The 230,686-nt window shown below is 69.8% G+C and carries 183 protein-coding genes, 1 tRNA gene, 3 rRNA genes and 6 pseudogenes (2 of these 193 running past the window's edge); 135 read left to right on the top strand and 58 right to left on the bottom strand.

The window, feature by feature from the left end:
* Both smc and RKD20_RS12960 read left to right on the top strand, forming a co-directional pair.
* Positions 1-904: the end of a chromosome segregation protein SMC gene (gene smc, locus RKD20_RS12965; RefSeq protein ID WP_424877873.1), read on the top strand. 2,669 nt of this gene lie to the left of the window's left edge; only the last 904 of its 3,573 coding nucleotides appear in the window; its start codon lies beyond the left edge, outside the window; it ends in the stop codon at positions 902-904.
* A 188-nt stretch (positions 905-1,092) separates the two neighbouring features.
* A complete protein-coding gene (locus RKD20_RS12960) occupies positions 1,093-2,511 on the top strand; it encodes a sugar porter family MFS transporter (RefSeq protein WP_424877872.1) in 1,419 nt (472 codons plus the stop codon).
* A gap of 165 nt (positions 2,512-2,676) precedes the next feature.
* Here RKD20_RS12960 and RKD20_RS12955 read toward each other — a convergent pair whose 3' ends face one another.
* Positions 2,677-3,648: an LLM class flavin-dependent oxidoreductase gene (locus RKD20_RS12955; RefSeq protein ID WP_424877871.1), complete on the bottom strand. Its 972-nt coding sequence runs from the start codon at positions 3,646-3,648 to the stop codon at positions 2,677-2,679.
* A 397-nt stretch (positions 3,649-4,045) separates the two neighbouring features.
* Between RKD20_RS12955 and ftsY the strand changes: the two genes are divergently transcribed.
* Positions 4,046-5,239, top strand: coding sequence for a signal recognition particle-docking protein FtsY (ftsY, locus tag RKD20_RS12950; RefSeq protein WP_424877870.1), 1,194 nt, complete (start codon positions 4,046-4,048; stop codon positions 5,237-5,239).
* Between the two features lie 144 nt (positions 5,240-5,383).
* Here ftsY and RKD20_RS12945 read toward each other — a convergent pair whose 3' ends face one another.
* Positions 5,384-6,040, bottom strand: a complete 657-nt coding sequence (locus RKD20_RS12945; RefSeq protein WP_424877869.1) for a bifunctional DNA primase/polymerase — start codon at positions 6,038-6,040, stop codon at positions 5,384-5,386.
* Positions 6,041-6,473: 433 nt separating this feature from the next.
* Between RKD20_RS12945 and RKD20_RS12940 the strand changes: the two genes are divergently transcribed.
* From RKD20_RS12940 to ffh, 5 genes are all read left to right on the top strand, one after another.
* Positions 6,474-7,967, top strand: coding sequence for a hypothetical protein (locus RKD20_RS12940; protein WP_424877868.1), 1,494 nt, complete (start codon positions 6,474-6,476; stop codon positions 7,965-7,967).
* Positions 7,968-8,279: 312 nt separating this feature from the next.
* Positions 8,280-9,611, top strand: coding sequence for an ammonium transporter (locus RKD20_RS12935; RefSeq protein WP_424877867.1), 1,332 nt, complete (start codon positions 8,280-8,282; stop codon positions 9,609-9,611).
* Complete coding sequence (locus RKD20_RS12930) at positions 9,608-9,946, top strand: P-II family nitrogen regulator (RefSeq protein ID WP_003997576.1); 339 nt, start codon at positions 9,608-9,610, stop codon at positions 9,944-9,946. The genes RKD20_RS12935 and RKD20_RS12930 overlap by 4 nt, the downstream gene beginning before the upstream one ends.
* A gap of 26 nt (positions 9,947-9,972) precedes the next feature.
* Positions 9,973-12,420 carry a [protein-PII] uridylyltransferase gene (locus RKD20_RS12925; RefSeq protein WP_424877866.1) on the top strand — a complete coding sequence of 816 codons (2,448 nt, stop codon included), beginning with the start codon at positions 9,973-9,975 and terminating at the stop codon, positions 12,418-12,420.
* A gap of 84 nt (positions 12,421-12,504) precedes the next feature.
* Positions 12,505-14,052 (top strand): signal recognition particle protein, encoded by a 1,548-nt coding sequence (ffh, locus tag RKD20_RS12920; protein WP_424877865.1) that lies wholly within the window; start codon positions 12,505-12,507, stop codon positions 14,050-14,052.
* Between the two features lie 116 nt (positions 14,053-14,168).
* On the opposite strand, the gene RKD20_RS12915 is transcribed toward ffh, so the two are convergent.
* Positions 14,169-15,026, bottom strand: a complete 858-nt coding sequence (locus tag RKD20_RS12915) for an SAM-dependent methyltransferase (protein WP_424877864.1) — start codon at positions 15,024-15,026, stop codon at positions 14,169-14,171.
* A gap of 199 nt (positions 15,027-15,225) precedes the next feature.
* Here RKD20_RS12915 and proS point away from each other — a divergent pair, with 199 nt between their 5' ends.
* The 18 genes and pseudogenes from proS to RKD20_RS12825 all read left to right on the top strand — a co-directional run bounded on the left by proS (position 15,226) and on the right by RKD20_RS12825 (position 29,874).
* On the top strand, positions 15,226-16,641 hold the full coding sequence (proS, locus tag RKD20_RS12910) for a proline--tRNA ligase (RefSeq protein WP_424877863.1): 1,416 nt from the start codon (positions 15,226-15,228) through the stop codon (positions 16,639-16,641).
* Positions 16,642-16,902: 261 nt separating this feature from the next.
* Positions 16,903-17,505: a hypothetical protein gene (locus RKD20_RS12905; protein ID WP_007384963.1), complete on the top strand. Its 603-nt coding sequence runs from the start codon at positions 16,903-16,905 to the stop codon at positions 17,503-17,505.
* Between the two features lie 252 nt (positions 17,506-17,757).
* On the top strand, positions 17,758-18,186 hold the full coding sequence (gene rpsP / locus RKD20_RS12900; RefSeq protein ID WP_007384964.1) for a 30S ribosomal protein S16: 429 nt from the start codon (positions 17,758-17,760) through the stop codon (positions 18,184-18,186).
* A gap of 2 nt (positions 18,187-18,188) precedes the next feature.
* A complete protein-coding gene (locus tag RKD20_RS12895) occupies positions 18,189-18,428 on the top strand; it encodes an RNA-binding protein (RefSeq protein ID WP_007384965.1) in 240 nt (79 codons plus the stop codon).
* A 93-nt stretch (positions 18,429-18,521) separates the two neighbouring features.
* Positions 18,522-19,064, top strand: a complete 543-nt coding sequence (gene rimM, locus RKD20_RS12890; protein WP_020120979.1) for a ribosome maturation factor RimM — start codon at positions 18,522-18,524, stop codon at positions 19,062-19,064.
* 3 nt (positions 19,065-19,067) lie between these two features.
* Positions 19,068-19,901, top strand: a complete 834-nt coding sequence (gene trmD / locus RKD20_RS12885) for a tRNA (guanosine(37)-N1)-methyltransferase TrmD (protein ID WP_424877862.1) — start codon at positions 19,068-19,070, stop codon at positions 19,899-19,901.
* Between the two features lie 132 nt (positions 19,902-20,033).
* Positions 20,034-20,384 carry a 50S ribosomal protein L19 gene (gene rplS, locus RKD20_RS12880; protein ID WP_007384968.1) on the top strand — a complete coding sequence of 117 codons (351 nt, stop codon included), beginning with the start codon at positions 20,034-20,036 and terminating at the stop codon, positions 20,382-20,384.
* A gap of 45 nt (positions 20,385-20,429) precedes the next feature.
* Positions 20,430-21,125 carry a signal peptidase I gene (gene lepB, locus RKD20_RS12875; RefSeq protein WP_424877861.1) on the top strand — a complete coding sequence of 232 codons (696 nt, stop codon included), beginning with the start codon at positions 20,430-20,432 and terminating at the stop codon, positions 21,123-21,125.
* Positions 21,118-22,213, top strand: a pseudogene (gene lepB / locus RKD20_RS12870) (signal peptidase I). The gene lepB (RKD20_RS12875) and the pseudogene lepB (RKD20_RS12870) overlap by 8 nt, the downstream one beginning before the upstream one ends.
* The gene (gene lepB, locus RKD20_RS12865; RefSeq protein ID WP_424877860.1) at positions 22,101-23,072 is read left to right on the top strand and encodes a signal peptidase I; all 972 of its coding nucleotides are present in this window, start codon (positions 22,101-22,103) and stop codon (positions 23,070-23,072) included. Before lepB (RKD20_RS12870) ends, lepB (RKD20_RS12865) begins: the two are co-directional and overlap by 113 nt.
* A gap of 124 nt (positions 23,073-23,196) precedes the next feature.
* The gene (lepB, locus tag RKD20_RS12860) at positions 23,197-23,970 is read left to right on the top strand and encodes a signal peptidase I (RefSeq protein WP_424877859.1); all 774 of its coding nucleotides are present in this window, start codon (positions 23,197-23,199) and stop codon (positions 23,968-23,970) included.
* The gene (locus tag RKD20_RS12855; protein ID WP_424877858.1) at positions 23,960-24,478 is read left to right on the top strand and encodes an NUDIX hydrolase; all 519 of its coding nucleotides are present in this window, start codon (positions 23,960-23,962) and stop codon (positions 24,476-24,478) included. Before lepB (RKD20_RS12860) ends, RKD20_RS12855 begins: the two co-directional genes overlap by 11 nt.
* Positions 24,479-24,534: 56 nt before the next feature.
* Entirely contained in the window at positions 24,535-24,843 is a 309-nt protein-coding gene (locus RKD20_RS12850) for a DUF2469 domain-containing protein (protein ID WP_003965949.1), read from the top strand.
* A gap of 138 nt (positions 24,844-24,981) precedes the next feature.
* Positions 24,982-25,344 carry a YraN family protein gene (locus RKD20_RS12845; RefSeq protein WP_424877857.1) on the top strand — a complete coding sequence of 121 codons (363 nt, stop codon included), beginning with the start codon at positions 24,982-24,984 and terminating at the stop codon, positions 25,342-25,344.
* 1 nt (position 25,345) lies between these two features.
* A complete protein-coding gene (locus RKD20_RS12840; RefSeq protein ID WP_424877856.1) occupies positions 25,346-26,971 on the top strand; it encodes a YifB family Mg chelatase-like AAA ATPase in 1,626 nt (541 codons plus the stop codon).
* Positions 26,968-28,125 (top strand): DNA-processing protein DprA, encoded by a 1,158-nt coding sequence (gene dprA, locus RKD20_RS12835; protein ID WP_424877855.1) that lies wholly within the window; start codon positions 26,968-26,970, stop codon positions 28,123-28,125. Before RKD20_RS12840 ends, dprA begins: the two co-directional genes overlap by 4 nt.
* 243 nt (positions 28,126-28,368) lie before the next feature.
* Positions 28,369-29,211: an RNA polymerase sigma factor WhiG gene (gene whiG, locus RKD20_RS12830; protein ID WP_424877854.1), complete on the top strand. Its 843-nt coding sequence runs from the start codon at positions 28,369-28,371 to the stop codon at positions 29,209-29,211.
* Positions 29,212-29,316: 105 nt separating this feature from the next.
* Positions 29,317-29,874, top strand: a complete 558-nt coding sequence (locus RKD20_RS12825) for a TetR/AcrR family transcriptional regulator (protein WP_424883207.1) — start codon at positions 29,317-29,319, stop codon at positions 29,872-29,874.
* 124 nt (positions 29,875-29,998) lie between these two features.
* On the opposite strand, the gene RKD20_RS12820 is transcribed toward RKD20_RS12825, so the two are convergent.
* Positions 29,999-30,580 (bottom strand): M23 family metallopeptidase, encoded by a 582-nt coding sequence (locus RKD20_RS12820; RefSeq protein WP_424877853.1) that lies wholly within the window; start codon positions 30,578-30,580, stop codon positions 29,999-30,001.
* A gap of 272 nt (positions 30,581-30,852) precedes the next feature.
* Between RKD20_RS12820 and rpsB the strand changes: the two genes are divergently transcribed.
* The 9 genes from rpsB (at position 30,853) to RKD20_RS12775 (ending at position 38,184) form a co-directional block, all read left to right on the top strand.
* Positions 30,853-31,794 (top strand): 30S ribosomal protein S2, encoded by a 942-nt coding sequence (rpsB, locus tag RKD20_RS12815; RefSeq protein WP_424877852.1) that lies wholly within the window; start codon positions 30,853-30,855, stop codon positions 31,792-31,794.
* 182 nt (positions 31,795-31,976) lie between these two features.
* The gene (tsf, locus tag RKD20_RS12810) at positions 31,977-32,813 is read left to right on the top strand and encodes a translation elongation factor Ts (protein WP_424877851.1); all 837 of its coding nucleotides are present in this window, start codon (positions 31,977-31,979) and stop codon (positions 32,811-32,813) included.
* Positions 32,814-33,000: 187 nt separating this feature from the next.
* The gene (pyrH, locus tag RKD20_RS12805; RefSeq protein WP_020120963.1) at positions 33,001-33,759 is read left to right on the top strand and encodes a UMP kinase; all 759 of its coding nucleotides are present in this window, start codon (positions 33,001-33,003) and stop codon (positions 33,757-33,759) included.
* Between the two features lie 148 nt (positions 33,760-33,907).
* Positions 33,908-34,465, top strand: coding sequence for a ribosome recycling factor (frr, locus tag RKD20_RS12800; RefSeq protein ID WP_020120962.1), 558 nt, complete (start codon positions 33,908-33,910; stop codon positions 34,463-34,465).
* Positions 34,465-35,634 carry a phosphatidate cytidylyltransferase gene (locus RKD20_RS12795; RefSeq protein WP_424877850.1) on the top strand — a complete coding sequence of 390 codons (1,170 nt, stop codon included), beginning with the start codon at positions 34,465-34,467 and terminating at the stop codon, positions 35,632-35,634. Before frr ends, RKD20_RS12795 begins: the two co-directional genes overlap by 1 nt.
* A gap of 216 nt (positions 35,635-35,850) precedes the next feature.
* On the top strand, positions 35,851-36,180 hold the full coding sequence (locus RKD20_RS12790) for an ESX-1 secretion-associated protein (protein ID WP_424877849.1): 330 nt from the start codon (positions 35,851-35,853) through the stop codon (positions 36,178-36,180).
* On the top strand, positions 36,177-37,313 hold the full coding sequence (locus RKD20_RS12785; RefSeq protein WP_424877848.1) for a WXG100 family type VII secretion target: 1,137 nt from the start codon (positions 36,177-36,179) through the stop codon (positions 37,311-37,313). Before RKD20_RS12790 ends, RKD20_RS12785 begins: the two co-directional genes overlap by 4 nt.
* Positions 37,310-37,573 carry a hypothetical protein gene (locus RKD20_RS12780; protein ID WP_424877847.1) on the top strand — a complete coding sequence of 88 codons (264 nt, stop codon included), beginning with the start codon at positions 37,310-37,312 and terminating at the stop codon, positions 37,571-37,573. The genes RKD20_RS12785 and RKD20_RS12780 overlap by 4 nt, the downstream gene beginning before the upstream one ends.
* A 404-nt stretch (positions 37,574-37,977) precedes the next feature.
* Positions 37,978-38,184 (top strand): Imm32 family immunity protein, encoded by a 207-nt coding sequence (locus RKD20_RS12775; protein ID WP_424877846.1) that lies wholly within the window; start codon positions 37,978-37,980, stop codon positions 38,182-38,184.
* A 69-nt stretch (positions 38,185-38,253) separates the two neighbouring features.
* Here the strand turns inward: RKD20_RS12775 and RKD20_RS12770 are convergent, their stop codons facing one another.
* Positions 38,254-38,547, bottom strand: coding sequence for a hypothetical protein (locus RKD20_RS12770; RefSeq protein WP_424877845.1), 294 nt, complete (start codon positions 38,545-38,547; stop codon positions 38,254-38,256).
* Positions 38,548-39,279: 732 nt separating this feature from the next.
* Between RKD20_RS12770 and rlmN the strand changes: the two genes are divergently transcribed.
* From rlmN to RKD20_RS12745, 5 genes and pseudogenes are all read left to right on the top strand, one after another.
* Positions 39,280-40,386 (top strand): 23S rRNA (adenine(2503)-C(2))-methyltransferase RlmN, encoded by a 1,107-nt coding sequence (gene rlmN, locus RKD20_RS12765; RefSeq protein ID WP_020120953.1) that lies wholly within the window; start codon positions 39,280-39,282, stop codon positions 40,384-40,386.
* Positions 40,387-40,513: 127 nt separating this feature from the next.
* Entirely contained in the window at positions 40,514-41,590 is a 1,077-nt protein-coding gene (locus RKD20_RS12760; RefSeq protein WP_424877844.1) for a thiamine ABC transporter substrate-binding protein, read from the top strand.
* Positions 41,566-43,236 carry an ABC transporter permease gene (locus tag RKD20_RS12755; protein WP_424877843.1) on the top strand — a complete coding sequence of 557 codons (1,671 nt, stop codon included), beginning with the start codon at positions 41,566-41,568 and terminating at the stop codon, positions 43,234-43,236. The genes RKD20_RS12760 and RKD20_RS12755 overlap by 25 nt, the downstream gene beginning before the upstream one ends.
* On the top strand, positions 43,236-44,261 hold the full coding sequence (locus tag RKD20_RS12750) for an ABC transporter ATP-binding protein (RefSeq protein WP_424877842.1): 1,026 nt from the start codon (positions 43,236-43,238) through the stop codon (positions 44,259-44,261). Before RKD20_RS12755 ends, RKD20_RS12750 begins: the two co-directional genes overlap by 1 nt.
* Before the next feature lie 25 nt (positions 44,262-44,286).
* Positions 44,287-45,060 (top strand): annotated as a pseudogene (locus RKD20_RS12745) (maleylpyruvate isomerase family mycothiol-dependent enzyme); the annotation flags it as partial.
* A gap of 62 nt (positions 45,061-45,122) precedes the next feature.
* Here RKD20_RS12745 and RKD20_RS12740 read toward each other — a convergent pair.
* From RKD20_RS12740 to RKD20_RS12710, 7 genes are all read right to left on the bottom strand, one after another.
* On the bottom strand, positions 45,123-45,821 hold the full coding sequence (locus RKD20_RS12740) for an LAETG motif-containing sortase-dependent surface protein (protein WP_424877841.1): 699 nt from the start codon (positions 45,819-45,821) through the stop codon (positions 45,123-45,125).
* Positions 45,822-45,962: 141 nt separating this feature from the next.
* The gene (locus tag RKD20_RS12735; protein WP_424877840.1) at positions 45,963-47,084 is read right to left on the bottom strand and encodes an LOG family protein; all 1,122 of its coding nucleotides are present in this window, start codon (positions 47,082-47,084) and stop codon (positions 45,963-45,965) included.
* Between the two features lie 36 nt (positions 47,085-47,120).
* The gene (locus tag RKD20_RS12730; RefSeq protein WP_424877839.1) at positions 47,121-47,540 is read right to left on the bottom strand and encodes a VOC family protein; all 420 of its coding nucleotides are present in this window, start codon (positions 47,538-47,540) and stop codon (positions 47,121-47,123) included.
* 83 nt (positions 47,541-47,623) lie between these two features.
* Positions 47,624-49,015 (bottom strand): hypothetical protein, encoded by a 1,392-nt coding sequence (locus tag RKD20_RS12725; protein ID WP_424877838.1) that lies wholly within the window; start codon positions 49,013-49,015, stop codon positions 47,624-47,626.
* Entirely contained in the window at positions 48,997-49,737 is a 741-nt protein-coding gene (locus RKD20_RS12720) for an ABC transporter ATP-binding protein (RefSeq protein WP_424877837.1), read from the bottom strand. The genes RKD20_RS12725 and RKD20_RS12720 overlap by 19 nt, the downstream gene beginning before the upstream one ends.
* 215 nt (positions 49,738-49,952) lie before the next feature.
* Positions 49,953-51,317, bottom strand: a complete 1,365-nt coding sequence (locus tag RKD20_RS12715) for an aspartate aminotransferase family protein (RefSeq protein WP_424877836.1) — start codon at positions 51,315-51,317, stop codon at positions 49,953-49,955.
* 19 nt (positions 51,318-51,336) lie between these two features.
* Positions 51,337-51,867: an Lrp/AsnC family transcriptional regulator gene (locus RKD20_RS12710; RefSeq protein WP_020120942.1), complete on the bottom strand. Its 531-nt coding sequence runs from the start codon at positions 51,865-51,867 to the stop codon at positions 51,337-51,339.
* A gap of 169 nt (positions 51,868-52,036) precedes the next feature.
* Here RKD20_RS12710 and RKD20_RS12705 point away from each other — a divergent pair, with 169 nt between their 5' ends.
* From RKD20_RS12705 to RKD20_RS12690, 4 genes and pseudogenes are all read left to right on the top strand, one after another.
* On the top strand, positions 52,037-53,476 hold the full coding sequence (locus RKD20_RS12705; RefSeq protein WP_020120941.1) for a gamma-aminobutyraldehyde dehydrogenase: 1,440 nt from the start codon (positions 52,037-52,039) through the stop codon (positions 53,474-53,476).
* A 177-nt stretch (positions 53,477-53,653) separates the two neighbouring features.
* A pseudogene (locus tag RKD20_RS12700) lies at positions 53,654-54,844 on the top strand (polyamine ABC transporter substrate-binding protein).
* A 379-nt stretch (positions 54,845-55,223) separates the two neighbouring features.
* Entirely contained in the window at positions 55,224-55,544 is a 321-nt protein-coding gene (locus tag RKD20_RS12695; protein WP_424877835.1) for an RHS repeat-associated core domain-containing protein, read from the top strand.
* Between the two features lie 78 nt (positions 55,545-55,622).
* Entirely contained in the window at positions 55,623-56,150 is a 528-nt protein-coding gene (locus RKD20_RS12690) for a hypothetical protein (RefSeq protein WP_424877834.1), read from the top strand.
* Here RKD20_RS12690 and RKD20_RS12685 read toward each other — a convergent pair.
* Entirely contained in the window at positions 56,143-57,300 is a 1,158-nt protein-coding gene (locus RKD20_RS12685) for a serine hydrolase domain-containing protein (protein WP_424877833.1), read from the bottom strand. The genes RKD20_RS12690 and RKD20_RS12685 overlap by 8 nt on opposite strands.
* A gap of 240 nt (positions 57,301-57,540) precedes the next feature.
* Here RKD20_RS12685 and RKD20_RS12680 point away from each other — a divergent pair, with 240 nt between their 5' ends.
* On the top strand, positions 57,541-59,214 hold the full coding sequence (locus RKD20_RS12680) for an RNA polymerase sigma factor (RefSeq protein WP_424877832.1): 1,674 nt from the start codon (positions 57,541-57,543) through the stop codon (positions 59,212-59,214).
* On the opposite strand, the pseudogene RKD20_RS12675 reads toward RKD20_RS12680, so the two are convergent.
* Positions 59,159-59,567 (bottom strand): annotated as a pseudogene (locus tag RKD20_RS12675) (winged helix-turn-helix transcriptional regulator). The gene RKD20_RS12680 and the pseudogene RKD20_RS12675 overlap by 56 nt on opposite strands.
* 82 nt (positions 59,568-59,649) lie before the next feature.
* On the opposite strand from RKD20_RS12675, the gene RKD20_RS12670 reads away from it, so the two are divergent.
* Positions 59,650-60,243 carry an NADPH-dependent F420 reductase gene (locus RKD20_RS12670; protein WP_424877831.1) on the top strand — a complete coding sequence of 198 codons (594 nt, stop codon included), beginning with the start codon at positions 59,650-59,652 and terminating at the stop codon, positions 60,241-60,243.
* Here RKD20_RS12670 and RKD20_RS12665 read toward each other — a convergent pair.
* Together RKD20_RS12665 and RKD20_RS12660 are read right to left on the bottom strand one after the other, a co-directional pair.
* On the bottom strand, positions 60,204-60,935 hold the full coding sequence (locus tag RKD20_RS12665; RefSeq protein ID WP_424877830.1) for a glycerophosphodiester phosphodiesterase: 732 nt from the start codon (positions 60,933-60,935) through the stop codon (positions 60,204-60,206). The genes RKD20_RS12670 and RKD20_RS12665 overlap by 40 nt on opposite strands.
* Positions 60,932-61,975 carry an adenosine deaminase gene (locus tag RKD20_RS12660; RefSeq protein WP_424877829.1) on the bottom strand — a complete coding sequence of 348 codons (1,044 nt, stop codon included), beginning with the start codon at positions 61,973-61,975 and terminating at the stop codon, positions 60,932-60,934. Before RKD20_RS12660 ends, RKD20_RS12665 begins: the two co-directional genes overlap by 4 nt.
* Positions 61,976-62,486: 511 nt before the next feature.
* On the opposite strand from RKD20_RS12660, the gene RKD20_RS12655 reads away from it, so the two are divergent.
* On the top strand, positions 62,487-63,158 hold the full coding sequence (locus tag RKD20_RS12655) for a DUF4190 domain-containing protein (RefSeq protein WP_424877828.1): 672 nt from the start codon (positions 62,487-62,489) through the stop codon (positions 63,156-63,158).
* A 50-nt stretch (positions 63,159-63,208) separates the two neighbouring features.
* Here RKD20_RS12655 and RKD20_RS12650 read toward each other — a convergent pair whose 3' ends face one another.
* On the bottom strand, positions 63,209-63,778 hold the full coding sequence (locus RKD20_RS12650) for an NADAR family protein (protein WP_424877827.1): 570 nt from the start codon (positions 63,776-63,778) through the stop codon (positions 63,209-63,211).
* 211 nt (positions 63,779-63,989) lie between these two features.
* On the opposite strand from RKD20_RS12650, the gene RKD20_RS12645 reads away from it, so the two are divergent.
* From RKD20_RS12645 to RKD20_RS12615, 7 genes are all read left to right on the top strand, one after another.
* The gene (locus RKD20_RS12645; protein ID WP_424877826.1) at positions 63,990-65,525 is read left to right on the top strand and encodes a gamma-aminobutyraldehyde dehydrogenase; all 1,536 of its coding nucleotides are present in this window, start codon (positions 63,990-63,992) and stop codon (positions 65,523-65,525) included.
* 56 nt (positions 65,526-65,581) lie between these two features.
* Positions 65,582-66,829, top strand: a complete 1,248-nt coding sequence (locus RKD20_RS12640; RefSeq protein ID WP_424877825.1) for an ABC transporter substrate-binding protein — start codon at positions 65,582-65,584, stop codon at positions 66,827-66,829.
* On the top strand, positions 66,826-67,992 hold the full coding sequence (locus RKD20_RS12635) for an ABC transporter ATP-binding protein (protein ID WP_424877824.1): 1,167 nt from the start codon (positions 66,826-66,828) through the stop codon (positions 67,990-67,992). The genes RKD20_RS12640 and RKD20_RS12635 overlap by 4 nt, the downstream gene beginning before the upstream one ends.
* On the top strand, positions 67,992-68,921 hold the full coding sequence (locus RKD20_RS12630; RefSeq protein WP_424877823.1) for an ABC transporter permease: 930 nt from the start codon (positions 67,992-67,994) through the stop codon (positions 68,919-68,921). The genes RKD20_RS12635 and RKD20_RS12630 overlap by 1 nt, the downstream gene beginning before the upstream one ends.
* Positions 68,922-69,722: an ABC transporter permease gene (locus tag RKD20_RS12625; RefSeq protein WP_020122698.1), complete on the top strand. Its 801-nt coding sequence runs from the start codon at positions 68,922-68,924 to the stop codon at positions 69,720-69,722.
* Between the two features lie 2 nt (positions 69,723-69,724).
* Positions 69,725-71,128 (top strand): NAD(P)/FAD-dependent oxidoreductase, encoded by a 1,404-nt coding sequence (locus RKD20_RS12620; RefSeq protein WP_424877822.1) that lies wholly within the window; start codon positions 69,725-69,727, stop codon positions 71,126-71,128.
* Positions 71,129-71,248: 120 nt separating this feature from the next.
* A complete protein-coding gene (locus RKD20_RS12615; protein ID WP_007385017.1) occupies positions 71,249-71,704 on the top strand; it encodes a hypothetical protein in 456 nt (151 codons plus the stop codon).
* A 132-nt stretch (positions 71,705-71,836) separates the two neighbouring features.
* On the opposite strand, the gene RKD20_RS12610 is transcribed toward RKD20_RS12615, so the two are convergent.
* Together RKD20_RS12610 and gabT are read right to left on the bottom strand one after the other, a co-directional pair.
* Positions 71,837-72,628, bottom strand: coding sequence for a phosphatase PAP2 family protein (locus RKD20_RS12610; RefSeq protein WP_424883206.1), 792 nt, complete (start codon positions 72,626-72,628; stop codon positions 71,837-71,839).
* A gap of 223 nt (positions 72,629-72,851) precedes the next feature.
* Positions 72,852-74,186: a 4-aminobutyrate--2-oxoglutarate transaminase gene (gabT, locus tag RKD20_RS12605; RefSeq protein ID WP_424877821.1), complete on the bottom strand. Its 1,335-nt coding sequence runs from the start codon at positions 74,184-74,186 to the stop codon at positions 72,852-72,854.
* A gap of 252 nt (positions 74,187-74,438) precedes the next feature.
* Between gabT and RKD20_RS12600 the strand changes: the two genes are divergently transcribed.
* The 3 genes from RKD20_RS12600 (at position 74,439) to RKD20_RS12590 (ending at position 79,891) form a co-directional block, all read left to right on the top strand.
* On the top strand, positions 74,439-76,574 hold the full coding sequence (locus RKD20_RS12600; protein ID WP_424877820.1) for an ATP-binding protein: 2,136 nt from the start codon (positions 74,439-74,441) through the stop codon (positions 76,572-76,574).
* Positions 76,575-76,692: 118 nt separating this feature from the next.
* Positions 76,693-78,351: a PucR family transcriptional regulator gene (locus RKD20_RS12595; protein WP_424877819.1), complete on the top strand. Its 1,659-nt coding sequence runs from the start codon at positions 76,693-76,695 to the stop codon at positions 78,349-78,351.
* 94 nt (positions 78,352-78,445) lie between these two features.
* Positions 78,446-79,891 (top strand): aldehyde dehydrogenase family protein, encoded by a 1,446-nt coding sequence (locus tag RKD20_RS12590; protein ID WP_424877818.1) that lies wholly within the window; start codon positions 78,446-78,448, stop codon positions 79,889-79,891.
* Positions 79,892-80,011: 120 nt separating this feature from the next.
* Here RKD20_RS12590 and RKD20_RS12585 read toward each other — a convergent pair whose 3' ends face one another.
* Positions 80,012-82,876 (bottom strand): glycoside hydrolase family 3 C-terminal domain-containing protein, encoded by a 2,865-nt coding sequence (locus tag RKD20_RS12585; protein WP_424877817.1) that lies wholly within the window; start codon positions 82,874-82,876, stop codon positions 80,012-80,014.
* Positions 82,877-83,202: 326 nt separating this feature from the next.
* Between RKD20_RS12585 and RKD20_RS12580 the strand changes: the two genes are divergently transcribed.
* From RKD20_RS12580 to RKD20_RS12545, 8 genes are all read left to right on the top strand, one after another.
* Positions 83,203-84,894, top strand: a complete 1,692-nt coding sequence (locus RKD20_RS12580) for an extracellular solute-binding protein (protein WP_424877816.1) — start codon at positions 83,203-83,205, stop codon at positions 84,892-84,894.
* Complete coding sequence (locus RKD20_RS12575; protein WP_424877815.1) at positions 84,894-85,946, top strand: ABC transporter permease; 1,053 nt, start codon at positions 84,894-84,896, stop codon at positions 85,944-85,946. Before RKD20_RS12580 ends, RKD20_RS12575 begins: the two co-directional genes overlap by 1 nt.
* Positions 85,943-86,869, top strand: coding sequence for a carbohydrate ABC transporter permease (locus RKD20_RS12570; RefSeq protein WP_424877814.1), 927 nt, complete (start codon positions 85,943-85,945; stop codon positions 86,867-86,869). The genes RKD20_RS12575 and RKD20_RS12570 overlap by 4 nt, the downstream gene beginning before the upstream one ends.
* Positions 86,870-86,969: 100 nt before the next feature.
* On the top strand, positions 86,970-89,180 hold the full coding sequence (locus RKD20_RS12565) for a 1,4-beta-glucanase (protein ID WP_424877813.1): 2,211 nt from the start codon (positions 86,970-86,972) through the stop codon (positions 89,178-89,180).
* Positions 89,177-91,147, top strand: a complete 1,971-nt coding sequence (locus RKD20_RS12560; protein ID WP_424877812.1) for a beta-galactosidase — start codon at positions 89,177-89,179, stop codon at positions 91,145-91,147. Before RKD20_RS12565 ends, RKD20_RS12560 begins: the two co-directional genes overlap by 4 nt.
* Positions 91,144-93,357 carry a glycosyl hydrolase family 95 catalytic domain-containing protein gene (locus tag RKD20_RS12555; RefSeq protein WP_424877811.1) on the top strand — a complete coding sequence of 738 codons (2,214 nt, stop codon included), beginning with the start codon at positions 91,144-91,146 and terminating at the stop codon, positions 93,355-93,357. Before RKD20_RS12560 ends, RKD20_RS12555 begins: the two co-directional genes overlap by 4 nt.
* Before the next feature lie 38 nt (positions 93,358-93,395).
* On the top strand, positions 93,396-94,106 hold the full coding sequence (locus RKD20_RS12550) for a glycoside hydrolase family 12 protein (RefSeq protein WP_424877810.1): 711 nt from the start codon (positions 93,396-93,398) through the stop codon (positions 94,104-94,106).
* Positions 94,107-94,141: 35 nt separating this feature from the next.
* A complete protein-coding gene (locus RKD20_RS12545) occupies positions 94,142-94,762 on the top strand; it encodes a chorismate mutase (RefSeq protein ID WP_424877809.1) in 621 nt (206 codons plus the stop codon).
* A gap of 57 nt (positions 94,763-94,819) precedes the next feature.
* Here the strand turns inward: RKD20_RS12545 and RKD20_RS12540 are convergent, their stop codons facing one another.
* Positions 94,820-96,859: a TIM-barrel domain-containing protein gene (locus RKD20_RS12540; protein WP_424877808.1), complete on the bottom strand. Its 2,040-nt coding sequence runs from the start codon at positions 96,857-96,859 to the stop codon at positions 94,820-94,822.
* Between the two features lie 91 nt (positions 96,860-96,950).
* Positions 96,951-97,964, bottom strand: coding sequence for a LacI family DNA-binding transcriptional regulator (locus tag RKD20_RS12535; RefSeq protein ID WP_424877807.1), 1,014 nt, complete (start codon positions 97,962-97,964; stop codon positions 96,951-96,953).
* A gap of 739 nt (positions 97,965-98,703) precedes the next feature.
* On the opposite strand from RKD20_RS12535, the gene RKD20_RS12530 reads away from it, so the two are divergent.
* The 7 genes and pseudogenes from RKD20_RS12530 (at position 98,704) to RKD20_RS12500 (ending at position 108,117) form a co-directional block, all read left to right on the top strand.
* A complete protein-coding gene (locus RKD20_RS12530) occupies positions 98,704-100,635 on the top strand; it encodes an acyl-CoA dehydrogenase family protein (protein WP_424877806.1) in 1,932 nt (643 codons plus the stop codon).
* A 75-nt stretch (positions 100,636-100,710) separates the two neighbouring features.
* Positions 100,711-101,968: pseudogene (dxr, locus tag RKD20_RS12525) on the top strand (1-deoxy-D-xylulose-5-phosphate reductoisomerase).
* Between the two features lie 8 nt (positions 101,969-101,976).
* On the top strand, positions 101,977-103,269 hold the full coding sequence (locus RKD20_RS12520) for a M50 family metallopeptidase (RefSeq protein ID WP_424883205.1): 1,293 nt from the start codon (positions 101,977-101,979) through the stop codon (positions 103,267-103,269).
* A 170-nt stretch (positions 103,270-103,439) separates the two neighbouring features.
* Complete coding sequence (gene ispG / locus RKD20_RS12515) at positions 103,440-104,597, top strand: flavodoxin-dependent (E)-4-hydroxy-3-methylbut-2-enyl-diphosphate synthase (RefSeq protein ID WP_028808497.1); 1,158 nt, start codon at positions 103,440-103,442, stop codon at positions 104,595-104,597.
* 164 nt (positions 104,598-104,761) lie between these two features.
* Positions 104,762-105,610, top strand: a complete 849-nt coding sequence (locus RKD20_RS12510) for a GNAT family N-acetyltransferase (protein WP_424877805.1) — start codon at positions 104,762-104,764, stop codon at positions 105,608-105,610.
* Between the two features lie 25 nt (positions 105,611-105,635).
* Entirely contained in the window at positions 105,636-106,166 is a 531-nt protein-coding gene (locus RKD20_RS12505; RefSeq protein ID WP_424877804.1) for a GNAT family N-acetyltransferase, read from the top strand.
* 247 nt (positions 106,167-106,413) lie between these two features.
* Positions 106,414-108,117, top strand: coding sequence for a proline--tRNA ligase (locus RKD20_RS12500; protein WP_424877803.1), 1,704 nt, complete (start codon positions 106,414-106,416; stop codon positions 108,115-108,117).
* Between the two features lie 42 nt (positions 108,118-108,159).
* Here the strand turns inward: RKD20_RS12500 and RKD20_RS12495 are convergent, their stop codons facing one another.
* The 3 genes from RKD20_RS12495 to RKD20_RS12485 are packed head-to-tail and all read right to left on the bottom strand — an operon-like array spanning position 108,160 to position 110,088.
* On the bottom strand, positions 108,160-109,059 hold the full coding sequence (locus tag RKD20_RS12495; protein WP_424877802.1) for an aminoglycoside phosphotransferase family protein: 900 nt from the start codon (positions 109,057-109,059) through the stop codon (positions 108,160-108,162).
* Positions 109,060-109,087: 28 nt separating this feature from the next.
* Complete coding sequence (locus RKD20_RS12490; protein WP_424877801.1) at positions 109,088-109,567, bottom strand: ferritin-like domain-containing protein; 480 nt, start codon at positions 109,565-109,567, stop codon at positions 109,088-109,090.
* Positions 109,564-110,088 (bottom strand): hypothetical protein, encoded by a 525-nt coding sequence (locus RKD20_RS12485; protein WP_424877800.1) that lies wholly within the window; start codon positions 110,086-110,088, stop codon positions 109,564-109,566. Before RKD20_RS12485 ends, RKD20_RS12490 begins: the two co-directional genes overlap by 4 nt.
* A 176-nt stretch (positions 110,089-110,264) precedes the next feature.
* On the opposite strand from RKD20_RS12485, the gene rimP reads away from it, so the two are divergent.
* The 9 genes from rimP (at position 110,265) to RKD20_RS12440 (ending at position 122,272) form a co-directional block, all read left to right on the top strand.
* Positions 110,265-110,762, top strand: coding sequence for a ribosome maturation factor RimP (rimP, locus tag RKD20_RS12480; protein WP_424877799.1), 498 nt, complete (start codon positions 110,265-110,267; stop codon positions 110,760-110,762).
* 2 nt (positions 110,763-110,764) lie between these two features.
* Positions 110,765-111,751 carry a transcription termination factor NusA gene (gene nusA, locus RKD20_RS12475; RefSeq protein WP_020122669.1) on the top strand — a complete coding sequence of 329 codons (987 nt, stop codon included), beginning with the start codon at positions 110,765-110,767 and terminating at the stop codon, positions 111,749-111,751.
* 116 nt (positions 111,752-111,867) lie between these two features.
* A complete protein-coding gene (locus RKD20_RS12470) occupies positions 111,868-112,149 on the top strand; it encodes a YlxR family protein (protein ID WP_078612768.1) in 282 nt (93 codons plus the stop codon).
* Between the two features lie 163 nt (positions 112,150-112,312).
* A complete protein-coding gene (gene infB, locus RKD20_RS12465; protein WP_424877798.1) occupies positions 112,313-115,471 on the top strand; it encodes a translation initiation factor IF-2 in 3,159 nt (1,052 codons plus the stop codon).
* A 136-nt stretch (positions 115,472-115,607) separates the two neighbouring features.
* On the top strand, positions 115,608-115,901 hold the full coding sequence (locus RKD20_RS12460; protein WP_020122665.1) for a DUF503 domain-containing protein: 294 nt from the start codon (positions 115,608-115,610) through the stop codon (positions 115,899-115,901).
* 32 nt (positions 115,902-115,933) lie between these two features.
* Positions 115,934-116,386 carry a 30S ribosome-binding factor RbfA gene (rbfA, locus tag RKD20_RS12455; RefSeq protein WP_007385054.1) on the top strand — a complete coding sequence of 151 codons (453 nt, stop codon included), beginning with the start codon at positions 115,934-115,936 and terminating at the stop codon, positions 116,384-116,386.
* Positions 116,383-117,288, top strand: a complete 906-nt coding sequence (gene truB, locus RKD20_RS12450; protein WP_424877797.1) for a tRNA pseudouridine(55) synthase TruB — start codon at positions 116,383-116,385, stop codon at positions 117,286-117,288. Before rbfA ends, truB begins: the two co-directional genes overlap by 4 nt.
* Before the next feature lie 527 nt (positions 117,289-117,815).
* Positions 117,816-121,163 (top strand): trypsin-like peptidase domain-containing protein, encoded by a 3,348-nt coding sequence (locus tag RKD20_RS12445; protein WP_424877796.1) that lies wholly within the window; start codon positions 117,816-117,818, stop codon positions 121,161-121,163.
* A 158-nt stretch (positions 121,164-121,321) separates the two neighbouring features.
* Entirely contained in the window at positions 121,322-122,272 is a 951-nt protein-coding gene (locus RKD20_RS12440; protein ID WP_391180168.1) for a bifunctional riboflavin kinase/FAD synthetase, read from the top strand.
* A 61-nt stretch (positions 122,273-122,333) separates the two neighbouring features.
* Here the strand turns inward: RKD20_RS12440 and RKD20_RS12435 are convergent, their stop codons facing one another.
* The 4 genes from RKD20_RS12435 to eccE form a co-directional block, all read right to left on the bottom strand.
* Positions 122,334-125,285 (bottom strand): SCO5717 family growth-regulating ATPase, encoded by a 2,952-nt coding sequence (locus RKD20_RS12435; RefSeq protein ID WP_424877795.1) that lies wholly within the window; start codon positions 125,283-125,285, stop codon positions 122,334-122,336.
* A 303-nt stretch (positions 125,286-125,588) separates the two neighbouring features.
* On the bottom strand, positions 125,589-125,882 hold the full coding sequence (locus tag RKD20_RS12430; RefSeq protein WP_007385060.1) for a DUF397 domain-containing protein: 294 nt from the start codon (positions 125,880-125,882) through the stop codon (positions 125,589-125,591).
* A 137-nt stretch (positions 125,883-126,019) separates the two neighbouring features.
* Positions 126,020-126,847, bottom strand: coding sequence for a hypothetical protein (locus tag RKD20_RS12425; protein WP_424877794.1), 828 nt, complete (start codon positions 126,845-126,847; stop codon positions 126,020-126,022).
* Complete coding sequence (gene eccE, locus RKD20_RS12420) at positions 126,847-128,178, bottom strand: type VII secretion protein EccE (protein WP_424877793.1); 1,332 nt, start codon at positions 128,176-128,178, stop codon at positions 126,847-126,849. Before eccE ends, RKD20_RS12425 begins: the two co-directional genes overlap by 1 nt.
* A 195-nt stretch (positions 128,179-128,373) precedes the next feature.
* On the opposite strand from eccE, the gene eccB reads away from it, so the two are divergent.
* The 8 genes from eccB to RKD20_RS12380 all read left to right on the top strand — a co-directional run bounded on the left by eccB (position 128,374) and on the right by RKD20_RS12380 (position 137,195).
* The gene (gene eccB / locus RKD20_RS12415; protein ID WP_424877792.1) at positions 128,374-129,939 is read left to right on the top strand and encodes a type VII secretion protein EccB; all 1,566 of its coding nucleotides are present in this window, start codon (positions 128,374-128,376) and stop codon (positions 129,937-129,939) included.
* 304 nt (positions 129,940-130,243) lie between these two features.
* Positions 130,244-130,564 (top strand): WXG100 family type VII secretion target, encoded by a 321-nt coding sequence (locus tag RKD20_RS12410; protein WP_007385064.1) that lies wholly within the window; start codon positions 130,244-130,246, stop codon positions 130,562-130,564.
* A gap of 67 nt (positions 130,565-130,631) precedes the next feature.
* The gene (locus RKD20_RS12405) at positions 130,632-130,925 is read left to right on the top strand and encodes a WXG100 family type VII secretion target (RefSeq protein ID WP_007385065.1); all 294 of its coding nucleotides are present in this window, start codon (positions 130,632-130,634) and stop codon (positions 130,923-130,925) included.
* A gap of 187 nt (positions 130,926-131,112) precedes the next feature.
* Positions 131,113-132,354: a type VII secretion-associated serine protease mycosin gene (mycP, locus tag RKD20_RS12400; protein ID WP_424877791.1), complete on the top strand. Its 1,242-nt coding sequence runs from the start codon at positions 131,113-131,115 to the stop codon at positions 132,352-132,354.
* 5 nt (positions 132,355-132,359) lie between these two features.
* Positions 132,360-132,674, top strand: coding sequence for a WXG100 family type VII secretion target (locus tag RKD20_RS12395; protein WP_424877790.1), 315 nt, complete (start codon positions 132,360-132,362; stop codon positions 132,672-132,674).
* A 39-nt stretch (positions 132,675-132,713) separates the two neighbouring features.
* Positions 132,714-134,138, top strand: coding sequence for a hypothetical protein (locus RKD20_RS12390; RefSeq protein ID WP_424877789.1), 1,425 nt, complete (start codon positions 132,714-132,716; stop codon positions 134,136-134,138).
* Between the two features lie 87 nt (positions 134,139-134,225).
* The gene (locus RKD20_RS12385; RefSeq protein ID WP_424877788.1) at positions 134,226-135,530 is read left to right on the top strand and encodes a S8 family serine peptidase; all 1,305 of its coding nucleotides are present in this window, start codon (positions 134,226-134,228) and stop codon (positions 135,528-135,530) included.
* A 510-nt stretch (positions 135,531-136,040) separates the two neighbouring features.
* Positions 136,041-137,195 carry a hypothetical protein gene (locus tag RKD20_RS12380; protein WP_424877787.1) on the top strand — a complete coding sequence of 385 codons (1,155 nt, stop codon included), beginning with the start codon at positions 136,041-136,043 and terminating at the stop codon, positions 137,193-137,195.
* Positions 137,196-138,342: 1,147 nt separating this feature from the next.
* On the opposite strand, the gene RKD20_RS12375 is transcribed toward RKD20_RS12380, so the two are convergent.
* Complete coding sequence (locus RKD20_RS12375; protein WP_424877786.1) at positions 138,343-138,855, bottom strand: hypothetical protein; 513 nt, start codon at positions 138,853-138,855, stop codon at positions 138,343-138,345.
* A 479-nt stretch (positions 138,856-139,334) separates the two neighbouring features.
* On the opposite strand from RKD20_RS12375, the gene RKD20_RS12370 reads away from it, so the two are divergent.
* From RKD20_RS12370 to RKD20_RS12340, 7 genes are all read left to right on the top strand, one after another.
* The gene (locus RKD20_RS12370) at positions 139,335-140,036 is read left to right on the top strand and encodes a hypothetical protein (RefSeq protein ID WP_424877785.1); all 702 of its coding nucleotides are present in this window, start codon (positions 139,335-139,337) and stop codon (positions 140,034-140,036) included.
* Between the two features lie 282 nt (positions 140,037-140,318).
* Entirely contained in the window at positions 140,319-140,747 is a 429-nt protein-coding gene (locus RKD20_RS12365) for a hypothetical protein (RefSeq protein WP_424877784.1), read from the top strand.
* A 96-nt stretch (positions 140,748-140,843) separates the two neighbouring features.
* Positions 140,844-143,057, top strand: coding sequence for a DUF6571 family protein (locus tag RKD20_RS12360; RefSeq protein WP_424877783.1), 2,214 nt, complete (start codon positions 140,844-140,846; stop codon positions 143,055-143,057).
* A gap of 402 nt (positions 143,058-143,459) precedes the next feature.
* Positions 143,460-143,711 carry a hypothetical protein gene (locus tag RKD20_RS12355; RefSeq protein WP_424877782.1) on the top strand — a complete coding sequence of 84 codons (252 nt, stop codon included), beginning with the start codon at positions 143,460-143,462 and terminating at the stop codon, positions 143,709-143,711.
* A gap of 925 nt (positions 143,712-144,636) precedes the next feature.
* The gene (locus RKD20_RS12350) at positions 144,637-144,960 is read left to right on the top strand and encodes a hypothetical protein (protein WP_424877781.1); all 324 of its coding nucleotides are present in this window, start codon (positions 144,637-144,639) and stop codon (positions 144,958-144,960) included.
* A complete protein-coding gene (locus RKD20_RS12345; protein ID WP_424877780.1) occupies positions 144,957-146,087 on the top strand; it encodes a WXG100 family type VII secretion target in 1,131 nt (376 codons plus the stop codon). The genes RKD20_RS12350 and RKD20_RS12345 overlap by 4 nt, the downstream gene beginning before the upstream one ends.
* Positions 146,088-146,197: 110 nt before the next feature.
* Positions 146,198-147,550 carry a hypothetical protein gene (locus RKD20_RS12340; RefSeq protein ID WP_424877779.1) on the top strand — a complete coding sequence of 451 codons (1,353 nt, stop codon included), beginning with the start codon at positions 146,198-146,200 and terminating at the stop codon, positions 147,548-147,550.
* A gap of 321 nt (positions 147,551-147,871) precedes the next feature.
* Here RKD20_RS12340 and RKD20_RS12335 read toward each other — a convergent pair whose 3' ends face one another.
* From RKD20_RS12335 to RKD20_RS12315, 5 genes are all read right to left on the bottom strand, one after another.
* The gene (locus tag RKD20_RS12335; protein ID WP_424877778.1) at positions 147,872-148,132 is read right to left on the bottom strand and encodes a hypothetical protein; all 261 of its coding nucleotides are present in this window, start codon (positions 148,130-148,132) and stop codon (positions 147,872-147,874) included.
* Between the two features lie 273 nt (positions 148,133-148,405).
* Complete coding sequence (locus tag RKD20_RS12330; RefSeq protein ID WP_424877777.1) at positions 148,406-150,250, bottom strand: hypothetical protein; 1,845 nt, start codon at positions 150,248-150,250, stop codon at positions 148,406-148,408.
* A gap of 5 nt (positions 150,251-150,255) precedes the next feature.
* On the bottom strand, positions 150,256-151,032 hold the full coding sequence (locus RKD20_RS12325) for a nucleic acid/nucleotide deaminase domain-containing protein (RefSeq protein WP_424877776.1): 777 nt from the start codon (positions 151,030-151,032) through the stop codon (positions 150,256-150,258).
* 5 nt (positions 151,033-151,037) lie between these two features.
* Complete coding sequence (locus tag RKD20_RS12320) at positions 151,038-151,610, bottom strand: SUKH-4 family immunity protein (protein WP_424877775.1); 573 nt, start codon at positions 151,608-151,610, stop codon at positions 151,038-151,040.
* Between the two features lie 54 nt (positions 151,611-151,664).
* Positions 151,665-153,398, bottom strand: a complete 1,734-nt coding sequence (locus RKD20_RS12315; RefSeq protein WP_424877774.1) for a nucleic acid/nucleotide deaminase domain-containing protein — start codon at positions 153,396-153,398, stop codon at positions 151,665-151,667.
* Positions 153,399-153,615: 217 nt separating this feature from the next.
* On the opposite strand from RKD20_RS12315, the gene RKD20_RS12310 reads away from it, so the two are divergent.
* The 7 genes from RKD20_RS12310 to RKD20_RS12280 all read left to right on the top strand — a co-directional run bounded on the left by RKD20_RS12310 (position 153,616) and on the right by RKD20_RS12280 (position 159,133).
* Positions 153,616-154,338: a DinB family protein gene (locus RKD20_RS12310; protein ID WP_424877773.1), complete on the top strand. Its 723-nt coding sequence runs from the start codon at positions 153,616-153,618 to the stop codon at positions 154,336-154,338.
* 527 nt (positions 154,339-154,865) lie between these two features.
* Positions 154,866-155,570, top strand: coding sequence for a hypothetical protein (locus RKD20_RS12305; protein ID WP_424877772.1), 705 nt, complete (start codon positions 154,866-154,868; stop codon positions 155,568-155,570).
* A 111-nt stretch (positions 155,571-155,681) separates the two neighbouring features.
* On the top strand, positions 155,682-155,969 hold the full coding sequence (locus RKD20_RS12300) for a WXG100 family type VII secretion target (protein ID WP_424877771.1): 288 nt from the start codon (positions 155,682-155,684) through the stop codon (positions 155,967-155,969).
* A gap of 85 nt (positions 155,970-156,054) precedes the next feature.
* Complete coding sequence (locus RKD20_RS12295) at positions 156,055-157,278, top strand: putative T7SS-secreted protein (protein ID WP_424877770.1); 1,224 nt, start codon at positions 156,055-156,057, stop codon at positions 157,276-157,278.
* A gap of 3 nt (positions 157,279-157,281) precedes the next feature.
* Entirely contained in the window at positions 157,282-158,049 is a 768-nt protein-coding gene (locus tag RKD20_RS12290; RefSeq protein ID WP_424877769.1) for a hypothetical protein, read from the top strand.
* Entirely contained in the window at positions 158,046-158,546 is a 501-nt protein-coding gene (locus RKD20_RS12285; RefSeq protein ID WP_424877768.1) for a hypothetical protein, read from the top strand. The genes RKD20_RS12290 and RKD20_RS12285 overlap by 4 nt, the downstream gene beginning before the upstream one ends.
* Positions 158,543-159,133, top strand: a complete 591-nt coding sequence (locus RKD20_RS12280) for a hypothetical protein (protein ID WP_424877767.1) — start codon at positions 158,543-158,545, stop codon at positions 159,131-159,133. The genes RKD20_RS12285 and RKD20_RS12280 overlap by 4 nt, the downstream gene beginning before the upstream one ends.
* A gap of 133 nt (positions 159,134-159,266) precedes the next feature.
* Here the strand turns inward: RKD20_RS12280 and eccCa are convergent, their stop codons facing one another.
* Complete coding sequence (gene eccCa, locus RKD20_RS12275; protein ID WP_424877766.1) at positions 159,267-163,205, bottom strand: type VII secretion protein EccCa; 3,939 nt, start codon at positions 163,203-163,205, stop codon at positions 159,267-159,269.
* 260 nt (positions 163,206-163,465) lie between these two features.
* Between eccCa and eccD the strand changes: the two genes are divergently transcribed.
* The 6 genes from eccD (at position 163,466) to RKD20_RS12245 (ending at position 170,635) form a co-directional block, all read left to right on the top strand.
* On the top strand, positions 163,466-164,929 hold the full coding sequence (gene eccD / locus RKD20_RS12270) for a type VII secretion integral membrane protein EccD (RefSeq protein ID WP_424877765.1): 1,464 nt from the start codon (positions 163,466-163,468) through the stop codon (positions 164,927-164,929).
* A 253-nt stretch (positions 164,930-165,182) separates the two neighbouring features.
* On the top strand, positions 165,183-165,470 hold the full coding sequence (rpsO, locus tag RKD20_RS12265) for a 30S ribosomal protein S15 (protein WP_007385095.1): 288 nt from the start codon (positions 165,183-165,185) through the stop codon (positions 165,468-165,470).
* Between the two features lie 325 nt (positions 165,471-165,795).
* Positions 165,796-168,018: a polyribonucleotide nucleotidyltransferase gene (locus RKD20_RS12260; protein WP_020122628.1), complete on the top strand. Its 2,223-nt coding sequence runs from the start codon at positions 165,796-165,798 to the stop codon at positions 168,016-168,018.
* Positions 168,015-169,394 (top strand): M16 family metallopeptidase, encoded by a 1,380-nt coding sequence (locus RKD20_RS12255; RefSeq protein ID WP_424877764.1) that lies wholly within the window; start codon positions 168,015-168,017, stop codon positions 169,392-169,394. The genes RKD20_RS12260 and RKD20_RS12255 overlap by 4 nt, the downstream gene beginning before the upstream one ends.
* A gap of 25 nt (positions 169,395-169,419) precedes the next feature.
* A complete protein-coding gene (gene dapB / locus RKD20_RS12250; RefSeq protein WP_424877763.1) occupies positions 169,420-170,172 on the top strand; it encodes a 4-hydroxy-tetrahydrodipicolinate reductase in 753 nt (250 codons plus the stop codon).
* A 7-nt stretch (positions 170,173-170,179) separates the two neighbouring features.
* Complete coding sequence (locus RKD20_RS12245) at positions 170,180-170,635, top strand: hypothetical protein (protein ID WP_424877762.1); 456 nt, start codon at positions 170,180-170,182, stop codon at positions 170,633-170,635.
* 69 nt (positions 170,636-170,704) lie between these two features.
* On the opposite strand, the gene RKD20_RS12240 is transcribed toward RKD20_RS12245, so the two are convergent.
* Positions 170,705-171,259 (bottom strand): phage holin family protein, encoded by a 555-nt coding sequence (locus RKD20_RS12240; RefSeq protein ID WP_424877761.1) that lies wholly within the window; start codon positions 171,257-171,259, stop codon positions 170,705-170,707.
* A gap of 134 nt (positions 171,260-171,393) precedes the next feature.
* Positions 171,394-171,633 (bottom strand): hypothetical protein, encoded by a 240-nt coding sequence (locus tag RKD20_RS12235; protein WP_424883204.1) that lies wholly within the window; start codon positions 171,631-171,633, stop codon positions 171,394-171,396.
* A gap of 193 nt (positions 171,634-171,826) precedes the next feature.
* Here RKD20_RS12235 and thyX point away from each other — a divergent pair, with 193 nt between their 5' ends.
* The 8 genes from thyX to RKD20_RS12195 all read left to right on the top strand — a co-directional run bounded on the left by thyX (position 171,827) and on the right by RKD20_RS12195 (position 182,085).
* Positions 171,827-172,567, top strand: a complete 741-nt coding sequence (gene thyX, locus RKD20_RS12230) for an FAD-dependent thymidylate synthase (protein WP_424877760.1) — start codon at positions 171,827-171,829, stop codon at positions 172,565-172,567.
* A 212-nt stretch (positions 172,568-172,779) separates the two neighbouring features.
* The gene (gene dapA / locus RKD20_RS12225) at positions 172,780-173,679 is read left to right on the top strand and encodes a 4-hydroxy-tetrahydrodipicolinate synthase (protein ID WP_424877759.1); all 900 of its coding nucleotides are present in this window, start codon (positions 172,780-172,782) and stop codon (positions 173,677-173,679) included.
* A 153-nt stretch (positions 173,680-173,832) separates the two neighbouring features.
* A complete protein-coding gene (locus tag RKD20_RS12220; protein WP_424877758.1) occupies positions 173,833-175,518 on the top strand; it encodes a ribonuclease J in 1,686 nt (561 codons plus the stop codon).
* A gap of 499 nt (positions 175,519-176,017) precedes the next feature.
* A 16S ribosomal RNA gene (locus RKD20_RS12215) occupies positions 176,018-177,545 on the top strand.
* A gap of 304 nt (positions 177,546-177,849) precedes the next feature.
* Positions 177,850-180,971, top strand: a 23S ribosomal RNA gene (locus RKD20_RS12210).
* A gap of 70 nt (positions 180,972-181,041) precedes the next feature.
* Positions 181,042-181,158, top strand: a 5S ribosomal RNA gene (gene rrf / locus RKD20_RS12205).
* The 16S, 23S and 5S rRNA genes sit together here, the layout of an rRNA operon.
* A gap of 114 nt (positions 181,159-181,272) precedes the next feature.
* Positions 181,273-181,935, top strand: a complete 663-nt coding sequence (locus RKD20_RS12200) for a DegT/DnrJ/EryC1/StrS family aminotransferase (protein WP_424883203.1) — start codon at positions 181,273-181,275, stop codon at positions 181,933-181,935.
* 74 nt (positions 181,936-182,009) lie between these two features.
* A tRNA-Thr gene (locus tag RKD20_RS12195) sits at positions 182,010-182,085 on the top strand.
* 46 nt (positions 182,086-182,131) lie between these two features.
* Here RKD20_RS12195 and RKD20_RS12190 read toward each other — a convergent pair.
* On the bottom strand, positions 182,132-184,885 hold the full coding sequence (locus tag RKD20_RS12190; protein ID WP_424877757.1) for a SpoIIE family protein phosphatase: 2,754 nt from the start codon (positions 184,883-184,885) through the stop codon (positions 182,132-182,134).
* A gap of 396 nt (positions 184,886-185,281) precedes the next feature.
* Here RKD20_RS12190 and RKD20_RS12185 point away from each other — a divergent pair, with 396 nt between their 5' ends.
* From RKD20_RS12185 to RKD20_RS12145, 9 genes are all read left to right on the top strand, one after another.
* Positions 185,282-190,753, top strand: a complete 5,472-nt coding sequence (locus RKD20_RS12185; RefSeq protein ID WP_424877756.1) for a HAMP domain-containing protein — start codon at positions 185,282-185,284, stop codon at positions 190,751-190,753.
* Positions 190,754-190,997: 244 nt separating this feature from the next.
* The gene (locus RKD20_RS12180; RefSeq protein ID WP_424877755.1) at positions 190,998-191,684 is read left to right on the top strand and encodes a response regulator; all 687 of its coding nucleotides are present in this window, start codon (positions 190,998-191,000) and stop codon (positions 191,682-191,684) included.
* 118 nt (positions 191,685-191,802) lie between these two features.
* A complete protein-coding gene (locus RKD20_RS12175; protein ID WP_424877754.1) occupies positions 191,803-194,526 on the top strand; it encodes a DNA translocase FtsK in 2,724 nt (907 codons plus the stop codon).
* Positions 194,527-194,770: 244 nt separating this feature from the next.
* Positions 194,771-195,607, top strand: coding sequence for a helix-turn-helix domain-containing protein (locus tag RKD20_RS12170; protein WP_424877753.1), 837 nt, complete (start codon positions 194,771-194,773; stop codon positions 195,605-195,607).
* A 93-nt stretch (positions 195,608-195,700) separates the two neighbouring features.
* Positions 195,701-197,197, top strand: coding sequence for a 30S ribosomal protein S12 methylthiotransferase RimO (gene rimO, locus RKD20_RS12165; protein WP_424877752.1), 1,497 nt, complete (start codon positions 195,701-195,703; stop codon positions 197,195-197,197).
* On the top strand, positions 197,194-198,033 hold the full coding sequence (gene pgsA / locus RKD20_RS12160) for a CDP-diacylglycerol--glycerol-3-phosphate 3-phosphatidyltransferase (protein WP_424877751.1): 840 nt from the start codon (positions 197,194-197,196) through the stop codon (positions 198,031-198,033). The genes rimO and pgsA overlap by 4 nt, the downstream gene beginning before the upstream one ends.
* Positions 198,030-198,575, top strand: a complete 546-nt coding sequence (locus RKD20_RS12155) for a CinA family protein (RefSeq protein WP_424877750.1) — start codon at positions 198,030-198,032, stop codon at positions 198,573-198,575. The genes pgsA and RKD20_RS12155 overlap by 4 nt, the downstream gene beginning before the upstream one ends.
* A 109-nt stretch (positions 198,576-198,684) precedes the next feature.
* The gene (locus tag RKD20_RS12150) at positions 198,685-199,065 is read left to right on the top strand and encodes a helix-turn-helix domain-containing protein (RefSeq protein WP_007385114.1); all 381 of its coding nucleotides are present in this window, start codon (positions 198,685-198,687) and stop codon (positions 199,063-199,065) included.
* A gap of 208 nt (positions 199,066-199,273) precedes the next feature.
* Complete coding sequence (locus RKD20_RS12145; protein ID WP_424877749.1) at positions 199,274-199,597, top strand: hypothetical protein; 324 nt, start codon at positions 199,274-199,276, stop codon at positions 199,595-199,597.
* On the opposite strand, the gene RKD20_RS12140 is transcribed toward RKD20_RS12145, so the two are convergent.
* From RKD20_RS12140 to RKD20_RS12125, 4 genes are all read right to left on the bottom strand, one after another.
* Positions 199,545-200,309 (bottom strand): SDR family NAD(P)-dependent oxidoreductase, encoded by a 765-nt coding sequence (locus RKD20_RS12140; protein ID WP_424877748.1) that lies wholly within the window; start codon positions 200,307-200,309, stop codon positions 199,545-199,547. The genes RKD20_RS12145 and RKD20_RS12140 overlap by 53 nt on opposite strands.
* Before the next feature lie 32 nt (positions 200,310-200,341).
* A complete protein-coding gene (locus RKD20_RS12135) occupies positions 200,342-201,205 on the bottom strand; it encodes an Fpg/Nei family DNA glycosylase (RefSeq protein WP_424877747.1) in 864 nt (287 codons plus the stop codon).
* A gap of 122 nt (positions 201,206-201,327) precedes the next feature.
* Complete coding sequence (locus RKD20_RS12130) at positions 201,328-206,286, bottom strand: ATP-dependent helicase (RefSeq protein WP_424877746.1); 4,959 nt, start codon at positions 206,284-206,286, stop codon at positions 201,328-201,330.
* Positions 206,287-206,577: 291 nt separating this feature from the next.
* Entirely contained in the window at positions 206,578-207,495 is a 918-nt protein-coding gene (locus tag RKD20_RS12125; protein ID WP_424877745.1) for a hypothetical protein, read from the bottom strand.
* Between the two features lie 79 nt (positions 207,496-207,574).
* Between RKD20_RS12125 and RKD20_RS12120 the strand changes: the two genes are divergently transcribed.
* Together RKD20_RS12120 and RKD20_RS12115 are read left to right on the top strand one after the other, a co-directional pair.
* Positions 207,575-207,769, top strand: coding sequence for a DUF3046 domain-containing protein (locus RKD20_RS12120; RefSeq protein WP_007385121.1), 195 nt, complete (start codon positions 207,575-207,577; stop codon positions 207,767-207,769).
* Between the two features lie 124 nt (positions 207,770-207,893).
* The gene (locus RKD20_RS12115; protein ID WP_424877744.1) at positions 207,894-209,153 is read left to right on the top strand and encodes an AI-2E family transporter; all 1,260 of its coding nucleotides are present in this window, start codon (positions 207,894-207,896) and stop codon (positions 209,151-209,153) included.
* A gap of 11 nt (positions 209,154-209,164) precedes the next feature.
* Here the strand turns inward: RKD20_RS12115 and RKD20_RS12110 are convergent, their stop codons facing one another.
* Entirely contained in the window at positions 209,165-209,968 is an 804-nt protein-coding gene (locus RKD20_RS12110; protein ID WP_424877743.1) for a hypothetical protein, read from the bottom strand.
* Positions 209,965-210,381 (bottom strand): hypothetical protein, encoded by a 417-nt coding sequence (locus RKD20_RS12105; RefSeq protein WP_424877742.1) that lies wholly within the window; start codon positions 210,379-210,381, stop codon positions 209,965-209,967. Before RKD20_RS12105 ends, RKD20_RS12110 begins: the two co-directional genes overlap by 4 nt.
* A gap of 331 nt (positions 210,382-210,712) precedes the next feature.
* Here RKD20_RS12105 and recA point away from each other — a divergent pair, with 331 nt between their 5' ends.
* Positions 210,713-211,837: a recombinase RecA gene (recA, locus tag RKD20_RS12100; protein WP_020121808.1), complete on the top strand. Its 1,125-nt coding sequence runs from the start codon at positions 210,713-210,715 to the stop codon at positions 211,835-211,837.
* 4 nt (positions 211,838-211,841) lie between these two features.
* Positions 211,842-212,792 carry a recombination regulator RecX gene (gene recX, locus RKD20_RS12095; protein WP_424877741.1) on the top strand — a complete coding sequence of 317 codons (951 nt, stop codon included), beginning with the start codon at positions 211,842-211,844 and terminating at the stop codon, positions 212,790-212,792.
* Between the two features lie 115 nt (positions 212,793-212,907).
* Here the strand turns inward: recX and RKD20_RS12090 are convergent, their stop codons facing one another.
* The 7 genes from RKD20_RS12090 to RKD20_RS12060 form a co-directional block, all read right to left on the bottom strand.
* Positions 212,908-213,441: a cysteine dioxygenase gene (locus tag RKD20_RS12090; protein ID WP_424877740.1), complete on the bottom strand. Its 534-nt coding sequence runs from the start codon at positions 213,439-213,441 to the stop codon at positions 212,908-212,910.
* 76 nt (positions 213,442-213,517) lie between these two features.
* Positions 213,518-213,565 carry a hypothetical protein gene (locus tag RKD20_RS12085; RefSeq protein ID WP_309506048.1) on the bottom strand — a complete coding sequence of 16 codons (48 nt, stop codon included), beginning with the start codon at positions 213,563-213,565 and terminating at the stop codon, positions 213,518-213,520.
* A gap of 116 nt (positions 213,566-213,681) precedes the next feature.
* Positions 213,682-215,286, bottom strand: coding sequence for an FAD-dependent monooxygenase (locus tag RKD20_RS12080; RefSeq protein WP_424877739.1), 1,605 nt, complete (start codon positions 215,284-215,286; stop codon positions 213,682-213,684).
* Positions 215,287-215,474: 188 nt separating this feature from the next.
* A complete protein-coding gene (locus RKD20_RS12075; RefSeq protein WP_424877738.1) occupies positions 215,475-216,389 on the bottom strand; it encodes an amino acid ABC transporter permease in 915 nt (304 codons plus the stop codon).
* Positions 216,386-217,054 (bottom strand): amino acid ABC transporter permease, encoded by a 669-nt coding sequence (locus RKD20_RS12070; protein ID WP_028808363.1) that lies wholly within the window; start codon positions 217,052-217,054, stop codon positions 216,386-216,388. Before RKD20_RS12070 ends, RKD20_RS12075 begins: the two co-directional genes overlap by 4 nt.
* A 108-nt stretch (positions 217,055-217,162) precedes the next feature.
* A complete protein-coding gene (locus tag RKD20_RS12065) occupies positions 217,163-218,008 on the bottom strand; it encodes a glutamate ABC transporter substrate-binding protein (RefSeq protein WP_020121835.1) in 846 nt (281 codons plus the stop codon).
* Between the two features lie 90 nt (positions 218,009-218,098).
* Positions 218,099-218,875 carry an amino acid ABC transporter ATP-binding protein gene (locus RKD20_RS12060; RefSeq protein WP_424877737.1) on the bottom strand — a complete coding sequence of 259 codons (777 nt, stop codon included), beginning with the start codon at positions 218,873-218,875 and terminating at the stop codon, positions 218,099-218,101.
* Between the two features lie 312 nt (positions 218,876-219,187).
* Between RKD20_RS12060 and RKD20_RS12055 the strand changes: the two genes are divergently transcribed.
* Positions 219,188-219,874: a response regulator transcription factor gene (locus tag RKD20_RS12055; RefSeq protein ID WP_351994280.1), complete on the top strand. Its 687-nt coding sequence runs from the start codon at positions 219,188-219,190 to the stop codon at positions 219,872-219,874.
* A gap of 370 nt (positions 219,875-220,244) precedes the next feature.
* On the top strand, positions 220,245-221,627 hold the full coding sequence (locus RKD20_RS12050) for a sensor histidine kinase (RefSeq protein ID WP_424877736.1): 1,383 nt from the start codon (positions 220,245-220,247) through the stop codon (positions 221,625-221,627).
* A gap of 14 nt (positions 221,628-221,641) precedes the next feature.
* On the opposite strand, the gene RKD20_RS12045 is transcribed toward RKD20_RS12050, so the two are convergent.
* The 3 genes from RKD20_RS12045 to RKD20_RS12035 form a co-directional block, all read right to left on the bottom strand.
* Positions 221,642-222,637, bottom strand: coding sequence for a TAXI family TRAP transporter solute-binding subunit (locus tag RKD20_RS12045; protein WP_424877735.1), 996 nt, complete (start codon positions 222,635-222,637; stop codon positions 221,642-221,644).
* Positions 222,638-223,047: 410 nt separating this feature from the next.
* Positions 223,048-224,259: a cation:proton antiporter gene (locus RKD20_RS12040; protein WP_424877734.1), complete on the bottom strand. Its 1,212-nt coding sequence runs from the start codon at positions 224,257-224,259 to the stop codon at positions 223,048-223,050.
* A gap of 5 nt (positions 224,260-224,264) precedes the next feature.
* Positions 224,265-224,750 carry a cation:proton antiporter regulatory subunit gene (locus RKD20_RS12035; RefSeq protein ID WP_280862222.1) on the bottom strand — a complete coding sequence of 162 codons (486 nt, stop codon included), beginning with the start codon at positions 224,748-224,750 and terminating at the stop codon, positions 224,265-224,267.
* Between the two features lie 161 nt (positions 224,751-224,911).
* On the opposite strand from RKD20_RS12035, the gene RKD20_RS12030 reads away from it, so the two are divergent.
* Together RKD20_RS12030 and RKD20_RS12025 are read left to right on the top strand one after the other, a co-directional pair.
* On the top strand, positions 224,912-225,859 hold the full coding sequence (locus RKD20_RS12030) for a HAMP domain-containing sensor histidine kinase (protein WP_424877733.1): 948 nt from the start codon (positions 224,912-224,914) through the stop codon (positions 225,857-225,859).
* Positions 225,859-226,512 (top strand): response regulator, encoded by a 654-nt coding sequence (locus tag RKD20_RS12025; protein WP_424877732.1) that lies wholly within the window; start codon positions 225,859-225,861, stop codon positions 226,510-226,512. The genes RKD20_RS12030 and RKD20_RS12025 overlap by 1 nt, the downstream gene beginning before the upstream one ends.
* Here the strand turns inward: RKD20_RS12025 and RKD20_RS12020 are convergent.
* The 3 genes from RKD20_RS12020 to RKD20_RS12010 form a co-directional block, all read right to left on the bottom strand.
* Positions 226,499-226,966: a hypothetical protein gene (locus tag RKD20_RS12020; protein ID WP_424877731.1), complete on the bottom strand. Its 468-nt coding sequence runs from the start codon at positions 226,964-226,966 to the stop codon at positions 226,499-226,501. The two genes, RKD20_RS12025 and RKD20_RS12020, sit on opposite strands and share 14 nt — an antisense overlap.
* A 101-nt stretch (positions 226,967-227,067) precedes the next feature.
* Positions 227,068-229,956 carry a SpoIIE family protein phosphatase gene (locus RKD20_RS12015; protein WP_424877730.1) on the bottom strand — a complete coding sequence of 963 codons (2,889 nt, stop codon included), beginning with the start codon at positions 229,954-229,956 and terminating at the stop codon, positions 227,068-227,070.
* A gap of 80 nt (positions 229,957-230,036) precedes the next feature.
* The gene (locus RKD20_RS12010; RefSeq protein ID WP_424883503.1) at positions 230,037-230,204 is read right to left on the bottom strand and encodes a hypothetical protein; all 168 of its coding nucleotides are present in this window, start codon (positions 230,202-230,204) and stop codon (positions 230,037-230,039) included.
* Between RKD20_RS12010 and RKD20_RS12005 the strand changes: the two are divergent.
* Positions 230,122-230,686: pseudogene (locus RKD20_RS12005) on the top strand (LLM class flavin-dependent oxidoreductase); its annotated part runs 182 nt beyond the window's last position; the annotation flags it as partial. The gene RKD20_RS12010 and the pseudogene RKD20_RS12005 overlap by 83 nt on opposite strands.

Raw genomic sequence — 230,686 nt, 5'->3', positions numbered from 1 at the left:
CCGCACCACCGGCCGCGACCTCAAGGCCGAGCTCGACAAGCTGACCGACTTCGTCCACCGGGGCGAGGTGCTCGGGGCCGAGAAGCGGATGCGGATCGAGCAGCTGGAGACCAAGGCGCTGGAGGAGCTGGGTGTCGAGCCGGCGGGCCTTGTCGAGGAGTACGGCCCCCACCAGCTCGTACCGCCCTCTCCGCCCGCCGAGGGCGAGGAACTGCCCGAGGACCCGGAGCATCCGCGCAACCAGCCGAAGCAGTTCCACCGGGCCGAGCAGGAGAAGCGGCTCAGGGCGGCCGAGCGGGCGTACCAGCAGCTCGGCAAGGTCAATCCGCTCGCGCTGGAGGAGTTCGCGGCGCTGGAGGAGCGGCACAAGTTCCTCAGTGAGCAGCTGGAGGACCTGAAGAAGACCCGCGCCGACCTGCTTCAGGTGGTGAAGGAGGTCGACGAACGCGTCGAGCAGGTGTTCACCGAGGCCTACCGGGACACGGCCCGGCAGTTCGAGGGCGTCTTCAGCCGGCTCTTCCCGGGCGGCGAGGGGCGGCTGATCCTGACCGACCCCGACAACATGCTCACCACCGGCGTGGATGTCGAGGCGCGGCCGCCGGGCAAGAAGGTCAAGCGGCTCAGCCTGCTCTCGGGTGGCGAGCGGTCCCTGACGGCCGTAGCGTTGCTGGTGTCGATCTTCAAGGCGCGGCCCAGCCCGTTCTACGTCATGGACGAGGTCGAGGCCGCCCTCGACGACACCAACCTCCAGCGGCTGATCCGCATCATGCAGGAGCTGCAGGAGGCGTCGCAGCTGATCGTGATCACGCACCAGAAGCGGACGATGGAGGTCGCCGACGCGCTGTACGGCGTCTCCATGCAGGGCGACGGGGTGTCGAAGGTCATCAGTCAGCGACTGCGCTAGGTCGTCGGCGGCTGCGCTGGTCTGTCCGGGTACCCGGTTTCAATCTCTTCATTCCTTGAACTCAACATCCCCACCTGTGCCTGTTTTCTCACACGACCCGGGCTGTTGATTTCGTAACTTGAAGGAATAGGGTCTGCATCGTTGTTCTTGCCTTCAGGCAGCGTTGCCGATGGCCTTAGGAGTTGAACGTGACCAGCACAGCGCAGGCGCAGAAGTCAGGAGCCGGAACGGCTCACCCCGATCATCTCGGGCACGTCATCTTCATCGCGGCTGCGGCCGCGATGGGCGGATTCCTCTTCGGTTACGACAGCTCCGTGATCAACGGCGCCGTCGAGGCCATCCGAGGCCGCTACGACATCGGCTCCGCGGCCCTGGCGCAGGTCATCGCCATCGCCCTGATCGGCTGTGCGATCGGCGCGGCGACCGCCGGGCGCATCGCGGACCGCATCGGCCGTATCCGCTGCATGCAGATCTCGGCCGTCCTCTTCACGATCAGCGCCGTCGGTTCCGCGCTGCCCTTCGCGCTGTACGACCTGGCGTTCTGGCGGATCGTCGGTGGCTTCGCCATCGGTATGGCCTCGGTCATCGGCCCCGCCTACATCGCCGAGGTCGCCCCGCCGGCCTACCGCGGCCGTCTCGGCTCCTTCCAGCAGGCCGCCATCGTCATCGGCATCGCCGTCTCCCAGCTGGTCAACTGGGGCCTGCTCAACGCCGCCGGCGGCGACCAGCGCGGCAAGCTGATGGGCCTGGAGGCCTGGCAGGTCATGCTCGGCGTCATGGTGATCCCGGCCGTCCTCTACGGGCTGCTCTCCTTCGCCATCCCCGAGTCCCCGCGGTTCCTGATCTCCGTCGGCAAGCACGAGCGGGCCCGGGAGATCCTCGCGGAGGTCGAGGGCGACAAGATCGACCTCGACGCGCGCGTGTCGGAGATCGAGCACGCCATGAAGAGCGAGCACAAGTCGACCTTCAAGGACCTGCTCGGCGGAAGCTTCTTCTTCAAGCCGATCGTCTGGGTCGGCATCGGCCTGTCGGTCTTCCAGCAGTTCGTCGGCATCAACGTCGCGTTCTACTACTCCTCGACGCTGTGGCAGTCGGTCGGCGTCGACCCGACGGACTCGTTCCTCTACTCCTTCACGACGTCGATCATCAACATCGTCGGCACCGTGATCGCGATGATCTTCGTGGACCGCATCGGCCGCCGGCCGCTGGCCCTGATCGGCTCGGTCGGCATGGTGATCGGTCTCGCGCTGGAGGCCTGGGCGTTCTCCTTCGACCTGGTCGACGGCAAGCTGCCGGCCGCGCAGGGCTGGACCGCCCTGATCGCCGCCCACGTGTTCGTCCTCTTCTTCGCCCTGTCCTGGGGTGTGGTCGTCTGGGTCTTCCTCGGCGAGATGTTCCCGAACCGGATCCGCGCCGCCGCCCTCGGTGTGGCCGCCTCCGCGCAGTGGATCGCCAACTGGGCCATCACCGCGAGCTTCCCGTCGCTGGCCGACTGGAACCTGTCCGCGACCTACGTGATCTACACGGTCTTCGCCGCGCTCTCCATCCCGTTCGTCCTCAAGTACGTCAAGGAGACGAAGGGCAAGGCGCTGGAGGAGATGGGCTGACGCCCCCGCGAACCCGGGGGGAGGGGCCAACACCCCGCTGCCCCTCTCCCCGAACCGTCCGCCGCCCCCGGCCCGGCAACCGCCTGGACCGGGGGCGGCGGTGTCGTACCGCACGCGGGGTCACCGGGGTGTCGATCCGGTGCCGGTGCTCACGGGAGCGCAGGCTCAGTCGTTCAGCGTCGGAAGCACCCGCTCCGCGAACAACCGCAGACTCCGCCAGCCCTCCTCCACCGGCATTCCGCCCGCCAGCGGATGCAGGACGAGGTTGTCGAGGCCCTGCTCCACGCACTCCTCGGGCGTGAGGATCCGGTACACGCCCTCCGCGCGCAGCTCGTCGACCGACGTGGCCGCCGAGCGCACCGCCGAGCGGATGTCGCCGGACTGCCAGGAGGCGTACGTCCGGGCCTCGTGCAGGAAGTGCTTCCCGTGCCGGTCCCACGTCTCGTCCGGGTTCTCGGCGATGTGCAGCAACGGCGTCTCGGCCGTCGGCATCATGGTCCAGCCCTCGGTGCCGTACTCGACGAGCCGTTCCTTGTAGTACGCCTCCAGCTCCGGCAGATGCGCGCTGGGGAAGAAGGGGAGGCCCAGGCGGGCGGCCCGGCGGGCGGCGGCCTGGGAGGAGCCGCCGACCAGGAGGAGGGGGTGCGGGTCGGTGAAGGGGCGCGGGGTGACCCGTACGGTACGGCCGCGGTACTCGAACTCCTCGCCGGTCCAGGCCTTGAGGAGGGTCTCCAGGAGCTCGTCCTGGATGCGGCCCCGGCGCCGCCACTCCACGTCGAACAGGGCGTACTCCTCGGGCCGGTACCCGATCCCCGCGACCGTCACCAGCCGGCCGCCGCTCAGCAGGTCCAGTACGGCGATCTCCTCGGCCAGGCGGAGGGGGTCGTGCAGCGGGCCGATCACGGCGGAGACGGTGACCGCGATCCTGCGCGTCGCGCCGAACACCGCGCCCGCGAAGACGAACGGCGACGGCAGCCAGTTGTTGTCGACGCCGTGGTGCTCCTCGGTCTGCACGGTGGTGATCCCGTGCTCGTCGGCGTACGCGGCCATGTCCAGGGCGGCCCGGTAGCGGGCGCTGAGGGACGCGGGAGTCGCGCCGGGCTCGACGAGGTTGAAACGGACGACCGTGACGGGCATGGGAGGTCCCCCTTCACCGGACGGGTGGTGCGGGGACGGTAGCTGACGGTACGTCAGATTGCTATGGGTGCGGCGGGTGCGCGCGTGCCGTGACCCTGCGCCGCTGCTGCGCCGCGGTTGCGGCTGGGTGGGCGTCACTCCGCGTGCGGGTGCCCGTCGAGCCGCGCCTCAGGCCACGGCATCGACTCGGTCCGTCGTTCGTCCGACCGGTTTCACGGCCGCAGGCTTCGGCAGTGCCGCGTACAGCAGCTCCTAGACCACGATCGTGGCCGTCCCAGCGGTCGTACGCGCCGATCGGGTGTTCGAGGCGAGCGGGGCATGAACCGCAGATTGCTCGCTCTCCCGAGCGCAGCGGCGCAGTCGCCCCGGCGAGGGCGGGATGGATACTGGACGGGTTATGGAAACCGTCATCCTTGCTGTAGTCATCGCCGTGGTCGTGCTCGGTGTGCTCGGCGGGCTCGTCGTCGGCAGCCGACGCAAGAAGTCGCTGCCCCCGCCACCTCCCGCCGCGCCCGACATCACCGCCCCTCCGGCCGAGCCGCACGTCGGCGACGAGGCCGAGACGCCGCGCGACGAACCGCGCCGGACCATTGAGGAGGTGGATCTCCCGGGCGGCTCGGCGCCGCCCGTCGTGGAAGAGCTCCCGCCGACCGAGATCGAAGTCCCGGAGCCCACCGCCGGACGCCTGGTCCGGCTGCGCACCCGGCTCTCCCGTTCGCAGAACGCGCTCGGCAAGGGGCTGCTCACGCTCCTGTCGCGCGAACACCTCGACGACGACACCTGGGAGGAGATCGAGGACATCCTCCTCACCGCCGACGTCGGCGTGGCCCCGACCCAGGAACTGGTCGACGGGCTGCGCGAGCGGGTGAAGGTGCTCGGCACCCGGACCCCCGACGAACTGCGCGGACTGCTGCGCGCCGAGCTGCTCAAGCTGGTCGGCACCGAGGTCGACCGCACGGTGCGCACCGAGCCCGAGGAGCGCAAGCCGGGCATCGTGATGGTCGTCGGGGTCAACGGCACCGGCAAGACCACCACCACCGGCAAGCTCGCGCGCGTCCTCGTGGCCGACGGGCAGAGCGTCGTCCTGGGCGCCGCCGACACCTTCCGGGCCGCCGCCGCCGACCAGCTCCAGACCTGGGGCGAGCGGGTGGGCGCCCACACCGTGCGCGGGCCCGAGGGCGGCGACCCCGCCTCCGTCGCCTTCGACGCGGTGAAGGAGGGCAAGGAGATGGGGGTCGACGTGGTCCTCATCGACACCGCGGGCCGCCTCCACACCAAGACCGGGCTCATGGACGAGCTCGGCAAGGTCAAGCGGGTCGTCGAGAAGCACGCCCCGCTCGACGAGGTGCTGCTGGTGCTGGACGCCACCACGGGCCAGAACGGCCTGGTGCAGGCGCGCGTCTTCGCCGAGGTCGTCGACATCACCGGCATCGTCCTGACCAAGCTGGACGGCACCGCCAAGGGCGGCATCGTGGTCGCGGTCCAGCGTGAACTGGGCGTGCCGGTCAAGCTGATCGGCCTCGGAGAGGGCGCGGACGACCTCGCGCCGTTCGAGCCGGAAGCGTTCGTGGACGCCCTGATCGGCGACTGAGACGCCTACCCGCGGCCGAGTCGGAGACCGTGGAACGCGAAGAAGCGCCCGCCCCCGAGGTGCAGTCGGGGACGGGCGCTTCGCTGTGTACGGCTGTACGGCTTGTACGGCTGTACGGCCATAGGGCTTACGGCGGCTGTACGGCTACGCGCGCGACCGGTGCGCCACGTACGCCAGCGTCCCCAGCAGCAGGCGGGCCGCCGGCGGCTTCGTCGCCGTGTCCAGGGAAGGCGGCCGCAACCACTGCACAGCCCCCAGGCCGCCCCGGTCCGACGGCGGAGCCGTGATGTGGGTACCGGGGCCCAGGCCGCACAGGTCGAGGGAGGCGGTGTCGTCCCAGCCCATGCGGTAGAGGAGTTCGGCCAGGTCGGACGCGGCGCCGGGGGCGACGAAGAACTGGGCGCGGCCCTCGGGGGTCGCGGTCACCGGGCCGAGCGGCAGGCCCATGCGCTCCAGGCGGACCAGGGCGCGGCGCCCGGCCGCCTCGGCGACCTCGATGACGTCGAAGGCACGGCCGACCGGCAGCATCACGGCGGCGCCGGGGAACTCGGACCAGGCCTTGGTTACCTCGTCGAGCGTGGCCCCGGCCGGGACCGGGGACGCGAAGCCGAGGGGGTGGGCGCCGGGGTGAGGGCAGTCCGCGCGGCCGCAGGAGCAGGCGCCGGCCGAGGCACGCGCGCCCGGCACGACGTCCCAGCCCCAGAGTCCGGTGAACTCGGCGACGGCGGTGCACTCCGAGGAGCGGCCGCGCCTGCGCGTACCGGAACGAATCTCCCGAATGCCGCCGATCGTGAAGCCCATGCCCCCTCCAACGGGTCCAGCGCGCCGGTGGTTACGAGGCGGACGCGTCCGGTTACTCTCCGTTGCCCCTTCCGGGCGACGGTGGCGCCCGGAAGTGCCCAGGGTGGTGCGCCGGGACATGTGCGCCCCTGAGTGCACCGCTCCGCCCATCTCGCTCGGTCTATGTCAAGTGAATCGTGTGGAGGCGACCGTGAGTTCATTCGAAGGGGTGGCGAATGGTGGCGTTTCCGGGATCGCCATGGCTGGACGCGTGATCGTAGGATTACGTTGAGTGCACGAGTCCTGGGGGCACATGCACTTGTGGGTATGCCGGAGGCAAGTCGGTTCCTCGTTCGAAGGCTGACAACTGCCGGACGAACGGCCGTATTTACCGGCATTCTGATAAGGCTTGGCGCACTCGGCGACAAGTGGTCTCAGGGATGGGGGCGTTCCAGTGGGCGGCAACAGCGGAAGCGGGACGGGCGCCGGGAGCGCTGCGCAAGCTGACAAGCGCCCGAACGAACTGCTCACCTCCTGGTTCGTGCGCAGCGGCTGGTCGAAGGGCGAGCTCGCCCGCCAGGTCAACCGCAGGGCCCGCCAGTTGGGCGCCAACCACATCTCCACCGACACCTCGCGGGTGCGCCGCTGGCTGGACGGCGAGAACCCCCGCGAACCCATCCCCAGGATCCTGTCCGAGCTGTTCTCCGAGCGGTTCGGATGCGTCGTCTCCGTCGAGGACCTCGGACTGCGCACCGCCCGCCAGTCACCGTCCACGACCGGGGTCGACCTGCCCTGGACGGGCCCGCAGACCGTGGCCCTGCTCAGCGAGTTCTCGCGCAGCGACCTCATGCTGGCGCGTCGCGGCTTCCTCGGGACCTCGCTGGCCCTGTCCGCGGGCCCGTCCCTCATCGAGCCCATGCAGCGCTGGCTGGTCCCCGGGCCCGCCGCCACCCCGCACCGCGAGCCCGACCCGGCCGCCTCCCGCCGCGTCGGCCGGCTCTCCAAGCCGGAGCTCGACCTCCTGGAGTCGACGACCGTGATGTTCCGCCAGTGGGACGCCCAGTGCGGCGGCGGTCTGCGCCGCAAGGCGGTCGTCGGCCAGCTGCACGAGGTGACGGACCTCCTCCAGGAACCCCAGCCCGAGGCCACCACCCGCACGCTGTTCAAGGTCGCCGCCGAGCTGGCCGAGCTCGCGGGCTGGATGTCGTACGACGTGGGGCTCCAGCCCAGCGCGCAGAAGTACTTCGTGCTCGCCCTGCATGCCGCCAAGGAAGCCGGTGACAAGCCGCTCGGCTCCTATGTCCTGTCCAGCATGAGCCGCCAGATGATCCACCTCGGGCGGCCCGAGGATGCCCTGGAGCTGATCCACCTCGCGCAGTACGGCAGCCGGGACTGCGCGAGCCCGCGGACCCTGTCGATGCTGTATGCGATGGAGGCCCGCGCCTACGCCAACATGGGCCAGCCCGGCAAGTGCAAGAGGGCGGTCCGGATGGCCGAGGACACCTTCGCCGAGGCCGACGAGTGGGACGAGCCGGACCCCGACTGGATCCGCTTCTTCTCCGAGGCGGAGCTGTACGGCGAGAACTCCCACTCCTACCGCGACCTGGCCTACGTCGCCGGTCGCAGCCCGACCTACGCCTCCCTGGCCGAGCCCCTCATGCAGCGGGCGGTGGACCTCTTCTCCGAGGACGGCGAGCACCAGCGGTCGTACGCACTCAATCTCGTCGGCATGGCCACGGTGCACCTGCTGCGGCGGGAGCCCGAGCAGAGCACCGTACTGGTGGAACAGGCCATGCACATCGCCAAGAAGGTCCGCTCCGAGCGGGTCAACACTCGTATTCGAAAGACGGTCGACACGGCCGTACGCGATTTCGGTGATCTCGCCGAGGTCGTGGACCTCACCGACAAGCTCGCCGTGGAACTCCCGGAGACCGCGGAAGCCGTCTGAATCCCCGGAACCCCGGCCGCGGCCGGCCCTCCCGAACTGCCCGACTCGGCTCCCCCATGCCAGGTCGTCGGAAGGCCGACCGCGGCCGGTTTCTTTCCTTCTACGAAGGTTGCGCCACGATAACGATCGACGTGGCCCAAATCTGCCAGTTCATCGATGCGTAACACGCAAGGCGTCTTCGTCACGGTGGCGAAACAACGAGGGGCTTCCACCGAAACCGCGCTGCGCGAATCTCATGGCGCATAACCGGCCCACCCCTCAAATCCGCTCTGGCTTCCCGCACGGGGCCGTACCTACGACGAGGAGACGCCGATGGCACCAGCCATCACGCTCGCCGCAGACAAGCTGTCTGTGGCGAACACAGGCTTCATGTTGATCTGTTCCGCCCTGGTGCTGATCATGACGCCGGGTCTTGCCTTCTTCTACGGAGGCATGGTCCGCGTCAAGAGCACCCTCAACATGCTGATGATGAGCTTCATCAGCATGGGTATCGTCACCATCCTGTGGGTGGTCTACGGCTTCTCCATGGCGTTCGGTACGGACCACGGTTCGCTCATCGGCTGGGAATCCGACTTCTTCGGATGGACCGGCATCGACAAGGGCGACATCTGGTCCGGGTACACGATCCCGGTTCTCGCCTTCGCCGTCTTCCAGATGATGTTCGCGATCATCACGCCCGCCCTGATAAGCGGCGCGATCGCCGACCGCGTGAAGTTCTCCGCCTGGGCGCTCTTCGTCGCGCTGTGGGCGACGGTCGTGTACTTCCCGGTCGCCCACTGGGTCTGGGGCACCGGCGGCTGGGCCTTCGAGCTCGGTGTGATCGACTTCGCCGGTGGTACCGCGGTCCACATCAACGCGGGTGCCGCGGCGCTCGGTGTGATCCTGGTCATCGGCAAGCGCGTCGGCTTCAAGCGCGACCCGATGCGCCCGCACAGCCTCCCGCTGGTCATGCTCGGCGCCGGTCTGCTGTGGTTCGGCTGGTTCGGCTTCAACGCCGGCTCGTGGCTCGGCAACGACGACGGCGTCGGCTCGCTGATGTTCGTCAACACGCAGATCGCCACCGCCGCCGCGATGCTCGCCTGGCTCGCCTACGAGAAGATCCGCCACGGCGCGTTCACCACCCTCGGTGCCGCCTCCGGCGCGGTCGCCGGTCTGGTCGCCATCACCCCCTCCGGCGGTGCGATCACCCCGATCGGCGCGATCTGCATCGGCGCCATCGCCGGTGTCGCCTGCGCCGCGGCCGTCGGCCTGAAGTACCGGTTCAACTACGACGACTCCCTGGACGTCGTCGGCGTCCACATGGTCGGCGGAATCATCGGCTCCCTGCTGATCGGCTTCTTCGCCAGCGGCAAGGGCCAGTCCGACGTCAAGGGCCTCTTCTACGGCGGCAACGCGGACCAGCTCTGGAAGCAGTGCGCCGGTGTCTTCGCGGTCCTCGCCTACTCCCTGATCGCCTCCGCGATCCTGGCCTTCCTGCTCGACAAGACGATCGGCATGCGGGTCAGCGAGGACGAGGAGGTGTCCGGCATCGACCAGGCCGAGCACGCCGAGACCGCATACGACTTCAGCGGCGCCGGTGGCGGCGCCGCCCGGACCTCCGCCACGGCACCGGCCGCCGACGCGGGCAAGAAGGTGGACGCATGAAGCTCATCACCGCCGTCGTCAAGCCGCACCGGCTCGACGAGATCAAGGAAGCCCTCCAGGCCTTCGGGGTCCACGGCCTGACGGTCACCGAGGCGAGCGGCTACGGTCGTCAGCGGGGCCACACCGAGGTCTACCGCGGCGCCGAGTACACCGTGGACCTGGTGCCGAAGATCCGCATCGAGGTCCTCGCCGAGGACGACGACGCCGAGCAGCTGATCGACGTCATCGTCAAGGCGGCCCGCACCGGCAAGATCGGTGATGGCAAGGTCTGGTCCCTGCCGGTCGAGACCGCCGTACGGGTCAGGACGGGCGAGCGCGGCCCGGACGCGCTCTGACCGAAGAACAGAACAGGAGCTGCTGGGTGACGAGCACGAACGTGCGCAAGGATGCAGAGGACTCGGGACCCAGCGGCTACGCGGCGGCCCGGCTGCGCCTCCTCCAGGAGGGGGCGCGGTCCGGGCCGCCGCGCCGTTCCGCCCTCGCCGAACTGACCGACGACTGGCTCTCGGGTCTGTTCACCGCGGGCAACGAGCAGGTGCGCGGCGTCTCCCTGATCGCCGTCGGCGGTTACGGCCGCGGCGAGCTGTCGCCGCGCAGCGACCTGGACCTGGTCCTGCTGCACGACGGCAGCGACCCGGGCGCGGTCGCCACCCTCGCCGACCGCATCTGGTACCCCGTGTGGGACCTCGGCCTCGCCCTCGACCACTCCGTGCGCACGCCCGCAGAGGCCCGCAAGACGGCCGCGGAGGACCTGAAGGTCCAACTCGGCCTGCTGGACGCCCGCCACATCGCCGGTGACCTGGGTCTGACGACCGGTCTGCGCACGGCGGTCCTCGCCGACTGGCGCAACCAGGCCCCCAAACGCCTTCCCGAGCTCCAGGAACTGTGCGCCGAGCGCGCCGAACGCCAGGGCGAGCTCCAGTACCTGCTCGAACCCGATCTCAAAGAGGCCCGCGGCGGCCTCCGCGACGCCACCGCCCTGCGCGCCGTCGCCGCCTCCTGGCTCGCCGACGCCCCGCGCGAGGGCCTCGACGACGCCCGGCGCCGGCTGCTCGACGTCCGGGACGCCCTGCACCTGACGACGGGCCGCGCCACCGACCGGCTCGCCCTCCAGGAGCAGGACCAGGTCGCCGCCGAACTCGGGCTGCTCGACGCCGACACCCTGCTGCGGCAGGTCTACGAGGCCGCCCGGGTCATCGCGTACGCCAGCGACGTCACCTGGCGCGAGGTGGGGCGCGTCCTCAGGTCGCGTGCCGTGCGGCCACGGCTGCGCGCCATGCTCGGGGGCGGCAAGCCCGTCGCCGAGAGGTCACCTCTGGCGGAGGGTGTCGTCGAGCAGGACGGCGAGGTGGTGCTCGCCCGCGCCGCGCGCCCCGACCGGGACCCCGTGCTCCCGCTGCGTGCCGCGGCCGCCGCCGCCCAGGCCGGACTCCCGCTCTCCCTGCACGCCGTGCGCCGCATGGCGGCCGGCGGGCGCCCGCTGCCCACGCCCTGGCCCGCCGAGGCCCGCGAACAGCTCGTGACCCTGCTCGGCTCCGGCCGGCCCACCATCGAGGTCTGGGAGGCACTGGAGGCCGAGGGACTGATCACCCGGATGCTGCCCGACTGGGAGCGGGTGCGCTGCCGCCCGCAGCGCAACGCCGTGCACATCTGGACCGTCGACCGGCACCTGATCGAGACGGCGGTCCGCGCCTCGGAGTTCACCCGGCGCGTCCACCGCCCCGACCTGCTGCTCGTCGCCGCCCTGCTGCACGACATCGGCAAGGGCTGGCCCGGCGACCACTCGGTGGCCGGCGAGATCATCGCGAAGGACGTCGCCGCGCGCATCGGCTTCGACCGCGACGAGGTCGCCGTACTCGCCGCTCTCGTACGGCACCACCTGCTGCTCGTGGACACCGCGACCCGGCGTGACCTGGAGGACCCGGCCACCGTGCGCTCGGTCGCCGAGGCGGTCGGGTCGCAGGGCACGCTGGAACTGCTGCACGCGCTGACCGAGGCCGACGCCCTGGCCACCGGACCGGCCGCCTGGTCGTCCTGGCGGGGCTCGCTCGTCGCCGACCTGGTCAAGCGGGTGTCCGCGGTGCTCGCCGGGGACGACCCCGACGAGCCCGAGGCCGCCGCGCCCACCGCCGAGCAGGAGCGGCTCGCCATCGAGGCGCTCGCGACGGGCGGCCCGGTGCTGTCCCTGCGCGCGCAGACCGAGCCGCCCGCCGACGCCCAGCCCTCGGGCGACCCGGAACCGCTCGGCGTGGAGCTGGTGATCGCCGTACCCGACCAGCCGGGTGTGCTGCCCGCGGTAGCCGGAGTGCTGGCCGTGCACCGGCTGACCGTCCGCACCGCGGAGCTGAGCACCCAGGAGCTGCCCGACGGCGTCGAGGGCGCCGTGCTCCTGCTGAACTGGCGGGTCGCCGCCCAGTACGGCTCGCTGCCCCAGGCGGCCCGGCTGCGCGCCGATCTCGTACGGGTCCTGGACGGCTCACTGGATGTCGCCGCGCGTCTCGCCGAGCGGGACGCCGCCTATCCGAGGCGCCGGGGTGTCGTCGCGCCCCCCGCGCGCGTGACGGTCGCCGCGGCCGCCTCCCGGCACGCCACGGTGATCGAGGTGCGCGCCCAGGACGCCCCCGGACTGCTGTTCCGCATCGGACGCGCGCTGGAGGACGCCGGGGTGCGGATGCGCAGCGCGCACGTGTCGACGCTGGGCGCCAACGCGGTGGACGCCTTCTACGTCACCGACGGCAAGGGCGTCCCGCTCGGGGCCGGTGAAGCGGCTTCGGTGGCCCGGAAGCTGGAGGAGACCCTGCGGGGCTGACCGGGGGATCCCGGCTATGCGTGTCGCCGGGATACCCTGGAGGGCGATTCCCAGCTGCCACCGACCCCGAGGACCGCGAGCGCCGTGTTCGATACTCTTTCCGATCGCCTCTCAGCGACTTTCAAGAACCTGCGCGGCAAGGGACGGCTCTCCGAGGCGGACATCGACGCCACCGCGCGCGAGATCCGGATCGCGCTGCTGGAAGCGGACGTGGCGCTCCCGGTCGTCCGGACGTTCATCAAGAACGTCAAGGAGCGTGCCCTCGGTGCCGATGTCTCCCGGGCGCTGAACCCCGCCCAGCAGGTCCTGAAGATCGTGAACGAGGAGCTCGTCACGATCCTGGGCGGCGAGACCCGGCGCCTGCGGTTCGCCAAGAACCCGCCCACCGTGATCATGCTGGCGGGTCTCCAGGGTGCCGGCAAGACCACCCTCGCGGGCAAGCTGGGCCACTGGCTGAAGGAGCAGGGCCACTCGCCGCTGCTCGTCGCCGCCGACCTCCAGCGCCCCAACGCCGTCAACCAGCTCAGCGTGGTCGCCGAGCGCGCCGGGGTCGCGGTCTACGCCCCCGAGCCGGGCAACGGCGTCGGTGACCCGATCAAGGTCGCCAAGAACTCCATCGAGCACGCCAAGGCGAAGGTCCACGACATCGTGATCGTGGACACCGCCGGGCGTCTCGGTATCGACCAGGAGCTGATGCGGCAGGCCGCGGACATCCGCGACGCCGTCAGCCCCGACGAGATCCTCTTCGTCGTCGACGCGATGATCGGTCAGGACGCGGTCAACACCGCCGAGTCCTTCCGCGACGGCGTCGGCTTCGACGGCGTGGTGCTCTCCAAGCTCGACGGTGACGCCCGCGGTGGTGCCGCCCTGTCGATCCGGCAGATCACCGGCAAGCCGATCATGTTCGCGTCGAACGGCGAGAAGCTCGAGGACTTCGACGCCTTCCACCCTGACCGGATGGCCTCCCGCATCCTCGACATGGGTGACCTGCTCACCCTGATCGAGCAGGCGGAGAAGACGTTCAGTCAGGAAGAGGCCGAGAAGATGGCCTCCAAGCTGGCGTCCAAGAAGGGCCAGGACTTCACCCTGGACGACTTCCTGGCCCAGATGGAACAGGTCCGGAAGATGGGCAGCATCTCCAAGCTGCTCGGCATGCTCCCCGGCATGGGCCAGATCAAGGACCAGATCAACAACCTCGACGAGCGGGACGTCGACCGCACGGCCGCCATCATCAAGTCGATGACCCCGGCCGAGCGCGCCGACGCCACGATCATCAACGGCTCGCGCCGCGCCCGGATCGCCAAGGGCTCCGGCGTCGAGGTCAGCGCGGTCAAGAACCTCGTCGAGCGGTTCTTCGAGGCCCGCAAGATGATGTCCCGCATGGCTCAGGGCGGCGGCATGCCCGGCATGCCCGGCATCCCGGGTATGGGCGGCGGCCCCGGCCGGGCCAAGAAGCAGCCCAAGAAGGCCAAGGGCAAGCAGCGCTCCGGCAACCCGATGAAGCGCAAGCAGCAGGAGCAGGAGGAGGCCGCGCGCAAGGCCGCCCAGGCCGGCAGCGCCTTCGGGGTGCCCGGCCAGCAGGCCCCGCAGGACTTCGAGCTGCCGGACGAGTTCAAGAAGTTCATGGGCTGAGTTCACGCCCGCGTGCGCCGGGGGTGGGTGTTGGTCGCAACGTCCGGATATGACCGACCCCGCCCCGGCGCGCAAGTCTCCTGAGCAACCCGGGCGTACCTAGGAGCCGCCGCGTGCTAGGCCACGCGCGCGACCAAGTAGCGGAAGACGTTCGGCATCCACACCGTGCCGTCCCGGCGCTGGTACGGATGCAGGGCTTCCGTCACCTCCTTGTCCACCTGCGCCTGGTCGGTCGCCTCGATGGCCGCGTCGAAGAGGCCGGTCGACAGCAGGCCCTTGAGGGCGCTGCCGAGGTCGGCGTACCCGAAGGGGCAGGAAACCCTCCCCGAGCCGTCGGGCCGCAGGCCGGCCCGCTGGGCGACCTCCTCCAGGTCGTCGCGCAGGGCCGGGCGCCAACTGCCCGTGCCGCGCAGCGGTTCCGCCAGCTTGGTGGCCACCCGCAGCACGGACGTCGTGGCGCACCGCTCCGGCGGACCCCAGCCGACGAGTGCCACGGGCGCTCCCGGCTCGGCGAGCGGTGTCGCCGAGGCGAGCAGGTCACCGAGCCCCTCCGAGTCGCCCGCGAGACACCCGATCGGCTCGAAGGCGGTCACGAGGGTGTACGGGGCGGTCCGGGCGTCGGAGGCGTCCCCGGGCGCTCCCTCGACGAGCCTGGTGCGGACACGCGTGCGTGCGCCCCACGCCTCCGGCTGCAGCCGCTCGCGCGCGAGCGCCAGCCGTTCCGGGGAGGAGGGCTCGACACCGGCGACCGCGGCGCCTCTGGAGGCGGCCATCAGCAGGGCGAGCCCGCTGCCGCAGCCGAGGCCCAGCAGCCGCGTCGTGGGGCCCACTTCCAGTCGCTCGTAGACGGCCTCGTACAGCGGGACCAGCATCCGCTCCTGGATCTCGGACCAGTCACGCGCGCGTGCACCGAGGTCGCGACGGGAGGTCTCTCCCGTCGAGGGCAGGTGCTGCCGCACGAGCGTAGGTGTCATGGATAAGCGCCCCAATCCGCCGAGAGTTGACTCTGTGCCCGATTCCGTAGCCCCCGTGACGTGCGCTCGCAGTTCCCCCGTATGCCAGGTAACTCCGCACTCGACCGCTCGTCCAGAGGCAGAAGGGCCCTGCTGCCGGTTGGCATGTGCCGGGGAAAAGAATTCACATCCCGGCAATGTGCGCCCGTAACATCGCGTCATGCCAAAGGCACCTGTTCTCACACCCCGGGCGGACGACTTCCCGCGCTGGTACCAGGATCTGATCGCCAAGGCCGAACTGGCCGACAACGGCCCGGTGCGCGGCACCATGGTCATCCGACCGTACGGGTACGGGCTGTGGGAGCGGATGCAGGCCGAGATGGACGCCCGGATCAAGGCGACGGGCACGCAGAACGCGTACTTCCCGCTGCTGATCCCGCAGTCGTACCTCACCCGCGAGGCCGACCACGTCGAGGGCTTCGCGCCCGAGCTCGCGGTCGTCACGCACGGCGGCGGCAAGGAGCTGGAGGAGCCCGCGGTCGTCCGCCCCACCTCCGAGATGATCATCAACGACTACTTCTCGAAGTGGGTGCAGAGCTACCGCGACCTGCCGCTGCTGATCAACCAGTGGGCGAACGTGGTGCGTTGGGAGCTCAGGCCCCGGCTCTTTCTGCGGACGACGGAGTTCCTCTGGCAGGAGGGCCACACCGCGCACGCGACCGCGGAGGACGCGCGCGTGTTCGCCTCGCACATCCACCGGCAGGTCTACCAGGACTTCATGACCCACGTCCTCGCCATGGACGTCGTCCCCGGCCGCAAGACCGTCAAGGAGCGCTTCGCCGGCGCCGTCAACACCCTCACCCTCGAAGGCATGATGGGCGACGGCAAGGCCCTCCAGATGGCCACCAGTCACGAGCTGGGCCAGAACTTCGCCAAGGCCTTCAACACCTCGTACCTGTCCAAGGACGGCACCCAGGAACTCGTCTGGCAGACCTCCTGGGGCTCCACTACCCGCATGATCGGCGCCCTGGTGATGATGCACGGCGACGACAACGGCCTGCGCGTCCCGCCGCGGCTGGCGCAGACCCAGGTCGTCGTTCTGGCCATCAAGGGGGACCAACAGGTTCTGGCCAAGGTCCGCGACATCGGCGACCGGTTGACGGCGGCGGGCCTGCGCGTCCACGTCGACGACCGCGTCGACACCCCCTTCGGCCGCCGCGCGGTCGACTGGGAGCTCAAGGGCGTGCCGGTCCGCGTCGAGGTCGGACCCCGTGACCTGGAGAACGGCACCGCGATGGTGGCCCGCCGCATCCCGGGCGGCAAGGAGGCGGTAGCCGTCGACGATCTCGTACGACTGCTCCCGGCCGTCCTGGAGGAGGACCAGGCGCTGCTGCTGGCCCAGTCCCGCGAGCGCCGCGAGTCCCGGACGGCCGACGTGTCGACGTTCGACGAGGCCGTCGAGGCCGCCGTCGCCGGCGGCTGGGCGCGGATCCCGTGGGCCACTCTGCGCGAGGAAGGCGAGGCCAGACTGGCCGAGTACGGGGCGACCGTACGGTGTCTGGTCGCGGAGGACGGGTCGGTGCCGGGAACCGACGACGCCCCCGGTAACGTCGCAGTGGTCGCGTGCGCTTACTGAGGCAGCGCCCTTCCGGCGCGAGAGCGACCGAAACGCCTCTTGCGCACCTGCGGATCACAACCGCACCCGCGCGTGGACACGATCTACGCGCCGGGGCGTACCTCACACTACGTACCGGCTTGGTACGAGCTGTGAGGCTTCTCCGCAGATCAGCGCACCCGCCCTCGTCTCCACGCATCAGCGGCAACTGACGGGTACGTGCAAATTATTTGGGATGCCCCGGAATAGGAACACCGGGGCACTCTGGCTCGTTGTCATTACGTGAGCACGACACAGACACCACCTGTTCTCGCCGCAGAGCTGGCAGAGGCGTGGGCCGACATTCAGCGGTACCACCCCGAACTGCCCGACCTTGCCGCGCCAGAGTCCCTGATCGGGGAGTCGTCGTCCGCGTGCGGTCACGAGCTCTCCTTCGAGCGACTGCTTCACGAGGCAGTCCACGGCATCGCCGCCGCGCGAGGCATCCGCGACACCTCCCGCGCCGGCCGCTACCACAACCGCAGATTCCTCGCGATCGCCGAGGAGATGGGCCTGGACCACCCCGAGGAGCCGCACCCGAGCAGTGGCTTCTCGCTGGTCTCGCTCACCCCCGAGGCAAAGCGCCGGTACCGCCCGACCATCGAGCGGCTCCAGCGCGCACTCAAGGCCCACACGGCGGCGACCTCCGCCGACACCGCCCGCTCCTTCCGGGGTCCGGCGGCGCGGCACGGCTCCTCCGGAGGCGGGGTCCGGGTCAAGGCGGTCTGCGACTGCGGCCGCAATGTGAGGGTCGTTCCTTCCGTCCTGGCCCAGGCGCCGATCGTCTGCGGGGGCTGCGGGAAACCGTTCCGCATCCCCGAGATCGTGGGCGCGGCAGCGAGCTGAATCGCGGCTGCTCGTGGCAGCCGCGGTCCTGCCCGAGGGCACCTGGAGTGCCGGGTGCCCCTCAGGCATGCTCGCGCGTGGTCCCGGTCGGAGAGGAGCCCCGGGGTGTGGCACAATGGCTAGCTGTACTCGACAGCCGCACAGGAACCCTCTCGCCTCCGGCTGACGCGTCCATCGGGCACTCGGGTACCGCAACCCCACGCGGCTTTCTCGCCGTGCCCAACCACGTCAAATCCAGGAGAATCCACTCCCGTGGCAGTCAAGATCAAGCTGAAGCGTCTGGGCAAGATCCGTGCGCCTCACTACCGCATCGTCGTCGCCGACTCCCGCACCCGTCGTGACGGCCGTGCGATCGAGGAGATCGGCCTGTACCACCCGGTGCAGAACCCCTCGCGCATCGAGGTCGACTCGGAGCGCGCGCAGTACTGGCTGGGTGTCGGCGCGCAGCCGACCGAGCCCGTGCTCGCCATCCTGAAGAAGACCGGCGACTGGCAGAAGTTCAAGGGCGAGCCCGCCCCGGCTCCGCTGCTCCAGCCGGCCGAGAAGGCCGCGCGTCCCTCGTTCGAGGCCCTCGGTGGCGACGACGCGGGCAAGGGTGAGGCCATCACCCAGAAGAAGAAGGCCGAGAAGAAGGACGAGGCTGCCGCTGAGTCGTCTTCGTCTGAGTCGACCGAGGCCTGAGCATGCTCGAGGAGGCTCTCGAGCACCTCGTGAAGGGCATCGTCGACAACCCTGACGACGTGCAGGTCGCCTCGCGCACCCTGCGTCGCGGGCGAGTGCTGGAGGTCCGGGTCCACCCCGACGACCTCGGCAAGGTGATCGGCCGCAACGGCCGCACCGCTCGCGCCCTGCGTACCGTCGTGGGGGCCATCGGCGGCCGCGGTGTCCGCGTCGACCTCGTCGACGTCGACCACGTCCGCTGACGTCAAACGCAGCACCGGCTCGGGCCGGGGAGGGCCATCGGGCCGTCCCCGGCCCGTAGTCGTTACGGGCCCAACGACAGGAGATCTTCGGAAGTGCAGCTCGTAGTCGCGCGGATCGGCCGTGCCCATGGCATCAAGGGCGAGGTCACCGTCGAGGTCCGCACCGACGAGCCGGAACTCCGGCTCGCACCCGGCGCCGTACTGGCGACCGACCCGGCCGCCACCGGCCCGCTCACCATCGAGACGGGCCGCGTCCACAGCGGCCGCCTCCTGCTGCGTTTCGAGGGTGTCCGTGACCGGACCGCCGCCGAGGCGCTGCGCAACACCCTCCTGATCGCCGAGATCGACCCGGAGGAGCTGCCCGAGGAGGAGGACGAGTACTACGACCACCAGCTCATGGACCTCGACGTCGTGACCAAGGACGGCGTGGAGGTCGGCCGGATCACCGAGATCTCGCACCTGCCCTCCCAGGACCTCTTCATCGTGGAGCGGCCCGACGGCAGCGAGGTGATGATCCCGTTCGTCGAGGAGATCGTCACCGAGATCGACCTCGCCGAGCAGAAGGCCGTCATCGACCCGCCTCCCGGGCTGATCGACGACCGCGCCGAGATCGCGTCCTCGCGGGAAGAGTCGTAGAAGATGCGCCTCGACGTCGTCACGATCTTCCCCGAGTACCTCGACCCCCTGAACGTCTCCCTGGTCGGCAAGGCACGCGCGCGGGGACAGCTGAACGTGCACGTCCACGATCTGCGCCAGTGGACGTACGACCGCCACAACACCGTCGACGACACCCCGTACGGCGGCGGCCCGGGCATGGTCATGAAGACCGACCCGTGGGGGGAAGCGCTGGACTCCGTGCTGGCGGACGGCTACGAGACGGGCTCCGGTGCGCCCGCCCTCGTCGTCCCCACCCCGAGCGGCCGCCCCTTCACCCAGGAACTCGCCGTGGAGCTCTCCGAGCGCCCCTGGCTGATCTTCACGCCCGCGCGCTACGAGGGCATCGACCGGCGGGTGATCGACGAGTACGCCGGCAGGATGCCGGTCCACGAGGTGTCCATCGGCGACTACGTCCTCGCCGGCGGCGAAGCGGCCGTCCTGGTGATCACCGAGGCGGTGGCCCGGCTGCTGCCCGGCGTCCTCGGCAACGCCGAGTCGCACCGGGACGACTCCTTCGCGCCCGGAGCCATGGCCAACCTGCTCGAAGGCCCCGTCTACACCAAGCCGCCCGAGTGGCGCGGCCGCGGTATCCCGGACGTCCTGCTCAGCGGGCACCACGGCAAGATCGCCCGCTGGCGGCGCGACGAGGCGCTCAGGCGTACGGCGGCCAACCGGCCCGACCTCATCGAGCGCTGCGACCCGGCGGCCTTCAACAAGAAGGACCGCGAGATGCTCTCCATCCTGGGCTGGGCACCGGACCCGGCGGGGGAGCCGTACGGCCGATTTTGGCGCAGGCCAGAAGGCATGGAACAATAGGCCGCTGTTGTGCGTCGTCCGGCGTGCGCCCCTGCCACAGGGGGACACGACGCCCGCCCCGACACGGACAGCCTCCTCACGAACTCCAGCTACCGCCGATGACCTGTGGCATGGGCGAAGAAAGCAGACGAAATGTCTCACCTGCTCGACACCGTCGACTCCGCGTCGCTGCGCACCGACATCCCGGCCTTCCGCCCGGGTGACACCGTCAACGTCCACGTCCGCGTCATCGAGGGCAACCGCTCCCGTGTGCAGCAGTTCAAGGGCGTAGTCATCCGTCGCCAGGGCGCCGGTGTCCGCGAGACCTTCACGGTCCGCAAGGTCTCCTTCTCCGTCGGCGTCGAGCGCACCTTCCCGGTGCACACCCCGATCGTCGAGAAGATCGAGCTCGTCACCCGCGGTGACGTGCGTCGCGCCAAGCTGTACTACCTGCGCGAGCTGCGCGGCAAGGCCGCGAAGATCAAGGAGAAGCGCGACAACTGAGCGCTTCTCGGACGTCACAGCGCGGCCGGATAGCATCTGGCCCCGATGGACACCGAAGCACAGCCGACGGAGCGCGACCGCTCCTCCCGCCCCGCACCAGGGGCCGCGGAGGGACGGTCGCGTTTCGCGTTGGTGTCGAGGATCACCCAGTGGCTGCCCGGCGGCCGGATCTCCCTGACCCTGCTGGTCTGCCTGGTCTTTCTCTTGCTGATCAGTACGTTCGTGGTCAGACCTTTCCAGATTCCCAGCGGATCCATGGAAAACGGATTGAGGATCGGGGACCGCGTTCTCGTAAATAGGTTGGCGTACCGTTTCGGTGCCGTGCCGCAGCGGGGAGATGTGGTCGTGTTCGACGGAACCGGGTATTTCGGGGACGGGGACTACGTCAAGCGCGTTGTGGGCGTGGGGGGAGACCACGTGGTCTGCTGCGACAAGAAGGGGAGGGTCGAGGTGAACGGCCGGTCGGTCGACGAGTCGGGCTTCCTGTACCCCGGCGACAGCCCGTCCTCGGTGCCCTTCGACGTCGAGGTGCCCGACGGCACCCTGTTCGTCCTCGGTGACCACCGCAGCGTCTCCAGCGACTCCCGGGACCATCTGGGCTCACCGGGCGGCGGCATGATCCCTGTCGACGACGTCCTCGGCCGGGCCGACTGGATCATCTGGCCCGCCGGCCACGCCGACCGCCTGCACCGTTCCGCCGCCTACGCGCGCGTGCCCGCAAGGGAGGGCGCGCATGGGTAACCGCGGCAAGCCGCGCGGTGTGTCCACCACCCCCGCCGAGAATCTGCTGCCCACCGGCGTCCGGCGGTCCGCCAGCCCGGCGGGCGGCCGCTCACGCGCCGAGCGACGCCACCTCCAGCGCAAGGTCAAGCGGCGCAGGAGGCGTGGCGCGGTCAAGGAGATACCCCTCCTGGTCGGCGTGGCCGTCCTGATAGCCCTGGTCCTGAAGACGTTTCTGGTCCAGGCGTTCGTGATCCCGTCCGGCTCGATGGAGCAGACGATCCGGATCGGCGACCGCGTCCTGGTCGACAAGTTCACCCCGTGGTTCGGCTCCGAGCCGAAGCGCGGGGACGTCGTCGTCTTCAAGGACCCCGGCGGCTGGCTCCAGGACGAGCAGACCACGAAGAAGAAGGACGACCCCGTCGTCGTCAAGCAGGTCAAGGAAGGGCTCACCTTCATCGGCCTGCTGCCGTCCGACAACGAGAAGGACCTGATCAAGCGGGTCGTCGGAGTCGGCGGCGACCGCGTCAAGTGCTGTGACACCGAGGGGCGGGTCACCGTCAACGGCGTCCCCCTGAGCGAGACGGACTACCTGTATCCCGGGAACGCCCCGTCCACCCAGCAGTTCGACATCACCGTCCCCAAGGGGCGGCTGTGGGTGATGGGTGACCATCGCGCCAACTCCGCGGACTCCCGCTTCCACCAGGACACCCGACTACGGCGGCACCGTGTCCCTGGACTCGGTGGTGGGACGGGCCAGGGTCATCGCGTGGCCCTTCGGCCACTGGAACATGCTCGACGAACCGAAAACTTACTCTTCCGTTGCCGACTCGGTGTCCGGGACGACCGCAGCCTCCCGGGCGTCGCTTAGGGTTGCTCACGACGATCCGAACGAAGCGATCCAACTCCCGAGCCCTGCGGAACTCCCGCTCGTTATGGGAGTGGTGGGCCTGCGCCGTACCTGGCGCAGGCGGCGGCACAGAGTAAGGAGTTGGCGTGGGGGATGTGGCGGTTGGCGCACGATCCGGGCACGACGGCGAGGAGCACCGCGGACGCCCCGTGGAAGCAGCCGACCCGGCATCGGACAGCGCCGTGACCTCCGGGAGTGACTCCGGGGCGACCGAGGACGGTACGGCGACGGAGGTCCGGGGAGGGGGGCCGGGCGATTCGACCCCCGCGGCGAAGAAGCAGCGCTCCTTCTGGAAGGAGCTGCCCATCCTGATCGGCATCGCGCTCGTGCTGGCGTTGCTGATCAAGACGTTCCTGGTGCAGGCCTTCTCGATCCCCTCCGACTCGATGCAGAACACCCTCCAGCAGGGTGACCGGGTGCTGGTGGACAAGCTCACCCCGTGGTTCGGCTCCAAGCCCGAGCGCGGCGAGGTCGTCGTCTTCCACGACCCCGACAACTGGCTGGCGGGCGAACCCACGGCGAACCCGAACGCGGTACAGACGTTCCTCTCCTGGATCGGCCTGATGCCCTCCGCCGAGGAGAAGGACCTCATCAAGCGCGTCGTCGGCGTGGGCGGTGACACCGTCTCCTGCGAGGGCACCGGACCGCTGAAGATCAACGGTCACGCGCTGAGCGAGTCGTCGTACGTCTACGCCGGCAACACCCCGTGCAGCCAGGACGACCAGGGCGGCCAGTTCACCGTGAAGGTCCCCAAGGGTTACATCTGGGTGATGGGCGACCACCGGCAGAACTCCCGTGACTCGCGCTACAACCAGTCCGACAAGCACCACGGCATGGTCCCGGTCGACGACGTCGTGGGCCGCGCCATCGTGAAGGCCTGGCCGATCAACCGCTGGGGCACACTGCCCAAGCCGGACACCTTCGACCAGGCCGGCGTCAACGACAAGGCGTCGGCCTCCGCCGCCCTGACGGTCGCGCCCCAGGGGATCGCCCTCGTCGGTGTGGTGCCGGTGGCGCTGTGGCGGCGCAGGAAGGCCGCCGTCGAGCGGACTCGCTGAGCACCGTCCTGCCGACCGGACCGCCTGGCTGTCGCGGGCCTGGTGAAAGCTTTGCGGAGCTTGTCGCTCCGGCCGGGCGGGAGGGGCTGACCCGCTCGGGTACCGCCGGGTAGGGTGCGGATCCATGGGTGGCGAGAGCACTACACGTACGGCCCCGCACAGCGGTGGCACCAGCACGGGCCCGGTGGGCGGCCGGACCGGACAGCGACTGTCCGGACTGGCCGTCGCGCTGGGCCTGGTGCTGTTTCTCGGGGGATTCGCCTGGGGAGCGGTGCTGTACCGGCCGTACACCGTGCCCACCGGTTCGATGACGCCCACGATCGACGTCGGCGCCCGAGTGCTGGCGCAGCGCGTCGACGGCGACGAGGTGCGCCGGGGCGACGTCGTCGTCTTCACCGACAAGACCTGGGTGAGCAACGGGCCCGTGGTCAAGCGGGTCGTCGCGGTCGGCGGTGACACGGTCTCCTGCTGCACGGACGGGAAGCTGACCGTCAACGGCAAGGCGCTCGACGAGACCTATCTCAAGGGCGGCGTGGTGGAGGACAAGTCCATCCCCACGGTGAAGGTGCCCAAGGGCCGCCTGTTCCTGCTGGGCGACGAGCGCCAGGGCTCGCTGGACTCCTCCGTCCACCTCACCGACGCCGCCCAGGGCACCGTCGCGAGCTCGGCCGTCACCGCTCGCGTGGACGCCGTGGTCTGGCCCATGAAGGGCATGCTGGAGCGCCCCTCCGCCTTCGAGCCGCTCGGCGCGCTCTCCTCACCCGGCCCGCTGCGTACGATCGTCGTTCTGATCGTCGCCGGCGGGGTGCTGGTCCTCGGCGGCGGCGCGTACGGGCCGGTCGCCAAGCTCTTCAGCAGGCGCTCCCGGGTCCGGACGGAGCCCGTGGGTGCCCGCTGAGGCGTCGGCCGCGGCCTTGTCCGGAGGCGGGCTGCGCAAGGTGGCCCGGGTGGTGCTGCTGGATCCCGAGGACCGCATCCTGCTGCTGCACGGCCACGAGCCGGACGATCCGTTCGACGACTGGTGGTTCACACCCGGCGGCGGACTGGAGGGCGACGAAACCCGTGAAGAGGCCGCACTGAGGGAACTCGCCGAGGAGACCGGCATCACCGAGGTGGAACTCGGGCCGGTGCTCTGGCGGCGGACGTGCTCGTTCCCGTTCGCGGGCCGTCGCTGGGACCAGGACGAGTGGTACTACCTGGCCCGTACGACGGTGACGGACACCGGGGCCACGGCCCTGACCGAGCTGGAGCGACGCAGTGTCGCCGGAGCGCGCTGGTGGACGTGTCAGGAACTGACCCGGGCACATGAGACGGTGTATCCGACCAGACTCGCCGAGCTGCTGCGCAGGCTGCTAGACGAAGGTCCCCCGGCCGGGCCCGTGACCCTCGACACCGAAATCGTCTAGGTGCCGACGGGACTGGCGCACAATGGTGGGATCGCACGGCTGAAGGGGAACATGCCATGAGCGCCGAGGACCTCGAGAAGTACGAGACCGAGATGGAGCTCAAGCTCTACCGGGAGTACCGCGATGTCGTCGGTCTGTTCAAATACGTGATCGAGACCGAGCGGCGTTTCTACCTGACCAACGACTACGAGATGCAGGTGCATTCGGTCCAGGGTGAGGTGTTCTTCGAGGTGTCCATGGCAGATGCGTGGGTGTGGGACATGTATCGGCCGGCTCGCTTCGTGAAACAGGTCCGCGTATTGACGTTCAAGGACGTGAACATCGAGGAGCTGAACAAGAGTGATCTGGAGCTGCCGGGCGGCTGACGGTGGCTTTCACTCACGTGGCTGACGGTGGATTTCACCCATGTGAGTGACGAGGTTTTCCACAACCGCTGAGTAGTCCACCAAGATCAACTCGGTGGGCGGGGTTGCGTGATCGTTGGCGCCGGAGGTGGTGCCGACATGAACGCAAGCAGTGCACTCGGCAAGTACGGCGAGAGTCTGGCCGCGCGGCGGCTGACCGAGGCCGGGATGACGGTCCTGGAGCGCAACTGGCGCTGTGGCAGGACGGGCGAGATCGACATCGTGGCGCGGGACGGCGAGGTCCTCGTCGTCTGCGAGGTCAAGACACGGCGGGCCGGTGCGTTCGAGCACCCGATGGCCGCGGTGACTCCCGACAAGGCGGAGCGTCTGCGGAGCCTCGCCGCATGCTGGATCCACGCCCACGGAGGAGCGCCACAGGGAGGCGTCCGCATCGACCTGGTGGGCGTCGTCCTGCCCCAGCGCGGCGCACCCGTGGTCGAGCATGCGCGGGGGGTGGCCTGAGATGGGTTTCGCTCGCACGTGCTCGGTGGCGCTGGTGGGCGTCGAAGGGGTCGTGGTAGAGGTTCAGGCCGACCTGGAGCCCGGCGTCGCGGCCTTCACGCTGGTGGGGCTGCCGGACAAGAGTCTGACGGAGAGCCGGGACCGGGTTCGGGCGGCCGTCGTGAACTCGGGCGGTGAATGGCCCCAGAAGAAACTCACGGTGGGACTCAGCCCGGCGTCGGTGCCGAAGGCGGGTTCGGGGTTCGACCTCGCTGTCGCGTGTGCGGTGCTGGGGGCCGCCGAGCGGATCGACCCGCGCGTCCTCGCAGACATCGTGATGATCGGCGAGCTGGGCCTGGACGGCCGGGTTCGTCCGGTCCGGGGCATCCTGCCCGCGGTGCTGGCCGCCGCGGACGCCGGCTACGAACAGGTCGTCGTCCCGGAGTGCGCCGCGGCCGAGGCCTCGCTGGTGCCCGGTGTCTCCGTGCTGGGCGTACGCAGTCTGCGGCAGCTGATCGCGGTCCTCGCGGACGAACCGGTGCCCGACGAGGAACCGCGCGAGCCGGGCCGCCCCGACCCGCTGCTGGCCGGCCTGCGCGTGCCGGGCACGGGTGCCGCCACCGGCATGCACAGCGCGGGAGCCGCACAGCAGGACCACGGACACGACCTGGCCGACGTCGTCGGTCAGACCTCGGCGCGTACGGCCGTGGAGGTCGCGGCGGCCGGTGGCCATCACCTGTTCCTGGAGGGGCCGCCGGGAGCGGGCAAGACGATGCTCGCCGAGCGGCTGCCCGCGGTGCTGCCCCGGCTGGCCCGGGAGGAGTCGCTCGAGGTGACGGCGGTGCACTCGGTGGCCGGTCTGCTGCCACCGGGCAAGCCCCTGATCGACGTCGCCCCCTACTGCGCCCCGCACCACTCGGCCACCATGCAGGCACTCGTCGGCGGAGGGCCAGGCATCGCCCGTCCCGGGGCGGTGTCCCTGTCTCATCGCGGTGTCCTCTTCCTGGACGAGACACCCGAGTTCAACACCCAGGCCCTCGACGCGCTGCGGCAGCCACTGGAGGCGGGACACGTCGTGATCGCGCGCAGCGCGGGTGTCGTACGGTTCCCGGCGCGGTTCCTGATGGTGCTCGCGGCCAACCCGTGCCCCTGCGGTCGCTTCTCGCAGACCGACGACTTCTGCGAGTGCCCGCCCTCGGCCGTCCGCCGCTACCAGGCCCGGCTCTCCGGGCCGCTGCTCGACCGGGTCGACCTGCGGGTGCAGGTGGACCGCGTCACGCGCGACCAGCTCGCCGGCCGGGGCGCCCGGGGCGAGTCGACCGCCGTGGTCGCGGACCGGGTGCGGGCCGCACGGGTACGCGCGGCGACGCGCCTCGCCGGCACCCCGTGGCGCACCAACAGCGAGGTGCCCGGACGCGAGCTTCGCAGCCGCTGGCAAGCCGTGTCCGGGGCCATGGACGAGGCCGAACGCAATCTGGAGCGGGGCGTCCTGTCCGCCCGAGGCCTCGACCGCGTCCTGCGCGTCGCCTGGACCGTCGCGGACCTCGTCGGACACGACCGCCCGGACGCGACGGACGTCGCCCTGGCGCTGCAACTGCGCACCGGAGTACCCCGGGGCGTACCGATGGCCATCGGGGCGCTGACATGACCGGCGACGAACCCGACGACGAACTGCTCGACCGTGTCCTGCTCGCTCGCGTCGTCGAGCCCGGTGACGAGGTCGGCGGGCGGTGGATCCGGGAGCGGGGCGTACGGGAGGTGGCCGCGCGGTTGCGCGGGGACGGGGAGCCGCTGCCCGGGGTGAGCGAGAAGCGCTGGGGTGGGATGCGGGCCCGGGCCGAGGTGGCGGAGCCGCGCCGGGATCTCGCTGTCGCGTACGAGGCCGGTGCCCGGTTCGTCGTGCCCGGGGGAGCCGAGTGGCCGGGACAGCTCGACGGCCTCGGGGACGCCCGGCCGATCGGACTGTGGGTGCGGGGGCGGCCCAGCCTTCGGATGTGGGCGCTCAGGTCCGTCGCCCTCGTCGGAGCCCGTGCCTGTACCGAGTACGGCGCCCACATGGCGGCCACCCTCGGCACCGGGCTCGCCGAGCTCGGGTGGGTCGTCGTGTCGGGCGGGGCCTACGGGGTCGACGGTGCCGCCCATCGCGGTGCCCTCGGCGCCGGCGGCGCCACCGTCGCCGTGCTGGCCTGCGGGGTCGACCGGCCCTATCCGCGCGGACACGCCCAGTTGATCACTAGAATCGCGGAACAGGGCCTGGTGATCGGGGAGTTGCCGCCCGGCGATCATCCGACGCCCAGCAGATTCGTGCTGCGCAACAGGGTGATCGCCGCCCTCACCCGGGGCACCGTGGTCGTCGAGGCCGCCCACCGCAGCGGCTCACTGGTCACCGCGCGTGCGGCACAGCGGTTGGGCCGTCACACGATGGGGGTGCCCGGGCCGGCCACCAGCAGCCTGTCCGCCGGGGTGCACGAGCTGCTGCGCGGGGGCGCCACGCTGGTCACGGACGCCGCGGAAGTCGTGGAGCTGATCGGCGACATGGGGGAGCTGGCCCCCGACCGGCGCGGACCGGTGCTGCCGCGCGATCTGCTGGACCCGGAGGCACGAAAAGTCCTGTCGGCGCTGCCCGGGCGGCGGGAGGCGGGCGTGGACGAGATCGCGCGGGGTGCGCAGACGACGCGGGACGACGCCGTCGCGAGACTGTACGAACTCCGTGCACTTGGTTACGTCGAACGACACGGCGACGGCTGGAAGTTGACACGCCAGGCGATGATCTCCGTCCAGGGTGGCCACACCCTGTGTTGACGGAGCGTGTTCGGCCGTCCGGGGGAACCCCGAAGCCCTTGGAAATTACCGCAGTTGGGGTGTTCCGTTGATCACACAGGGCGACGGCCGCGGCTCGCGGGAGAGGTCCACGGAACGCATCCGGGGGTGAATCCGAGCCCGCTGTTTGCGCACTGCGACTCCTCAGTCACGCTACGCTCACGGGGATTCCGACGCACATCACGTACATCGCGTACTTCACGGCAGAACGGCACAAGGCGACGCATGCCCCAGCACACTTCCGGGTCCGACCGGGCGGCCATCCCCCCAGCCGCCCGTGACGGTGGCAGCGTGCGGCCGCCCGCTCCCTCGACGCTCGACGAACTGTGGCGGTCGTACAAGACGACGGGGGACGAGCGGCTGCGCGAGCAGCTGATCCTGCACTACTCACCGCTCGTGAAGTACGTCGCCGGACGGGTGAGCGTCGGTCTGCCGCCCAACGTCGAGCAGGCGGACTTCGTGTCCTCGGGCGTCTTCGGGCTCATCGACGCGATCGAGAAGTTCGACGTCGACCGGGAGATCAAGTTCGAGACGTACGCGATCACCCGGATCCGCGGCGCGATGATCGACGAACTGCGGGCACTGGACTGGATCCCGCGGTCCGTGCGGCAGAAGGCGCGCAACGTCGAGCGGGCGTACGCGACGCTGGAGGCGCGGCTGCGACGGACGCCCACGGAGGGGGAGGTCGCCGGCGAGCTGGGAATCGCGGTCGACGATCTCCATGCCGTCTTCAGCCAGTTGTCGCTGGCCAACGTCGTGGCCCTGGAGGAGCTGCTGCACGTCGGCGGCGAGGGCGGCGACGGGCTGAGCTTCATGGACACGCTGGAGGACCCCGCCGCCGACAACCCCGTGGAGGTCGCCGAGGACCGGGAGCTCAGACGGTTCCTCGCACGGGCCATCAACACGCTGCCCGAGCGGGAGAAGACCGTGGTCACTCTGTACTACTACGAGGGGCTCACGCTCGCCGAGATCGGGAACGTGCTGGGAGTGACCGAGAGCAGGGTCAGCCAGATCCACACCAAGTCGGTGCTGCAACTGCGGGCGAAGCTGGCCAGTTTCGGTCGCTGACCCGGCCTGGCGGCCCTCCGGTGAGGGCGGCTCGGGCGGAGTGACTCCCGTCCGCAGTGGTGCGTCCGTACAGTGGTTGACGTGCCAAGGATTCGAGCGGCCTCCGTGGCCGAGCACCGGTCGATGCAGCGAGCCGCCCTGCTGGACGCGGCTCGCTCTCTGCTGTCCGAGGGCGGGACGGAGGCGCTGACCTTCCCGGCTCTCGCCGAGCGGACGGGGCTCGCGCGGTCGTCCGTGTACGAGTACTTCCGGTCACGGGCCGCCGTGGTCGAGGAGCTGTGCGAGGTCGACTTCCCCGTGTGGGCGGCGGAGGTCTCGCAGGCGATGGCCGCCGCGGAGGGGGCGCAGGCCAAGGTCGAGGCGTATGTGCGACGGCAGCTGACGTTGGTGGGGGACCGGCGGCATCGGGCCGTCGTCGCCATCTCCGCGAGCGAGCTGGACGCGGGGGCCCGGGAGAAGATCCGCGCGGCACACGGCGGACTGGTCGCGATGATCGTCGAGGCGCTCGCGGAGATGGGGCACGAGCAGCCTCGGCTGGCGGCGATGCTGGTGCAGGGAGTGGTGGACGCGGCGGTGCGGCGGATCGAGCTGGGGGCGGCGGAGGAGCCTTCGGTGATCACCGAGGCCGCGGTCTCCATGGTGCTGCGGGGCGTGCGCGGCTGAAGTGCGCTGTCGGCCTGCCAGGTGTGAGGGCGGCTGTCCGGTGCGGGTCCGTGGTGGCTGGGCGCGCAGTTCCCCGCGGCCCCTTGGGCGCGTGCAGCCGAACGCCTCTTGAACGGTACGGAGACTACGTCGGTACGGGCACCCCCAGGACGGGGAGCAACCTGGACGGGCCTCTCCGTAGCAGCCATGGCGGAAGCAAAGCCAGAGGGTCCAGGTAGGTCTCGCCTCTCAGCAGACCCCAATGCACACACGTGGTCGGGCAGTGGGAGCCCGTCGGCTCCACCACCCCCACCACCTCGCCCGCCGCCACCTCGTCGCCCTTCTGCACCGACGCCGTCACCGGTTCGTAGGTCGTGCGAAGGTCTGTGCCCGTCAGTTCCACCGAGACGACCGCCTTGCCCGCCACCCGGCCCGCGAAGGACACCCGGCCCGCCGCTACCGCCCGCACCGGGGTGCCGGCAGGTGCCGCCAGGTCCACGCCCCGGTGTCCGCGGCCGTACACCGTCGCCGGTGGTTCCCAGCCGCGCAGGACCGTCGGCCGGGTGCCCACGGGCCAGGTGCGCCCGACCCCCGGCACCGAGGCGTCCGTGATCGTGGCCGTCGGCGTCAGGGCGGCCTGCTCAGGCGCGGGTGCCGGTGCCGTCAGGAACAGCAGAAACCCCAGCACCAGCCACGTACCGCATCGTCCGCATCGCTTCGCTCGCATGCGGAAACCGTCCCGCACCCGCCACGGTCGTGACCGGTCCCTGTGGACTACTCCCGGGTTGTGGACAGCGGCGTCACCCGGTACCCCGCCGGTCCCGTACACTTCTTCTGGCGATCCGGGTCACCGGGTCGACTTCGCACGCCCCGACACCACGCCGTCACGCGGTCGGTGTCAGCGCCTCTCGGTCCTTTGCGGCAAGGCGCGTCGCGGGCGTCAGGCGCGGGTGCCCTCCGGTACCCGCGGTACAACCGAGAACACCAAGGAGAACGGCCATGGCCGTCGTCACGATGCGGGAGCTGCTGGAAAGCGGCGTCCACTTCGGTCACCAGACCCGTCGTTGGAACCCGAAGATGAAGCGCTTCATCTTCACGGAGCGCAACGGCATCTACATCATCGACCTGCTCCAGTCGCTGTCGTACATCGACCGCGCCTACGAGTTCGTCAAGGAGACCGTCGCCCACGGCGGCACGGTCATGTTCGTCGGCACGAAGAAGCAGGCGCAGGAGGCCATCGCCGAGCAGGCCACCCGCGTCGGCATGCCCTACGTCAACCAGCGCTGGCTGGGCGGCATGCTCACCAACTTCTCGACCGTCTACAAGCGTCTGCAGCGCCTCAAGGAGCTCGAGCAGATCGACTTCGAGGACGTCGCCGCTTCCGGTCTGACCAAGAAGGAGCTTCTCGTGCTCTCGCGCGAGAAGGCCAAGCTGGAGAAGACCCTCGGTGGTATCCGCGAGATGTCCAAGGTGCCCAGCGCCGTCTGGATCGTGGACACCAAGAAGGAGCACATCGCGGTCGGCGAGGCCCGGAAGCTCAACATCCCGGTCGTCGCCATCCTCGACACCAACTGCGACCCCGACGAGGTCGACTACAAGATCCCGGGCAACGACGACGCGATCCGCTCCGTCACCCTGCTCACCCGCGTGATCGCCGACGCCGTCGCCGAGGGCCTCATCAGCCGCTCGCGCGTCGCCACCGGTGACAAGGGCGAGAAGGCCGCGGGCGAGCCGCTCGCCGAGTGGGAGCGCGACCTGCTCGAGGGCGGCGAGAAGAAGGCCGAGGAGGCTCCCGCCGCGGAGGCCGCCGAGGCTCCTGCTGCCGAGGCTCCGGCCGCTGAGGCCCCCGCTGCCGAGGCTGAGGCCCCCGAGGCTGAGGCGGCTCCGGCTGCCGAGGCTCCCGCCGAGGCCGCTCCGGCCGCGGACGCCGAGCAGGCCTGACCCGTCAGCGTCAGGGGTGACGGCGGGAGCGGAACCGCATTCATCAGCGCCTCCGGCGCGGTGAACTCCGCTCCCGCCGTTCACCCGTAGGTCGGCGGAGAGTCGGCGGCCCCTGGCTGTATGGGGGCCGTAGACCCCGTAGATCTTCGATCTTCCAGACTTCGAGAAAGATTCACAGACTCATGGCGAACTACACCGCCGCCGACGTCAAGAAGCTCCGTGAGCTCACGGGCGCCGGCATGATGGACTGCAAGAAGGCGCTGGACGAGGCCGCGGGCGACGTCGAGAAGGCCGTCGAGGCGCTCCGGATCAAGGGCCAGAAGGGCGTCGCCAAGCGCGAGGGCCGCTCCGCCGAGAACGGCGCCGTGGTCTCGATCATCGCCGACGACAACTCCTCCGGCGTCCTCGTCGAGCTGAAGTGCGAGACGGACTTCGTCGCCAAGGGCGAGAAGTTCCAGGCCGTCGCCAACCAGATCGCCGAGCACGTCGCCGCGACCTCCCCGGCCGACCTGGAGGCCCTGCTCGCCTCCGAGATCGAGGCCGGCAAGACCGTCCAGGCGTTCGTGGACGAGGCCAACGCCAACCTCGGCGAGAAGATCGTCCTGGACCGCTTCGCGCAGTTCGGTGACGGCTTCGTGACCGCGTACATGCACCGCACGATGCCCGACCTGCCCCCGCAGATCGGTGTCCTCGTCGAGCTGGACAAGCCGAACGCCGAGGTCGCCCGCGGTGTCGCCCAGCACATCGCCGCCTTCGCGCCGAAGTACCTCTCCAAGGAGGACGTGCCGGCCGAGGTCGTCGAGTCCGAGCGCCGCGTCGCCGAGGAGACCACCCGCGCCGAGGGCAAGCCCGAGGCCGCCCTGCCGAAGATCGTCGAGGGTCGCCTCAACGGCTTCTTCAAGGACGCCACGCTGCTCGGTCAGCCGTACGCGCTCGACAACAAGAAGTCGGTCCAGAAGGTTCTGGACGAGGCCGGTGTCACCCTGAAGCGCTTCACGCGCATCAAGGTCGGCATCTGAGTCCGTACCGCGAGCGACGCGCGGGCCCGATAGGGTCGTCAGCAGTCGTCCGGTACGCCGCCACGCACGCGCGTGGCGGACGACAGCAGATCTGACGAGGAGGCCATTGCCGCGCATGGGATGCGAACCAGTTCCCACCGGCAGTGGCCTTCTTCGTATGTGCGACAGGTGAAAGAGGCGGGATCCCATGACCACCAAGGCCCAGAAGAGCGACGACGGCAAAGTACGCGGCCGGTTTCTGCTGAAGCTGTCCGGAGAGGCGTTCGCCGGTGGCGGGGGCCTGGGTGTGGACCCCGACGTGGTGCACAAGATCGCTCGTGAGATCGCCGCCGTCGTCCGGGACGGCGCCGAGATCGCCGTCGTCATCGGCGGCGGCAACTTCTTCCGTGGTGCCGAACTCCAGCAGCGCGGCATGGACCGTGCCCGCTCGGACTACATGGGCATGCTGGGCACCGTGATGAACTGCCTCGCCCTCCAGGACTTCCTGGAGAAGGAGGGCATCGACAGCCGGGTGCAGACCGCCATCACCATGGGCCAGGTGGCCGAGCCGTACATCCCGCTGCGTGCCGTGCGCCACCTGGAGAAGGGCCGCGTCGTCATCTTCGGCGCCGGTATGGGCATGCCGTACTTCTCCACCGACACCACCGCCGCGCAGCGCGCCCTGGAGATCGACGCCGAGGCGCTGCTCATGGGCAAGAACGGCGTGGACGGGGTCTACGACTCCGACCCGAAGACCAACCCCGACGCGGTCAAGTTCGACTCCCTCGGATACGGCGAGGTCATCACCCGTGACCTGAAGGTCGCCGACGCCACGGCGGTCACGCTGTGCCGCGACAACAAGCTCCCGATCCTGGTGTTCGAACTCCTGGCGGAGGGAAATATCGCCCGAGCCGTCAAGGGTGAGAAGATCGGCACGCTTGTGGGTGAGCAGGGCAGCCGGGACTGACCCGGGGACGGACCCGGTCCCTGACCGGGGGATGGACAATGTCCTGCCGGTCGGGAACCGTGCAGGAAGAAGACGCGACGCAGCCGGCCGCCGCCCCCAGGCAGATGGAACAGCAGCCGGGCCTACTCAAGACACGCAGGAGCAAGTGGTGATCGAAGAGACCCTCCTCGAGGCCGAGGAGAAGATGGAGAAGGCCGTCGTGGTCGCCAAGGAGGACTTCGCCGCGATCCGCACCGGGCGTGCGCACCCGGCGATGTTCAACAAGATCGTGGCCGACTACTACGGTGCGCCGACGCCGATCAACCAGCTGGCTTCGTTCTCCGTTCCGGAGCCGCGCATGGCCGTGGTGACCCCGTTCGACAAGACCGCCCTGCGCAACATCGAACAGGCGATCCGCGATTCCGATCTGGGCGTCAACCCGAGCAACGACGGCAACATCATCCGCGTGGTGTTCCCCGAGCTCACCGAGGAGCGCCGCCGCGACTACATCAAGGTCGCCAAGGCCAAGGCCGAGGACTCCCGGGTGTCCATCCGCTCCGTCCGCCGCAAGGCCAAGGACTCGATCGACAAGCTCGTCAAGGACGGGGAGGTCGGCGAGGACGAGGGCCGCCGTGCGGAGAAGGAGCTCGACGACGCGACGCACAAGTACGTCGCCCAGGTGGACGAGCTCCTCAAGCACAAGGAAGCGGAGCTTCTCGAGGTCTGATGAACGACTCTTCCTGGGCGACGCCGCCTCACACCGGGTACTGGGGGCCGTCCGACCAGGGGCCTGTCCAGGGGGCTGCCCCGGCGGGTCCCGCGTACGATGCGCATGACGCGCAGCACACTCGCCCCATGCCCATCGTGCCCGACGGACCCGCTGTGCCCCGGTACGGCGACGACCAGGATGACGACCGGGGGGCCGCTCGGCTGAGTGGTCCCCTGTTCCGGGACGACACGTTCCGGGACGAGACGTTCCGTGAAGAGACCGCATCGGCGCAGCCCCACCCGGCGGCGCCGCAGAAGCAGAATCCGGAGCCCATGCCCGACTCCTCGCAGCCGGCGCCCGCGCCGCAGAAGAAGAGCGCGGGGCGGGACCTGGGTGCGGCCATAGGGGTCGGCGTCGGGCTCGGCGCGGTGATCATCGCGTCGCTGTTCTTCGTCAAGGCCGCGTTCGTCGGCGTGATAGCGGTCGCCGTCGTGGTCGGGCTGTGGGAGCTGACGAAGCGGCTGGAGGAGCGCAAGGGCATCAAGGCGCCGCTCGTGCCGCTGGCGCTCGGCGGGGCCGCGATGGTCGTCTCGGGGTACGTCCGGGGCGCGGAGGGTGCCTGGGTCGCCATGGCGCTCACGGCACTCGCGGTCCTCGTCTGGCGGATGACGGAACCGCCGGAGGGCTACCTCAAGGACGTCACGGCGGGCGTCTTCGCGGCGTTCTACGTCCCGTTCCTGGCCACGTTCGTCGCGATGATGCTGGCGGCCGAGGACGGGGCGGCACGCGTCCTGACCTTCCTGCTCCTGACAGTCGTCAGCGACACCGGCGCGTACGCGGTCGGCTGGCGCTTCGGCACCCACAAGCTCGCGCCGCGCATCAGCCCCGGCAAGACCCGCGAGGGCCTGGCCGGAGCGGTGGCGTTCGCGATGGCCGCGGGCGCGCTGTGCATGGAGTTCCTGATCGACGACGGCGTCTGGTGGCAGGGCCTGCTGCTCGGGCTCGCGGTCGCGGCCAGCGCGACGCTGGGTGACCTCGGCGAGTCGATGATCAAGCGGGACCTCGGCATCAAGGACATGGGCACGCTGCTGCCGGGCCACGGCGGCATCATGGACCGCCTGGACTCCCTGTTGCCGACGGCACCGGTGGTGTGGCTGCTGCTGGTGCTGTTCGTGGGCAGCGGCTGACGTTCGACGGTGAGCGAGGGGCGGCAGCGACGGCTGCCGCCCCTTTGCGTTTCGTCACAGCAGACATGGTGGAGGCCTGTCGTTGTAGGCAAGGCGGAGCCCAGGGCGGCGCAAATTGTGTGTCAGGCCTTGCTTCGCATACGTAAAAGGAGCCGCTTCCGCGGAATCTCGTCCGGGATGCTGACCGTCGCGTCGGTTTTCGAACGGGGGAGCGGGATGAGCGAGCAGTTCGGGGTGGACCCCGAGACATTGACGGATCTGGCGGGCCGGTTCGACCGGGAGGCGACGGGGCTCGCCGGGCCCGTCGGGACGTTCTCTGGCAGCGCGGCGGAGATCGGGCAGGCATTCGGGCTGCTGGGGGCCTGTGACGGTGCGTCGGAGAAGTACCGGCAGCTGTTGGAGAACACCGTCAAAGCGCTCGGACATCTGCCGGACGTGCTCAGGGGCGACTGCGACCGGCTGCGGCTGAACGCCACCCACTACGCGGACTCGGATCGGACGGCCCTCGGCTATGTGCGCTCCGCGGCCTCGGGCCGCCGTCCGTGAGCATCAACGACTGGATCGACGGCAAGGTCCTGGAGATCCTCCAGGCCGCCGGTGTGGAACTCCCCGGCGGCGACGGCGACACCCTCCGGGCCATCGCCCGTTCCTGGGATGCCATGGGCACCGAACTGACGGATGTCGTACGGGCCATGGACTCCGCGATCGCCGGGGTCGACAAGCAGGGCTGGCACGGGGCCGCCCGGGACGCCTTCGAGAAGCACTGGGGCGAGCAGAGGAAGGTCGTCCAGGACGTCGCCGCCAACTTCCACCGTGTCGCCGATGGCCTGCGGTCCTACGCCGACGAGATCGACGGGATCAACAAGGAGATCATCGACATCTGCGTCGAGATCGCCGAGATGGAGATCGCCGGGGTCGCGCTGTCGTTCTTCACGGGTTTCATCTCCGACCTCGTCGCGAACACGGCGGTGGCGGCGCGGGTGGCCAGGATCGTGGACCTGGTCCGGCTCTTCACGGCGGCGGCGGAGCGGGTGACGGGCCTCCTGGAACGGTTCTCGGGGCTCAGCGCGGAGACCGTCGCCACGCTGGAGCGGATGCTCACGGCCGTGGCCAGGGTCGCCGCGACCTTCGCCAAGACGGGGCTGGAGAGCTTCACGACGAACTTCGTGGCGGACTCGGGAAGCATCATGGTGACCCAGGCCGTGAACGGGCAGCCGGTGACCGTCGGCGCCGACCTCAGGAACGGCGCGCTGCTCGCGGGCGGTACGGCGGGGTTCACCGCGGGAGCCGGCGCCGTCGGGGCCCGTCTCACCGGGGTGGCCGGAGATCTCCTGCGCGGGGAGGGTCTGCTCGGCACCGCGGTCAACGGTGCGTTCGGCAACGTGGCGGGTGGTCTGACAGCCGACTACGCGAACGGCCAGGACGCGTCGACCATGGGCCAGGACGCGCTGACCAACGCGGTCGCCGGGGCCGCCGGAAACGCTCAGAACCACGGGGTCAACCACGCCCTGGAGGAGCACGGCAGCCTCGGTGGGGAACACCTCAGCGAGCAGGGCAGGCTCGCGGACGGAGCGTTCAAGAACACCGTGGGCACCACCCTCAACACCGGCGTCTACGCCGCCGCCTCCGGTATCGAGGCCGATATCCAGGACCTGACGAAGGACGAGAACGACAAGTGAGCCTCCTCGGCGGAACGGCCCTCGCGGCCGTGTTCACCCCGAATCCCGACCACTCCTCCTCCTGGTCCGGCTTCTTCGGCTTCCTCGCCCTCGCCATCGGCTGTGCGATCGCTCTCATCGGCCTGTACGCGGCGATCAGCACCTGGCGCGGCCTGGAGCCCTCGCGCCGCCGCGGACAGGTACTCCCGGTCACCCTCACGGGCGGGTGCTTCGTGGTCGTCGGCGCGGCGGTCGCCGCCCTGGGCGTGTGGATCTTCTGAACGCGACTCCGGAACCCGGTGGGCGTACACCCGTAGCGTCATTGCCGGGTCGGAGGACATGGATTCCGCGATTGCTCCGCCGGACGATCCCGTCGGCCGTGTTGGTGAAGATCAGGCGGCGCTCGGTGAGCGGCCCGTCCGGCCTCATCCACGGCAGGGTGATTGCCACTGGCGGGTGACTCGTGATGTGCCTTGTTGCCCTTGGGCGGCGCGAAGACGGCGATGCCACGGATCAGCTTGACCTGAGTGGGACACGAACCATGGCTCGGTAAGGCTCGGGCGGTGCATCGCGGACCGCACGCACCTGGGGCGGGAGCCAGGGCACGGCCGCGGCGGTGGAGGCAGCGGGCGGGCGGACCGACGCAGCCGAGCACGGGTTCTGGGCCGGGCGGTAGCGTGGCGCCATGGATGAACCTCGGATCAAGGTGTATGGCTCAGCCACCGAAATCACCATTGCAGGCAACGCAGCCGGACTGCGGGATCTCGCAGAGCGACTCACTGGTCTTGCTGATCCGGAGCTCCGAGGCGGCTACCACGAACATCTTGAGGGTGGCATCAATCTCGAGGACGGATCGATCAGCCTGATCTTGGAGCGAGACGACAAGGCGTAGTCGGGGGCACACGGGGAACCGCGGCACGGCACGGCACTCAGCGCCAGGCAGGCCCGAGATGGTCCAGTGCTAGCCCATCACCACTTTGAACGCCTGGTAGATCTTGGGTTCCGTTTCGGGGATCCCGGCTTCCCGCAGCAGAGGGGCAAGCTCCGCGCCGAACTGCCGAAACGCCTCCTCGGACTCCCACACATCCGTCACGAACCAGCCGGTCGGGCTGGGGCCGGTGGCGTGGGAGATCAGACCCGCTACCGGCCAGTCCGAGGCCTTCTCAAGACCGCGCCCCTCGGTCATCTTGTTGGTGACCTGCTCGTACTGGGCCTGAGTAGTGCCCGGAAAGTCAAACGTGATGATGATCGCCATGGGGACAACCGCTCTCGGTCGAAGGCAACAGCTACTGCTCTGAGCTCACCAGTGCGAGAAGGAGGCTGCCAGCGGAGCAGGGCCGTCTGCATGCATCTCGATGTCGCCGGCAGCCGAGACCTCCGCTGCGGAGCCACGTCCTGGCCGGATCGCCCCTTGTGCGCCCTTCGTGTACGTGTCACACAGTTCAGTGGCGTGACCTGGGGGAGGGTCGGGCGGCATGCCGGCGCGCTTGCTGTCGCGGTTCCGGTGCACCTGGCCAAGGCGCACGGGAAGGCTCATGCCGCGCACCTCGCTGCGGGTCTGAAGAAGCGGAGTCCGCACGGTCTCGCGCTTGCGGGCGTGGTGCGCGAGAACCTGGCGGAGACGGCGCGCCGGCTGGGTGAAGCCGTAAGAGACGTACTCGTATCCGTTCCGGTACGCGGACAGGCCGAGGCCACTGGACCGAGCCCGATTGCCCGCCAACGGAAGCCCTGTTCCATGTCGACGAGGACTTGGCGACCGAGGAGTACCTGGGCTGCACGAAAGCATTCTCCCGGTCGCTCCAGTGCAGGTGGAATGACGGGTGATGGCGTCGCTGCCCGGGCAGGGTCGGCCGATGGCTGACTGAGTCCTGGGCCTTGCCCGGGCCGTCCTAAGCCGACCAACGCCGACAGACGGCACCCACAGGTGACCACCCCCACCCCGCTCCGGCCTGGGCCCCCGCTGATGATCTGCCACACTGGAAGGGTTATGCCTGCACCCGGAGAACTCACTTTCGTCGCCCCCCGCGGAGCCAAGAAGCCGCCGCGGCATCTCGCCGATCTCACGCCCGCCGAACGCAAAGAGGTCGTGGCCGGGATCGGGGAGAAGCCGTTTCGTGCCAAGCAGCTCTCGCAGCACTACTTCGCGCGGTACGCGCACGACCCCGCGGAGTGGACGGACATCCCGGCCGGGGCGCGCGGCAAGCTCCAGGAGGCGTTGCTTCCCGAGCTCATGACCGTCGTACGGCATCTGTCGACCGACCAGGGGACCACGCGCAAGACGCTGTGGCGGCTGTTCGACGGGACGCTCGTGGAGTCGGTGCTGATGCGGTACCCGGACCGGGTGACCATGTGCATCAGCTCGCAGGCCGGGTGCGGGATGAACTGTCCGTTCTGCGCCACCGGCCAGGCGGGGCTCGATCGCAATCTGTCCACCGCCGAGATCGTCCATCAGATCGTGGACGGGATGCGGGCGCTGCGGGACGGGGAGGTGCCGGGCGGGCCCGCGCGGCTCTCCAACATCGTCTTCATGGGGATGGGCGAACCGCTCGCCAACTACAAGCGGGTGACGCAGTCCATTCGCGCGCTCACCGATCCCGCTCCCGACGGGCTCGGGCTGTCGCAGCGGGGCATCACCGTGTCGACCGTGGGACTCGTGCCGGCCATTCACCGGTTCTCCGACGAGGGCTTCAAGTGCCGGCTCGCGATCTCCCTGCACGCGCCGGACGACGAGCTGCGCGACACCCTGGTCCCCGTGAACACCCGGTGGAAGGTGCGCGAGGTCCTCGACGCCGGGTTCGAGTACGTCGAGAAGAGCGGGCGTCGGCTGTCCATCGAGTACGCGCTGATCCGGGACATCAACGACCAGGCATGGCGGGGCGACCGGCTCGGACGGCTGCTCAAGGGCAAGCCCGTCCACGTCAACCTCATCCCGCTGAACCCGACCCCCGGGTCCAAGTGGACCGCCTCCCGGCCCGAGGACGAGAAGGCGTTCGTCGAGGCCATCGCCGCCCATGGTGTGCCGGTGACCGTCCGGGACACCCGTGGACAGGAGATCGACGGGGCCTGTGGCCAGCTCGCGGCCACCGAGCGGTAGTCTGACGGCCGTACGTACATCTTCATATCCGACAGGGGAGCGCAACAGCGCTGAGAGTGCGGCAATCGGGCCGCAGACCCTCTGAACCTCGCCCAGGTCATTCTGGGTAGGAAGTTCGGTCATCACCGTGAACAACAAGAAGTTTTTCGCTGCCGTCGTCGGCCTCGGCCTGGTCACGCTGTCCGCGTGCGGATCCTCCGACGGCGGCGGCTCCGGCTCCGAGTCCAAGACCGTCACCCTCGTCAGCCACGACTCCTGGGCCGTCTCCAAGAGCGTCCTCGCCGACTTCGAGAAGAAGTCCGGCTACAAGGTCAAGGTCCTGGAGGACGGCGACGCCGGGCAGGCCGTCAACAAGGCCATCCTCACCAAGGACAACCCGCAGGGCGACGTCTTCTTCGGCGTCGACAACACCCTGCTCTCCCGCGCGCTCGACAACGGGCTCTTCCAGTCGTACGAGGCGAAGGGCGCCGACCGGATCAAGGCCGAGTACCGGGTCGACCAGGGCAAGCACCGGGTCACGCCCATCGACAGCGGCGACATCTGCGTCAACTACGACAAGGCCTGGTTCACCGCGCACAAGCTCCAGCCGCCGACGTCGTACGACGATCTGGTCAAGCCCGCCTACAAGAACCTCCTCGTCACCGAGAACGCCTCCACCTCCTCGCCGGGCCTCGGGTTCCTCCTCGGGTCCGCCGCGAAGTACGGGGACGACGGCTGGCAGGGGTACTGGAAGAAGCTCAAGGCCAACGGCGTCAAGGTCGTCGACGGCTGGGAGCAGGCCTACAACGAGGAGTTCTCCGGGTCGGCCGGCGGCAAGAAGGCCAAGGCCGACCGGCCGCTCGTCGTGTCGTACGCCTCCTCGCCGCCCGCCGAGGTGATCTACGCCGATCCGAAGCCGAAGACCGCCCCCACCGGGGTCGCGCAGGGCACCTGCTTCCGGCAGACCGAGTACGCCGGGCTGCTGAGCAACGCCAAGAACACCAAGGGCGGCAAGGCGTTCCTGGACTTCCTGCTCACCAAGGAGTTCCAGCAGGACATGCCGCTCAACATGTTCGTCTACCCGGTCGTGGACGGCGCCCAGGTGCCGGCCGAGTTCACCGAGTACGGCCCGCAGGCCAAGGATCCCGAGACCATGGACCCGGCGAAGATCGCCGACAACCGTGACGACTGGGTCAAGTCATGGACCTCGCTCGTACTGAAGTAAGGCCCCGCCAGGGCTTCAGGAACGCGGCGGCCCGGCTCGGTCTTGTGGCCGTGCCCGTCGCGTTCTTCGCCGTCTTCTTCGCCTATCCCGTCGCCGCGATCGTCACGCGCGGACTCAAGACCGGCGGGACCTGGCAGTTCGGCAGGATCACCGACGTCCTCGCGCAGCCGGACATCCGGCACGTCCTGTGGTTCACGACCTGGCAGGCGCTCGTCTCCACCGCGCTCACGCTCCTGGTCGCACTCCCCGGCGCGTATGTCTTCGCGCGCTTCGACTTCCCCGGCAAGCAGGTCCTGCGGGCCGTGGTCACCGTCCCCTTCGTGCTGCCGACCGTCGTGGTCGGTACGGCCTTCCTGGCGCTCGTCGGCCGGGGCGGCCTGCTGGACGAGTGGTGGGGCGTACGGCTGGACACCACCGTGTGGGCGATCCTGCTGGCGCACGTCTTCTTCAACTACGCGGTGGTCGTACGGACCGTCGGCGGACTGTGGGCCCAGCTGGACCCGCGTCAGGAGGAGGCCGCGCGAATGCTGGGCGCTTCCCGGCTCGCCGCCTGGCGGACCGTCACGCTGCCCGCGCTCGCGCCCGCCGTGGCGGCCGCCGCGCTGATGGTCTTCCTCTTCACCTTCACCTCCTTCGGCGTCGTGCAGATCCTCGGCGGTCCGACCTTCTCGACCCTTGAGGTGGAGATCTACCGCCAGACCTCCGAGATCTTCGACCTCTCCACCGCCGCCGTGCTGACGCTGATCCAGTTCGTCGCGGTGGGCGCGGTCCTCGCCCTGCACGCCTGGACCGTACGGCGCCGGGAGACCGCGCTGCGGCTCGTGGACGCGTCCATGACCGCCCGGCGCCCGCGCGGCGCGGGGGAGTGGGGGCTGCTGGCCGGGGTCGTCGGCAGCATCGCCGTCCTGCTGTTCCTGCCGCTCGCCGTGCTGGTGCAGCGTTCGCTCGACGCCCCCGACTTCGGCTACTACCGGGCGCTGACCCGCTCCGACGGCGGGGTCTTCCTCGTCGCGCCGATCGAGGCGGTCGGGAACTCGCTGGAGTACGCCCTCGCCGCGACCGCCATCGCGGTGGTGGTCGGGGGGCTCGCGGCGACCGCGTTGACACGGCGGGACGCGGGGCGGTTCGTGCGGGGCTTCGACGCGCTGCTGATGCTGCCCCTCGGGGTGTCCGCGGTGACCGTGGGCTTCGGGTTCCTGATCTCCCTCGACGAGCCGCCGCTGGACCTGAGGCAGTCCTGGATCCTGGTGCCGCTCGCGCAGGCGCTGGTCGGGGTGCCGTTCGTCGTGCGGACCATGCTGCCCGTGCTGCGGGCCGTGGACCACCGGCTGCGGGAGGCCGCGGCCGTGCTCGGGGCCTCGCCGTGGCGGGTGTGGCGGGAGATCGATCTGCCCATGGTGCGGCGGGCGTTGCTGATCGCGGCGGGCTTCGCCTTCGCCGTGTCGCTGGGCGAGTTCGGGGCGACCGTGTTCATCGCACGGCCCGACAACCCGACGCTGCCGGTCGCCGTGGCCCGGCTGCTCGGCCGGGCCGGCGACCTCAACTACGGCCAGGCAATGGCCCTTTCGACGATCCTGATGGTGGTGTGCGCGGTGGCGCTGCTGATCCTTGAACGGCTGCGGACCGACCGGACCGGGGAGTTCTGATGCTGCTGAGCCTCCAGGACGCGACGGTTCGGTTCGGCGGCCGGGCCGTGCTCGACGGGGTCGGTCTCGAGGTCGCCGAGCACGAGATCGTGTGCGTGCTCGGGCCCAGTGGCAGTGGGAAGTCGACCCTGCTGCGGGCGGTTGCCGGACTCCAACCCCTCGACGCCGGGCGGGTGTTGCTCGACGGACACGACCAGGGCGGGGTGCCCGCGCACCGACGCGGGGTCGGGCTGATGTTCCAGGACCATCAGCTGTTCCCGCAGCGGGACGTGGGCGCCAACGTGGCCTTCGGGTTGCGGATGCACGGGGCCGGCAAGGGTCAACAGGACGAGCGGGTGCGGGAGTTGCTCGACCTCGTCGGCCTTCCGGGAGCCGGCCGGCGGGCGGTGGCCGCGCTCTCCGGCGGTGAGCAGCAGCGGGTCGCGCTGGCCCGGGCGCTCGCCCCGCGGCCCCGGCTGCTGATGCTCGACGAACCGCTCGGGCAGCTGGACCGTTCGCTGCGGGAGCGGCTGGTCGTCGAACTGCGGGAGCTGTTCGGGCGGTTGGGCACCACCGTGCTCGCGGTCACCCACGACCAGGGCGAGGCCTTCGCGCTCGCCGACCGGGTCGTGGTGATGCGGGACGGACGGATCGCCCAGTCCGGCACGCCTCTTGAGGTGTGGCAGCGTCCGGCGGACGAGTTCGTGGCCCGCTTCCTCGGCTTCGAGAACGTGGTCGACGGGACGGTGACCGGCGAGGCGGCGGACACCGCGTGGGGCAAGGTGCCGGTGCCTCCGGGAGCCGCCCAGGGGCCCCGGAGCGTGCTGGTGCGGCCCGCGGGAGTACGGCTCGTGGCAGCCGAGGAGGGGCTGCGCTGCACGGTCGCCGCACGCACCTTCAAGGGCACACATGTCGCCGTACAACTGCACCCCTCGGAAGGTGACGGGCCGCGGTTGGAGGCCGCGTGTGCGCTGCGCGAGGCTCCGGAGGTCGGGGACGCGGTAGGGGTGGAGTTCGACGCGGCCGAAATTGTCGTGCTGGGCTGACGGGGACAGACCTACAGTGCGGGGCATGACCCTGCTCCCGCACGACCGCTACTGCGACGAGATCGCCCACCAGGTCGGCCTGCTGAGGACCGTGGTGACCTCCGGGGCCGACCTGTCCGCCACCGTGCCCACCTGCCCGGACTGGTCGCTGGAGCGGCTGGTGCGGCACACCGGGGGCGCCCTGCGCTGGGCGGAGTCGATGGTGCGGACCCGGGCACGGGAGGCGGTGCCCGAGGACCGGGTGCCCTTGGGGGAGGGGCCCGGGGACGCGGCCGATCTCGACGCGTGGCTCGCCGAGACCGGCGACCTGCTCGTCGCCACGCTCCGGGAGGCCGGCCCGGACGCCGAGGTGTGGTCCTGGGCCGGGATTCCGACCTCGGGTTTCTGGGCCCGCCGGATGACCCACGAACTAACGATCCACCGCGCCGACGCCACGCTCGCCGCCGGGCAGCCGTACGAGGTCGCTGCGGACATCGCCGCCGACGCGATCGACGAGTGGCTCCAGATCGTCGAGTTCGTACAGCGGACCATGCCGCACGACGCGGCGAGGGAGCTGCGCGGCCCCGGCCGCAGCATCCACCTGCACGCCACCGACGGAACGTGGGGGACGGTGGTCGAGCTCACCGAGGACGTCATTGTCCGGCGGCCCGGGCACGAGAGGGCGACCGTCGCGCTGCGCGGCCCGCTGACCGCCGTGCTGCTCGCCTTCTACCGTCGACTGCCCCTGGACAGCCCGGAGTTGGAAGTGCTCGGGGAGCGGGAGCTGCTGGACTTCTGGCTGGAGCGGGCCACGTTCGGGGAGGTCGTGGCTGTGGCCCGCCCCCACCGGGGACGGGCCACAACGGTCGGTCGGCTACGGCGTCAGCGGCTGCCGGCGCCACGACGGCGCAGGCCGAAGAACACCGCGCCGCCACCGAGGGCGACCAGGGCGATGGCGATCCCCGCGATCAGGCCGGTGTTGGAGTTCGCACCGGTCTCGGCGAGGTTGGAGTCGCCGGCCGCGGGCGACGGGGCGTTGCTCTCGACGGTCGCCGGAGCGGTGGTGCCCTCGGAGGCCGACGGGGTCGGGGTCGGGGACTCCTCGGCCGGAGTGCTGGCGGAGTCCGACGGAGGGGGCGTGGGCGTCGGGGTCGGCGTGTCCTCGGTCTTGCAGGCGGTCGCCGAGGTGGTCAGGTTGGGCGTGATGTCCTCGCCCTTGATGTAGGGCAGGGCCTCGACGTGGATGCGGTACTCGGCGTTGGGCGCCCAGTCCTCCTCGAAGGTGATGGTGGTGCCCTTCTTGGAGCCCTTCACCGTCTGCTCGCCGACCTTCTTGGCGTCGGCGCCGTTGTTCTGCAGGTACACCGAGACAGTGGCCTCGACACCGGACTTGTCCACGTCAGTGACGGTGATGATGCCCTTTTCGCCGTCGCACTTGGCTTCGGCGGAGAACTCCTTGATGTTGCAGGCAAGGGCGTTGCTGGAGGCGCCGAGCACGATCGCGGTCGAGGCGGCGGCGACGCCGAGGAAGCGCGCGGCGCGGGAGGTGCGGCGGGATATGGGCGTGAATGCCACGTTCATCCTTCACGGGGTGCGCAAATGCGGGGGGTGGAAAGGATGGTGATGTGTCATCACCATCCCCACGAGTCTCACAGGTCTATAAGCGCTGCATAAGAAGTGTCAACGTGTGGGCGCCCTGCAACCGCTGGATTTACCTTCTTATTACATGGCGAGACGTTTCAGCGCCGCCGGAGCGTCCTCGATCCGGTCAACCAGGGCGATACGGGACTCCATCGACCGCTCCCGCGCGAGGGCCTGGAGCAGCGGCCAGGTGGGCAGCTTCTCCGTCCAGTGGACGCGGTCGACGAGGACCATCGGCGTGGGTTCGCCGCGCGACTCGTAGTAGTTGGGCGTCGCGTTGTCGAAGATCTCCTGCACGGTGCCTGCGGCGCCCGGCAGGAAGACCACGCCCGCGTTCGAGCGGGCGAGCAGACCGTCCTCGCGGGTGGCGTTGGCGAAGTACTTGGCGATGTGCGAGGCGAAGGCGTTCGGCGGCTCGTGCCCGTAGAACCAGGTCGGGATGCCGACGGAGAGGCCGCCGCGGGGCCGGCGGGCGCGGATCTCGAAGGCGGCGCGCGCCCAGTCGGTGATCGAGGGCGTGAACGACGGTGCCTTGGCGAGGAGCTCGCACGCCTCGTCGAGCACGGCGTCCTCGAAGGGGGCCGCGTAGGCGCCGAGGTTGGCCGCCTCCATCGCGCCCGGACCGCCGCCGGTGGCCACGGTGAACCCGGCGCGGGCCAGTTCGCGGCCGAGACGGGCGGCACCGGCGTATTCGCGTGTCCCGCGGGCCATCGCGTGGCCGCCCATCACGCCCACGACCCGTGCGCCGCGCAGGAGTTCGTCGAGGGCGTCGGAGACGGCGTCGTCGTGCAGGGCGCGGAGCGCCGACGCGTATATGTCGCCGTCGGCCCTGGTCCGCTGGAACCAGGCGTAGGCCAGGGCGTCGGGAGTCTGCTCGTAGCCCTTCTCCAGCCCGTCGAACAACTCGTCGGGGGAGTACAGCAGTCCGCGGTACGGATCGAAGGGCAGGTGCGGGACGGGCGGGAAGACCAGCGCGCCGTCCGCGCGGAGCTTCTCCGCGGCGCTCTCCCGCATCGGGCAGCCGAGGAACACGGCGCCCGAGGTGTCGGTGGCCAGCAACTCTCGTGTCCGGTCCGTCAGATCGACGGACTGGACCCGGAAGCCGGTGAGGGTGCCGCGGGCCGGTACGACCGCGTCGAACTCCTCCAGCGTCTCGATCTCACGGTCGTCGTGGTGTGCCGCGTGGGCGGGGCTCGTCTGCACCCGCCCATGCTCGCACGCCGGATTCCGGCCCGGGGGTCAGCCCTGGATCGCCGCCGGGTCCATCCACACGACCTCCCAGCCGTGGCCGTCCAGGTCGTTGAAGGAACGGCCGTACATGAATCCCTGGTCCTGCACGTCGTCGTTGGCCGTACCCCCCGCGGCGACGGCCTTCTCGACCAGCTCGTCCACCTTCGCGCGGCTCTCGGCGCTCAGGCAGAGCAGCACCTGGCTGGTCTTCGTCGGGTCCGCGATCTCCTTCTTGGTGAAGGTCGCGTAGAACGGCTTCGTGAGCAGCATCGCGACGATGGTCTCGCTGATCACGACGGAGGCCGCTTTGTCGTCGCTGAACTGTTCGTTGAGCGTGTAGCCGAGCCCCGTGTAGAACTTCTTCGAGGCGTCGAGGTCGTTCACGGGCAGGTTGACGAAGATCATCTGCTGATAGGCAGGCGCGGTCATCGGAGTCTCCCATCGGGTGCGTGCTGTACGCGGGGGTAGACGGGCGGGGTCGGCGGAACTCATCGCTGCCGCGGGCTTTTTCTTCAGCCGGTCAGCGGGAGCGCCGCCAGCTCGGCCACGACCAGGGTCAGCGGGCCGAAGAGGGCCAGCAGGGCGCCGGCGCGGAGGGCCGCCGCGCTGCGGAGCATCGTCGCGGGGGCGCCGAGGCGGACGAGCGCGGCCGTGGTGTCCGACCTCGCGTGCTTCGCCTCCACGGCGGCGGTGAGCAGCGTGGCGATGGTGCAGCTCGTCACGAGGGCCAGGCCCAGGGTGGTGAGGGGGCCCACCTCGGGGCCCGTGCCGCCGTACAGGGTGGTCATCGCGTAGGCGCCGGAGGCCACCGCGCAGACGATGCCCAACGGGCGGCCGATACGGGTGGCCTCCGCCATGAGGACCCTTCCGGCGAGGAGGCGGAGGGCCCCTGGCCGGGTGGACTGGAGGAGACGGCCGCAGAGGTGGGTGAGACCGGGTCCGGCGATCGCCAGGCCCACGGCGGTCAGGAGCCAGCCGACGAGGACGGAGGGGGTGCCCGCGAGGCCGCCGGGGAGAGGGGCGGCGGGGGTGGTGCCCTGACGGTTGGCGTAGGCCTCCACGGCCAGACCGGCGGCGAGGACCGCGACGCCCCAGGGGAGTCCCGTGGGCGCCTCCTTGGGGGAGGGAAGGACCGCTGGGTCGAGGTCGTCGGTCCGGCCGTCCTCGGCGGGCGGTCCTGCGGGGATGTCCTCGCCGACCCGAGCCGACGGGGTGCCGACCCGCTTCGGCTCGTGAGCCACCGCAGCGGCGCTACGGTCCTCGGCGGGCTCTCCCGCCGTCCGGCGCGCGCGGAAGCGGCCGTACACCCCGAAGGGCTCCCCGGCCGCCGTCCTGCCGTACGCCCCGAAGCGGCCGTACGACCGCGCCTCCCTCTTCGCCGCCGCCGGCCTGTCGTCCCGTGGCCGCAGGACGAGTCCCACCGTCACGGAGGCGATCGCCGGGACCAGGCCCAGCAGGGTCAGGGCCGCCGGCAACGGGAGGGGGGCGTCCGCGGCCAGGAAGTCCGCCGCCGCTCCGTCGAAGGGCATGCCCGTCAGGTCGCCCCGCAGATGGAGGAAGAAGAGCAGCGCCAGCATCGAGCCGAGGGTGCACGACAGTGCCGTCGTCGCGGCCGTGACGGCCATCAGGCGGGCCGGGCCGAGGCCGATCGCCGCGAGACCGGGGCGGGGACGGGTGCCCGGGTCGGTGCGGGCGACCGCCAGGGCGAAGTGGACCGTCGCCGCCAGCGGGGTCAGGCACCACGCCAGGCGCAGGACGGCGCCCGACGCGTCCTCGGGGTGGCTGATCGCGTGGCCGAGGGTGCACAGGAGGAGGAACCCCGTGCCCGCCGAGGCGAGGGCCACCAGGAGGCGGCGCAGCTGTACGGCGGGACGGGCGCCCCGGGTCAGACGGAGAGCGAGCACGCGGTACGGCCTTCCGAGTCGGCCATCGGGGGCAGGTGCACGGTGTTCACCCGGCGTCCGTCCCGGAGGGTGACCGTGCGGTCCGCCAGGGCTGCGGTGTCGGGGTCGTGCGTGGCCAGGACCACGGTGATGCCGTGGGAGCGGGCGGCCGTCGTGAGCGTGCGCAGGACGTGGGCGCGGTCCGCCCGGTACAGCGGGGCCGTCGGTTCGTCCGCGAACAGGACCGACGGGGCCGGGGCCAGGGCGCGGGCGACGCAGACGCGCTGGCGTTCGGACTGGGTCAGTTCGTGCGGGCGGCAGCGGGTCCGGTCACCGATGTCGAGGCGCTCCAGCCATTCCAGGGCGGCCGTCCTGGCACGCCGGCGACCGGTGCCGCGGAGCATGAGGGGTAGGGCGGCGTTCTCCCAGGCGTTGAGCTCCGGGACGAGCACCGGGGCCGGGTCGATCCAGCCGAAGCGGTCACGGCGCAGCCGCTCACGGGTCATCGGGCCCATGGTGTGCACGGGCACGCTGTTGAACCAGACCTCGCCGCGCTGGGCCGGGGTGAGTCCCGACAGGCATCTGAGCAGTGCGGTCTTGCCGCTGCCGCGCGGCCCGCTGACGGCGAGGATCTCTCCCTCGCGCACTCCGAGGGACACACCCTGGAGCGCCGGCGAGCCGTCGCGGTGGGTGAAGTGCAGGGAGCGTGCCCAGAGCACATCGTTGTCCGGCGGGGCCTCCATGGGCGTACACCTCGTTCTGGTCCGTTGTACCTTGCAATCCCCCGAGCGGGGGAACGAAAGCAGGGCCGATCGGTTACCAGGCACGCTAGGGAGGCGGGGGCGGGACGCCGTACAGCACACGGCCCGGGGTGCGTGCCTGTCACTCGGACGGACGCATCCCGGGCCGTATGAGCCGCTCAATCGCCGGGGGCCGGAGCCGCGGCCGGCACCGGGGGCTAGAGCTTGGTCCAGGCCTCGGTGAGGGTCGCGCGCAGGATCTGCTCGATCTCGTCGAAGGTCCCCTGGTCGGAGATCAGCGGCGGGGCGAGCTGGACGACCGGGTCACCGCGGTCGTCGGCACGGCAGTACAGGCCGTTGTCGTACAGCGCCTTGGAGAGGAAGCCGTACAGGACGCGCTCGGTCTCCTCGTCGTCGAAGGACTCCTTGGTCACCTTGTCCTTGACGAGTTCGATGCCGTAGAAGAAGCCGTTGCCGCGGACGTCGCCGACGATCGGCAGGTCGTGCAGCTTCTCCAGGGTCGAGCGGAAGGCGCCCTCGTTGTCCAGGACGTGCTGGTTGAGGTTCTCGCGCTCGAACAGGTCGAGGTTGGCCAGGCCCACCGCGGCCGACACGGGGTGGCCGCCGAAGGTGTAGCCGTGCAGGAAGACGTTGTCCTCCTTGTAGAACGGCTCGGCCAGCCGGTCCGAGATGATGCAGGCGCCGATCGGGGAGTAGCCCGAGGTCATGCCCTTGGCGCAGGTGATCATGTCCGGGACGTAGTCGAACTTGTCGCAGGCGAACATGGTGCCGAGGCGGCCGAAGGCGCAGATGACCTCGTCGGAGACCAGCAGCACGTCGTACTGGTCGCAGATCTCGCGCACCCGCTGGAAGTAGCCGGGCGGGGGCGGGAAGCAGCCGCCCGCGTTCTGGACCGGCTCCAGGAAGACCGCGGCGACGGTGTCCGGGCCCTCGAAGAGGATCTGCTGCTCGATCTGGTCGGCGGCCCAGCGGCCGTACGCCTCGGGGTCGTCGCCGTGGATCGGGGCGCGGTAGATGTTGGTGTTCGGGACCTTGTGGGCGCCCGGGACCAGCGGCTCGAACGGGGCCTTCAGGGCCGGCAGACCGGTGATGGACAGGGCGCCCTGCGGGGTGCCGTGGTAGGCGACCGCGCGGGAGATGACCTTGTACTTGGTCGGCTTGCCGGTGAGCTTGAAGTACTGCTTGGCGAGCTTCCAGGCGGTCTCGACCGCCTCGCCGCCACCGGTCGTGAAGAAGACCTTGTTGAGGTCGCCGGGCGCGTGCTGCGCGAGGCGTTCCGCGAGTTCGACGGCCTTCGGGTGGGCGTAGGACCACACCGGGAAGAACGCCAGTTCCTGCGCCTGCTTGAACGCCGCCTCGGCGAGTTCGACGCGCCCGTGGCCGGCCTGGACCACGAACAGGCCCGCGAGACCGTCCAGGTAGCGCTTGCCCTTGTCGTCGTAGATGTAGGTGCCCTCGCCCCGGACGATGGTCGGGACCGGGGAGTTCTCGTACGAGGACATGCGGGTGAAGTGCATCCACAGGTGGTCGTACGCGGTGCGGCTGAGGTCCTTGGAGCTCACGGTTATCGGGTCCTCACGGTTATCGGGTTCCCCACATGTAGGTCTGCTTCTTGAGCTTCAGATAGACGAAGCTCTCGGTGGAGCGCACTCCGGGGATGGCCCGGATACGGCGGTTGATGACCTCCAGGAGGTGGTCGTCGTCCTCGCAGACGATCTCCACCATCAGGTCGAAGGAGCCGGCGGTCATCACCACGTACTCGCACTCGGACATGGAGGTCAGCGCGTCGGCCACGGACTCGACATCACCCTCGACGTGGATGCCGACCATCGCCTGGCGCCGGAACCCCACGGTGAGCGGGTCCGTGACGGCGACGATCTGCATCACGCCCTGGTCGAGCAGCTTCTGGACGCGCTGGCGCACGGCCGCCTCGGACAGGCCGACGGCCTTGCCGATCGCGGCGTACGGACGGCGGCCGTCCTCCTGGAGCTGCTCGATGATGGCGAGGGAGACGGCGTCCAGGTTCGGGCTGCTGCCGTTCCTGGCCTCGCTCCTGGACTCGCGGGAGTCCCTGGGGTCTGTGCTTCGGCTGGCCACGAGCTCACTGTGCACGACGTCTCGACGGTTTCGCAAGGTTGGGGCGATGAAATTCGTTGTCTACGTGACGGAGACCTGCGGATTTCGCAGCCTTGGCCGGATCGGGGGTGTTGAAAACGTGGGGCTCCCGATTAGGGTGGGTGTCTCAGTCAGTGGACAGTTCCAACCCCTCAGGAGGCCGGCAGTGAGCACCGAACTGCGTCGTCTGCGCAACTACATCGACGGTGAGTTCCGGGACGCCGCCGACGGACGGACCACGGACGTGGTCAACCCCGCGACCGGTGAGGCGTACGCGACCGCGCCGCTGTCCGGGCAGGCGGACGTGGACGCGGCGATGGCGGCGGCCGCGGCGGCCTTCCCGGTCTGGCGCGACAAGACGCCCGCCGAGCGGCAGAAGGCCCTGCTGAAGATCGCGGACGCGTTCGAGGAGCGGGCCGAGGAACTCATCGCGGCCGAGGTGGAGAACACCGGCAAGCCGATCGGTCTGACGCGGGACGAGGAGATCCCGCCCATGATCGACCAGATCCGCTTCTTCGCGGGTGCGGCGCGGATGCTGGAGGGGCGGTCGGCCGGTGAGTACATGGAGGGCCTGACCTCCATCGTGCGGCGTGAGCCGGTAGGTGTCTGCGCGCAGGTCGCGCCGTGGAACTACCCGATGATGATGGCCGTCTGGAAGTTCGCGCCGGCGATCGCGGCGGGCAACACGGTGGTCCTGAAGCCGTCGGACACGACGCCCGCGTCGACCGTGCTGATCGCGGAGATCATCGGCGGGATCCTGCCGAAGGGTGTCTTCAACGTCATCACCGGCGACCGCGACACCGGGCGGCTGATGGTCGAGCACCCGACGCCGGCGATGGCGTCGATCACCGGGTCGGTGCGGGCCGGTATGTCGGTCGCCGAGTCCGCGTCCAGGGACCTGAAGCGGGTGCACCTGGAGCTGGGCGGCAAGGCCCCGGTCGTCGTCTTCGAGGACACCGACATCGCGAAGGCCGTCGAGGACATCTCGGTGGCGGGCTTCTTCAACGCCGGGCAGGACTGCACGGCGGCCACGCGGGTGCTGGTGCAGTCCTCGATCCACGACGAGTTCGTCGCGGCGCTGGCGAAGGCCGCCGCCGACACGAAGACCGGGCAGCCGGACGACGAGGACGTGCTGTTCGGTCCCCTGAACAACCCGAACCAGCTCAAGCAGGTCTCCGGGTTCATCGAGCGGCTGCCCGCGCACGCCAAGGTCGAGGCGGGCGGTCACCAGGTCGGCGAGAAGGGGTACTTCTACGCCCCGACCGTCGTGTCCGGGCTGAAGCAGGACGACGAGATCATCCAGAACGAGGTGTTCGGACCGGTCATCACCGTGCAGTCCTTCTCCGACGAGGAGCAGGCCGTGTCGTGGGCCAACGGCGTCGAGTACGCCCTCGCGTCCTCGGTGTGGACCAAGGACCACGGCCGCGCGATGCGGATGTCCAAGAAGCTCGACTTCGGCTGCGTGTGGATCAACACCCACATCCCGCTGGTCGCCGAGATGCCGCACGGCGGGTTCAAGAAGTCGGGGTACGGCAAGGACCTGTCGGGTTACGGGTTCGAGGACTACACGCGGATCAAGCACGTGATGACGTCGTTGGACGCGTAGCTTCTTCGGCGCTTCTTCGGCGTTTCTTCGGCCGCGGGGGTGTGGGGGCTGGTCGCGCGGTTCCCCGCGCCCCTGGGGCGTTGCCGCCGGGTTGGTCGACAAGGTGTCCGTCTGCTCTTCCACGGCTTGACGCAGCGTCGATTGTCCGGCCACAGGTGGGCGCGGCATGCTGCCGGAATGGCACTCCCCCCGCACAATCCCTGGCTCGCCCGCCGCTCCCTGCTGCGCGCGCTCGGGGGTGGCGCGGCCCTGGGTGCCCTCGCCGGCTGTGGTGTGCCCGCCGCGTATGTCTCCGCGGGCGACCGGTCGGTCCCCGATCGCTCCGCCATCGACAAACGGCTGACCTGGGCGAACTGGCCGCTCTACATCGACACGGACGACGACGACCCGACCCGGCGGCCGACGCTGGACGCCTTCGCGAGGCGGACCGGGATATCCGTCGACTACGTCGAGGAGATCAACGACAACGACGAGTTCTTCGGCAAGATCAGTCCCGCGCTGATGAACCGCCAGCAGACCGGCCGCGACCTCATCGTGATGAGCGACTGGATGTGCGCGCGGTTCGTACGGCTCGGCTGGGTCCAGGAGATGGACCGTGCGAGGCAGCCCAACGTCACCGGACACCTGGATCCGCTGCTGCGTTCACCGTCCTTCGACCCCGGCCGCAAGCACACCGTGCCGTGGCAGTCGGGGATCACCGGGATCGCGTACAACCGCGGGAAGCTGGGCCGCGAGATCCGGCATGTGAAGGATCTCTGGGCGAGCGACCTCAAGGGCCGGGTCACCCTGCTCTCCGGGCTCGACGAGGCCTTCGCGCTGCTGATGCAGGGCAACGGCGTCGACATCACCCGGTGGACGTCGGACGACTTCCACGAGGTCTGCGACTAGGTCGAGAAGTACGCCAGGAACGGCCACATCCGCCGCTTCACCGGCAACGACTACACCAAGGACCTCGTCACCGGTGACGTCCTGGCCTGCCAGGCCTACTCCGGGGACGTGATCCAGCTCCAGGCCGACAACCCCGACATCCGCTTCGTCGTCCCCGAGGAGGGCGCGGAGCTCTGGTCGGACTCCCTGATGATCCCCGACCGCGCCGAGCACAAGAGCAACGCGGAGCGCCTCATCGACTACTACTACGCCCCCGAGGTGGCCGCCGAACTCGCCGCCTGGGTCAACTACGTCTGCCCTGTCCCTGCCGCCCGGGACGTCCTGGCCGCGTCGAAGGACGCGGACACCGCGGCCCTCGCCGAGAACCCCCTGATCTTCCCGGACGCGGAGATGCGCAGGCGGCTGGTGATCGCCCGGGACATCACGTCGACGGAGCGGGTGGAGTACGCGAAGCGGTGGAACGTGATCGTGGGGTTGTGACCGCGGGTCGGCGGGGTGAGTGCTGGAAGGGTTCCCCCCTCCGCGCCTGACCGCGTCTGCCCCGGTGAACCGCCCCGTCCGCGCAGGAAACCCGTTCGTGGATCCCGCCCCTCGCGCACCATTCCTGTTGACCACGTCACATCGGACCGCGGTTTCTTCGACGCCGACCTCGCGCGACCAACTTCCCTTTTGGTGCTGCCCACTTGAGGGCTGAAGTGCCCGGCAATCCTTGGTGTGCGCAAACGACTTCTGTGACGTGGTGGCCATGATGCACAAGCGTCTTGATCTGAGGTGCTCCATCTCGCGTGAGCCCGTTCGGTGAGACGTGCGCGGACCACGATCGCGGTGACGGTGGCGGCAACCGCCCTGTCACTGCTGGGTGCCGGAGCGGCCTCGGCGGGCACGGGGCCGGTCCCGCTACTGCGACCCGAACCCCGGCCGCTTCACCCGGCCCGACCCGAGCGGCAAGGAGAAGAACGCCTATCCGTACGCGGGCGGCGACCCGATCAACAAGGTCGATCCCGGCGGGACCTTCGGCTTCGTCGACCTCTTCTCCAGCACTGACGCTGTGGTCGATGGTCGGAAGCGCGGCGGCGAGCCTCGGTACCGAGATCGTCTGCCGGTTCGCGCTCGGGTTCTTCGCGGTTCCCACCGCCGGGATGTCCGAGGTCCTAGGTGTATTGACCCGCAGGGTTGTTAACGCGGCAGAAGCTGGCGGAGACCGCCGCGTCCCGACCGGGCTTTTGAACATGTTCAATTCCAGGCGTACGCTGCTGCCATGAGCGACAGAGCCGCCCGTCTCAGGGGCATCCGCGTATGGCTGGTCTTCTTCGTCGTCTGCCTGGTACTCAGCGGTGCCACGGCCTTCCCGCTGGTCCACGAACTGCGCTGGACCGAGGAGGCGTTGCGGCACCTTCCCGCGCCGGACGCCCTGACGGACTGGATCGCGCGCGTCCGGCGCGGGCTCGACACCGCCGACTCCGACTACCCCTTCCTCCTCTACGGCACGGACTGGCTGGCCTTCGCCCACCTGGTCATCGCGGTCGCCTTCTACGGCCCCTACCGCGACCCGGTCCGCAACATCTGGGTCGTCGAGTTCGCGATGATCGCCTGCGCCGGGATCGTCCCGCTCGCCCTGATCTGCGGGCCCGTCCGGGGCATCCCGTTCTGGTGGAGCGTGATCGACATGGCCTTCGGGGTGTTCGGGGTGCTCCCGCTGTACGTCGTACGGCGCAAGATCAAGCGGCTGGAGGCGCTCGTCCCGTACGAGTCCACGCCCGACACCCCTGCCGTGCCCGCTACTTGAGCGCGGCCGTGATGATCCGGACGACGACCGGGTTCGCGTCCTCGCTCTTGGCGTCGGTGGAGTTGACCGAGTACACGACCGTACGGCTCAGGTCGCAAGTGGCGGCGATCGCCGAGTTGTAGCCGTACCGGCCACCGGACTTGACCCAGTAGACCTTCCCCTCGGACTCGAAGCGCTGGAGGCCGCCCGCGCTGTAACTCGCGCCTGCGATGCCCGAAGGGACCGAGAACACCTCCCTCAGCTGCGGCCGCGGGACGATCCGGCCCCGGAAGAGGCCGGTGAGCAGTCGCTCCAGGTCAGCGGTCGTGGAGATCATGTCCCCGGCCGCGAACCGGTCCGCCTGGTTCCACTCCGTGACGTCCAGGAACTCGGTCGTCCCGTCGGCCTTCCGCACCGCCTGGTAGCCCCGGTTGTGCGGGCCGAGGATGCGCGGGTCGGTGCCCGGGAAGTACGTGTCCCGCATCCCGGCCGGCCAGAGCACCAGCCGGGCGGCCTCGGAGGCGTACGACCGCCCGGTGACCCTCTCGATCAGCAGGCCGAGGAACGTGTAGTTGATGTTGAGATAGTGCTGCTGCCTCCCCGGGCAGAACTCCGGCTCCTTCGCACCCGCGGACGCGGCGACCCGCTGAGGCGTGAGCGTGTCGAAGCGGTGGGCGTACACCTCCTCGAAGGTGGTGCCCAGACCGTCGCCCGCCGGGATGCCGCTGGTGTGGTCGAGCAACTGCCGCACCGCGACCGGCCGGAACCGCCCGCCGAGGAGGCCGGGCAGGTAGTGCTGGACCGGGGTGTCCAGGTCGATCCGCCCCTCGTGCACCAGCCGCAGTACGGCCGCCGCCGTGACCACCTTGGTCGTCGAACCGGCCCGGAACCGCGCGGCCGGATCGGCGGGCCGCCCGCTCTCCAGATCGTGCACGCCCGAGCTGCCGCGCCAGCGGCCCTCGGTGCCACCGACCCGGACCAGGGCCGCCGTGGCGTTCGCGTCGGGGAGCCCCGCGATCGCCGCGCGCAGCGCCTCGGCGTCCGGTGCGGAGCCTGTGGTGGTGGTCGTGGTCACGGTCGTGATTGCGGACGCGGACGCGGTCGGCAGGCCGGCGGTCAGGGGAAGGGCGAGGGCGCCGGCGAGAATGCTTCTGCGGCGAATGTCACGCATGGGTCGGCTCCTGCGGATGTGGGATGTGGGATATGTGTGATCAGCCTGCGTGGCTGCCGAGGTGGCGGGATCGTCGGCGGGGAGGGGTCGGCCCCTGGCGGAACCCTGAGCAACTCCGGCTGCTTTCAAGGCAGTTGTGGGGGGAGTCCCCTAGGGGGCGAAAAAGTGTTATCGCGGAGCCCTTCACTCCGTCTCCACGCACGAACTTGCACGAAGGGGGCACCGGCCGGAAAGGACGACGTGGACACGCGGCAGTGGCGCGACACCATCGCGGCGGCGCAGGACGGCGACCGGCGGGCACTGGACGAGCTCGTCGAGGGCTGGCTGCCGCTGGTGTACAACATCGTGGGCCGTGCCCTGAACGGCCACGCCGACGTCGACGACGTCGTCCAGGAGACCATGCTGCGGGCCGTCGGCAACCTCGGCAGTCTCCGCGACCCGGACAGTTTCCGGTCCTGGCTGGTCGCCATCGCCATGCGCCAGATACGCGACCGGGCCCGCCGCAGGACCGCCGCCCCGCTGGACGAGTCGGCCGCCCGCGGAGCCGCCGACTTCGCCGAACTGGCCGTCCTGCGCCTTCAGTTGGAGGGACAGCGGCGCGAGGTCACGGAGGCCGTGCGCTGGCTCGACGACGAGGACCGGCAACTGCTGTCGCTGTGGTGGCTGGAGGTCGCGGGCGAACTCACCCGGCGTGAACTGGCCGCCGCCGTCGGCATCAGCCGGCAGCACGCCGCCGTGCGCGTCCAGCGGATGAAGGAGCGCCTGGACACCTCCCGGGGCATCGTCCGCGCCCTCGACGGCGCCTGCCCCGACCTGCGCGAACTGACCGCCCGCTGGAACGGCCGCCCCGACTCGGTCTGGCGCAAGCGCCTCGCCCGGCACATCCGCGGCTGCGGCTACTGCGGGGACACCCGCGAGTCCGTCGTACCGCCGGAGCGGCTGCTCGTCGGGATCGCGCTGGTGCCGCTCCCGGTCGGGTTCACGCTCTCGCTGGCCCTCGGCGGCAAGACCGCCGCGGCCGCCACCGCCACTGTCGCGTCCGTCAGCTGGTCCGCCAAGGTGCTGAGCGCGCTCACCCAGCCCGTCGTCGCGGCCACCGCCGGGGCCACGATCGTCGCCGGCGGCGCGTACGTCGTCACCCAGACCCCGCAGGCCCCGGCGCCGCGGGTGGCGGGCTCGCCCACAGCGGCGAGCACATACCGGCCGCCCTCGGTGCCGGCCACACCGTCGTCCTCGCCGTCCCCGTCCCCGTCGCCATCTCCTTCGGAGACACCGACGAAGACCGTCCTCTACGGCAGTGTCGTCGACGCCGCCGACCGGGCCCCGAACCCGGACACCCCGCCCGCCGCCCTGCCGCACCGGCCCGAGACCGGCATCACCAGCACCGGCGGCGCGCACGCCGTACTGAACCACCGCGGGGACGGCGTCCAACTCACCGGCCGGGGCTACGTCCTCGTCCGCTGGCAGATCTCGCCCCAGTACCGGGCCGGCGGCCTGGTCATGCCGGCCTGGACCGGCCTCAAGGGCGAGCTCTTCCACGTCGCCTCGGGCGGCGGCCGCCGTATGGACGATCGCGTCAGCGCGACGGACCCCACCGCCACCGGCATGGGCAACGCCACCGTCGGCTACGCCGTCCTGCCCGCCGGCACCCAGCAGATGTGGCAGAACGAGTACTTCTACGTCGACGGAAGCGTCAACCTCACGGTCAACGAACGCGGCGCCGACTACGGCCTCAGCGTCTTCCCGTCCAGCCGGGACGCGGTGGAGAAGGACATCACCACCGGCCCCGACCAGGGAGTCACGCGCTACGGCCTGGTCCGTGACACCGGCAGGGACGACGCCCCCGTGCCGCAGTACGTCACCCGGTCGACTCCCGTCGACGCGGCGACGGTTGTTCAGCGGTCCCGGGTGTAGCGCCGCCGTGGCGCTCCTGGGCGTCCATCACCTCGTCGCCGTGATCGTGCGCCCAGACACCGAACGCCTCGATCGGCGCGATCAACGTCCGCCCCAGGGCGGTCCAGTTCGTACTCGACGCGGGGCGGGGAGCCGCCGTAGGCCCGACGTGCCACGAGCCCGTTGAACTCCAGTCGGCGCAGCGTCTCCGTCAGCACCTTCTGGCTGATCCCGCCGATGCGCGCCCGGAGTTCACCGGGGCGCCCGGGGCCGTCCTTGAGAGCCCAGATCACCACCGGGTTCCAGGTGTTCGCGACGAGGTCGAAGGCGAGGCGGGTGCGGCAGTCGGCGAGGAAGTCGAGGTCGGCGGTCACGTACCGAATGGTGCCCGAGCGGCTTCCTAATGTCGTCCCGGATCCGGAGAAACCGAGGCTTTGGCGAACAGGAGGAGACGTCATGCGGGTGGGAATCATCGGCCGGGGCGGTATGGCGGACGCACTGGGTACGCAGTGGCGGCGGGCCGGACACGAGGTGGTCACCGGCAGCCGCTCGGGCGGGTTGCGCGAGGCGGCGGAGTCCGGGACGGACGCGGTGCTGCTCGCGGTGCCGTACGAGGCGGTCGTCGAGGTCGTCGGTGGGCTGGGGGACGCTCTCCGCGGCAAGGTGCTGATCGACTGCACCAATCCCGTGGGGCCCGGTTTCGGACTGCTCACCTCCGGTGGCCCCTCGGCCGCCGAACGCATCGCGTCCGCCGCGCCTTCGGCGCACGTCGTGAAGGCCTTCAACCTGTGCCACGTCGACGTCTGGCGGCTGACCCCGCCCGTCTTCGACGGCCGCCCCCTCGCGGTGCCGCTGTGCGGGGACGACGAGGGGGCCCTGACCGTCGTACGACGACTCGTCCGCGACCTGGGCTGCGAGCCGCTGAACGCCGGAGGACTGGACCGGGCGGGCCTGGTCGAGGCGACCGCGGCCCTGCTGATCCGGCTGTGGGTGGGGGAGGGGGCGGACGCTCAGGCGATCGCGCCGCCGCGGGCGTACTCGGGGGTCTGACTCCCGTCCGTGTGCGCTCTCAGCGCGCAGAGCACGTCCACCCGGTTCGTCGTGATCGAGTCGACGCCCAGGGCGGCGAGGCGGCGCATCGAGCGGCGGGTGTCGGGCGTCCACACGGAGATCAGGTAGCCGTCGGCGTGGATACGGTCCGCGAGGTCCTGGTCCATGAGGCCGAAACGGTAGTTGAGCCAACGTGGCTTCACCGCGTCCAGGAGGACCGGGCGCGGGGGTGCCAGGCTCGTCCAGGTGAGCGCGATCTCCGCGGACGGGTCGGCCTCGCGGACGGCCAGCATGGCGGTGGCGTCGGCGCAGTAGTACACGCGGTCCAGGGCACCGCACTCGCGGACCACGTCGACCACGCGGCGGGCCGCGCGTACCTCTCTCGTGCCGGGCAGATCGAGCATCAGGCGGTGGCCGTCGGTGGCTTCGAGGGCCTGGGCGAGTGTCGGCACCCTGCCGTCCGTCAGCCCTCGTACCTCGTCCGCCGACAGGGAGAGGAGGGGGCGGTCGTGCTCCCACAGTCGCTTGAGCGTCTCGTCGTGGAGCAGCACCGGCACGCCGTCCCTGGTGAGCCGTACGTCGACCTCCACCGCGTCCGCGCCCCGGTCGAGCGCGGCACGCAGGGAGCCGATCGTGTTCTCACGGACGCGGTAGGGGTCGCCGCGGTGTGCCACGGCCGTCAGCGGGGTCACGGCGCGAGCCAGGTGGCCGTGTACGTGTCGATCTCGTCCTTGATCCTGGTCTTGCCGGGCTCGTCGAGGAACGACGCGTCGACCGCGTTCTTCGCGAGTCGGGCCAGGCCCTCTTCGTCCAGGTCCAGGAGCCGCGCCGCCACCGCGTACTCGCTGTTCAGGTCCGTGCCGAACATCGGGGGGTCGTCGGAGTTGATCGTGACGACTATCCCCGCCTTCACGAACTCCTTGATCGGGTGCTCGTCGAGGGTGCGGACGGCTCGGGTGGCGATGTTGGAGGTGGGGCACACCTCCAGCGGGATGCGGTGTTCCGCGAGGTGCGTGAGGAGCTTCGGGTCCCGGAAGGAACTCGTGCCGTGGCCGATGCGCTCGGCGCGCAGGTGGGTGAGGGCGTCCCACACGGTCTCCGGGCCGGTCGTCTCGCCGGCGTGCGGGACCGAGTGCAGGCCGGCTGCGACCGCCCGGTCGAAGTACGGCTTGAACTGGGGGCGGGGGACGCCGATCTCGGGTCCCCCGAGGCCGAAGCTGACCAGGCCCTCCGGGCGGACGCGGTCGTCGGTGGCGAGGCGGGTCGTCTCCTCGGCGGCTTCCAGACCGGCCTCGCCGGGGATGTCGAAGCACCAGCGCAGTACCGTGCCGAACTCCGACTCCGCCGCCTTGCGGGCGTCCTCGACGGCCTCCATGAACGCGCGCTCGTCGATGCCGCGGCGGGTCGAGGAGAACGGGGTGATGGTGAGCTCGGCGTAGCGGACCTGCTGGCGCGCGAGGTCCCTTGCGACCTCGTAGGTGAGGAGCCGTACGTCCTCGGGGGTGCGGATCAGGTCCACGACGCTGAGGTAGACGTCGATGAAGTGGGCGAAGTCCGTGAAGGTGAAGTAGTCGACGAGTGCCTCGGGGTCCGTGGGGACCTTGGAGTCGGGGTGGCGGGCGGCCAGTTCGGAGACGATGCGGGGGGAGGCCGAGCCGACGTGGTGGACGTGGAGTTCGGCCTTGGGCAGGTCGGCGATGAAGGCGTGCAGGTGGTGGGGCGTCGTCGGCATGGGGCCTTCCCTTGCGGTGATCGGCTGATCGATGCGGAACATGTTAGGCGGGTGGGGGTGCCTCTGGCGGTCGAGCGGGTTCTCGTGCGGGTTCGGTGGGGGCGGGCGTTTTTGCGCAGTTCCCCGCGCCCCTGGATGCCTGCGGCGCAGCTGCGGCCTCGGTGGGGGCGGGTGTAGCGCGTGCGGTGTGGTGTGGGGTCGGGGCCGGGATGGGGGGTATCCGTCCTCGGTCCGGCGGCTCGGTCTCTTGAGTAGTGCTCGGTAACGGACGCCGGGCGCTGCGGGCGGACACCCCCCCCACCCCGTCCCCTGCCCGCCGTACGCGGCCAACGGCCCATCGCGGTGCACGTGACTGCACCCACCCAGGGGCGCGGGGAACTGCGCGACCAGCCCCCACACACCCGCAGCCGCACCAGAACCGAACCCGGCACCCCCGTAGGCGTCCGGCCCAAGCAGCGCAGCTCACCGCTCACGTAGCATGGCCGCACGAACGACCTAGGGGGACATGAGCATGACGGACGGAACGCAGTCGAGCGGGGACGGTCGGGATCCGTGGGCGCCGCCGGAGGGTGGGCCTTCGTTGGAGAAGAGTCCTTCGCCCGGGCAGCCGCCGTCGCCGTCCGTGCATGATCAGGCCACTGTGACGTCTGTGCCTGACGGCGGTTACGGCTTCCCGCCGCCCGGGGCCGCTCCGGGATACGGCTATCCGGCCCCCGGGCAGGGCATACCCGGTGGGCCCGCCTCCGTGCCGCCGCCGCCCATCGGGCCCGAGGGGCCCGGCGCTCCCGTCGGCTACGGCTACCCGGCGTATCCGCAGGGCCCGCAGGGGTACGGCGGCTGGGCCCCGCCCGTGCCCCCGCAGAACGGCATGGGTGTCGCCGCCATGGTGCTGGGCATCCTGTCCTGCGCCCTGTTCTGCATGTACGGCATCCTCTCGGTGATCCTCGGTGTCCTCGCCATCGTGTTCGGGATCAAGGGGCGCAAGAAGGCCGAGCGGGGGGAGGCCACCAACCGCGGGCAGGCGCAGGCCGGCTTCATCATGGGGATCATCGGGACGATCATCGGCGTCGCCGTGATCGTCTCGCTCATCATCGGCATCGCGGCCGCCATCAACTCGGAGGACGACTCCGACTACTACGACGGGTCCCTGGCCGTCGTGGCGACGGCCGCCTCGGTGGCGTAGTACCGGACGGGGAAGGACGAAGGGGATCCGCCGCGACGCGCGGGTCCCCTTCAGGCGTTTCTGAGGCGGTCCCTCGCCTCCATGAGCGCGAAGCCCAGGAGGTTGGGGCCTCGCCAGCGCTCGGGGTCGCTCGCCGCCCCGTCGTCCGCCGCGAGTCCGATGCCCCACACCCGGTCCATCGGACTGGCCTCCACCAGGACCCGGTCGCCGGTGTTCAGGAGGTACTCCCGCAGGTCTTCGTGGGCCGCGAACTTGTGGACGCTGCCCTCGACGACCAGCCCGAAGCGCTCGCGCTGCCAGGTCTGCTCGTCGAAGCCGCGGACCAGACGGCCCGCATTCTTGGCCTGGGAGGGGTGCCCTGCGGCCAGCACGCGCCGCTCGGCCTCCTGATCTTCGAAAAGCCGCGCCTTGCCCGCCATCATCCAGTGCTCGGCGGTCGCATAGGCCACCCCGTCCACCACGAACGGTGACGGCCACCACTGGCTCAGACAGCTCGCACCCACCTGGCCGTCCGGGCGCGGGCGGTGGCCCCAGAAGTGCAGATACCTGACCTTCGCTCCGGCCCGGACCTGCTGGACCAGGGCATCCTGTGAATCGATCTTCCCCGTGATCTTCCCCATGCACGCGAGTCTGGCAGGAACCACTGACACTCCGTCCTTCCTTTTTCGGGGCGACTCGACACCTGGTCGACAGATTCCGTCGCGTAACCGAAAGGCAACAACGGAATCACTTGTAGGAGTGGCATTGCTCTGTCAGGATCGGCACTCAAATCGAGCTGGAGCTACGCCACCCGCCCGCGGTAACCGCGGGGTCACGGCGGAGGAGAGCGACATGCACAACCCGGGCAGTGCCACCCCGGACCGGTTCGCGGCCCAGGAGCGGTTCGCCGACGGCGCGCAGTTCATCGGAGGGCGTCTCACCAAGGGGACCTCCGGTCGTACGCACGCGGTCGTGGATCCCGCGAGCGGGGAGGAGGTCTTCACCTATGAGCTGGCGGGCGTCGAGGACGTCGATGCCGCGGTCGCCGCGGCCCGCGCGGCCTTCCCGGGCTGGGCGGCCACCACGCCCGGTGACCGTTCCGACGCCCTGCACCGGTTCGCCGCCGTGCTCGCCGAGCGCGCCGAGGACTTCGCCCGCGCGGAGTCGCTCCAGTGCGGGAAGCCGCTGAAGCTGACCCGGGAGTTCGACGTTCCGGGCACCATCGACAACACTTCGTTCTTCGCCGGGGCCGCTCGGCATCTTCAGGGGCAGTCCGCCGGTGAGTACTCCGGGGACCACACGTCGTACGTCCGGCGTGAGCCCATCGGTGTCGTCGGGTCCATCGCGCCCTGGAACTATCCGCTGCAGATGGCCGCCTGGAAAATCCTTCCTGCCGTCGCCGCGGGCAACACCATTGTTCTGAAGCCCGCCGAGATCACCCCGCTCACCTCGCTTCTCTTCGCCCAGGCCGCCACCGACGCCGGGATTCCCGACGGGGTCATCAACATCGTCACCGGGACCGGGAAGGAGGCGGGGGAGCGGCTGGTCGGGCATCCCGACGTGGCCATGACCTCCTTCACCGGGTCTACGGCCGTCGGCAAGCGGGTCGCCGAGATCGCCACCGCCACCGTCAAGCGGCTCCATCTGGAGCTGGGTGGCAAGGCTCCGTTCGTCGTCTTCGACGACGCCGACCTGGAGGCCGCCGTCAACGGGGCGGTCGCGGGCGCGCTCATCAACACCGGGCAGGACTGCACGGCCGCCACCCGTGCGTACGTGCAGCGACCGCTGTACGAGGCCTTCGTCGAGAGGACTGCCGCGCTCATGGAGAGCGTCCGGCTCGGGGACCCTTTCGCCGCCGGTACCGATCTCGGGCCGCTCATCTCGCATGTCCAGCGGGACCGGGTCGCCGGGTTCGTCGACCGTGCGCGTGGCTACGCGCGCGTGGTGGCCGGCGGGGAGGCGCCGGGCGGGGAGCTCGCCAAGGGGGCGTATTACAAGCCGACGTTGGTGGCCGACGCCGCTCAGGACAGCGAGATCGTCCAGTCCGAGATCTTCGGGCCGGTGCTGGTCGTGCTGCCCTTCGACGGTGACGACGAGGGCATCCGGCTCGCCAACGACACCCCTTACGGGCTCGCCGCCTCCGCCTGGAGCCGGGACGTCTACCGGGCGAACCGGGCCACGCGGGAGATCAAGGCCGGGTGCGTGTGGGTCAACGACCACATCCCGATCATCAGCGAGATGCCGCACGGCGGGTACAAGGCGTCCGGCTTCGGCAAGGACATGTCCTCGTACTCGTTCGAGGAGTACACCCAGATCAAGCACGTTATGTTCGAAAATACGGCGGTTGTCAGGAAGGACTGGCACCGCACGATCTTCGGGGACCGATAGCCGTATACAGGCCGCCCGACCCGCGGCCGCCCACCTTCCCGAAAGGGCACCAGCGCATGGAGCAGTACGAGCCCGACCGCCTGTCACCGGCCCAAGTGGCCGCCATGCGGCGCAGTTTCCGCAACGGCCGGGCCGCCATGACCCGGCGATCCCTGTTGCGTGCCTCCGCGGGCGGCGCGCTCGCGGTCGGCGGCCTCGGGACGCTGAGCGCCTGCGGCATCCCCGCGGCCGGCAACACCCAGGGCGGCGTCTCCGCGGAGGACCACTCGGCCAAGGAGAAGACCGTCAACTTCTCCAACTGGACCGAGTACATCGACGTGGACGAGAGCGAGAAGCACCATCCCACGCTCGACCAGTTCAAGGAGCAGACCGGCATCTCGGTCAAGTACACCGAGGACATCAACGACAACGTCGAGTTCTTCGGGAAGATCAAGCCCCAGCTGGCGGCAGGGCAGGACACCGGGCGCGACATCATCGTGCTCACCGACTGGCTCGCTGCGCGGCTCATCCGGCTGGGGTGGGTCCAGAAACTGGACTCCTCCAACCTGCCGCACGCCTACGCCAACCTGTCCCAGCAGTTCCGTGACCCCGACTGGGACCCGGGGCGGGCGTACTCCTATGTGTGGCAGGGCATCTCGACCGTCATCGCCTACAACAAGAAGGCCCTCGACGGCCAAGAGGTGAAGTCGATCTCCGATCTGCTCGACAACACCAAGCTCAAGGGCCGGGTCGGCTTCCTGTCGGAGATGCGCGACAGCATCGGGATGACCCTGCTCGACATGGGCAAGGACCCGGCGAACTTCACCGCCGACGACTACGACGCGGCCATCGCGCGGCTCCAGAAGGCCGTCGACAAGGGGCAGATCCGCCGCTTCACCGGCAACGACTACACCTCCGACCTGACCAGCGGCGACTTCGCGGCCTGTGTCGCCTGGGCCGGTGACGTCGTCCAGCTGAAGGCCGACAGCCCGGACATCGACTTCATCATCCCGGACAGCGGATACATGACGTCGACCGACAACATGCTGATCCCCAACAAGGCCCGTCACAAGACGAACGCCGAGCGGCTCATCGACTTCTACTACCAGCCGAAGCCGGCCGCCGAACTCGCCGCGTACATCAACTACGTGTCGCCCGTCGACGGTGTGAAGCCCGAGCTGGCGAAGATCGACCAGGATGCGGCGAACAACCCGCTGATCATCCCCGACAAGGCCATGGCCGCGAAGTCCCACGCCTTCCGCTCCCTGAGCGCGAAGGAAGAGACGGCCTTTGAAGAGAAGTTCGCGAAGCTGACTGGGGCGTGATCACCGTGACGAACAAGAACACCGACAACAGCGGCGACGTCCGCCTCGCAGGGATCAGCAAGACGTACGACAACGGCTTCACCGCCGTACAGCCGCTCGACCTGACCGTCCCGCAGGGCTCCTTCTTCGCTCTGCTCGGCGCCTCCGGCTGCGGCAAGACGACCACTCTGCGCATGATCGCCGGTCTCGAGGAGCCCACGACGGGCACCGTGCACCTCGGCGACCAGGAGGTCACCCGGCTGCCGCCCTACAAGCGGCCGGTGAACACCGTCTTCCAGTCCTACGCCCTCTTCCCGCACCTCGACATCTTCGAGAATGTCGCCTTCGGCCTGCGCCGGCGTGGCATCAAGTCGGTGAAGAAGCAGGTCGAGGACATGCTGGAGCTCGTGCAGCTGGGGGAGCAGGCCCGCAAGAAGCCGCACCAGCTCTCGGGTGGCCAGCAGCAGCGCGTGGCCGTGGCGCGGGCGCTGATCAACACGCCCAAGGTGCTGCTCCTCGACGAGCCGCTCGGCGCCCTCGACCTCAAGCTGCGCCGCCAGATGCAGCTGGAGCTCAAGCGCATCCAGACCGAGGTCGGCATCACCTTCGTGCATGTCACGCACGACCAGGAGGAGGCCATGACCATGGCCGACACGGTCGCCGTGATGAACGCGGGCCGCGTCGAGCAGCTCGGCTCGCCGACCGACCTGTACGAGAACCCGAACACCACCTTCGTCGCCAACTTCCTCGGCACCTCCAACCTCATCGAGGCCGAGGTCGACTCCAAGAGCGGCGGCGAGATCGTGCTGAAGGCGGGCGGCGGGAAGCTGGTGCTGCCCGAAGCCAGGTACGCCGGGCCGACCACGACCGGCGGCAAGGTGCTGGTCGGCGTCCGGCCCGAGAAGATCTCCCTCACCCACGCCGACGAGGCCGGGGAGATTCCGGACGGTCGCAACCGGATCACCGGGAAGATCGCCGACTCCTCCTTCATCGGTGTCTCCACGCAGTACGTCATCGACAGCCCCGTCTGCCCCGAGTTCGAGGTCTACGCCCAGAACATCGACCGCGACGACCGGCTCGTGCCCGGCGCCGAGGTCGTCCTGCACTGGAACCCGGCGCACACCTTCGGACTGGACGCCGATCAGGACATCGACGCCGGTATCCAGGAAGAGGCGACGCTCTGATGGCGACGCTCACCGAGGCCCCCCCGCCTCTGACCCCGACCGCGCCCGGCAAGAAGCCCCCGCGCAAGAGGGGCCGCTTCACGCCGTACTGGCTGCTGCTGCCCGGCATCCTGTGGCTGCTGGTCTTCTTCGCGCTGCCGATGATCTACCAGGCCTCCACTTCCGTGCAGACGGGCTCCCTGGAGACGGGATACAAGGTCACCTGGCACTTCGCGACCTACTGGGACGCGCTGGCCAACTACTGGCCGCAGTTCCTGCGGTCGATCCTGTACGCCGGTGCCGCGACCATCCTCTGCCTGGTGCTCGGGTATCCGCTCGCCTATCTCATCGCCTTCCGCGCGGGACGCTGGCGGAACCTGATCATGGTCCTGGTGATCGCGCCGTTCTTCACCAGCTTCCTGATCCGCACCCTCGCCTGGAAGACGATCCTCGCGGACGGCGGCCCGGTCGTCGGCGCCCTCAACAACCTGCACGTCCTGGACGTCACCAGCTGGCTCGGCTGGACCACCGGCGACCGCGTCCTGGCCACGCCGCTCGCGGTGGTGTGCGGTCTGACGTACAACTTTCTGCCGTTCATGATCCTGCCGCTGTACACCTCGCTGGAGCGCATCGACGGGCGGCTGCACGAGGCGGCGGGCGATCTGTACGCCAAGCCGGTCACCACCTTCCGCAAGGTGACCTTCCCGCTGTCGATGCCGGGCGTGGTCTCCGGGACGCTGCTGACCTTCATCCCGGCGGCCGGCGACTACGTCAACGCCGAACTCCTCGGCTCGACCGACACGCGCATGATCGGAAACGTCATCCAGACCCAGTTCCTGCGGATTCTGGACTATCCGACGGCGGCAGCCCTGTCCTTCATCCTCATGGCCGCGATTCTGCTCATGGTCACCTTCTACATCCGCAAGTCCGGGACGGAGGATCTGGTTTAAATGGCCCTCGTCAACTGGCTCAAGCGTCATTTCGTCGTCATAGCGGGACTGCTGACTCTCGGATATCTCCTGCTGCCGAACATCGTCGTCACGGTGTTCTCCTTCAACAAACCGAAGGGGCGCTTCAACTACCAGTGGCAGCAGTTCTCCACGGACGCCTGGAAGGACCCCTGCGGCGTCGCCGACATGTGCGGCTCGCTGTCGATCAGCCTCCAGATCGCCTTCTGGGCGACGGTCGGCGCGACCGTCCTCGGCAGCATGATCGCCTTCGCGCTGGTCCGTTACCGGTTCCGCGCGCGGGGCACCGTGAACTCGCTGATCTTCCTGCCGATGGCGATGCCCGAGGTCGTCATGGCGGCCTCGCTGCTCACCCTGTTCCTCAACCTGGGTGCTCAGCTGGGTTTCTGGACGATCCTGATCGCCCACATCATGTTCTGCCTCAGCTTTGTCGTCGTCGCCGTCAAGGCGCGCGTGATGTCGATGGACCCGCGCCTGGAGGAGGCAGCCCGGGATCTGTACGCGAGTCCCGTCCAGACCTTCCTCCGGGTGACTCTGCCCATCGCGGCCCCCGGAATCGCCGCGGGCGCGTTGCTGTCCTTCGCGCTCTCCTTCGACGATTTCATCATCACCAACTTCAACGCGGGTTCGACCGTCACCTTCCCCATGTTCGTCTGGGGTTCGGCACAGCGCGGCACGCCCGTGCAGATCAATGTCATCGGTACGACCATGTTCCTCGTCGCCGTGCTGCTCGTGCTGGTCTCGATGGTCATCGGAAATCGTCGGAACAGGCAAAAGGCGTAGGCATGAGCCGTTGGACAAAGGCACTTTCCGAAGCCCGGCCGGTCCCGTACTGGCTGGACGACCCCGACAGACCCCACCCCGAACCCGCCCTCACCGGCGCCGAGACCTGCGACCTGCTGGTGGTCGGCGGCGGCTACAGCGGGCTGTGGACCGCGCTCAACGCGAAGGAGCGCGATCCCGGACGGGACGTCGTCCTGCTGGAAGGCCGCGAGGTGGGCTGGGCCGCCTCCGGTCGCAACGGCGGCTTCTGCGCCGCCTCCCTCACCCACGGCCTGCCCAACGGGCTGACCCGCTGGCCGGACGAGATCCACAGGCTTCAGGAGCTGGGCGCCCGCAACCTCGACGAGATCGAGAAGGCCGTCGCCCGGCACGACCTCGACTGCGAGTTCGAGCGCACCGGCGAGATCGACGTGGCGACCGAGCCGTACCAGGCCCGGGAACTGCGTGACTGGTACGAGGAGCTCCAGGAGAAGGGCCTGGCCGACGGCGTCGACTTCCTGGACGCCGACGCGGTGCGCGCACAGGTCGCCTCACCGACCTTCGAGGCCGGGCTGTGGGACCGCAGGGGCGTGGCCATGCTCAACCCGGCCAAGCTCGTCTGGGGCCTGAAGCGGGCCTGTCTGAGGCTCGGCGTCCGCATCTACGAGCACACCCCCGCCCTTACTTTGCGGACGTACGGCGCCGGCATGGCCGTACGCACGCCGTACGGCTCCGTCCGGGCCCGGAAGGTCGCGCTCGGCACGAACATCTTCCCGAACCTGGTCAAGCGGGTGCGGGCGTACACCGTGCCGGTCTACGACTACGCCCTGATGACCGAGCCGCTGAGCGAGCAGCAGCTCGCGTCGATCGGCTGGAAGAACCGCCAGGGGCTCGGGGACTCGGCCAACCAGTTCCACTACTTCCGGCTCTCCGCCGACAACCGGATCCTGTGGGGCGGCTACGACGCGGTCTACCCGTACGGCGGCCGGGTGCGGGCCGAGTACGACGACCGGCCGGAGACCTACGCCAAGCTCGCCGGGCACTTCTTCACCTGCTTCCCGCAGCTGGAGGGCGTCCGCTTCACGCACGCGTGGGGCGGCGCGATCGACACCTGCTCGCGGTTCTCCGCGTTCTACGGCACCGCCCACCACGGCAAGGTGGCGTACGCGGCCGGCTACACGGGGCTCGGCGTCGGGGCGACCCGGTTCGGGGCGGACGTGATGCTGGACCTGCTGGCCGGGGAGACCACCGAGCGGACCTCGCTGGAGATGGTCCGCAAGAAGCCGCTGCCCTTCCCGCCGGAACCCTTCGCCTGGACCGGCATCGCCCTCACCAAGTGGTCCCTGGCCCGGGCCGACGCGCACGGCGGGCGGCGCAACCTGTGGCTGCGGACCATGGACAGGTTCGGTCTGGGATTCGACAGCTGAACGATCGTATGTGATCTGGTTCACCCCAACGGGTGGTCAGAACCCGCGTAATGCTCGCCGGGAGACCTTCCTCTCCCTCGGGACGCGACAGGCGTCGACGAGAGAAAGGGAGGTCTTCTCATGACTGGGGCGAAGACGGCGGTCGAGTGGCTGGCATCCGTCGCACCGGATCCCGAGGCCTGCCGCTGGGAGTGGGAGCGCAACCCCCTCGGGGTGGCGCTGCTTCCGGCCGGCAAGGCCTGGGACGTACTGATCCTGCCGGGCGAGCTCGGCTATCCGACGCTCGACGTCCTGACCCGCATCCTCGACCGGCTCGGTCCGGTGCTCGTCGACTTCGGCGACGCGCGCATGGGGTTCTTCGTGCCGCCGGGCACCGCGGCCCGCTGGCTGGGCACCGGTATCCGTACGGCCGGCGCCGGCACCTGGATCGTCGTGCCGTATCCGGGCCGGGTGGCCGGGGGAGGGGTGCGCTGGCTGGTCCCGCCGGACGGCTCCGGCATCCTCGTCGATCCGGCGCTGCTGGAACTCGCGATGCACGAGGCGGCGGCGGGCCTGGCGACGGAGGGCGACGGCTGAGCTGACGGTCACAGCACGCCTCGTCGGCCGCCCGTGCGGCCGACGCGGAGTCGAGGACTCCTGTGCACAGTGGGTGTGCGGCGCTGCGGGCGTCCCCCGCCGACAGCGACCACGCCCAGTGTGCCCAGGAGTTCAGCGGCGGCTGTGCCGTGCCAGGAAGAGCCGGAGCCCGAGCAGCAGGACCGTGCAGAGGCACCAGCTGCCCACCACGTCCAGGGGCCAGTGCCAGCCGCGGCGGACCAGGCCGAAGGAGACGCCGAGGACGAGAAGGCCGTAGCCGATGACGAGTGCGCGGCGGGTCCGGGTGGACCGGAGCCAGGGCAGGACCAGGAGGGTGGCGGCGCCGTACGCGACGGCGGCCGTGGCGGTGTGGCCCGAGGGGTAGTAGCCCGTCCCGGGCGACACGGCCGTGCCCGGACGGTCGGTGAGTTCCTTCAGGGGGACCACCAGGGCCGGGACCAGGGCCATCAGGACGGCCGCCGCGGTGGACGGCAGCCACCAGCGGTCCGTACCGGCGCGGCGCGCCTGCCGGGCCGACCAGAGAAGAGCCACGACCAGGACCGGGATCGCGACCTCGACATTGCCCAGGTCGGCGAGGCCCGCCGAGACGCGGTCCGGATGGACCAGGGCACGGCTGACCCGCTCGTCGACACGCAGAAGCGGCCCGTCCTCGACGACCTGCCAGGTGATCAGGGCGAAGAGGAGGGCCGGAATTCCGAGAAGGAGGATGAGGAAGGCCGGCCGCCCCGGAACAGGGGGGGTGGTTCCGGGGCGGCCGATCAGATCGGGTCGTCGGCCGCCCCGGGGGGTTTGGGGCGGGCGACTGTCCGATCGGTGAGGAGATCCAGAGCCGGAAGCTCCAGTTGTGTGCGCGAGGGCACGACCAGGTCGAAGCTGGGGAGGCCCCGGCCTGGCGTCGCCCACAGTCCCCTGTGGGCGGGGTGTATCTCTCATCTGGGTAGAACCTACGGCAGCGCGACGGCGTACGACAGGCAGAATCCCATCCTCACGGCCACCTCGCACACCTTCTTCACACCCTCTGCCGCTCGCCACCGCAGCCCCGGAATCCCAAGGGGTGTCAGGGCTGTGACGGCTGAGGTCGGAAGGCGCGGGTCCGCTTCCGACCTGCCCTGTTGCCCCCGAGACGTCAGATGCCGGCGAAGGCCTGCTCGATGATGTCGAGGCCCTCGTTCAGCAGGTCCTCGCCGATGACGAGCGGGGGCAGGAAGCGCAGCACATTGCCGTAGGTGCCACAGGTCAGGACCAGCAGGCCCTCCTGGTGGCACGCCTTCGCGAGCGCGGCGGTCGCCTCCGGGTTCGGCTCCTTGGTCGTACGGTCCTTGACGAGCTCGATGGCGATCATGGCGCCGCGGCCGCGGATGTCGCCGACGATGTCGAACTTCTCGGCCATCGCGGTCAGACGGGCCTTCATCGTGGCCTCGATCGCCTTCGCCCGCGCGTTGAGGTCGAGCTCCTTCATCGTCTCGATGGCGCCGAGCGCGCCGGCGCACGCGACCGGGTTGCCGCCGTACGTGCCGCCGAGGCCGCCGGCGTGGGCGGCGTCCATGATCTCGGCGCGGCCGGTGACGGCGGCGAGCGGAAGACCGCCGGCGATGCCCTTGGCGGTGGTGATCAGGTCCGGGACGATGCCCTCGTCCTCGCAGGCGAACCACTGGCCGGTGCGGCAGAAGCCGGACTGGATCTCGTCCGCCACGAACACGATTCCGTTGGCCTGGGCGAACTGGCTGATCGCCGGCAGGAAGCCCTTCGCCGGCTCGATGAAGCCGCCCTCGCCGAGCACCGGCTCGATGATGATCGCGGCGACGTTCTCCGGACCGACCTGCTTGGTGATCTGGTCGATGGCCTGGGCGGCGGCCTCGGGGCCGGCGTTCTCGGGGCCGGTGGGCCAGCGGTAGCCGTACGCGACGGGCACGCGGTAGACCTCGGGGGCGAAGGGTCCGAAGCCGTGCTTGTACGGCATGTTCTTCGCGGTCAGCGCCATGGTGAGGTTGGTGCGGCCGTGGTAGCCGTGGTCGAACACGACGACGGCCTGCCGCTTGGTGTACGCCCGCGCGATCTTGACGGCGTTCTCGACGGCCTCGGCGCCGCTGTTGAACAGAGCCGACTTCTTGGCGTGGTCACCCGGGGTGAGCTCGGCGAGGGCCTCGGCGACCTCCACGTAGCCCTCGTACGGGGTGACCATGAAACAGGTGTGGGTGAAGTCGGCGAGCTGGGCGGAGGCCCGGCGCACGACGGCCTCGGCGGAGGCGCCGACGGACGTCACGGCGATGCCCGAACCGAAGTCGATCAGCCGGTTCCCGTCGACGTCCTCGATGATCCCGCCGCCCGCGCGCGCCGTGAAGACGGGCAGTACGGACCCCACACCCTGCGCGACCGCGGCGACCCGGCGGGCCTGCAGCTCCTGCGACTTGGGTCCGGGGATGGCGGTGACGACGCGGCGCTCCTGCGGAAGTGCGGTCATGAGGGGCTCCTGGGGTGTTGCGGGCGGAGATGTCGCGGACTGTGTCCAGTCTTTTCTCGCAGGCTAGGACGGGGGGCGGGGGGTGGGCATGCTCCATGTGGGCGTTGTCGCGGGAGTGCGTTGTCCGTGGTGGACATAGCCGGATTCCGGGACGGTGTGACGGCGCGGCCCCGCAATCGGTGAACTCCCTTTGCGGGCGCGTTAGATTGACCGCTGACGGTGGACGGAACGGCTGGTCGGGGAGCAGGGACGATGGACAGCGACGGGACGCAGGACGCGCGGGGTACGCATGCGAATCCTGTGCCGCGGGCACGGGGGGCGATGCCGCCGATGCCCACGGAAGCGCCCTCGGCGTCGTCGCTCCCGGGCAGCTCGGCGTTCCTGACATGGCTGCGGACGCCACGGCCCGAGACGCTGCCCGGGGTGTGGCGGTTCGGCCACCGGCCCCGGCCGGAGGTGGAACCGGAGCTCATCCCCGGGCGCCAGCTGATCAGTGGCGCGCTGATCGCGTTTCTCGTCGGGTGGCTCGTCTGGTCGCTGCTTCAGAACGGGTATGTCGGCACCTGGTGGTGGCTTCCGCTTCTCCTGATCACCCCTGACTCCTGGCGCGGCGCCGACGGCGCCCTCGGCCAGACGGGCACCACCCTCCTGTACAAGGGTTACGAGGTGCTCATCGCTTTGATCATCATGCTCGTCGTGGGCAAGCTCGGTCGCTGGGGCGAGGTCTGGCGTCGCTACGGCCCCCCCGCCTGGCGTCCCGCCGCGCCCGCCCACGAGCCGCCGCCCGTCGCCGAGCAGGACCCCGCCGAATGGCCCCAGCTCCGCGCCGCCGGTGCCGTCGACGCCGCCGAGCGGCTTGCCGCCGAGGCCAGGGCCGGGTTGATGCGGGACGTGGACCATGCCCGGATCGCGCGGGCCTGGCAGGGCGTGCGCAGTGGCAGGTTCAGCCTCGCCACGTTCACCGGTGCCGTGCTCCAGGAGGGCGCCGCCGCCTGTCTGCACCCGTCCGGGGAGCGGGACCTGCCCGCACGGCTCGCCCGGCATGATCTCCTCACCGGCCAGGTGCGGCTGGGGACCACCGCCGACGACGCCCGCAACCCGTACGCCTACCGGGGGGCCGGGCTCGGGCTCGACCCCGAGCTGCTCGGGACCTCGCTGCTCGCCGTCGGGCCGGCCGGGTCCGGGAAGACCGGGACCGTCATCAGGCCGATCGCCGAGTCGCTGTGTCTGCACGCGCTCGCCGGGCGGGCCGCCGTCGTGGTGGTCGGTGCCGCGGGCGCGGGGCTCGGTCCCGCCGACTCCTACGACGTCGTCGTACAGATCGGCAATCCGGAGTCGGTGTACGACCTCGACCTGTACGGGGGCACGACGGATCCGGACGAGGCCGCGGCCGTGCTCGCCGAGGCGCTCGTCGGAGACCTCGCCGAGCCGCACCAGGGGGGCGACACCCGGCGGTCCACCACCGTGCTCGCCCAGCTCCTCGGGCCGTTCCGGGCGGTCCACGGCCGCTTCCCCTCCGTACCGGAGCTGCGGCAGCTGCTCGACGGGGCGCCCGGGCCGATGGCCGCGCTGCGGAAGGGGCTCGAGGACTCAGGGCAGGAGTCGCTGCTGCGGGAACTCGACGCGCGGGAGCGGCAGATGGGGAATCCGGGAGATGTGGGGGGCATCCTCGCGGACCGGATCGCGCTGCTCGACCGGCCCGCGTTCGCGTCGTTCTTCCACAGTGCGGGCTCCGACCCGTCCGGGCAGTCGCGGCCGTTCTCGCTGAAGGCGCTCGACCACCCCGTCCGGGTCCGGATCGACCTGCCCCAGCGCGGGCACGCCGACGCCTCCCGGATTCTGGCGCGGCTGGTGCTCGCGCAGTTCACGGCGAGCGTCGCGGTGCGCGAGGACCGGTCCCTGTTCGCCTGCCTGGTCGTCGACGACGCCACGGGGATCGTGACGCCCGAGGCGGTACGGGGCGTGCAGCGGCTGCGGTCCGGCAACGCCGGAGTGGTGCTGACGCTGCGGACGCTGGACGACGTACCGCGGCCGCTGCGCGGGCCCCTGCTCGGCGCCATCGGGTGCCGGATGGCGCTGTCCGGGCTCACCCCGTGGGACGGGCAGGACTTCGCCGAGGTGTGGGGCAAGGAGTGGATCGAGGCGCGGGACGTCACCGACCGGCAGATCATCGCCGAGACCCCGGCCGGCAAGGTGCTGCACGCGGTGCGCCAGGTCATCACCGGCAAGGCGCCGACCGCGCGGGCGGTGACCGTACGGCAGGTCGAGCGGGAACGGTGGTCCGCGTCCGAACTGGCGCACGCGGTGCCGCCCGGACACGCGGTGCTGTCGCTGACCACGGTGACGGGTGAGCACGCGCCGCCGCTGCTGGTGGATCTGCGGGGATGACGTGACCTGAGGACCGTACGGTGAGGCAGAATCGTCACAGGCCGTTCATACACGGCGGCCAAAAGATCACCCGCCTCCGCACGCTCCTCCGTACACCTCTTCGAAGGCCCTGGGCCCCATGCCACCCACCCTCGCCTCGCTCGTCCACCACTCCGCGCTCAAGCTGACCGTGCGCGCGGGCGAGGACCGGCTGGACGTCCCCGTGCGCTGGGCGCACGCGAGCGAGCTCGCCGATCCCGTCCCCTACATGGAGGGCGGGGAGCTGCTGCTGATCACCGCGCTGAAGCTGGACGCGGAGGACCCGGAGGCGATGCGGCGGTATGTGAAGCGGCTGGCCGGGGCCGGGGTGGTGGGACTCGGGTTCGCCGTCGGGGTCAACTACGACGACATCCCCGAGGCCCTGGTCGACGCGGCCCGCGACGAGGGGCTCCCGCTGCTCGAAGTGCCGCGCCGCACCCCCTTCCTCGCCATCAGCAAGGCCGTGTCCGCGGCGATCGCGGCCGACCAGTACCGGTCCGTCACCGCGGGCTTCGCCGCCCAGCGCGAACTGACCAGGCAGGCGCTGACGGACGGCCCGGAGGGGCTGCTCGCCGCGCTCGCCTCCCAAGTGGACGGCTGGGCGGCGCTCTACGACGCCTCGGGCGCGGTCGTCGCCGCCGCGCCGGAGTGGGCCGGCCGCCGGGCCGCGCGCCTCACCGCCGACGTGGAACGCCTGCGGGAGCGGCCCGCGCCCGCCTCCTCCGTGGTCGGCGGAGCCGGCCCTCCCGACAACGACGACCGCGTGGAGCTGCACTCCCTGGGCACCGGGCGGCGGCCGCGGGCCGCGCTGGCGGTGGGGACGGCCGCCGCACTCGGTACGGCGGAGCGGTACGCGGTGCACTCGGCGATCGCGCTGCTGACGCTCACCACCGAGCGTTCCCGCTCGCTGCAGGCCGCCGAGCAACGGATTGGGACGGCCGTACTGCGGATGCTGCTCGCGGGGGAGCCGGAGCACGCGCGCACCGTCGCGGGCGACCTGTACGGCGGGCTCCTGGACGCGCCCTTCCGGCTGATCGTGGCGGAGACGGCGCTCGTGTCGTCGGTGCGGATCGCCGCCGACACCCCCGCGCGGGTCCCGTCGGCCGCCGCGCTCGCCGCGGCCGCCGACATGAACGGTGATCCGCTCGGGGCGCTCACCGAGATCGTGGAGTCCGCGGCGGCCCGCTCCGGGGAGAGCGTGCTCGTGGTGCCCGAGGGGGAGCGGCTGGTGGTGCTGGCCGCGGACGGCGGGGCCGCCGTCTCCGCCTGCGCGGAGTACACGGTGGCCCTGGAGGCGGCGCGCACCAGCGAGCAGACTGCCGCCGGGGACGAGGACGAACTGGTCGTCGGCGTCTCGGCCCCTGCCGGACCGATCGCCGCCGCGGCCGCCTACAAGCAGGCCGAGCAGGCACTCTCGGTGGCCCGGCGGCGGGGCCGGGTGTACGTCGAGCACGAACAGCTGGCCTCCGGGTCGGTGCTGCCGCTGCTCGCCGACGACGCGGTGCGGGCCTTCGCGGACGGGCTGCTGCGGCCGCTGTACGAGCACGACGCGACCGGCCGGGGCGACCTGGTCGCCTCGTTGCGGGCCTGGCTCTCCCGGCACGGCCAGTGGGACGCGGCCGCCGCCGACCTGGGCGTCCACCGGCACACCCTGCGGTACCGGATGCGCAGGATCGAGGAGATCCTGGGCCGCTCCCTGGACGACCCGGACGCGCGCATGGAGCTGTGGCTGGCGCTGAAGACGGCCTCGGCGGAGTAGGCCTCGCCGGGAGTGCCGAACCGGAGTGTCCAAGTGCTCCACTGCTACACCCCGGACAAATTCGATCCCGCCCTCCCGGCCCTACCGTGGGGACATGACTTCCACCCACGCCTTCTGGCTCGCCGGCCGCCAGGTCACCGGCGAGGACACCTTCGACGTCACCTCCCCGTGGGACGGCCGGCTCGTCGGCAAGGTCGCCGTGCCGGACGACGAGCAGATCGAGGAGGCCGTGGCCGCCGCGTACGCCGTACGGGACGAGTTCGCCGCCACTCCCGCCCACGTCCGCGCCGCCGCCCTCGACCACGTCAGCCGCAGGCTCGTCGAGCGCACGGAGGAGATCGCGCGGCTGATCTCCGCCGAGAACGGCAAGCCGATCAAGTGGGCCCGGGGGGAGGTCGGCCGTGCCGTCTCCGTGTTCCGGTTCGCCGCGGAGGAGGCCCGGCGGTTCAACGGCGGTGAGGCCCAGCGCCTGGACACCGACCTCGGCGGCCAGGGCCGGCTCGCGCTGACCCGGCGCTTCCCGAAGGGGGTCGTGCTCGGGATCGCGCCCTTCAACTTCCCGCTCAACCTCTGCGCCCACAAGATCGCCCCGGCGATCGCGGCGGGCGCGCCGATCATCCTGAAGCCGGCCCCGGCGACCCCGCTGTCCGGGCTGATCATCGGCGAGCTGCTCGCCGAGACCGAGCTGCCCGCCGGCGCGTGGAGCATCCTGCCCGTCCCGAACGACCGGATGCCCGCCCTGGTCCAGGACGAGCGGCTGCCCGTGATCTCCTTCACCGGTTCCGAGAAGGTCGGTTACGCGATCATGGACTCGGTCCCCCGCAAGCACTGCACCCTGGAGCTGGGCGGCAACGGCGCCGCGGTCGTCCTCGGCGACTACGCGAGCGACGAGGACCTCGACTGGGCCGCGACCCGCATCGCGACCTTCTCCAACTACCAGGGCGGCCAGTCCTGCATCTCCGTGCAGCGGGTGATCGCCGACGCGTCGGTGTACGACCGGCTGCTGCCGCGGATCGTCGCCGCCGTCGAGGCCCAGGTCACCGGCGACCCGGGTGACGACAAGACCGACGTCGGCCCGCTGGTCAGCGAGGACGCGGCGGTGCGCGTCGAGGCGTGGGTGAAGGAGGCCGTCGAGGCGGGCGCCACCCTGCTCACCGGCGGTGACCGCGACGGCGCCTCCTACGCGCCGACCGTCCTCGCCGACGTCCCGGCCGACACGACGATCTCCTGCGAGGAGGTCTTCGGACCCGTCCTCACCGTGCAGAAGGTGGACGGCGAGACGGAGGCCTTCGCCGCGGTCAACGCGTCCAAGTACGGCCTCCAGGCTGGCGTGTTCACCCACGACCTCCAGGCCGCCTTCCGTGCCCATCGCGCTCTCGAGGTCGGCGGTGTGGTCGTCGGTGACGTGCCCTCCTATCGCGCCGACCAGATGCCGTACGGCGGTGTCAAGCAGTCCGGTGTGGGGCGCGAGGGCGTGCGGTTCGCGATGGACGACTACACGTACGAGCGGGTGCTGGTGCTGACAGGGCTCGCCCTCTAGCTAATGGGAACCATTTTCATGTAGTGTTGCGGCAGCGACGCTGACCCGCCGCCCTGAAGAGGCCCGGCACCGATGCCTTCCGGTGCCGGGCCTCTTCTTGTCGTCAGCCGCTCCGGTCCCTCAACCGGAGAAGCCGACGTGCGCGAGCCGCAGCGGGCCGCGCAGTGCGAGGTGCACGTCGTGCACGCCCTCGGCGACGATCCCGGCGCCGAGGACGGTGTAGTCGTACGGTCCGGCGTCGGACTCCGCCACCTCCCAGGTGGCGAGCACCGCGCCCCCGTCCAGCGACAGCTCGGCCGAGCCCTTGCCGGACACCGTCACCGTCACCTCGGTGACGCCGTCGCCGAAGTCGCAGTCCCGGTAGACCAGTTCACCGGCACCGCCCTCGGCGGCCGTCACCGCGTCGCCCGCCGTCCTCGTCCGGTCGACGATCTCGACACCGCTGTGTTCGTCGAAGTCCGCGCCCTCCAGGCCCCGTTGGAGCACGGGCCGCGGTGCGCCGGGCTCACCGTCGAGCAGCACCGTCGTGCGCAGCCGGATGTCCTCGCTGGAGGCACCGGCCAGCAGTTCGTACGGGCCCTGCTCCAGACGCCACCGGCCCTGCGCCACGTCCCAGAACTCGAAGGCGCGCAGCGGGACTTCGAAGGACAGTTCCTCCTGGGCGCCCGGGGCGAGCGTCACCCGCCGGTGGGCCACCAGCTCACGGCGCGGGCGGGGGAGGGCCGGTTCGATCGCCCGGGTGTAGAGCTGGGCGACCTCGTCGGCGGTGACGTCACCGGTGTTCGTGATCGTGAACGAGACGTGCAGCGCCCCTTCCGTCATACGGGCCGTGAGGTCGCCGTACGAGAAGGACGTGTACGACAGCCCGTGCCCGAACGGGAACAGGGGCGTGCCCTCGAAGTACAGGTAGGTCTGGCGGCTGCCGATGACGTCGTAGTCGAGGAGGCCGGGCAGGTCGGCGTCGCTCTCGTACCAGGTCTGCGGGAGGCGGCCCGCGGGGGAGACGTCACCGGCCAGGACACGGGCCAGGGCGGTGCCGGCCGCCTGGCCGCCGTGGGCCGTCCAGAGGGCCGCGGCCAGGTCCGACGTGTCGACCGCGTAGGGGTAGGCCGAGACCAGGGCCAGCACCGTCCGGGGGTTCGCCGCGCGCGCCGCCCGCAGCAGGCGCTCCTGGTGGGCGGGGAGCCGCAGGGAGGCGCGGTCCTCGGTCTCGCGGCCGTTGATGTGCGGGTCGTTGCCCGCGACTACCAGGACGACGTCGGCTTCGGACGTGACCCGGGTCACTGCGTCTTCGCCGCGTTCGGCGATGATCAGCGTGAAGGTCTCCGGCTTCGCCTCGGGTTCCGCGTTCCCGCCGTTCTCGTCGGCAACCTTCACTCCGTCCGCGGCGACAGTGACGTGGCGGCCCGTACCGATGTGCCTGAGGAGGTGACCGCTGCCGTGCGGTTCCAGGCGGAAGGTCTCCTGGACGACCCAGCCTCCGGGCTGGTCGGCCGAGGCGCGCAGGTAGCCGTCCTCGGCGACGGAGAGATAGCGGCCGTCGGGCGCGCGCAGCGTGAGGACGCCCTCGTCCCAGTCGATCAGCGCGAACTCGGTGCCGGTCGCGTCCGTCGTCAGCGGGGGCAGGTCCGTACGGCCCGCGAGCAGCGCCGGGTCCAGGGCGCCCTCTGCGCCGCGCACCGCGTCCTCGTCGTGCTCGGAGGCCAGGACGTGCAGAAACGTCCCGGCGGAGGTCTTGAGCCGGACCCGGTCCACGCCCTCCGCGAACTCCACCCGCTCGGCGCCGAACCGCTCGTACAGCCCCTCCAGCGGGGTGGAGCGGTGGATGAGGGTGCCGCTGTACCAGTCCAGCTTGCACTCGTCGGCGAGCAGACCGACCACGGCGAGCCGGGTGTCGGGGGCGAGCGGAAGCACGCCGTCGTTCCTGAGCAGCACGATCGCCTGCTCGGCGGCCTCCTGGGCGAGCGCCCGGTGCGCCGGGGTGTCGAAGTCCCGGACGTCGGCGTGCGGGTCGTGCTCCGGGTCGAACTCGCCGAGCCGGAAGCGCACCGAGAGCTGCCGGCGGACCGCGGTGTCGATCTCGGCCTCGGTCAGCAGGCCCTGGTCGAGGGCCCCCTGGATGCGCGCGATCATCTGCGAGCTGTCCGTGCCGTGGTCGGTGAAGCTGTCGACGCCGGCCCTGAGGGAGGCCGCGGTGGCCTCCTCGTGCGTGTCGAAGTAGTGCTCGTGATCGACCAGGTTGGAGGGCGCGCCCGCGTCCGAGCACACCAGCAGCTCCTCCTGCGTCCAGGCACGCAGGTGCTCGCGCAGATACGGCGAGACGTGGTTGGGGCGGCCGTTGACCAGGTTGTACGCCGGCATCACCCCGGCCACCGCACCGGCCTCGACCGCCTCGCGGAAGGCGCGCAGGTCGTACTCGTGCAGCACGCGCGGACGCACCGAGCTCGACGAGGTGGCCCGGTCCGTCTCGTTGTTGTGGGCCAGCCAGTGCTTGAGCACCGGGGCCGTGCGCCAGTACGTGGGGTGATCGCCGCGCAGCCCGTGGGTGTAGGCGGTGGCGATGGCCGAGGTGAGCTTCGGGTCCTCCGAATAACCCTCCTCGTTACGGCCCCACAGCGGATGGCGGAGCAGATTGACCGTCGGTGCCCAGACGTTGAGGCCGACCCTGTCGTCGCGGGCGCGCATCGCCCGGACCTCCTTGGACACCGCCTCGCCGACCCGCCGTACGAGCTCGGTGTTCCAGGTCGCGCCGAGGCCCACCGCCTGCGGGAAGACCGTCGCCGGGCCCATCCACGCGACGCCGTGCAGTGCCTCCTGGCCGGTGCGGAACGCTTGGATGCCGAGGCGTTCGACGGCGGGGGCGCACTGGTGCAGGAATCCGATCTTCTCGTCGAGGGTCAGCCGCGTCAGCAGATCGTCGATGCGCTTCGCGAACGGCAGGTGCGGATCGCGAAACGGCGGTGTGTGCGGCGGGTGTGCGGTCACGTGGGGATCCCCTTGCGATGGATCGATTCGATGCTTTCGAAGCGCTTCGATGCTCATTCGGCACCGGGGTGGGTGTCAAGGGATCGACACCGTCACTTCAAGCGGTGCATAAGAAAAGGTCACCTCTCCTACCGCGCAGGAATCTTGGGAACGACCCTTGTGCACCCCTGGGTGTTCACTTAACCTCACAGCAACATCGAAGCGCTTCGACTACGGATTCCGTCACACGGTCGAAGCATCGCTTCAGCTCAGCCAGTTCCACTCAAGACACCGCAGCCGACGGCTCCACCGCCGGGTGTCCTGGTGCGCCATGAAGGGTTGACGCAATGACGCCGAACGCCGCTGCCCCCTCCTCCGGTCCTTCCGGGCCCAGCCGGAGAAGCTTCCTCGCCTCCACCGCGGTCGCCACCGCAGCGGTGGCGGGCGGGATGCCGCTGCTTGCCGCCTGTGGCGGTTCGGACAGCGGTGAGCGCGAAGGGACCACCTCGGGCAAGGCCGCGGACAAGCTGCTCCCGACGTTCGTCGCCAGCACGGTCGCGAACCCGGATCTGCCGTCCAAGAACGGCTCGGCCGCCGGCTACACCGGCAAGGTCGACCTCGCGGCCCTGAAGGCCTCGGTCCCGGACAAGCTCGGCACCGGCGCCCCCTTCAAGATCATGTCCCCGTTCTGGGGCTCTCCGCCGAAGGCCGGCTGCGCCTACTACAAGGCGCTGGACGCCGCCGCGGGCACCAAGATCACCTGGCAGAACCAGGACGGCAACACCTACGGCCAGAAGCTCGGGGCCGTCCTCGCCTCCAGCTCCATACCCGACATGGTGGTCGTGCCCAGCTGGGAACTGGTCGGCAAGATCTCGAACGCGGTCACCGCGAAGTTCATGGACCTCGGCCCCTACCTCGCGGGCGACAAGGTCAAGAAGTACCCGAACCTGGCCGCGATCCCCTCCGACGCCTGGCGCATGGGCATCTTCGGCGGCGCCCTGCGCGGCATCCCGATGCCGGCCGCCACCGCGAGCGGGATCGCACCCCTGTACCGCAAGGACGTCTTCGACAAGAAGGGCTACGCGGTACCGAAGTCGGCCGACGAGTTCATGAGCTGGGCCAAGGAGGCCACCAGCTCCAAGGCCAAGGTGTGGGCCTGCGACGGCAACCTGACCTGGTCCGCGTGGAGCTTCTTCGGCGTCCGCGGCTCCGGGCCGATCGGCTGGGACACCGGGTCCGACGGCAAGCTGACGTACCGCGTCGAGCAGCCCGAGTACCTCGAAGCCCTGGAGTGGGTCCGCAAGGTGTTCGACGCGGGTCTGGTCCACCCTGACGACAAGGCCCGCACGGGTGACGCCGGCCAGCGGTTCACCTCCGGGCAGATCCTGGTCTGGAACACCAACATCGCCGACTGGTACGGCAAGGTCTCCGAACAGGCCCAGTCCAACCCGTCCCTCCAGATCGACGCCATGGACCTCTTCGGCGCCGACGGCGGCAACCCGAAGCTGTACGCCTCCTCGCCCGCCACCATCTGGTCGCTGATCCGCAAGGGCGCTTCGAAGACGACGATCGAGAACGCGCTGGCCGCCGCCGACTTCTCGGCCGCGCCCTACGGCACCAAGGAGCGGATGCTCGTCGACTACGGCGTCGAGGGCACCCACTACACGGTCAAGAACGGCGTCCCGGTCAAGAACGACCTCGGCAACTCCGAAGTGCTCAACGCCTGGGTCATGCTGGCCGCGCCGGCCGCCTACTACGCCCACCCCGACTTCCCCGAGGTCGCCCGCAAGCAGGTCGAGTGGCAGCAGCGGATGGGCGCCTTCATGAAGAAGACGTCCACCTTCGGCATGAACATCGTCGAGCCGACCCGCTGGGCCAACCTCTCCAGCCAGTTCGAGCAGCTGGAGATCGACTACGTGCGGGGCCACAAGAAGCTGTCCGACGTGCAGGCCGCCATCTCCACCTGGAAGTCCTCCGGCGGCGACAAGCTGCGCGACTGGTACAAGGAGCTCATCGACAAGAACGGCAGCGGCAACTGATGTCTCTCACGGCCGGGAGCAGGCCCGACGGGACTCGTCCCCCCGCGGCCGCAGAGGAGCCGACGGCCGCGGTTGCCGCCGCGGTGACGAAGGAGCGGGTGCCGCCCAAGGCGGCCAAGGCAGGCAAGGTTCCCTTCATGGTCCGGCTGCGCCGCGACCGCACGCTCATCCTGATGACGCTGCCTGTCATCCTGCTGCTCCTGGTGTTCAATTACGTCCCGCTGCTGGGCAACGTCGTCGCCTTCCAGGAGTACGACCCGTACGTCTCCAGCAACGGCGTCACCGCGATCTTCCACAGCCCCTGGGTCGGGGTCGAGCAGTTCTCGCGGATGATCGACGACCCGCTGTTCTGGGGCGCCGCGAAGAACACCCTCCTGCTGTTCGTGCTCCAGCTGGTGCTGTTCTTCCCGATCCCCATCGCCCTCGCGCTGCTCATCAACAGCGTGATCCGGCCGAGGGTGCGGGCCGTCGCGCAGGCCATCATGTATCTGCCGCACTTCTTCTCGTGGGTCCTGGTCGTCACCGTGTTCCAGCAGATCTTCGGCGGCGCGGGCATCATCGCCCAGACCCTGGAGGACCACGGCTGGTCCGGCTTCGACCTGATGACCAACGCGGGCCTGTTCAAGTACCTGGTCACCGCGCAGGCCGTGTGGAAGGACGCCGGCTGGGGGATCATCGTCTTCCTCGCCGCGCTGGCCGCCGTCAGCACCGACCTGTACGAGGCCGCCGCCATGGACGGCGCCGGGCGTTGGCGTCGCATGTGGCACGTGACGCTGCCCGCGCTGCGCCCGGTGATCGCCCTGCTGCTCGTCCTCAGGGTCGGTGACGCGCTGAGCGTCGGATTCGAGCAGTTCCTGCTCCAGCGGGACGCGGTCGGGGTGGGCGCCAGCGAGGTCCTCGACACCTACGTGTGGAACATGGGTATCCAGAACGGCGACTTCAGCTACGCGGCCGCGGTCGGCCTCGTCAAGGGAGCCATCGGAGTGTGTCTCGTCCTGGGTGCGAACAAGTTCGCGCACCTGCTGGGCGAGCAGGGGGTGTACCAGAAGTGAGCCTCAACACGCAGCTCGTGCGCAGTCTCAAGGCCCCCGCCCGCCCGGTGTGGGAGGAGCCGCCCAGCAAGGCCGGCATCACCGCGAAGAGCGGCTTCCTCGCACTGTGCTGTCTAGGGGTGCTCGGTCCGCTGTGGATCGTGATCGTCACCAGCCTGTCCCCGAAGCCGGTGATCGACCGGGTCGGCGGCCTGGTCGTGATCCCGCAGGGCATCACCTTCGTCAACTACACCGAACTGCTCAGCGGCGGCCAGGTCAGCCGGGCCATCATGGTCTCGGTCGGGGTCACGCTCACCGGCACGGTGTTCTCCATGGCCGTGTCGGTACTGGCGGCCTACGGTCTGTCGCGGCCGGGGAGTCTGGGACACCGGTTCTTCCTGATCACCATGATGGCCACGATGTTCTTCGGCGCCGGGCTCATCCCGACCTACCTGCTGGTGCAGTCGCTGGGACTCACGGACACCTATCTGTCGCTGATCCTGCCGAGCGCGGTCAGCGTCTTCAACATCCTGGTGCTGCGCGCCTTCTTCATGGGCATCTCGCCGGAGCTCACCGAGTCCGCGCGCATCGACGGCGCCGGTGACCTGCGGATCCTGCTGACCATCGTCATGCCGCTGTCGCGGGCCGTGCTGGCCGTGATCTCCCTTTTCTACGCGGTGGGTTACTGGAGTGCCTGGTTCAACGCGTCGATCTATCTGAGCGACCAGGACATGATGCCGTTGCAGAACGTGCTCATCCAGCTGGTGCAGAAGCACACGGCGAACCCCACGGGGTTGCAGCAGGCGGTGCGGACCGGGCAGTTGTCGGCGCTGGGACTGCAGATGGCCGTGATGGTGCTGGCGTTGATACCGGTCGCGGTGGCTTCCCCCTTCGTGCAGCGGCATTTCAAGAAGGGCATGTTGACGGGGGCCGTGAAGGGCTGACCGTCGTGTGTTGTCCGCGGCTGCGTGGTGGCTGGTCGCGCAGTTCCCCGCGCCCCTGGGTAGATGTCTCCCCCCTTTCTCGATCAGCGAGGTATGTGTCATGCGCGCGTCCGGGCCTAGTCGTCGAGCTGTTCTCGCCGGGACCGCGGCCGCTGCCGCGATCACCGCCGTTCCGTCCTTCCCGGGGGCCGCCGCGGCCGCCACCCCCACCCCTCCTTCATACCGCTGGCGGCAGGTCGCCATCGGCGGCACCGGGTTCGTCACCGGAGTCCTCTTCCACCCCTCCGTTCGGGGGCTCGCCTACGCCCGTACCGACATCGGCGGCGCCTACCGGTGGGACGACCGGAGCGCCCGCTGGACACCGCTCAACGACGACCTCGGCTGGGACGACTGGAACCTCCTCGGTGTCGAGGCCATGGCCGTCGACCCCGCCCACCCCGACCGGGTCTACCTCGCGCTCGGCACCTACGCCCAGTCCTGGGCCGGCAACGGGGCCGTGCTGCGGTCCGAGAACCGCGGTGCCACCTGGGCCAGGACCGACCTCTCCGTGAAGCTCGGGGGGAACGAGGACGGGCGGGGGACCGGGGAGCGGCTGCTCGTCGACCCCCGGGACAGCGACACACTGTGGCTCGGAACCCGGCACGACGGTCTGCTCAAGTCCACCGACCGGGGTGCCACGTGGGCTGCCGCGACCGGCTTCCCCGGGGCTCCCACCAGCAGCGGCCAGGGCGTCACTCTCCTCGCCGCCGCGGGACGCACCCTGTACGCCGGCTGGGGCGACTCCGACGGCACTACGGCCAACCTGTACCGCACCTCCGACGGCACCACCTGGGAAGCCGTCCCCGCACAGCCCTCCGGGACCTCCGCCAAGGTGCCGATCCGGGCCGCGTACGACTGCCACACCCGCGAGCTGTACGTCACCTACGCCAACGCGCCCGGGCCCAACGGGCAGTCCGACGGCAGTGTGCACAAGCTCGCCACGACGAGCGGCACGTGGACGGACGTCACGCCGGTGAAGCCGGGTGGGACGACGGGCGACGGCTCCGCCGACACCTTCGGCTACGGCGGTGTCGCCGTGGACGCCCGCCGCCCCGGCACGGTCGTCGTCTCCACCAACAACCGCTGGGCGGCCGTCGACACCCTGTACCGGACCACGAACGGCGGCCGCACCTGGACGTCCCTGAAGGACTCCGCGGTCCTCGATGTGTCCGAGACCCCCTTCCTCACCTTCGGCGCCGACGAGCCCAAGTTCGGCTGGTGGATCCAGGCCCTCGCCGTCGACCCGTACGACTCGAAGCACGTCGTGTACGGCACCGGCGCCACCCTGTACGGCACCCGGGACCTCAAGCACTGGGCCCCGCAGATCCGCGGCCTGGAGGAGACCGCCGTACGCCTGCTGATCTCGCCGCCGACCGGGCAGGCGCACCTGCTCAGCGGTCTCGGGGACGTCGGCGTGATGTACCACGAGCGGCTGACCGCCTCGCCTTCGCGCGGCATGGCCTCGAACCCCGTGTTCGGGTCGGCGACGGGACTGGCCCAGGCCGCGGACAGACCGTCGTACGTGGTCCGCACGGGCTTCGGCGACCACGGAAACGGCGCCTTCTCCCACGACGGCGGCAAGTCCTGGGCGCCCTTCGCGGCCCAGCCCGCCCTCGCCAAGGACGCACCGGGGCCGATCGCCACCAACAGCGACGGCAGTGTGCTGCTGTGGACCTTCGTGCACTGGGACGGCACCAAGTACCCCGCCCAGCGCTCCACGGACAACGGGGCGACCTGGGCCGAGGTCGCCGGCTACCCCAAGGGCGCCACCCCGCTCGCCGACCCGGCCGACCCGACGCGCTTCTACGCGTACGACACCGACACCGGCACCCTGTTCGCCAGCACGGACGGCGGCCGTACCTTCAGCGGGCGGGCGAGCGGGCTGCCCTCCGGCGACAGCCAGTTCCAGCTGGCCGCGGCTCCGGGGCACTCCGGCGACCTGTGGCTGAGCACCAAGACGAACGGCCTGTACCGGTCCACCGACGGCGGAGCGACCTTCGCCGAGCTCACCAGCTGCTGGGCCTCGCACACCCTCGCCTTCGGCAAGGCCGCCCCCGGTTCCGCCCACCCGGCGATCTACATGGTCGGCGCCACGGAGACGATCACCGGGGTGTACCGCTCCGACGACGGCGCGAAGACCTGGGTGCGGGTCAACGACGACCGGCACCAGTGGGGCTGGATCGGCGCGACCATCGCCGCCGACCCGCGGGTGTACGGCCGCGTCTACATCGCCACCAACGGCCGGGGCATCCAGTACGGGGAGCCGGCATGACACCGGGACTCCAGGACGCGACCCGCGGCCGCATCCTCTACGGCGGCGACTACAACCCCGAGCAGTGGCCCGAGGAGACCTGGCACGAGGACGTCCGGCTGATGAAGGCCGCCGGCGTCAACTCCGTCACCCTCGGTGTCTTCTCCTGGGCGAAGCTCGAACCCCGGCCGGGCGAGCGGGACTTCGGCTGGCTGGACCGGCTGATGGACCTCCTGCACGACAACGGCATCGGAGTCGTCCTCGCCACCCCGACCTCCTCGCCGCCGCCGTGGATGGGCCACCTGCACCCCGACACCCTGCCCGTCACCGAGGACGGCCGCACCGAGTACTGGGGCGGGCGCCAGCACTTCTCGCACTCCAGCGCCACCTACCGCCGCTACGCCGCCGCCATCACCGAGGACCTCGCCGCCCGCTACGGCGGCCACCCGGCCCTCACCCTGTGGCACATCAACAACGAGTACTGCACCTACGACTGGAGCGACGAGGCCGCCGCCCGGTTCAGGGTCTGGCTCCAGCGACGCCACGGCTCCCTCGACGCCCTCAACTCCGCCTGGGGCACCGCCTTCTGGAGCCAGGGCTACGGCGACTGGGCGGAGATCCACACACCCCGCCAGGCCCACTACATGAAGAACCCCACCCAGGTGCTGGACTTCAAGCGGTTCACCTCCGACATGCTCCTGGAGTGCTACGTCGCCGAGCGGGACATCGTGCGCCGGGCCACCCCGCACATCCCCGTGACCAGCAACTTCATGCCGTTGTGGGTCGGTCAGGACGCCTGGCGCTGGGCCGAGGAGGAGGACGTCGTCTCCGTCGACCTCTACCCCGACCCGCGCGATCCCCTGGGGGCCCAACAGGGCGCCCTCGTCCAGGACATGACCCGCTCGCAGGCCCGCGGCCCCTGGATGCTCATGGAGCAGGCCGCGGGGCCGGTCAACTGGCGGGGTGTGAACCACCCCAAGCCCCGTGGCCTCAACCGCCTCTGGTCACTCCAGGCGGTCGCCCGCGGGGCCGACGCCGTGTGCTTCTTCCAGTGGCGCCAGTCCCGGCAGGGCGCGGAGAAGTTCCACTCAGGGATGGTCAGCCACGCGGGGGAGGAGGGGCGGACGTACCAGGAGGTCAAGCGGATCGGTGCCGAACTGGCCCGGATATCGGGCGAGGTGACCGGCAGTCACTCCCGCAGCGACATCGCCGTCCTCCATGACTGGCACGCCTGGTGGGCCGGCGCCCAGGACGGTCGCCCCTCCACCCGGGTCGATCACGCCGACGTGCTCAAGACCTGGCACCGCGCTCTCTGGGAGGCCCACCTCACCGCCGACTTCGCCCACCCCGACCACGACCTCACCGCCTACAAACTGGTCGTCGTCCCCCAGCTCTACGCCCTCACCGACGCGGCCGTCGACAACCTCCTCGCCTACGTCCGCCAGGGCGGCACCCTCGTCTCCGGCTTCCTCACCGGCGTCGCCGACCAGGACGACCGGGTCCGGGACGGCGGCATGGACGCCCGGCTCCGCGGCCTGTTCGGCATCCGCACCCTGCACGAGTGGTGGCCGCTGGAGGAGGGGGAGACGGCCGACTGCGACGGATTCCGGGGCACGCTGTGGTCGGAGGAGATCGAGAAGACCGACGACTCCACGACGGAGTCCGTCTACAAGGGCGGTGAGCTGGACGGACTCCCGGCCGTCCTCCGCCGGGGCCGCTCCTGGTACCTCTCGACGCTCCCCGAACCGGGCGCCCTGCGCGACCTCCTCGGCCGTATCGCGTACGACGCGGGGGCGCGCCCGGTGCTCGACGGCCTGCCCGACCTCGTCGAGGCGGTACGCCGGGGTGACCTGCTCTTCGTCCTCAACCATGGCCGGGACGCGGTCACCGTCCCGGTACCGGGCACGCACCGCGATCTGCTCACCGGGACCACCTTCCGGGACGAAGTCGTGCTCGGGCGCCGCGACGTGGTGGTGTTGCGCTCATGAACGTGATCCACGGAACCTGGGAACCCCGGCCGGCCACGCGCTGGGAGGACGGCTTCCTCAGCGGCAACGGCCACCACGGCGCCCTCGTGTTCGGTGAGCCGAACGACGAGCGGGTCGTCGTCACCCATCACACCCTCGTCCGTCCCAACGGCTCCGAACACGCCCGCCCGCCTCGCCTGGCCGCCGAACTCCCGGCACTCCAGGACCGGTTGCTCGCCGGTGAGCTCGATGCCGCCGAGCGCTTCACGGACGGCCGGCCGCTCCAGTGGGTGCAGCCCTTCCACCCCGCCTTCCAGATCCGGTTGCGCCGCCCGCGCGCGGCGGCTTCCGGGTACCGCCGGTCCGTCGACTTCACCACCGGCGTCCTGCACACCGAGTGCGAGGAGTGGCGCGGCCAGGTCTTCGTCTCCCGCGCGGACGACGTCATCGTCCAGCACGTCCAGGCGGCGGACCTGGTCGTCTCGCTGGACCACCGGCTCCCCGGCGCCCCCCACGGCCTGATGGTCGGCCAGAGCATCGTCCGCGCCGCCGACGGGGCCCTGCTCACCCTCCGCGTCCGCTACCCCGACAGCGACCGCCGCTACACCGGCATCACTCTGGTCGTCCCCACGGGCGGCCGCACCGCGCTCGTCCCGCCCGGCGCCCGTGTCACCGGCGCCGACTCGGTCCTGCTGCTGACCCGCGTCGTACGCCACACCGGCGAACTGGACACGGCACCGCACGCCGAGGCCCTGCGCGATCTGGTCCCCGAGACCGAGACCGAGACCGAGGCCGAGTCCGAGTCCGACGCGTACGCCCGACTCCTCGACAGGCACACCTCCCTCCACCGCGCCGCCTACGAGCGCGTCACCCTCGACCTCGGCGCCGACCCCGCCGAACGCGCCCTTGCTGGCGCGGAGTTGCTGGAGCGGCCCGACAGCCCCGCCCTCCTGGAACGCCTCTTCGCCGCCGGCCGCTACCACCTGCTCTCCGCCAGTGGCCTCTTCCCGCCCCGCCTCACCGGCCTGTGGACCGGCGACTGGGACACGGCCTGGTCGGGAGCGTTCACCAACGACGCCAACGTCAACCTCCAGACCGCGTCGGCCGCGTGTGCCGCCCTTCCCGAAGTCACCGCGTCCCTCGCATCCCTGGTCGACCGCCAACTGCCCGACTGGCAGGACAACGCCCGCGAGATCTTCGGCGCGCGCGGTGCCGTGGCCCCGCCGCACTCCGACGGCGAGTCCGGGCTGACGTACCACTTCGAGCGCGAGTACCCGCTGCACCTGTGGACGGCCGGTGCCGACTGGCTGCTCAAGCCCCTCGTCGACCACGACGAGACCCGCGGCGAACAGGACCCGCGCACCGCCCGCGCCCTCGCCGAAGTCGCCCTGTTCTACGAGGACTTCCTCACCCGCACCGACACCGACGGCCATCTCGTCGTCGTCCCCTCCTACTCGCCCGAGAACCGCCCCGCGAACGCCAGTTGGGGCGCGATCAACGCGGCCATGGACCTCTCGGCCGCCCGGCACGCCCTGCTCACGGCCGCCGCCTACCACCCCGAGAAGGCGGAAGCCTGGCGCGCCCTCGCCGACCGGCTCCCGCCGCACCGGATCAACGCCGACGGAGCCCTCGCCGAATGGGCCTGGCCCGGCCTCGACGACAGCTACGACCACCGCCACCTCAGTCACCTCTACGGCGTCTGGCCCCTCGACGAGATCACCCCCTACGACACCCCCGACCTCGCCAGGGCCGCGCACCGCGCCCTCGAACTCCGCGGCTCCGAGAACGACTCGGCCCACGGTCACCTGCACCACGCCCTCGTCGCGGCCCGGCTGCGCGACGGCGAACGGGTCGCGCACGCGCTCGGCCAGGTCCTGGGGGGCGACTTCTTCCACACCTCGCTGATGAGCGCGCACTACCCGAACCGGAACGTCTACAACGCGGACGCCGCCCACACCCTGCCCGCCGTCCTCGTCGAGATGCTCGTCCAGTCGACACCGGACCGGCTGGTGCTGCTCCCGGCGGTTCCCACCATCTGCCCCCGAGGTGAACTACGGGGCATCCGCACCAGGTTCGGGGCCGAACTCGACCTCACCTGGAGCCCCACCGAAGCGACCGCGGTGCTGCGCCCCACCCGCACCCACCGCGTCGAACTGAGGACTTCCTCAGGCGCCGAGCCCCTCGAACTCGTCGCCGGAGAAGACCACGTCATCCGTCTGGAGGCGTGGTAACCACCCCCGCATTTCCCCCCACCCATGGAAGGGACACCATGGCAAGCACCCTGCGCAAGATCACCATGGCCGTACTGGCCCCGGCGATGGCCATCGGCGCCACCGTCGGACTCGCCTCAGCCCCCGCCTCGGCCGCCGTCTGGAACTCCTGCGACCAGTGGGGCAGCACGAGCCTGAACGGCTACACCCTCTACAACAACATCTGGGGCTCCGGCGCCGGCAGCCAGTGCATCTGGGCCAACTCCGGCACCAACTGGGGCGTCTGGGCCGACCACCCCAACACCGGCGGCATCAAGTCCTACCCGAACTCCAAGAAGGTGGTCAACAAGTCGATCACCTCGCTGGGTTCGCTCTCCAGCAACTACAACGTCTCGGTCCCCTCGTCGGGCGCGTACAACACGTCGTACGACATCTGGGACACCAACTACAGGTACGAGATCATGCTCTGGGTCAACAAGACCGGAGCCGTCGGCCCGCTCGGCAGCTCGCAGGGCAACGTGACGCTCGGCGGCCACACCTGGACCGTGTACAAGGGCACCAACGGGTCGAACCAGGTGTTCTCCTTCGTGCGCACCTCGAACTCGACCTCGGGCACGGTCAACGTCCTCCCGATCCTGAAGTGGATCAAGGACACCAAGGGCTGGTTCGGCAACGAGACCATCGGTGACGTGCAGTTCGGCTTCGAGGTCACCAGCTCGTCCGGCGGTCTGAACTTCACCACCAACAACCTGACCGTGAGCAGCAGTTGACCTGATCATGGGGGTGCGTCGGGTTTGATGGGGACATGCGTACCACCACCCCCCTCCGACGCGCCCTGATCACCGTGACCGCGACCGCGGCCGTCGTCCTCACCGCGACGGGTTCCGCGGTCGCGGTTCCCGTCTCCGGGACGGCCGCGGCACCCCACGCCACCGCCCCCTCCCTGACCGCCCTGCATCCCGTCGTCGAACTCGCCGCCGAACGCCTGGCCACGGCCGACCTGGTCGCCGCCGCCAAGTGGGGCACCGACAGCCCCATCGACGACCCCGCCCGCGAACAGCAGGTTCTCGACAACGTGGCGGCCCAGGCCAAGGAGCTCGGCGCCGACCCGGACGAGATCCGGGTGATCTTCCGCGACCAGATCGAGGCCAACAAGATCGTCCAGCGCGGACTGTTCGAGCGCTGGACCGACCACCCCGACCAGGCGCCGACGACCAAGCCCGACCTGAGCGTCGTACGGCAGGAGATCAACCGGGTGACCAGCGCCCTCGTCGAGGCCCTCGCCACCACCGCCCACGACCGCGGCGCGTTCACCTGCCGCCCCGAACTCGCGCTGGCCGCCCTCCAGGTCCACCACGAGGACCACCTCGACGCCCTGCACACCCGGGCCCTGGTCCGCGCCCTGCGCTCCGTCTGCGGAAGCTGACCCCGACACGACGAAGCGGCCGGCCCACCCCCGTGGGACCGGCCGCTCCGGCTGTCGTCACTCCGCCACCGGAAGCCTGGCCCCGTCCCGCAGGAACAGCGGGATACGGTCCAGCGGGGCGTCCACGGTCACCGTCGTACCGCCCTCGTACGTCCGGCCGGTCCATGCGTCCGTCCAGGTCGCGCCCGCCGGGAGATAGGCCGTCCGGGCCGTCGCGCCGGCCGTGAGGACCGGGGCGACCAGGAGGTCCGCGCCGAAGAGGTACGCGTCGTCGACCGTCCACGCCGTCTGGTCGTCCGGGAACTCCAGGAACAGCGGGCGCATCGGCGTCAGGCCCTCCTCATGGGCCTCGCGCATGACCTTCAGGACGTACGGCTTCAGCCGCTCGCGCAGCCGCAGGTACTTCTCCATGATCGCGCCGGCCTCCTCGCCGTACGACCACACCTCGTTCGGCCCGCCCGTCATGTCCGGGCCCAGCGGCATGCCTGGGTCGCGGAAGCCGTGCAGCCGCATCAGCGGGGACAGCGCCCCGAACTGGAACCAGCGGACCATGACCTCGCGGTACGCCGGATCGTCCGGGTCGCCGCCGTGGAAGCCGCCGATGTCGGTGTTCCACCAGGGGATGCCGGACATCGCGGTGTTGAGGCCGGCCGCGATCTGGTCGCGCAGGGTCGGGAAGTCGGTGCCGATGTCACCGGACCACAGGGCGGCACCGTAACGCTGACTGCCCGCCCAGGCCGAGCGGTTGAGGGTGATGACCTCCTCGCCGGCGGCGCTCAGGCCCTCGTGGAAGGTGCGGGAGTTCTCGGCCGGGTACATGTTGCCGACCTCCAGACCGGGACCCGCCCAGTAGCGCAGGTTCTCCTGGAAGCCCGGCTTGAGCTCCGGCTCGCAGGCGTCCAGCCAGAAGGCCGTGATGCCGTACGGGGCGAGGTAGTTGTCGCGGACCTTCGACCACATGAACTCCCGGGCCTCGGGGTTCGTGGCGTCGTAGAAGGCGACCTGGACGGTCGAGGCGACCCCCTTGTCCGGCCAGTCGGCGTGCGCCATCGGGCCGTACTGCGTGCCGATGAACCAACCGCGCTGCTCCATCAGGGAGTGGTTCTCGCTGAGCGGCGACACCGACGGCCAGACGCTCACCACCAACTTGATGCCCAGCTCCTCCAGTTCACGGACCATGGCCGCCGGGTCGGGCCATTCGGCCGGGTCGAACTTCCACTCGCCGAGATGCGTCCAGTGGAAGAAGTCGCAGACGATCGCCGAGATCGGCAGCCCGCGCCGCTTGTACTCCCGTGCCACGGAGAGGAGTTCGTCCTGGGTGCGGTAGCGCAGCTTGCACTGCCAGAAGCCCGCCGCCCACTCCGGCAGCATCGGCGTGCGGCCGGTCACCGCGCTGTAGCGGCGCTGGCCGTCGGCCGGGGTGCCCGCGGTGATCCAGTAGTCGATCTGGCGGGCCGAGTCGGCCACCCAGCGCGTGCCGTTGCGGGCCAGCTCCACCCGGCCGATCGCCGGGTTGTTCCACAGCAGGGTGTAGCCGCGGCTGGAGGCGAGAACCGGGATGCCGACCTCGGCGTTGCGCTGGATCAGGTCGAGGACCAGGCCCTTCTGGTCCAGCTTGCCGTGCTGATGCTGGCCGAGACCGTACAGCTTCTCGTCGTCGTAGGCGGCGAAGCGCTGCTCAAGGCGGTGGTGGCCGTTACCGACCGCGGTGTACAGACGCGAGCCGGGCCACCAGAAGTGGGCGCGGGCCTCCGCGAGGAGCTCGGCGGAGTCCTGGGTGCGCAGGAACCGGAGCTGCCCCTCGGCGTCGACGTGGACGGTCAGCGCGCCCACCGTCAACTGCCCTTCCCCGTCAACGATCTTGATCGTGCTTTCGGTGACCGGAGCCTCGTCGAGCAGGGCACCCGGAAGCCCCTCCAGGATCGGCCCGCCGAGCCGGGCACGCACCCGCACCGCGTCCGGTCCCCACGGCTCGACACGCACGGTCTCCTGACGCCCGCTCCACTCCAGCGCGCCGTCCCGCTCCCGGAACGTGCCGACGGTGGGGGACGACTGCGCGAGACTGACCTTGGGCTGGATTTCGGCAGGCTGATTCACGAGGGGTGCTCCTGAAGGAATGCAGACAGGGGCGTGCCGCACAGGCACGGAACGCGTGGTGTGAGGTGGGTGGGATCCGGTGGGTGAGGTGTCAGGACGCCGAAGGCGCCGGGCCCGTGCTCGCCCGGACCGTCAACTCGGGCTCGATCAGGACCACTTCGTCCTCACCGCGGCCCTCCAGCTTGGCGACGAGACGCTCCAGGGCGTGCCGGCCCATCTCCTGGGCGGGGATGGCCACCGACGTCAGCCGCACCGAGGCCTGCACGGCGACCTGCTCGGGGCAGATCGCCACCACTGAGACGTCCTCGGGGATGGCCCGGCCCTGCTGGCGCAGCAGCGCGAGCAGCGGCTCTACGGCCTGTTCGTTCTGCACGACGAAGCCCGTGGTGGACGGGCGCTCGTCGAGGATGCGGGCGAGGGTCACGGCCATCGCGTCGTACCCGCCCTCGCACGGCCGGTGCAGCAGCCGTACCCCCAACTCCTGGGCACGCGAACGGAGTCCGTCCAGAGTGCGCTCGGCGAAACCGGTGTGCCGTTCGTAGACCGCGGGGGCCTCGCCGATGACAGCGATGTCGCGATGACCGAGCTTCGCGAGATGCTCGACGCACAGCGCGCCGGTGGCCCGGAAGTCGAGGTCGACGCAGGTGAGTCCGGAGGTGTCGGCGGGCAGGCCGATGAGCACGGAGGGTTGGTCGGTGCCGCGCAGCAACGGCAGCCGCTCGTCGTCGAGTTCGACGTCCATCAGGATCATCGCGTCGGCGAGCCCGCTGCCGGTGACGCGACGTACGGCGTCGGGGCCCTCCTCGCCGGTGAGCAGCAGGACGTCGTACCCGTGTGTCCGCGCGGTGGTGGCCACCGCGATGGCGATCTCCATCATCACCGGCACGTACATGTCGGTGCGGAGCGGGATCATCAGCGCGATGATGTTCGACCTGCTGCTGGCGAGGGCGCGGGCGCCCGCGTTCGGGTGGTAGCCGAGTTCGCGGATGCTCTCCTCGACCCGCTGCCGGGTGCTCGTCGAGATGGACCGCTTGCCACTGAGGACATAGCTCACCGTGCTCGCCGAGACTCCGGCGTGCTGGGCGACCTCGGCGAGGGTGACCATCCAGCTCTCCAAGCTTTGTGAAGCGCTTCGACAGTGCGCAGTGTGAACAGGTGCGGGTGGGGGTGGTTCGACAGTAGCTCCCCCGGGAGTGGGTGTCCATAGGTTGTCGAAGCGCTTCGACAAAGACTCTTGGGTGCTTGACCCGCAGGGACGGAACCCATGCGGATGAACCCACTCCGGCCTGGTCGTTCACCGCCCTGGCGGGGCGCGGCTTCCTGCCTACCACGACGGGCCCACCGGGGCCATGGAACGGGACGCGGGAGTCCGGCCGCAGAACAGGTCGGTACCGAGTGGGGCGGAGCTCGACGGGACGAGGGCTGGGACCTCGGCCGGCCGGCACCGCCCGAACACACACCGGGGCCAGGGACCAGCCGTGCCGCCTCGGCAGCGCGCACCAGAAGCCACGCCCGCCGACGGCCGTCCCCGTCGCACTCACCCCGCCAACCGGACCCTGAAACGGCCGCGCCTGCGTTTCCGTGCCCCTGGCACCGGCCGCAGGCCCGTCCCGGCGGGAGCCTCCCTCGGACCGGAGACCCCCGAGAAGTGACATGCGTGAGCTCGGCACCGACGCGGTCCCGGCCGCCCCGGTGACCCGGCACCGGATCGTATTCCGTCGACATGGGCCGAACGGCCGCGCGAGGGGTGGTGGGCTCGCCCCGGATCAGGTACATACGATCGGGTAGCACCCGTCGGTAACCATACGACCCCCAAGATCCCCATTCACGACGAGGTGAGCCTGATGTCCGCACCGTCCACCAAGCCCGTCGTCACCGAGCGCGAGGCCCGCGAGGTGGCGGAGGCCGCCCGGGAGCAGGACTGGCGCAAGCCCAGCTTCGCCAAGGAACTGTTCCTCGGCCGGTTCCGGCTCGACCTCATCCACCCCCACCCCATGCCCCCGGAGGAGGACGCCCGGCGCGGCGAGGAATTCCTCGCCGCACTCCGCGACTTCTGCGAGACCAAGGTGGACGGCGCCCTCATCGAACGCGAGGCCCGCATCCCCGACGACGTCGTGGCCGGCCTCAAGGAGCTCGGCGCCTTCGGCATGAAGATCGACACCAAGTACGGCGGCCTCGGCCTCACCCAGGTGTACTACAACAAGGCGCTGGCCCTCGCGGGCTCCGCGAGCCCCGCGATCGGCGTGCTGCTCTCCGCCCATCAGTCGATCGGCGTACCCCAGCCGCTGAAGCTCTTCGGCACCCAGGAACAGAAGGAGAAGTTCCTGCCCCGGTGCGCCCGCACCGACATCAGCGCCTTCCTCCTCACCGAACCGGACGTCGGCTCCGACCCGGCACGCCTCGCCACGACAGCCGTACCCGACGGGGACGACTACGTCCTCGACGGAGTGAAACTCTGGACCACCAACGGCGTGGTCGCCGACCTCCTCGTCGTCATGGCCCGCGTCCCGAAGTCCGAGGGTCACAAGGGCGGCATCACCGCCTTCGTCGTCGAGACCGACTCACCCGGCATCACCGTCGAGAACCGCAACGCCTTCATGGGCCTGCGCGGCATCGAGAACGGCGTCACCCGCTTCCACCAGGTCCGGGTCCCGGCCGCGAACCTCATCGGCAAGGAGGGCCAGGGCCTGAAGATCGCCCTCACCACCCTCAACACCGGCCGCCTCTCGCTCCCCGCCTCCTGCGTCGCCGCAGGCAAGTGGTGTCTGAAGATCGCCCGCGAATGGTCCGCGGCCCGCGAACAGTGGGGCAAGCCCATCGCTCACCACGAAGCCGTCGGCTCCAAGATCTCCTTCATCGCGGCGACCACCTTCGCCCTGGAGGCCGTCCTCGACCTGTCCTCCCAGATGGCCGACGAGAACCGCAACGACATCCGCATCGAAGGCGCCCTCGCCAAGCTCTACGCCTCCGAGATGGCCTGGCTCATCGCCGACGAACTCGTCCAGATCCGCGGCGGCCGCGGCTTCGAGACCGCCGACTCCCTGAGGGCCCGCGGCGAGAAGGCCGTCCCCGCCGAACAGGTCCTGCGCGACCTGCGCATCAACCGCATCTTCGAGGGCTCCACCGAGATCATGCACCTGCTGATCGCACGCGAGGCCGTCGACGCCCACCTCTCCGTCGCAGGCGACCTCATCGCCCCGGACAAATCCCTCGCCGACAAGGCGAAAGCGGGCGCGAACGCAGGCGTCTTCTACGCCAAATGGCTCCCCAAACTCGTCGCCGGACCCGGCCAACTCCCGAACTCCTACAGCGAGTTCAAACGCGAGGTCGACCTCTCGACGCACCTGCGCTACGTCGAACGCACGGCCCGCAAACTCGCCCGCTCCACCTTCTACGCCATGTCCCGCTGGCAGGGCCGCATGGAGGCCAAGCAGGGCTTCCTCGGCCGTATCGTCGACATCGGCGCCGAACTCTTCGCGATGAGCGCGGCCTGCGTACGCGCCGAACTCCTCTACACCACCGAAGCCCACGGCCGCGAGGCCTACCAGCTCGCCGACGCCTTCTGCCACCAGTCCCGCCTGCGCGTCGAGGAACTCTTCGGCCGCCTCTGGAACAACACCGACGACCAGGACCGCAAGGTCGTCAAGGGCGTGCTCTCCGGCACCTACACCTGGCTGGAGGACGGCATCGTCGACCCCTCCGGCGAAGGCGTCTGGATCGCGGACGCGACCCCCGGCCCCTCCGAGAAGGAGAACGTCCACCGGCCCATCCGCTGACCACGCACGACAGCGCGCCCCCCGAGAGGGGGACGCGCTGTCCTCCTGCACCGCCGTTGAGGCCACAATGGAGGGATGAGCGACAGTCCAGCCCCTCTCGCCGACCCGCACCTCGTCTACGACCCGGTCGCGGGCGACGGCCCCAAGGACGTGGTGATCCTCGGCTCCACCGGTTCGATCGGCACCCAGGCCATCGACCTCGTGCTGCGCAACCCCGACCGCTTCCGGGTGACCGGCCTCTCCGCCAACGGCGGGCGCGTGGCACTCCTCGCCGAGCAGGCACACCGGCTCAGGGCACGGACCGTCGCCGTCGCCCGCGAGGACGTCGTACCCCAGCTCCGCGAGGCGCTCAGCGGCCACTACGGCACCGGCGAGCCGCTCCCCGACATCCTCGCCGGCCCCGACGCGGCCACCCAGCTCGCCGCCTCCGACGCGCACACCGTGCTCAACGGCATCACCGGCTCCATCGGACTCGCCCCCACCCTCGCCGCCCTGGAGGCGGGCCGCACCCTCGCGCTCGCCAACAAGGAGTCGCTCATCGTGGGCGGCCCGCTGGTCAAGGCCCTCGCCAAGCCCGGGCAGATCATCCCCGTCGACTCCGAGCACGCGGCCCTCTTCCAGGCCCTGGCCGCCGGGACACGAGCCGACGTCCGCAAGCTGGTCGTCACCGCGTCCGGCGGCCCCCTTCCGCGGCCGCACCAAGGCCGACCTCGCCCAGGTGACCGTCGAGGACGCCCTCGCCCACCCCACCTGGGCCATGGGGCCCGTCATCACGATCAACTCCGCGACCCTCGTCAACAAGGGTCTCGAAGTCATCGAGGCACACCTCCTCTACGACATTCCCTTCGACCGCATTGAGGTGGTCGTGCATCCCCAGTCGTATGTCCACTCGATGGTTGAGTTCACGGACGGATCCACGATCGCCCAGGCGACGCCCCCCGACATGCGCGGGCCGATCGCCATCGGTCTCGGCTGGCCCGAACGCGTCCCCGACGCGGCGCCCGCCTTCGACTGGAGCAAGGCGTCGAGCTGGGATTTCTTCCCGCTCGACAACGAAGCGTTCCCCTCGGTGAACCTCGCGCGACACGTGGGACAGCTCGCGGGCACGGCCCCGGCGGTGTTCAATGCCGCCAACGAGGAGTGCGTCGAGGCCTTCCGGGCCGGCGCACTGCCGTTCAACGGGATCATGGAGACCGTGACCCGGGTGGTGGACGAGCACGGCACCCCGCACGGGGGAACCTCGCTCACCGTCGCGGACGTCCTCGAAGCGGAGACCTGGGCGCGGACCCGGGCCCGGGAACTGACGGCACAGACGGCGGAGGCCCGTGCATGACGACCCTGATGTTCATCCTCGGCATAGGGCTCTTCGCCCTGGGCCTCCTGGTGTCGATCGCGTGGCACGAGCTGGGGCACCTGACCTTCGCCAAGCTCTTCGGCATCCGCGTGCCGCAGTACATGGTCGGCTTCGGCCCGACCGTCTTCTCCCGCAAGAAGGGCGACACGGAGTACGGCATCAAGGCTGTCCCGTTCGGCGGCTACATCCGCATGATCGGCATGTTCCCGCCCGGCGACGACGGCCGTATCAGCGCACGCTCCACCTCCCCCTGGCGCGGCATGATCGAGGACGCCCGCTCGGCCGCCTTCGAGGAACTCCAGCCCGGCGACGAGAAACGCCTCTTCTACACCCGTAAGCCCTGGAAACGCGTCATCGTGATGTTCGCGGGCCCCTTCGCGAACCTGATCCTCGCCGTCGCCCTGTTCCTCACCGTCCTCATGGGCTTCGGGATCTCCCAGCAGACCAACACGGTCAGCTCGGTCTCCAAGTGCGTGATCGCCCAGAGCCAGAACCGCGAGAACTGCAAGGCCTCCGACCCGGCCTCCCCGGCCGCGGCCGCCGGCCTCAAGGCCGGCGACAAGATCATCTCGTTCGACGGCGTGCAGACCGACGACTGGAACAAGCTCTCCGACCTCATCCGCGCCAACCCCGACAAGACGGTCCCGATCGTCGTCGAGCGCGACGGCAAGGACGTCACGCTCACCGCGAAGATCGCCAGCAACCAGGTCGCCAAGAAGGACTCCAGCGGCCAGTACGTCCAGGGCGAGTACGTCACCGCAGGCTTCCTCGGCTTCAGCGCCGCCACCGGCATCGTCAAGCAGGACTTCGGCGACTCCGTCGTCTGGATGGGCGACCGCGTCGGCGAGGCCGTCGACTCCCTCGCCGCCCTCCCCGGCAAGATCCCGGCCCTGTGGAACGCGGCCTTCGGCGACGCCCCGCGCGAGCCGGACTCCCCGATGGGCGTGGTCGGCGCGGCCCGCGTCGGCGGCGAGATCTTCACCCTCGACATCCCGCCGACCCAGCAGCTGGCGATGGCGTTGATGCTGGTGGCGGGCTTCAACCTCTCCCTGTTCCTCTTCAACATGCTCCCGCTGCTCCCCCTGGACGGCGGCCACATCGCCGGCGCCCTGTGGGAGTCCCTGCGCCGCAACCTGGCCAAGGTCCTCAAGCGCCCGGACCCGGGCCCGTTCGACGTGGCGAAGCTGATGCCGGTGGCTTATGTGGTGGCGGGGATCTTCATTTGCTTCACGGTCCTCGTTTTGATTGCGGACGTCGTTAACCCAGTCCGCATCTCGTAGCCATACGGCGTTCGAGGCGGCCCGGTGTGTTCCATGCCGGGCCGCCTTCCATTGAGTGGGTTCGGCGGGCGGGATGTGCTCGTGCCCCGGTCGGTGCCGTAATCTCGAAGCCTGGAGCCCGCCGCTGACGGGACCGGGACCTTGATCCACGACTTGGGGTTGCACAGCAGATGACTGCGATTTCTCTCGGCATGCCGTCCGTTCCGACCAAGCTCGCCGAGCGCCGGAAGAGCCGGCAGATCCAGGTCGGCACGGTCGCGGTGGGCGGTGACGCCCCGGTCTCGGTCCAGTCGATGACGACGACGCGTACGTCCGACATCGGCGCGACGCTCCAGCAGATCGCCGAGCTCACCGCCTCCGGGTGCCAGATCGTGCGCGTGGCCTGTCCCACCCAGGACGACGCGGACGCCCTCGCGACGATCGCCCGCAAGTCGCAGCTGCCGGTGATCGCGGACATCCACTTCCAGCCCAAGTACGTCTTCGCCGCCATCGAGGCGGGCTGCGCGGCGGTCCGGGTGAACCCCGGCAACATCAAGCAGTTCGACGACAAGGTCAAGGAGATCGCGAAGGCCGCGCGCGACCACGGCACCCCGATCCGCATCGGCGTGAACGCGGGCTCCCTCGACCGCCGTCTGCTCCAGAAGTACGGCAAGGCGACGCCCGAGGCGCTCGTCGAGTCCGCCCTGTGGGAGGCGTCCCTCTTCGAGGAGCATGACTTCCGGGACATCAAGATCTCGGTGAAGCACAACGACCCGGTCGTCATGATCGAGGCGTACAAGCAGCTGGCCGCGCAGTGCGACTACCCGCTCCACCTCGGCGTCACGGAGGCGGGCCCGGCGTTCCAGGGCACGATCAAGAGTGCGGTGGCCTTCGGGGCGCTTCTCTCCCAGGGCATCGGTGACACCATCCGTGTCTCCCTCTCCGCGCCTCCCGTGGAGGAGGTCAAGGTCGGCAACCAGATCCTGGAGTCCCTGAACCTCAAGCAGCGCGGCCTGGAGATCGTCTCCTGCCCCTCGTGCGGCCGCGCCCAGGTGGACGTCTACAAGCTGGCCGAGGAGGTCACGGCGGGCCTGACCGGCATGGAGGTCCCGCTGCGCGTCGCCGTCATGGGCTGCGTGGTGAACGGCCCGGGCGAGGCCCGCGAGGCCGACCTCGGCGTCGCCTCCGGCAACGGCAAGGGGCAGATCTTCGTCAAGGGCGAGGTCATCAAGACCGTCCCCGAGTCCAAGATCGTGGAGACCCTGATCGAAGAGGCGATGAAGCTGGCCGAGCAGATGGAGGCGCAGGGCATCGCCTCGGGCGAGCCGTCGGTGTCGGTCGCGGGCTGACACCGGTCGACCGGTTCAGCCCGTCCGGGGGCGCGCGGCCCCCGGGAACCGTCACCGAACCACCGGGCGCCTCACGGCAAACGGCACCGAAACGCGGGTCGGCACCGCTCGGGTTCCACAGGTACAGTGCGGAGATCAGCAGACCCCAGTGTGAGGCCCCGCCCGTGTTGACCCAGACGACCTCCCGGGTCCTCGAACCGAGCGACCTGGACGCCGCGCTCGCCATCCTCGACAGTGATCCGGTCGCGAACGCCTTCGTGACGTCGAGGGTGCAGGTCGCCGGCCTCGACCCGTGGCGGCTCGGCGGCGAGATGTGGGGCTGGTACGAGGACGGCATGCTCACGTCCCTCTGCTACGCCGGCGCCAACCTGGTCCCGATCTGCGCGACCCCGCGAGCCGTCCGTGCCTTCGCCGACCGGGCGAGGAGGGCGGGCCGCCGTTGCTCCTCCATCGTCGGCCCGGCCGAACCCACCGCTCTGCTCTGGCGCCTGCTGGAGCCCAGTTGGGGTCCGGCCCGGGACGTCCGCGGCCACCAGCCGCTCATGGTCACCGACCGCACGCCGGCCGACATCGCCCCGGATCCGTACGTCCGCCGCGTCCGCAAGGACGAGATGGAGACGATCATGCCGGCCTGTGTGGCGATGTTCACGGAAGAGGTCGGTGTCTCCCCGCTGGCCGGCGACGGTGGTCTCCTCTATCAGGCCCGCGTCGCCGAACTGGTCGGTTCCGGCCGCTCCTTCGCCCGTCTCGACGAGCACGGCAAGGTCGTCTTCAAGGCGGAGATCGGCGCCGCGACGGACCGGGCCTGTCAGATCCAGGGGGTCTGGGTGGCCCCGGAGTACCGGGGCAGGGGAGTGGCCGCCCCCGGGATGGCCGCGGTCCTGCGCTACGCCCTCGCGGACGTGGCCCCGGTGGTCAGCCTCTACGTCAACGACTTCAACACGGCGGCCAGAAGGACGTACACGAGGGTGGGCTTCCAGGAGGTGGGCGCGTTCATGAGCGTCCTCTTCTGAACCCGCCTGCCTGTACGCTCCCCGCATGGACCTCGTCATCGGCCCCCTAGACCTGTCGGCCCACGTAGACGAGGCGCTAGCCGTCCAAGCCGTCGCCTTCGGGCTCGGTGCCGACGAGGTGGCGGTCCGCCGTCAGATCGTCCTGCGGCACATGACCTACCCCGGCGCGAGAGCCCTCGGCGCGACCGTCGGCGGCACCCTCGTGGGCTTCGTGTACGGCATGCCCAACGACCGCACCCACTGGTGGTCCACCGTCGTGGAGCCCTACCTGCGCGCGCGGCACAACGACCTCTGGCTCGACGACTCCTTCGTGATCACCGAGCTCCATGTGCACCCGCAGCACCAGAACCGCGGCATCGGCCGCACCCTGATCACCAGCATCACCGACAGCGCCGCCGAGCCCCGTTCGATCCTCTCCGCGATCGACACCGACAGTCCGGCCCGCGGTCTGTACCACTCGCTCGGCTACCAGGACCTCGCCCGCCAGGTTCTCTTCCCGAGTGCCCCGAAGCCGTACGCGGTCATGGGTGCCCCGCTGCCGCTGCGCCGCCGTTAACGGATTTCCACCGGCAGACGCCCCCCGGCTAACCTCCTTGGGGGCGCCCGACACATTCCCGCCTGCCGCGCGGCGTCTGGCACGTCTCGCCGCGTTGCCGAACCGCCCAAGTGGCTCCGCCACGAGGGCGCTCCGGCGCCTTGCGATCGCACGCACCAGACGCCGCGCGGCCCGCCCGCCGGGCGGACGACGAGAATGTGTCGGACACCCCCAAGCCATCACCCTTTCCGGCAGGAGTACGAGAACCATGGCGAACGCACCGGTCCAGCGCATGTCCCAGTTGATGGCGAAGACGCTGCGCGACGACCCGGCGGACGCCGAGGTCCTCAGCCACAAGCTGCTGGTGCGCGCCGGGTACGTCCGCCGTACCGCCGCGGGCATCTGGAGCTGGCTGCCGCTCGGCAAGAAGGTGCTGGCCAACGTCGAGCGGATCGTCCGTGAGGAGATGGACGCGATCGGCGCCCAGGAGGTGCTGCTCCCCGCCCTGCTGCCGCGGGAGCCGTACGAGGCCACGGGCCGCTGGGAGGAGTACGGCGCCGAGCTGTTCCGGCTCCAGGACCGCAAGGGCGGCGACTACCTCCTCGGCCCGACCCACGAGGAGATCTTCACCCTGCTGGTGAAGGACCAGGCGTCCTCCTACAAGGACCTGCCGGTCATCCTCTACCAGATCCAGCACAAGTACCGTGACGAGGCCCGCCCGCGGGCCGGCATCCTGCGCGGCCGCGAGTTCCTGATGAAGGACTCCTACTCCTTCGACACCGAGGACGAGGGCCTGGCCCGGTCCTACGCGCTGCACCGGCAGGCCTACCAGAAGGTCTTCGAGCGGCTGGGCCTCGACTACCGCATCTGTGCCGCCACCGCCGGCGCGATGGGCGGCTCCAAGTCGGAGGAGTTCCTCGCCCCCGCCGAGGCCGGCGAGGACACCTTCGCCGACTGCCCGAACTGTGACTTCGCGGCCAACACCGAGGCGATCACGTACGAGTTGAAGCCGGTGGACGCGGACGGTGTCGCCGCTCTCGAGGAAATCCCCACCCCCGACACCCCGACCATCGAGACCCTCGCCGCCCACCTCGGCGTCGAGGCCTCCGCCACCCTGAAGAACCTCCTCGTGAAGGTGGACGGCGAGATCGTGGCCGTCGGTGTGCCCGGCGACCGCGAGGTCGACCTGGGCAAGGTCGAGGCGCACTTCGCGCCCGCCGCCGTGGAGCTGGTGACGGCGGAGGACTTCGTGGGCCGCCCCGACCTCGTCCGCGGCTACGTCGGTCCGCAGGGCCGTCAGGAGAAGCTGAAGTACATCGCCGACCCGCGGGTGGCCCCCGGCACCGCGTGGATCACCGGCGCCAACAAGGAGCACACGCACGCGAAGAACGTCGTCGCGGGCCGGGACTTCGAGGTCGACGAGTACGTCGACGTCGTGGTCGTCCAGGAGGGCGACCCGTGCCCGAAGTGCGGCACCGGCCTCAAGCTGGACCGTGCCATCGAGATCGGCCACATCTTCCAGCTGGGCCGCAAGTACGCCGACGCCCTCAAGCTCGACGTCCTCGGCCAGCACGGCAAGCCGGTCCGCGTGACCATGGGCTCCTACGGCATCGGCGTGTCCCGCGCGGTCGCCGCTCTCGCCGAGCAGTCCGCCGACGACAAGGGCCTGTGCTGGCCCGCCGAGGTCGCCCCGGCCGACGTGCACGTCGTCGCCGCCGGCAAGGCCCTGCAGATCGAACTGGCCCTCGACGTCTCCGAGAAGCTGCGCGAGGCGGGGCTCAGGGTCCTCGTCGACGACCGCGCCGGCGTCTCCCCGGGGGTGAAGTTCACGGACTCCGAGCTGATCGGCGTACCGAAGATCCTGGTCGCGGGCCGTCGTTCCGCCGAGGGCGTCCTGGAGCTCAAGGACCGTCGTACCGGTGAGCGCGAGGAGCTGACGGTGGACGAGGCGATCGCCCGTCTGACCGCCTAGGGAAAACCGTCGCGGGGTGAGGCGGCGTACCCGAACGCCGCCTCACAGCCACCCGGCGAACTCCAGCAGCAGCTCGGCGTCCCGGGGCCGTCCCACCCGTAGCGCCCGGACGCCGGACTCCACGGCCCGGAACAGCGTCCATCCCCGCAGCCGCTCCTGGTCCACCTCCAACGACTCCGCGAGCCGCTTCACCCGCCGCCGCGTGGTCGCCGCCCCGGACGGCGTGGCGATCAGGTCCTCGACCCGGTCCCGCACCAGCCGGGCAAGGTCGAACGCACACTCCCCGACGACCGGGTCGGGCCCGACGGCGAGCCAGGGGGCGCGCGTCCCGGACAGCACCTTGCTCTGCCGGAACGTGCCGTGCAGCAGCCGCTCCTCCGGGGGCGCGGCCAGCAACGACTCCCGTGCGTCGAGAGCCGCGCTCACCAGTGCGGCCACCTCGGCGGGAGCACCTCGCATCGCCTCGGCCTGCCGTCCGGTCCGTTCGGCCACCGTCTCGAAGACATGGGCGTTGTCGTCGTCGGGAGGCTCCACCCACAGCCGCCGCAGGGTCCCGGCCGCCTCCAGCAACGCCTTCGCCTCGGGCAGCGACCGCACGGAGACATCGGGATGCAGCCGTTCGAGCATCAGCACACCTTCGGTGACGAACGGCTCCAGCAGCTGTACGGCCCCTCGCCCGTCCCAGTGCGCGAGAGCCGCCCGCTCGCTCTCCGGCCGGGACCGGGGCGGCACCAGCTTGAGCACGGCGGGCGTCCCGTCGGACCGCCGCACGAGCACGACGAGGCTGCTGCGTCCGCCGGGCACCTGGACCCGCTCCACGGTCAACTCGCGCAGCGCGACGGCCTGTCCGGCGGTGTCGGGCAGCTTGTCCACCCAGTCGTCGGCGTCCGGCACGCTCTCGCCGAGCGCCCGCACCAGCCGCTGTGGTGGTTCGAAAGCCATGCGCGAGTAGTTCCCTTCCAGTACCGCGTTACGTCGTGGGGGCCGCCTGGGAAAGCGAGGCCGAGGACGAGGGCGACGCCGTGGTCGCCCGCTCGGCGAGCCCAGGGAAGGCTACGCTCTCGCCGCGCCAGCGCACCGCCCGCACCGCGGCCTCCCGCAGCGCCTCGGCGGCCGTGCTCCGCCGCTCGCCCCCGGTTGCCCGCACCACGTCGGACCACACCCCGGCCACCCGGTCCTCCAGGTCGGCGGCGAGTCGTACCGCCGCCGCCGGGTCAGGCACCGGGAAGGGCAGCGCGTACGCCGGCGCAGCGGCCACCGGCTTCCCGTCCAGGTCCCGCACCGCACGCACCAGGGCGTCCCGGCGGGCCCGGTGGGCGTCGTAGGCGGCCTTGGCCTCCGCGCGCCGGACCTCACCGATCCGGCCGCCGACGACGCCGTAGCCGTAGACGGCGGCGTGCTCGGCGGCCAGGGCCTTCTGGAGGGCCTCCAGCTCCTGCTTCTCGCTCATCGGGCACCCTCCGTCAGCAGATAGGCGTGCGCCGCGCCGGCCGCCGCCACCGAGGCCAGCAGCCGGGCCAGCTCGCCGGGCACGTCCACCAGTGCCTGGGCCCGCCGGTCGGCGAGCGCCCGCTCGGCGGCGGCGAGCTGGGCGAGGGCGTCCTTCTCGGTCGCGGGCACGGTGGCCGACGGCGAGGGCGAGGCGCTGCCGGACGCAGTGGGGGAGGCCGTCGTGACCTTCTCCCCGAACGCCTCCACATGCCGCACGGCTTCCGCCCGCAACGGCCCGACCCGCTCCGCGAGCATCGGATGCGCGGCCAGGACCGCGTCGTACCGCTCGACGATCCCCCGACTGTCCCGAGCCGCCCGTACGCGGACCCGTTCGACGAGGGAGGGACTGCCGGCGGTGCCCTCCTGGCTGTCTCCGGTCCCGTCGGAGCAGCCCACGAGAAGGGCGCCCCCGGCGACCGAGGCGAGCAGGGATCTTCTGCGCGGCCCGGAGGGGACGCGCGGCTGAGGGGGGTACGGCACGACAGACGTCCTCGGGAAGCTCGTACGAACAAACGGGCGGGAGGTCGAGCCCGCCGGCGATCACGGTACCCGCGCATCCGATGTCACCTGGACGGCAACACCCTCCGCGACCGGATACCCTTTGACCAGACACGCGACCTACCCACAACAGCACACGCGGCCGAGGAGTCACCCGGATGAGCACCACCCAGAGCGAGAGGCTGCGAGAGCTCCTGGAACCGCTCGTCACCTTCCAGGGCCTGGATCTCGAAGAGATCGCAGTGGACTCCGTAGGGCGAAAGCGAGTGCTGCGCGTCGTCGTCGACTCGGACACCGGTGCCGACCTGGACCAGATCGCCGATGTGAGCCGCGCGCTCTCGGCGAAGCTCGACGAGAGCGACGCGATGGGCGCGGGGGAGTACACCCTCGAGGTCGGTACCCCGGGCGCGGAGCGGCCGCTCAAGGAGCACCGGCACTATGTGCGGGCCGTGGACCGGCTGGTGAAGTTCCAGCTGGCCGAGGGCGGAGAGCTGGTCGCGCGGATCCTGAAGGTCGACGACGACGGCCTCGACCTCGAGGTGCCCGGTGTGAAGGGCCGCAAGGCCACCGCCCGCAGACTCGCCTTCTCCGAGGTCGACAAGGCGCGCGTGCAGGTCGAGTTCAGCCGCAAGGACAAGAACGAAGAGGAGGCGTAGCCGTGGACATCGACATGAGTGCCCTGCGGGGCTTGGTGCGGGAGAAGGAGATCTCCTTCGACCTGTTGGTCGAGGCGATCGAGTCGGCCCTCCTCATCGCCTACCACCGCACCGAGGGAAGCCACCGCCACGCGCGCGTGAAACTCGACCGGGACTCCGGACACGTGGTCGTGTGGGCGAAGGAGGACCCCGAGGACCTCGAAGAGGGCCAGGAGCCCCGGGAGTTCGACGACACCCCGTCCGACTTCGGCCGTATCGCCGCCACCACCGCCAAGCAGGTCATCCTGCAGCGGCTGCGCGACGCCGAGGACGACGCGACGCTCGGCGAGTACGCGGGGCGCGAGGGCGACATCGTCATGGGCGTGGTCCAGCAGGGCCGCGACCCGAAGAACGTGCTCGTGGACATCGGCAAGCTGGAGGCCATCCTGCCGGTGCAGGAGCAGGTGCCCGGTGAGACCTACCCGCACGGCATGCGCCTTCGGTCGTACGTCGTACGGGTGGCGAGGGGCGTCCGCGGTCCGTCCGTCACCCTGTCCCGCACGCACCCCAATCTGGTGAAGAAGCTCTTCGCCCTGGAGGTGCCGGAGATCGCCGACGGGTCCGTCGAGATCGCCGCGATCGCCCGCGAGGCCGGTCACCGCACCAAGATCGCCGTACGGTCCACCCGTTCGGGCCTGAACGCCAAGGGCGCCTGCATCGGCCCCATGGGCGGCCGTGTGCGCAACGTCATGGGTGAGCTGAACGGTGAGAAGATCGACATCGTCGACTGGTCGGACGATCCGGCCGAGATGGTGGCGAACGCCCTCTCGCCGGCCCGCGTCTCGAAGGTCGAGGTCGTGGACATGGCCGCCCGTTCCGCGCGGGTGACCGTCCCCGACTACCAGCTTTCCCTGGCCATCGGTAAGGAGGGCCAGAACGCCCGCCTGGCGGCCCGGCTCACCGGCTGGCGGATCGACATCCGGCCGGACACCGAGCAGGCCGCCGAATAGCGCCGGCGAACGGCGCCGGGGAATAGATCCAAGCCGTCGGGGGCTTAGATCACGACAACAACCGTTCGATCGCTGCCCCCAAGGGGTGAGGTCGGTACGGGGAGGTAGACTTAAGAGTGTCTGGCCGGACGCACGCCCGCGCATGCCCTGAACGAACCTGTGTGGGTTGCAGGCAGCGAGCGGCCAAGACCGATCTGCTGCGCATCGTGGCGATCAAGGACGCATGCGTCCCTGATCCTCGCGGTACGCTGCCCGGCCGGGGTGCGTACATCCACCCCGCCCTGGTCTGTCTCGACCAGGCGGTACGCCGCCGGGTGTTCACGCGGGCGTTGCGCGCCCCGGGAGCACTCGACATAAAGGCGTTGCGCCAGTACGTCGAGCAGACAGACAGTTGCTGAGCAGGCAACACCGTAAGAAGCGTCGCGCGGAACCCCCGTGCGGCCCAGGTACCCCGCGAGTTGGAAGTAGGTCGAGATTGCGATGAGCACTCGATGAGCACGCGATGAGTACGCCCATGAAGTAGCGACGGTCCGGCCGCAACCCGGACCTAAAAGGAGCGAAGTGGCTAAGGTCCGGGTATACGAACTCGCCAAGGAGTTCGGGGTGGAGAGCAAGGTCGTCATGGCCAAGCTCCAAGAACTCGGTGAATTTGTTCGTTCGGCTTCCTCGACGATCGAGGCGCCCGTCGTACGCAAGCTGACAGACGCCCTCCAGCAGGGCAACGGAGGCGGCAAGCCCGCCCCCGCACGCAAGGCTGCCCCGGCTCGTCCGGCAGCCCCCTCTCCCGCGCAGGCCGCCCGTCCGGCCGCCCCGCGCCCGCCGGCCCCGAAGCCGGCCGCCGCCGAGCAGCCCGCGGCTCCCGCCGCGCCGGCCGCTTCCGGCCCCCGTCCCACTCCGGGCCCGAAGCCCGCGCCGCGGCCCGCCCCGGCGTCCCCGGCTCCGACCACGCCCGAGTTCACGGCACCGCCGTCGGCTCCCGCCGCGCCGGCTGCCTCCCAGGGCCAGACGGCGTCCCAGGGCCAGGGTTCCACCGCGCGTCCGGGTGCTCCTCGTCCGGCCGGCCAGCAGGCTCCGCGTCCGGGCGCCCCGCGTCCGGCCGGCGGTCCCGGCCAGGGCGGTCAGGGTCGCGGTGACCGCGGCGACCGTCCCGGCGCTCCGCGTCCGGGTGGCCAGGGCGCACGTCCCGGTGCTCGTCCGGCCGGTCCCCGTCCGGGCAACAACCCCTTCACCTCCGGTGGCTCCACCGGCATGGCGCGCCCGCAGGCGCCCCGTCCGGGCGGCGCCCCGCGTCCCGGCGGCCAGGGCGGCCCCGGTGCTCCCGGCGGCGCTCCGCGTCCGCAGGGTCAGGGCCAGGGCGGTCCCCGTCCCCAGGGCGCGGCGGGCGGTCCCCGTCCGCAGTCTCCGGGCGGCGCGCGTCCCAGCCCGGGCGGCATGCCCCGTCCGCAGGGCGGCGGTCCGCGTCCCGGCGGTGGTCCCGGCGGTGCGCGTCCCAACCCCGGCATGATGCCGCAGCGTCCTGCTGCCGGCCCGCGTCCCGGCGGCGGTGGCCCTGGTGGCCGCGGTCCCGGTGGCGGCGGTCGCCCCGGTGGCGGTGGCGGCGGTCGTCCGGGCGGCGGCGGCTTCGCCGGTCGTCCGGCCGGTCCCGGCGGTGGCGGCGGCGGTTTCGCCGGTCGTCCCGGTGGTCCCGGTGGCGGTGGCGGCGGTTTCGCCGGTCGTCCGGGTGGTCCCGGCGGTGGCGGCGGCGGTCGCCCCGGCTTCGGCGGTCGTCCCGGTGGTCCGGGCGGTCGTGGTGGCACGCAGGGCGCCTTCGGTCGTCCCGGCGGTCCCGCGCGTCGCGGTCGCAAGTCGAAGCGGCAGAGGCGCCAGGAGTACGAGGCCATGCAGGCCCCGTCGGTCGGCGGCGTGATGCTGCCTCGCGGCAACGGACAGTCCGTCCGACTGTCGCGCGGTGCCTCCCTCACCGACTTCGCGGAGAAGATCGGCGCCAACCCGGCGTCGCTCGTCGGCGTGATGATGAACCTCGGCGAGATGGTCACTGCCACGCAGTCCGTCTCCGACGAGACGCTGAGGCTCCTTGCGGACGAGATGAACTTCGTCCTCGAGATCGTCAGCCCCGAGGAGGAGGACCGCGAGCTGCTCGAGTCCTTCGACATCGAGTTCGGCGAGGACGAGGGTGGCGAGGAGTTCCTCGTCGCGCGTCCGCCGGTCGTGACCGTCATGGGTCACGTCGACCACGGCAAGACCCGCCTCCTCGACACCATCCGCAAGACGAACGTCGTCGCGGGCGAGGCCGGCGGTATCACGCAGCACATCGGTGCGTACCAGGTCACGACCCAGGTCAACGACGAAGAGCGCAAGATCACCTTCATCGACACCCCGGGTCACGAGGCGTTCACCGCCATGCGTGCCCGTGGTGCCAAGTCGACCGACATCGCGATCCTCGTGGTGGCGGCCAACGACGGTGTGATGCCCCAGACGATCGAGGCGCTGAACCACGCCAAGGCGGCCGACGTGCCGATCGTGGTCGCGGTCAACAAGATCGACGTCGAGGGTGCCGACCCGACCAAGGTGCGCGGTCAGCTCACCGAGTTCGGTCTGGTGGCCGAGGAGTACGGCGGCGACACCATGTTCGTCGACATCTCCGCCAAGCAGGGCCTCAACATCGAGGCCCTTCTGGAGGCCGTGGTCCTCACCGCGGACGCCTCGCTCGACCTGCGGGCCAACCCGGAGCAGGACGCGCAGGGTATTGCGATCGAGTCCCGTCTCGACCGCGGCCGCGGTGCCGTCGCGACCGTCCTGGTCCAGCGAGGCACCCTGCGGGTCGGCGACACCATGGTGGTCGGCGACGCGTACGGCCGTGTCCGCGCGATGCTCGACGACAAGGGCGACAACCTGGAAGAGGCGGGTCCGTCGACTCCGGTCCTCGTCCTCGGTCTCACCAACGTCCCGGGCGCCGGCGACAACTTCCTCGTCGTCGACGAGGACCGTACGGCCCGCCAGATCGCCGAGAAGCGCGCCGCTCGTGAGCGGAACGCCAACTTCGCCCGCCGGGGTGTCCGGTTCTCCCTGGAGAACCTGGACGAGGCCCTCAAGGCCGGTCTGGTGCAGGAACTCAACCTCATCATCAAGGGCGACGCGTCCGGTTCGGTGGAGGCTCTCGAGTCCTCGCTGCTCCAGCTCGACGTCGGCGAAGAGGTCGACATCCGCATCCTGCACCGCGGTGTCGGTGCGGTCACGGAGTCGGACGTCGACCTGGCGATGGGCTCGGACGCCATCGTGATCGGCTTCAACGTGCGCGCCGCAGGGCGTGCCGCGCAGATGGCCGAGCGCGAAGGTGTGGACGTCCGGTACTACTCGGTCATCTACCAGGCGATCGAGGAGATCGAGGCGGCCCTCAAGGGCATGCTCAAGCCGGAGTACGAAGAGGTCGAGCTCGGTACGGCGGAGATCCGCGAGGTCTTCAAGTCGTCCAAGCTGGGCAACATCGCCGGTGTCCTGGTCCGCTCCGGCGAGGTCAAGCGCAACACCAAGGCGCGCCTCATCCGCGACGGCAAGGTCGTCGCGGAGAGCCTCACCATCTCCGGTCTGCGTCGCTTCAAGGACGACGTCACCGAGATCCGCGAAGGCTTCGAGGGTGGTATCAACCTCGGAAACTTCAACGACATCAAGGTCGACGACGTCATCGCGACGTACGAGATGCGCGAGAAGCCGCGCGGCTGACCGTCTCAGCACGCGATCGGGGCCGGTCGGCGGACGTAATATCCGTCGATCGGCCCCGGCCGTTGCGTGTACGGTTCCCGTATCGGCGTCGAAGCGTGGCGCCCGTACCCCGAACCGGCGGGACATCCGGACACACATGTATGTGGGGACTCTGTCCTTCGACCTCCTCCTCGGTGACGTGCACTCGCTGAAGGAGAAACGCTCTCTCGTCCGTCCGATCGTGGCCGAGCTCCAGCGCAAGTACGCGGTGAGCGCGGCGGAGACGGGCAACCAGAACCTCCATCGCAGGGCCGAGATCGGGCTGGCGGTGGTCTCCGGGGACACGGGACACCTCACCGACGTACTGGACCGCTGCGAGCGGCTGGTCGCCGGGCGGCCCGAGGTGGAGCTGCTCTCGGTTCGACGCAGGCTCCACAGCGACGAAGACTGAAGCAACAAGTAAGTACTTAAGGAGACGGACCAGTGGCCGACAACGCGCGCGCCAAGAGGCTGGCGGACCTCATCCGAGAGGTGGTGGCCCAGAAGCTGCTGCGCGGGATCAAGGACCCGCGGCTCGGCTCACACGTCACCATCACGGACACCCGGGTCACGGGTGACCTGCGGGAGGCGACCGTCTTCTACACGGTGTACGGCGGCGACGAGGAGCGGGCGGCCGCGGCCGCCGGACTGGAGAGCGCCAAGGGCGTGCTCCGCTCCGCGGTCGGGGCGGCGGCGGGCGTGAAGTTCACGCCGACGCTGACCTTCGTGGCGGACGCGCTGCCCGACACCGCCAAGACCATCGACGACCTCCTCGACAAGGCCCGCCAGTCCGACGAGAAGGTGCGCGAGGTGTCCGCGGGTGCCGCGTACGCCGGCGACGCCGACCCGTACCGGAAGCCGGGCGACGAGGACGAGACGGACGACGCCGCCGAATGACCCAGAAGAACCGGACGCCCGACGGACTTGTCATCGTCGACAAGCCGTCGGGCTTCACTTCGCACGACGTGGTCGCCAAGATGCGCGGGATCGCCAGGACCCGCCGCGTCGGACACGCCGGCACCCTCGACCCCATGGCGACGGGCGTGCTGGTCCTCGGTGTCGAGAAGGCGACCAAGCTGCTCGGGCACCTCGCGCTGACCGAGAAGGAGTACCTGGGCACCGTCCGGCTCGGCCAGACGACCCTGACCGACGACGCCGAGGGCGAGATCACGAGGTCGGTCGACGCCTCGAAGGTCACCCGCGACGCCGTCGACGCCGGGATCGCCAAGCTGACCGGCGACATCATGCAGGTGCCGTCCAAGGTCAGCGCCATCAAGATCGACGGGGTGCGCTCGTACAAGCGGGCACGGGAGGGCGAGGAGTTCGAGATCCCCGCCCGACCCGTCACCGTCTCGTCCTTCGCGGTCCACGACGTCCGGGACGCGGTCGCCGAGGACGGTACGGCCGTGGTGGACCTGGTCGTGTCGGTGGTCTGCTCGTCCGGCACCTACATCCGGGCGCTCGCACGTGACCTGGGCGCGGGCCTGGGCGTCGGCGGCCATCTGACGGCTCTGCGGCGCACCCGCGTGGGTCCGTACAAGCTCGACTCGGCCAGGACCCTCGACCAGCTCCAGCAGGAGCTGACGGTGATGCCGATCGCCGAGGCCGCGGCAGCCGCCTTCCCCCGCTGGGACGTCGACGACCGCCGGGCCAAGCTCCTCACCAACGGCGTACGGCTCGACATGCCCGACGAGTACGCGGGCGTCGGCACGGTGGCCGTCTTCGGCCCCGAGGGTCACTTCCTGGCACTGGTCGAGGAACAGAAGGGCAAGGCCAAGAGCCTGGCCGTCTTCGGCTGACGCCGGAAACGCGGGGGGCACCGGGGCGGTCCGCCCGTGGAGCGGCGATCACGGGGTTGTGCCGCCGCTCCACGGTCCCCCCTCGGTTCCCCCACCCCTAGGGTGTATCCGCCGTCCCCCTTCCATTCACCCGCGCGGGCAGGCGCTCGGAGTGAACCGGGGGTGTGGAAGGGGGCGCGTTCACCACGCGATCTGTCCCGCTGATCACCGCACGCCTACCGTCGAAAACAGGAACGTGCGTACGGCGGGGAGGTTCGGCCATGACGGCAGGGGGTGACTCCGTCGGTGGAGCCGTGCCACCCGACTCCGGCACGCGGAGCTCGCGGCAGGAGGACGGAACCGCACGGGAGCCGGCCGGACCGACGGGCGGAGTCGACCGGGCGGCCGCCGAGGAGCACGGGCAGCCGCGACCGGGGTGCGACAGGCACCGGTGGGGGCGGTACGACGACCGTTCCCGGCCGGCGCAAGGGCGCCGACGCGAGCCCCGGGACCAGGCCCCCTCCGGGCCCGGGCAGGACACGCACCTCGTGCGGATCCACGACCTGGCAGGACGGCTCCGCGGGACCGGCTTCGTCGGCGATCACCACGGCACCGTCGTCACCAGCCACGAGGCCGTCGACGGTCCGGCCCGGCTTGTTCTGCACGCCGGTGACCGCAGTTGCGTGGTGGCCGCCGATGCCGTGACCCCGCTGCCCGAGCTGGATCTGGCGCTCGTCCGCACCGAGGGACTCGGCGTGGACCCGCTGCCCGTCTCCGTGCGGGACACCGTCGCCACCGGCACCTACGTCCGGCTCTTCGCCGGCTGCTGGCGCGAGGCCAGGGTGCTCGGCCCCGCCGCCGTGACCTACACGGCCACCGACCGATTCCATTTCCTCGAAGACGCCCTGGAGTTGGCGATCGGCACTGCGGGACGGGACGCGCTGCGGCTGGGAGGCGGAGCCGCGGGAGGACCCGTACTCGACGCCGTCACCGGCGCGGTCGTCGCCGTCCTCGGCACCGCCCTGCACAGCGGCCACCGCGACAGCGGTTACGCGGTCCCGCTCGGCTCCGTCCGCACCGGCCCCCTCGCCGACCTGCTCGCGGAGAACGCCGCGACCGTCCCGGCGTACGGCGCCGACCTCAACCTCGCCGGTGTGCTGGAGCTGACGGCCACCTCGGTGGCGCAGGACGGGCCGCCGGGCGCGCCGGCCGGTCGTCCGGGCCCCGGAGACACCCCGGAACCCGTCGAACGGGCCGCGGTCACCGGGGAGTTCACCGCGTTCACCGAGGGACAGGCCCCCGTCCTGGGCCTCGTCGGACCGCCTGGCAGCGGCCGTACGACCCAACTCGTGGCCCTCGCCGCCCGCCGCCACCGAGGCCCCGCCCCGGCACCCACGCTCTGGCTGCGCGGTGCCGACCTGGCGGACACCGACGCCTCGGTGGCCGACGCGGCCCACCGCGCGCTCGGCAGGGCGGCCCGGATCGTGGCGACCTCCGGGGGCACCGTCCCCGCCGACCTGGGCGACCTCACCCCCGAGCGACTGGCCCGGCTGGCCCGCGCCGCCGGCCGCCCTCTGTTCCTCCTCCTCGACGGCCCCGAGGAGATGCCCGCGGTCCTGGCGCACCGCCTCGCCGAGTGGACGCAGGGCACGGCGCAGTGGCTGGCGGAGACGGGGGCACGGCTGGTGGTGGCGTGCCGCGCGGAGTACTGGGAGGGGGCGGGCTTCCCGGAAGAGCTCCTGTACGGCGACTCGCGGGGGCACCTCCCGCCCTGCGTACACCTGGGCGACCTCACCGAGGACGAGGCCCGCCGCGCCCGGGCCCGCTACGCCCTCCCCGAGGGCACGCTCGCCGCCTCCGACGCCCGCCACCCCCTCGCCCTCCGCCTCCTCTCCGAGGTCCGCGCCGCCCTCCCGGACGCGCCCCCCGGCCCCGTGGACCGCGACCAGGTCATCGAGGCCCACCTCGACCTCATGTGCCTGCGCATCGCGGTGCGCCTTGCCACTCCGAGCGGTCTGCGCGGTGCCGCCGTGCGACGGCTCGCCGCGAAGGTCTCCGGCCAGGTCCACGAGGCCGCCCGCCGCAGCCTCGGCCCCGGACAGGGCGAACTGGACCGGGCCTCGTTCGAGGCGGTGTTCCCCTGGGGCCGGGCTCCGAAGCGGCTCGGCGGCACCGGCTGGGCCTCCGCCGTCCTCGCCGAGGGCCTCCTCGTCCCCGCCGGCAGCGGCTACCGCTTCGCCCACGAGGAGCTCGCCGACTGGATCCAGGGCATGCACCTGGACCTGGACGGGGCCTTGCGCGCCCTGGTCCACCGCCGCCCCGGCCGACAGCACCCCCTCCCCGTCCCGCACCACCGCGTGGGCCCCGTCGTGCAGGCCCTGCTCCTCGTCGCCCGCCAGCACGGCACACCTCAACTGGCGTACAGGCTGGAGGAGTTGCTGCACGCCCTCGACGCCGACCCGCACTCCTGGTGGGCGGCCCGGCTGCTCACCGAGACCCTGCTGCGAGTGCCCGACGCGACGCCGTACACCGATGTGCTCCGGCAGCTCGCCGACCGTCTCGTGGCCCGGCGCCACCGGCGGGAACCGGTCCCGGCCGCGTTCGGCCCCGCCTTCTGGACCGCCCTGCGGCTCCCGCCGGGCACCCGCTTCGACCTGCTCCGCCGTCTCGTCCTCGCCGACGCGCCGCCGCACGAACCCGGCCCCCGGTTCCTGGACGCCGTCGCGGAGCTGCTCGCCGCCGACCCCACCGCCGTACAGCCGCATCTCACCCGCTGGTTCGACGACGAGCGGCCGCTGCCCGCGACCCCGCACGCGACCGTGGCGACGGCCGCGCAGGCGCTGCTGCACACGCACCGCACCCGGGCCCTGGACGACCTCACCGAGGAACTCTTCGGATGCGCGCACCGGCGGGCCGACGAACTGCTCGCCGTGCTCGCCGAGGAGGAGCCGTCGGCGGTGTGCCGGGCCGTGGACCGGTGGGCGCACGACGAGCGGCCGGCCCGGCGGGTGGCGGCGGTGGCGTACGGACTGCGCGCCGCCCCGCACGTGCGCACCGACGCCGACCGCGAGCTCCTGCGCTACGCGGCCCTCGCCCTGCTGGCCCGTCCCGAGGACTGCACCCTGCACGCGGGCGCGCTCGCCCTGCTGGTCCACGATCCCCGCACGCGTGACCGTCATCTCCCGCAGGCGCTCGGGCACTTCGCGGCCGGCGACCCGCAGTTCCCGCCCAGCGCGCTGGTGCCCGCGCTCGCCACCGACCCCGAGCCGGTCCTGGACGCCTTCCGGGAGCGGCTGCGGCGACCGGACGCCGGGGCGGCGCTGCGCGCGCTCGCCGACGTCACCACGCCCGCCCTGGCCCGCCGGGTGGCCGTGCTGGTGCGGGAGGCGGTGGAGCGGCGCCCGGAGACCGCCGGGGACCTGGCCGCGTACGTCGACCGGCGCCTCGACCAGGGCCCCGCCGCCCGGGCCGTGCTGCTCCCGCTGGTCACCGGCCTGCTGGACGGCGGTTCCGAAGGCGTGCGGGCCGCGCTCGCGGCCGTACTGGCCGGGCCGGGCGCCCCTGCCTCCCGCCCGCTGCGCCAGGAACTCCTCGCCCTCCTCCTGGACCACGAACGCGAGCCCGCGGTCCTGGTCGCCCTGCTGCCCGCGGCCGCCGCCCGCGCCGACACCGACATCCGCGAGCTCGTCCACCGCATCGGCCTCCTCCTCGTCCGCACCCCGGACGGAGCGACCCGCTTCGACCACGGCCTCGTCGACCTCGGCCGGCATGTCCCCGGGTTCGCCGCGCTGGTGGCCGGCTGGCTCACCGATCGCCCGGACGAGTGGGCGGCGGTGGTCGGCCCCGGCACCCGGCGGATCATCGAGAACCTGGCGGGGGTGCGGATTCCCGCCTGACTCCGCGGAATCCGGCGGGTGCGTGGAGCACCCGTGTCCGCGTGCGTCGGGTCACACCCCCATGCCGATGCGAGCGACGGGCACGCGGCATGGCACCCTTAGACCTGCGTAAGCCTTAAGAGTCAATACGGACACGGGTTCGACGAGGAGCGGTCACAGTGCAGCGCTGGCGTGGCTTGGAGGACATCCCCGAGGACTGGGGGCGCAGCGTCGTCACCATCGGTTCCTACGACGGGGTCCACCGCGGGCACCAGCTGATCATCCGGCATGCCGTGGACCGGGCGCGCGAGCTGGGCGTCCCCTCCGTGGTCGTCACCTTCGACCCGCACCCCAGCGAGGTCGTCCGCCCCGGCAGCCACCCGCCGCTGCTCGCCCCGCACCACCGCCGCGCCGAGCTCATGGCCGAGCTGGGCGTGGACGCGCTGCTGATCCTCCCCTTCACCACGGAGTTCTCGAAGCTCTCCCCCGCCGACTTCGTCGTCAAGGTCCTCGTCGACAAGCTGCACGCCAAGGCGGTCGTCGAGGGCCCCAACTTCCGCTTCGGCCACAAGGCCGCGGGCAATGTCGACTTCCTCGTCGAGCAGGGCAAGACGTACGACTTCGAGGTCGAGGTCGTCGACCTGTACGTGTCGGGCACGGCGGGCGGCGGCGAGCCGTTCTCCTCCACCCTGACCCGGCGCCTGGTCGCCGAGGGCGACGTGGAGGGCGCCGGGGAGATCCTGGGCCGTCCGCACCGGGTGGAGGGCGTCGTGGTCCGCGGTGCCCAGCGCGGCCGTGAACTCGGCTTCCCGACCGCCAACGTCGAGACCCTCCCGCACACCGCCATCCCGGCCGACGGCGTCTACGCCGGCTGGCTGCACACGCAGGGCGAGGCGATGCCGGCCGCGATCTCCGTCGGCACCAACCCGCAGTTCGACGGCACCGAGCGCACCGTGGAGGCGTACGCGATCGACCGCGTCGGGCTCGACCTGTACGGGCTGCACGTGGCGGTGGACTTCCTCGCGTATGTGCGCGGGCAGCAGAAGTTCGCGTCGCTGGACGAACTGCTCAAGGCGATGGCCGTCGACGTGCAGCGGTGTCGTGAGCTGATCGAGGGCGCCGGCGGCTGAAGGGCGTAGGGGCAAAGGAAAGTGGGCCGGCACCTTCAAGGTGCCGGCCCACTTTCCTTCGCTACTGCTGCGGCGGCTGACCCGCGTTCGGGTCGTACGGCGGCTGCGGGAACCCGGGCTGCGGCTGACCGGGCTGGCCCGTCTGCCACGGCTGGCCGGGCTGGGCGCCGGGGAAGCCCTGGAACGGCGGTTGCGCGGCCGGCGGCTGGGCCTGCTGCTGGCCCGGCATCGGAGGAGCCATGGTCGGCGGCTGGTGGCCGCCCTGACCCGTCCACAGGCCCTGCTCCTGCTGGGCCCGTACGAAGTCCTCGGCCACCATCGCGGCGAGGTCGAAGTACGCCTCCCGGACCTTCGGCCGCATCATGTCGAGGTCGACCTCGGCACCGGCCGCCAGGTGCTCGTCGAACGGTACGACGATGACGCCTCGGCAGCGCTGCTCGAAGTGGGTGACGATGTCCTCCACCTTGATCATCTTGCCGGTCTCGCGGACCCCCGAGATCACGGTGATGGACCGCGAGACCAGGGACGCGTATCCGTGCGCCGACAGCCAGTCGAGCGTCGTGCTGGCGCTGCTCGCGCCGTCCACCGACGGCGTCGAGATGATGATCAGCTGGTCGGCGAGGTCCAGGACCCCGCGCATGGCGCTGTAGAGCAGACCCGTGCCCGAGTCCGTGAGGATGATCGGGTACTGGCGGCCCAGCACGTCGATCGCGCGCCGGTAGTCCTCGTCGTTGAACGTCGTGGACACGGCCGGGTCGACGTCGTTGGCGATGATCTCCAGACCCGAGGCCGCCTGGGACGTGAACCGCCGGATGTCCATGTACGAGTTGAGGTACGGGATCGCCTGGACCAGGTCACGGATGGTCGCGCCGGTCTCGCGCCGAACCCGGCGGCCGAGCGTGCCGGCGTCCGGGTTGGCGTCGATGGCGAGGATCTTGTCCTGCCGCTCGGTGGCGAGGGTGGAGCCGAGGGCGGTGGTCGTGGTCGTCTTGCCCACGCCGCCCTTGAGGCTGATCACCGCGATCCGGTAGCAGGACAGCACCGGGGTGCGGATGAGGTCGAGCTTGCGCTGCCTCTCCTGCTCCTCCTTCTTGCCGCCGATCTTGAACTTCGACCCACCGGAGGTGGGACGGCTGCTCTTCGCCTTCTGCTTCTTGCTGTTGACCAGCCGGTCCGAGGTCAGCTCGACCGCGGCGTTGTAGCCGAGCGGCGCGCCTGCGCCGGCGACCTGCTGCCGCTGGTCGTGCTGGACGGCGGCGGGCCAGGCGGCACCGGTACGGGGGTCCACGCCCGGCTGGCCGGGAGCGCCCGCGTAGGGGTTGGGCTGGGCCTGCGGCGGCTGCGGCTGCTGTCCCGGCTGGGCCGGGGGCATGGGCTGACCGGGCTGCGCCGGGGCCTGCTGCTGGGGCTGGCCCGGGGCGGGCGCCTGCGGGTAGCCGTAACCGCCCGGGGCGGGCGGGGGTGCCTGCGGGAAGCCGTAGCCGCTCTGCGGGTTCTGCGGCGCGGGGGGCTGCGGGAACCCGTAACCGGCCTGCGGGTTGGGGGGAGCGGGCGGCTGCGGATAGCCGTAACCGCTCTGCGGTGGCTGCGGCGCCGGAGGCTGGGGGGCCTGGGGTGCCTGCGGGAAGCCGTAGCCGCTCTGCGGGTTCTGTGGCGCGGGCGGCTGCGGGTAACCGTAACCGCCCTGACCCGCCGGGCCGTCGGGCTGCGGCGGGGTGGCCGGCCAGCCGGAGGGCGCGGGCTGCGGTGCCTGGGGCGGGGCGGCGGCGGCCGCCGGCTGGCCGGGCGGAGGCGGGGTGCCCGGCTGCGCGGCGGGCGGCTGCGGCTGTCCGCCCGTCGTCCACTCCGGAGCCGGTGACGGGGCCGTGCCGGAGTCCGCCGAAGCGAACTGCGGCGGGAGCGGCGGGACGGCACCCTGCGGCGCGGGCGGGGGCCGCCAGCCCTCCTGCTGCGCTTCGGGCTGCTCGGGTACGGGCGACCGTGCCGCCTCGGGCTGCTCCGGGGCGGCGCTCGGGGCGGCCGGGGGCTGCTCCGGTACGGCCGGTTGTGCCACCGGGGCGTCCGGGGCGGCGGTCTGCGGCTCCGCGCCGGTCTCGGCGTCACCGGCGGAGGTGTCGGCCGGGGACTCTGGTGCTGCGGGCGCGGCCTCGGCGCCGGGCGGGGTCTGCGGGGTGTCCGCGCCCTCGTCGTCCGAGCCGGATGCGGGTGCTGCCTCGCTCGGGGCAGGGGCAGGGGCAGGGGCGGCCGGTGGGGTGTCTCCCGCCTCTGCGGACACCTGCGGAGCTTCGCCGGAGGTCGGCGGCTCGGGTGCGGTGGGCGCGTCCGCCGACGGGGCGGCGGGGGGCTGCGGGGCGCTCGGCGTCGTAGCGGCGGCCGGGATGTCGGTACGGCCTTCCGCGTCGGCGCCGGTCGAAGGCGCGGCGGCGTCGGTGCTGTTCTGGGCGCCGGGCGGTCCCGGGGGCGCCGGAGCCACGGGGGCGGCGGGAGGCGTGGGAGCGGCCGGAGGAGCGGCGGGCGCAGGCGACGCCATGGGAGGCGCGGGAGCCGCCGAGGCCATGGGCTGCGCGGGCGCCGGGGGAGCGGGCGGCTGCGGGTAGCCGTAGCCGCTCTGCGGGTGCGGAGGAGCCGGTGGCTGCGGATAGCCGTAGCCGCTCTGCGGGTTCGGGGGGACCGGCGGCTGGGGGGCCGCGGGGTTTCCCGCCCACGGCGGCGGAGGCGGCGGAGTCGCGCCGGCCGCACCCGCGGACGGGTCGAACTGCGGGCCGGGAACGGGAGACGACGGTGCGGAACCGGACGTATCGGGGTAACCGGGGTGCGGTGCGGGCGCGGCGGGAGCAGGGGCGGGCGCGGGAGGCACCGCCTCGGCCTCGGGAGCCGCGCTCTGCGTGTACCAGGCAGGAGCGGCGTAGTCGATGGTGAACTCGCCCGTCATCTCGGTGGCGGACTCCGCGTCGGACTGGTCGTCGCTGGGCGTGGTCCAGCCCGCGCGCAGCCCGTCCCGATCGCTCTGCACAATTCCTCCTGGTTGGTCGAGCACCCTCGTGCCGTGTGGGCACTCATGTGCCGGGCTGGGGGCGACCGTTCCTGTGGTCCGATCCGACTGAAGTCCCCTGGACGCGAACATCCCACCCGTGGGTTCCTACGTCGCACCCGCATCAAGCGTAAACGCCACACGCGTCGGCGGGGCAGGCCCGTCCGCTGTGCGCTCGCGCGCGACCGAGCGACGCCTGCCGTGATGTCGTGCTTGTGACGGTTGTCTGTCTCTTGAGCCCGGGCCGCCGTGCCTGCTCGGCCACCGTGCCGCTCGACCGCCGCGCTACTCGGCCTGCTCCAGGTCGAACTCGCCGTCGCGCGCGCCCAGTACGAAGGCCCGCCACTCCGCCTCCGTGTAGCGCAGCACGGTGTCCGGGTCCAGGGAGGACCGCATGGCCACCGCGCCCTCGGGGAGGTAGGCGATCTCGACGCGCTCCTCGTGCTCCTCGGTGCCGGGTGCGCTGTGCCACTCGACGCCGGAGATGTCGAGGCTGTACAGCTCGTCCCGTTCCCTCGCCTTTCGCGCCCTGACGTCCTCGTCCGGCGTCTTTGCGGCGATGTCGTCCGCGTCAGTCATGGTCGGCGGGCCCTTTCTCATGAGCGAACCTCGTGCAGGAGCACCCTACTTGGCCTGGGCCCCCTCACACGGCGCAACGGCTCGGTCACGAACTCGTGTGAGGGGCCCGGACCTTGGCCGCGCCACGGGCCCGCCCGTCAGTCCATGCGGCGGGGCGCCCCGAGGAGACCGGTCTCCGCGTCGGTGGGCTGGGTCATCACGTACTGCCGGTGCTTCTGCGTGCACCACAGGGCGACGTTGTCGGAGAGGGACGGCAGGGAGGCCGCGTCGCCCTGGGGCAACCGCATCGACCTGCCCACGACTTCGGACTCCTGCGGGGAGATCCGCTGGATGCCGACGACGTCCGCGTTGGCCAGCAGCCGGGGCGCGGTGGGGCCGAGATAGGGGAGCAGGGTGAGCACCGACTGCCAGGGCGCCGTGGTGAGACGGCTGCGCGGCGGACGGATGCCGAGGTCGCGGATGATGAGCACCGGGCTGGCCGGGGACGGTCCCTGCGGGGCGATCCGCCCCACCTGGTGCACCGTCACGCACTGCTGGCCGCCGCCGGCCGCCTGCGCCATCGGCGCCCACAGCTGCGGACGGGCCGTCTCGACGGCCACACGGGCGCCGATCGCCGCCGCCCGCAGGGCGATGACCTGGGCCAGCCAGGTACCGCCGACCAGCACCATGTCCAGGCGGGTGGGGCGGCACAGGCCCAGTACGGCGGGCTGGTTGTCGGGGTCGATGCCGAGGATCAGACCGTCGTCGCCGACTGGCAGGGTCAGCTGCGACAGCACGTCGGCGTCGACGAGGTGACGCTCACGCCGGGGGCCGAGCAGGCCGAAGGCCGCCCGCAGACGCCGCTCGGGGCCGAGCCGGGCGGGCTCGGGGGAGCGCGGCAGATGCCCGGGACGCTGGCCGGGGAAGCCCGGGGTGGAGGTTCCGAAGCCGGGTCGACCCGAGGGACGCATGGTGGGAGTGGACATCAGCGGGTACCTCCCAGCGGCAGGGTGGCCAGAACTCCGGGCAGCTGCTCACGGTCGAGCCGTACGAGACCGACCTTGAACGCCGACGCCGCCCGCTCCAAGTGCTCGGCGGCCTCGCCCAGTTCGTTCTCACCGCGGCCGGTGAGGCGGACGTGTCCGGACAGGGCCAGGACCTTGCCGCGCTGCCTGCTGATGGTGAGCGAGAAGGTGCTCGCGAGGGTGGGCGCGGAGGTCAGCGCACCGACCAGCCGGGGGAACGCCGGCCCGCCGCCGCCGAACTGCGGCCACTTGGAGACCCAGTACGTGGTGTGCAGCCGGTCGTCGCAGCGCCAGGTGCGGGTGGTCTCGGCCGTACGGCGGCCCGAGCGGCTGCCGTCCATCGCGGCACCGCCGGTGGTGGCCATCGGGTTGACACAGCTGGAGGTCGCGATGGCCCCGCAGATGTCCGACTCGCTCAGCACCTTGGCCTGCATTCCGGCCCCCATGAGCCGGCTGGCCAGCTGGTCGGCGACCCGCAGCAGCGCACGTCGGGCGCCCTGCATACCGCCGCCGCGGGCCTCCACGGCCTCCGGGCACAGCTCCGGGTCGAGCTTGAGCGCGACCCAGGTGATACGCAGCCCCGGCGTCATGCTCTGGGCCTGCAGCGGCCCGTAGGAGCGGACCGCCATGGCCTGCGGGGGCAGGTGCGGGGCGGGCGCGGGCTGGGTGTGCTGAACGATCTGGACCGAGGCGAGCCGGATGTCGTCGACCTCCAGCAGGCCCTGCAGCAGATCGAGGGGGATGTTGCCGGTGCCGTGCGAAGGACGCAGCGGGGTGTCCGCGGCTTGCACCTGGACCAGCGCGGTGAGGAAGGTGCCGTCGCCGAGCATGCCGATCTCGCGCTGCTCGCGGTCCTGGAAGCTGTAGGTGCGCAGCGCCGGGTCGCACTCGACGGCCGGGGCGAAACCGGGGTCGGTGCCGGGCGGTACGGGCTCGGCGTTGCGCCTGCGGCGGTCCCGGAGCGCGCGGGCGGTGCTGAACCACTCGGGCAGCGGGCGGCCGCGCCGGCGCAGCAGTCCGGCGAGGACCAGCGGTACGGCCAGCACGATGCCGACGGTGAGACCGATGGGGCGGAGCAGCCAGCCGATCAGCAGGACCGCGGCGGCCAGCTCGAAGCCGATCAGCTGCTGGACGCGGATGGGGCCGATGCTGCCGGGGCGCCGGGCGAGCGACGGCGAGGCCGGACTCGGGGGCGTGGACGGCTGTGCCGGTTCCGGCACCTGCCCCGGCCCCTGGTTCTCCTGGGTACGACGGCTGCCGTTACGGCGCCGGGACCTGGTCGCAGTGCTCATCCCCCGGTACAACCCCTTTGCATTGTCTGGCCGCGACTCGAGCTGGCGGCGGATCACCGTACCCCGTACCGTACGGTGCGATCGTCACACGGCATAGTAGAGGCCCCTGCAGGAGCAAACGCCACGGAGTACCGGGCGGCCCTGGGGAGTTCCGCATTCGGCAGCAAAGCGAAATAACGGGGAGTTGACCCATCGATGGCGACACGTCGGGATGAGCTGAACGCTTACTCCTTCGCGCGCAGGCGCACGGTGGCGGCGTTTCTTCAGCCGTCTCCGCACGGTTCGGAAGAGGCCGCGCCGCGCCCCCTCAAGACGGTCCTGCCGAGTCTCGGTGTGGCGGCTCTGGTGCTCATCGGATTCGGGGCCTGGGGCATGCTCAGCCCGACCGCGCCGAAGGGCTGGGACAGCCAGGGCAAGAACATCCTCGTCGGCAGCGAGTCGACGACGCGCTATGTGCTGGTGAAGACCAAGGGCGAGAACAAGCTCAGCCTGCACCCGGTCCTCAACCTCGCCTCCGCCCGGCTTCTGCTGAACGGCGAGAACCCCCAGGTCATGAAGATCAAGGAGTCGGTGCTCGACAACAGCAAGTACCCGATGGGCGCCACCGTCGGCATTCCCTTCGCTCCGGACCGGTTGCCGTCCGCGAAGGACGCCGAGACGGTCAAGACCTGGGCGCTGTGCCAGTCCCCGGGGCAGGACGGGCAGCCCGTCAGCGCGACGTACGTGCTGAACAAGAGCGACTACGGCAAGCTGCTGCACACCAAGGGCGAGCTGAACCAGCGCCAGGTGCTGTACGTCGAGGGCCCGAAGGACCCCAGCTCGCTCAGCGGGAACGGTCCGCGGTACATGGTCACCGCGGACGGGAGCGCCTATCTGATCGGCGGCAAGGACTGGCGGCTCGACAGCAAGAACTCGCTCCAGGACATCGAGCGCGCGGTGTTCGGCGACGGGGTGCAGCCGCAGAGCGTCAGCCCCGACTTCCTCAAGACGCTGAACCCCGCGGGGATCCTGGACTTCCCCAATCTCGAGGCGGACGCGGGGACGGAGGCGAACGTCGAGGGGCTCGCTCCCAACCTCTCCAAGGTCGGCATGATCCTCGAGGCCGGCGCCGGAGCGGGGCAGCAGAAGTACATCGTGCTGAAGGGCAAGGTCCAGCCCGTGTCGGACTTCGCGGCGCAGATGTGGCTGCGCAGTCCCTTCATCAACTCCGTGTACGCGGGCCAGAATCCGGCGCCGGTGCAGGTCGGCTTCAACGACATCCACCCCGAGACCGGTAAGTGGATGGAGGAGATGCGGTGGCCCGAGGAGCCGGTGGTGCAGGCCAACACGCACTGGGAGCGGGGCGGCAACAAGATCTCGTGCAGCGTGTGGCACGGCGGTGAGAAGAACGAGAGGACCGGCCTGCCGATGATGACGGTGTGGACCGGTCAGGACTACCCGAAGGACCTCTCCCAGAGCGGTTCGCGCACCTACGTCTCGCCCGGCAGCGGCCTGCTGTTCAAGCGCCTCACGGGCGCCGACGCCGGCGGCGGCAGCACCTTCCTCGTCACCGACACCGGTCTGCGCTACTCGGTCCCCGCACGCAACGACAGCGCGGTCACCGGCGGCGAGAAGGCCGACACCCAGCAGACCAACACCGCCCAGGTCAGGCTCGGTTACGGCAAGATCAAGCCGGTCGCGGTCCCGGCGGCGTGGGCGGACCTGCTGGCGGCGGGACCGGAGCTCAGCAGCGGCAACGCGGAGCAGGCGCAGGGGTCGTAAGCCAGGCGTCCGCATCGGAACGAGGGCTCTCCTCCAGGCTGTTGGGGCCGGGGGAGAGCTTCGATGGCGTTTACCCACCTCAACTCCTTTTGGGCGCGCGCGTCGCGCGCGTATAGCAAATGACTTGTGAAAAAGGTGAGTTGAGTTCATCGCGATCTCGCTACAGAACCCTTCGGATGTTCGTTCTGTCAGCGGATGCGTCTAGAGTGGTGGCAGACCAGACTGGCTACGCCTGCCGCCCATCGGCGGCGGTGTGGCATGTGTGGGTCTACCTAGAACTCCTACGTCTCATGGGGGACACAACATGGCTGGACAGCAGTTCACCATGACCGAGGAGGAGATGGTCGCGTTCAGCGGCAAGATCTCCTCGGTCAACTCCTCGATCCAGGGCGAAATCTCCCGCCTGCAGACCGTGATCGACACGATCACGGGCGGCTGGAAGGGCTCGGCGGCCACCGCGTACAACAACCTGCAGTCGCAGGTGAACCAGGATGCGAACAAGATCAACCAGATCTTGAACGACATCAAGGAAGCGATCGACCAGAGCACCAAGGCCTACGCGGCTTCGGAAGAGGAGCAGCGCGCGTCCATCCAGAACATCGCGGCCTCGTCCCCCTTCGGATGATCGAACCCGTGCGCCGCGGCGCACGTGCGTGACCGACCATCCACACATCCGAGGAGACATAGAAGAGATGTCCGGGCAGATTCTTGTAAATTTCGCCACGATCTCCCAGGCCGCGCAGGACGTCCGCAGCACTGCGGGCAAGATCCGTACGCAGCTTGACGAGCTGGAGAGCGGCGTCAAGCGCATCTCCGCCAGCTGGGAAGGCTCGGCGCAGGAGTCCTACCGCGCCAAGCAGGCCGAGTGGGACCAGCGTGCCGCCTCCATGCAGCAGACGCTGGAGGCCATCGCCAAGGCGCTCGACAGCGCCGCCCAGAACTACCAGGCGACCGAGTCGAAGAACGCCCAGATCTGGGGCGGCTGACGTGACCGCTTGATGGGGGCGGATGCGCTGTCGCGCATCCGCCCCCATCGGCGGTTCACGGGACGTATGGACTTTTCCGCTCATAGCGGGTTCACACGTCCCATGCAGGAACAAAACGGGAGGACGTAAGACAGTGGGATCCGGGGCATCGCGCGTCGCGCGTCGGAGCGCCGCAGGCACCGCCGCCGTGGCGGTTCTGGCCTGTGGGCTGCCCTTGGCGGGGGCCACACCGAGCGCCGCCGCCGAGCGTGTGCGGACCACCTTGACCGACGACGACGTGCGCTTCCAGGTCGACGACACCAGCTGCTCGTTCCCGTCCGACATCATCAAGGGAACGCCCTGGTCGCTTCAGCGCGTGGTCCTCGACCAGCTGTGGCAGGACACCAAGGGCAAGGGCGTCAAGGTCGCCGTGATCGACACCGGCGTCGACACCGTCAACGCGCAGCTCAAGGGTGCGGTCGCCAACGGCACGGACTACCTGCACAAGGGCGGCACCGGCAAGACCGACCCCACGGTGGGCCACGGCACCAAGGTCGCGGGGATCATCGCGGCCAGGAAGCTCGACGGCACCGGTTTCGTCGGCCTCGCCCCGGAAGCGACGATCATCCCGATTCGTCAGAACGACGACAAGGGCAGCGGCAACGTCGGCACGATGATCAAGGCGATCAAGTACGCGGCCGACGCCGGCGCCAAGGTCATCAACATCTCGCAGGACACCGCCTCGAAGATGGACCCGGTTGTCGACGCCGGCTTCCGGCAGGCCGTCAAGTACGCGCAGGACCAGGACGCCCTGATCGTCGCGGCGGCCGGCAACGACGGCGCGGACGGCAAGGTCAAGGAGACGTTCCCGGCGGCGTATCCGGGAGTGCTGGCGGTCGCCGCCTCCGACCGCAACAACGCCCGCGCCCCCTTCTCCCAGTCCGGCCCGTTCGTGGGCGTCGCGGCACCGGGAATCGACATGGTCTCGACCGTCCCGGTGGGCGGCAACTGCGTCGACCAGGGCACGAGTTTCGCGGCGCCGTACGTCTCGGGTGTCGCGGCCCTGATCCGCGCCAAGCACCCGGACTGGAACTACAAGCAGGTCATCACCCAGATCGAACAGACGGCGGACCGGACCAAGGCGGGCCGCGACGACTTCGTGGGCTGGGGTGTCATCGACCCGGCCGCCGCGGTCAACGACGACACGACGACGCCCTCGGCCGACGGTCCGAAGCCGGACACGGCGGGCCCCGCGGGCGACTCCGCCAACGTCCAGGCCGCGACACTGGTCCTCGGCGAGTCCGAGCAGCAACGGACGGAACGCTACGCGCTGTACGTCCTGGCGACCGGGTTCGCGTTGGTGTTGCTGCTGTTCGGGGGCGGCCGGGTCCTGAGCGACTGGCGGCGCAAGCAGGGTGTGGGTCACAACGTGGAGTCAACGGGGAGCTGAGCATTATGGCTGAGCAGTACAAGGTCGATCTGAGTGAGATCGAGGGGACGATCACTAAGCTCAATGGCGTCATCAAGGACATGACGACGTCCAAGTCCAGCTGTATGGGTAAGACGTATTTGCCGAAGGGTGCGCTTGGAACGGGGTTCGGGGAGGCCGACAAGCTGTATGGCGCCCACGAGGCGATGAAGGAACGCCTGTACGAGATCGTCGCGTATCTGGAACAAGTGCTGGACGATTTCGGACAGAAGACCAAGCGGACGCATGACGCATACAGCGATGCTGAGGCGGAGAACCTTGCTGCTTTCAACCGGAAGTAATCAGGTGTTCTGCTACATGGAGATGAGGGGGCAGTAGCCATGGCCGGCCAGGACGAAGGCATCGACAACTTTGAGTATGCTCCGGCGAATCAGTGCTTCGCTGCAAAGCACACTACGATGTTCGGGGTCGACTTCGACATGGACCAGATGAAGGAAATGGTCCGAAACGCTGACCCGGCAACGGTGAAGTCGGTCGCACGTGGTTGGGCAGACCTCCACAGCGATCTCGTCGGAAGCGGCGGAATCAAGGAGACCCTCGACGCCGCTGTTGAACACGTTCTTGCCCATTGGGAAGGTCAGAGCGCGGAGTTGTTCAAGCAGCGTGCGCAGCTGATCGGCAAGAAGATCACGGACAGCTCGACCTACGCTCAAAACGTTTCACAGTCCCTCACAGGCGCCGCTGTGATCCTTGAGAAGGTCAAGCCGACGGTCTTGGCTATGGAGAAGCCGAGCGCTGTCTCCAGCGGGATGGATTTCATCGGCAACATGGGGCATCGCGACGCTTCGGCTACGGATGACGCGATCAGGAGTGGCGGTAGCTCGCAGGCAGCGCTCGACAAAAATGCGGGCAGTCTGTCTGAGGGACGCGAGGCGCAGTTGAAGATGGCTGCGCAGATGGAGGTCCTGGGGGCGGCGTATAACAGTCGGGCTGCGGAGATGGGGTCGTGGAGTCAGAAGCTCCCCGCCAAACCAGGGGGCAGGCGTGAGGAGAGCGAGGACTATCCGCCCGATCCCGGAGGCGCCGCACCCGCTCCTGTGATGGTGCCGACGGAGCTCGCACCTCGAAGCCCGAAGGCCGTGACCTCGGGCACTGCTCGTAGTGGTCAGATTGGCACGATCAGCTCATCAAAGCCTGTAGCTCCGCCCTCGGGTATTACGGGTGGCGCACACAAGCCGACCCCGACACAGCCCGAAGTCGGAACTGCAATTGATGGAATTTCTCGTGGCCGCACTGGAGCGCCGACAATTGGTGGTGCCGGCACAGTCGGCGGTGCATCCGGTGCTGGGGTCGGTGGCGTGGGTGGCGTCGGTGGCAGTGCCGGCTTCGTCGGTGGCGCGGTTGGTGGAGCTGCTGGAGCTGGCGCCGCTCGCGCTGGCGCTGCGGGCATGTCAGGGCGCGCTGGCGTTGGGGGCTTGGGTGGCGCAGGTGCCGCCAAGGGCGGCGCCAGCGGGCGGGTCGGAGGCACGGCGCGTAATGGCGTAGTTGGTGGCACGCCCAAGTCCGGAGCGGGCGCTGGCAGCGGTAGGGGTACCGCCGGCGGCTCCGGCCTGCACGGCAGCCGCGGCGCCGCAGGACGAGGAGCCAACGCTGTTCGCAAGGGAGGCATGGTAGGCACCCCTGGCGGGCGCAAGGGGCGTCCCGAGGATGAGGAGCAGCGTGAGAACGAGCGTCCCGACTACCTGGTCGAGGACGAGGAGACCTGGGCTCCGCAGACCGACGCGGCACCTCGCGTCATCGAGTAGTCGTTTGACGGTCATCGGCTCGTGACAGGATGCGTGGGTGTGGCCTATGGGCCACACCCACGTTCAGTTTGGGAGAGGGAAGACGGAATGGCCTTCACGCGAACGGTGCATGCACTGGGCGCCACGGCACTGACGGGCGCGCTGATCCTGGCGGCGGCACCCACCGCATCTGCCGACCAGACCAGACGGGACCAGTGGGCGCTGGGCACGCTGCAGGCTGAATCCGTCTGGAAGATTTCGAAGGGTAAAGGAGTCACCGTTGCTGTAATCGATACGGGCGTGAACGCTGAGCACATCGACCTTAAAGGGAATGTACTCAAAGGCAAGGATTTTCTCGACGGCGATGACGATGCCTCGCCGGAGACGTCGCAAGACCAGACCAATCATGGTACCGAAATGGCATCGATCATTGCCGGCCATGGCCATGGAGTGGGCGCCGCTGACGGGGTAATGGGGTTGGCGCCAGAATCAAAGATTTTGCCGATCCGAGACGACACTGATCGCGACGGCAGTTTTGCCGATGAGATTCGTTACGCAGTAGATCGAGGCGCTTCCATCATCAATATTTCTGGGTATGTTGGTGAAGATGACCCTGCCGATCGTGAGGCCGTTGCTTACGCATTGCAACATGACGTCCTGATCGTAACGGCATCAGGAAATAATGGACAAGCCCACGACATTCACTTCCCTGGAGAGTATCCAGGTACTCTCACAGTCGGTGGCGTCGATCAAGGCGGGGGGATTTGGGCAAATTCCAACTACGGCCCCGAAGTTCTGCTCTCAGCGCCTGCGACGCGGATCGTTAGCGCAGGCGCTACGGGCAACAAGCTGCGTATTGGAGATGGAACTTCAGCCTCCGCCGCTTACGTTTCTGCAGCTGCTGCCTTGCTGCGATCGAAATACCCCGATCTCACGGCAGGGCAGATCGCGAATCGCCTCGTAAAGACCGCCGTTCTGCCAGCCTCCGCCAAGGACATTCGTCTCCCCGACCAGAAGTATGGTTTCGGGGAAATTCGCCCACTCGCTGCATTGACGCAGGACCTCCCTACAGGATCCAAGTACGGGCCGCTCAAGGCCCCAGTGTCCGCATCCGCGAGCTCTTCCGCCGTTCCGAGCGCAGGCAAGTCTGAAGCGGATTACACTGCGGACAACAAGAAGGCAGACCAGAAGCAAATGATTTTTCTGGTCGTTCTTGGTGTCATCGCCTTGGCCGTGATCGGGCTTATTGTGCTCTTGGTCGTGAAGCTGGCCCGACGCAACAAGAACAAAAACGGCGGCCCCGGCGGTCCTGAGGGTTACCCGCAATACGGCCAGCAGCCCGTCCCGCCGCAGCTGAATCCCTACCAGCAGCAGCCCACCGCGCCTCAAGATCAGTGGCCTCCACAGCAGTAGCCGCAGGTAGCTACGGGAGCGCGATTTGAGACGGATCCCCTTGAGCTTGCTAAATGCCTCAGTGAATCCCTGACTGGTTGCCGGGGGAGCATGGTGCTCGGCAACGCCGCGCTCGCTTTCTTCTGTGTTCTGTGCGGCATGCTCAGGCGACTTAAATGGCGCCAACTCGTCTGTTCGAGTTGTTAATGGTCTGAACGTAATGTGCGAGTATCTAGCTTTTGAGTACCCACTTCGAGACTCGTAGGGAGTTTTGTGTCATCCACGCAGCCGCCTGGCGGTCACTGGCCAGGACAAGCGTCCCAACAGGACAATCAGCGACAGTATTTCTTGCAGTCGTCCTGGCAGTCTCCGCCGCAACCCCCACCGCCTCCCCGTCGCAGTCTTCTCCGAAAGATCCTGATCGCTGGTGCCGGCGTAGTTGCGTTCGCGTTTCTCGCACTCACGAGCCTGCTCGTGTATGGAAAAATGACGTACCATGCGCCCACGGACGATGAGGTATACGCCTCCTCCGTGGGCAGACTCTTTGACGAGCTTAACGAGGCTCTCAAAGAGAAAGATGAGACCTCTTTTACTTCACACTTCAATGGGGCAGCCAAAGACAAGCAGCGCAAAGTTTTTCGTAACCTTGCGAAGGTCCCTTTCTCGGTGGCGCGGTTTCAGCCGCTAAGGGAGGCAGCAGCCGCTGGTTATGAAGACGTTGTCTTTGTTCATCAGATCGAGGGTGTCGATGTCGTTCCCGTGTATGAGCAGTACACGTGGAAGTTGAAGTTTGACTACAAATCCGAGTCCCCCTTTTCCGTCAGCGAGGTCCGCGAAAGTGACACCCCTTGGGTGGGGCTGGACGCGACATACTATCCCGCTCCCTGGGACGTCTATGACGACATGACTGTCGTCAAACAGGGGCATGTGGTGGTTGTCTCGGATAAGAAGTACGCACGGAGCACTCAGCGGTATGCCCCGTACATCTTCCGTGCAGGTGATGAAGATTTCTCCTTCTGGGACGAAAAGGGTCCGGCCGACGTGTCCGTAACCAAGGGCGCGATGGTGATCCTGGAGCCGAACCGAAAGATTTACAACAGTTTCTTTTCCGGGCGCGACGAAAATGACTCCCTGGAGGCTGGGTCTACCGTATCGGTGCCGGCATACGAATCGAAGTCGAGGAAGAGGCTTCAGTTCGGTTCCCGGGTGATCATGGACTCATCGCTCAGCCGGTTCACTTCCAGCACGTGGCGAGACGGGGTTCAACGGATCAGCCGTCATGAGATCGCACACGCGATGCTCGCTCACTTTTCACCTCCCGCTACTTGGCTGGCTGAAGGCTTCGCCGAGTTCATGGAGCTTCGGGGAAATTCCAGTGCGGCCCGAGCGGATGCCAGTTCGCTGAACGGTCACTCCTTCAGAGGGCTTCCGCCGTCCGGCGGCGAGGATTTCTACTCGGATGACGCACGCGAGAGGGCGGGGAATTACACGTTGTCTCGGCTGGCAGTCCAGTACATGGCAGAGAAATACGGTGACGAAAAGACGCTCCGCTTTGTTGCGCTCTTTTATTCGGATCCCGCGAACGAGGAGAAGCTTTACGCAACCCTGTTCGGACTGGAGGAAGACAACTTCTGGTCACAGTGGGCTTCATGGGTGCGTGCGAAAAATCCGGGCATCGGTAGTTGATAGTCCACTCGAGTGGTCAACTCTTTCCCCACTTCATTTCCTGCATATGGGATTCTGGCGAAGCAGGGTTCGCGAGGCACTCACCTGCAAAGCTGGCAAGCAAGCCATGGAGATCTAGAGCTCGTGGCTGTCAGGATCTCGGTGCATCCGGCCCGCCACCGCAGCGGAAGCTCTTCGGCCCAGGGTTTTTGCGTGCTGCGCAGAGAGGAAGAGGCCTGCCGAGCGGCAAGTCGTAGTGACACTCAGCTCAGCCTCCCCGGGGGATCGCCACTCTGTGCACCCTCGCGATCAGTGGCTCCGCGAGCCCGGTCCCACAACCGCTGTCGACCACCAGGCAATGTGCTGACAATTCGTCACCCCGCTATACGACCTCCCGGTGCGTCCCTTGACCAGCAACTACAACAAAGGAACGGGCGTATCGGGAGCCCCTCCGAGGGGGTCGGTGCGGTCTCGGGTACGGGCGCCAGTACCATAACCATCCGATTCTTCGGCCCGGTGCCGACGTACAACATCATCGGGGGCGTTCGATGACGGTGGCTGGTTATTACAAGGTTGAACTTGAGGCGCTTACTCGGCTCAGCGCGCAGCTCGGTGAATGCGGGGACACCATGCGTTCGGCGATGAAGCAACTGAAGAACATCGGCCCAGAGGGCTCGGGGCACGCCGAGTTGGAAGAGGCCTGTGACGAGTTCCAGAACAAACCGGGAACGTCTGCGTCTCGACCGGATCCGTGACCCACAGGAACAGGAGCGCGATCTGCGGCAGTTCCTCGCAGATCACCGCCTGAACTGCGTACCGCCGCGACCTGGGGCGCCGGTGCCGCTGCCCTGCCCCCGGGGGGCAAGCATCGGCTGGGTATCGATGACTGCTACTACCGTCTCCTGGGCGCGAGGCGCGCTCTGGACATCGCCCACAACGAGTTCGGTTGGGCGCCGGCCGAGGGTTTCGAGAAGCAGCTGCCCGGGTGGTTGCAGCTGCGGTGCCCGTGAGATTGCCTATGCGGGCGACCAGGTTGTGACGGTGCCGCCACTCCCAGAACTCTCCCGACAGGTGCGGGGCCGCTCAGCGCGCGCCGGTGCGGTCGGCGCAAACGCGCTCAGCGTTCGTGGTGAAGCGAACACCCCTGCCCCGCGGAGGACGCTGGGCCTCACAACCTGCCGAAGACCACTCCCCGCCAGATCCAGCCCGACTTGAGGACCGTGTCCCGCAGAGGGTTGACCAGGTCCGAGCTGTCGAAGCGGAAGGTCTCCGTGGCGGCGAGGCCGGCCTCGTCTGCTCGGTGGACCGTCCAGCGGGTGGAGATGGTCCTGCTCGGTCCGCGTGTGTACTGCGTCGAAATCTGGAGCGTCTGAGGGCTCCCGACACGGCTGATCTCCCACCCCTCTTCGAGGGCGCGTACCTCATGGCCCTCGTGGTCGAGGCGCATGCGGATGCGGATGGCACGGGACAGTTGCGACTGGACGAAGAACGTCTGCCAGGTCGGCTCGGCCAGTCGCCACTCCGCGACCAGGTCGGCGTCTTCCTGGGTGCCGTCGCGGATGACGTAGGGGAGGTCGGGCCGGTTGAGGCCGAGCAGGGCCGCGCGTACGTCCCTGGGAGATGCCGGTGTGATGCCGTCGGCGGGGCGCCGGGTGCCTGTCAACTTGTCGAAGAGTCCCACGAGGCCAATCTACGGACTCTGTGACCACTGGTTGGAGGAACATTCGGAAGGGGAGTACGCGGAGCAGGAGTCGTCGGCGGATTGTGTGAAGTATTGGTGCCCTGCGAGTGGAAATACGGCTGTGATGCCGCTGCCCGTTCGAGCTTGCGACCTCATGGCGGGCTTACTCCATCGCCGTTCCTGCCGTGTGTGCAGACGTGTTGTCGGTGGGCGAGCGATGTTCCGGCCGCGGCGATTCCCTCGTGCGTTCGGCTAAGCTGTGACGGCCAATAGGCGGTGGGGTGCGGTGTGCCCCGAGGGTTTCGAGCGACAACTTCGGCGACGGGGAGCCGAGTTGGAGCACCGGGCGATCGTGGTTTAAATGATCACGCATCACGCAAGTTCACCCGCACATCGAATTCCCACGGGGGGTCTTTATGAAGACGCACATTCCGTCTGCCCGGCATGCAGCCGTCGCTCTCACTTGCACCGTCGCACTCGTGTCGCTCACGGCCTGCAACTCCGACAGCGATGCCGCCGCGTCCGCAGCCGGTTCCACGCCGTCCAAGGCCGCGAAAGCCAGTCCCGCCGCCGAGCCGAACGGCATCGAGAAGCTCTCCGCGAAGGAGATCTACGACACGGGCATGAAGACCAATGCCCAGTCGGGCGCCTTCCACGAGAAGATGGAGCGCGAGGGCACCAAGAGTGATCTGCGGCTCTCCGCCACGGAATGCGTCGGCACCGTCGAGATCTCGGAGAAGGGTTCCTTCGAGATCATCCGCAAGGGCACCGACATCTGGGCCAAGCCCGACGCGACGTTTGCCGAAGGGATGAACTCCGCCCTCGGCAAGACGTCTTTCTTCACCGACAAGTGGACCCACGGGACATCGAGCAACGCGCTGATGGCGAAGCTCGCCAGCTGGTGTCACCCGGAGCAGTTCACCGCCCCCGACACCCTCGACGCCGCCAGCAAGGCGACGAAGGGCAAGGTCACCACGGTGGACGGTCAGCCGGCGGTGCCGGTCGTCCTGGCGGGCAGGGGCGAGTCCGTCACCTGGTTCGTCGCGACCACCGGCAAGCCGTACTTCATCAAGCAGGACAGCACCCGTGCGGACATGCAGGACCTCACGGACTCCGACTTCGGCACGGCGGTGGGTGCGAAGGCGCCCTCCGGGACGGTCGTGGCGGCGCCGAACGCCTGATCCGCGTGCGGGAGTGACGGCTCGACGGGCAACTGCCCGCCGAGCCGTCCGCGTTCGTGTCCGCCGCCTCTTCCTCGCGTCTCACGGTGCGGTGAACAGTGGTCCACGCAAAGGAAGATCCGGTATGTTCGGCCTGCTTGATTGGCATGTCCTTGCCTACGGCGCCGGGCGCACGACCTGGCCGAGGTGGGCACCTCACGTCGTACGGAAGCAAGGGAAGCCGTAGGCGAGTGAACGGACCGGGCATGCCCCACCACTTTCACCACGGGGATGGGACAAGGGATGAGTACTCCCTTCGATGCGCCGCAGCACAGCGGATCCACTCGGACGCGGCTGAACTCCGTGCCCGCGGATGGCGGCGGAGGGGGCGGCGGCGGTACCAACGTCGACACCCAGCGCCTCGACGAGGCCGCCAACGCACTCGTCGAGCTGCGCGGTGACACCGAGAACGTCGACAACGGTGCCGACGACGACTGCCTGAGCGCTTCCCGGGGGCTGAACAAGCACAGTGCCGGGGGTATGGCCGAGGCGGGCTCCTGGGCCACCGCCGGTTCCCTGGTGACGATGGACGTCCGCTGGGGGTCGCAGGTCATCAACCTCAAGAGCCTGCTCCAGGAGATCAGCGACAAGCTCCACACCACCACCGGTCACTACACCCGCACCGAGCAGGAGGAACAGGCCCGCCAGCACTCGATCACCCCCTTCGGGTGAGCCGGGCCCACCGGGCCGCCGCCGTAGCGCCGTGCCCGGGTGAGCCCGTCGAGTCGGACAGTCGGACCTGAACCCCCTCACAAGGAGCAGTCGCACATGGTGTCCATCCCCTACCTCGACAAGGCCGATCTCGGCCCGCTGGCCGATGCCGCCGCCTCCTGGAAGGCGTTGCCGGCCAAGTACGAGGCGTTGCAGCGGGAGTTCGAGCAGCGGGTCGTCAACCACCTCAAGGGCCACTGGGACGGTGACGCGGCCGACGCAGCCTTCGTCACCATGGCCAAGGCCCGCACGGAGTACGAGAACGCCGCCACCGAGGCGGAGCGCATCGCCAAGCTGCTGCTGGACGCGCACGGTGAATTCGACGCCTCCCAGAAGCAGTTGCACGCCCTGCTGGACGAGGCCCGCAACGACCACTACAAGGTCTACGACGACGGCCGGGTCGAGGACGTCGACCCGCGGCAGGACAGCCCGACCGCCTCCGCCTCGCCGGGCCTCGCCGAGGAACGCAAGAAGAAGCTGGACTCGCTCGTCTCCCGGCTGACGCGTGTCCTGGAGCTGGCCACCGCCGCCGACGAGGCCGCCAGTTCGGCCCTGGAACGCGACGCCAACGGCGACAGCCAGTCCTTCAACACCAGCGTCTACACCACCCTCGACTCCGTCGAGGCCGATCAGGCCGTCGCCCTGATGAACAAGAAGGGCCGGCTCTCCGACGCCGAGATCACCAAGCTCAACCTGCTTCTCTCCGCCAACAAGAACGACCCCGAGTTCTCGCGGGACTTCGCGGTCAAGACCGGCGGCGAGAACATGCTGAGCAAGTACAACGAGCTCATGAGCCCGCCGGCCGGCACCACGCTCTCCAAGGAGCAGCTGGCCCAACTCAAGCAGCTCAAGGCGAACTTGGGCACCACCATCGGTACGGCGACCACCTCGGACGACCACCGCAAGGGCGGCCCCGACCCCGAGATCACCAAGTTCCAGAACGACCTGCTCAAGGCCGGCCAGCGCGACTTCAACGCCAACCCCACCGAGTCCCCGTACGGCCTCAGCGGCTACCAGCTCACCAGCAGCCTGATGAGCGAGGGCAAGTGGGACAAGGACTTCCTCCAGGACTACGGCGACGCCCTGATCACCGCGGAGAAGAACGGCGCCAACGCCGGGCAGAACCCCGACGCCTACTGGGGGTACCCGCGGACGCTGGGCACGACCAACATCGGGGCGCTCGATCCGATGGCTGGGTACATGGACGCGCTGGGGCACAACCCGGAGGCATCCACCGAGTTTCTCACCTCCGACGCCACCATCGACGGTGAGAAGGTCGATCACCTGGACTACCTGCTGAAGGACCGGCACTGGCCCGAAGGTCCCGGTTACACGGGCGACCCCGGGAACCCCAGCGGTTACAACAACCTGGGGCATGCCATGGAGTCCGCTACCTCGGGGCGCCCCTTCGACGACGACGGCGCTCCCGTCAAGCACACCGCCGAGCGCGCGGCCCTGATGAACGAGCTCGTCGACACCATCGGCGGCGACCCCGGTCTGATCAGTGGTTCCCCCAGGGACGAGATGCGAGACAGCCTGGGGAACATGACGGCCGAGTACATGGCGGACGTCCAGGCCGCGTTCGGGAACGAGCAGGGCACGATCAAGCCCTTCGGGGAACCCGTCAATCCCCCCAAGGGATTCGAGACCGGCACGCTCGTGCCCTTTCTTGCGAACGTCGGGCGAGACCCGGACGCCTACGTCGCGATCAGCGAGTCCTCGCAGGCCAATACCGCCATCTGGATGCAGGAGGTGGCGAAGCAGCACCCCGGCTATGACGAGATGACCCCCGCGATGGGCAACGTGGCGCATCCGGGCGGCATCGTGGCCGGTATTCTCAGCGACGCTCGCGATCAGGCGATCTTCGAGGAGCACTCGGCGTCCGACAAGGACTTCAACGATGCCTTGGCGACAGGCGACAAGTGGGCCGGGCGTGGCCTCGGCATGGCGGTCGGCGCGGCGACGGGTGCGGCAGCTCCGATCGTCGGGACCATCGCGGGATGGGCCGTCGAGGACATCCAGGCGATGGTGGTGGACCAAGTCCAGCAGGACACCACCGACGAAGCCCAGAAAGAGGCGTACACCAGGTACGCGGAAGGAAGGGCAGCCGTGCGGGACTCCACTGCGGATTCGCTCCGCGAAGCCATCAAGAACTCGGGGGTGGACATGCCCCCTCAAAAGCTCGACACATTGGCCGAGTCCGCGGCTCGGGCGGCGGACGACGGGCACACCACCGGGGCGACTTGGAACTCTTCGGGGAGCGGGCGGTGATCTCGACAGTGCTGAATCCTCGTGAGCCGGGCGCTGCCCGCGGACCTCGGCAGGGTCTGAGGGCGTTGGCCGCTGTCACCATGGTGGTGCTGGTCTCAGCCGGGTGCAGCGGCCAGGGTGGCGACAGCGTGGACGGCCGCAGGACCTCGGTGTGTGACGGCACCCTCAAGGGGCAGGTCTTCGCCACGCTGGCCGGCGACAGCGGCGTCGTCTCGGAGGAGACAAGCAAGTTCTCCCCCGCGAAGTGGACGGCTGCCGGGAGGGTGCGAGCTCTACGGGAAAGAGGACTCTGTCCGGATCGACTATCTCTGGCACTCGGACGACCTCGACGACCTCGACAGGTACCGGTCGCCCAACGCCTCCACCGTCAAGTCGTTCAAGGTCGACTCGGCTGTCGGGTACGTGGAGAAGAACCGTGCCTTCGTCGCCATCCCCTGCGCCTGGGAGGGCCGGACCGTGAGCAAGCACGAACTGCTCGAAGTCGAGGTGGCGAACATGCCGCCGCAGCGGACCCTCGACAAGGGGCAGCGAGACACGTTCGCTTCGGCCGCGACCATCGCCGCGCGGTATCTCGGCGGCGACGTGTTCAAGTGCGCCGCGATTCGCTCCACGGGGCGCTCCACGTCGAGTTCCCCGAGCCCTTCGGGCAGTTAGTCGACGTGAGTGACCCTGCTGGCCTCCTGAGAGATGACCGCCAAGACCGCGCGGGCGTGCGCCAAGGCCGTGGGCGTCAATGCGAGCGCGACTGCCCCACACCTCCGGAGTGGGTGTAGGCGGGGACGTATCGGCTGCCGTCAGGCATTCACGCGGTGGCGTCCAGGGTCGTGGGAGGGGCGGGGAAGGCCAACTCCACTGGTGAGGAGCGGTAGTTCGGGTTGTGGCTGAAGGCGACGAGCTCACCGGCTTCGTGACGGACCAGCCGCCCGCGATGCCGTACGGCGGGACAGCGCCGTCCGCGTTGAAGTAGGGGTCGATCGCGTAGACGTAGCCGCCGCGTTGCCGAGTACATCCGCTCGGTGACGGTGGTCAGGGCGTCGCGCGGTACCTCATGGAAGGTCTCGATGAGGCAGGCGCCACGGCACGAGCCGGAGGGCTAGGTGTCGCGGCGAGCGTCGTTGACGCCGAGGAACCACCCGGCGGGGGTCGATCGGCTCGTGGACCTTGACCAGTGCGTCGAAGCAGTCGCCCCCGTCGCCCGCCGCCTGGTCCCAAAGGCCGTCGGCGGTCGCCGTGAAGTCGTATCTCTGGTTCTCGCAGCGCAGGACGCCGCAGTCTGCCGGGTGCCGTTGTGGGCGAGGGCGAGGGCGTCGGGACGGTCGGGTACCGGGCTGGCGCTCATCGGGGCTGTCCGTCGGGCGCGCAGATGTGAGGGTGGCGTCCGCTGGAGGTGTGCCGGACGGATGCGACCAGTATCGCGTTCGGCCGGGCGGACACCACAACGCCGCTGATCACCTGGCGATTTCAGCCCGCGAGTTGACGCCGTCCCCCCATCGGGTGCTGGTACGTGACTCTTCGGCCGGCATGCGGTTGCGGAAGTGCACGTCCAAGGTCGTCGAGGGATGGGTGTACGGAGCGGCGCATGTCTGGTGACTTCTACTTAGATCCGCAGGAAATGACGAAACTGGCCGGCGCGTTCGAGACGCGGGCCTATGACCTGGCGAGTGCGGTCAGGGCATTTGAGGGGACGACGGGGGCGGAGCAGATCCATGACGGGTTCGGGGTTCTGACGGAGTCCGAAGAGGTCACCTCGGCCTACGTCGAGTTGGCCGCGGGGATGGTCGAATCGTTGGGGAACCTGGCTCGGCACTTGGACGAGTTGAGCCGGGCCGTCAAGCACAATGCGAGGAATTCCGCTGCGGCGGACGACGCTCTCGCCGAGTTGTTCAAGGGTGGGAAGAGTTGAGCGAGGAGAGCGTCGCCGAGAAGGTCTACGAAGCCGGGATCGAGGTGGTGAATCCCGGAGGCCGTCCCGATGTGCTGCGTGCGGCGGCCAGGGGGTGGCGCACGATGGGGGAGGAGCTGGAGGAGGCGTACGGGGCGCTCGACCGGAGGGTGCGGGGCGTTCTCGGTGAGCATTGGCGGGGCGAGTCGGCCCAGGCCTTCCATGCGTATTGGGAGAAGGTCGGACGAGCGGTCGAGGAGACCGTGCCCCTTTTCGAGCAGGCGGCGCGAGGGCTTGAGGAGGCTGCCGACCATATCGAGGAGATCAATGACGAGATTCATCAGATCTACCTTGAGATCGGTGTATCGATCGCTGCGTCCGTCGCGCTTTCCTTCGTCACCGTTGGTTTCTCGGCGGCGGCCGGGGCAGCCAATGCCGTACGGCTGGCTGCGCAGGCGGGGACTGCCGCGTCGAGGTTGGGGCGGCTGCTTGGCAGTGCCGCTCGTTTGTTCCGGTACATGCGGGGGCTGGTGAGGGGCAGCGGGCCGTTGCGGCTCGCCGTCGAGCTGGGCGTGCAGTGGGGTGCGGGGACTGGCACGGGGATCGCGACCAACCTGGCCATGGGCAAGGACGCCGAGCTCACCAACAACGCCGTCAACGGAGCGGTGGGAGCGCTGGGCGGGACGTTCGGGGCCGGCCTGTTGACACAGCGGCTGGGTGGAGGTGTGTGGGCGAACGCAGCCGACGGCGCGACCGTGGGGGCTGTCTCGTCCGTCGTCGGCGACACCCTGAACAACTTGCACAGTCGGGACCGGTTCGATGCCTCTCAGATGGCCCTCGGAGCCGTGGCCGGAGGACTCACGGGGGGCTCCGGGGGTGTTGCCGTCCACCGAGCCATGGACGGGCGAACGCTCTCCTCGGCGCACCAACTCGTAGGGGATGTGGCCACGAATGCTCCCATCAGCTTCGGACTGGGAGCGGGAGGCAACATCTCCAAGGACGTCGACGGGGTGGTCAACGGCAACCCCAACGCCGAAGAGGGAAAGGACAGGCCCGGCGCGGTCGCTGACGCAAAGAGGGACGCGGGAGAGGACGCCGACCCCCTGCGGAGACGGCCCGATCCGCAGAGGTATGGAGCGTTCGGGTGAGCAGTGAATGGACCATGGACAAGGGCGCGAACAGCGCTGCCGACGTCAGCCCTACGAGTCTCCTGCTTCGCTGCGGAAGATTCGTAGCCGCAGCTGCTCCGCTCGCCCTCGTGGCGTTGACAGCAGCGTGGCTCTGCCTGGGAGCCACGCCCCTGCGGGCGGCTGTCCTGTGGTGTTCGCTGGTGCTGCTGGCCACTTGCGTGGTGCTCCTGGGTGTGGCGGTGGTGCGTGGAGGCGGCTCGACCCGGGATGACACCTACCGATGGGCTGTGCGGATCGCTTCGACCACCCCGGACCGCGGCGGGGGCGCCGTGCCGTCGCGGCTTGGCGGCACGCGCTGGATGTCGGCCCGCCTCGCCGGTGTGATGGTCGCCGTTCCCGCGATGTTGGCTCTCTGGGTGACACTCGCCGTCGTCGACACGCGGGGGACCGGCACCAGTGCGGTACTGGCCGAGGCCGGTGCGGTGATCGAGCAGCATCCCATCGTGAAGATCGAGAACGAGGTTGCCGACAGCGCTCACAGCACTGCAGATGCCACGGCGGACTTCACCGTACTGCTGCCTTCGTCGACAGGTGAGGGTGTGCCTGTGAGGTTCGAAGCGACCACGAACTTCCGCCGGGAAGTCGGCAGCCAGCTCTATGTGGCCCACGTCCCCGAACACCCCGAACTGGGTGCCATCGGTGACGACCAGCGTGGGGAGGTCGAGCGTCAGCTCGCCGGGCGGGCCGTGCAGGTCGGCGACTCATGGACGATCGGTGGTTTTTGGGCGCTGGCGACTCTCGGCCCGCTCGGCTACTGGTGGAAGAACGAGAGCCCGCGTCGCCCGAAGCGCACGGTCGGCCCCGGCTGGAAGGCGCTGCGCGTCTCCGTCACCGGATCCTGCAAGCACATCGACGCGCCCCCGCCCGGCAGTCCGGAGGCGGCCGACGAGAAGAAGCGTCGGGAGAACACCCGCACGCTGCGATGCCTGGTGCTGGAGGGCCGTGGCCGGCAGGTTCCCTTCCACTCCCAGATGGCAGGCGAGGTCGCGGGGGCTGTCCTGAGCGGCGCAGAGGGCTGGCTGCTCTGGCACCCGCAGGAGAGCCGCGGCCGGGACGTCCTGGCCGAGCTGGTGGGCGACGACGGCTGGCAACTACCGGGTGCCGTCCCCGTCCAGGTGGCTGAGCAGGTAGAGGAAGCGGGCGTCATGGAACCCGCCCGGCCGGACCCCGACCGGCGAATCCGGACCCTGGACCTCGGCTCCGGCTGGCTCGTGACCGCGTCCGTGCCGGTGGTCGTGGGATCCGCGGTGGCCCTGGGGTGCCTCGCCGCCCTGCTGCTCGTCCCGGACGGTGGTGCCTGGCGGGTGTGGACGGCCGTGGCGGGAGTACTGGCCCCGCCAGTCGGCTTCACCGCGCAGGCAATGGCGAGGACGGACCACGGTGACGGCGACGGAGCGAGTCCAGAAAACTCCGGTGGGTGAGTCGTCGAGAACGACCGGCGGTCCGCTCGGCGCTCGTCGCTGCTGATCCCGGCCGTCGTCCTCGTCGAGTGCCCGAGCCGGATCCGGTTGGTGGGGCTGCCTGTTGGCGACTGACTGTGGGCGCCGCGCGAATCTGCCCCGCCCAAGCACCCCCATAACTGACGGACGGGTTCGGTTCGGAGACTTAGAGGCGTTCTCGTGCCAGTAGGGGCGGGCCGATATCGACATGCCCTTGCGGATGTCCGTCGGGTACTTGACGACGGTCTTCATCGCACCGTCCTTCGCGTCGAACTCCACCAGTTCGGGACCTTTGTCGCCGCCCTAGCCGGTTCGGTAGGCCAGGATCCGATCGGCACCGGCTGCGGGCAACGGGTAGAAGGACCTGAACTCGACCGCGTCGGTCTTCCACAGCTGCCGGCCGCTGTCGAGGTCGTAGGCCGCCAGCAGTTCCTTGCTCTTCGCGCCGCTCGTCCCGATGACGAAGGTGTCACCAAAGACGCCCGCCTCCGACCAGGGGCCGCCCAGTGAGTCGTCGCTCCTGACGTACCCGGACGGTGTGGCGGGGGAGAACTGGCTGCGCACCCTGCCCGTCTCGTCGTCGAGGGAGAAGAGGGCGTCCCCTGCTGTGGAGGAGGTGGAGGCGGTGTCCGCCCTCCCTGCCCCTGCGGATACGCGCCCCCCGGCCCTCCGGGCGGCGGAGGGTACGACATGAACTCCCTCTCCCCATGAGTCTCGATGATGCGCGGGAGCCCACAGAGAAATGGAACACGAAGGCTCCGGCCGGGCGGCTGCATGAGGAGTTCCTTCAGACCCACTGCACCATCCTTCGGCCAGCCCCCAGGCGTCGGCGGCGCCTCACCGCTCCCAGAGCACATCCAGCCGCAGCCGTACGGCACACAGGCCCTCGGAGTCGGCGATGACCAGCAGACCCTCGGGAGTGAGCGCGAGGGCGTCGCAGCCCCGCAGCCAGGGCAGCGCCCGCACCCTGCCCGAGAAGACGTGCCACAGATGCACCTCGCCGTCGCTCCAGGCCACGGCGAGCACCGGACCGGCGGAGGTGTCCGCGGCGGCGAGTGCGGTGGTCCGGTAGCGGCGCTGCTGCACCGGCACCGGCATCGGCTCGGCCGAGGTCTCCCACAGCCGCACCGAGCCGTCCGTCCCGGCACTGAAGGTGAGCGTCAGCCCGTCGGCGGTGGCGACGCAGGTGACGGCCGTGACCGGCTGCTCGTGCACACGGCAGGAGCGCGGAACGTCCTGGTACTCGCCCAGGGACCACAGGTGGACCGTGCCGCCCCGGTCGCCGACGACCGCGTACGGTCTCTGAGCGCCGCCGCTGCCGAGTGCGGTGACCAGCGACTCCTCCTCGGCGAGCGCGGCCGAACCGTGGTGCTCGGCGATGCGCTCTAGCGCGAACGCCGTGGTCGGATCGTCCTCGGTCACGAGCGGCAGCAGCGCGTCGGACCGGTCGAGCAGCAGCGCCGACCGGGCGTCATGGGGGGCTATGGAGCGCGGGCGTACGGAGGCCGGGCGGACGATCGCCGACGCGGTTCCGTCGGACGCGCTCCCGCCGACCGTGCCGAGGTCGGACGCGCCCCCGTCGGACGCCCCGCTCCCCACGTCGTACGTCCGCAGCCGCCCCGTCGGATCCGAGGCCAGCAGCTTTCTCTCCTCGCCGCCCGGCGCCAGGGCCAACGCGCTCACGGGGAGGGCCCGCCGGGCCCACACCGTCGACCACCAGTGCTGCCCGGCGAGCGGCCGCAGGTACTCCGTGAGGTCCGGGTCCGTGTCGACCGCGGCGGCGTGGAGCAGGGCGGCCCGTTCGGCACTGTCGGTGTGATACGCCGTCAGTTCCGGTGCTGCACGCCTCCACACCTCCCGTAGGCGGCCGGGCACGGGGATACGCTCGTCGGCAAGGGTGGCGGTGAGCGCGGTGGCCGAGCCGTGCACCAGGAACCCGGGGTCGGCCAACAGGCCGCGAACGGCCGCTCCCTGGTCGTCGGCGCGCAGTGCCGCATCGAGGACACGGCGGCGGACCGTGTCGGGCGCCTGGGCCCAGTCCGGGCGGTCGCCGGCGGTGCGGGGGACCGCGGCGACGAGATCGGCGTACGCGGGCTGCGAGATCCCGTTGACTTCCCCGCCATCCCCACCTTCGCCTAGGTCGACGATCGCGGCGTCACCGTCCCCGTCCCCAGCCAGCAATCCCGACCCGCCGACCTCAACTGCCGCCCGCAGATGGGGAATCGCCAGCAACGGCTCCAGCAGCTCGGCCACCAGGCTCTCCGGTGCCGCCGACGGCAGATCCGCGGGGCCCGCCCCGGCCCGGTGCAGATCAGGTACGAGCAGCAGCAACGGCCGCTCGTCCGCACCGACTTGGTCGAGCAGACGGTCGGGCGAGAGGGTGCCGTAACCGAGCTGGCGCCCCAACTCCCAGGCGAAGCTCTCGGTTGTCAGCCCCTCGGACGGCACGGTGGCATGGACGGTGAGCCCCGGACGGCCGACGGTCCCGGCCAGCAGCCAGGCGAGCAGGGCGCTCTTGCCGCTGCCCTCCGCGCCCCGCACCAGACACAGCCGCGGCCCGTCGCCGGCGGCGGCCCAGTCGAGCAACTGCCGCCCCGGAGTGTGCTTGTCCTCGTCCAGCGGCGGCCAGGTGGCCATGTCCGGCGTGACGGTGGTCGTACCGGCGGTCATGATGTGCTGCATCCCCTCTACTGCGGCTGCTGGGCCGCTGCCTCACGCAGTTGCCGGATGCCCTCGGCGCGGGACTCGGCCGTCTCGCCGTAGGGGAAGTTGTGGGTCAGCTGCGCGTCGGGGAAGACCTGGCCCAGCCACAGCGAGCAGTAGTGCCCCGGCATGAAGCAGGCCTCCAACTCGGTGTGGATCCGCAGCACTTGCTCCGGCTGCACACCCGCGGCCCGCAACCGGGCCCACAGCCGCTCCTCCGGGTGCACGCCGATGTCACCGGCCCCGGTGACGATCTGCTTCTCGCCCTGGTCGTTGACGATCTCGAAGGCGGTGAACCACTCCGCGCTCGCGGTGTCCCGGATGTCGTCGAGGACGAGCGGCCACCAGTGCTCGCGCCCCTCGAACGCCCGTGGGTCGAGGGTCCGCAGCCGCTGCTCCAACTCCGCGTACGCGGCGGCGGCCTCCTGCGGCACCTCGGTGCCGAGGATCTGGGCGAGGGCCTGGTCCAGCGCGGCGAGCGACTGCGCGAAGGCCTCCGCCGTCGCGTTCACGAACCGCGAGTCCTCGGTCCAGTCGAGGAGCACGGCGCGTACGACGCCCTCCTGGCCGGCACAGATCTCGAACCCGCGGTCGGAACCGAGCCGGGTCCAAGAGCGGCACTCGTCGAGGACGACCGTACGGCCCACGGACTCCGCGAACTCCTGGAGCGGTACGGGGTCGGACTCGGCCGTCCTGAAGTACGGGCCGAGGGACAGGGGGAGGGTGATCTCCCCGATACGGCGAATATCGCTGTCGTTCATCGCTCTTACCTCGCCTCGGGTTCGGCGACATATTCAAGGATGTCGTGCCAGCGGGAATGGGGCACCGCAAGAGCGGCCGGGTCGATTTCCCGCATTTGCTGGGTGAGGCGGGCCGCCGCGCTTTCCGGGTCGATATCCTCGAGTTCCGACTCGAAGTCGTAGTTCGGGCGCTCCTTCTCCAGCAGATAGAGAAAGTGGGCGAAGGAGGGGAGATCCTTGTTCAGTGGATAGATCTCGGATTCGTCGCCCGGGAGGCAGTACACGACTCCGGAGACCCCGTCCAGGGCGATGTCGTCATAAGGCACCATGCCCAGGAGAAGCCAGCTCTCGGCACCCTCGGGCAGGTCCGTCCACCGCTCGCGGAGGTCGTCGTAGGCGTCGCCGAGCTTCCTGGCCTGCTCCGGGGAACCGTCCACGAGGTCGAACCAGGGATTCGGGCGCGCCGGAATGCCGACATTGCGAAGAAAGTTCGCACTCGACTCGTGCCGAATGCCCGCCACCGCCGCCTCGGAAAAGGTGGTGAGCTCCTCCGGATCGAACTCGGATTCCAGGGTGTCCCGGTCGATGGGGGACGTCATCTCGTGACCTGCCTGCCTTGCGAATGATCGGAGTGCCCGATGTTAGCATGCGCGCTATTTGTGACGGTTCGCCTTCAGGCGGTCCAGATAATCCATCATTTCCGCGTTGCCTTGAGCCCTGGATTCCTTGGTGTTTCCGTAATCGATGCTGTGGGTGACATCGACGTGCGAAAGTCTCTCCTTCATCCACGCGCTACAGTTGGGCGCCGATGAACAGGGAGCTCTTTCCGTGTACAGCTCGGTCATACGACCGCCCGCACCGTCCCTGAGGACGGGGAACCCGATCATGCGCTCGGAGTGACGGAATCCCGAACTGCGCGCCACCATGACGAAGTCACCGTCGTCCTGCTTGGCGCTGTTGAACCGGGCGGCTGCGTAGTTGTTGCTCTCGAACTTGTCCTGCCCGTTGACCTGTTTGTGGTTGCCGTAGCTCTTGTCCGAGTGCCGGGCCAGTTGTACGGCCTGGGACAGGGGCGTGCTCCCGAGCTCCACCTGCTCGGAGTTGCTGAGCGGGCGCGGACGCGCCTTGCCGTGCAGCTTGAGGTTCGGTTCGCCGGGCAGCGGCCGGCCCGCGTTGTCGCCGTCGAGTGTGAGGCCGATGCGGTCCCGGTCCTCCTGGTTCAGCTTGTGGGTCCCGCCGTCGGCCCGCAGCCTCTTGAGTGTGCCGTCGTCGCCCATGAGGTACATGGGCGTCTTGCCGTCGTTGCCCTTCTGGAGCTGCTTCAGGGACAGGGCGGTCTCGTCGTCGTTGTCCTTGTGACGCTTGGCCATCTGCTTCAGGCCGCCGGTCATGCTCTCGTCGAGGTGGTCGGCGGAGCGCTTGACGCCCTTGGTGATGCCCTCCATGACCTCGTCCACCATGGGATCGAGGAGGTTGGTGAGCGGGTCCTTGCCCCTCGCGCGGCCGTGCGAGGACTTCGCGCGGGAGAGCTTCGTCCCGGCCCCGTCGCGGATCTTGCCGCCCGCGCCCTTGAGTCCGTTGCCGGCGCGCTCGTAGGAGTCGAGGTCCATGCTGAACTGACCGCCGCCGCCCGAGCTGGACCCGCCGGATCCGCCGGATCCGGCGTCGGCACCGGCCAGCTGCATCGAGCTGCCGCCGCCCCCGCCCGCGCTGGCCAGCTGCATCCCGCCCGACTTGAGGCTGTCGACGCCCTCGCCAAGCCCCTTCTCGCCCGCCTTCGCGGTCTGGCCGAGGTCGACGCCGTTCTGCGTGCCGAGGGCGTTGCCGCCGATCTGTACGACGAGGTCGCCCGCCATCGCGCCGATGGCCTGGAAGACCGGGCCCATCGCGACCTCCATGATCCGCCCGGCGATCTCCTCGCACACCTCCTCGAAGATGCGCTTCACGGCGATCCGGGTGACCTGCGTCCCCGCGATACCGCCCAGGGTGGACAGGCCGAAGGTGAGCGGGGCGGCGGCGAGGGCGGCCGCGATCTCCGCGGCGAGGATGCCGAGTTGGGCGATCGCGGCGATCTTCGCGCCCTCGATCAGTACGGCGACGGCGTCCAGCGCGGTCGCCGCCACCCGGCCCGCTTCGGAGAGGTTGGTCAGATGCTTGCCCTTGACGACATCCCAGTGCCTCTCCAGCGCCTGGATCGCCAGCCCCTCGTTCGTCCCGATCAGGTCGGTGATCGCCCGGTGCGCGTCCGCGGCGCCGTCCTCGATGTCGTCGGCGAGCTCCCGCATGGCCTGGGCCATGTCGCGGTAGTCGTCCTCGTCGACGTTGGGCCAGCTGATGCCTATCAGGTCCAGGGCCGCATCCAGCTCGCTCGGCAGGACTACACCCACAAGGGCCCCCGTTCGAAAGTTTCTCAGGGCAACGTAACTTTGATCGAATCCTGGAAACAAGTTGATCCGATGTCACATGACTTGATCTGAGGCTCAGTTGGCGCAGACCTTTCCGCGCGGAACCGTCGGGCCCGGAAATCCGTCGCGCCCTGCGCGGGTCGGTCGCTAGCCTCCGCGTGAGCGCGGCGAGACGCGTCGGCGCGAGGGGGGCAGGGCCATGGAGACCGGGCGCGTACGGACCGATCGACTGGGCGTACTGCTGGACCAGTTCGACTGCGTCAGGGAGCGGGCGCAGGTGCGGCTGGAGGGCCTCGGCGACGAGGAGTACCTGTGGGAGCCGGTCCCCGACTCCTGGTCGGTCCGGCGCCGGAGTGAGGCGGTGACGCCCAGGGCGTACGGCCCCGGCGAGTGGGTGATCGACAGGGGCGCCCCGGACATCCCCGCGGGCGAGTACGCGGAGGTCGCCCGGCAGGCCGCCGACGGCATGAGCGTCGCCAAGATCGCCGAGGACTGGAGCGTGAGCGTCGAACGGGTCGAGGAGGTCCTCGCCCACACCGGCCCGGTGGAGCCCGACATCTCCCCGGTCACGACCATCGCCTGGCGACTCGGACACCTCCACTCCTGCTTCGCGGGCGAGTGGGAGTGGACCTTCGGCGAACGCCGTACCGATCCCCACCAGTTGGTCGACTTCACCCCCTCCGCGGCCCTGGCCCAGGAGCGGTTCTGGTCCCTGCTCGACCGCTGGCGCGAAGCCGTGGGCCGGGTCACCGAGGAGCAGCTCGACACGATCGGTTTCTCCCAGTACCCGTACGGCTCCGCCCCCGACGAGCCGTACATCTCCGTGCTGTGGGGGTCCAACCTGGAACTCATCCATCACATGGCGGAGATCGCTCTGCTGCGGGACCTATGGCGGGCCCGGCCGACTCGGACGCCCTTGTGACGGAGGGGAGTTGACGGCCGGGGGCACGGGGGTGTGATGCTGTGGGCGAGCAGGGTGGCGGCCTTGCCCGGGCCGAACCGAGGCGTTCGAGGCACCCTGGTGGCCGATGCCCGGGCACTCCGCCGCGTCCATGTCCCGGCCGCCCGGGCCCCGCGGTCGCCCGGGCCACGCTACCTGCCCCGCCTGACGACCACCCTTTCCGGGACACCTGACCGCGTCGCCGGGACACCCCTGATCGCGCTCCCCGGATACCCGGCCGCGTCACCCGGACGTTCCTTGCCGCGCCCCCGGATGCCCGGCTGCGCCCCCGGACACCCGGCCGCGCAGCCGGCACGCAGCCGTTCGCCACCTCACGGAGCCGATGGCCGGCACCTTTCACGGAGAAACCCGCCCGGGGAAATCCTGTGAACATCCCGTGAGCGAGTCGCCGTTGAACCGCCCCACACCGACCGTCCTGCGGCGAAGTCCGGACGGCCTCTGCGATTCTGGCGCCCGTTCTCGTCAACGCCATCGACAGTTGGGCGGTCATGAACCAAAGCAGCCGGCAAGAGGTCCCGCAGACCGTGACGGAGACCGAGATCGAGGTGCCCCACAGGAGGCTGCACAAGTACGACAAGGTCAAGCCCGGGGAGCAGACCGTCACCATCCGGCAGACCGGACCCGGCACGAACGGCGAGCCCCTCGCCTACGTCCACGTCCCCCAGGACGCCCCGAAGGGCGGGCGCCGGGCAAGGCCGCCGTTCACCGTGAGCGCCCCGAACGGCGAACCGCTCAGCTCGGTACGGTCCCTCGGCGACGGCGTGTACGAGGTCCACGGCGCTGACGGCACCCCGATCGGTCGGATCACCCGCCGCGCCGGACGGACCCTGCCGTGGCCGCGGCGCGTGCACTGGAGCGTGCAGCCCGCGCAGGGTGGCGAACCACTGGCCGGCGAGGTCGGGACCCGCAAGGCGTGGGCGGTGTTCGTACTGATCTCTCCTCTGTACTTCGTGTGCTGGGCGGTCATGGCCGCGCAGGGAGCGATCTGGCTGCTCCTCGGCGAGAAGGTCGAGGCGAAGAAGGAGGCCGCCTGGGAGATGGAGCCCCCGACCTGGACACGGTGGCGTTCTGCCGACGAGCCGGACGTCGCGATCGAGTACCGGACCGGGCGCAGGTACCGTCTCGTCTCGCCCCGACTGGACCCCCGGCTGGCCTACGTACAGGCCGTGCTGCATGTGTGGGACCGGATGTGAACACGCACGTGCCGCGGGTCGGCGACAGCGAACATCCCCGGTACCTCGGAACTTGCTGCTCCGATAACCTGATCGCCGTTGACTGGATCACGACCACGGGGAGACACGGGGATGGCTGACTTCCAGATCGATGTCGATCGGATGAAGACCCTGATCAACAGGCTGGACCAGGTGGACGACCGCATGCGTGGCGCCCAGCAGCGGCTGAACAAGGTGGGCCCGAAGGGCCTTGGCACCGACGGCCTCGACAACGCCTGCGACGACTTCCAGGACGCCTGGGGCGACGGCATCAAGCGCATCGCCGACGCCTCCAACACCCTGCACGAGGGTCTGCAGAAGACGGTCGAGATGTATCAGACGACCGACCAGGAACTGCAGAAGGGCTTCAGTCAGAAGTAGCCCGCACCACCGCTGACCCACCTCGCACACGCAAGACCTCGCACACGCAAGACACCTCGCACACGCACACAACGGGGAGAAGAAGATGGGGATGTTCGACGATCCCAGCTGGCCAGGACTGACGTTCAACCCGGCCAAGGGTGATCTGCACACGATCGAGTCGCTGGCGTACGACGTCAAGACGGTCGGCGACGAGCTCGACGAGATGCGCGAGATGCTCGTGAGCATCGGCAAGACCGACGGTGTGTGGGACGGCGAGGCCGCAAAGAAGTTCCAGGACAAGGTCGGCGAGCTGCCCAAGTACCTCCAGCAGGGACACGAGTCGATGACGGCCTGCTCCAGGGCGCTGCGCGGCTGGCACGACGAGCTGGAGACCCTGCAGCGCCAGGCCAAGAACCTGGAGGACCGCGCGGTCGAGGCCCGCAAGCGGCTCGATCAGAAGAACGCCGACGTCGACCGGGTCAACGTCAAGATCGAGGGCGCCCAGTTCCAGCAGCTCACCGAGCAGCAGGCCAAGGCCCTCTCGGAGGAGGCCGACTCCGCCTCGAAGGCGGCCCAGGACGCCGCGACCGATCTCAAGCTCCTCATCCAGGACGCCGAGGCGCTGCGCAAGTACTGGGAGGAGCAGTCCGCGAAGGCCGAGAACGCCATTCGTGAAGCCGCGAACAACCGGCCGCCCGACATCAGCATCTGGGAGTCGATCGGCGACGGTCTGAAGGCCGCCTGGGACGGTTTCACGGACTTCCTCGCCGACCACGCCGACCTGTTCTCCAAGATCGGATCCGTGCTGTCCATCCTTTCCCTGGCGACCATGGCTATCCCGCCCGTGGGCGCGATCCTCGGCGGCCTCGCCATCGGCGCCAGCGCCCTCGCGCTCGCCGGCTACGGCGTCAAAACGGCCCGTGGTGAGAAGGTCGGAGTGATGGACTGGGTCGGTGCCGGGCTCGGTGTGCTGCCGGGCATCGGAGCGGTCAAGGGCATCACCGCGGGAGCGAAGGCGGCCAGGGCCGCGGCGACGGGCGAACGCCTCGCAGGTGTCTTCTCCCACGCCGACGAGATGGCGACCTCGGTCAACATGGCCCGAGGCATGGCCGACGGTCTCATGTACAAGGGCCTGGCGCGGGCCGGCAAGGCGATGGGCCTCGCTGACGAGGCCGTGGACGTCGGCAGCGGGCTGATGCGCGGCACCATGGGCGGCATCAAGGGTGTGGGCCTGGCGTTCGGCCTCATCTCGGGCGGCGGCGCCGAGACCAAGGCGGCCGCCGCGCCGCCCAGCAACGCGTTCATGTCTGCGGCGGGAGCGGCGTAACCGATGAGCACCATGTTTCCCGGTGGCGGCTCGGCCGACTCCACGGTCGTCGCCACCCCGCGGCTGACGTTCCGGGTGCCGCCCGCCTTCTTCGAACTCCCCGTCTACCAGACCGAGGAGCACGTCGGCCAGGCGCTGATCGAGCTGGCCCAGGACATCTACCCGCAGGGCACGCCCGAGCTCTGGTTCCAGTACGCGGCGACCCAACTGCCGGTGGTCGCCGAGATGATGGAGGCCGGAGTCGACTACGCCGGCTTCTGTCTTCTCGACCTCGACGGGCGGCGCAGCACGGCGACGGTGACGGGCGCCCTGTTGGAGTCAGTGCCGGACGGCCGGAAGATGACGGCCGCGAGCGTCGCCGCGGAACTCGCGGGCCTCGGTGGTGAAGAGGCTCAGGTCGAGACGGTGTGGCTCACTGCGGGCGAGGCGGTGGTCCGGTTCACCGCGGACGTCACGACCCTCCCGGCCGAGGTCACCGACTCCGGCCGCCCCGAGGACGTGGAGGTCGGGAAGATCGCCGTGTTCCTGCCGCTGCGCAGGGAGGCGGAGATGGTTCTGTTCGAACTCAGCACCCCGTGCATGCAGGACTGGGACCTGTACTCCGACCTGTTCTTCAACATCGTGAACACCATTGAGGTGCACGGCGACAGCGCGGTCGAGGCGCCGGTACCCGAGCAGCCGACGGACGTTCCTCCCAGCGGTCCTGCAGACGCGACGAACGGCGTCCACGTGCCCCTGCAGGCGCAGTCCGTGCGAGACGTGTTCGGATGAGCGCGGCCGACGGCACCGTCCCGGCGGAGGCCCTGGACCTGTTGCAGGTCAGGGCCGCGCAGCTGGCGACGGTGCCGGGCCTGCCCGAGGCGGTGCGCACGATCGGTGCCGAACAGGGCATCGACTACCTGGCCGACCCGCAGGTCGCGGCGATGCTCCAGCGCCACCGCCGGCTGCTGAGCGGGATGAACTCCCGCGGGCTGTGGGGCGGTCTGCTGTTCGCGCCCGGGGCGGTCGGGGCCTGGTTCCTGCTCGGCACCACCGACTGGTCGACCTCTGCCACGGCGGCCGACGTGGTCCTCTGCACGCCTGTGGCGCTGCTGCTCGCGCTCAGCGTGTACCTGCTGGCCCGGGCGTTCTGGTTCCGCCACGTCTGGCTGCGCGATGGGACCCGCGACCAGGTCAACGGATACCTTCAGATCTTGTCGGCGGCGGGGCTGTCGCGTCACGGACTGCCTGCCTGGCTGAAGCCGGTCACCGGAGAGAGATGGCGATGACGACTGTATTTGGCGTGCACGCGCAGGCCGCCCAGGGCACCACGGCCCTCAACCTCCAGAGTGTCATCAAGGTGCGGGGCGGGAACCCCGTGTACGTCGCACGAGGGGTGTCCAGCGGTGGCGCACCGGACGGCCTCGCCACCGACTTCACCCTCTACGAGGACCAGGCGGGCCAGAAGCCGCTGTGCGTCGTGGCCCCAGGCGGCCCGGCGGGCGCGCTGACCGTGACGGCGCCCGACGGCTCCGTGCTCGCCCTGCTCCACCCGCCGACCGACGGCGGCCGCCCCCGGTACGAACTGGAACTCCCTGACGGCACCCGGCTGGTCGGCCGCCCCGGCACCGTGGCCGCGTGGGCCGTGTACGTCGTCCTGTCGCCCCTGACGCTGCTCTACAACGCGGCAAGCCTCATCGGCGGCTACGGCATCGACTGGCACCTCCCGTCGCGCACGGTCTGGCGCGCCGGCGGCGGCCCGGGCCCCGCGCCCCTGAAGTTCTACGGCATCACCGACAAGTACAAGGTCCGCCCCGACCGGTTGGACCCGCGCGTGGCCTACGCCCAGGCGGTCCTCCACTTCTGGTCCACCTGACAGGACGCACCACGCAGTACCCGTACGGCGATGGCGGCACCCTCTCGGGGGCGCCGCCATCGCCGTGTCCCCGGCAAAAAGCAGGAGGAGCGGCCCGCACACGCGGACCGCCCCTCCACTCACGCGGACAGACTCAGCTCTCCGGCAGATACCCCGTCTGGACGAGCTGCCCGCTGGAGCGCCGAGAGATGAACTGGCCACGGCCCTGCGGCTGCGGAGTGGCCTTGATGTTGTTGAACACCGGGCCCTCCGACGGGTCGCCGGACAGCACGATGCCCTGGGCGCCGAGCTCCTTGATCCGGGTGAGGACCGGCTCGAAGGAGGAGCGCGAGGCACCGGAGGTGCTGCGGGCCAGGATGATGCGCAGACCCAGGTCACGCGCGAACGGCAGGTACTCCAGGAGCACCGACATCGGGTTGCCCATCGACGTGGCGACGAGGTCGTAGTCGTCGATGAAGATGAACGCGTCGGGCTCGTTGTACCAGGAGCGGTTGCGCAGCTGGTCCGGCGTCACGTCCGGGCCGGGCATACGGCGGCTCATCGAGCCGGCCAGCGACTCCATGACCTCCTGGAGCTGCGGACCCGAGGCGCAGTACTTGTACATGTGGCTCTCCGGCACCTGGCCGAGCAGCGCGCGCCGGAAGTCCGAGACCACGAACAGCGCCTTGTTGGGGGCGTACCGCTCGGAGATCTGCTTGGCCATGAACCGCAGCAGCGAGGACTTGCCGGACTCGCTCTCGCCGTAGATGACGAACAGCGGGTCGGTCTCGAAGTCCACGAAGACCGGCGAGAGGGTGAGCTCGTCGACGCCGACCGCGATACCGCGGCTGCCGAAGTCCCCGCCGCCGGGCAGCTCGGACGCGGGCAGCAGCGTCGGCAGCATCCGCACCTTGGGTGCCGTCGGGCCCTGCCAGGCGCTGTTGACGCTCTGCACGAGGTTCGCCATGCCGTCGGCGAGGTCCTTCACCTGCGTCGACCCGTCGATCCGGGGCGTGGCGGCCAGGTAGTCCAGCTTGTCCGGGGACAGACCGCGGCCGGGCTTGCCCATCGGCACGTTCTCGGCCCGCTTGCGGTCGAACTCCGACTCCATCGCGTCACCGAGCCGCAGTTCGAGCCGGCTGAGGATCTGGTCGCGCAGCGCGGGACGCATCTCGGTGTACCGGGTCGCGGTGATGATCAGGTGGACACCGAAGCCGAGACCGCGGGTCGCGATGTCCGCGATGACCGGGTCGAGCATCTCGTAGTCGTTCTTGAACGTCGCCCAGCCGTCGATGATGAGGAAGACGTCGCCCCACTGCTGGTCTGGGTAGTGCCCCTGCGCCCGGCGGTTGCGGAAGGTGCCCATGGAGTCGATGCTCTTGGAGCGGAAGAACTCCTCACGGGCGTTGAGGATGCCGTGCACCTCCGCGACCGTACGGCGCACCTTCTCCTGGTCAAGACGGGAGGCGGCGCCGCCCACATGGGCCAGGTTCTCCAGCGCGAGCATGCCGCCGCCGCCGAAGTCGAGGGCGTAGAACTGCACTTCGGCCGGCGTGTGCGTGAGCGCGAACGACGTGATCATCGTGCGCACGAGCGTCGACTTGCCGGACTGCGGACCGCCCACGATCAGCGCGTGACCGGCGGCACCCGACAGGTCCGCGTACATCACGTCACGGCGCTGCTCGAAGGGCTTGTCGACCAGGCCGACCGGCACGGTCAGCTTGCTCTGCAGGTGGTAGCCCTCGGCGTGCAGACCGCGCTCCGGACTGATGCCCAGCGCCGGCAGCACCTGGTCGAGGCTGAACGGCTCGTCCAGCGGCGGCAGCCACACCTGGTGGGCGGGCGGACCCTGACCGTCCAGGCGGCTGACGATGACGTCGAGGACGGTGTCGGCGAGCGCGTCGTCGACCTGGTGGGTCCGCGTCTCCGGCTCCGGATCGGCGAGGATGCGCACCGGCACCGGCGCCGCGGTGAACAGCACGGGGGAGCGGTCGATCCGTCCGCCGCCCTGTGCCATCGGCCCGTTCGCCCGGTAGGTGCCCGACACGTACGCGGCCTTGAACTGCACCATGGTCTCGGTGTCGTACTTGAGGATGCCCGCGCCGGGGACGTTCGGCAGGTGGTAGGCGTCGGGCACGCCGATCGCCGTACGGGACTCGGCCGCCGAGAAGGTGCGCAGACCGATGCGGTACGACAGGAACGTGTCGAGGCCGCGCAGCTTGCCCTCCTCCAGGCGCTGCGAGGCGAGCAGCATGTGCACACCCAGCGATCGGCCGATCCGGCCGATCTGGATGAACATCTCGATGAAGTCCGGCTTGGCGGCGAGGAGTTCGCTGAACTCGTCGATGATCAGGACGAGTGAGGGCAGCGGGTCGAGCGCGGCACCGGCGGCGCGCGCCTTCTCGTAGTCGGTGATGTTGGCGTAGTTGCCCGCCGTGCGCAGGAGTTCCTGGCGGCGGGTCAGCTCACCGGTGATGGAGTCGCGCATGCGGTCGACGAGGGTCAGCTCGTCGGCCAGGTTGGTGATGACCGCGGAGACGTGCGGCATCGAACCCATGCCGGTGAAGGTCGCACCACCCTTGAAGTCCGCGAGGACGAAGTTGAGCGTCTCGGAGGAGTGCGTGACCGCGAGGCCGAGGACCAGGGTGCGCAGCAGCTCCGACTTTCCGGAACCGGTGGCGCCGACGCACAGACCGTGCGGGCCCATGCCCTCCTGCGAGGCCTCCTTGAGGTCCAGCATGACCGGATCGCCGCTCTCGCCGAGACCGATCGGCACCCGCAGCCGCTCGTGCAGCGTGCGCGGCCGCCAGGTGCGCGAGACGTCCACGCTCGCCGCGTCACCGATCTGCATGAGATCCGTGAAGTCCAGGTTCGCGAGCAGCGGTTCGTCCGCGTCGGCGGCACCGAGACGCAGCGGCGCGAGCTGCCGGCCGAGGGACTCGGCCTGCGCCTGCGACAGCACGTCGGGGACACCGGTGAAGACACCCGTGCCCGCCTCCAGCTCCATGGCGTCGGGCCACACCCGCACCGACAACGAGCCGCGCGCCTCGTCGAGTTCACCGGGCACCACTTCGACGATGGTCACGCCCTGAAGGCCCTCCGCCGAGGCGAGGACCGAGTCCGGGGGCACCCCGCCGCCGTCGAGGACGACGACCACGTGCGGCTGGTCGAGCACCGGTGAGCCGTCCCGGCTCCAGCGGGGGCGGCCCTCCAGCTGGTGGGCGATCATCTCCTCCAGCTCGCCGAGGTCGTAGCAGAGCAGCCGGCGCGAACCGGCGCCGTCGGACTCCTTGTGCTGCATGTGCGGCAGCCACTTGGTCCACTCCCAGTCCACCGCGGCACCGGGCGCGGCCACGACCGCGATCACCACGTCCTCGGGGGAGTGCAGCGAGGCCAACTGTCCGATCACGGCGCGGGTCTGGCCGTAGACCGTCTCCGGGTCGCCGGAGATCGTCACGTGGTAGAAGGAGCGCAGCCCGATGGCCAGCGGGAGGTCACCGAGCGTGCCGTAGCTCGCGATGAACTGCTGCATCGAGTGCGCGGTCAGCGGCTCCAGTTCGTCCACCGGCGCGGTGTCGGGCGCCACCAGCGGCGTCGCCAACTGCTGAGGGCCCAGGCCGATCCGCACCTGGACGAAGTCCTGGTCCGTCGAACGCCGCTCCCACAGCCGGGAACCCTCGGCGATCAGCGCCCACAGCTGCTCCGGCGCCGGGTGCAGGTAGTACTGCGCGTCGCGCTGCTTGTGCACCGTGCGCCGCACCTCGCGCCGCTTCTGCGCCAGGTACTTGAGGTAGTCGCGCCGGGCCTCGGCCATCTGGCCGGACGGCCCCTTCCTGGCCCGCACGATCTGGGCGACGAGCATCGCGACCGTGGAGACCATCATCATGCCGCCCATGATCTTCATGAAGCCCTGGGCGCCGGGCATGAAGAAGAACGCCGCCGACGAACCCATGCCCAGCATGGGCAGCAGGTTCATCATCAGGCTGTCGTCCTCGGTGCGAGGAAGTTCGGGAGGGGACTCGAGCTTGACCTCCTCACTCGGCACCTCCGGCGGGTAAACCCGCGGCGGGCGCTTGACGATGACAACGCTCACCGATCCACCAGTCCTTCACGCAATCGCAATGTCGAACCGCCCCCGTCGTGACGGCCCCCGTTTGTTCGTCGACTCATGGGGCTCAGCCCACTCATGAGTCGGGCGTTGATCCTACTGTTCTGCGGGGCCGTTGAGCCGGGAGGGGATGGGGAGATGCCGCAAGAGGACGGTAGGGTGACGCTCCAAACGAAGCGCGGAGCGGGAATCGCCCTGGCAAACCGCGACGAATCACCGAGTACTGGACTAGGGGGAACCGTCAGGTGAGTACGGTTTCAGCAACCGGATTCTGCCGGGTCACGGTGGCGGCACCGAACAGCCGGATCGATGTGGCACTTCCCGAGGACGTGCCGCTCTCTGACGTCTACCCGGAGATCCTGCGGCTGTCGGGCCAGACACCCGAAGAGGCCGCGCCCACCGGGTACAACCTCGTGCGCAGGGACGGCTCCGTCCTCGACGACGGCCGCTCGCTGTCCGAACAGCAGATACGCGATGGCGAATTGCTGCTCCTGCGGCCGTTCGCGGACTCGCTGCCGCCCGCTGTCTTCGACGACGTCGTCGACGCCGTGGCCGCCGCCGTCGAGGCCGACCGGCGCAGCTGGAACGACGGTATGATGCGGGTCGTCGGCCTCACCGCCGGCGCGCTGCTGCTGACCATGATGGCGCTGGCGCTGTGGTTCTCCGAGCCGCTGCGCCACGACATGCACGGCCTGCCCGGCGTCATCGCCGGTGTCACCGGTGTCGTCCTCGTCGCGCTCGCCTCCGTACGCGCGCGGGTCTACGACGACCACCACGCGGCCGTCGCCCTCGGCCTCGCCTCGCTGCCGCACCTGATGGTGGGCGGCTCGGGCGTCATGGCCCTCGACGCGGGCGAGGGCCCCGGCCGGCTGAACCTCCTCGTCGGCTTCGCCGTCGTCCTGGTCGCCGCGGTGCTGCTCGTGCTGCTGCTCCCGCAGAAGGACGCGCCCTTCATCGCCGCCGCGTTCGGCGCCGGCGTCGGCGTCCTCGCCACCTTCGCCGCGATCGTCTCCGAGGCCGAGCCGCGCGAGACGGCCGCCGTCACCGCTGTCGTCATGATCGCCGTCATCGGCTTCCTGCCCGGCTGGTCCGCCCGCTTCTCCCGGCTGCCCATCGGGTTCCGCTCGCCCGACCAGATCGCCAAGCGCGGCCGCGCCGAGGACCAGCAGGAGCAGGAGCCGGTCGACTACCGGCTCATCACCGACCAGGCGCGCCGCGGCCACGAACTGCTGCTCGGTCTCGTCGGCGGCTGCGCCGTCACCGGCGTCGCCTCGGCCGGTGTGGTGCTCGGCTTCTCCAGCAGCGGCTGGGCCCAGCTGCTGTCGCTGGCGGCCGGCCTCTCCATGATGATGCGCGCCCGGCTCTTCCTGTACACGTCCCAGGTCGTGACCCTGATGATCTCGGGCATCATCACCGTCAGCCTGCTGGTCCTCGGCCTCGCCCTGAACCCGCCGGCCGACATCATCAAGGAGCTCGTCTACGACCACAACAGCGCCCCGCTCGACATCCGCACCGTCTGGCTCTCCGCCGCGGTCGCCCTGGGCGCCACCCTCCTCGTGGCCATCGCCCTGATCGTGCCGCGCAAGGGTGTCACCCCGTTCTGGGGCCGGATGCTCGACCTGAGCGAGGGCGCGGTGCTCCTCTCCCTCGTCCCGCTGTGCCTTGCGGTCCTCGACCTGTACGCGGCGGCCCGCGGCATGACCAGCTGACCGTCCTCACACCTCGCGGCGGCTGTCACCCACTCGGGTGGCAGCCGCCGCGTCATCTGTACGACAGGGGCGGGGGCCTGGGCACTGCCGTCGGGCTGATACCCTGGCTGACGGCCGTTTGTGTACGCACCCCCGGAGCTGATCGCTCTGGAGGCCGCGCCCAGCGGATCCCCGCCTCCCGAGTTACGGAAGCTCCCCTGAGAAGTGGACCAGGGGCACTCGGTGGCTACCCAAGAGACTACGAGGAGTACGCGTGTCGCTCGACGCCGCTACGAAGAAGCAGATCATGACCGAGTTCGGCCAGAAGGAGGGCGACACCGGCTCCCCCGAGGTCCAGGTCGCGATGCTCTCGCGCCGTATCTCGGACCTGACCGAGCACCTCAAGACCCACAAGCACGACCACCACTCCCGTCGTGGTCTGCTGATCCTGGTCGGTCAGCGCCGTCGCCTTCTCCAGTACCTGGCGAAGAAGGACATCCAGCGCTTCCGTGCGCTGGTCGACCGCCTCGGCATCCGCCGCGGTGCGGCGGGCGCCAAGTAGGACGCCGTGAGGGGAGCGGTTCCCGAAACGATCGGGGGCCGCTCCCCTTTGCCGTACGTGCTCACCGCACGTGCGGAAACGTGCGCGGTGTCACACCCACTTTGTAGTGTGGTAGCACAACGCAGTAACAACGCAGTACCACGAGGAGAAGTGCACCTCGCCGCCGCCGGTCCTCGGTAGTGGCCCCCGGGCCTTGCGAACCCGGGTGCTTCGATCGAAGACCGGCCCGCACCAGACGGAGCGCTTCTCCGCGCACGTCCCCCCGCCACACGGGCGGATCGGGACAAAAGACGATACGCAGACGAAAGTAACGGAGAACACGCTAGTGGAGAACGAGACCCACTACGCCGAGGCCGTCATCGACAACGGCTCCTTCGGCACCCGCACCATCCGCTTCGAGACGGGCCGCCTCGCCAAGCAGGCCGCCGGCTCCGCCGTGGCGTACCTGGACGACGACACCATGGTGCTGTCGGCCACCACCGCCTCCAAGAACCCCAAGGACCAGCTCGACTTCTTCCCCCTGACGGTGGACGTCGAGGAGCGGATGTACGCCGCCGGCAAGATCCCCGGCAGCTTCTTCCGCCGTGAAGGCCGCCCCTCCGAGGACGCGATCCTCACCTGCCGGCTGATCGACCGCCCGCTGCGCCCCTCCTTCAAGAAGGGCCTGCGCAACGAGATCCAGGTCGTCGCCACGATCATGGCCCTCAACCCCGACCACCTGTACGACGTCGTCGCGATCAACGCGGCCTCCGCGTCCACGCAGCTGGCAGGCCTGCCCTTCTCCGGCCCGATCGGCGGCGTCCGCGTCGCGCTGATCAACGGCCAGTGGGTGGCCTTCCCGACGCACTCCGAGCTCGAGGACGCCGTCTTCGACATGGTCGTCGCGGGCCGCACCCTGGAGGACGGCGACGTCGCGATCATGATGGTCGAGGCCGAGGCCACCGAGAAGACCATCCAGCTGGTCAAGGGCGGTGCCGAGGCTCCGACCGAGGAGGTCGTCGCCGCCGGTCTGGAAGCCGCGAAGCCCTTCATCAAGGTGCTCTGCCGGGCCCAGGCCGACCTCGCCTCGAAGGCCGCCAAACCGACCGGCGAGTTCCCGATCTTCCTCGACTACCAGGACGACATCCTGGAGGCGCTCTCCGCCGCCGTCCGCCCGGAGCTCGCCTCCGCGCTGACCATCGCCGGCAAGCAGGAGCGCGAGTCCGAGCTGGACCGCGTCAAGGCGCTCGCCGCCGAGAAGCTCCTGCCGGAGTTCGAGGGCCGCGAGAAGGAGATCTCCGCCGCGTACCGCTCCCTGACCAAGCAGCTCGTCCGCGAGCGCGTGATCAAGGAGAAGAAGCGCATCGACGGCCGTGGCGTCACGGACATCCGTACGCTCGCCGCCGAGGTCGAGGCCATCCCGCGCGTGCACGGCTCCGCGGTGTTCGAGCGTGGCGAGACCCAGATCCTGGGCGTCACCACCCTCAACATGCTCCGCATGGAGCAGCAGCTGGACACCCTCTCCCCGGTGACCCGCAAGCGCTACATGCACAACTACAACTTCCCGCCGTACTCCACCGGCGAGACCGGCCGCGTCGGCTCCCCGAAGCGCCGCGAGATCGGCCACGGCGCCCTCGCCGAGCGCGCCCTCGTCCCGGTCCTGCCGACCCGCGAGGAGTTCCCCTACGCGATCCGCCAGGTCTCCGAGGCGCTGAGCTCCAACGGCTCGACGTCCATGGGCTCGGTCTGCGCCTCCACCATGTCGCTGCTGAACGCCGGTGTGCCGCTCAAGGCCCCCGTCGCCGGTATCGCCATGGGCCTGATCTCCCAGGACATCGAAGGCGAGACGCACTACGTCACCCTCACCGACATCCTCGGTGCGGAGGACGCCTTCGGCGACATGGACTTCAAGGTCGCCGGCACCAAGGAGTTCGTCACCGCCCTCCAGCTCGACACCAAGCTGGACGGCATCCCCGCCTCCGTCCTGGCCGCCGCTCTCAAGCAGGCCCGTGACGCCCGCCTCCACATCCTCGACGTGATGATGGAAGCGATCGACACGCCGGACGAGATGTCCCCGAACGCCCCGCGGATCATCACCGTGAAGATCCCCGTGGACAAGATCGGTGAGGTCATCGGCCCGAAGGGCAAGATGATCAACCAGATCCAGGAGGACACCGGCGCCGACATCACGATCGAGGACGACGGCACCATCTACATCGGTGCGGTCGACGGCCCCTCCGCCGAGGCGGCCCGCACCACGATCAACTCGATCGCCAACCCGACCATGCCGGAGGTCGGCGAGCGCTACCTGGGTACGGTCGTCAAGACCACCACCTTCGGTGCGTTCGTGTCCCTGCTCCCGGGCAAGGACGGTCTGCTGCACATCTCGCAGATCCGCAAGCTGGCCGGCGGCAAGCGCGTCGAGAACGTCGAGGACGTGCTCGGCGTGGGCGCCAAGGTCCAGGTCGAGATCGCCGAGATCGACTCCCGCGGCAAGCTCTCCCTGATCCCCGTGATCGAGGGCGAGGAAGGCTCCTCCGACGAGAAGAAGGACGACGCCGACCAGTGACGTCCCCCAGCTCCAAGGCGACGGCCCGCACCTCTTCGGAGGCGCGGGCCGTCGCCCGTACCCAAACCCTGATCAAGGGCGAGAACGGCATCGGCACCGTCCGCAAGACCACCCTCCCCGGTGGCCTGCGCATCGTCACCGAGACCCTCCCCTCGGTCCGCTCCGCGACCTTCGGCATCTGGGCGCACGTCGGCTCCCGCGACGAGACACCGTCACTGAACGGCGCCACGCACTACCTGGAGCACCTCCTCTTCAAGGGCACCTCCAAGCGCAGCGCGCTGGACATCTCCTCCGCCATCGACGCGGTCGGCGGCGAGATGAACGCGTTCACAGCGAAGGAGTACACGTGCTACTACGCGCGCGTGCTCGACGCCGACCTGCCGCTCGCCATCGACGTGGTCTGCGACATGCTCACCGGCTCCCTCATCCTCGAAGAGGACGTCAACGTCGAGCGCGGCGCGATCCTCGAAGAGATCGCGATGACCGAGGACGACCCGGGTGACTGCGTGCACGACCTGTTCGCGCACACCATGTTCGGCGACAACCCCCTCGGCCGCCCGGTCCTCGGCACCGTCGACACCGTCAACGCCCTGACCGCCGACCGCATCCGCCGCTTCTACAAGAAGCACTACGACCCGACGCATCTCGTCGTCGCGGCCGCGGGCAACGTCGACCACGACAAGGTCGTACGACAGGTCCGCGCCGCCTTCGAGAAGGCCGGCGCCCTCAAGAGCCCGGACGCCGTGCCCATCGCCCCGCGCGACGGCAGGCGCGCCCTGCGCACCGCGGGCCGCGTCGAGCTGATCGGCCGCAGGACCGAACAGGCCCACGTCGTCCTCGGCATGCCCGGCCTCGCCCGCACGGACGACCGCCGCTGGGCCCTCGGCGTGCTGAACACCGCGCTCGGCGGCGGCATGTCCTCCCGCCTCTTCCAGGAGGTCAGGGAGAAGCGCGGACTGGCGTACAGCGTCTACTCGTACACCTCCGGCTTCGCCGACTGCGGCCTGTTCGGGGTGTACGCAGGCTGCCGGCCCTCGCAGGTCCACGACGTACTGAAGATCTGCCGGGACGAACTCGACCAGGTGGCCGAACACGGTCTCTCGGACGACGAGATCGGGCGCGCCATCGGCCAGCTGAGGGGCTCCACGGTCCTGGGCCTGGAGGACACCGGCGCGCTGATGAACCGCATCGGCAAGAGCGAGCTGTGCTGGGGCGAGCAGATGTCCGTCGACGACATGCTGACCCGCATCGCGTCGGTCACCCCGGACGACGTCCGCGCGGTCGCCCGCGAGATCCTGGGACGGCGCCCGTCGCTGTCGGTCATCGGCCCGCTGAAGGACAAGCAGGCGGCCCGGCTGCACGAAGCGGTCGCGTAAGTCCTCTCGTGAAGGAAGCAGGAAGATGAGCAAGCTGCGCGTGGCGGTCCTCGGTGCCAAGGGCCGGATCGGCTCGGAGGCGGTACGGGCCGTCGAGGCGGCCGAGGACATGGAGCTGGTGGCCGCCCTCGGCCGGGGCGACAAGCTGGAGACCCTGGCCGAGACCGGTGCCCAGGTCGCCGTCGAACTGACCACACCGGCCTCGGTGATGGACAACCTCGAGTACTGCCTGAGCCACGGCATCCACGCCGTCGTCGGTACGACGGGCTGGACCGACGAGCGCCTGGCCCAGCTGAACGGCTGGCTTGCCAAGTCCCCGGAGACGGGCGTGCTCATCGCTCCCAACTTCTCCATCGGGGCCGTCCTGAACATGAAGTTCGCGCAGATCGCCGCGCCGTACTTCGAGTCGGTGGAGGTCATCGAGCTGCACCACCCGAAGAAGGTCGACGCCCCGTCGGGCACCGCCTCGCGCACGGCCCAGCTCATTGCGGCGGCCCGCGCGGAGGCGGGCATGGCCCCCGCCCCGGACGCCACCGAGACCGCTCTGGACGGCGCGCGCGGCGCGGACGTCGACGGCATCCCCGTCCACTCCGTCCGCCTGCGCGGTCTCCTCGCCCACCAGGAGGTCCTGCTGGGCGGCGAGGGCGAGACGCTGACCATCCGCCACGACTCCCTGCACCACAGCAGCTTCATGCCGGGCATCCTCCTCGGGGCCCGCCGCGTGGTCACCACCCCGGGTCTGACCTTCGGCCTGGAACACTTCCTGGACCTGGGCTGACACCGTCATGCGCGCCAAGCTGTCCTACGCCGTCACGGCTGCCGTCCTGGTCTTCTACTTCGTCCTGGTCGGCAGCCGAGGCGTCATGCTGATCCAGTCCGGCACGCTCATCACCGTCACGTTCGGTGTCGCGGTGCTGATCCTGCCGGTGATCGGCCTGTGGTTCCTGTGGAAGAACACCCAGTTCGTCCGCCGGGCCAACGCCCTGGCCGCCGAGCTCGACGCCGAGGGCGGCCTGCCCGTCGACGAGCTCAAGCGCACGCCCGGCGGCCGGATCGACCGCGACTCCGCCGACGAGGTCTTCGCCCAGCGCAAGGCCGAGACAGAGACGGCCCCCGACGACTGGCGGAGCTGGTTCCGGCTCGCCGTGGCCTACCACGACGCCCGCGACACCCCACGCGCCCGCAAGGCCATGCAGCGCGCGATAGCACTGCACGACGGCAGGCCCGTCCAGCAGCTCTGAGGTCCCGGCACGTCGAAGGGGGCCGGTCCTGGTGCGGACCGGCCCCCTTCTTCGTGTGTCCCTGTCGGGTCAGCCCCGCGCGTACTCCGCGGCCCAGGCCTCCACCGCGTCCGCGGCCCGGTCGAACGCCTGGCCGCGCGCGAGGAAGTCCGCGTTGTGCGTGGTCAGCAGCGGCTGCGGGTCCTCCGGCCCCCGGCCCTGCCGTACGAGGGTCAGGGCCTGGCCCTGGACCGTGCGCGGCAGTCCGAGCCAGCGCACCGGCTGCTGTGCCGTCCGCACGGCGACGACCTGCTCCCAGGACACCGTACGAGTGAACAGGAAGCCCACCCGTCGCACCCCGCGGCCGCATACCCACACGCCCATGCGCAGCAGCCGCAGCGCGCCGACGATGACGAGCACCGCGATGCCGAACACCACCGCGGCCTCGGACGGCGAGTCGGTCAGCGCGATGATCACCGCGGCGAACAGCACGTACGAGGCGAGCAGAAGAAGGACCGCCGCCACGCCCACCCGCCACGGACCGGGCCGGTAGGGGCGCCGCCAGTGGTCACGGTTGTCGAACGGCAGCGCGACGTCGTCCGTCGTCTCGAATGCTCGGTCGGCCGTCAGGAAGGGCAGGGGCACGGCGGGTCCTCACTCGATCCATGCGTGGGCTGTGCCGGTGAGGCTATCCGCCGCTGTCCCCGCGAGCCACCTTCGGGGGCCAATGGGGGTGCCTCCCACGCCATTCGGGCAGTGGGGGAGAGCCAGTGCCCGCGTCAGTGTCCCTGAGATGCCTGGGACTGCTGTGTCTGCGAGGGCGCCTGATCCTGCGACAGGGCCGGCATCCCGAGGACCAGGGATCCCACGAGTCCGGCGACGATGGTGAGCCCCACCAGCCAGCGCCCGGCCAGCTCACCGGCGGACGCCCGCTCACGGGGCGGAGGAGTGACATTGCTGCGGAACCTGTCGGCTTCGGCGACAAAGGCGAACGGAACGGGTTCGCGCCGACGCAACAGCATGGGGGTACTTCTCCCTTCAGGGGATGGAACTTCGGGGATCGAACGAATCGCTGCTGTCTGTACAGACGAGCGGTTGCCGCAAAAGGTGCCCGGTTTCGCCGACTTAACTCGGTCACGACACTGAAAGTCCCGTTTGGCGGGCCGTAGAGTGGCGTCGCCACCGAAAGAGCTGGGAAGGACCCCCCGAACCGTGACCCCCACCCCCGACGACGATTTCAAGATCGAGCTGCGCGACGACGTCACCGTCGAACTGGTCAAGCACAGCGCGGCCGACTCCGACGTGCTGTTCGCCGCCAGGGTGTCGACCGTCGGAGAGCAGTCCCTGGACGAGCTGAACAAGGACCCGGAGCGCTCCAAGGGCCTGATCAACTACCTCATGCGGGACCGGCACGGCAGCCCGTTCGAGCACAACTCCATGACCTTCTTCATCAGCGCCCCGATCCTCGTCTTCCGCGAGTTCATGCGGCACCGCGTGGGCTGGTCGTACAACGAGGAGTCCGGCCGCTACCGGGAGCTCCAGCCCGTGTTCTACGTCCCCGGCCCCGACCGCAAGCTCGTCCAGCAGGGCCGCCCGGGCAAGTACGTCTTCGTCGAGGGCACCCCGGAGCAGCACGCGTCCGTCGGGAACGCGATGGAGGAGTCGTACCGCCAGGCGTACCGGGCCTACCAGGACATGCTCGCGCAGGGCGTCGCCCGCGAGGTCGCCCGTTCGGTCCTGCCCGTCGGACTGTTCTCCTCGATGTACGCCACCTGCAACGCCCGCTCGCTCATGCACTTCCTCGGTCTGCGCACCCAGCACGAGCAGGCGAAGGTGCCGTCCTTCCCGCAGCGGGAGATCGAGATGGTCGGCGAGAAGATGGAGGCGGAGTGGGCCAAGCTCATGCCGCTCACCTACGCGGCCTTCAACGCGAACGGCCGTGTGGCGCCGTAACGGACGCCTGTTTCCCCGCAGGGCACAGATGTGCGGGCCCGCCTCGCGAAGTGTCCGTATTGCGGCATTTAGAGAAGTTCATCTAGCCTGATCAAACGGACCCGGCACTGCTTGAACCCCCGAGCAGGCAGTGCCGGGCTCCGCATTTGTCCTGACTTTTCCCGGCCCCCCTAGGGCAGACCCCGCCCTGCGCAACGAGTAGCGTGTTCCCCATGGCTCCGACCTCCACTCCGCAGACCCCCTTCGGGCGGGTCCTCACCGCCATGGTCACGCCCTTCACGGCGGACGGCGCACTCGACCTCGACGGCGCACAGCGGCTCGCCACCCACCTGGTGGACGCAGGCAACGACGGCCTGATCATCAACGGCACCACCGGCGAGTCGCCCACCACCGGTGACGCGGAGAAATCGGACCTGGTACGAGCCGTACTGGAGGCGGTCGGCGACCGCGCCCACGTCATCGCCGGCGTCGGCACCAACGACACCCGCCACAGCATCGAGCTGGCCCAGGCCGCCGAGAAGGTCGGCGCACACGGCCTCCTGATCGTGACGCCGTACTACAACAAGCCCCCGCAGGAGGGCCTGTACCGGCACTTCAAGGCCGTCGCCGACGCCGCCGAGCTGCCCGTCATGCTCTACGACATCCCGGGCCGCAGCGGCGTCCCGATCAGCACCGAGACGCTGGTCCGGCTCGCCGAGCACCCGCGGATCGTCGCCAACAAGGACGCCAAGGGCGACCTCGGCCGCGCCAGCTGGGCCATCGCCCGCTCCGGCCTCGCCTGGTACTCCGGCGACGACATGCTGAACCTCCCGCTGCTCTCCGTGGGCGCGGTCGGCTTCGTCTCGGTCGTCGGCCACGTCGTCACCCCGGACCTGCGCGCCCTGGTCGAGGCGTTCGTCTCGGGTGACGTACAGAAGGCCACCGAGATCCACCAGAAGCTGCTCCCCGTCTACACGGGCATGTTCCGTACCCAGGGAGTGATGACCACCAAGGCGGCGCTCACCCTCCAGGGCCTCCCCGCGGGGCCCCTGCGCGCCCCCATGGTCGAGCTCTCGCCCGAAGAGATCCGGCAGCTCAAGATCGATCTTGCAGCCGGCGGGGTACAGCTCTAGCACCAGACTTCGCGCGCCCGGCGCGCAACCGGACTCAACAACTGAATAGGCGGGCCACCGGTGCCCGCACCACAACGACAACTGCTACACGCACGAACGTCACGCACGCCACGTGCCCCACCGGTACGTGGCGTGTGTGGTGAGGAGAGTCTTTTGAGTCATCCGCATCCCGAACTGGCCCCGCCCCCGCCGCTTGCCGAGGGCGCCCTGCGGGTCACCCCACTCGGCGGTCTCGGTGAGATCGGCCGAAACATGACGGTCTTCGAATACGGCGGCCGCCTGCTGATCGTCGACTGCGGAGTGCTGTTCCCCGAGGAGGAACAGCCCGGAATCGACCTGATCCTGCCGGACTTCTCGTCCGTCCGGGACCGCCTCGACGACATCGAGGGCATCGTCCTCACCCATGGCCACGAGGACCACATCGGTGGTGTCCCCTACCTCCTCCGCGAGAAGCCGGACATTCCGCTGATCGGCTCCAAGCTGACCCTCGCGCTCATCGAGGCCAAGCTCCAGGAGCACCGCATCCGTCCGTACACCCTTGAGGTGGCGGAGGGACACCGCGAGCGCATCGGCCCCTTCGACTGCGAGTTCGTCGCGGTCAACCACTCCATCCCCGACGCCCTCGCGGTCGCCATCCGCACGCCCGCCGGCATGGCGGTGCACACAGGCGACTTCAAGATGGACCAGCTCCCGCTGGACGGCCGGCTCACCGACCTGCATGCGTTCGCGCGGCTGAGCGAGGAGGGCATCGACCTTCTCCTCTCCGACTCGACGAACGCCGAGGTACCGGGCTTCGTCCCGCCCGAGAAGGACATCTCGAACGTCCTGCGCCAGGTCTTCGGCAACGCCCGCAAGCGGATCATCGTGGCGAGCTTCGCCAGCCACATCCACCGCATCCAGCAGATCCTGGACGCGGCCCACGAGTACGGCCGCCGGGTCGCCTTCGTCGGCCGCTCGATGGTCCGCAACATGGGCATCGCGAGAGACCTCGGCTACCTGAAGGTCCCCCCGGGCCTGGTGGTCGACGTCAAGACGCTCGACGACCTCCCGGACCACGAGGTGGTCCTGGTCTGCACGGGCTCGCAGGGCGAACCGATGGCCGCCCTGTCCCGCATGGCCAACCGCGACCACCAGATCCGGATCGTCCAGGGCGACACCGTCATCCTCGCGTCCTCGCTGATCCCCGGGAACGAGAACGCGGTCTACCGCGTGATCAACGGCCTGACCCGCTGGGGCGCCAACGTCGTCCACAAGGGCAACGCCAAGGTGCACGTCTCGGGCCACGCGTCCGCGGGCGAGCTCCTGTACTTCTACAACATCTGCCGGCCGAAGAACCTGATGCCGGTCCACGGCGAATGGCGCCACCTGCGCGCCAACGCCGAGCTCGGCGCCCTGACCGGCGTCCCGCACGACCGCATCGTCATCGCCGAGGACGGCGTGGTCGTCGACCTCGTCGAGGGCAAGGCGAAGATCGCGGGCAAGGTCCAGGCGGGTTACGTCTACGTCGACGGCCTCTCGGTCGGCGATGTCGGCGAGCCGGCCCTCAAGGACCGCAAGATCCTCGGCGACGAGGGCATCATCTCGGTCTTCCTGGTCGTGGACTCGTCCACCGGCAAGATCACGGGCGGCCCGCACATCCAGGCGCGCGGCTCCGGCATCGAGGACGCGGCCTTCGCCGACGTGATCCCGCGGGTCACCGAGGTACTCGAGCGCTCGGCGCAGGACGGCGTGGTCGAACCCCACCAGCTGCAACAGCTGGTGCGTCGGACCCTGGGCAAGTGGGTCTCCGACACGTATCGCCGCAGGCCGATGATCCTGCCTGTGGTGGTGGAGGTCTGACGGACCGTCGGACATCCGTCCGAGTGAACATGGAGCGGGGCGCCTCGATTTGCATCGAGGCGCCCCGCTCCAGTACGTTTACGGCTCCGCCTGAGGGGGAACCCGGCAGCTTCGTGCTCCGGGGCCAGCCTCCAGGGGGCGGGAATTCCGACTCAGAACTTCTGATAAAGTCGGAGTCGCCGGAAAGGGAAACGCGAGAGCGGGAACCTGGAAAGCACCGAGGAAATCGGAACCGGAAACGGTCTGATAGAGTCGGAAACGCAAGACCGAAGGGAAAAGCCCGGAGGAAAGCCCGAGAGGGTGAGTACAAAGGAAGCGTCCGTTCCTTGAGAACTCAACAGCGTGCCAAAAATCAACGCCAGATATGTTGATACCCCGTCTCCAGCATCTGCTGGGACGAGGTTCCTTTGAAATAGACACAGCGAGGACGCTGTGAACGACCGCCTTATTCCGGTGGTTGTTCCGCTCTCGTGTGTGTGCACCCGATTACGGGTAAACATTCACGGAGAGTTTGATCCTGGCTCAGGACGAACGCTGGCGGCGTGCTTAACACATGCAAGTCGAACGATGAACCACTTCGGTGGGGATTAGTGGCGAACGGGTGAGTAACACGTGGGCAATCTGCCCTTCACTCTGGGACAAGCCCTGGAAACGGGGTCTAATACCGGATATCACTGCCACTCGCATGGGTGGTGGTTGAAAGCTCCGGCGGTGAAGGATGAGCCCGCGGCCTATCAGCTTGTTGGTGAGGTAATGGCTCACCAAGGCGACGACGGGTAGCCGGCCTGAGAGGGCGACCGGCCACACTGGGACTGAGACACGGCCCAGACTCCTACGGGAGGCAGCAGTGGGGAATATTGCACAATGGGCGAAAGCCTGATGCAGCGACGCCGCGTGAGGGATGACGGCCTTCGGGTTGTAAACCTCTTTCAGCAGGGAAGAAGCGAAAGTGACGGTACCTGCAGAAGAAGCGCCGGCTAACTACGTGCCAGCAGCCGCGGTAATACGTAGGGCGCAAGCGTTGTCCGGAATTATTGGGCGTAAAGAGCTCGTAGGCGGCTTGTCACGTCGGGTGTGAAAGCCCGGGGCTTAACCCCGGGTCTGCATTCGATACGGGCTAGCTAGAGTGTGGTAGGGGAGATCGGAATTCCTGGTGTAGCGGTGAAATGCGCAGATATCAGGAGGAACACCGGTGGCGAAGGCGGATCTCTGGGCCATTACTGACGCTGAGGAGCGAAAGCGTGGGGAGCGAACAGGATTAGATACCCTGGTAGTCCACGCCGTAAACGGTGGGAACTAGGTGTTGGCGACATTCCACGTCGTCGGTGCCGCAGCTAACGCATTAAGTTCCCCGCCTGGGGAGTACGGCCGCAAGGCTAAAACTCAAAGGAATTGACGGGGGCCCGCACAAGCAGCGGAGCATGTGGCTTAATTCGACGCAACGCGAAGAACCTTACCAAGGCTTGACATACGCCGGAAAGCATCAGAGATGGTGCCCCCCTTGTGGTCGGTGTACAGGTGGTGCATGGCTGTCGTCAGCTCGTGTCGTGAGATGTTGGGTTAAGTCCCGCAACGAGCGCAACCCTTGTCCTGTGTTGCCAGCATGCCCTTCGGGGTGATGGGGACTCACAGGAGACCGCCGGGGTCAACTCGGAGGAAGGTGGGGACGACGTCAAGTCATCATGCCCCTTATGTCTTGGGCTGCACACGTGCTACAATGGCAGGTACAATGAGCTGCGATACCGTGAGGTGGAGCGAATCTCAAAAAGCCTGTCTCAGTTCGGATTGGGGTCTGCAACTCGACCCCATGAAGTCGGAGTTGCTAGTAATCGCAGATCAGCATTGCTGCGGTGAATACGTTCCCGGGCCTTGTACACACCGCCCGTCACGTCACGAAAGTCGGTAACACCCGAAGCCGGTGGCCCAACCCCCTTGTGGGGAGGGAGCTGTCGAAGGTGGGACTGGCGATTGGGACGAAGTCGTAACAAGGTAGCCGTACCGGAAGGTGCGGCTGGATCACCTCCTTTCTAAGGAGCATCTAGGCCGCCAAGCTTGCTTGGTGGTCCAGGGCCAGTACATCGGCGTACGTCCGATGCTGGTTGCTCATGGGTGGAACGTTGATTATTCGGCATTTTCAGTCATCTCGGGCTGCCAGTACTGCTCTTCGGAGCGTGGAAAGCTGATCACGAGTGGCGGAGGTGTCGGGCACGCTGTTGGGTGTCTGAGGGAATGAACCCCCTCGATGCCGGCCCCAGTGAACTCGCCTGTGAGGGCGGGGTGATGGGTGGCTGGTCGTTGTTTGAGAACTGCACAGTGGACGCGAGCATCTGTGGCCAAGTTTTTAAGGGCGCACGGTGGATGCCTTGGCACCAGGAACCGATGAAGGACGTGGGAGGCCACGATAGTCCCCGGGGAGTCGTCAACCAGGCTTTGATCCGGGGGTTTCCGAATGGGGAAACCCGGCAGTCGTCATGGGCTGTCACCCATACCTGAACACATAGGGTATGTGGAGGGAACGCGGGGAAGTGAAACATCTCAGTACCCGCAGGAAGAGAAAACAACCGTGATTCCGGGAGTAGTGGCGAGCGAAACCGGATGAGGCCAAACCGTATGCGTGTGAGACCCGGCAGGGGTTGCGCATTCGGGGTTGTGGGATCTCTCTTTCACAGTCTGCCGGCTGTGAGACGAGTCAGAAACCGTTGATGTAGGCGAAGGACATGCGAAAGGTCCGGCGTAGAGGGTAAGACCCCCGTAGTCGAAACATCAGCGGCTCGTTTGAGAGACACCCAAGTAGCACGGGGCCCGAGAAATCCCGTGTGAATCTGGCGGGACCACCCGCTAAGCCTAAATATTCCCTGGTGACCGATAGCGGATAGTACCGTGAGGGAATGGTGAAAAGTACCGCGGGAGCGGAGTGAAATAGTACCTGAAACCGTGTGCCTACAAGCCGTGGGAGCGTCGCGCATTGAGTTTACTCAATGCGTCGTGACTGCGTGCCTTTTGAAGAATGAGCCTGCGAGTTTGCGGTGTGTTGCGAGGTTAACCCGGGTGGGGTAGCCGTAGCGAAAGCGAGTCCTAATAGGGCGTTTCAGTAGCACGCTCAAGACCCGAAGCGGAGTGATCTAGCCATGGGCAGGTTGAAGCGGAGGTAAGACTTCGTGGAGGACCGAACCCACCAGGGTTGAAAACCTGGGGGATGACCTGTGGTTAGGGGTGAAAGGCCAATCAAACTCCGTGATAGCTGGTTCTCCCCGAAATGCATTTAGGTGCAGCGTCGTGTGTTTCTTGCCGGAGGTAGAGCACTGGATAGGCGATGGGCCCTACCGGGTTACTGACCTTAGCCAAACTCCGAATGCCGGTAAGTGAGAGCGCGGCAGTGAGACTGTGGGGGATAAGCTCCATGGTCGAGAGGGAAACAGCCCAGAGCATCGACTAAGGCCCCTAAGCGTACGCTAAGTGGGAAAGGATGTGGAGTCGCAGAGACAACCAGGAGGTTGGCTTAGAAGCAGCCACCCTTGAAAGAGTGCGTAATAGCTCACTGGTCTAGTGATTCCGCGCCGACAATGTAGCGGGGCTCAAGCGTACCGCCGAAGTCGTGTCATTGCAGCAATACGCCCAACGGTGGCTGTGATGGGTAGGGGAGCGTCGTGTGCCGGGTGAAGCTGCAGCGGAAGCTAGTGGTGGACGGTTCACGAGTGAGAATGCAGGCATGAGTAGCGATACACACGTGGGAAACGTGTGCGCCGATTGACTAAGGGTTCCTGGGTCAAGCTGATCTGCCCAGGGTAAGTCGGGACCTAAGGCGAGGCCGACAGGCGTAGTCGATGGATAACCGGTTGATATTCCGGTACCCGCTGTGAAGCGTCAAACATCGAACCCATTGATGCTAAGGCCGTGAAGCCGTTCCGGACCCTTCGGGGAAAGGAAAGTGGTGGAGCCGCTGATCCAAGGTGGTAGTAGGTGAGTGATGGGGTGACGCAGGAAGGTAGTCCAGCCCGGGCGGTGGTTGTCCCGGGGTAAGGGTGTAGGCCGTGTGATAGGTAAATCCGTCGCACATGAGGCTGAGACCTGATGCCGAGCCGATTGTGGTGAAGTGGATGATCCTATGCTGTCGAGAAAAGCCTCTAGCGAGTTTCATGGCGGCCCGTACCCTAAACCGACTCAGGTGGTCAGGTAGAGAATACCGAGGCGTTCGGGTGAACTATGGTTAAGGAACTCGGCAAAATGCCCCCGTAACTTCGGGAGAAGGGGGGCCATCACCGGTGATCCGTTTTACACGGTGAGCTGGGGGTGGCCGCAGAGACCAGCGAGAAGCGACTGTTTACTAAAAACACAGGTCCGTGCGAAGCCGTAAGGCGATGTATACGGACTGACGCCTGCCCGGTGCTGGAACGTTAAGGGGACCGGTTAGTCACATTTCGGTGTGGCGAAGCTGAGAACTTAAGCGCCAGTAAACGGCGGTGGTAACTATAACCATCCTAAGGTAGCGAAATTCCTTGTCGGGTAAGTTCCGACCTGCACGAATGGCGTAACGACTTCTCGACTGTCTCAACCATAGGCCCGGTGAAATTGCACTACGAGTAAAGATGCTCGTTTCGCGCAGCAGGACGGAAAGACCCCGGGACCTTTACTACAGTTTGATATTGGTGTTCGGTTCGGCTTGTGTAGGATAGCTGGGAGACTGTGAACTCTGGACGCCAGTTCAGGGGGAGTCGTCGTTGAAATACCAGTCTGGTCGTGCTGGATGTCTAACCTGGGTCCGTGATCCGGATCAGGGACAGTGTCTGATGGGTAGTTTAACTGGGGCGGTTGCCTCCTAAAGAGTAACGGAGGCGCCCAAAGGTTCCCTCAGCCTGGTTGGTAATCAGGTGTTGAGTGTAAGTGCACAAGGGAGCTTGACTGTGAGACCGACGGGTCGAGCAGGGACGAAAGTCGGGACTAGTGATCCGGCGGTGGCTTGTGGAAGCGCCGTCGCTCAACGGATAAAAGGTACCCCGGGGATAACAGGCTGATCTTCCCCAAGAGTCCATATCGACGGGATGGTTTGGCACCTCGATGTCGGCTCGTCGCATCCTGGGGCTGGAGTCGGTCCCAAGGGTTGGGCTGTTCGCCCATTAAAGCGGTACGCGAGCTGGGTTTAGAACGTCGTGAGACAGTTCGGTCCCTATCCGCTGTGCGCGTAGGAGTCTTGAGAAGGGCTGTCCCTAGTACGAGAGGACCGGGACGGACGAACCTCTGGTGTGCCAGTTGTCCTGCCAAGGGCATGGCTGGTTGGCTACGTTCGGGAGGGATAACCGCTGAAAGCATCTAAGCGGGAAGCCTGCTTCGAGATGAGGACTCCCACCCCCTTGAGGGGTTAAGGCTCCCAGTAGACGACTGGGTTGATAGGCCGGATCTGGAAGCCCAGTAATGGGTGGAGGTGACCGGTACTAATAGGCCGAGGGCTTGTCCTCAGTTGCTCGCGTCCACTGTGTTAGTTCTGAGGCAACGACTGTGTCATTTTCCGGTCGAACTTCATAGTGTTTCGGTGGTCATAGCGTGAGGGAAACGCCCGGTTACATTCCGAACCCGGAAGCTAAGCCTTACAGCGCCGATGGTACTGCAGGGGGGACCCTGTGGGAGAGTAGGACACCGCCGAACAATTCTTCAAAGGGTTGGATCCTGAACTTCGGTTCGGGGTCCAACCCTTTTTTGTTGGGCGTCACTTGAAGTTCACGTTGCGCAACCACCATCCCCAGCATGGGTACTGCTGCAATGCTCAGGGCCGCCGGCGTCGGAGTCGGTGACGAGGTCGTCGTACCGGCCTTCGGGAACGTCGAGGTCGCCGAAGCGGTGACACTCGCGGGTGCGCTTCCGGTGTTCGCGGACATACATCCGGTCAGCTACTGCCTGGACGCGTCCGCTGTCGAGGCCGCCGTAACTCCGCGGACGGCGGCCGTCGTTGTAGTCCACCGATTCGGAAGGCCGGCCGACATGGCGCGGCTGCTCGAGGTCGGCCGGCGGCACGGGCTGCTGGTGCTGCAGGAAGGCGAGTCCGAGGCGCCGTACGACGAGACCGCTCAGCGGCGGGAGCGGGCCTGCTATCTCGATGGGAAGCTGCGCGGTGTGCGCACGCCCGACGGTGGGGACGGGCACACCTACCAGCAGTACGTCGTGCGGGTTCCCGGCAACGGGCGGCCGGACCGGGACGCGTTCGCCCGGGCCCTGCGGAGCAAGGGAGTTGATTGCCGGGTGCCGGTGAAGACGCCCGTGCACCGGCTTCCCGAGTTCCGGCGTTGTGTGTCGCTGCCGGAGACCGAACTGGCCGCCGACGAGACGCTTGCGTTGCCGGTCGATGCCTCGCTGACCAAGCGGGACATGCAGCGGGTGGTGGCCGCGTGCAATGCCCTCGGCGGACTGCTTCAGCCTGCTTTCTGAGCGAGTTGGGAGCACGGGTCTGCTCGGGGTATGATCTCTTCCGTTGCCGCGAGGGAAACCTCGGAAAGCGACAGGCCCCCTTAGCTCAGTCGGCAGAGCGTCTCCATGGTAAGGAGAAGGTCAACGGTTCGATTCCGTTAGGGGGCTCCAGCAAAAGGCCCCGCCCATTCGGGCGGGGCCTTTTTCGTGTTCCCTCTCAGTCCGTGTGCAGGCCCGGGACGCGCATTGCCAGGATCGCCATGTCGTCGGACGGGGCGTCGGAGGCGAAGCGTTCGACCGCGCGCATGATGCGGGCCGCGACAGCGCCGGCCGTCAGGCCCGTACAGGTGGTGAGGACGTCGGCGAGACCGTCGTCGCCCAGCATGCGGGTGCCTTCCCGGCGTTCTGTGACGCCGTCCGTGACGCAGAGCAGGACGTCGCCCGGGTCGAGCGTGACCGCCTGCTCGTAGAGCTCCAGGTCCTCCATTACGCCGAGGAGCGGCTGGGGTTCGGCGGCCGGTTCCACGGTGCCGTCCTGGCGCAGGCGGAGGGGGAGCGGGTGGCCGGCGCAGACGACCTTCAGGCGGGCGCTGCCGTCCTCCTGCGGCCACAACTCGCCGTAGAGCAGGGTCAGGAAGCGGCTGCGGGCGCCCTCGTCGAGGATCGCGGAGTTGAGGCGCTCCAGGACCGCCGGGCCGCTCAGACCCTCCCTGGCCAGGAGACGCAGGGCGTGCCGGGCGAGGCCCGTCACCGCCGCCGCGTTCGGGCCCGTGCCGCAGACGTCGCCGATGGCGAAGCCGTACGCGCCGTCGCTGATGGGGAAGACGTCGTAGAAGTCGCCGCCGACCTCGTTGCCCTCACCGGCCGCGCGGTAGATGACCTCGACCTCGACGCCGTCGATCTGGGGCAGCTCGGGCGGCAGGAGGCTGCGCTGGAGGGACTGGCTGATGGCCGTGCGCTCGGAGTAGAGGCGGGCGTTGTCGAGGGCGAGGGCGGCCCGGCGGGACAGGTCCTCGGCCAGTTCCAGGATCTCCTGGCGGAAGTGTTCGTCGGCGGGCTTGCCGAGGGTGAGCATGCCGATGACACGGTTGCGGGCGACCAGGGGGAGGACGACGGTCTCGCCGCCCACCGCGGAGGCCGTGGCGAGCGTGGGGCCGATCCCGGAGGCGAGCTGGTGGGTCTGGCCGCCGGTGAGACCGAGGCTGCGCATGGAGCTGCGCAGGGCCGCCTGGTGGGCCGCCTCGCCCGGGGCCGACCAGACGCGGGCGCCGGGGGTGGGGACCGGGTCAGGAGGCTGGATCTTCGACAGCAACGACTTGATGCCGTCGATGAGTTCCTCGTCCTCGTGCAGGACGTACGACAGATAGGGATCCGACGCCTGGTCGGCGATCGTGTAGACGGCACACCAGGTGGCCAGGGTGGGGACGGTCATCTGGGCCATGAGGGCCAGCGTCTGGTCGCGGTCCAGGGTGCCGGCCAGGAGGTCGGAGGCCTCGACGAGGAAGCTCAGGGAGCCGCGGCGCAGGCGTTCGAGTTCGCCCAGGCGGGCCGACTCGACGGCCAACGCGATGCGGTCGGCGGCGAACTGGAGTCGCAGGGCTTCTTCGTTCGAGTATCTGCCGGGACCCTCCGCGGCCACGCCCAGGGAGCCGGTGAGGCGTCCCTCGACCTTCAGCGGGACCGTGACGACCGAGCGCATGCCCGTGCCGCTCAGGAGCGGTACTGCGCCCGGTACGGCCGACAGGTCGTCGTGGACGGCCGGCATGCGGGCGGAGCCGTAGCGCCCGGGGCCCGCTTCGACCGGCACGCGCGCGAAGCGCTGACGGGCGGAGGGCAGGCCGGTGGAGGCGCGGACCTCCAGCTCCGTCTCGTCGTCGGTCGCGAGGAGCAGGAAGGCGGAGTCGCCGTCGAGCATGTCGCGCGCGCGTTCGACGGTGCGCTGGAGCAGGCCGTCGAGGTCGTCCGGGGCCGGGGAGCCGATGAACACCTCGAAGGGGTCGGTGCTCTGGCCGTCGGCGGAGGTGGTTGTGTCGGAGGAGGGGACACGCAACGGCGTCTGGAGCACGGCCCGTTCGTGGTCGCGGACCAGGAGGCAGACGGTGGAGGGTTCGCCGCCGGTGTCGCGGACGCGCAGGTGGGAGGCGTAGACCGAGGTGACGCGGCCGTTGGCGGCCCTTATGCCGTAGCTGCCCTCCCAGCGCGAGAGTTGGAGTGCCTCGACGATGCCGGTGCTGGTGCCCGGGGTGTGCGGCCAGGCCGCGAGGTCGGTCAGGGGCTTGCCGAGGACCTGGTCGGCGCCGTAGCCGAAGAGTTCCTCGGCGTCCTCGTTCCACGAGGTGATGGCGCCCGTACGGTCGATCTGGACGACGGCGACGCGGACGCGGCCGTCGGCCAGCGGGAGAAGGTCCGCGGGCAGCGACGGACCCGCGGTCCGGGTGCCCACCGGGCGCTCGGGCAGTGCGAGTTGGAACCAGACCTGCTTGTGGGTGGGGGTGTACTCGACACCCCACCGGCCGGCGAGCGCGGCGCAGAGCTGGAGGCCGCGGCCGCCCTCGCGGTCGAGGTTGCCCATGTTGACGGCCTGGCCCTGGAGGGGGATCTCACGTTCGGGGTAGTGGTCGGCCACCTCGATCCGTACACCGTCGTCACTGCGCAGGCACAGAACGTCGGCGGACGTGCCCGCGTGGACCACGGCGTTGGTGACGAGTTCGCTGGTGAGGACCACCGCGTCGTCGACGATGTCGGCGAAGCCCCAGCCCTGGAGGGTGTCGCGGACGAAGGACCGGGCGGTCGCCACCGATCGTCCGACGGGCTCGAAGCTGGCTGCCGCGCGCGCGGTGATCACGGAACTCCTCGACCGGTTGTCGACGTGCAGGGCTGCCTGGCCGACCGGCTCGTGCCGCTGCTGCGGCAGACCGCCCGTCGGCCGGGGATCCGGGTTCTGTCCCCCGGGGATCAGTCCGGTGGTCATGTGTGCGGCCGCCCTCCGATGCCCGCTCGTGCTCGTGCCACCGCCCAGGCCGGACGGACCGGCTCGGCTGGACAGCCGCATGCAAGGTTACTTACCTTCGACGGCCATGCGGATGCCGGTCTGCAGTGTTTCCGTCCGGAGGGTGTGCGGACGATGTGCGAAGCTGCCGAACTGTTATGGCCGGGTTCAACCGGGGTGAAACACTGGGCAAGCTCCTGAAGAAGGTTCGGGCAGGCCGAGTGGCTTGCTCGTACGGCGGGCAGCAGCCCGTGGTGCGGGTTCGCATGCCTGGTTGAAATATCGCTGTAGTAAGCAGAAGCGCGCGGCAGCAACCGGTGTGCCGCGCGGTACCACCCGAGCACAGCAGTAACGGTCGACCCCTGCGGGAGGGACACAGTGGAGTCTGGCGCAGCGACGCGGGGCACTAGGACGCGCGCGAAGGGCGGACAGTCCCCGAGCGGCCAGCGCAAACCGCGCGGTGGGACCACCGCGGTGGACACGGCTGCCCTGGACCGGCTGATGTCCGCGCTGGTCTCGATGCGTGACGGGAACTTCCGCAAGCGGCTCACGGTGTCCGGCGACGGCGTGATGTCGGAGATCGCGGCCGTTTTCAACGAGGTGGCCGACCGCAATCTGCATCTGACGGGTGAGCTGTCACGGGTGCGGCGCATGGTGGGCCGTGAGGGCAAGCTCACAGAACGGCTGGAAACAGGCGCCTGTGAGGGCTCCTGGGCGTCCGCCATCGATGCCTCCAACGCGCTCGTGGACGATCTCGTGCGGCCCGTCTCCGAGGTCGGCCGGGTGCTGTCCGCGGTGGCGGAGGGTGATCTGTCGCCCCGGATGGAGCTCAGGACGCAGGCCCCGGACGGGACGGGGCACCCCCTGCGCGGGGAGTTCCTGAAGGTCGGGCGGACTGTAAACAACCTTGTCGATCAGCTGTCCACCTTCACCGACGAGGTCACGCGCGTGGCCAGCGAGGTCGGCACCGAGGGCAAGCTCGGCGGGCAGGCACGCGTGCGTGGCATGTCGGGTTCGTGGAAGGACCTGACCGAGTCCGTCAACACGATGGCGTACCGGCTGACGGCCCAGGTGCGGGACATCGCGCTGGTGACCACGGCCGTCGCCAAGGGTGACCTGTCCCGGAAGGTCACGGTTCACGTGGCCGGCGAGATGCTGGAGCTGAAGAACACCGTCAACACGATGGTGGACCAGCTCTCCTCGTTCTCCTCCGAGGTGACCCGCGTCGCGCGCGAGGTGGGCGTCGAGGGCGAGCTCGGCGGCCAGGCGCAGGTGCCGGGTGTGGCCGGGGTGTGGAAGGACCTCACCGATTCGGTGAACCTCATGGCCGGCAACCTGACGGCCCAGGTGCGCGGGATCGCCCAGGTGACGACGGCGGTCGCCAGCGGTGACCTGTCGCAGAAGGTGACGGTCTCCGCACGCGGCGAGGTCGCGCAGCTGGCCGACACGATCAACCAGATGACCGAGACGCTGCGGATCTTCGCGGACGAGGTCACGCGCGTGGCCAACGAGGTCGGTGCCGAGGGGCAGCTCGGCGGGCAGGCGAACGTGCCGGGTGCGGCGGGGACGTGGAAGGACCTCACCGATTCGGTGAACACGGTCTTCCGGAACCTCACCACCCAGGTGCGCGACATCGCCGCCGTGACGACGGCGGTGGCCAACGGTGACCTGTCGCAGAAGGTCACCGTGGACGTGGCCGGCGAGATGCTGGAGCTGAAGAACACCGTCAACGGGATGGTGGACCAGCTGTCGGCGTTCGGTGCCGAGGTCACGCGCGTGGCGCGCGAGATCGGTGTCGAGGGTGAGCTGGGCGGTCAGGCGCAGGTGCCCGGGGCCGCCGGTACGTGGAAGGACCTGACCGACTCCGTCAACACGGCGTTCAGGAACCTCACCGGACAGGTGAGGAACATCGCCCAGGTGACCACGGCGGTGGCCAACGGTGACCTCTCGCAGAAGGTCACCGTGGACGTCTCCGGCGAGATGCTCCAGCTGAAGAACACCGTGAACACGATGGTGGACCAGCTCTCGGCCTTCGCCGACCAGGTGACGCGGATGGCCCGGGACGTGGGCACCGAGGGCCGCCTCGGCGGTCAGGCCGTCGTGCCCGGTGTCTCCGGGACCTGGAAGGAGCTCACCGACTCCGTCAACTTCATGGGTGGCAACCTCACCTCGCAGGTGCGGCAGATCGCCCAGGTGACGACGGCGGTGGCCCGGGGTGACCTGTCGCAGAAGATCGACGTGGACGCGCGCGGCGAGATCCTGGAGCTGAAGAACACCATCAACACGATGGTCGACCAGCTGTCCGCCTTCGCGGACCAGGTGACCCGGGTGGCCCGCGAGGTGGGCACCGAGGGCCGCCTCGGCGGTCAGGCGCAGGTGCCCGGCGTCGCCGGCGTGTGGCGGGACCTGACCGACTCCGTGAACGGAATGGCAGGAAACCTTACTGCCCAGGTGCGCAACATCGCGCAGGTGGCCACCGCGGTGGCCCGGGGTGACCTGTCGCAGAAGATCGACGTGGACGCGCGCGGCGAGATCCTGGAGCTGAAGAACACCCTCAACACGATGGTGGACCAGCTCTCCAGCTTCGCCGACCAGGTGACGCGGGTGGCCCGTGAGGTGGGCACCGAGGGCATCCTGGGTGGCCAGGCCGAGGTTCAGGGTGTCTCCGGCACCTGGAAGGACCTCACGCAGTCCGTGAACTTCATGGCGAACAACCTGACGATCCAGGTGCGCAACATCGCCGAGGTCACCACGGCGGTCGCCAAGGGCGATCTCTCGAAGAAGATCACCGTCGACGCGAAGGGCGAGATCCTCGAACTCGTCACCACCGTCAACACGATGGTCGACCAGCTCTCGTCCTTCGCCGAGCAGGTGACCCGGGTGGCCCGCGAGGTGGGCACCGAGGGCATCCTCGGCGGCCAGGCGCACGCGTCGGGCGTCACGGGTATCTGGAAGGACCTCACCGACAACGTCAACCTCATGGCCAACAACCTGACCGTGCAGGTGCGCAACATCTCCCAGGTCGCGAACGCGGTCGCCAACGGTGACCTGACCCGGACGGTGACGATCGAGGCGCGCGGCGAGGTCGCGCAGCTGGCCGACACCTTCAACACCATGGTGAAGACGCTGAGTTCGTTCGCCGACCAGGTCACCAAGGTGGCCCGCGAGGTGGGCACGGACGGCATCCTGGGCGGTCAGGCGCGGGTGCCCGGTGTGGCCGGCACCTGGAAGGACCTCACCGAGTCCGTGAACCAGATGGCGTCCAACCTGACCGGTCAGGTGCGGAACATCGCCATGGTGACCACAGCCATCGCCAAGGGTGACCTGACCAAGAAGATCGACATCGACGCGCGCGGCGAGATCCTGGAGCTGAAGACGACCATCAACACGATGGTCGACCAGCTGTCGTCCTTCGCCGAGGAGGTCACCCGGGTCGCCCGCGAGGTGGGTACCGAAGGACAGCTCGGCGGTCAGGCACGCGTGCGTGACGTCGACGGCACCTGGCGGGACCTGACCGAGTCCGTGAACGAAATGGCAGGAAACCTTACTCGGCAGGTCCGCGCCATCGCGCGCGTGGCGACCGCGGTGACGCGGGGCGACCTGAACCTGAAGATCGACGTGGACGCGTCCGGTGAGATCCAGGAGCTCCAGGACTACATCAACAAGATGATCGCCAACCTGCGCGACACCACGATCGCCAACAAGGAGCAGGACTGGCTCAAGGGCAACCTGGCCCGTATTTCGGCGCTCATGCAGGGCCGCCGGGACCTGGAGGACGTGGCCTCGCTGATCATGAGCGAGCTGACGCCGGTGGTGACCGCGCAGCACGGCGCGTTCTTCGTTGCGATGCCGCTCCTGGACGGCAAGGACATGAGCGCCGAGGCGGAGGAGCAGTACGAGCTGCGGATGCTCGGGTCGTACGGCTACTCGATGGGCTCCATGCCGACGTCGTTCCGGCCGGGGGAGGCGCTCATCGGGACGGCCGCCGAGGAGAAGCGCACGATCCTGGTGGAGAACGCGCCCAGTGGCTATCTGAAGATCTCCTCCGGTCTCGGAGAGGCGCCGCCCGCGCAAGTGATCGTCCTCCCGGTCCTGTTCGAGGGCAAGGTGCTCGGTGTCATCGAGCTCGCGTCCTTCACACCCTTCACGCAGATCCAGAAGGATTTCCTCAACCAGATCGCCGAGATGATCGCGACCAGCGTCAACACCATCTCCGTCAACACCAAGACGGAGGTGCTGCTGAAGCAGTCGCAGGAGCTGACCGAGCAACTGCGCGAGCGGTCGGCCGAGTTGGAGAACCGGCAGAAGGCCCTCCAGGCGTCCAACGCCGAACTGGAGGAGAAGGCCGAGCTGCTGGCCCAGCAGAACCGCGACATCGAGGTCAAGAACACCGAGATCGAGGAGGCGCGGCAGGTCCTGGAGGAACGCGCCGAGCAGCTCGCCGTGTCGATGCGGTACAAGAGCGAGTTCCTGGCCAACATGTCGCACGAGCTGCGGACGCCGCTGAACTCCCTGCTGATCCTCGCCAAGCTGCTCGCCGACAACGCGGACTCCAACCTCACCCCCAAGCAGGTCGAGTTCGCCGAGACCATCCATGGCGCGGGTTCCGACCTGCTCCAGCTGATCAACGACATCCTCGATCTGTCGAAGGTCGAGGCGGGCAAGATGGACGTCTCACCGACGCGTATCGCGCTGGTGCAGCTCGTGGACTACGTGGAGGCCACCTTCCGGCCGCTGACCGCGGAGAAGGGCCTGGACCTGTCCGTGCGGGTCTCGCCCGAGCTGCCCGCCACCCTGCACACCGATGAACAGCGTTTGCTCCAGGTGCTGCGGAACCTGCTGTCCAACGCGGTGAAGTTCACCGACTCCGGGGCCGTCGAGCTGGTCATCCGTCCCGCCGGTCGAGAGGTGCCGGTGGCGATCCGGGAGCAGTTGCTGGAGGCCGGGTCGCTGCGTGACCCGGGCGCCGACCTGATCGCGTTCTCGGTGACCGACACGGGTATCGGCATCGCGGCCAGCAAGATGCGGGTGATCTTCGAGGCCTTCAAGCAGGCCGACGGGACGACCAGCCGCAAGTACGGCGGCACCGGCCTCGGGCTGTCGATCTCGCGGGAGATCGCGCAACTGCTCGGCGGCGAGATCCACGCGCAGAGCGAGCCGGGACGCGGATCGACGTTCACGCTGTATTTGCCGCTGCACCCCAGCGAACTGCCGCCGCAGGGCTACCAGCAGTCCATGCCCGCCCTGGAGGCCGGCGACCTGGTGGCGTCCACGTCGGAGAACGGGAGGGCCGGGGTCGAGGTCGAGACGCCGGCCGAGGTGAGGTCGTACCAGGAGACGCAGAACGGGGCCGCGGCGCTCTTCCGGCGCCGTCGCAGGACCGCACCGTCCCTCGAACAGCGGATCGGGCAGCCGGACCAGTGGTCGGCGGTGGAGCACCAGTCCGCGCCGCAGCCGCGCCGGGGCATCCGGTTCGGCGGGGAGAAGGTGCTGATCGTCGACGACGACATCCGCAACGTCTTCGCGCTCACCAGTGTGCTCGAACAGCACGGGCTGTCGGTCCTGTACGCGGAGAACGGCCGTGAGGGCATCGAGGTGCTGGAGCAGCACGAGGACGTGGCGGTCGTCCTGATGGACATCATGATGCCCGAGATGGACGGGTACGCCACGACCAACGCGATCCGCAGGATGCCGCAGTTCGCCGGGCTCCCGATCATCGCGCTGACCGCCAAGGCGATGAAGGGCGACCGGGAGAAGGCGATCGAGTCGGGCGCCTCCGACTACGTGACCAAGCCGGTCGATCCCGATCATCTGCTGTCGGTGATGGAACAGTGGATGCGGGGGGAGTGATGGGAATCGGTGGAGTTCACGCGGAGTTGCTGACTGAGTGTGCCCGACGCCGTGTAGAAGTACGGGATTCGGGGAACCTTCTGGTCTCCCGCTACGTTTCTGCTACGTGCACAGTGACATCACGGTGACAGGGTGTGGCGACAGACAGGGTGCGGCTACGATGACCGGCACAAGGACGGGCGGCGAAAGGGAGTCGTCCCCAGGGGCGGCACCCGGTGCACATCCGGGGCGAGGAGGGCGGGCCATGGTGCAGAAGGCCAAGATCCTCCTGGTCGATGACCGGCCGGAGAATCTGCTGGCGCTGGAGGCCATCCTCTCCGCGCTCGATCAGACACTGGTGCGGGCATCGTCCGGGGAGGAAGCGCTCAAGGCGCTGCTCACGGACGACTTCGCGGTGATTCTGCTGGACGTCCAGATGCCTGGCATGGACGGTTTCGAGACCGCGGCGCACATCAAACGGCGGGAGCGGACCCGGGACATCCCGATCATCTTCCTCACCGCCATCAACCACGGGCCGCATCACACCTTCCGGGGGTACGCGGCGGGTGCGGTGGACTACATCTCCAAGCCGTTCGACCCGTGGGTGCTGCGCGCGAAGGTCTCGGTGTTCGTCGAGCTCTACATGAAGAACTGCCAGCTGCGCGAGCAGGCGGCGCTGCTGCGGCTCCAGTTGGAGGGCGGCGGCGCAGGCAAGGCGGCGATCGGGGACGCGAAGGAGCCGGCGGGGCTGCTAGCCGAGCTGTCCGCGCGGCTCGCCGCGGTCGAGGAGCAGGCCGAGGCGCTCTCCAAGCAGTTGGACGACGAGTCCGCGGACGCGGCCGCGGTGGCCACCGCAGCCCATCTCGAACGCAAACTCACGGGGTTGCGGCGGGCGCTGGACGCGCTGGAGCCGGGCACCGGGAGTGCCCCGTCGGTCCCCTCGCAGAACTGACGCTCGCCGAAGGAGCTCTTGAGCCCGCGTCAGTTCGGCACCCCACCAGAAGCGACACGAACGGGTGAAGCAGCGGGCACACGTGTCCGCGGTCGTCTCCACCGGTAACCTCACACTCATGGCCTCACGTCCCTCCGCAGCCAAGAAGCAGCCCGCCAAGAAGGCTGCCGCTCCCGCGAAGGGGCCGGCGAGGAAGGCGCCTGCGAAGAAAGCACCGGCGAAGAAGGCGCCCGCCAGGAAGGCCGCGGCGAAAAAGGCCGTGCCGCCGAGGCCGGCGCCCAGCCCGACCGGAGGCGTTCTCCGGCTCATCCGCGCCCTCTGGCTCGGCGTCGCCCATGCCGTGGGCGCTGTGTTCCGGGGAATAGGGCAGGGTGCGAAGAACCTCGACCCCGCGCACCGGAAGGACGGCGTGGCACTCCTGCTGCTCGGCCTCGGCCTGATCGTGGCCGCCGGTACCTGGTCGAACCTGCACGGGCCCGTCGGCGACCTCGTCGAGATCATCGTGACCGGCGCCTTCGGCCGGCTGGACCTGCTCGTGCCGATACTGCTCGCGGTCATCGCCGTACGGTTCATCCGCCACCCCGAGCAGCCCGAGGCCAACGGCCGGATCGTGATCGGCCTGTCGGCGCTCGTCATCGGCGTCCTCGGTCAGGTCCACATCGCCTGCGGCGCACCGGCCCGCAGCGACGGCATGCAGGCGATAAGGGACGCCGGCGGCCTCATCGGCTGGGGAGCGGCGACCCCGCTGACGTACACCATGGGCGAGGTCCTCGCCGTACCGCTGCTCGTGCTGCTGACGGTCTTCGGGCTGCTCGTCGTCACGGCCACCCCGGTCAACGCCATTCCGCGACGGCTGCGGGAGCTCGGTGTGCGGCTCGGGATCCTCCCCGACCCGGCGGAGGACGAGTTCGGCGAGGACGACGAGCGCTACGACGAGCAGTGGCGCGAGGCGCTGCCCGCGCGCGGACGCAAGCGAGGTCCCGCGCCTGAGTCGTACGACCCCGACGGAGCGGAGCAGGAGGCCCTCTCGCAGCGTCGTGGGCGCCCCCGGCGGTCCGCGGTACCGCAGCCCGCGATGGACCGGCGGATGGACGCCGTGGACATCGCCGCGGCCGCCGCCGCCGATCTGGACGGCGTCGTCATGCACGGCCTGCCGCCCTCGCCGCTGGTCGCCGACCTCACCCAGGGCGTCAGCGTGGGCGACCGGGTGGAGACGACCCCGGTACCCACTCCGGTCCCGGCCGCGCGGCCCAAGCAGGAGGCGCGTCCGAAGCAGGAGAAGCTCAAGGTCGAGGTCGCCGACCTCACCAAGCCCGCTCCCGAGGCTCCGAGCGAGCTGCCCCCGCGCGCGGAGCAGCTCCAGCTGTCCGGCGACGTCACCTACGCGCTGCCCTCCCTCGACCTCCTGGAGCGCGGTGGCCCGGGCAAGGCGCGCAGCGCGGCCAACGACGCCATAGTCGCCTCTCTGACGACCGTCTTCACGGAGTTCAAGGTCGATGCCGCCGTCACCGGCTTCACGCGCGGACCGACGGTCACGCGCTACGAGGTCGAGCTCGGGCCCGCCGTGAAGGTCGAGCGGATCACCGCGCTGGCCAAGAACATCGCGTACGCCGTCGCCAGTCCGGACGTACGGATCATCAGCCCGATCCCCGGCAAGTCCGCGGTCGGCATCGAGATCCCCAACACCGACCGGGAGATGGTCAACCTCGGTGACGTGCTGCGGCTCGCGGCGGCCGCCGAGGACGATCACCCGATGCTGGTCGCGCTCGGCAAGGACGTCGAGGGCGGCTATGTGATGGCCAACCTGGCGAAGATGCCGCACGTCCTCGTCGCCGGAGCCACCGGTTCCGGTAAGTCGTCGTGCATTAACTGCTTGATCACTTCCATCATGGTCCGCGCGACCCCCGAGGACGTGCGCATGGTCCTCGTGGACCCCAAGCGCGTGGAGCTGACGGCCTATGAGGGCATCCCGCACCTGATCACGCCGATCATCACCAACCCGAAGCGGGCCGCCGAGGCGCTCCAGTGGGTCGTACGGGAGATGGACCTCCGCTACGACGACCTGGCGGCCTACGGCTTCCGGCACATCGACGACTTCAACGAGGCCATCAGGAACGGCAAGGTCAAACTGCCCGAGGGCAGCGAGCGTGAGCTCCAGCCGTACCCGTATCTGCTGGTGATCGTCGACGAGCTCGCCGACCTGATGATGGTCGCCCCGCGGGACGTCGAGGACGCGATCGTGCGGATCACCCAGCTCGCGCGCGCGGCCGGCATCCACCTGGTGCTCGCCACGCAGCGGCCGTCGGTGGACGTCGTCACCGGTCTGATCAAGGCGAACGTGCCCTCGCGGCTCGCCTTCGCCACGTCCTCGCTCGCCGACTCCCGGGTCATCCTCGACCAACCGGGTGCCGAGAAGCTGATCGGCAAGGGCGACGGGCTGTTCCTGCCGATGGGCGCCAACAAGCCCACCCGTATGCAGGGCGCCTTCGTGACCGAGGAAGAGGTCGCGGCGATCGTCCAGCACTGCAAGGACCAGATGGCGCCGGTCTTCCGGGACGACGTCGTCGTGGGCACCAAGCAGAAGAAGGAGATCGACGAGGAGATCGGCGACGACCTCGACCTGCTGTGCCAGGCGGCCGAGCTGGTCGTCTCCACGCAGTTCGGCTCGACCTCCATGCTCCAGCGCAAGCTGCGGGTCGGGTTCGCGAAGGCGGGCCGGCTGATGGACCTGATGGAGTCCCGGGGCATCGTCGGACCCAGCGAGGGCTCCAAGGCTCGTGACGTTCTTGTGAAGGCTGACGAACTGGACGGCGTGCTCGCGGTGATCCGCGGGGAGGCTTAGAGGGAGCCCGACGCGGGTGCGGCCACCGATGTTCGATCGTGACTCACCCGTAAGGGATCATCGAGCAACCGTTTCCCTTCGGCGTACGTCAAGTTGAGGGAAGCAAAAAGCTGCTGCCCCACCATCGGCGTGTTCGGCCATTCCGATGGCGTACAAAGTCCCACCGCCCGGTTGCCCCACCCTTTCGCACCCCCCCTAGACTGAACCTCCAGCACAGGTGGCTAAACGCTCGAAAGGCGCCCCCGTGTCCATCGGCAACTCCCCTGAAGACGAGCGTCCGTTCGAAGACGACCCGCAGGAAGCCCACCTCTCCGTCGGCCACGCCCTGAAACAGGCGCGGATCGCGGCCGGGCTGACCGTCGACGACGTCAGCAACGCCACCAGGGTTCGCATCGCCATCGTGCACGCCATCGAGGCGGACGACTTCGCCCCCTGCGGTGGCGACGTGTACGCCCGGGGCCACATCCGGACCCTGGCCAAGGCCGTCCATCTGGACCCGGCCCCTCTTCTGGACCAGTACGCCGCCGATCACGGCGGCGGGCGTCCGGCCCCGACCCCGGCCGCCCCGCTGTTCGAGGCGGAACGCATCCGTCCCGAGCGGCGCGGACCGAACTGGACCGCGGCCATGGTCGCCGCGATCGTCGCCGTGGTCGGCTTCGTCGGCTTCACCGCCTTCAAGGGCGACGACGGCGGCGGGACGACACAGGTGGCCGACGGCACCACGCCCGCCACCAGCAAGTCCCCGACGCCCAAGTCCGACAAGACCCCCAAGGACCCGAAGCCCACGCCGTCCGACAGCGCCATCGCGGCAGCGCCCCAGGACAAGGTGACCGTGCAGGTCAGCGCCGCCGACGGCAAGAGCTGGATCCTCGCCAAGGACCACAACGGCCGGACCCTCTTCGACGGACTGCTCAAGCAGGGCGACTCCAAGACCTTCCAGGACAGCGACAAGATCAACCTCGTCCTCGGTGACGCCGGAGCCATCCAGCTGTACGTGAACGGCAAGAAGATCGACGACGACTGGCAGCCCGGAGCCGTGGAGCGCCTGACGTACACGAAGGGCGACCCGCAGGTCGGCTAGGCAGCTGTTCGGTTTCTCGCTCTGAAGGGGTTGGCCACGATCGGCCAACCCCTTCGACGTGGGGTGTCAGTGGGACGAAGTAGTCTTGAGCCCATGCCTGAACGCCGTACCGTCGCACTCGTCACTCTTGGCTGCGCCCGCAACGAGGTGGACTCGGAGGAGCTCGCAGGCCGTTTGGAGGCGGACGGCTGGGATCTCGTGGAGGACGCCGCAGACGCGGATGTCGCCGTCGTCAACACCTGTGGCTTCGTCGAGGCCGCCAAGAAGGACTCGGTCGACGCCCTCCTGGAGGCCAACGACCTCAAGGGGCACGGCAGAACCCAGGCCGTCGTGGCGGTGGGCTGCATGGCCGAGCGTTACGGCAAGGACCTCGCCGAGGCGCTGCCGGAAGCGGACGGGGTGCTCGGCTTCGACGACTACTCCGACATCTCCGACCGGCTCCAGACCATCCTCAGCGGTGGCATCCACGCCGCCCACACCCCGCGCGACCGGCGCAAGCTGCTGCCGATCAGCCCGGCCGAGCGGCAGGACTCGGCGGCGTCCGTCGCGCTGCCCGGACACGGCCCGGCCGCCGAGGCCCCCGAGGCGGCGCCCGCAGACCTTCCGGAGGGGCTCGCTCCGGCCTCCGGCCCCCGTGCGCCCCTGCGCCGCCGTCTGGACGGCTCCCCGGTCGCCTCGGTCAAGCTCGCCTCCGGCTGCGACCGGCGCTGCTCCTTCTGCGCCATCCCGTCCTTCCGCGGCTCCTTCATCTCCCGCCGCCCCTCGGACGTCCTCAACGAGACGCGCTGGCTGGCCGAGCAGGGCGTCAAGGAGATCATGCTGGTCTCCGAGAACAACACCTCGTACGGCAAGGACCTCGGCGACATCCGCCTGCTGGAGTCCCTGCTGCCCGAACTCGCCGAGGTGGCCGGTCTCGAACGCGTGCGCGTCAGCTACCTCCAGCCTGCCGAGATGCGGCCCGGCCTGATCGACGTGCTCACCTCCACGCCCAAGGTCGTGCCCTACTTCGACCTGTCCTTCCAGCACTCCGCCCCCGGCGTGCTGCGCGCGATGCGCCGCTTCGGTGACACCGACCGCTTCCTGGAGCTCCTCGACACCATCCGGGGCAAGGCCCCCGAGGCCGGCGTGCGCTCCAACTTCATCGTGGGCTTCCCCGGCGAGACCGAGGCCGACCTCGCCGAGCTGGAGCGGTTCCTGAACGGCGCGCGACTGGACGCCATCGGTGTCTTCGGGTACTCCGACGAGGAGGGCACCGAAGCGGCGACGTACGAGAACAAGCTGGACGAGGACGTCGTCGCGGAGCGGCTGGCCCACATCTCCCGGCTCGCCGAGGAACTCGTCTCGCAGCGCGCCGAGGAGCGCGTCGGCGAGACCGTGCACGTGCTGGTCGAGTCCGTCGACGAGGAGGGCGTGTACGGCCGCGGAGCGCACCAGGCCCCCGAGACCGACGGCCAGGTGCTGCTCACGAGCGGCGAAGGTCTGAGTGTCGGTCGTATGGTCGAGGCGAAGGTGGTCGGTTCGGAAGGTGTCGACCTGGTGGCCGAGCCGCTCGACGGCTCGCTCGCGTGTAGTGAGGAGGCGGGCAGATGACCGGAGTACCGGCGTCCGCTGCGGGTGGCCCCTCCGCCGCGAAGGGCGGACCGGCGGGCGCGGTCTCGGGCGCCGCGTCCGGCGTGGCACCGAGCGCTCCCTCGGACGCGGTCTCCGGTACGGCCGCCGCGGTGCACGCCGGTGCCGTCCCCGCGGTGGATGTCGTTTCCGAAGCGGCGTCGGAGGTCGGCGGCGACTCCGGTGCGAAGCCCGCGCGCGGGGGGAAGATCGCGGCCGCGGCCGTCAACCAGGCCAGCGTCTGGAACATCGCCAATCTGCTGACCATGCTCCGGCTGCTCCTCGTGCCCGGCCTCGTCGCCCTGATACTGGCCGACGGCGGACACGACCCAGCATGGCGCTCGTTCGCCTGGGCGGCCTTCGCGATCGCCATGATCACCGACCTGTTCGACGGGCACCTGGCGCGCACCTACAACCTCGTCACGGACTTCGGGAAGATCGCCGACCCCATCGCCGACAAGGCGATCATGGGAGCGGCGCTGATCTGTCTGTCCGGGCTCGGCGACCTGCCCTGGTGGGTGACGATCGTCATCCTCGGCAGGGAACTCGGGATCACCCTCCTGCGTTTCCTCGTCATCCGGTACGGCGTGATCCCGGCGAGCCGGGGCGGCAAGCTCAAGACCCTCAGCCAGGGCATCGCCGTAGGGATGTACATCCTGGCGCTGACGGGGTGGCTGGCCACCGCGAGGTTCTGGGTGATGGGTGTGGCGGTCGTGCTGACCGTCGTGACCGGGCTCGACTATGTGAGACAGGCCATTGTGCTGCGCAGGCAGGGAATCGCCGAGCGCCGGGCGGCGTTGGAGGAGACGGAAGCGTGAATTCCTCGGCCGCCCAAGTGGTGCGACTACTCACCGTGAAGGGTTGGACGCTCGCGGTCGCCGAGTCGCTCACGGGCGGACTGGTTGCGGCGGAAATCACAGCGGTACCCGGCGCGTCCCAGGCGTTCCGGGGTTCGGTGACCGCCTACGCCACCGAACTGAAGCGGGAGCTGCTGGGGGTCGACGCCACCCTGCTGGACCAGCGAGGTGCGGTGGACCCGCAGGTCGCGGCTCAGATGGCGGCCGGAGTGCGCAAGGCACTCGGCGCCGACTGGGGCATCGCGACCACCGGAGTCGCTGGCCCGGAACCGCAGGACGGCAAGCCCGTCGGAACGGTATTCGTGGCCGTCGACGGCCCCTTCGAGGGCGCTTCCGAGGCAGTCAGTGGCGGGAAAGTGACCGCGCTGCGGTTGAACGGCGACCGTGCGGAAATTCGTATGGAGAGTGTACGGAGCGTACTCGCACTCCTCCTGGAGGAGCTGGCGAGCGAACAGACCGGGAATGAGCGGGCACAGGATACGGAACGGAACGGGGGGTTTTGATGTTTGCAGCCCTGAGTGAACACGACATCGCTCCCCGCACGGCCGCGGCGCAAGGCGGTACGGTGGGGCGTGAAGGATGCGGCTACGCGGTCCGAGGAGGGAGCCACCGATGATTCTGCTCCGTCGCCTGCTGGGTGACGTGCTGCGTCGGCAGCGCCAGCGCCAGGGCCGTACTCTGCGCGAAGTCTCCTCCTCCGCCCGAGTCTCACTCGGCTATCTCTCCGAGGTGGAGCGGGGGCAGAAGGAGGCTTCCTCCGAACTGCTCTCCGCGATCTGCGACGCGTTGGACGTACGGATGTCCGAGCTCATGCGGGAAGTGAGCGACGAGCTCGCCCTCGCCGAGCTGGCCCAGTCTGCTGCGGCCACCCCCAGCGAGCCCGTACCGGCGCCTGTGCGCCCGATGCTGGGTTCCGTGTCGGTGAAGGGTGTGCCACCGGAACGGGTGACCATCAAGGCGCCGAGCGAAGCTGTGGACGTCGTAGCGGCGTGACACTCGCGCTCGGTCAGCCATGAGCTGATGGCTCGCCGAGAGGAAGTCTGCGAGGCCCCGGACGGGTTTCTCCAGCTGGTCTGGAGAGGCGCCGGTCGGGGTTTTCGTGCATCTTGGAGCGACGGCCGCGTCGATGCGTCCGTGTGCCCTTGGTGCGCCCTCCCCGTGGGTGCGGCGGCGGTCTAGCGTCCGGGCTGGAGGTGGCTGCATGGCGGGGCCGGCAGTACGCCGGGGGGTGGCTCTCGGGTTCGGGGCACTGTGGTGGTGGGCCGCGGCGCGACTGGTGCTGGCGCCGGACGCCGGGGTGCTCGAAGGGGCGGTCGCGGCGGGTGGGTGGGGGCTGAGCCTGCTGCCGGTGCACTGTGTGCCGAAGACGCGGGCCGCGGGAGCCGTAGCCGCTGGGCGGTGGGGTCAGGCGTGGCGGGCGGGCAAGCCTGGCGGCGCCGGGCCGGCCGGGCGGCCCGCGGAGCCGGGAGCGGTTACCACGGCATCGCCACGCCGCCGTTCGGGCGGAGGATCTGGCCCGTTGTGAAGGACGAGGCGTCGGAGGCCAGGTAGAGCACGGCGTGGGCGATGTCCTCCGGTGCACCCACGCGCTTGAGCGGTGACATGCGGGACATGAGCGCTTCGGTGTGGGCCTGGGCGTCCTCGTCGTGGCGGTCGGTCATCGGGGTGCGGATCCAGCCGGGTGCGACGGCGTTGACCCGGATGCCGTACGGGCCGACCTCGGTGGCCAGGGTCTTCGTGAGTTGTACGACGGCCGCCTTGGCCGCGCCGTAGCAGAGCAGGCCGGCGCCGCCCGTGTCCACGGCGCCGGAGGCCATCGTGACGATGCTGCCCCGCGTCTGCCGGTCGAGCATCAGCCGGGCCGCCTCCTGGCAGGCGTGCAGCACGCCCTTGAAGTTGACGTTCAGAACGCGGTCCAGGTCCTCGTCCCGCGTCTCCAGGACCGGGCTGCTGTGCATGATCCCGGCGACCGCGGCCAGCACGTCCAGGCGTTCGCAGGAGGTGACGGCCTGGTGGAGCTGTCCCCGGTCGGTGACGTCGAGGGGGTGGGTGCGGGCGGTGCCGCCGACGTCCTTGATCAGCGTCGCGGTCTCGTGCAGCCCGGCCGCGTCGAGGTCGGCGCAGTGGACGGTGGCACCCGCTTCGGCGAGCAGGACGGCGGTCGCGCGGCCGATGCCGCTCGCGGCGCCGGTGACGAACGCGGTGCGTCCGGTGAGGTCGTACGCGCTGACGGCCATGGAGCGACGGTACGAGCGTTTCTGACGGGTCGTCAATTAGTTGTACGGCGTGAGGTTCTGGAGTGTGTTCCACCCGGTCCACCCGGTGCCCTGCGGTGTGGGCTCGGGGTCGGGCCGATCTGGCAGGTCGGGCACCAGTAGGTGGGGCGTTCGCGGGAGCCGTCGCCCTGGTCGGCGACCCGGACAGAGGTGCGGCAGCGGAGGCAGGGGCGGGGTGCGCGGCCGTAGACGTACAGGTCCTGGCCGCGGCGGCCGGTCGTGCTGCGGACCGGGCGGTCGCGGTTGACCTCCAGGAGTTTCTTGGCGAGTGCGGGGAGCTGTGCGGCGCGGTCCGCGGGGAGGGCGCCGACGGGGAGCCAAGGGGTGGCGCCGAGCAGGAAGCAGAGCTCGCTCTTGTAGACGTTGCCGATGCCGGCGAGATTGCGCTGGTCGAGGAGAGCCTCGCCGAGGGGGCGGGCCGGGTCCCGGAGGAGGTTGGCGAGGGCGCGCTCGGGGTCCCAGTCCGGGCCGAGGAGGTCGGGGCCGAGGTGGCCGACGGCCTTGTGCTCGTCCGCGGTGCGGAGCAGTTCGAGGACGGGAAGGCGGTAGCCGACGGCTGTGCGGTCGGCGTTGGCCAGGATCGCGCGGATCTGGTGGGTGGGGCCGCCGGTCCAGCGCTGGTTCTCCGCGTACACCTTCCAGGAGCCGTCCATGCGGAGGTGGGAGTGGAGCGTCAGGCCGCCTTGGATGCGGGTGAGGAGGTGTTTGCCGCGGGGGGTGACGTCCAGGACCCTGCGGCCTGTGAGGTCGGCTGTGGCGTACTTCGGCACCCTCAGGTCGCTGCGGGTCAGCACCTTGTCCGCGAGGGCGGTGTGCAGGCGCTTCGCGGCTTGCCAGACCGTGTCTCCTTCGGGCATGGGTCAAGGGTGGCACGGGGGTGAGGGCGGCGGGGTGCGGGGAGGGTGCGGGTGGCCCCTGTGGTGCCTGCTCGCCGTCGGCGGCTGCGGGAGCGCCGACGGCGGCTGTGTGGCGTGTGGGGTCAGGCGCGCAGGCGTAGGCCCCGTGGGGTGGCGATGAAGCCTGCTGTTTCCAGGAGGGTGCCCAGGGGTGAGGTCAGGGCTGAGGTGCCGTTGATGCGTTCCACCGTGACCGTGCCCAGGGAGCCGGCCTTGGCTGCTGCTGCGAGGGCTTCGGAGGCCGTGCGCAGGCGGGGGTCGTCGGTCGCGGTGGTGTCGGGGGCTGAGGGCCAGGCCAGGAGGGTCTTGCCGCCCCGCTCCATGTAGAGCGTGAGCTCGCCGTCCACGAGGACCACCAGGGAGCCCGCCTTGCGACCGGGCTTGTGGCCTGCCTCGGTCGGGGGGTCGGGCCAGGAGAGGGCGGCGCCGTAGGCGTTGGCGGGGTCGGCGGCCGCCAGGACCACGGCTCGGGAGGCTTCCGAAGCGTTCTGCCTGCGGTTGCCGAAGCCGGAACCGTACGCCGAGGTGCCTTGCCAGTGCTGGGGGGTGGGCTGGGGTGGGTAGTCGCGCGGTGAGATGTACTCGTCGCGGGAGACGGGGGAGGCGGAAGACCTGGGACCCACGGATCCGGATGTGAAGTCCGGGCCGGTTTCCGGGCTGGGGGCGTCCGGGTTGTCGAAGGCCTTGGTCCAGTCCCAGTCCTCCGCTGCTGGATCGGCCTGTGCGGGGCCGTGGGACCCGTCAGGTGCCCAGGCGGGCTCCCAGCTGTCGGCAGCCGCGCTCTCCGGGACGGGCTCGCCGCGGTCGCGGGCGTTGGACACCGCGCGGAGGCGGTCGACCGCGCCGTCCATGGCGAACTGGGCGGCGCCAAGCCCCTCCACGACATAGCCGCGGCGGGCCTGGCCGCTGTCCTCGAAGGCGGAGAGGATGCGGTACGTCGCCGAGAAGCCGCCCTCCACGCCCTCCGCCGACACGGCTCCCCGGGTGACCACTCCGTGCCGGTCGAGGAGGGTGCGGGCCAGGGCGTGGGCGCGCACGGTCGGGTCGGCCTCGCGCGGCGGGAGCAGGGACCAGCGGCCGGCGACGGTCGGCGGACCGGTGCGGGAGGCGGTGCGGGCGGCCGCGGTGAGGGAGCCGTAGCGGCCGCGGGGGATCGTGCGCTTGGCGCGGTGGGCGGTGGCGCCTGCGGTGCGGCCGGAACCCAGCAGGGAGCGCATCGGGGTGAGGGTGTCGTTGGTGAGCCGTCCGGACCAGGCCAGGTCCCATACGGCGTCGGCCAGTTGGGGGTCGGTGGCGTCGGGGTGGGTGGTGGCGCGGACCTGGTCGGCGATCTGGCGGAAGAACAGGCCGTAGCCGCCGTTGAGGGCGTCCAGGACGGACTGGTGGAGGGCCGTCAGCTCCAGGGGATGCGGCGGGGGCAGGAGGAGGGGCGCCGCGTCCGCCAGGTACAGGGAGACCCAGCCGTCCTTGCCCGGGAGCGCGCCCGCTCCGGCCCACACGATCTCTCCGGCGGCCGTGAGCTCGTCGAGCAGAGCCGGGGTGTAGTTCGTGACGCGTGACGGCAGGACGAGCTTCTCCAGGGCGGAGGCGGGCACGGAGGCGCCCTGCAACTGCTCCACGGCGCGCACCAGTCCGTCGATGCCGCGCAGGGAGTGTCCCTTGCCGATGTGCTGCCACTGCGGGAGGAACTGGGCGAGGGCCGGTGGCGGCACCGGTTCCAGTTCGTGGCGCAGGGCTGCCAGGGAACGGCGGCGCAGGCGGCGGAGCACGGTCGCGTCGCACCACTCCTGGCCGATGCCCGCCGGATGGAACTCACCCTGTACGACACGGCCGCTCGCGGCCAGCCGCTGCAAGGCGCCCTCGGTGACCGCCGTGCCCAGGCCGAAGCGGGCCGCGGCCGTAGCCGAGGTGAAGGGGCCATGCGTGCGGGCGTAGCGCGCGAGGAGGTCGCCGAGGGGGTCCTTGACCGGCTCGGTGAAGGCCTCCGGGACGCCGACCGGCAGCGCTGTGCCGAGGGCGTCGCGCAGGCGGCCTGCGTCCTCGATCGCCGCCCAGTGTTCGGCGCCGCCGACCCGGACCTTGATCGTGCGCCGGGCGCCGGCGAGGTCCTGCGCCCACTGCGGCTCGGCGCCGCGCTCGGCCAGCTCGGCGTCCGTGAGCGGGCCGAGGACGCGGAGGATGTCCGCGACCCCCTCGGCGTCCTTGACCCGGCGGTCCTCGGTGAGCCACTGGAGCTCCCGCTCCAGCTCGGTCAGGACGTCGGCGTCGAGCAGCTCGCGCAACTCCGCCTGGCCCAGCAGCTCGGCCAGCAGACGCGAGTCCAGTGAGAGGGCCGCCGCCCGGCGCTCGGCGAGGGGCGAGTCGCCCTCGTACAGGAACTGGGCGACGTAGCCGAAGAGGAGGGAGCGGGCGAAGGGGGAGGGCTCGGGGGTGGTGACCTCGACCAGTCGGACCCGGCGGGACTCCAGGTCACCCATCAGCTCGACGAGGCCGGGCACGTCGAAGACGTCCTGGAGGCACTCGCGGACCGCTTCCAGGACGATCGGGAACGAACCGAACTCGCTCGCCACCTGGAGCAGTTGGGAGGCACGCTGGCGCTGCTGCCACAGGGGGGTGCGCTTGCCGGGATTGCGGCGCGGCAGCAGGAGCGCCCGGGCGGCGCATTCGCGGAAGCGGGAGGCGAACAGGGCCGAGCCGCCGACCTGGTCGGTGACGACCTGGTCGACCTCGCCCTTGTCGAAGACCACGTCCGCCGCGCCCACCGGAGCCTGTTCGGCGTCGTACTCGGTGCCGGACCTGGTCGGTTCCCGGTCGAGGAGGTCCAGGCTCATCACGTCGGCGTCGGGCAGCCGTAGGACGATGCCGTCGTCGGCGTGCATGACCTGGGCGTCCATGCCGTAGCGCTCGGAGAGCTTGGCGCCGAGGGCCAGGGCCCAGGGGGCGTGGACCTGGGCGCCGAAGGGGGAGTGGACGACGACCCGCCAGTCGCCGAGCTCGTCCCGGAAGCGCTCCACGACGATCGTCCGGTCGTCCGGGACATGGCCGCAGGCCTCGCGCTGTTCGTCCAGGTAGGACAGGACGTTGTCCGCCGCCCACGCGTCCAGGCCCGCGGTGAGCAGGCGCAGGCGGGCGTCCTCCTTGGACAGGGAGCCCACCTCGCGGAGGAACGCGCCCACCGCGCGGCCCAGTTCGAGGGGGCGGCCCAGCTGGTCGCCCTTCCAGAACGGGAGCCTGCCGGGGACGCCGGGAGCGGGGGAGACCAGGACCCGGTCGCGGGTGATGTCCTCGATGCGCCAGGAACTGGTGCCGAGCGTGAAGACGTCCCCGACGCGCGACTCGTAGACCATCTCCTCGTCGAGCTCGCCGACCCGTCCGCCGCCCTTCTTGGGGTCGGAGCCGGCGAGGAAGACACCGAAGAGGCCGCGGTCGGGGATGGTGCCGCCGGAGGTGACGGCGAGACGCTGGGCGCCGGGGCGGCCGGTGATCGTGCCGGCGATGCGGTCCCAGACCACGCGCGGGCGCAGTTCGGCGAAGGCGTCGGAGGGATAGCGGCCCGCGAGCATGTCGAGGACCGCGGTGAAGGCGGACTCGGGGAGGGAGGCGAAGGGGGCCGCCCTGCGGACCGTGGCCAGGAGGTCGTCGAGCTGCCAGGTGTCCATCGAGGTCATCGCGACGACCTGCTGGGCGAGGACGTCCAAGGGGTTCGCGGGGACCTTCAGGGACTCGATGGAACCGGTCCGCATGCGTTCCGTGACGACCGCCGCCTGGACCAGGTCGCCTCGGTACTTCGGGAAGACGACACCGGTGGAGACCGCGCCGACCTGGTGGCCGGCGCGGCCGACGCGCTGCAGGCCGGAGGCCACGGAAGGGGGCGACTCGACCTGGATCACCAGGTCCACCGCGCCCATGTCGATGCCGAGTTCGAGGCTGGATGTCGCTACGACAGCGGGGAGACGGCCCGCTTTGAGGTCCTCCTCGACCAGGGCGCGCTGTTCCTTGGAGACCGAGCCGTGGTGGGCCCTGGCGATGACCGGGGGCGCTCCCTGAGCCGCGCCTGAGCCGCCCATCAGTTCGGCCGGGGCGTGGTGTTCGTCCAGGGGCTCGCCGGTCGCCCGTTCGTAGGCGATCTCGTTGAGCCGGTTGCAGAGGCGTTCCGCGAGGCGGCGGGAGTTCGCGAAGACGATCGTGGAGCGGTGGGACTGGACGAGGTCGGCGATGCGCTCCTCCACGTGCGGCCAGATGGAGGGGCGCTCCGCGCCTTCGTTGCCCTCGGCGACCGGAGAGCCGCCGAGCTCACCGAGGTCTTCCACCGGGACCACGACCGAGAGGTCGAACTCCTTGCCGGACTTCGGCTGAACGATCTCCACCTTGCGCTGGGGGGAGAGGTAGCGGGCGATCTCGTCGACCGGGCGGACCGTGGCGGACAGGCCGATGCGGCGGGCCGGCTTCGGGAGGAGTTCGTCCAGGCGCTCCAGGGAGAGGGCCAGGTGGGCACCGCGCTTGGTGCCGGCCACGGCATGGACCTCGTCGAGGATCACTGTCTCGATGCCCGTGAGCGCGTCCCGGGTCGCCGACGTCAGCATCAGGAACAGGGATTCCGGGGTGGTGATCAGGATGTCCGGGGGGCGGGTGGACAGGGCCCGGCGCTCGGCCGGAGGGGTGTCGCCGGAGCGGATGCCCACCTTGACCTCGGGCTCGGGGAGGCCCAGGCGGACGGACTCCTGGCGGATGCCGGTGAGGGGGCTGCGGAGGTTGCGCTCCACGTCGACGGCGAGGGCCTTGAGGGGGGAGACGTACAGGACTCGGCAGCGCTTCTTGGGATCCGCGGGCGGGGGTGTGGAGGCCAGCTGGTCCAGAGCGGCGAGGAAGGCGGCCAGGGTCTTGCCGGAGCCGGTGGGGGCGACGACGAGTACGTCCGAGCCCTCCGCGATGGCCTGCCACGCGCCGGCCTGGGCGGTGGTGGGTGCGTCGAACGCACCCGTGAACCAGCCGCGGGTGGCGGGTGAGAAGCCGTTCAGGGCTCGGTGTGCAGGGCTGACCATGCGTCCATCCTGCACCCGGGCACTGACAACGGGTTGCCTCCGGCGGTTGGGCGGGGGCCTGCGGGGGTGCCGGGTCCGGTGTCAGGCGTGCGGGTTCGTTGGGGGGTGGGGTGCCTGCGGCGGCCCGCTGCTCGTCGGTGGGGGCGGGCGTTTTGCGCAGTCCCCCGCGCCCCTGATTCCGGCGGCTCGGCTGGTTCGGTCGGGCTCTGCAACGGACGCCGGCCGCTGCGGGCGGACACCCCCACCCCCTCCCCTTCCCGCCGTACGCGGCTATCGGTCCACCGAGGCGGTTCAACCCACCTCGCGGCCGTATGCGCGCAGGGTCTGCAGGGCCTTGATTGTCGCAATGGGGCGTGCCTCCAGGGCGGTGCTGGGGGCCCACTGGCGTCGGCGGGTCGGCCAGCCGCCGTCCTCCTGCTGTTCGGCCGCGAGGAAGTCCAGCGAGCGGGACATCTCGTCGTCCGTGAACCAGGTGCGCGCCAGGGAGCCCGGCGTCCTCGCGTAGTCGTGCGGGAAGTGGTGCTCGTCCGGGGTGTGGCCCGAGGGGTCCAGCGCGACCATGCGGCGGTCGCGCACCAGGCGGCCGAGGCGGTCGGCGGTCGCCTGTGCGCGTGAGCGGTCGGGGGCGGAGTCCAGGAAGGTCATGGCGGCCTGGATCTCGTCCGGGTGGGACGCCTGGAGGGACTCCACCACCTGCCAGCAGAAGTCCGTGGCCCGGAACAGCCAGGCGTGCCACACCTCGTTGCGGTGCAGCAGACCGACCACGGGGCCGGTGGTCAGCAGTTCGCTCGGGGGGGTGTCCACGACCGGCAGGAAGGGGGCCGTCGGATAGCCGCGCTGGGCGGGAGTGACCGCCGGGAGGGCGCCGTCCGGGGTGGACACCGAGGTGAGATAGCGGCAGACCCGCTCGACGCGCTGTCCGCCGCAGCGTCCGACGGCGTCCAGCACGCGCAGGGCATGAGCGGTGTGCAGGGGCTGGCTGACCGGACCGCGCAGATCGGGCTCCAGGGCGTGGCCGTAGCCGCCGTCCGCGTTGCGGTAGGCGTCCAGGGCCGTCTCCACCGGGTCGGGACCGCCGTTCAGGAAGTGGTACGCGAACAGACGCTGTTCCAGCACACGCGCGGTGAGCCAGACGAAGTGCTCGGCGCGGAAGAGCGGGGAGTGCGCCGGTGGCGTCTGCGGGAGTGGGGAGGCTCCTGTTTCGGGCATGCGTCAGACCGTAGGGCGGAAAGCGGTCTCGGCAGGCGGTCCCGGCCGAGGCCACCCCCAGGGGCGGGATACTGGAGTCATGCGGTTGACGGTTTTCTGGCAGCGGATGGCGGAACACTTCGGTCCGGGGTACGCCGACACCTTCGCGCGCGATCATGTGATGGCGGAGCTCGGTGGGCGCACGGTGCACGAGGCGCTGGACGCCGGCTGGGACGCCAAGGACGTGTGGCGCGTGGTCTGCACCGTGATGAGCGTTCCGGGCGAGCGGCACTGAGACGGCGTGGACGTTCCGGGGAGAAGTGCCGACTCGGCGTGAACATCTCACGCAAGAGGTACTTACCGGTCACGAAGATCGCAGGACGGCAGCCATTGTCACTCGCGTGGGCGAGACTTGCTCCGTGGCACCCACTGACGAGTCCGGGCAGGCAGCCCAGCACGCATCTCCGCTCGGTACCGCACCCCCCACCCGGCCCCCGGCCGAAGGCGCCGGGCCGAACGCCCGCATGCCGCGCTGGCTGCCGCGTGCCATGGTGCTGGCGCTCGCCCTCATCGCCGTGTTCCAGCTCGGCAGTTGGGCCTTCCACCAGCTGATAGGCCTGCTGATCAACATCCTCATCGCGTTCTTCCTGGCCTTGGCCATCGAACCCGCGGTGAGCAAGATGGCCGCGCGCGGCATGCGCAGGGGACTCGCCACCTTCCTCGTCTTCTTCGGCGTGCTGATCGTGACGGCGGGTTTCGTCACACTGCTCGGGTCGATGCTCGCGGGCCAGATCATCAAGATCGTCGAGGACTTCCCGAACTACCTCGACTCCGTCATCGCCTGGATCAACGGGCACTTCCACACCGAACTCAAGCGGGTGGACGTCCAGGAGGGGCTGCTGCGCTCCGACTGGCTGCGCAACTACGTGCAGAACAGCGCCACCGGTGTCCTGGACGTCTCCGCCCAGGTTCTCGGTGGCCTCTTCCAGCTGCTGACGATCACGCTGTTCTCGTTCTACTTCGCTGCGGACGGCCCGCGGCTGCGCCGCACGATCTGCTCCGTCCTGCCGCCCGCCCGCCAGGCAGAGGTGCTGCGCGCGTGGGAGATCGCCGTGGACAAGACCGGCGGCTACATCTACTCGCGCGGTCTGATGGCGCTCATCTCCGGAGTCGCGCACTTCATCCTGCTCCAGGCCCTGGACGTCCCGTACGCGCCCGTGCTCGCCGTGTGGGTCGGCCTGGTCTCGCAGTTCATCCCGACCATCGGCACCTATCTGGCGGGCGCCCTGCCCATGCTGGTCGCCTTCACGGTCGATCCCTGGTACGCGCTGTGGGTGCTGGTCTTCGTGGTGATCTACCAGCAGTTCGAGAACTACGTGCTCCAGCCCAAGCTGACCTCGAAGACCGTCGACATCCACCCCGCGGTCGCCTTCGGCTCGGTCATCGCGGGCACCGCCCTCCTCGGCGCGGTCGGTGCCCTGATCGCCATCCCCGCGGTCGCCACGCTGCAGGCGTTCCTGGGGGCCTATGTGAAGCGGTACGCCGTCACCGACGACCCGCGTGTCCACGGGCACCGCAAGCGGGGCGAGGGGCCCTCGCCGGTCATGCGCGCGCGTGCGCTGTGGGAGCAGCGGCGGCCGGGCACGCAGGACTCCGGCGATGGCGGCAGCTCGTCCTGAGGTCGCCGGACTCAGCAGGTGAGGACGGCCCGCATCGCGGCGCCGATGACGGCCGCGACATAGGAGCCGATCGCCGTGTACAGGAGCCGTCGCCGTAGCGGGTCGCTCCAGCGCGTGCGCGACAGCAGCCAGGCCAGTGCGGGCAGGACCAGGACAGCGTGCAGGCTCACGCCGTGCAGCGGCTTGAGCGGGGCGGTGGAATGGTAGGCCGCCTCCTGGTGGCCGGTGCGGGTGAGGACGACACCGCGCGCGATCATCGCGGCGCCCGAGACGAGGGCGACCAGCAGGATCGCGAACCCCGACCGCACCGCGAGGTCCATCCCCGCCGGACCCGAGGGCCGGTGACGGAAGGAGGCGACCGCGAACACCGTCAACAGCACCACCAGGACCCCGCCGCCCACCGCGAGGGTCATGGACACCGCCGTGTCGAAGGGCGTCTCCATGTCGAGGTGCGAGGGCACCCCGCGCCACGCCTGGAGGGTGATGCCGCCGACCTCCACCACACAGTCCGCCGCGAACACCGCGAGGAGCAGGGCACGTGGCCGCGGGCCGACCCGCAGATACGACGTGACCCAGGTGACCGCGATCAGGGTCACTCCGAAGGACACCCCGAACGTCACCGGCTTGCGCCAGGAGACCGGCCCGTCCCAGGGGCCGCCGTCCACGGCGAACATCACCAGGTGCGCGAGCCCGGAGAGGAGCAGGAGGAGACCGGTGGCGTGACAGAGGCGCTCCACGCGGCGCGCGTCGACGGCCCGCGGCCCCGGTGTCCGGGCCGGCACCGAGGGGGCATCGCTCAGGCCCGGGTCCGTCACGCCCGCGCTCCCTTCCGGGCCGGGCAGGCCGCGGCTCCGGCGATCACGAGGGCGGCGAGGGCGACGAGTTCGGCGATCGTCGAGGCGATGGGCGCGGTGTCACCCGAGGAGGGACGGGCGCCGGTGTTCGGGGTCAGGAGCGCGCCCACCCCGATGGACAGGCCGACACCGAGGGCGAGCCCGGTCGTCCAGCCGTTCGTGCGCCAGATCAGCAGACCCGCTGCCACGAGGGGGATGACGAGCCCGGGCGGCACGGCGGAATGGTCCGCGCCGGCCGCGATCTGCCCGGCGACGGACGCGGCCGGCAGGAGCAGCGCGGACAGGGTCGCGGTCACGGCGGAGCGTCGGGCCGTCCCGCCGTCGCGCCGGAGGGTGGTCGAGGCCGTTTCCCAGGTGCTCGTCGTGGTCTGCATGGCACAAGACTCGCGGGAACGGTCCGTCCGGTCGTCGTACCGTCGAAGGCACCTGGAGTACGCCGCGGGAAGTAGCCGAAGGGGTCGGAGAAGGCCGCCGGAGCGGGCCTCAGGAAGTGTCCCGGGTGCCGCGTGGTGCGCTTGACACGGAAATCGAACATCCATTCATATGGAAGCTCCGGCGAAGTCAACCACGGGCGTTTCGACATGGTTTCCATGGAGAAGTCCCCGAGTTATCCACAGGCTGGACGGGCGTCGGGGCGCATTGTCAGTGGCAGGCGTTAGCGTCTTTGACGTGAAGCGATCGACTCAAGCAAATCGGGTGGAACCCATGGCAGGAACCGACCGCGAGAAGGCCCTGGACGCCGCTCTCGCACAGATTGAACGGCAGTTCGGCAAGGGCGCGGTCATGCGCATGGGCGAGCGGCCGAACGAGCCCATCGAGGTCATCCCCACCGGGTCGACCGCGCTCGACGTCGCGCTCGGCGTCGGCGGCATCCCGCGCGGCCGTGTGGTGGAGGTGTACGGCCCGGAGTCCTCCGGCAAGACGACCCTGACGCTGCACGCGGTGGCGAACGCGCAGAAGGCGGGCGGCCAGGTCGCCTTCATCGACGCGGAGCACGCCCTCGACCCCGAGTACGCGAAGAAGCTCGGCGTCGACATCGACAACCTGATCCTGTCCCAGCCGGACAACGGCGAGCAGGCCCTGGAGATCGTGGACATGCTGGTCCGCTCCGGTGCCCTCGACCTGATCGTCATCGACTCCGTCGCCGCGCTCGTCCCGCGCGCGGAGATCGAGGGCGAGATGGGCGACAGCCACGTGGGTCTGCAGGCCCGTCTGATGAGCCAGGCCCTGCGGAAGATCACCAGCGCGCTCAACCAGTCCAAGACCACCGCGATCTTCATCAACCAGCTCCGCGAGAAGATCGGTGTGATGTTCGGCTCCCCGGAGACCACGACCGGTGGCCGGGCGCTGAAGTTCTACGCCTCGGTGCGCATGGACATCCGCCGCATCGAGACCCTCAAGGACGGCACGGACGCGGTCGGCAACCGCACCCGGGTCAAGGTCGTCAAGAACAAGGTCGCGCCGCCCTTCAAGCAGGCCGAGTTCGACATCCTCTACGGCCAGGGCATCAGCCGCGAGGGCGGCCTGATCGACATGGGCGTGGAGAACGGCTTCGTCCGCAAGGCCGGCGCCTGGTACACGTACGAGGGCGACCAGCTCGGCCAGGGCAAGGAGAACGCGCGCAACTTCCTGAAGGACAATCCCGACCTGGCCAACGAGATCGAGAAGAAGATCAAGGAGAAGCTGGGCGTCGGTGTGCGGCCCGAGCAGCCTGCCGCGGAGCCGGGTGCGGACGCCGCGGTGAGCGCTGTCGCGGACGACGCCGCGAAGGTGCCGGCTCCGGCGGCCGCGAAGGCGACGAAGGCCAAGGCTCCGGCCGCCAAGAGCTGATCCCGTGACACGGCGAACCGACTGGGCCGAGTACGAGGACGCTCCGCGAGGGTGGGGCGGAAGAGGCGACGGGGGTTCTGCCGGGCCGGGCGGCGACGGGCACGGGGACGGCACGGGGCATGGAACGGACGGGGGACACGGCCGTTCGGTGTCGTACGGCGCCGAGGGAGCGTTCGGCGACGACTTCGCGCACGGCACCGGTCCGTCCTACCGCGGCGGGCGTTCCCACAGTGACGGTGGGACGTTCGGCGACGGTGGGCCGAGCGGCGACGAACCCGGTGACGGGACCATGCGTGGTTCCGGGGCGTTCGGCCGGAGCTCGCGTCGAGGCGGCGGAGCACCCGGCGCGGGCGGTCCCCGTGGGCGTCGGCAGCGCCGGCGCGGCTTCGGGGAATCGCCCGGCGAGGACGGAGGCGGCCCCTCCTTGTCGAGGGCCGAGCAGGGGGAGCCTCCGGCGGACCCGGTGGAGCGGGCGCGGTCGATCTGTCTGCGCCTGCTCACCGGGACCCCGCGTACGCGGAAGCAACTCGCCGACACCCTGCGCAAGCGGGAGATCCCGGACGACGTCGCCGAGGAGGTGCTGTCGAGGTTCGAGGAGGTCGGACTGATCAACGACAGCGCGTTCGCGGACGCCTGGGTGGAGTCCCGGCACCATGGCCGGGGGCTCGCCCGGCGGGCGCTCGCCCAGGAACTGCGCACCAAGGGCGTCGACTCCACACTGATCGACGCGGCCGTCTCGCAACTCGACTCCGAGCAGGAGGAGGAGACGGCCCGAGAGCTCGTCGACCGCAAGCTGCGCGCGACACGTGGGCTCGACCGTGACAAGCGACTGCGCCGCCTCGCCGGCATGCTCGCCCGCAAGGGCTACTCCGAGGGCATGGCCCTGCGGGTGGTCCGGCAGGCGCTGGAGGACGAGGGGGAGGAGACGGAGTTCCTCGGCGACGAGGGGTTCTGAAACGGGGGGCTCCGGAACGGGGAGTTCTAGCGAGCCGAGGCGCTGGGCCCGAAGGAAGGGCACTCGGCATAGGGGACGTCGTCCATCAGCGGCCGTAGACCGGCGGTCGGGCCGCTCACTGCCAGTCCTCAGGCCGCTCCACGTGCTCCAGTCGCAGGATCTGCCCCGTGCGGCTGTAGCGGCGGATCTGGGGGAGGGGCGGGTAGTAGGCGTGCACGGAGATGGCGTGGGCGTCGGTGGACTCGTTGAGGACCTCGTGGACGTGGTGCTGCCCGAAAGAACGGCCCTTGCCGGCCGGCAACCGCCGCTCACGGTCCACGTCGTCGGAGAGTTCGAGGGTCTTCCAGCCGTCGGCGGGCAGCCGGGCGGCGAGGGAGTTCTCCTTGAGCTCGCCGCCCGCGGTGATGAAGGCGCCCACCGACTCGGCGTGGTCGTGCCACCCGGTGCCGGTGCCGGGCGGCCAGCCGATCAGCCAGGCCTCGCTGCCGCCGGGCCCCTCCAGGCGGATCCAGGTGCGGCCCGCGGGGTCGAGCGGGAGCGAGTCGATCAGCTCGGCGTCGGCGGCGGTGCGCCGTACGAAGTCGAGGAGTTCGGCCTGGGTGGGCGGCGCGACGGAGGAGACCGAGGGGAGGGCGGGGGAGACAGACACGGGTACCGTCCTGAGAAGAGTTCGCGACAGCGTGCCGTCGCACGGGCGCGGCACGCGGGGAAGAGGAGAGGCGAATTCAGCAGGACGGGCGACACACGCAGCCCGCATAGCGGACGAGGTCCATATGGACCCTCCGCCACAGGCGCACACAGGTGTCGGTCACGATCCGGAGTACACCATGGGGGCGCAGACCGTTTCAACTCACTGTCACTATGTGGACGCACAGTGACAGTGAGCACGTCAACGCGAGCCGGCCCCCGCGTTCGCCTCGGTCTTCGTCGGAGGGCCGCCGAGCGCCGTCTCGGCCGCCGAGTACAGGTCGGCCGGGCGGACCCCGCTCAGCGCCGTGACGAGGTGACCGTCGGGCCGTACGAGAAGGACCGTGTGTGGGGCCGCGCCCGGGTACTCCTCGGCGACCAGGAGCTCGGCGGAGTGCGGCAGCGCGGTCACCGCCGCGGCCAGCCGGGGCATGATTCCGGCGGTCACCCAGTGCTTGCGTTCCCACACCCCGGTGCCCGGCGCGACCAGGAGGACGATCAGTGCGCCGCGGCCGAGGCGCTCGCGCAGCCGTACGAACGACCCGTCCTCGGCGGTGACCCGCACATCCGTGACCGACGCCCCTGGGGGTGTGTCGACGGGTACCTCTCCTTCGAGGTGCCGGGGTGCGAGCGGCGAGTCGGCGTACGCTCCCGGCGCGCCGAGCGGGCCGCGCCCCAAGTGGCCGTCCGTGAGCAACGCGTCGTGGCCGCGGGCCGAGCCGGGCACCACCGAACGCAGGCCCCCTCCGCCACGCAGCAGCGGCAGTGCCTGGTCGGCGGCGCGCAGCCGACCGGCGACGATCGCGCGCCGCTCCGTCTGGTAGCTGTCGAGGAGTGCCTCATGGGGGCCGTGGTGCCAGGCCAGGGCCAGTTTCCAGGCGAGGTTGTCGGCGTCCCGGAGGCCCTCGTCGAGCCCCTGTGTGCCGAGCGCCCCGAGGCAGTGCGCCGCGTCCCCGGCGAGAAAGACCCGGTCGGCGCGCCAGCGGCGGGCCAACCGGTGGTGCACGGTGTGGACGCCGGTGTCGAGGAGTTCGTACGGCGGTGTCGCGCCGCCCGTCCAGCCCGCGAGGGTCTCCCGGACGCGGGCCACCAGGAGCTCGGGCGTGACCAGGTCCTTGCCCGGCGGCAGCAGCCAGTCCAGGCGCCACACGCCCTCGGGGAGGGGACGGGCGGTGATCTCCCCGGCCGACGGCCCGGACGTCCGCCACGGCGGCATCCGGTGGAGCAACGCCCGGTCCTCCCAGGGGAGTTCCGCGCGCAGGGCGGCGACCGCGTGGCGTTCCACGGCCGTACGGCCCGGGAAGCGGATGTCCTGGAGCTTGCGCACGGTGGAGCGCGTGCCGTCGCAGCCGACGAGGTAACTGCCGCGCCACCACGTGCCCTTGGAGCCGCGGGTGTGGGCGGTGACGCCCGAGGGCTCCTGCTCGATGGTGTCGAGACGGCTGTCGGTGATGAGCTTGACCAGCCGCTCCTCGGCGAGGGCGGTGCGCAGGGCGCCGGTCAGGACGTGCTGTGCGAGGTGCAGGGGGGCGTCCCCGGCCTCCTCGAAGTCGACCTCTCGCATCACCTGCTTGCGGCGCATCGACCGCCATCCGGCCCAGTGCACCCCCAGCTCGGTGACTGGCACCCCGGTCAGCCGCGACATGAGGGCGGCGGTGTCCTCGTGCAGTACGGCGGTGCGGGCCAGGCGGGACTCGTCCTTGCCCGGACCCTCGTCGAGAACCACGGAGGGGACCTCCTGACGCGCCAGCGCCAGGGCGAGCGTGAGCCCGACGGGCCCCGCTCCGACGATGATCACCGGGTCCACGACGCGGCGCCCCCTGCCCGCAGCGCAGTGCCGGAAGACGTACGTGAACAGGAGGGTGGGGCAGGGTGCACGATCACAGAACGTATGCAACCCATTGCCGGTGCTTGCGTCAAGTGACGGAGGCAGTGGCGATCATGCCACTGCCTCCGTGTCGTCCGCTCCTGCGGTTCAGGCCACTTGACCGACCGTCAGAATCCGCCGCCGCCGGTGTTCTCACCGGTTCCGTAGGCGCCGCGCACGGCGGCCGGGTTGACCTCCACCGTGTCCTCGCCCAGCACCGCGCCCGTGCTCTTCTTGCTGCGCCGCAGCCTCTTCTCCAGCCAGCTCGCGAAGCTGGTGAGGAGGAAGTTGACGATGATGAAGATGATGCCGACGACGATGAAGCTCGGAATGACGTTGGCGTAGTTGGCCGCCAGCGTGCTGCGGGAGTTGAGCAGCTCCGTGAAGCCGAGCATCACGCCGCCCAGCGCGGTGTCCTTCACGATGACGACCAGCTGGCTGACGATGGCCGGCAGCATCGCGGTGACCGCCTGCGGGAGCAGGATGCTGGACATCGTCTGCCCCTTGCGCAGGCCGACCGCGTAGGCCGCCTCCGTCTGTCCCCTGGGCAGCGAGAGGATGCCGGCCCGGACGATCTCGGCGAGCACCGAGGCGTTGTAGAGCACCAGGCCGGTGACGACGGCGTACAGCGGCCGCTGTTCGCTGCTGATGTCCGTGGAGCGGACGTAGAACTCGTTGGCGAACAGCATCAGCAGCAGCACCGGGATCGCCCGGAAGAACTCGACCACGGTGCCAGCCACGCCCCGCACCCAGGCGTGGTCGGACATGCGGGCGATGCCGAAGACCGCGCCCAGCGGAAGGGCGATCACCATGGCGATCGCCGCTGCCTTGAGGGTGTTGCCGAGGCCGGGCAGGAGGTACGTCGTCCAGGCCTCACTGGTGGTGAAGGGCTCCCAGAGACTCCACTCCAGCTGGTTCTTGTCGTCCATCTTGAGCCACACCCACCACAGCAGGAGGGCGAGGAGGAGGGTGAAGACGACCGACAGGAGGACGTTGCGCCGTTTGGCGCGGGGTCCCGGAGTGTCGTAGAGGACCGAACTCATCGCTTCACCGCCAGTCGCTTGGCGAGCCAGCCGAGGAGGAGGCCGGTCGGCAGGGTCAGTACCACGAAGCCGAACGCGAAGACCGCGCCGATGGCGAGCGTCTGGGCTTCGTTCTCGATCATGGTCTTCATCAGGGTGGCGGCCTCGGCCACGCCGATCGCGGCCGCCACGGTGGTGTTCTTGGTCAGCGCGATCAGCACGTTGGCCAGTGGGCCGATGACCGAGCGGAAGGCCTGCGGGAGCACGATGAGGCGCAGGGTCTGGCCGAAGTTCAGCCCGATCGCGCGGGCTGCCTCGGCCTGGCCGAGCGGCACCGTGTTGATGCCGGAACGGATCGCCTCGCAGACGAACGCAGCGGTGTAGACGACGAACCCGAGCACCGCCAGCCGGAAGCCCTGGACGTCGAAGTTGTCCGCCGCGCCCATCGTCACACCGAAGATGTCGGCGAGACCGAGCGAGGCGAAGACGATGATGACCGTCAGGGGGATGTTCCGGACGATGTTGACGTAGGCGGTGCCGAAGCCGCGCATCAACGGGACCGGGCTGACCCGCATCGCGGCCAGCAGGGTGCCCCAGATCAGGGAGCCGACGGCGGACAGAGCGGTGAGCTTCACCGTCATCCAGAACGCCCCGAGGACGTCATAACCTTCTAGAAAGTCGAACACGATCTCCCGCGCTTCCGGGTGTGTGGCGTGTGTGTGGCGTACGTGGACGGGCGCGGCGCGCCGCCGCCCTGATCGCGGCGGGCGGCGGCGCGCCGGTGGGGCCCCGCGTTACTTGACGATGACGCCGACCTTCGGGGCGGGCTCGTTCTTGTAGCCGGCCGGGCCGAAGTTCTTGTCGACCGCCTTCTGCCAGGAGCCGTCGCTGACCATCTTCTCCAGGGCGGCGTTGACCTTGTTCACGGTCGCGGTGTCGCCCTTCTTCACACCGATGCCGTAGTTCTCGTTGCTCAGCTTGAGGCCGGCGAGCTTGAACTGGCCCTTGTACTTGTCCTGGGCCGCGAAGCCCGCGAGGATCGAGTCGTCCGTGGTCACCGCGTCGACGGCGCCGCTCTGCAGGCCGGCGATGCACTCCGAGTAGCCGCCGTACTGCTTAAGCTGGGCCTTCGGGGCGAAGTCGTCGTGGACGTTCTGCGCCGAGGTGGAGCCGGTCACGGAACACAGCTTCTCGCCGTTGAGGTCCGTGGCCTGGCTGATCTTGGAGTCCTTCTTGACCAGCAGGTCCTGGTGGGCCAGCAGGTACGGGCCGGCGAAGTCGACCTTCTTCTTGCGCTCGTCGTTGATCGAGTAGGTGGCCGCGATGATCTTCACGTCGCCACGGGCGAGCGCGTTCTCACGGTCGGCGCTCTTGGTCTCGACGAACTCGATCTGGTCGGGCTTGTAGCCGAGCTGCTTGGCCACGTAGGTCGCCACGTCCACGTCGAAGCCGGAGAAGGAGCCGTCGGGCTCCTTGAGGCCGAGACCGGGCTGGTCGTACTTGATACCGATCTTGATCTTGCCGCCACCGCCGGAACCCGAGCCGGAACCCTCGTCCTTGCTGTCGCCGCCGCAGGCGGTCGCGGACAGGGCGAGGGCGAGGACGGCGGCCGAGGCGGCGGTGACCTTGCGGAGCTTCATGGTGAACATCCTTTGGGTGGTGAAGAGAGAGCCGTCGGTGGTCGATCCCGGTGGTACGTCAGGGGTGCGACACGTCAACGGTGTGACACGTCAGTGGTGAAGGATCTTCGACAGGAAGTCCTTGGCGCGGTCGCTGCGCGGATTGCTGAAGAACTGGTCGGGCGCAGCCTCCTCGACGATCCGTCCGTCCGCCATGAACACCACGCGGTTTGCGGCCGATCGTGCGAAACCCATTTCGTGCGTGACGACGATCATTGTCATGCCGTCGCGGGCGAGCTGCTGCATGACCTCCAGCACTTCGTTGATCATCTCGGGGTCGAGCGCCGACGTGGGCTCGTCGAAGAGCATGACCTTGGGGTCCATCGCGAGGGCGCGGGCGATGGCGACACGTTGCTGCTGACCGCCGGACAGCTGGGCGGGGTACTTGTCAGCCTGCGTGGTGACGCCGACCCGGTCGAGCAGGGCGCGCGCCTTCTCCTCGGCCTGCTTCTTGTCGGCCTTGCGGACCTTGATCTGGCCCAGCATCACGTTCTCGAGCACGGTCTTGTGCGCGAAGAGGTTGAAGGACTGGAAGACCATGCCGACGTCGGCGCGCAGCCGGGCCAGTTCCTTGCCCTCCTGGGGCAGCGGCTTGCCGTCGATGGTGATCGAACCCGTGTCGATCGTCTCCAGGCGGTTGATGGTGCGGCACAGGGTGGACTTCCCGGACCCGGAGGGTCCGATGACCACGACGACCTCGCCGCGGGCGATCGTCAGGTCGATGTCCTGGAGTACGTGCAACGCGCCGAAGTGCTTGTTGACGCTCTTCAGGACGACCAGTTCGCCGGTCGCGGCCACATCTTCCTTGGCCACCGATACTTCGGTCATCGCTCTCTGGCTCCGTCCTCCTCGGTTTCGGAGGACAGTAGTAACCCCACGCGACCAGCGTCATTAGTCTTGAGGGGAATCTGAGCATCACGATCCGATAGCAATCGGACACGTGTCGTAGCACTTGTCACCAGTACGCATCCGATGTGCGTATCGGCCGGGTAACGGAAGCCCGGCGCAACCGGAACGCTCTTGACGCCGTCCTCATCCATCAGCATGACTGCACGGTGCGCACGCGCGCGTGTGTACGCACAGTTGTACCTGTTCATTGCATATTCGGATAGTACGTCCGATGGACCAAAGGGGGCCGGGGTGAGACTTCTCCTCGTCGAGGACGACAACCACGTGGCCGCCGCGCTGTCCGCGGTGCTCGCCCGGCACGGTTTCGACGTCACGCACGCGCGCAGCGGCGAGGAGGCACTCCAGGCGCTGGTCCCGGAGAGCGACGGCTTCGGGGTCGTGCTCCTGGACCTCGGGCTGCCCGACCAGGACGGCTACGAGGTGTGCGGCAAGATCCGCAAGCGCACCAGCACGCCGGTGATCATGGTCACCGCGCGGTCCGACGTGCGCTCCCGCATCCACGGGCTGAACCTCGGCGCCGACGACTACGTGGTCAAGCCGTACGACACGGGGGAGCTCCTCGCCCGCATCCACGCCGTGAGCCGGCGCACCGCCCACGAGGACGTGCCCGGCGGCGGGGACACCGCTCTGGTTCTCGGCGCCGTGCGCATCGAACTGCCGACGCGTCAGGTCACCGTGGACGGCACGGTCGTCCAGCTCACCCGCAAGGAGTTCGACCTCCTCGCGCTGCTCGCCCAGCGGCCCGGCGTGGTCTTCCGGCGCGAGCAGATCATCAGCGAGGTCTGGCGCACCAGCTGGGAAGGCACCGGCCGCACGCTGGAGGTCCATGTGGCGTCCCTGCGCGCGAAGTTGCGGATGCCGGCGCTGATCGAGACGGTGCGGGGGGTCGGGTATCGGTTGGTGGCGCCGGGGGTGTGAGGGCCCTGCGGGGCTCGGCGGGCGAAGAAACTTCCGGAGGAAACCTTGGGGCCGAGAGCTGTGCGAGGCTCGGGGGAGGAATGTGGGTCGGGTGAGGGACGGTGGCTGTGGGCGCGGGTGAGTGCGGCGATGCGGGTGCCCGTGTGTGCGGTGGTGGCCGTGAGTCGCTTGACGCGGGGGCCTGGGGTGGTCCGGGTGCGGGTGTCCGGCCGAGCCGCGGGGCGGTGCTCGGCGTGGGCGGGGCGCCTGGGCAGGTGAGCGCCCCCTTCCGCGGGGGGCGTGCCGTCGCGGTGCGTCAGTGCCCGGGTGCGCTCAGCGGTGCCCGTGTGCGTCGGAGCGCGCGGCTTCGGGGCGGGGCGTAGGCGGGGTCGTGCGTACACGTCTTCTTCCGCTGCTCATCGTCCTCATGGCCGCCGTGCTGCTGGCCCTGGGCGTGCCGCTCGCCATCGGTGTGGCCTCCGCGCAGCAGCAGAAGGTCGTCGTCGACCGGATCGACGACACCGCCCACTTCGCCGCGCTCGCCCAGTTCGTCACCGACGCCTCCGACGAGCGCCTGGAGACCCTGGAGAGCGAACTCACCAGCTACTACAGGGTCTACGGCATCCGCGTCGGTGTCTTCTACGACGGCGACGTACCCATGGCCACGGCGCCCCGCGGGTGGTTCCTCCCCCGCACGGGCGAGGTGCGCGACGCGTTCGGCGAGGCCCTGCTCAGCCGGCGCAGCCAGGACCCCAAGCAGGTGTGGCCCTGGCAGCGGGGCCGGCTGGTCGTCGCCTCTCCGGTGATCCGGGACGGCGACGTCGTCGCGGTCGTCGTCACCGACTCGCCCACCGGACCGATGCGGTCACGGATCCTGCAGGACTGGCTCGTCATCTTCGCGGGCGAACTCGCCGCCATGCTGCTGGCCGTCGGCGCCGCCCTGCGGCTGACCGGCTGGGTGCTCAGGCCCGTACGGGTCCTCGACGCCACCACCCACGACATCGCCACCGGGCGGCTCAAGTCCCGGGTGGCGGTGGCCGGTGGACCGCCCGAACTCAGGCGTCTGGCGCGGTCGTTCAACGAAATGGTGGACAACGTCGAGGACGTGTTGGAGCAGCAGCGGGCCTTCGTCGCCGACGCCTCTCACCAGTTGAGGAATCCGCTCGCCGCACTGCTGCTGCGCATCGAGCTGCTCGCCTTCGAACTTCCCGAGGGGAACGCCGAGATCGCCTCCGTGCAGACGGAGGGCAAACGCCTCGCCCAGGTCCTCGACGGCCTCCTCGACCTCGCGCTCGCCGAGCACACCGAGGCGGACCTGAGCATCACCGACATCGGCGAACTCACCGAAGAACGGGTCGCCGCCTGGACGCCCACCGCCGAGGCCAAGGGAGTGCGGCTGGTGGGGAGTTGTCCGCCCACCACCGCCTGGGCCGACCCCGTCACCCTCTCCAGCGCCCTGGACGCGGTCATCGACAACGCGCTCAAGTTCACGCCGCAGGGCGAGACCGTCGAGGTCACGGTCGCCGCGGACGGGAACACCTCCACGGTCGTCGTCGCCGACCGCGGACCCGGGCTCACCGACGAGGAACTCGCGCGCGTCGGCGACCGGTTCTGGCGCAGCGGGCAGCATCAGAACGTCAAGGGGTCAGGTCTCGGACTGTCCATCTCGCGGGCGCTCCTGGCCGCGGGGGGCGGGGTGATCTCGTACGGCCACCACGAGCCGCACGGGCTGGTGGTCACCGTGTCCGTGCCCCGTAGCCGCCCTACGGCTTGACCGAGGTAGCCGCCCTACGGCTTGACCGAGCGGTAATAGCGGCGGGCGCCCTCGTGGAGGGGGACCGGGTCGGTGTAGATCGCCGTGCGTACGTCCACCAGCTGGGCGGAGTGGACGTCCCGGCCGATGCCGTCCCTGCTCTTGATCACGGTTCGGGTGAGCCACTCGGTGAGCTCGGGGTCCATGTCCTTGCGGGTGATCAGCAGGTTGGAGACGGCCATCGTCGGGACGGTCCTGTTGTTCTGGACGGACGGGTACGCCGACGCCGGCATGTTGGTGGCCCGGTAGTAGCGGGTGGGCTCGCCCTCGGCGTGCAGCGTCGCCACGAGGGAGGGTTCGATCGGGACGAAGCGGAACGCGGAGCGTTCGGCCAGCTGCTTCAGACCGTCGGTGGGCAGGCCGCCGGACCAGAAGAACGCGTCCAGACCATGGCCGAGGAGCTTGGGGCCGGTGTCGATGCCCTCGGCCCTCGGCTGGATGTCCTTGGCCGGGTCGATGCCGGCGGCGTCGAGCACGCGCTCCGCTATCAGCCGTACGCCGGAGTTGGGGACGCCGATGGAGACGCGCTTGCCCTTCAGGTCGGCGATGGTGTGGATGTCGGAGTCGGCGGGGACGACGAGCTGGACGTAGTCGTCGTAGAGGCGGGCCACGCCGCGGAGCCGGTCGGCGCCGGGGTCGCCGTTCTGCTGGTAGGTCTCCACCGCGTCGGCCGCGGCGATGGCGAAGTCGGCCTTTCCGGTCGCCACGAGCATGACGTTCTCCTGGGAGCCCGCGCTGGTCTCCAGCTTCACCTTCAGGTCCGGCATGTCCTTGTGGATCTCCTTCTGGAGAAGTCCGCCGTACTTCTGGTAGACGCCTTGCTTCGTGCCCGTGCTGAAGGTGATCGTGCCGGTCGGGGGGTTCTCGCCCAGCGGGAGCAGCCACCACAGGAGCAGGCCGAGGGCCACGAGGGCGGCGGCCGCGGTCTGGAGCGCCTGGCGGCGGCTGAGGTGCGGGAACGGCTTGGGCATGCGGGTGATCCTGCCACGCCCTCCGGGGGTTGGGCGGGTTCTGGTGCGGGTTCGGTGGGGGCGGGGGTTTTGCGCTCACGCGGCGGAGCCGCATATGGACACAGTCCCGCGCCCCTGGATGCCTGCGGCGGCCTGCGCGGGCCCGGTGGGGGCGTGCGTAGCGCGTGCGGTTCGGTGGGTGGGTCGGGGCCGGGGTGGGGGGTATCCGTCCTCGGTCCGGCGGCTCGGTCCCTTTGAGTAGGGCTCTGTAACGGACGTCGGCCGCTGCGGGCGGACACCCCCCCACCCCGTCCCCTTGCCGCCGTACGCGTCTAGAGGTGTGTCCATCGTCTCTACCTCAGGGGCGCGGGGAACTGCGCGACCCGCCCCCACCGGCCCGCAGCCGCCCCGCCACCTGAGCCGGTACCCGTTCAGACGCCGTCCCGGCCCACCGGCTCCGCCACCCGAGGTGCCGTCGGGGTGTTGGCTCGGCGGCTTGTCAGTCTCGTTGCCAGGGGCTCGGTGTAGCGGGCTGTGAGGGGGCCGAGGATGACCAGGATGAGGACGTAGGCGGTGGCCAGGGGGCCCAGGGAGGGTTCTATGCCCGCCGAGACCGCCAGGCCCGCTATGACGATCGAGAACTCGCCGCGGGCGACCAGTGCGCCGCCCGTGCGCCAGCGGCCCCTGAGGGAGATGCCGGCTCGGCGGGCCGCCCAGTAGCCCGTGGCGATCTTTGTGGCTGCGGTGACCAGGGCCAGGGCGAGGGCGGGTAGCAGGACCGGGGGGATGCTCGCCGGGTCCGTGTGGAGGCCGAAGAAGACGAAGAAGACCGCGGCGAAGAGGTCGCGCAGGGGGCTCAGGAGGGTGTGGGCGCCCTCGGCCACCTCTCCCGAGAGGGCTATGCCCACGAGGAACGCGCCGACCGCTGCCGAGACCTGGAGTTGCTGGGCGACGCCCGCCACCAGGATCGTGAGGCCGAGGACGACCAGGAGGAGCTTCTCCGGGTCGTCGCTCGAGACGAAGCGGGAGATCAGGCGGCCGTAGCGGATCGCGGTGAACAGGACCAGGCCGGCCGCTCCCAGGGCGATCGCCAGGGTCAGGCTTCCGGCCAGCAGGCCCGCTCCGGCGACGAGGGCGGTGACTATGGGCAGGTACACCGCCATCGCCAGGTCCTCCAGGACCAGGACGCTGAGGATCACCGGGGTTTCCCGGTTGCCGACCCGGCCGAGGTCGCCGAGGACCTTCGCTATGACGCCCGAGGAGGAGATCCAGGTGACGCCCGCAAGGACCACCGCGGCTACCGGGCCCCAGCCGAGGAGGAGTGCGGCCGCCGCTCCTGGCAGGGCGTTGAGGGCGCCGTCGACCAGGCCGGAGGGGTAGTGGGCCTTGAGGTTGGTGACCAGGTCGCCGGCCGTGTACTCGAGGCCGAGCATCAGGAGGAGAAGGATGACGCCGATCTCGGCGCCTATCGAGACGAACTCCTCGCTGGCGCCCAGGGGGAGCAGACCGCCCTCGCCGAAGGCCAGGCCGGCCAGGAGGTAGAGGGGGATGGGGGAGAGGCGGAAACGGGCGGCGAAACGGCCGAGGAGGCCCAGGCCGAGGATGATCGAGCCGAACTCGATCAGGAGGACCGCGGAGTGCATGCTTCCTACTCCCGCCCCAGGATCGCCGCGGCGGCGTCAACGCCCTCGCGGGTGCCTACGACGATGAGGATGTCGCCGCCCGCCAGGCGGAAGTCCGGCGCGGGGGACGGGATCGCCTCCGCTCGGCGCAGGGCCGCCACGACGGAGGCTCCCGTGTCGGTGCGCATCTTCGTGTCGCCCAGGACCCGGCCGTTCCAGCGGGAGCCGGCCGCCACCTCGACGCGCTCGGCCACCAGGCCAAGGTCGGAGGTGTAGAGGAGGCTCGCGCTGTGATGGGAGGGCTTCAGCGCGTCGATCAGGGCGCCCGCCTCGGAACCGGTCAGACGCAGCGACTGGGCGCAGGAGTCGGGGTCGTCGGCCCGGTACACGCTCACCGTGCGGGCACCGTCGCGGTGCGCCACCACCGAGAGATGGCGGTCCTCGCGGGTCATGAGGTCGTACTGGACCCCGATTCCCGGCAGCGGCGTCGCCCTCAGGCGTGGAGCAGACACGTTTCTTCCCCTTGTGGTTCGAGTGGTCGCGGGTGCCGGGTTCGCATGCTGCCAGGCACCCGTACGGTGGCGATATGGGTGACGTGACGGATATACGCGAGCGGCGGGGACCGGTGAGGCTGGGTTCTCGGGCGTCGTACGAGAGGAGTGAGGGCAGGGCCGTGTCGCTGTTCTGGCGGATCTTCTCGCTCAACGCCGCGGGCCTCGTCGTCGCCGCCGCGCTGCTGCTGGGGCCGGTCACCGTGTCGACGCCCGTCCGGCAGGGGGAGGCCGTGGTCGTCCTCGGGGGGCTCGCCCTGTTGCTGGTCGCCAACGCCCTCGTGCTGCGGGTGGGGCTCGTCCCGCTCCAGCGGCTGGGTCGGGCCATGGCCGCCGCCGATCTGCTGCGTCCCGGGGTGCGCGCCCCCGTCTCCGGCCCTTCCGAGACGGCCGCGCTGATCACGACGTACAACACCATGCTCGACCGGCTGGAGGCCGAGCGGGCGACCGGCGCGGCCCACGCGCTCTCCGCGCAGGAGCGGGAGCGGCATCGCATCGCGCGCGAGCTCCACGACGAGGTCGGGCAGACACTGACCGCCGTGCTGTTGCAGCTCAAGAGGGTCGCCGACCGGGCGCCGGAGGACCTGCGGGAGGAAGTGGGGCAGGCGCAGGAGGCGACCCGGGCCGGGCTCGACGAGATCCGTCGGATCGCGCGCCGGCTGCGGCCCGGGGTGCTGGAGGAGCTCGGGCTGTCGAGCGCCTTGCGGTCTCTCGCGGCCGAGTTCACGACGCACGGGCTGACCGTGCGGCATCACGTCGGCGGCGATCTGCCCCGGCTGACCGAGGAGTCGGAACTGGTGGTCTACCGGGTGGCCCAGGAGGGGCTCACGAACACCGCGCGGCACTCCGCCGCCGACCGCGCCGAAGTCCGGCTCCGGCCGGTCGCGGGGGGAGTCGAGCTCCTTGTGCGGGACAACGGCAAGGGGCTGGGCGGGGCGCCCGACGGGGCCGGGATCCAGGGGATGCGGGAGCGGGCGCTGCTGGTCGGGGCAGTGTTCTCGGTGCAGGCCGGACCCGGGCGGGGGACGGACGTGCGGTTGCGGATACCGGCCCCGGCGGGGGTGCGCTGATGGGTGGGCCGACCCGGGTACTGCTCGCCGACGACCACACCCTCGTACGACGAGGGGTCCGGCTGATCCTGGAGGGGGAGCCGGACCTCACGGTCGTGGCCGAGGCGGGGGACGGCGCCGAGGCGGTCGAGCTGGCACGCGCGCGTGACGTCGATCTGGCCGTGCTGGACATCGCGATGCCCCGGATGACGGGACTGCAGGCGGCCCGTGAACTGTCCCGGCGGCTGCCGGACCTGCGGATCCTGATCCTGACGATGTACGACAACGAGCAGTACTTCTTCGAGGCGCTCAAGGCCGGGGCCAGCGGATACGTGCTCAAGTCCGTCGCCGACCGCGATCTCGTCGAGGCGTGCCGGGCCGCCGTACGCGACGAGTCCTTCGTCTACCCGGGAGCCGAGCGGGCCCTCGTGCGGTCCTACCTCGACCGGCTGCAGCGCGGTGACGACCTGCCCACGCGGGCCGTCACCGAACGCGAGGAGGAGATCCTCAAGCTGGTCGCCGAGGGTCACACCACGAAGGAGATCGGCGAGCTGCTGTTCATCAGCGCGAAGACCGTCGAGCGGCACCGGGCGAACCTGCTGGCCAAGCTGGGGATGCGGGACCGGCTGGAGCTGACGCGGTACGCGATACGGGCGGGGCTCATCGATCCCTGAGGTGCGGGTGCGGGTGCGGGTGCGGGTGCGCGGCACGACGTCGCCGCACCACGTACGCGCCCGCGAGGCCGACTCCGCCGACGGCGAGTGCCACCCCGATCGCCCGCTCGAACCCCGCAGGGCCCACACTGCCGCCGGACCCGCCCTGGACGCCGAGCGTCGGAAGCGGCGTGCTGAGTGGCGTGAGGAGCGGTGTCGCGGTTGGCGTGGCGACGCTCACGGCGTCGGTGCCTCTTCGGGGGAGCGCCTCGCAGGCGATGCTGTCGTCGGGACCCTGGTCCTCGTCGAGCCGGTCGGGGTCGCTGCGGTCGAGGTCGAACTCCGCCTGCGCGTCCTCCTGGAAGGCGAAGTCGGCGCAGTCCAGGTCGCCTTGAGCGTGTGCGATGCCGGTCAGCGGTCCGGCGGTGGCCAGAACGGCCAGTGCGGCGCCGGTGAGCGCGATGCGTATTGCCATGGGTCGGGTGCCTTTCGGGGTGGGGCCGGAACAGCCGTCACCGCGAATCTAGGGACGCGCCCCGCATCCGGCCCGTGGAGCTGGGCCGAACGGGCGCGCCGTCACAGGAGCGCCTCCCAGTCCTCGTCGAAGTCCGCGGGGTTCAGGAACAGCACGTCCTCCGGCTCGGCCGCGCCCCGCAGGGACTGTTCCGTCCAGATGCACTTGCCCGTGGGGGTGTAACGGGCGCCCCAGCGGGAGGAGAGGGCCGAGATGAGCTGGAGTCCCCGGCCGCCCTCGTCGGTGTCCGCGGCGTGGCGGATGCGGGGCATGGTCTGGCTGCCGTCGTAGACCTCGCAGATCAGCTCGGTGGTGTGCAGCAGGCGCAGCCGGACCGGGCCGCGGGCGTGCCGGACGACATTGCCGACCAGTTCGCTGACCAGGAGTTCCGTGGTGGGGGACAGGTCGTCGAGGTCCCAGGCCGCGAGCTGTTCGCGCACATGGCGGCGGGCCTGGCTCGCCGCCTTCGGATCGTCGTGCAGGGACCAGCCGGCCATCCGGTCGGCCGGCAGCGCGTGCAGCCGGGCCACCAGGAACGCCGCGTCGTCGGCCGCCTGTTGGTCCGCCGGCAGCAGACCGGTCGTCAGCGTGTCGCACAGCCGCTCAAGGTCCACGGCGGTCCCGTCGGCGTGGGCGGCGCCGAGCAGCCGTGCCAGCTCGGCCATGCCCTCGTCGATCTCCCGCGTCGCCGACTCCACAAGCCCGTCGGTGTACAGCACGAGCAGACTGCCCTCGGGCACCTCCAACTCGGCCGTCTCGAACGGCGGTTTGGCCGCGCCCAGCGGGGGATCGGCGTCCGGTTCGGGGAAGTGCACGGTTCCGTCGGGCCGTACCAGCGCGGGCGGCGGATGACCGGCCCGGGCGATGGAGCAGACCCGGGTCGTCGGGTCGTAGAGCGCGTACAGACAGGTGGCGTACGACGCCTCGCCCATGCCGCCGACGATGTCGTTGAGGTGGCCGAGGATCTCGTCGGGCGGCAGCTCCAGGTCGGCCAGGGTGTGCACCGCGGTGCGCAGCCGGCCCATGGTGGCCGCCTCGGGCAGGCCGTGTCCCATCACGTCGCCGACGACCAGCGCGACCTGTCCGCCGGACAGCGCGATGATGTCGTACCAGTCGCCGCCCACGTCCGCGCCCTGCCCGGCCGGGAGATAGCGGGCGGCCGCGGTGCACGCGGGCAGGTCGGGCAGCGCCTGGGGGAGCAGGCTGCGCTGGAGTTCCCGGGACCGGGTGTGCTCGGCGTCGTAGAGCCGGGCCCGCTCCAGGGACTGGGCGAGGAGGGCGGAGATGGTGGTGAGCAGGGCGCGTTCCTCGTCGTCGAGCAGCCGCGGCCGGTCGAAGGAGACCACGCAGACGCCGAAGGTGTGGCCGGACGCCGTCAGCGGCAGGAACGCCCAGGACTTCTTCTCGCCCCGGGTGGGGAAGTCGGCCAGTCGGGGGTAGCGGGTGGCGTACTCGTGCGCCGAGGACATGAACAGCGGGTCGCCGGACGCGATCGTGTCCCAGGCGGGGTCCCCGGTCGACGCCCGGGGGCGGCTGTCGAGGAGGGCCACGAAGTCCCGGGGATAGCCGACCGCCCCGACGTGGTGGAGCCGGTTCCCCTCGCTGACCTGGACCATCAGCCCGGAGGCGGCGAACGGCGGCAGCACCCGGCGGGCGACCGCGTCCACCACGTCCCGGGAGGTCGTCGCCTTGGCGAGTTCCGTGGTCAGCTCGGCGATCCGCACCGCCCGCTCGGCCGTGGCCCGTTCCGCCGCCTGGCGCTCCTGGGCCAGCCGGCGTTTCTCCGTGACGTCCTGGAAGTAGAGGGTGCGGCCGTCCGGGCCCGGCACCAGCCTTACGTGCAGCCGCCGCCGGCAGTCCGCGATGTACACGTCGAACCCGGCGGACTTCTCCTCGGCCCCGGCCTCCAGACAGCTCTCCTTGAGACCCGGGACCTGTCGGGTGGCCGGCAGGTCCCACAGCAGGCGTCCGAACAACTCCTCCTCGGAGAAGCCGAGGAAGCGTTCCGCCTCCAGGTTGGCGAAGGTGATCCGCCACTCGTCGTCCACCGCGAGGAAGCCGTCGCTCATGTGTCTCAGGGCCCTGCTCAGGGCGTCCCGCGCGATGCGGGACTCGTTGCTCTCCCAGCCGACCCCGATCATCCGCAGGGGCTCGCCCCGCTCGTCGTAGGTCGCCCGGCCGCGGGCCTGCGTCCAGCCCCACGTGCCGTCCAGGCGCCGTACGCGGTACTCGGCCTCGTAGACGCTGTGGTCGAGGATGGCCCGCTGTGCCGCCGCCAGCGTGGGTGCCAGATCGTCGGGATGGACGATCCGCATCCAGTTGTCGATCCGGCCGGTGAAATCGGCCGGGCGGGTGCCGTACAAGGCCAGGGCGGCCTCGTCCCAGCTCAGGTCACCGTTGCGGATGTCCCAGTCCCACGAGCCGACCTGAACCTCCTTCAGGGCCTGCCGCAGCCGTTCGCCGCCCAGTTCACCCTGGGAGGGACCGGACGGCGGCGGGGCCTGGGCCATGCGCTCCTCGGTCCAGGCGACCACGTCCCGCAGGAAGTCCCAGTGCTCCGGGGTGGGTTCACCCCGCTCGCCGGCCAGGACCGTCAGCGCGCCGATGCTGCGCCGGCCGCTGAACACGGGCAGGGCGGCGAGGCCGGTGCCGGGCCAGGCGGCCTCCTCCGGCGCGTCCGGGGACAGCGGTACCCAGACGCCCCTGCCCTGCTGGAGCGCGCGGGCGGGGGCCAGGGGGCCCTCCTGGTCGACGATCTCCCAGGAGCGGGTGAGGGCGGGCGGCAGGCCGACGGAGGACACCAGGCGCAGCGCGGACATCGGGCCGCGCAGGTGCACGGTCCCGCCGAGCGCGCTCAGCTCACCGACCACGTGCCCGAGCGCCAGCCGGAAGACCTCGCTCTCCGTCGCACCAGGGGTGACCGAGCCGAGGAGGGCGAGCCGCGCGTTCATGGAGGGAACTTATCGTTCCCGTTTCCGGTCGAAACCTGCTTCACAGTTTCCGACGAGCTGTTTCCCGGCATTCCCTTACCTCAACTGCCCCTGTTTGCAAGGAAGTTGCCGAAATCCCGGCCGCGTACCGTGCTGTCGGACCGGGCAGGCTCCCGACCTTCGACCTCGGTCACCGAGCGGATCAGGCTGTACGCCTCCACGCCGATCCTCGCCCTGCCGCCGGCGATCGTCGCGCGCATGGCGGTCACCGTCGGCTCCATCGCCCCCGGACGGTTCGGCGTCAACATCGTCACCGGCCCGGCGCCCGGCGAGTACACGCAGATGGGCGTGTGGCCCGGCGACGAGCACGTCGGCAACCGGTACGCGCGGGCCGAGGAGTACGTGACGGTGATGAAGGAGCTGTGGAGCGAGGGCGTCAGCATCTTCAAGGGCGAGTTCTACGAGATGGACGACCGCGTGCTCTCGCCGCGGCCGGCGAACGGGCACATCGACATCGCGGCCGCCGGGCAGAGCGGCACGGGCATGCGGTTCGCCGCCGGGAACGCCGACTACAACTTCATCCTCGGCCTCGGCGGCGGCGTGAACACCCCGCTCGCCTTCGCGGACAGCGCGGCCACGCTGGTGGAGGCGGCGCGCGAGACCGGCAGGGACGTCGGTGCGCTGTCCCTGTTCATGGTCATCGTCGACGACTCCTCCACGACCCGCACCATCGTGCTGCCCGAGGGCGCCG

The organism is Streptomyces sp. SLBN-8D4 (genome assembly GCF_049739545.1).
In the GTDB taxonomy this organism is placed as follows: Bacteria; Actinomycetota; Actinomycetes; order Streptomycetales; family Streptomycetaceae; genus Streptomyces; species Streptomyces canus_C.
Note: the sequence above shows the minus strand (reverse complement) of the source record. Positions and strands in the feature narration are given on the sequence as shown.

Coding starts and splice junctions, on each gene's coding strand:
- RKD20_RS12955 (WP_424877871.1), bottom strand. CDS start 3,648: ATGCCCGTCACGGTCGTCCGTTTCAACCTCGTCGAGCCCGGCGCGACT.
- ftsY (WP_424877870.1), top strand. CDS start 4,046: ATGGAAACCGTCATCCTTGCTGTAGTCATCGCCGTGGTCGTGCTCGGT.
- RKD20_RS12945 (WP_424877869.1), bottom strand. CDS start 6,040: ATGGGCTTCACGATCGGCGGCATTCGGGAGATTCGTTCCGGTACGCGC.
- RKD20_RS12935 (WP_424877867.1), top strand. CDS start 8,280: ATGGCACCAGCCATCACGCTCGCCGCAGACAAGCTGTCTGTGGCGAAC.
- RKD20_RS12930 (WP_003997576.1), top strand. CDS start 9,608: ATGAAGCTCATCACCGCCGTCGTCAAGCCGCACCGGCTCGACGAGATC.
- RKD20_RS12915 (WP_424877864.1), bottom strand. CDS start 15,026: ATGACACCTACGCTCGTGCGGCAGCACCTGCCCTCGACGGGAGAGACC.
- proS (WP_424877863.1), top strand. CDS start 15,226: ATGCCAAAGGCACCTGTTCTCACACCCCGGGCGGACGACTTCCCGCGC.
- RKD20_RS12895 (WP_007384965.1), top strand. CDS start 18,189: ATGCTCGAGGAGGCTCTCGAGCACCTCGTGAAGGGCATCGTCGACAAC.
- trmD (WP_424877862.1), top strand. CDS start 19,068: ATGCGCCTCGACGTCGTCACGATCTTCCCCGAGTACCTCGACCCCCTG.
- rplS (WP_007384968.1), top strand. CDS start 20,034: ATGTCTCACCTGCTCGACACCGTCGACTCCGCGTCGCTGCGCACCGAC.
- lepB (WP_424877861.1), top strand. CDS start 20,430: ATGGACACCGAAGCACAGCCGACGGAGCGCGACCGCTCCTCCCGCCCC.
- lepB (WP_424877859.1), top strand. CDS start 23,197: ATGGGTGGCGAGAGCACTACACGTACGGCCCCGCACAGCGGTGGCACC.
- RKD20_RS12850 (WP_003965949.1), top strand. CDS start 24,535: ATGAGCGCCGAGGACCTCGAGAAGTACGAGACCGAGATGGAGCTCAAG.
- RKD20_RS12845 (WP_424877857.1), top strand. CDS start 24,982: ATGAACGCAAGCAGTGCACTCGGCAAGTACGGCGAGAGTCTGGCCGCG.
- RKD20_RS12840 (WP_424877856.1), top strand. CDS start 25,346: ATGGGTTTCGCTCGCACGTGCTCGGTGGCGCTGGTGGGCGTCGAAGGG.
- dprA (WP_424877855.1), top strand. CDS start 26,968: ATGACCGGCGACGAACCCGACGACGAACTGCTCGACCGTGTCCTGCTC.
- whiG (WP_424877854.1), top strand. CDS start 28,369: ATGCCCCAGCACACTTCCGGGTCCGACCGGGCGGCCATCCCCCCAGCC.
- RKD20_RS12820 (WP_424877853.1), bottom strand. CDS start 30,580: ATGCGAGCGAAGCGATGCGGACGATGCGGTACGTGGCTGGTGCTGGGG.
- rpsB (WP_424877852.1), top strand. CDS start 30,853: ATGGCCGTCGTCACGATGCGGGAGCTGCTGGAAAGCGGCGTCCACTTC.
- tsf (WP_424877851.1), top strand. CDS start 31,977: ATGGCGAACTACACCGCCGCCGACGTCAAGAAGCTCCGTGAGCTCACG.
- pyrH (WP_020120963.1), top strand. CDS start 33,001: ATGACCACCAAGGCCCAGAAGAGCGACGACGGCAAAGTACGCGGCCGG.
- RKD20_RS12795 (WP_424877850.1), top strand. CDS start 34,465: ATGAACGACTCTTCCTGGGCGACGCCGCCTCACACCGGGTACTGGGGG.
- RKD20_RS12790 (WP_424877849.1), top strand. CDS start 35,851: ATGAGCGAGCAGTTCGGGGTGGACCCCGAGACATTGACGGATCTGGCG.
- RKD20_RS12775 (WP_424877846.1), top strand. CDS start 37,978: ATGGATGAACCTCGGATCAAGGTGTATGGCTCAGCCACCGAAATCACC.
- RKD20_RS12770 (WP_424877845.1), bottom strand. CDS start 38,547: ATGGCGATCATCATCACGTTTGACTTTCCGGGCACTACTCAGGCCCAG.
- rlmN (WP_020120953.1), top strand. CDS start 39,280: ATGCCTGCACCCGGAGAACTCACTTTCGTCGCCCCCCGCGGAGCCAAG.
- RKD20_RS12755 (WP_424877843.1), top strand. CDS start 41,566: ATGGACCTCGCTCGTACTGAAGTAAGGCCCCGCCAGGGCTTCAGGAAC.
- RKD20_RS12750 (WP_424877842.1), top strand. CDS start 43,236: ATGCTGCTGAGCCTCCAGGACGCGACGGTTCGGTTCGGCGGCCGGGCC.
- RKD20_RS12740 (WP_424877841.1), bottom strand. CDS start 45,821: ATGAACGTGGCATTCACGCCCATATCCCGCCGCACCTCCCGCGCCGCG.
- RKD20_RS12730 (WP_424877839.1), bottom strand. CDS start 47,540: ATGACCGCGCCTGCCTATCAGCAGATGATCTTCGTCAACCTGCCCGTG.
- RKD20_RS12720 (WP_424877837.1), bottom strand. CDS start 49,737: ATGGAGGCCCCGCCGGACAACGATGTGCTCTGGGCACGCTCCCTGCAC.
- RKD20_RS12690 (WP_424877834.1), top strand. CDS start 55,623: ATGAGCGACAGAGCCGCCCGTCTCAGGGGCATCCGCGTATGGCTGGTC.
- RKD20_RS12685 (WP_424877833.1), bottom strand. CDS start 57,300: ATGCGTGACATTCGCCGCAGAAGCATTCTCGCCGGCGCCCTCGCCCTT.
- RKD20_RS12670 (WP_424877831.1), top strand. CDS start 59,650: ATGCGGGTGGGAATCATCGGCCGGGGCGGTATGGCGGACGCACTGGGT.
- RKD20_RS12660 (WP_424877829.1), bottom strand. CDS start 61,975: ATGCCGACGACGCCCCACCACCTGCACGCCTTCATCGCCGACCTGCCC.
- RKD20_RS12655 (WP_424877828.1), top strand. CDS start 62,487: ATGACGGACGGAACGCAGTCGAGCGGGGACGGTCGGGATCCGTGGGCG.
- RKD20_RS12650 (WP_424877827.1), bottom strand. CDS start 63,778: ATGGGGAAGATCACGGGGAAGATCGATTCACAGGATGCCCTGGTCCAG.
- RKD20_RS12645 (WP_424877826.1), top strand. CDS start 63,990: ATGCACAACCCGGGCAGTGCCACCCCGGACCGGTTCGCGGCCCAGGAG.
- RKD20_RS12640 (WP_424877825.1), top strand. CDS start 65,582: ATGGAGCAGTACGAGCCCGACCGCCTGTCACCGGCCCAAGTGGCCGCC.
- RKD20_RS12630 (WP_424877823.1), top strand. CDS start 67,992: ATGGCGACGCTCACCGAGGCCCCCCCGCCTCTGACCCCGACCGCGCCC.
- RKD20_RS12625 (WP_020122698.1), top strand. CDS start 68,922: ATGGCCCTCGTCAACTGGCTCAAGCGTCATTTCGTCGTCATAGCGGGA.
- RKD20_RS12620 (WP_424877822.1), top strand. CDS start 69,725: ATGAGCCGTTGGACAAAGGCACTTTCCGAAGCCCGGCCGGTCCCGTAC.
- RKD20_RS12615 (WP_007385017.1), top strand. CDS start 71,249: ATGACTGGGGCGAAGACGGCGGTCGAGTGGCTGGCATCCGTCGCACCG.
- gabT (WP_424877821.1), bottom strand. CDS start 74,186: ATGACCGCACTTCCGCAGGAGCGCCGCGTCGTCACCGCCATCCCCGGA.
- RKD20_RS12600 (WP_424877820.1), top strand. CDS start 74,439: ATGGACAGCGACGGGACGCAGGACGCGCGGGGTACGCATGCGAATCCT.
- RKD20_RS12595 (WP_424877819.1), top strand. CDS start 76,693: ATGCCACCCACCCTCGCCTCGCTCGTCCACCACTCCGCGCTCAAGCTG.
- RKD20_RS12590 (WP_424877818.1), top strand. CDS start 78,446: ATGACTTCCACCCACGCCTTCTGGCTCGCCGGCCGCCAGGTCACCGGC.
- RKD20_RS12580 (WP_424877816.1), top strand. CDS start 83,203: ATGACGCCGAACGCCGCTGCCCCCTCCTCCGGTCCTTCCGGGCCCAGC.
- RKD20_RS12575 (WP_424877815.1), top strand. CDS start 84,894: ATGTCTCTCACGGCCGGGAGCAGGCCCGACGGGACTCGTCCCCCCGCG.
- RKD20_RS12565 (WP_424877813.1), top strand. CDS start 86,970: ATGCGCGCGTCCGGGCCTAGTCGTCGAGCTGTTCTCGCCGGGACCGCG.
- RKD20_RS12560 (WP_424877812.1), top strand. CDS start 89,177: ATGACACCGGGACTCCAGGACGCGACCCGCGGCCGCATCCTCTACGGC.
- RKD20_RS12555 (WP_424877811.1), top strand. CDS start 91,144: ATGAACGTGATCCACGGAACCTGGGAACCCCGGCCGGCCACGCGCTGG.
- RKD20_RS12550 (WP_424877810.1), top strand. CDS start 93,396: ATGGCAAGCACCCTGCGCAAGATCACCATGGCCGTACTGGCCCCGGCG.
- RKD20_RS12545 (WP_424877809.1), top strand. CDS start 94,142: ATGCGTACCACCACCCCCCTCCGACGCGCCCTGATCACCGTGACCGCG.
- RKD20_RS12535 (WP_424877807.1), bottom strand. CDS start 97,964: ATGGTCACCCTCGCCGAGGTCGCCCAGCACGCCGGAGTCTCGGCGAGC.
- RKD20_RS12530 (WP_424877806.1), top strand. CDS start 98,704: ATGTCCGCACCGTCCACCAAGCCCGTCGTCACCGAGCGCGAGGCCCGC.
- RKD20_RS12520 (WP_424883205.1), top strand. CDS start 101,977: ATGTTCATCCTCGGCATAGGGCTCTTCGCCCTGGGCCTCCTGGTGTCG.
- ispG (WP_028808497.1), top strand. CDS start 103,440: ATGACTGCGATTTCTCTCGGCATGCCGTCCGTTCCGACCAAGCTCGCC.
- RKD20_RS12505 (WP_424877804.1), top strand. CDS start 105,636: ATGGACCTCGTCATCGGCCCCCTAGACCTGTCGGCCCACGTAGACGAG.
- RKD20_RS12500 (WP_424877803.1), top strand. CDS start 106,414: ATGGCGAACGCACCGGTCCAGCGCATGTCCCAGTTGATGGCGAAGACG.
- RKD20_RS12495 (WP_424877802.1), bottom strand. CDS start 109,059: ATGGCTTTCGAACCACCACAGCGGCTGGTGCGGGCGCTCGGCGAGAGC.
- RKD20_RS12490 (WP_424877801.1), bottom strand. CDS start 109,567: ATGAGCGAGAAGCAGGAGCTGGAGGCCCTCCAGAAGGCCCTGGCCGCC.
- rimP (WP_424877799.1), top strand. CDS start 110,265: ATGAGCACCACCCAGAGCGAGAGGCTGCGAGAGCTCCTGGAACCGCTC.
- RKD20_RS12460 (WP_020122665.1), top strand. CDS start 115,608: ATGTATGTGGGGACTCTGTCCTTCGACCTCCTCCTCGGTGACGTGCAC.
- truB (WP_424877797.1), top strand. CDS start 116,383: ATGACCCAGAAGAACCGGACGCCCGACGGACTTGTCATCGTCGACAAG.
- RKD20_RS12430 (WP_007385060.1), bottom strand. CDS start 125,882: ATGACTGACGCGGACGACATCGCCGCAAAGACGCCGGACGAGGACGTC.
- RKD20_RS12425 (WP_424877794.1), bottom strand. CDS start 126,847: ATGTCCACTCCCACCATGCGTCCCTCGGGTCGACCCGGCTTCGGAACC.
- eccE (WP_424877793.1), bottom strand. CDS start 128,178: ATGAGCACTGCGACCAGGTCCCGGCGCCGTAACGGCAGCCGTCGTACC.
- eccB (WP_424877792.1), top strand. CDS start 128,374: ATGGCGACACGTCGGGATGAGCTGAACGCTTACTCCTTCGCGCGCAGG.
- RKD20_RS12410 (WP_007385064.1), top strand. CDS start 130,244: ATGGCTGGACAGCAGTTCACCATGACCGAGGAGGAGATGGTCGCGTTC.
- RKD20_RS12405 (WP_007385065.1), top strand. CDS start 130,632: ATGTCCGGGCAGATTCTTGTAAATTTCGCCACGATCTCCCAGGCCGCG.
- RKD20_RS12395 (WP_424877790.1), top strand. CDS start 132,360: ATGGCTGAGCAGTACAAGGTCGATCTGAGTGAGATCGAGGGGACGATC.
- RKD20_RS12390 (WP_424877789.1), top strand. CDS start 132,714: ATGGCCGGCCAGGACGAAGGCATCGACAACTTTGAGTATGCTCCGGCG.
- RKD20_RS12385 (WP_424877788.1), top strand. CDS start 134,226: ATGGCCTTCACGCGAACGGTGCATGCACTGGGCGCCACGGCACTGACG.
- RKD20_RS12365 (WP_424877784.1), top strand. CDS start 140,319: ATGAGTACTCCCTTCGATGCGCCGCAGCACAGCGGATCCACTCGGACG.
- RKD20_RS12360 (WP_424877783.1), top strand. CDS start 140,844: ATGGTGTCCATCCCCTACCTCGACAAGGCCGATCTCGGCCCGCTGGCC.
- RKD20_RS12350 (WP_424877781.1), top strand. CDS start 144,637: ATGTCTGGTGACTTCTACTTAGATCCGCAGGAAATGACGAAACTGGCC.
- RKD20_RS12330 (WP_424877777.1), bottom strand. CDS start 150,250: ATGCAGCACATCATGACCGCCGGTACGACCACCGTCACGCCGGACATG.
- RKD20_RS12325 (WP_424877776.1), bottom strand. CDS start 151,032: ATGAACGACAGCGATATTCGCCGTATCGGGGAGATCACCCTCCCCCTG.
- RKD20_RS12320 (WP_424877775.1), bottom strand. CDS start 151,610: ATGACGTCCCCCATCGACCGGGACACCCTGGAATCCGAGTTCGATCCG.
- RKD20_RS12310 (WP_424877773.1), top strand. CDS start 153,616: ATGGAGACCGGGCGCGTACGGACCGATCGACTGGGCGTACTGCTGGAC.
- RKD20_RS12305 (WP_424877772.1), top strand. CDS start 154,866: ATGAACCAAAGCAGCCGGCAAGAGGTCCCGCAGACCGTGACGGAGACC.
- RKD20_RS12300 (WP_424877771.1), top strand. CDS start 155,682: ATGGCTGACTTCCAGATCGATGTCGATCGGATGAAGACCCTGATCAAC.
- RKD20_RS12295 (WP_424877770.1), top strand. CDS start 156,055: ATGGGGATGTTCGACGATCCCAGCTGGCCAGGACTGACGTTCAACCCG.
- RKD20_RS12290 (WP_424877769.1), top strand. CDS start 157,282: ATGAGCACCATGTTTCCCGGTGGCGGCTCGGCCGACTCCACGGTCGTC.
- RKD20_RS12285 (WP_424877768.1), top strand. CDS start 158,046: ATGAGCGCGGCCGACGGCACCGTCCCGGCGGAGGCCCTGGACCTGTTG.
- RKD20_RS12280 (WP_424877767.1), top strand. CDS start 158,543: ATGACGACTGTATTTGGCGTGCACGCGCAGGCCGCCCAGGGCACCACG.
- dapB (WP_424877763.1), top strand. CDS start 169,420: ATGAGCAAGCTGCGCGTGGCGGTCCTCGGTGCCAAGGGCCGGATCGGC.
- RKD20_RS12245 (WP_424877762.1), top strand. CDS start 170,180: ATGCGCGCCAAGCTGTCCTACGCCGTCACGGCTGCCGTCCTGGTCTTC.
- dapA (WP_424877759.1), top strand. CDS start 172,780: ATGGCTCCGACCTCCACTCCGCAGACCCCCTTCGGGCGGGTCCTCACC.
- RKD20_RS12200 (WP_424883203.1), top strand. CDS start 181,273: ATGCTCAGGGCCGCCGGCGTCGGAGTCGGTGACGAGGTCGTCGTACCG.
- RKD20_RS12190 (WP_424877757.1), bottom strand. CDS start 184,885: ATGACCACCGGACTGATCCCCGGGGGACAGAACCCGGATCCCCGGCCG.
- RKD20_RS12180 (WP_424877755.1), top strand. CDS start 190,998: ATGGTGCAGAAGGCCAAGATCCTCCTGGTCGATGACCGGCCGGAGAAT.
- RKD20_RS12175 (WP_424877754.1), top strand. CDS start 191,803: ATGGCCTCACGTCCCTCCGCAGCCAAGAAGCAGCCCGCCAAGAAGGCT.
- rimO (WP_424877752.1), top strand. CDS start 195,701: ATGCCTGAACGCCGTACCGTCGCACTCGTCACTCTTGGCTGCGCCCGC.
- pgsA (WP_424877751.1), top strand. CDS start 197,194: ATGACCGGAGTACCGGCGTCCGCTGCGGGTGGCCCCTCCGCCGCGAAG.
- RKD20_RS12150 (WP_007385114.1), top strand. CDS start 198,685: ATGATTCTGCTCCGTCGCCTGCTGGGTGACGTGCTGCGTCGGCAGCGC.
- RKD20_RS12145 (WP_424877749.1), top strand. CDS start 199,274: ATGGCGGGGCCGGCAGTACGCCGGGGGGTGGCTCTCGGGTTCGGGGCA.
- RKD20_RS12140 (WP_424877748.1), bottom strand. CDS start 200,309: ATGGCCGTCAGCGCGTACGACCTCACCGGACGCACCGCGTTCGTCACC.
- RKD20_RS12135 (WP_424877747.1), bottom strand. CDS start 201,205: ATGCCCGAAGGAGACACGGTCTGGCAAGCCGCGAAGCGCCTGCACACC.
- RKD20_RS12130 (WP_424877746.1), bottom strand. CDS start 206,286: ATGGTCAGCCCTGCACACCGAGCCCTGAACGGCTTCTCACCCGCCACC.
- RKD20_RS12125 (WP_424877745.1), bottom strand. CDS start 207,495: ATGCCCGAAACAGGAGCCTCCCCACTCCCGCAGACGCCACCGGCGCAC.
- RKD20_RS12120 (WP_007385121.1), top strand. CDS start 207,575: ATGCGGTTGACGGTTTTCTGGCAGCGGATGGCGGAACACTTCGGTCCG.
- RKD20_RS12105 (WP_424877742.1), bottom strand. CDS start 210,381: ATGCAGACCACGACGAGCACCTGGGAAACGGCCTCGACCACCCTCCGG.
- recA (WP_020121808.1), top strand. CDS start 210,713: ATGGCAGGAACCGACCGCGAGAAGGCCCTGGACGCCGCTCTCGCACAG.
- RKD20_RS12075 (WP_424877738.1), bottom strand. CDS start 216,389: ATGAGTTCGGTCCTCTACGACACTCCGGGACCCCGCGCCAAACGGCGC.
- RKD20_RS12065 (WP_020121835.1), bottom strand. CDS start 218,008: ATGAAGCTCCGCAAGGTCACCGCCGCCTCGGCCGCCGTCCTCGCCCTC.
- RKD20_RS12060 (WP_424877737.1), bottom strand. CDS start 218,875: ATGACCGAAGTATCGGTGGCCAAGGAAGATGTGGCCGCGACCGGCGAA.
- RKD20_RS12045 (WP_424877735.1), bottom strand. CDS start 222,637: ATGCCCAAGCCGTTCCCGCACCTCAGCCGCCGCCAGGCGCTCCAGACC.
- RKD20_RS12040 (WP_424877734.1), bottom strand. CDS start 224,259: ATGCACTCCGCGGTCCTCCTGATCGAGTTCGGCTCGATCATCCTCGGC.
- RKD20_RS12025 (WP_424877732.1), top strand. CDS start 225,859: ATGGGTGGGCCGACCCGGGTACTGCTCGCCGACGACCACACCCTCGTA.
- RKD20_RS12020 (WP_424877731.1), bottom strand. CDS start 226,966: ATGGCAATACGCATCGCGCTCACCGGCGCCGCACTGGCCGTTCTGGCC.
- RKD20_RS12015 (WP_424877730.1), bottom strand. CDS start 229,956: ATGAACGCGCGGCTCGCCCTCCTCGGCTCGGTCACCCCTGGTGCGACG.